Here is a 230,686-nt window from a genome sequence, read left to right on the forward strand (position 1 = left end):
TCACCCGGATGAATCATCTCCTCGTAAAAGGAATGTTCATCAACACTGTCAGGACAGTATATCTTTACCAGTCCGTTATCCACAAACCATTGCACACTGTCAATAAGTTTAAAGTCTTTATTCTGGTGGTAAGTCCCCATCGAGGTAGGGAAGATAATCACCGGCTTTCCTCCCGTACCAAAAATCAACATCTCTGTTTCATGTCCAAGGGTAGGGGAAAACCATTTTACGTGTTCTTCTTTCATCAGGTTTTTTATTGAAGGTCAAAGTTAAAAAATGTTGGGAATTTATTTAATAACATGAAGTTTAATTTAAATTCATAGTGGTAATTCTACTTTGAAGATGTAATGCTGTTCAACTGCAAATTTTAATATATTTATGTGGTGGACTTGTAAAATTGTCCCCAAAGCCAGATTAATTTTAATTACTAGTAAAATTTACTATATATTTGGATGTAAGTAGGAAAGAGTTGGAGGGATTTTAGTTCAAAAGTGTTTGTTTTAATGGTGTAATAATTGTGCAAATGGGTTTTTTTATCAAGGTTTTATTAAAACGAGCTGTGCTCTTTGTACTCCTGTTTTTCTCTACTTTATTAATTGCTCAGCCCGGATATTTAATCAGTGCCGGCGGAATGGCGAATGATGAAGCATATGATATTGCATCAACATCCAACGGAGAAGTATTTACCTGCGGATATTTTAATAATACAGCCACCTTTGGGACTATTTCCAGATCGAGTACAGGTTCTGCTGATCTGTTTATCGCCCATCAGGATGCATCGGGAAATTATGATTGGGTATTCACAGCCGGTGGACCTTTTTTTGACAGGGCGTATTCGATAAGTCTGGATCAAACCGGGAACGCTTATGTTACAGGAGTATTTAGCGGGACTGCTGTATTTGGAAACCAAAGTTTAATAACTGCAGATACCACGCAAGATGTTTTTGTATTAAAGCTGGATCCATTGGGAAATCTGATATGGGTACAGCAGTTTGGAGGTCCGGGTAATGATCTGGCCTTTACATTGGATACAGATAATTCCGGTAATGTGATTGTGGGAGGTCAGTTTCGGGGGACTTCTTCCTTTGGCGCAATGAGTTACACGAGTGTGAGTAATTCCATCACCGGAGAGCAGGGGTATGATCTCTTCCTGGTACGACTGAATTCAACAGGGAATGTTATTTGGTCAAAACATGGTTTTTCAGGTTATGATGACCGGGTGACCAGTGTGAGTTTTGGGCAAAATTCAGAAGTATTTGCGGGTGGTCAGTTTTCTGATACGTTGACATTAGATGCGGTCCATTCTTTTGCAGGCTTTAACTTTTCCTTCCTGGCAAAATTCAGTTCTTCAGGAAGTGAAATGTGGTTCAAACCCATGATTGCTCTGCAGGTTACTCAAAGAGAAATTGATTTCAGGAATGGAACTGTGCTGGTCTCCGGTGAATATCAAGGTCAGTTTTATTATAATGGTGCCACAATGAGTGGAATGACTTCCACTTATCCCAATAAATGTTTTCTTTTACTTCTTGATAATTTTGGAACCCCATATCTTCCAGAGACATAGGATCAGATAATTTTATGAGTCTGCAGGGTGCCCACTTCAACCAATCAGGAAAAATATGGGCCTGTGGTAACTTTAGAAAAGTACTAAGTGAATTTTCGGTATTAACCGGAAATGGTGTCTTCAATACTGCCGGCTTTCGTGATGTTTATTATGCCGGATTCAGCAATCAATTGGCCCTCGAGGAATATGAACATATCGGTGGACCGGGGGATGATGTAGTCAGCAATCTCACAACAACTATCGCCGGTGAACCTATTTTATGTGGCAGCTATAGCAGTAATTTTAACATTCCTGCCGATGGAACTTTTTTATTTAACGCAACGAATCACGATTCATCATTTGCTGGGCCATCACAACCCTCCTTGTATTGTAATGATGGAAATTACAGGAATTATATTTCTGTATACTCCAATGGATTTCGTGAAGTATTTGTTTGTCGTCCGTTCCTGACTTCAAGGAGCACCTATGATTATTTCGACCGGTCGGGTAGTGTTCCCTGTCAGCGTGATTCATTGCAACCGGAGTTTGATTTGACCTCAGATACCTTGGTGGATTGTGGAACAGCAAAGATTTACTGGAAGTTATATACAGGTCAGGATGGAGTGATCGGTCCTGCGTATAACTATTTGTGGTCTGATAATAGTACAAATGATACGTTGACCATTGCAAGCTCAGGTTGGTATTCATGTCAATTGACCACAGTAGATGGGTGGAGGTCTTACAGAGATTCAGTGTATGTGGAAATTACACCCATCCCGCCTGTTCCTACAGCCGCCTGTATCAATGCGCAGATCTTTGCTGCAATACCTGTGGTGTATTGTGATGAAAAGGTATTGTATCTCGCGAATACCCAGGCTTTCATTTATTGCAATAATAATCCTCCCGGTTATACAGTAACATGGCAAACACCTTTCGGTAACTTCACAAGCGATACGATACAACTTGGTGTTGCCGGCGTATATACTTGTGTGATTGCTGCACCCGGTGGTTTATGTCCCAAGCAAACCTGTTTTGAAGTTATTATTTACGATACTGCCAGCACGACCTGCATTCCTCAGAATTATTATCCGATGCTAGTTTTTGAAGACCCTGCAATAGAAGCGATCGACACAGTCAGATTTTGTCCTGATGAATATTTTGTAATGAGATTGGTAGATTCTGTTTCCTGGATGAATGGATTGCCGCAACCGATGCTTCCTGCTTTTGTAAGCTGGTCTATGAACGGACCGGTTGTGTTTTCTGATAGTGGGGCGGTCTATACATTTATGATACATCGGAATTTTTTCAAAGGCACAGGAACGGGAAATGCTTCCGTTACCGCAGATATTATTAATCCGATAGGAGGCGCTAATTTATTTTCTATCACACGTGACTTTTATGTAATACTGGATCTTCCACCGCCTCCTGATGCATCGATTTCCGGACCGACAAGTATTTGCCCCGGAGATACCATTACATTGATCGTACAGCCTTCGCGTCCGTATACTTTTAATAATGCAGGAGTAGTTCAAAGCAATGCAAATGCAGATACTATTCGAGTGAATATGCCGGGAACATATATCGCGGAATATATTAGGACAGATAGTGTCACCGGCTGTAGTAAGGAGTATACAGCAATTTTTGTTTTACCACTTACAGCGGTTCCCGAAATAACTGCATTTCCGGCTTCCGGGTTAATTTGCCCGGGTGATTCTGTTCTTCTGGTGGCTGATTCCGGATTTTCTTATATTTGGTTTGGGCCTTCCGGAACTCCTCTTTCTACCAATGATTCACTTTGGACTTCAACACCGGGTTTATATTATTATACCTTTGAAAATACCGAAGGATGTCTTTTGTCTTCTGCTCCTTTTGAAGTATTTGGTTATTCAACACCTTTTATTACTGCGCGTCCTGCACCTGTCCTGTGTAAGGATGATTCAGTACAGCTGGAAATATTTACCAATGCCGGATCATTGATTTCATGGGCGCCTCCGTTGAATGGAAGCTCTTTGTTACAAACAGTGACTCAACCGGGCACCTATATGTGTCAGGTTGTTTCCTGTGGTATTACAACATCATTGTCTATTAATGTCATTCAGGCACCTGATAATTATGAAATACAAATTCAAGGGAATGATACGATTTGTCCCGGTGATGTTGTACTGTTAGTGGGTCCTCAGGGTATGAATGGGTATTCATGGATGCCGGGCGGACAAACCACTGCGCAGCTTCCTGTGAATTCAGCCGGAATTTTCATTTTAAATATGTTGGATTCATACGGGTGTCCATCTGTAGATTCAATTCGTATTGATACCTTGACTCGTCCTCCCGGCCCTATTACCCTCGATGATACAGTTTGCAGTGGAGATGTTGCAGTTTTGTCGGCGAATGCACCCACAGCGGTGTACTGGTTCCAGCAGACCACATCGTCGGTTCCTCTTGATAGTGGATTGATGTTTACTACAGGAATAATATTAAATAATCAAGTCTTTTATGCTGCCACATTTGATGGTAGTTGTTACAGTCCTTTCACACCTGCGAATGTTCTGGTAGATCCGGTTTCATTGTTGCCGTTGATAACAGGTGATACTGTACTATGTAATGGAGATGTGCTGGTGCTTTCTACTTCATTGATAAATGGTGCATCGTATCAATGGACCTTGCCGGGATCAACTGCTAATACTTTACAAATAACTCTACCGGATTGTGATAGTGCTGATGCCGGAGTGTATGCAGTACAACTTTCTAATTTTCGATGTACTGGTCCTGTGGCGATGGTGAATGTGACTATTCTGAACAACCCTGTCTTTAATGTGAATGCCAGCAATAGCTATGTTTGTCAGGGTGATTCCATAATTTTAGTAGTGGATTCACAGGCCATATCTCCCAATTGGGTCAATGGATTTTCCTTTGATTCTGTTTTGTATGTTACGAGTCCCGGCTATTATTTTTATTCTGCTCTTGATACAAATGGTTGCCTTGGTTATAGTGATACATTACAAACGTCCACAGCTCCTTTAACGTTGATGCCCCAGGTGAATGTTGTTCAACCTGATTGCTGGTATGATACCGTGATTGCGAATTTATCTTACGTGAATCCGGACTACATCTATACATGGAATCTTGGTCCTGCTATTTCCATACAGGATACTTTGCTTAATTATTCCTTGAGTAATGATTTCTATACCGGTCAAATCGAACTGATAGTTACCGATTCTTTTGGTTGCAGTGCCAGTTATTTTTTTAATATTAATCCTGAACAAAAGCCCTTGAGTCAAATAGTGGGGAATGCAAATATATGCGAAGGTGATTCTTCTTTTCTCTACGTAGATCCAAATCAATTTTCGACTATGTATTGGATTTTACCTTCCGGACAACAAATCATAGCAGATAGTTTACTTTTTCCCGGAGTAGCTGCTGTTGACACAGGCCTGTATTATAGTGTAGGAACTACTACAGAAGGTTGTGTCGACACCCTTAAAAGGGAGATGGTGATTTATCTGTATCCGGAAGCTTCAGCCGGAGCAGATAAAATAGCGTGTATAGGAGAAGAAGTGAGCTTTTCGATTCATGTGCCGGGTACATCGTTTTATCAATGGAGCAATGGTACTTTTGGTCCGACAGTTTATTTGAATGAATCGGATACCGTTTCTGTTACCGTTACCTATGGTCCCGGTTGTAAATTCAGAGATACGGTAAGTGTTCGGTTTATTGATTGCAGTTATTCTGTACCAAATGTTTTTTCACCGAATGGCGATGGGGTTAATGATGATTTCTATATTAATTATCCTTCAGCACGTTTTGGGGTATTGAATATTTACAACCGTTGGGGAGAATTGATTCGCCTGATAACCGGTCAGGAGCCAAAGTGGAATGGAAAAAATCAGGAGGAAGTTCCGGTTCCTGAAGGCACTTATTTTTTTGTTGCAGGTTACAAGGATTACTTGGATAAGCCTGTGGAGATGAAAGGGAATATTACATTGATACGTTAATTTTCTACATCCTAATTATTTTGAAGAAGAGTGTCAATTTCGTTGTTTAATAAATACTTTTCTTAAAAGTTTCCGGCTGCAGGTACTTTGTAATTCAACGATGTATACACCCGGACTGAGAAATTGTGTGTTAATTTCTCCGGTCCAGGATTCCTGACTAATTAATTTGCCCTCCAGCGAATATATACGGACATTGTCGATCACCTCTCTTGCTGTTTCCAGATTCAGTACCGAACGCACAGGGTTTGGATAGATGCGAATGGAACATTCTTTAACCGTATCACTATTCATCGGGCTGTTGATTTGAACAGAAATTTTGTTACTTCCTTTACAGGGATTTCCATTTTCCAGCACTTCTAAACTTACTTCTCCTGTTCCCAATGAACCCCAAAATACCTGAATAGCATTACTGCCTTGTCCGTTTAAAATAATTCCGTTGGTTACCGTCCATAAATAATGAAAAGAGGTGTCATTCGGTAAAGAGATTGTATATGTTGCACTCAGTGTGGAAGAGTTAATGGTTTGGGCGCCGGATATAGGAGGAATAGCACCTCTCCATGTAGTCAATTGACCTGATCGAAAGAGTTGATTTATCTCTTCAAGTACCAGTCGGTTTTGGGAAGAGTCATTTGGACCGGTAACATAGGCAACATCAAAAGTCACTTTTGATCCTGCCGGTAAAAGAAAGGGGCCGGATGAACCTACACCTCGGACATCTGTGGGTTGAATACCTGCTGTGGCCATTGTCCATGGCGTAGTGAAGTTATAATCACTGGTGCCCGGAAACATGTATTTGCAAGGAAGAGTCGTGGCACCGCTACCATTCCCGTATCCGGATCCTCCATACCACAAAGGGCTACCGTTTCGTAAGATAGCATTCATAAAATTATAATAGTCTTCCATCAATTGTGGAGGGTCTAATGGAATTCCTGGCCCACCTTCAAAAAAAACGGCAGTGCTTAAACCTAATGTTTCGTTTGTTTCATCAATGATGTAATTATTAGTGGAACGATTATGGATTTCATAGTGATAAAAAGTTGTGTAATCCAGTATGGGAAGGTTGGCATTACAATTTATAGCATAGGCGGAAGCATTTATCTCGACCCCCATAGGTAAAGAATTCGTTGCAGTTTTAGTATTGAATTTATCGTTAAAAATCCACCATGCCATTTGGTCACCTTTTACATCCGGATAATCTCCGTCATATGGATTGTAAACGCCATCTGAATTAAAATCAACAAAAGGAGCCAGTGTTTGGGGGATCAAAGGGTCGTTCGATGTTGCCGGCCAATTTAAAATAAAATTTGAAACAGGATATGTTCCATTGCTGACATTTCCTATTCCATATTGATATCGGAATTCATCCACATCACTTCTTCCGGCGATCCAAATAGAATCAAACTGACTAAAAGATGCAGAGTCAGCACTGCCATTTAAATTTAATGGACCCGGCCAAAAATCATCTCCCGATTGACGATAAGTCTGCGCTGCAGTATATAATTGTCCGTTTTGATCATATCCGCCCAGCCATAATGCGGAGCAGTAAGTAGAAATTATTTTTCTTCCGGGATTGATTTCATAACCGGGTTTTTGGGCAATTGGATCCCAATGCAAATCACCACGGTTTGATAATTGTGCACGTATTTTGTTGGCATGCAAAAAAGCATTTCTGGGAGTAGCAACATGTGATTCGCGAATTACTTCTTTCGAATTGCTAGTGCCTATGAATTCAGTATCCGGTAAGTCAAAAGGTTTAAAGTGAGAAGGATGTAAAGGGTGTTTGATAATGGAATAATTAATTGAAAAATCTAAGGATGCCATAAAAAGTGTGTCATTGAAAATATAGGGTAAAAACAATTTTGAAGATATCAAAAGGTGGTTCCCAAATGAGTGGAGACATTTGTCTAGAGAGTTTGATTAAATTGATATAGAATTTGTGAAGATGGAAAATTATAGTTTAAAGAATATTCTCTTGAATAAAGGTAGTAATGGGTCGTGTCTCCTAAAAGGTAATCATATGGATTGTTCAATCAAATTATCAGGATCAGTAATAATAAATATTGTCCATATATAATTGATATAATGGCGTTGAACAAAAGTCGGTAGCCTGTACACCATGCAATAAAGAATCAATGGAAGTGATTTTTCCGAAATGAAAGGAATATATTCCTCGACCTTTGGCAATGATCAAGGTGTCAGCACTACTCATCTTGACATCTACGATGGAGGAAGAAGGGATCCCCATATCTCGTGAACTATAGTTTGTCGAAACACCATTGGAAATCACACATACCCCACTATCTGTTCCCACCCAAAATTCTCCTGATGGAGAAATGTCTATCGCTCTGATGGTATCACAGAGCAAGCCGGAGTTCGATTTTTTATAGGAACTCCAGGTGGAGTTGGATAAGTCGAGTGAATAGAGTCCTTTATTTCCTGCTACCAATAAATAATTAGTATAACTTGCGAAATCATAAATGAATTGACTCGGAAAACCACTCAGACTATCGAAAGGAAATTGGCTCCAGTTCGTGCCGTCAAATTTTGAAAGACCGAGTCGATGTCCGATCCAAATATTTCCTTGCGGGTCTTTGTGTAGTTTTTGAATGGTATCATCTGCAATATCAACAAGACTATCACCTGCAAATATTCTTGACCAGTTCCCGTTTTGATAGCGGATGATACCTTTTTGAAGTAAGCCAATCCAAATATCATCCCCCGATCTGACGATCATGTCTGTCTTTCTTCTGAGATCATTAGATGTAAGATTGGGAATATTGGGAATGAGTAATGTGTCAAGTTGTGCCAGCGCCTGTGTAAAGTGGACCGAGAAAAATAAAATAAGGAAGAGGCTTCTCATTTTTATATAAAGTTTACGAGACTAAATTTAGCATTAATATTTATCATTAGGAAAAATTGAGAGTACTTGAAGTTAGATAGGGAATTTTTTTTCTGCTTAGATAGTGCCAATTCTTACATATTATTTTATAACGTATGGCAAATCAGCAATATACGGGCAAAGAAGTAAAGCGGTCTGTTTTGTAGCTTTTTAGACTCCATCTCATTATTGATTTATGAGAGGTAAATCAATTGGTGTATTAAAGGATGACATGCCAATTAAAATTGTGAATATTTTTTTGCAACGAATAAAGCCCGCCCGTTTTTGATTGGTAATTTTGTGCCATGATAAAGTATTCCGATGCGCTAAGCAAAGTACAATTGGTGGAGTTGAATCAAATTTGTGGAGAAGGCAATGTGCTGTTTAAAACAGAGGATAAGGAAGTTTATGGTAGTGATGAAACCGAGGATTTTCATTTCGTTCCTGCGGTCGTCGTAAAACCCGCCAATGCGGATGAGATTTCTGCGATTTTAAAGCTGGCCAATCGGGAGAAAATCCCGGTAACTCCCCGCGGTGCCGGTACCGGACTCAGTGGTGGAGCCCTGCCTGTTTTCGGCGGAATTGTTCTCTCTACTGAACGACTGAATAAAATTATTGAAATTGACGAAAGAAATCTTCAGGCTACAGTCGAACCGGGGGTGATCAATCAGATTTTCAGAGATGCGGTGGAAGCAAAAGGTCTCTTTTATCCTCCTGATCCGGCCAGCAGAGGGAGTTGTTTTTTGGGAGGAAACCTCGCCGAGAATGCCGGAGGACCAAAAGCAGTGAAGTATGGCACGACGAAGGATTATGTGCTCAATTGCGAAGTGGTATTACCGACCGGCGAAATTATCTGGACCGGCGCGAATGTGTTGAAAAATTCAACCGGTTATAATCTGACGCAGTTGATTGTGGGGAGTGAAGGAACCCTGGGCATCATTACAAAGATCGTTTTTCGTCTGATTCCTCTGCCTACACAAAATTTATTGATGCTGATTCCTTTTTTCTCGCCCGAGAAGGCTTGTGAGGCGGTTTCTGCGGTCTTTCGTGCCGGTTTTACACCCAGTGCTATGGAGTTCATGGAGAGAGACGCGATTGACTTTGTATTGAAGTTTGTGGATGTGAAAATTCCGGTTAAAGAGGAACATAAGGCGCATCTCCTGATTGAAGTGGATGGTCATGATATAGATGCTTTGTTTAAAGATTGTGAGCGTATCACAGAGATCATGTATGCTTACGACTGCGATGAAGTGATGTTCGCAGACACAGCGCAGCAGAAAAGCGATCTCTGGAGGATGCGTCGGGCTGTAGGTGAAGCCGTGAAATCGCATTCAGTCTATAAGGAAGAGGATACCGTTGTCCCACGTGCCGAGTTGCCTGTCCTGTTGAAAGGCGTGAAAGATATCGGTCGTAAATATGGATTTAACTCCGTTTGCTATGGTCATGCCGGAGATGGAAATTTGCATGTGAATATTATCCGTGGTGATATGTCTGAGACCGACTGGAATGAAAAAGTTCCATTGGGCATCAGGGAGATTTTTGAATTATGTGTCCGGTTAAAGGGTACCATTTCCGGTGAACATGGCATCGGATACGTGCAGAAAAATTACATGGATATTCCTTTTAATCCCTCTCAGTTGGATCTCCAGAAGGGAATCAAGAAGCTCTTTGATCCGAACGGCATCTTGAATCCGGGTAAGATGTTTGTCTGATTTTTCTCGTTCAGCGCTGTTTTGTGACAGTTCAGCACATTCCGGCAACTTTTAGCGACTGTTTTGCGTTAAATAGCATGAAAAAGAACTGCTGTTGAAGAATTTCATTGTATTTGCTTTCGCATTCATGTCTCTCCTTGCAGGGAAGGTTACTGCTCAGGAAATGTGGGGTGCGGCGAATAGTAACTATGCCGGTCAGATGGGTATGGATTTAAATCCGGCTTCGATCGCCGGTGCCCCTTATCAATGGGAAATTCATTTTCTATCAATGGATGCTGCCCTGTTGAACAATTTCATGTACCTGAAAGCGGATAGTAAAATCATCCGTAAGAGCATAGAAGGGTCAAACGTGGAAGAAGGGAAGCTCACCGATCGTTACACGAAAAACCGGATAAATTTGGTTATGTCTCGGCATTTCTGAAATACCCTTCATTTATTTGGGTGGGGAAGAAGTTTTCTGCGGGTTTTCACGCATCGACCAGGGCGGAACTGAGTGCAAGAAATATTCCTTATCATTTGGCGAAATACCTGAAAGAAGGCTTCGATTTTGACGGTCAGCAAGGAAATAACTATGCTGTGAAAAACGCAAAGGCGGCCTACCTTTCCTGGCATGAAATAGGGCTGAGTGGTGCAGCAATAGTCAAGAATACTCCGGAATCCTATCTAACGGTAGGGCTAACCGTAAATTATAATTACGGACTGAGTGGTTTCTATGCTTTGATGAATGATGTCGATTATGTGGTGCCTTACGATTCCCTATTGGTGATTAATAATATGGATGCAACTTACGGTCATGCCATGCCCGGAAATAACCGCAACAGCTCCGATGATCCTTTGCTGAAGAGAGGGAGCGGCTATTCCTTCACCACCGGATTACAGTATTACAAAAACAGAAATGACGCGTTCTTTGATCCTTGTGCCAGGGGAAAAGGAGATAAGCCATACGATTATAAAATCGGCTTTTCGATTTTAGATGTCGGATATATCAAGTACACTACTTCCGCAATGAATTTCCGGATTGATAACAGAAGTGCTAACTGGTATGGTATAGACACTACTCAATTTCATGGTTTAATCAATACCGATTCCCTGTTAAGCGAAGAGTTCTATGGTACCCGACGCGGGACCAGAGATGGCCGCAATTTCACGATGTTCCTTCCCACTGCTGCCAGTGTGCAATTTGACCTGCCCTTCAATGATCATCTGTTTCTGAATTTTTCAGTGATACAAAGAATCCCGCTCTCAAAATTGGCGATACGCCGATCCAATCAAATTGCAATAACACCGCGTTTTGAGTCGAGAAGATTTGAAGTGGCCTTGCCCATTTCTTATTATGATTTTTTAAACCCAGAGTAGGAGTGAGTTTGCGTTACGGGATATTCACCATCGGAAGTGACATGGTCAGTTCCCTGCTCGGGGTTACAGATACCTATGGAGCGGATTTTTACTTCGGCATTACCTGGAAACATTATAAAAGTTGCGGTGGGGCCAATAGAAGAAATGCCGGACGAGTTAAGAGCCTGGAAAAGTGTAAAATCAGCAATTAGTTACTCCTTGTAAATGGCGGTTTGAGGCCTATCTTTTTCAGTCAACCACCCTCTGTACATGCCTTCCGAATTAAATGGAAGTGAAATATTTCCTGAATAATCAACGGCAATCAATCCTCCTTCGCCTCCGATTTTTACCAGCTTATCCTGCACCACCATGCGGCAAGCTTCTTCGAGTGAAAGACCTTTGTATTCCATCAGGCAGGAGATATCGTAAGCGACTACGGCACGTATGAAATATTCGCCATGTCCTGTACAACTTACAGCGCAGGTTTTGTTATTGGCATAAGTTCCGGCACCGATAATCGGACTATCTCCAATCCGGTTGAATTTTTTATTGGTCATTCCACCGGTACTGGTCGCTGCTGCAAGATTTCCCTGCTGATCTTTTGCCACTGCGCCCACCGTTCCGAATTTTTTATTTTCAGATAGCGTATGATCGAGTTGAACTTTTCCTCCCCGAATGGCTTCCTGTAATTGCTGAAACCGTTGTTCGGTATAGAAATATTTTTCCGATTCAAATGTAATTCCTGTTTCTTTCGCAAAGGTTTCAGCTCCCAAACCGGAAAGCATCACATGTTCTGATTGCTCCATTACGGCACGGGCTAATACTACCGGATTCTTAATTCCTTTTACACCTGCTACTGCACCTGCATCTAAAGTATCTCCCCGCATAATCGATGCATCCATCTCGTGTTGACCTGTTGCTGTAAAAACAGATCCGCGCCCTGCATTGAACAACGGACAATCTTCTAAACTCATCACGGCCTGCATCACAGCATCCAGCGCCGAACCTCCTGATTTCAGTATTGATTCACCTGCAACCAACGCTTCCAACAGTGCATCACGGTAGTGTTGTTCCTTTTCAGCAGTGAGTGAATTCCTTGTTATTGTTCCCGCGCCTCCATGTATAGCAAGACTGAATGTTGACATAGTATTTAATTAATCTTGTAAAATTAGTTTTAAGTTCTGAGACTATTTACGCTAGTATGGGACCTTAGAGGTGTGTTGATGGACGTTGAGTGTTCATGAGGATTTATTTTTTGATTGAGGTTTTTGATATTCAACCCCTTCAGGGTTCTTTCCGTGATATCTGTCGCATTTTCAAAGCATATTTACCGCATCTCACCCGCGAATCTACCACATCTCCACCTGATCTCCAGTTCAACTCCACCTCAACTCCATTTCATCGCTACCGCAACTAAACGGCAAATGCACGACATCTATTTTTAAACATCTAACAACATATCCCAATTTATATCAACATTTCCCAACAAATGTCAACATATCCCAAAGTATATCAACCTATATCAAAGTGGATCAACGTACATCCCTCTCCCCAAACAACATACTGCCAATCCTGATCATATTACTTCCGCAATCCAAAGCAATTTTATAATCACTGCTCATTCCCATCGACAAGGTATCAAAGCCTTCGGGATCCATGGACATCAAGCGGCAATTGGTGAATAAATAATGCAGACTTGTAAACTCTTTTTTTATCTGCTCTTCATCGTTTGTTAGGGAAGCCATTCCCATTAATCCACGAATGCGAATATTTTCCATTTCACTTAACTCCGGATAGAGCATTAAGGCTTCGGCTTCCTGTTCATTGAAACCAAATTTTGTTTCTTCAGCTGCGATATGTACCTGCAGGAGGCAATCGATGATGCGATCTGATTTGCGGGCTTCTTTGTTGATTTCATTTAATAATTTAACACTGTCCACACTTTGAATGAGGTGAATAAAAGGTGCAATATTTTTTACTTTATTACTTTGAAGATGTCCGATAAAATGCCATCGTCCTTTGGATTTTACTTCTTCTCTTTTATCACAAAGTTCCTGCACATAATTTTCACCGAAATTAAATTGCCCCGCCTGAATAGCTTCCAGAATATCTGATGCCGGTTTTTTCTTTGATACTGCAACCAGTTTGGCCTTGTAGGGCTCCAGGTCTTTCTTTATTTTTTCAAATACCTTTTGATTGAACGCCATATTTCGAATTGAATCTGATAATTTCTTCTGCGAGGTAGTTGTGATTTACTTTTTCAAGTAGATGTGGTGTTTCCGGCATCACCAGAAGGGAAGCATTGGGTAAGGAGGAATATACATTTGCAGTTTCTTCAAGATCAACCATCATATCTCTGTCACCTACCGCTAGTCGCACCGGACAATCTATATTTTCAAAGTCGGAATGGAGGAGGGGATGCTTGCCCAGATGCAGGAGGAGATGTGAAGTTTCCGTCGATATTTTTTTCCAATCGTTAGGGGAATGGCGTTTCTTTAATGTATCGATGAAATGTGGCGACTTGCTTTCGAGAATATCCGGGTGGATGAGTTTAGACTCTTTTTCAGCAAGCTCCGTATTCCAGTTAAATTTAGTTCCTAAAGTCATGATGGATGAAAAGCAACCGGTTTTGTTTTTTTCCAGCCATAGTGCAGCATATCCTCCCATACTGTAACCGAAAACGGAAGTTCCGATCAAATGAAATTCACTGATATGATCGAGCAAATGTTCTGCGAGGATGGGCATTGTAAGCGGATGTTCAGCAAATGCTTTTCCTCCGTGCCCCGTAAAGTCATAGCGATGAACATCGAACTCAGAGGATAGAAGACCTTCCAGTTTATCAAACTGCGATGCGGCACCTAATGCACCGTGGAGAAGTAAAATCGAAGGTTTGGTTCTCATAGTAATTTCAAAATTAATGGATTTTCCTCAAGTAGAAGTTGTTATTTCTTAAAATCATTTTAGCGACTGTTTGATATCATCTGCTAAGCCATCTAAAATCTTATGTTTCAGGAAGAAGAGATCAAGCTCTTTTTTTGCCTGATCGGTGATGTCACGTAGTTTTAATTGTTCCGGATTGATGTGGATGAGTAATTTTTCTATTTCCATAAGGTCATCGATCCCTGATTCTTTAAATGCTTCGGTGCACGCTACGATTTTTAATCCAATATCCTTTTGACTGCCCAGATAGTTGATCATCCAGGATAAAGCCGCAAAGTGTTCTGTCCGGATGGTAATTGTAGAGACATCTTTCAATGCTTTGGGCATTTTCATGAAATCAGAGTTTAGTATATCCGAGCCGATGTATTGATCAGGAAAGGATTCGGGAACATTCATGTCACTTAATTGAATCATGCCACCACAAACTTGAGTATAAATACTGAGCCAACGAATTTTTCTTCGGATCTCATGTACTCCTTCTTCAATTTCTGAAGCATCTAATTTGCCATTTTTGTAATTGTCTGAAATTTTGTCAATAGTTTTTATGAGAAACTTTCCGGTTTTTGTTTTATAATCATCACCGGAAAGTGGTTCCATACTCTTTAGTGCTTTCGTGAATCGAATGAGGTGTGGTGGATTTTGTTGCATCCATTCTTCCTTTTCAAGATAGTTTTCCAGCTTTTTTGCGGATGATTTATGTTGGTCCTCAAAATGGTCAATGACTTTAGCCGGCCATTGTTTACCGATTTTTCTAATTTCAGAAAGCAATGCAAAGTGATGATCATATTGTCCGAGTTGATCTTCTGCTTCCTTAAAGATGTCATAATATTCATCAAATACTTTTTCATTATCTATTTCTCTTAAATATCTGCATGCTGCTTCCAATTTAAAGAAATGATTTCGCTCTCCTGATAAAAAGTAAGAATGTTCTTTAGCGGTGTCCTTTTTTAGTGTCGGGTCGGGATGAAGAAGACTTTCAATGTAATCAGCAACCAGATCATAGTGTTGTATTGCCATATTCGGTATTTGTTAAAGGGATATAGTGCATAATTACTGAGTATTTACGAGTAAATTTCAATGTGGTGTTCATAGGAAATTCATCATATTCACCCTTTTAGGGGATTGATAGAAGAGTGAGATGATCCTAGTTTTGAAAAAAATAATTAATATGAAAACGAAGATAAAAATATTTCTGGCTTGTGCAGTCCTCATGGTGCAAAGTCAGCAAGTAAACGCACAGGCAGATTGCAATACAGCTGCCGGAGTGTTAGCATTAATGGTTGCCAGGGTTGTGGTAGGAACTCCTTCAGATCCTGCTACTTTACCACCGGCATCAAATCTGCCATTTAGGATTACGTCTGAATTATTTAAAGTAGCTCAGAACGAAACCAGTAATAGTACCTGTTATCCTAAGGTTACTTATAAATTATATACTACCACAACTAGTACAGCGTTGGATAATTTACCAAGTCTCGCATCAGCTAATGCTAACTTTGTTCCGGCTACCAATATATTGGTATCAACCATGACCAAGACGAGATCAGGAAATGTAATCACGGCTGCCGGAAGCCGCACAAGAACGAATTATCCAACATTTAAATCAGGCAAGGGTGGATTTCCTGTTCGAAATACAGTTTATTATAGAATTGCAAAGAGAATTACGAATTGCAGCAGCTGCTCAGGTCAGGATCCCTATGTTTTTAGTCCGGTGTATTCCTTTTTGGTTCCCAATGAACCTGCGGTTGTAGTTGTGCCGAAACAATCCGACCTTCAACCCCGTCCCACGGCAAATTCAAATGTGAATCGTCCATTGTTTAAGAATACCGGTGCTTCTCATGGTGCAAAGAATGAAACCTTTTTGCGCTTACCCAATGAATTTTGTCAGGGTCTAGGCACAGGTATACAAGTAGCTACTTATTTTTGTGGATTGATTGACTCCTGTAAGGAGTTCAAACATTCTGTACCGCTGGGCCCTGTAGTATATGCTGCACGAAATGGCGGAGATACCACCTCTGGAACGTTTACAGTAACACTTCATCGTAAGGATAAAGTTGGAAGTAACGCTACCAGTGTATTGACTCAGGTCGCATCAAGTCAGGTACCGGCTTTGGCAGTAGGAGCACAATCTGCTAACTTTAGTTTTAATCCTAACAAGACCGTCGATATCTACACTTTCCCAAATGATAATCCCGGTCTATGCTTTGTCCGTTGCGATCCTAATCAGGGAGGTTGCGTGGTTCCCTATCAGGAAGAGGAATATATGGTGAAAGTGGATGGGGGGAATAATGTGTTGAATGGGGGAACCGTTCTGGAGAAGAGCGAGACGAATAACGAAGGAAATCCAATGGATTAAATCCCATTTAATTGAAATAAAAAGAGGCTGACCTTTATGGATCAGCCTCTTTTTTATTTAGTCGAGTGAATGGATCACTAACCCACTGCGTAACTTGGGTTCAAACCAGGTTGTTTTGGGTGGCATGATTTGTCCAGTATCTGCGATGTCGATAAGTTGTTTCATGGTGACAGGATAAAGCGCAAAGGCTACCTTCATATTCCCTGAATCCACACGCTTCTTTAATTCACCGAGCCCGCGAAGTCCACCCACGAAATCAATGCGTTTGTCCTTGCGCAGATCTACGATATTGAAAAGAGGTTCCAGAACTTTTTTCGAGAGAATAGTCACATCCAGTACTCCAATCGGATCGTTATCATCATATGTTCCGGCTTTAGCAGTTAATGCATACCAATTACCATCACTGTACATGCTGAATTCATGTAATTTAGAGGGACGGAATTCGGCATTTCCTTTTCTTCAATTGTAAAACTCTCTGCTAATTTTTCGAGCAATTGCTCCTTGCTCATCCCGTTGAGATCCTTGATCACCCGATTGTAATCCATGATGTGTAATTGGTTGTCGGGGAAATGTACCGCCAGAAAAAAATTGTATTCCTCTTTTCCGGTATGGTTGGGATTGGCCTCTCGTTTTTCTTTTCCTACGAGCGCAGCTGCTGCGGTGCGATGATGTCCGTCCGCAACATAGGTAAAGGGGACTTTAGCGAAGAGGTCAGAAATTTGTTTGACAATAGCGGAATCATCAATCACCCAAAAGGTATGTCCGATACCATCATCAGTAATCAGGTCGTACTCCGGAGTGTTTTTGACAACTGCAGCAACGATGGCATCAAGTGCGGGAACATTCGGATAAGCAAAGAAAACAGGCTCTGCATTCATATTTCCAACCCGAACATGATTCTTTCGATCTTCTTCTTTATCGGGTCGGGTGAGTTCATGTTTTTTGATGATGTCGTTCATGTAGTCATCCACTGATGCACAACCGACAATTCCATATTGCGTGCGGCCGTTCATCGTCTGGCTGTAGATGTAAAGGCAGTCTTTTTCATCCTGCTTGAACACACCATCCGATTTCATCTTCTCAAAATTATCGCGGCCTTTCTTGTAGATCTCAGGTGCGTAAACGTTATGACCATCCGGGAAATCAATCTCCGGTTTTATAACATGATAAAAGGAATATTCATCGCCATTGGCTTCAATGCGTGCTTCTTTTTCATCCAACACGTCATAGGGGCGGCAGGCTACTCGTTTAACAAGTTCTTTTGTGGGGCGGATGCCTTTAAATGCTTTCAATATTGCCATAATGCTTTGTCTTGAGTATAGAATTTATCTATTGGGGTTACGAAATTACGAATATTCCCTGAAGCGTGACCAAAAAGATGAGATCCCTCATCTTTCTGGTCTCTGCTTCAGGGATACGAATATACGAATTACGAAAGTGCGAATCCGCGAAAGTACGAATGTACGAAAGTACGAATGTACGAAAGGGTGAATGTGCGAAGAAGGTGAATGTGCGAAGTGGGTGAATGAGCGAAAAAGGCGAATGTGCAAAGAGGGCGAATGTGTGAAGAAGGCGATTGTTCGAAAAAGGCGAATCTATGAGGGTGTACGAAAACGGAAAAATTATGAAATTTCGAGATTCGAAAATAGTCATAAAACCTGCAAATTAGAATCTTTTAAACCTTGAACCTTAAACCTTGAACCTTAAACTTTAAACCTTAAACCATGAAGCAGAATCGCGAAAAGCGATACGCTTCATGGGAGCCCCTTAAACTTTAAACCTTTCATTTCGCGTTGAAATAGGCGACAATCTTTTCTGCGATTTCAATGCCTATGCGTTGTTGTGCTTCTGCTGTGGAACCGCCAATATGCGGGCTTAAGGAAACTTTAGGATGATTGCGAAGTGCTTCTTTGATGAGGGGTTCGCCTTCAAAGACATCAAGTCCTGCAGCGGCAATTATGCCGTTGTCAAGTGCATGTAATAAATCGTTTTCATTCACCGCACCACCTCGTGCAGTATTGACGATGAAAGCACTTTTTTCATCATTTCAAATTCTCTTTTACCAATGATAGGGGGGGCTCCTTTCGGAAACGGAACATGTAATGTGATGAAGTCACTTTCAGACAATAGTTGTTCAAAGGGGACGCATTTCATCGTCAACACAAGTTTCGCATTGGTGACTGTTCTGAAGAAGTCAATTTCGATTTTAACATCTTCCGCACGTAGCTTGAATGGTAAAATCGTCATTCCTAAACCTATGCCCATTCGGGCAACAGCCTGTCCAATGTTCCCAAAACCTATAATGCCAAGTGTCTTTCCTTTCAATTCAATGCCGGCAGAATAATTTTTCTTCAGTTCGTTGAAGCGCTCCTTTGAGTCACTGCCGGGCATATTGCGGTTGGCATCGTGCAGGAATCTCGCCATTGTGAACAGGTGTGCAAAAACCAATTCGGCTACACTTTCGGAAGAAGCTTCCGGCGTATTGATGACTTTTAATCCTTTTTCCCTGGCATAGGCGACATCAATATTGTCCATACCCACACCGGCGCGACCTATTAACTTCAGGTTCGGACAAGCATCAATCAAATCCTTCCTAACGGTTGTGGCACTACGCACTAATATGCCGTCAAAGTTTTTTAAAGCTTCGGGAAGATTTTCCTGAGCCACCTTATCCGTGACTACCTCAATTCCTGCAGCTTCCAGAATGTTTTTGCCGGCTTTGTCAATGCCATCATTAGCGAGAATTTTTGCCATCTTTTATGCTCCTGCAATTTATATTAATACTATATTTTTACTTTGCAAATTAAGGCTACCGGCTACCGGCTACCGGCTTCCGGCTACCGGCTACCGGCATTGAGTCTTGAGGTGTAGAGTTGTATAACGTTACCGGTAATTTGCCATATGAAAGGAATCATCGATATTATGCATTTTGTCTTTAAACTAAAGCCGGAAGCCGGTAGCCGGGAGCCAACAGCTTAACGAGAGCAGCTTGCTGCTCTCGTTAAGCTATGCGGTTTTTAATGCAAATTCTTTCATCACTTGTGTGAGTACCCGTACACTTTCAAGCGGCAATGCATTGTACATCGAGGCACGGAATCCTCCGACAGAACGGTGGCCTTTGATACCAATGATTCCGGCTTCCTTTGTCATCTTCATGAAATCGTCGTCGAGCTCAGGGTTTTTAAGCAGGAAGCAGGCATTCATATGCGATCGGTCTTCCTTCTCGCAGGTGCCGGTGAATAATGGATTGGCATCTACTTCTCCATAAAACAAATCTGCTTTCGCCTGATTAATTTTCTCAATAGCCGGTACACCTCCGATGGATTTCAACCATTCGAGCGTTGCCATACACACATAAATGGAATATACAGGAGGTGTATTGTACATGGAGTCGCCTTCGATATGTGTCGCATATTTCAGCATCGTTGGAACAACCCGTTGGACTTCTTTGAGAATGTCATTTTTGATGATCACGAGCGTTACTCCTGCCGGGCCCATATTCTTCTGCGCACCGGCATAAATCAAATCAAATTTTGAAACATCAACCGGGCGACTGAAAATATCACTCGACATATCACAAACTACGGGAATCGGACTATCCGGAAAATGTTTCATCTGCGTCCCGTAAATCGTATTGTTGGAAGTGACATGCAGATAGTCACAATCTGTCGGAATTGCATAGTTTTTTGGAACGTAGTTGTAGTTTTTATCTTTAGAGGAAGCAATCACATTTACTTCTCCGAATAATTTCGCTTCTTTTAAAGCTTTATTGGCCCAAACGCCTGAGTCGACATAGGCCGCTTTTTTATGCAGGAGATTCATCGGTACCATGGCGAATTGAGTACTGGCACCACCTTGGAGAAATAGAATCGAATAATTATCCGGTACACCCAATAATTCCTTCACCAGAGCTTTTGTGTTTTGCAAGACCGGTTCAAAGTCCTTGCTGCGATGTGAAATTTCCAGAATGGAAAGTCCGATATTATTCAAGTCCAGAACTGCAGCGGCTGATTTTTGTATAGCTGATGCCGGTAAAATGCCGGGACCTGCTCCGAAATTGTGTTTTTTCATTTTTTATGGGAGATTTTATATTTCTCTACGTTATCGTTTTCAACCACCAAAGTAAGCAGGAATTCACTGAATAGACAAGGAAAAAGCAATTTGGATTTTGAGATTTTAACCTTTTTCAGATTTAGTATTTCTTTTCTTGAAAAATGAGGTTAATTATTTCTGATATCTATATCTTTCATCAGCAACCAATTGCCTTTGCTGAATTTTAATCCATCATAACTGAGATCCGGACCGTAAAGCGCATACATTCCTTTCGACTCCGGTCGGGGATCGGAGGAGGATAAATGATCCATCACTATCATCTTTACTTTTTCATTGTATTTAAGGCTCATCGTGGCCTGCGCATTGTATTCAAAAACAAGTCGCGTCCGGGCTTTTCCTCCTGCTTTTATGACCGGTGCTCCAATGATGAGTTTCGTGGGACTTGCTACCAGAGGTTCAATTACTTTTCGGGTGATAAAGTTACTCTGAGGAGCCCATCCTAACAACATATAGTAGTTTTTCTTCTTGTATTTTTCAAGATGAATGTCGTAATAAATACATCCCGGCCAGTTTGCCGAATCGGATTTAAGCATTTCCAACTCTTCTCTGTTCAGTGAAGAATTTTGTTCCAGCTTCACTACTTTCATTGCTGCCTTTGGATCTGACTTGTAAAGAATATATCCATAATAAAAATACTGCGTACCGCGATTTAACTGTACTAACCAGGTAAGTGCTTTCACATTTTTATCGGAAGATGTTGCCACCGAAAGTGCCTTCACCTGCGAAAAACTTAATTCAGCACCCCCGGCTACATGCAGGATACTATCAAGTGCCAATGAAAACGTTTGATTGTATTTTTCCCGTATGGAATCATTACTTCCCTTTAAAACGGAATCTCCAAGGACTATTAATCTTTTTACTGCCGGTTGCAACGCCAGCGTGTCCGAAGCCGCAAGACTGAATTGCTGCATCAGAGGTAATAAAAGCAGAAGAAAGGTGCGAGACGTGATCATTGAAACGAACGCAAATTTAATGGAATCATTGTGAGAAAGGAGGGGGTGAAAATGGAAAAACCCTGTACGGAAGTCCATACAGGGTTTTAATATCATAAGAACGCATTAAGCGTGCATTTTTTCTTTTTTCGCCGTAAGTTCTTCCTTTGATTCACGGAAGTCAGGGTCATCCACACAGCAATCCACCGGACATACGGCCGCGCATTGTGGTTCATCGTGGAAGCCTACACATTCTGTGCATTTATCCGTAACGATATAATAGACATCCATCGATTTCGGAGTTTGAGGAGCATCAGCATCTACTGCGCTGCCATCTAACATGTTAAACATTCCTTTGACAGAAGTGCCATCCGAGAATCGCCATTCAGCGCCACCTTCGTAGATCGCGTTATTAGGACATTCGGGCTCGCAAGCACCGCAGTTAATACATTCGTCAGTTATTTTGATTGCCATACGATAAGAGGATTTAAAGCAATATTTTTGTTGTGAGTTGAACACAAAAATAATCACAATTGTTTCAAGTCCGATAAAAGTTTAGGATTCTATGAAAAAAACAGAAAGAATTGAAGCATTAGTCCGATTGGGAAATGCAGTAGCGGCAATGCTGGAAGAGATGGAATCCGGTGGTGAATTAACGGGTAACCCTTTGAATAACATTGTGCAACAGGCCTATAGAAAGAATCCATGGTTTATTCCTGCCAACACGATCAGCGCCATTTCTCAATGGACTAAATTATTGGAAAAGCATAATCTTGAAAAATGGACTAGTGCCTATAAATTGCCTGACAGCGAGTCGATTCGTGTTAAAAATATTGGGATTATTATGGCCGGAAATATCCCGATGGTCGGTTTTCATGATTTAATCTGCGTTCTCCTCAGCGGACATAAGGCCATTGTTAAATGCTCCGCGGATGATGAGGTACTCATTCCGTTTTTATTGGAAGTGCTGTTGCAGGTGGCTCCTGAAATGTCAAATTATTTCAAGTTGGAGAAGAGATTTGGGGATATAGATGCCGTTATAGCTACAGGAAGTAACAATACTTCACGGTATTTTGATTACTATTTCGGGAAATATCCTCATGTCATTCGCAAAAACAGGAATTCGGTGGCGGTCCTTACAGGGAGCGAGACGGAAACGGAGTTGAGAAATTTAGGGGAAGATATTTTTAGTTATTTCGGTCTGGGTTGCAGGAATGTTTCCAAACTATATGTGCCCGAAAATTATCAGTTTGATGGTTTTTTCAGAGCTATAGAGATTTATGGAGAAGCATTGATGCAGCACAATAAGTACATGAATAATTTCGATTATCATAACGCTTTATTCATGTTGAACAACGAAAAATTTCTGACCAATAATTTCCTGCTACTGCGCGAACATCAGGCCCTGGCAACTCCGGTTTCTGTCTTGCACTATGAAGTGTATTCATCTAAGTATGAGTTGATGAAGAAACTGGAAGCAGAGAAAGATTTAATGCAATGTATTATCGGGAAAGCTTATTTGCCCTTCGGTACTTCCCAACAACCCGGACTCAGCGACTACGCCGACGGAGTGGATACTATGAAATTTCTATTGAGCATATAGCTTTATCGGGAACGCGGAATACGCGGATTTACTGGATTTACACAGATAAAAGCAGCGAAATTCCATTTTATCCGTGTGACTTGTCTCGGCGCAGAATGTGACGAGATCAGGTTCTAGTTTAATCTCTTTCGTAAGCACCCAGGTCAGGGTTAGTACCACCTGTTGGTCTCGATACTGCATCGATGTCGATGTTCATTGGAGGAATTGCAGAAAAGTTGATGAATAGTGGATTTCCTTTTTCACGGGCGAAAGCCAGGGTATCCAGTTTTAGATTATTGTCAAAAGTATTTTTGAACTGAGGATCGTTGTTACGGTAAATGGATTCAAAATGGAGAATATCAGTCGTAGGTGTGGTGTTATCTGCTTTGATAATGCAGTTACGGAAGTTATGGTTCGCAAGTACACCCGCTTCAAATTCGAGTTCCAGCTCGTTATCATTGTTGCCGTAGATGATGCAGTTTTTAAATTCTGCCTTTGTCATATCTACCCCCACCGGCTGTCCATTCTGATCAATAGCAAAGTTATTCAGGTACATGGCAGGCGTACTTCTTTGTCCAAAGCGCCAGAAATTTGCGAAAGTGCAATGGGTAAATTCATACTCACCACCGATCGTGAACGCAGCCGTGTAGATGCCACAATTGGAGACAACATTGTTCCACCCTTCAATTTTGAAATTTCTGGCCAGAATTCCCAGTCCGCTCATATTGCGTATCTGCGTATTCGTTAGTTTCAATGAAACGGGCATGGCAGGATCAAAGAGCGTTTCTGTCTGCAATCCGATGAATCCGTTTTTGATGATGGCGTAGTCGATTTCATTGATGCCACCATCGTTGATCCAGATCCTGTCCCATTGTCCGGGTTCTTCCTGCAAGGATAACTCACGGCGCAACCCCTGAAAAACTACCGGCTTATCCTTGGTACCCTGAACCTTCAGCGTTCCTCCTTTATACACCCAGAGACCACCCGAATTGCTGAAATGAATCTGTGTGCCGGCGCTGATGATTAAAGTGGTAGAGGAGTCAATCACACCATAGCCACCGTATATAACATAGGGCAACGTTTCGTCCCAGGTAGTGGTGCTGTTTAACGTTGTATCAATGATCACATAGGGCGGAAGGTTCGCACTTTCTTTTTTAGCGACGAAGAAATGGGCATTCTGTCCCCAGGCCACCAGATCAATATCCTGCTGATTGCCGTTGGTTTCAAAAATGATAGAATCCTGAACCACATAGGGCAGGAGTTGGTTATTCGGGTTGATCGTTACTTCAACAAATATCCAGATCGAATCACCGCCACGGATTTCAACATCCGTAAAACTCTTTCCAGGCAAGCCGTTCACATTCATGCGGTATAAAGATCCAGCTCCACCTGCCAGGCGGATCGAAGAGATTTTCATCGTCTTATCGTAAGGATTATAGACCCTGAAATTCTTGGTAACTGAACCGATACTGACAAAAACGGTGTCGAACATGATCGTATCCGTTGAAAAATTCGGTCTTGCCCCGGCATCGGTCAATAGCTCATCTTTCTCACAGGAATGGAATAAGATGGAAGCTAAAATTATGAAAAACAGATGTTTAATGATAGTTTTTGGACGCATTCGGCTACAAATATACTGCTTGCCCGTTTATAGACAAGGAACCATTTTAACAGATATTTTTACCACTTATTGCCTCGCATAAAAAAAAGCGTATCTTTGCCGCCCATTCAGTTAATTCCATGAAAAAAGACATCCACCCAAAAAATTACCGTTTCGTCGTATTTAAAGATATCTCTACCGACTATGCTTTTATGAGCAAATCAGCGGTAGACACCAAAGACACTATCAAGTGGGAAGACGGTAACGAATATCCCCTCGTGAAACTTGAAATCTCTCATATGAGTCATCCGTTTTATACCGGAAAGATGAAATTGGTAGATACTGCAGGTCGTGTTGATAAGTTCCGTACCCGCTACGACAAGGCTAAAAAAGCCCCCGATCAGAAATAATTGAAAATAAATACTTTACGAAAGGCTGTCCCAAAAGGATGGCCTTTTTGTTTATATCATTATCCGTTTGTTAAATACTTGTATTCATTTCCCTGACGTTTAATCCAAAAAAAATAGTTTTATTTGTTGACGGCATCTTTGATTGTAATACAATCATTGCAAAAAGTCATATAACAATCAAAATATAATACAATGGCAACAGAAGCATCAGAAGCGAAAGAGAAACTAAAAGTTTTACAACTCGCAATCGACAAGATTGAAAAGACCTATGGAAAGGGGACCATCATGCGGATGGGAGATGAGGCAGTAGAAGCGGTAGAGGCAATTCCTACCGGATCCATTACATTAGATAGTTCACTGGGAATTGGTGGTTATCCGAAGGGAAGAGTGATTGAAATTTATGGTCCTGAATCATCAGGTAAAACAACGCTCGCGATTCATGCGATTGCCAACGTACAAAAGGCCGGTGGTATCGCTGCGTTTATCGATGCGGAACATGCTTTCGATCGTTTCTATGCACAGAAGTTGGGTGTAGACATCGAGAATTTATTGATTTCGCAACCTGATAATGGAGAACAGGCATTGGAGATAGCAGATAACCTGATTCGTTCCGGTGCTATAGATATTATCGTCATTGATTCTGTGGCAGCGTTGACACCTAAGAGTGAGATTGAAGGGGAGATGGGTGAAAGCAAGATGGGACTTCAGGCACGTCTGATGTCACAGGCTTTGCGTAAACTAACGGGTAGCATTAGCCGAACCGGTTGCTGCTGCGTTTTCATCAATCAATTGCGTGAGAAAATCGGTGTGATGTTCGGTAATCCGGAAACGACTACCGGTGGTAATGCGCTGAAATTTTATGCCTCTATACGCCTTGATATCCGCCGTATCGGACAAATCAAAGACGGAGAGCATGTAGTAGGAAACCGTACCAAGGTGAAAGTGGTGAAGAATAAAGTAGCACCTCCATTCCGTACTGCTGAGTTTGATATCATGTATGGAGAAGGCATCTCCAAGCTGGGCGAAATTGTGGATCTGGGTGTAGAGAATAATGTGATCAAGAAAGCAGGATCATGGTTCAGCTATGGAGATACTAAAATCGGTCAGGGACGCGATGCCGTTAAACAGATGTTGTCAGACAATCCTGAACTCTGCGACGAGATCGAAGCAAAAATCAGAGCGGCGATAGCGGAGAAGGCAAAAAATTAAAATACGAAACTCGAAATTCTACGAAAGTATACGAATAACGTTTAGACATGCGAAGTCTAATCCGCGAAAATCTTAAAAATCAGCGTCACTTGTCTCGGCGCAGAATGTGACGAGATCTGCGATCCCTAAAAAACATTAATGTATTGATGAATATTATGTATCGTCGGAAGATTATAAATGAGAGAGCGAAATACGAAAGAGTGCGAAAGGGTGAAACCTGCCTGCCGGCAGGCAGGTACGAAATACGAAAAAGTGTGTAAGTGCGAAATTAGTAGGACGTATAGGTTGAACGTATGTCTTCAGTTTTTTTTAGTTATGAGTTGAGTCTTTTAAACTGAAAACTGACATTCGAAAAATTGAAATGAAGTTTTGAATGGGATAAGGGTGGTGTTTCGACACTGCCCTTTTTTTTTGAATGGAGATATTGGAGGGAAATGATATACACGAATACGAATTACTAAAAGGTGCGAAAATACGAAATACGGAACATGCCTGCCGGAAGGAATGTACGAAATACGAAATCAGGAGTTTAGATTATAGGAGAATGAAAACCTATCCGCGCTAATCCCTTTAATCCGTGTATGTCCGCAGGACATCGGCGTTCCCGGTAGTGTGTAAGGGTGATGAAAAAAATTATTTCCCTGGTGTTGCACCGATGTAGAGTTTGCCGGTATCTTTTTGAATAACACCTTCCTGCAGTGAATAATGATAGATACCGTTTTGAAGGCCGTTGAACCTGATAATTTGAAATTCGGTATTTAAAATTTCTTCAAGCACCTTTCTTCCTCTTGCATCCACGAGGATAAACCGTGTGTCTTTTCTGAATGATCCATTCCAATGAATCTGTACCTGATCAGTAGCAGGATTTGGAAATAAACTTAGATGAGCAGCAGACTCATTTTCTTCCATTCCACTGCAAACAATGAAATCAATAGTTACAGAATCCGTTTCAGTACACCCTCCCTGATTAGTAACAGTAACTGTATACGTCGTTGAAGTATTGACAGAACTTGTGGTGGAAGCAGTAATACTCGACGTAGTAGCACCGGTACTCCAGCTATAGGTGTTTGAAGCGCTGGTGCCTGCCGTGATTACAATGGTCTGAGTTGTGCAAATAACAGTGTCGTTGATCAGATTAACAACCGGCGCGGGAAATGGTACGGCAACAATGGAATCAATTCTTTGCGGACATGTAGAATCAACTCCATATGGACTGCTGGTATAGATATACGTTCCACCGGTATTGGCTCCGGTAATAAATGTTCCCAGATAACCACCACTGAGCAGAGAAGGGCCCTGCCATGTGCCACTATTGACAGGAGCATTGGGGAGAACATCGTAGAGATCTACTGAATCTATATTTGAACAAACATTATAGCCGGTCAGTGAGTTCAGGTTCACGCAATGTTCCAGCTTGAAATCATCAACGGATAAATCGTTGCCATTACCTCCATCCACATTGGTGTACATACTGAATACGATGGTATTGGTGGTTGAAGTAAAGGTATTGGTAATGTAGTTTGTCCAGACAGGAGCGTAGGGAGCTACCAGATTTTGGATGGAATCCAGTACCAGACCATTTGCATCGCTGATGACCAACTTTACATCGCATTGAATCCCCGAAAAAGTAGTAGTATACCAACTGTTAAACCGAAGCGACACACCCGGGCACACTGAAAATATCCTTTCATATACTTTGTCTCCGGCACAAGCTCCTGCTCCGCCATTACAATTTACGAAATTCCTATACATCGATCGTGTTCCCGTATGGGCAGCAAACGTTTGCGGTGTAGTATGTACTGTTTTCCCTGGTTGTAGTCCGGGAATGACATTTGTATTCTCGAAACCATCACTAAAAATACTTCTCCAGGTACACTGTGCAGGCAATTTACTATGTATAAAAAGTAGAAACGCTATAATTATAAACTGTTTTAACAATGTTGATATTTTCATGGTTTATCGGAGATGTGATTAAGTACAAATTGTTCGTCTTCAAAAGTAAGAAGTTGCTTTATTTTTTTGCAGACTAAAACAGTGGATTCACTATAATTAGGGGTGAGAGAAAAAGGTGTGTAAGTCATTGAAAATACAGTGTTTCGACCGGCGTTTGCCTTTTTATTACTTTTGCTTTGTTTAGATGAAACTATGAAGAGCATTAATGATTTTAGAAATTGCGTGAGCACCCCTCTGTTATTGCTGCTTTTTTCTATGACGATCCTGCAGGTATCAATTTCTTCCTGCTCAAGAAAGTCGGAAAAAGACGAGCAAGAATTGGCTGGCAAGGATACCACACCACTCGGTAAACAGATAGCTGCTCTCTCAGTTAAAATTGCCACCGACCCTCAAAATGCAAGCCTTTTCCATGAGCGGGCGAAGTTACATTTACAAAGTACAGATGTTGCCAATGCCATGCTGGATATGGAGAAGGTGATTTCCTTAGATACTACGAAAGCAGATTATTTTCTGACTCTCGCCGATGTCCATCTGGCCGCATCAAAGCCCGGTAAATCAAAAGCAGCATTGGAGAAATGCATCTCGCTTGATCCTTCCAACAAACTGGCCTATGAAAAACTAGCGGAGTTGTACTTTATCGCTCAACAATACAAAGAGTCGATACAGTATCTCGATGGCGTGTTGAAATTAGACATCACCAATCCCAAAGCGTATTTCATGAAAGGAATGTGTTACCGCGATATGGGTGATACCACGCGAGCAGTGTCCAGCTTCCAGACCTGTATTGAACAGAAGAGCGATTATTACGATGCCTATCTTCAACTGGCAATGATCTTTCATGCGAAGAACAATAAGCTCGCCGTGCAGTATTATGACGGAGCTTTACGCGTCAATGCCAAAAGTGTAGATGCATTTTATGGTCGTGGCTTATGGTATCAGGAAAACGAGCGGAATTATGATAAAGCCATTCAGGATTATACCAGCGCGGTGCAATTGAATCCCAAAGCCGCACGTGCACATTATGCCTTAGGATATATTCACTACCAATATCTGAAAGTGTATGACCAGGCCATCAAACATTATAATGATGCCATTTCCGTTGATCCCACCTGGCCGGAAGCCTGGTTCAACCGCGGACTCTCCTACGAAGCCCAGGGAAACATCGCCGCCGCCGCTGCGGATTATAAAAAAGCATTGGATTTAAATCCGGATTATAAAAATGCAGCGCAGGCATTGGGTCGGTTGAATAAACCAATGAAGTAATAAGACTGTTTTAATTTATTTTCCAGCAAAAAAAATCACGAATCAAATTTTGAACCATCCCATTCAGTACCGGGTGGGAATAGTTCTACTTTTCTTTTCTTCATTTCCATAGCCACTAAAGCACTGCTTCCTCCGATTTCTTCCAATTGTGAAATAATATTCAGATAACTCTGCTCATCCCTGTTTTGACTTAATTTAAAAACATTGTCAGTTTTCTCTGCACGAATCTCGAAGCCGGTAATAGCCGGCATCATTTTGCTTTTATATTCATCCGGCAGATTGTCGAAAATAGTTTGGGATTGCGTGTTCCCTTTTTCAAATTTTAAGGTGAAGGTACGCATGAGTTGAACCAGCTCTTCATCGGACATAAACCGCACTTTTCCACTGATATGTACACTCATGTAATTCCAGGTGGAGCCGCTTTGAGGATTGCTGTACCAGGAAGCACTCACATAGCAGTTCGGACCGGTAAACACCACCAATGCATTCGGGTTTTCCATAAATGCCTTGTGGTGGTCGGTATTGCGCATGATATGTCCTTTGATGTATAAATCACCATCCCGTACTTCCGTTAATACCGGAATCTGGGTCGCTACTTGTGTGCCGGTCAGGAAACTTCCCGTGAGGAATGCCAACGGATATTCTTCCATGAACTTCAGCAGGATTTGCTTGTCCTTTTCTTTGAAATAGGAAAAATTATACATGTTTTTTTTTTGTTAAAGCTATAAAATTATTTTTAATTACCATTCACGAATCTGGTGTAAAACGCTACCACAATTATAAAGGTGAACCCTACTTGTTATATGAAAGTAAAGTTGGTATTTGTTAATGAAAAGTTGATTACAATGGACGAACACAATCGCTTTTATCCCGGAAATTCGACTTAATTTTTCGACCGTTAATATTCTTAGTTTTGAATAAATGAAAATTCCGATAATTAAAACTTCTGTTTAAACGCAGCGACCGCCGCGAACCCGCCGCGAACGCAGCGTTTAACCGTAATATTTCAAAATAATGGCTCCAGCTCAATACGTTAGACAGTGTCTCACGTATTGGAAAAGTTAGATATAGTTTTCACTTTCTCACCGGGATACCTTAAATTAAAATCCAAAGCGTTCTTTGACTTTTCGTTTTTCGTCAGATAGAAGCAGCGTATGGGTTATCAGTTCATGGTTAGGTGTTAGAAGGCTGAATTCATGGATGTTTTGAATGTTAGCTATGGCGTTCTCCGGGCTCATGCTTGATTTCTTTCCTTTAAGACTTCATCCCGGTACTCTATAAATTTTATATCCTACCAAATTCAAGCAACAGTGTGTTGAACCTTGATTTGTTATACTAATTCCTTCTGAGAAATGTGAACTATATTCACATGCCAATGACTTAAAAGTATATTTCCTGTGTACTTCATCAAAACGTTAGTTTATCAGACCAGAGATAGACCTTTCTTCCACAACAGCCCTGTAGGGGCGGTATCTCTGTAAGAAAGGATATCCTCTTCTCCCACCAATGCCGGCACCCGACCTTAGGTCGGATGCCGGCGGCTATATGGAGAGGGGGACTTTGTCAGTTACAGAGATACCGCCCCTACAGGGCTGTTGCAGAAAGATTGTTCGTCGCACCTTCAATAGTAGAAAATATTATTTAGAAGGAGGTCTTATCCTTGATTACTCCATCCCCATCGTCACCCGATGCAACAACCCCGAATCAGGAACTTTCTCGGGATCAAAAATGACTTCTTTACGAATGCTTTTTACATAGGCATGATAAGCCGGCAAGGTATTTAACTGTTTAAAAAGCGTAAAGGCTATTACCATACAAACACCCCAACTAAGAATTTTCATCAACATGACATTCAACATTCCGCTGCAATGATAGCCCCACCATCCGGCAATCATCACATTCCAGAAACTGATAAAACTCCAGGCCCTTTCCGGACCATAATCTCCCATTATATAAGTGATAAAATAAGTATGGAAGATAACCACCGCGAACCATGCACCTGCAGCTTTGAACGTGACGGCAAGAAAATTATTTTTATTCTTATGTTCTGCAAACAAGGGAAACAAAATGACCAATACCATCAACAACCGCAACGGAGTATGGTACAATGCAATTTTCGCGCTGAAGTAGGCGCCTTTCAATAGCAAACCAAGCATACCCGGGTCGGGCAAGGCTGCTTCCCGTTTTCCGTGACCATCACCGGCCAGCGCAATTCCAAAACTAACGGCCATGCCAATGAGAAAATTGATAATATGTGGGGAAATAGTTTTCGTTCTTTCACGATCCAGGTACAAATAGGCGGGCAGTATCAAGCCCAGACAAACTACAGCCGGCTCTGCAGCACCACCGATATAGAGTCCGCAAAAAGTAAGGAGGATGTCGTGCAGTACATTATTTTTGAGCGGAGATAAAACCAGACTGATGGCCAACAGTAATGCAATCAGATTCCATCCATACATCGTAGAAGTATTTACCCAAAACCAGGTATCTCCGATATGATAGCTTGAAACAATCAGGGCTGTACTGATTAATCCCGCGAAGAACCATTCCTGTAATCGGGAAGAAGCAACGATCCATCGCTTAATGATCAACGCGATGACCAAGCGCCGGGAAGCCAGCAACAGCGCCACCAACGTTGCCAGATGATAGAGCAGGGGAGAGCTGCTTTCATTCCAAAAGTTCATCCAGGTATGCAGGAAGAAAAACGACATCCATCGGGTATTCCAGGTCTCGTATTGTCCAATCGTAGCCCCAACAATCCCCGCATCCTTCACCGATCGCAACATCACTACATCATCATCAACCAGCAAATTATAATAACTCAACACCCCCCACACCAAACTGCCCAACAAAATAATTAAACTGTGCGACGATAAGCGTTTGAACATAGGTACTAAAATAGGAAATAAAGAGAATTGATGAGTTGATGAGTTGTTGAATGTTTTGAATGAATATAGACTAATTGTTTAATAAAAGTCCTCTGTGAATCTCAGTGACCTCAGTGACTCAGTGGTTAAAATGAAGATTTCTATTAAGAAGATAATCTTTATTTACCTAAATTTCAATTGGTATTTTTCGACAATCTAATTTTTTTCTACAGAAATTAATTTTAAAGGTGTCTCGCAGATCCCGATAGCTATCGGGAGCAGAGCCGCAGTCTCCTTCGCTAAAGCTACGAAGACCGAAGGAACGAGATGCAGAAAATAACCAAAAACAATTCTTCATTCATCCCATCTTCAAATTAACACATTTTCAAATTTTCAAATCAAAATTTTATTGTTTTCGACGAAACACTTTCTACATCAGTAATTAAATTGACAAGATAAACCCCATTCACCACCGCATTCATCGGTATCTCTCCCGTCACATAACCTCCCGCAATAACTTCAATTTTTTTCTCAAACACCAACCTTCCCTCCATATCAAACAACCGCAAACTCCCAGTTCTTCCTTTGAGTTTGGAAGCATTGACGTGAATCATGTTCCAATCGCTATTATACCATGCCTGAAAAAACACCTCCTGCTCCGGTACATTATCATCCACTCCCACACTCAGCGTATCACAAGGCGAGCCCACCCATGCTCCCATTTCGTAATTCGGGTTATGGGGTAAGCCTCGATACGTGCGGTGGCCTCCTAAAGGAAAAGAAAATAGCTGAAAATCACAAGCTGCACCAAGGCTATCTGGATAGTTGATAACAGTTAGATTTGAATTTACTACATTGTAAAAACCTTGAGTGTAAGGATAACCACTACCTGGTAAATTAACCCACGAACTGATATAAATTTTATTATCAGGCGCCAATTTCATCATTACAGCTGAAGCAGAATCTTTAATTGTACCTACGATAAATTTTGAATTAGGAATACTACTTGCAGTTAAATCAAATTGAAAAATTGTTGCATCAGCAATACTTAAATTACTGAATACATACAAAAAACGATCATTTGGTGAAAAACACAAACTAAAATAATATTTATAGGGTCCTCCACTTGTATTTGGTAATTCAATATTCACAGAATTAGAAATTGTTCCTGTGCATCGATCGAAATCATAAAGCTCAATAAGATTGCCCCAATCAGAAACAGCCATTTTCGTCCCATCAGAATTAAAACTTATATCACCACCACCAGAATTGCGCATAGTTCCAATGGTTTGAACCGGCATCGAAATAATACCTAATGAATCTACTAAATATACATAAAAGTCGTTGTTATAACTTTGACTTACATTGTCAAAGTGCCGTGTAACCAACCACCAGTCCTTGCCATTACCATGTTTGACAGCCATTAATCCATCATACATTGGGCTGGTATGAATTTGAATATTCTTTTGGGTTACTTCTCCTAAACCATTTTGTAATTTTAAATCAACTATACTATAATACAATCCATAAGGAGGTCCTGAAACTCCGGCAACAAAAACGTAGAAAGTACTATCCAAAACTGATTTTGGAATAATTAGAATATCGTGATACCAACCTCTGCAAAACAAGGAGTCTCCATTCATCATCTTAATGTGATTTCGATTAATCAGTTTGCCTCGTTTAGAATTAGAACTATAATAAGCAGTGGCATTGGTTGAAGAACCATAAAACAGCAAATTGTTATTCAGATCAGCTATGCTTATTGATGCTGTTAAATAGGCTTCACTTATTGTAAAATACGAAACCGGATTGGTAAAAATAACACCCGCACTATCCCCAAAGCACCATACTTTGTTGGAATATTGAGCAAACACCTTCCCACCCCCAAAAACCGCAGACATCAACAACAAAGCGCAAAAGAAGTTTTTCATCACAATAAAATTAAGAAAATATTCAATAGAACCGACAGGTCTGCAACTTGCTACACCATACTAGTACCTTTTCAATTGAAGAATTAATTCAACACAAAATCTCATTAATAGAGGGAGCATCGTTGAACCTAGTAAATACGGAAGACGAATTCGCTAAAATTGAAGTCAAATAGAGATGCAAAATTACTTTATAGAATAACAAAGCTGGTTGCCGGAAGCCGGAAGCTGGAAGCTGGAAGCCCGAAGCCGGAAGCAAAAAAAGGACCCCGATGGAGTCCTTTTTAATTGAGAAGGTTTTTATGTGTCGTTACTTTACTGAATTCAGTATTGCTTCGAAGGCAGCAGGGTTATTCATCGCGAGGTCGGCAAGTACTTTGCGGTTGATGTCGACATTGCCGGCATGAATTTTACCCATGAACTGAGAGTAAGACATTCCATGGAGACGCGCTGCAGCATTGATACGTTGAATCCACAATGCGCGGAAGTTGCGTTTCTTGGTCTTGCGGTCGCGGTAAGCGTACTGAAGTCCTTTTTCGACAGTGTTTTTGGCAACTGTCCATACATTTTTACGGGAACCGAAATTACCCTTGGCGAGTTTGAGGATTTTTTTCCTCTTGGCCTTTGATGCTACATGATTGACTGAACGTGGCATGTTGTTTTCGTTTTTTTGGCGTTAGCGTTCTGTTGTTTTTTCAGAATCTTTGGTGCTAAGTACCGGGTTAGAATTAATTTTTTACTGCTTGGTGGAGGAAGGATCAGGCAACGCCCAACATTCTCTTTACCCTGTACTCGTCAGTTTCGTGAACGAGTCCGGTGGCAGTTAATGCGCGCTTGGCTTTGGTTGTCTTCTTGGTCAGGATGTGACGCTTGAAGGCATGCTTGCGCTTGATTTTTCCGGTGCCGGTGAGCTTGAATCGCTTTTTGGCACTGGAGTTAGATTTCATTTTCGGCATGACAATTATTTTATGCTTCGTTATTAGTTTCCGGCTCGCCCTCGATTTTTTCAATCAGGGGTTTTTCTGCATCCTTCTCATCAGCAGGTTTAGCCGGTTTTGGTTTTTTGTTTGGCAGCGGTGCCAGATGCAGAAACATCCGGTTCCCCTCTAATTTTGGTAACATCTCCACTTTACCGAACTCTTCCAATGCCTGGGCAAACTTAAGGAGGATGATCTCTCCGCGCGCTTTGTAGGCAATGGCCCTTCCTCTGAAATGTACATAGGCTTTCACCTTCGCACCCTCTTCGAGGAATTTCATGGCATGCTTCACCTTGAAGTTGAAATCATGCTCATCGGTATTGGGCCCGAAACGGATCTCTTTTAAAATCTGCTTCGAAGCCTTGGCCTTCGTTTCCTTTTCCTTTTTCTTCCGCTCATAGAGGAACTTCTGATAGTCGACGATTTTACAAACGGGTGGATCCGCCTGCGCCGCAATCTCAACTAAGTCGAGACCGGCATCTTCTGCCATCTTCAGTGCTTCCTGTAATGAAAGTACTTTGGGCTCTCCACCATCGCCTACCAGACGAACATGTGTAGCCTTGATCTTGTCATTGATGCGGTGTTCCGCCTCTTTTTTAATCGGTCCCCGTCCTCTTCCGAAGCCGGGTTTGTAAGGAAAAGTTGCTATGTGGCCTCCCTTTATTTTTAGTTTAACTTATTCTTTTTTAAACAGATAACAGTTCCTTCACCTCTGCCTGGATCTTATCTACAAAATCCTGTAAGCCTAAAGTACCCTGATCTCCTTTGCCGTGTTGTCGAACGGATACGGTGAAATCCTGCTCTTCCTTTTCTCCGATAATCAGCATGTAAGGCAGCCTTTTTATCTCTGCATCACGTATTTTTTTACCGATTTTTTCGTCCCGGTCGTCAACGAGCCCGCGAATATCGGAATTTATAAGGACTTGTAAAACTTTTTTCGCATATCCGTTGAATTTATCGGAGATGGGTAGAATGGCGACCTGTTCGGGTGCTAACCAGAGTGGGAAATTGCCGGCAAAATGCTCAATCAGGAAGCCGATAAAGCGTTCATGTGTTCCCAAAGGTGCTCTGTGAATGCAAATCGGCGTTTCCATTTCATTTTTTGCATTCCGGAAGGTGAGTCCGAAACGGGCTGGAACAGCAAAGTCTACCTGATTGGTGGCCAGGGTGAACTCTCGTCCTATAGCACTCCAAACCCTGGACATCAATCTTCGGTCCGTAGAAAGCCCCTTCATCCGGAACTTCCACATAAGGAATATTGGATTCGATCAATACCTGGCGGACCATGTCCTCGGTTTCTTTCCAGAGTACAGGATTGTCCACGTATTTCTGTCCGAGCTTGCTGGGCTCATGGGTAGAGAAGCGCATGACGTATTTCTCAATTCCAAATATCCTGAAATATTTGAGGTACATATCATTAACGGCATTGAACTCAGCCGCAAACTGATCCTTGGTACAGTAAATATGGGCATCATTCATCTGCAGGCAACGCACCCGCATCAATCCGAATAACTCTCCGCTTTGCTCATAACGATAGCAGGTGCCGTACTCCGCCAATCGAATTGGAAGATCCCGGTAACTGGGGTTGAGTTCCTTGAAAATCTTATGGTGATGCGGGCAGTTCATGGCTTTCAGATAGTACTTCTCCCCGTCGAATTCCATGGGAGGGTACATGCTGTCAGCGTAGTAGGGAAGATGTCCGCTGGTGAGGTACATGCTTTCTTTGGCGAGATGGGGGGTCCGCACACGCTTGTATCCGGCCATCGCCTCTGTCTTTTTCGCCAGGCGTTCCAACTCTTCAATGATCACAGCGCCATTCGGCATCCAAAGTGGCAAACCCGGACCTACATCATCATCGAAAGTGAAAATTTCCATCTCCTTCCCAATCTTCCGGTGGTCGCGCTTCTTTGCTTCTTCCAGCATGGCCAGATAGGCATCGAGTTCAGATTTTTTAGGAAAGGTGATCCCGTATATGCGGGTAAGCATCGGGTTGTTGGAGTCATTCTTCCAATAAGCACCCGCTACATTGGTCAGTTTGATGGCTTTGATATAGCCGGTATTGGGAATATGTGGTCCGCGACAGAGGTCAGTAAAATTTCCCTGGGTGTATAGGGTGATGCTGCCATCTTCCAGGTTACTCAGCAAATCGAGTTTATACGGATCGTTCCTTTCGGTGAAGTAACGGATGGCTTCTTCCTTGCCGATCTCCTTGCGGACATAAGCATTGGATTGTTTCGCCAACTCCGCCATCTTGTCCTCAATCTTCTTCATATCATCAGCCGAGAAAACTTCTCCGCCAAAATCCACGTCATAGTAAAAGCCATTCTGCACAGGAGGACCTACCCAGAACTTCACACCCGGATAATAAAATTCCAACGCCTCCGCCATCAAATGCGCGGAAGAATGCCACATCGTATTTTTTCCTTCAGCGTCGTTCCACGTCAATAATGTCAATTGTGCATCTTCTTCTATCGGACGGTTCAGGTCACGGACTTCTCCATTCACCTTTGCCGCCAATACATTTCTCGCCAGACCTTCAGAGATGGATTTGGCCACATCCATAGCGGAACTTCCTTTCGGATATTCCCGTACGGAGTTATCGGGCAGTGTTATTTTAATATTCATGGGTCAATTTTCGGAGTGCAAAGATAGTGGAATTGCCGTTATTTACGAATTCAAAAGCGGGAAGAACATTACAAATTCACATGTATGATCAGGCTGCTGTAGGGTCCGAGCTCAAATTTCCCGTTCTCCGTGTCCGAATCCTGATCCGCTCCGAAAAGAATTTCAAAATATACATGTTCTTCTTCGTGCTGCATAGTTACTGTTTCTCCTGATAAATTATGCATCACCAATATACGTTGATTGGGAAGATCACGCGTAAAAATGATGATGGAAGCGTCGTTGCAGTTTACTAATCCTATTCTGCCGGATTCCAAAGCAGGGTGATCCTTCCTCATTTTAAGCAATGCACGGTAATGATGATAGAGGGAGTTCGGAGCATCTTGTTGCTGTTCCAGAGAAGAAACAGTGGAAGGAGTAGTATATTTTGATTTCAACCAATGTGTCGTAGCCTTATTTTTTCTCCACGACCAGGGGAAGGGCTCACGCACATGTTCATCGGGTTTTTCTCCCAATAAGCCGAGTTCTTCTCCATAGTATAAAAAAACTTCTCCCGGCAAGGTGAGCAGCAGGGAAGCCGCCAGTTTCATCTTTTGTAAATGACCTTTCAAGCGGCTGGCAATCCGTTCCTGATCGTGGTTAGAAAGGAAGATGGAATCTTTTGCAGTTTTATCAATCGAGAAGTAATAATCATTTACTCCTTTAAGCCAGTTGGCGAGACAATCGTGTTTTTCGTAGAGGATGGCCTGTAGGAGATGATCCGCAAGTTCAAAATTGAATGCACTATGCAAACCTTGCTTCAGGTGTGGTGCGATATATCCACAACTCTCCGTGATTTCACCGACGGTAAAAATAGTTGCATTGCAGGCATCCACCGCTTTTCTGAACTCCTGCCACCAGAGCACATTATCATTCTCACGACCCGGCGGAAAAATATGCATCGCCGCATCCAAACGTAAGCCATCTACTCCGAGTGCGATCCAGTAAGAGGCAATGGCAGCCATCTCTTTTCGAACGGCCGGTTCATCAAAGTTCAAATCAGGCATTCCTTTCCAGAAGAGCCCATAGTACATTTCATCCCGTAGACCTTTTCAGGAATATGCCAGTGATATTGTTCCTCTGTTGTAACAAGTCCGGCATCTTTCCATACAAACCAATTGCGATAATGATTTTTTCCCCTGCATCGCTTGCCGGAACCAATGGTGCCGCTCACTGCAATGATTTAACACCAAATCCATCATGATTTTAATGCCTCTCCGGTGTGCCTCTTTCAGCAATCTTTTAAAATCATGCATCGTTCCGTATTCCGGATCAATTTGATGGTAATTTACCACATCGTATTTATGATAAGAGGGAGCAGGATGAATGGGCAATAACCAGAGGCCATCAACGCCTAACTCAGAAAAATAATCCAGCGATTGAATTAAACCTGGAATATCTCCAATACCATCACCGTTACTATCAGCGAAACTGCGAACTAAAATGCTATACCAGACTGCCATAAACGTAGACCGCAAAATTAGCATCTTCTATGAGGATGTAATTAAATTATAGTGATTTTTTTGTGGATTTTTTTTTATTTTTAATGACTCGTACATGAACCGCTCTTTCGGCTATCAGCGTCTCCCCTCTGCGTCTCCGCGTCATCTTCGGCTTTCGAAGTTTACGCCGTCGCTTACTGTGTACGCCAAAGCGTTTGCGGCGGAGTAAGCTTTGGCGCACTCAGTTAGCGAAGGAGGCCTTCGAACTACGAAGCTTTAGCGTAGTAGTTTGCGTGAAACCCCTACGGATAAATATCGAAAGAAAAAATCCTATCTCTCAATTGAAAATCTCCATTCCAAAAAGTCTATTCATACTATTTTAATAATTTTGGAGAAGTAAATGAGACAGAAAAAAGTGACCACAGAAGAAGTCTTTGTTAAGAAGGACATTAACTTTTTCGAAGAAGTTTGGGCTGTAGTACGCTTAATTCCAAAGGGCCGGGTGAGCTCTTATGGCGCTATTGCGAAATACCTGGGCGCTGCAAAATCGTCAAGGATGGTCGGCTGGGCGATGAATGCGGCACATGGCGTAAAACCCAAAGTCCCTGCACAACGTGTAGTGAACAGGAACGGCTTACTTACCGGGAAACATCATTTTGGTGCTCCGGATATCATGCAAAAGTTATTGGAGAAAGATGGAGTGGAGGTGAAAGAAGATAGAGTTATACAGTTTAAAGAGCGCTTCTGGGATCCGGTTGTGGAATTAGAGATGTAGTTTTGCTTCCGGCTACGAGCCTCCTGCTTCCAGCTACCAGCCATCAGCAAATGTTCACTACATATGGGCTATCAGCTGGAACTACTTGAGGAACCTAACGATTAACCAGGTAATCATCAAATTATGATTTACAAATAATTCGGGAATTTTGTGCTTGGGCTACGTTTGACAGAGTGAAAAAATCTTCATGAATAGGAAAACGCAAAACACTAATTACAATAATCAATAAATTGATTTATAAACAACTCAAAGCTTAACGATGAATTAGCTCCGGTGCTGGAAGCTAAATCCTGAGCCGTTGCAAACTATTATTCAAAACTCAAGTAAAATTTAATCCTCTTATTGTACAAAACCAATTAATGGCAATTATTTTTCTTATTTTATACCCCACCAAAAATTTTTCATAAATTTTATTATGAAAGTCCAACTTTGTCTCTCCGGTGGTGGTGCCCGTGGTTTTGCTCATCTGGGTGTGGCTCAGGCTTTGTCTGAAATGAATGTAGAAATCGTACGCATCAGTGGTACCAGCGCAGGTGCTATGGCCGGATCATTTATTGCGGCAGGATTTCCCCCGGATGAAGTACTGGAGTTGTTTATAAAAAATGAATTGTTTAAGAAATTCAGGGGCGCATTTAATAAAGGTTTGTTGAAGATGGGTGGCGTGGGACCCTTGTTCAGTAAGTATCTCCCCGAAAAATTTGAAGACTTGAAATTGCCTTTGTTTGTTGCTGTGACGGACATCCTCAGTGGTAAAATTCATTATCTCCATGATGGAAAACTGATGCCTGCAATTCTGGGATCTTCCTCTATACCCGGGCTTTTCAAACCGGTAAAATTCAATGATATGTTATTGGTGGATGGTGGTGTGTTGAACAACCTTCCGGTTGAACCGCTTCAAAAATACAACGTGCCTATCATGGGCGTACATGTGAATCCATTGGGGCCGATTAGTCCCCCATCTACGACCTGGTCCGTTTTAGAACGAACTTTCCACCTTGGCGTTTTCAGTAATACCGTTTACAGGGAGGAAAAATGTGCGATTTTGATTGAGCCTGCCGACCTTAAATCCACCAAAGTTTTCGATTACCGTAAGGCCCGTGAATCCTATAAAGCCGGCTATGATCAGGTGCGACGTCAATCCGCTGAAATTCTGCAAAAGCTTAGTAAGTAGCAGGTTGTCAAATAATTGGTTTCAAAGACTGTATCCTCTTATCTTTGCCATGGCTTTCGCGTAAAACAGAAGTAGAAGCTTTATTTATGATGTCACAGGATATTGAACAAAACAAAAACGAGGATCACACTAAAATTCAATTAAGTTTTCTGAATCAGAAGCTGCAACAGATCTCTTTAGGTGGTGGGAAGAAGAGTGCTGAAAAACAGAAGGAAAAAGGGAAGCTTCTTGCCAGAGAACGGATAGCCTATCTGTTAGATGCTGATGCTCCCCAAATAGAAATTGGTGCCCTGGCTGCTGATGGTATGTATGCGGAACAGGGAGGATGCCCTGCAGCGGGGGTGGTAGTAGTGATGGGATATGTCGCCGGACGCGAGTGTATTGTTGTAGCCAATGATGCGACCGTAAAAGCCGGCGCCTGGTTTCCCATGACTGCCAAGAAAAATCTTCGTGCACAGGAGATCGCCATGGAGAATAGATTACCGATTATTTATCTCGTAGATAGTGCCGGAGTATTTCTGCCTATGCAGGATGAGATTTTTCCGGATAAGGAACATTTCGGACGTATTTTCAGGAACAATGCAGTGATGAGCAGTATGGGAATTATTCAGATCGCTGCTATCATGGGGTCTTGTGTAGCCGGTGGAGCCTATCTTCCTATCATGAGCGATGAAGCGATGATTGTAGATAAAACCGGATCGGTGTTTCTGGCCGGATCGTATCTCGTAAAGTCGGCCATTGGTGAAGATGTAGACAATGAAACACTTGGCGGAGCAACCACGCAATGCGAGATTTCAGGTGTAACGGATAACAAGTTTCCTGATGATAAAAGTTGTCTGGATTATATAAAAAGCATTTTTTCTAAAATCGGACGACTGCCGGATGCAGGTTTCGACCGGATCAAATCACTTCCTCCTCTCAAGGATGCAAATGAAATCTATTCTATTTTTCCCGTCGCCCGGGATAAACAATTTGATATGCATGAGATCATTTATCGTTTGGTAGATGATAGTGCGTTTGATGAGTATAAGGAGAAATATGGTCAGACTTTGATTTGTGGTTATGCGCGGATTGATGGATGGGCGGTAGGTATTGTCGCTAATCAGCGGAAAGTGGTAAAGAGCAAGAAGGGGGGAGATGCAATTTGGTGGTGTGATTTTCAGCGATAGTGCCGATAAAGCAGCGCGTTTTATCATGAATTGCAATCAGCGCAAAATACCCCTGGTATTCTTACAGGATGTGACCGGATTTATGGTGGGATCTCGTTCAGAACACGGTGGAATTATTAAAGACGGTGCAAAGCTGGTAAGTGCAGTAGCCAATTCAGTGGTGCCGAAGTTCACTATCATTACCGGAAACTCCTACGGAGCGGGTAACTATGCCATGTGTGGAAAAGCCTATGATCCCCGACTCATCGTGGCATGGCCAAGTGCTCAGATCGCAGTAATGGGAGGAGCACAGGCAGCAAAGACACTCCTTCAGATTCAAACCTCCACCTTAAAAGCGAAAGGAAAAGAAATTACCCCTGAAGAGGAGAATGAATTATTAAAAACTATAACCGATAGGTACAATCAGCAAACATCGCCCTATTATGCCGCCTCACGGTTATGGGTTGACGCCATCATTGATCCGCTCGATACCCGCAAATGGATCTCGATGGGTATAGAAGCTGCGAATCATGCACCTGTTGAAAAAGCATTTAATGTAGGGGTGATTCAGACTTAAGTAGCTACCGGCTGCTTGCTACTCTCTTAAGGCTATAGGCTTAGGTAAACTTCAAGTGTGATGACCTCTATATATGAAAAGATACTCACTTCGTTTGGTAAGTCCGCACCGACCGAAGGTCGGTGCGGACGAGAGAGGGGAATGAGGGTCGCTTCGCTAACCAGTGTTTCGTCCCTCCGGGACTAGTGAAGGGACCAACCTTAAACTTTAAACTTTAAACCTTAAACTTCCCCATGTCGAATATCTTTGAATTTAACGGCTATCGTCCTGTAGTACATGCCTCTGCATTCGTGCATCCTAATGCTACCGTGACCGGAAATGTGATTATTGGGAAGGATGTGTATATTGGTCCGGGTGCGGCGGTTAGGGGAGATTGGGGCGAGATTATTATTGAAGATGGGTGTAATGTGCAGGAAAATTGTACCATCCATATGTTCCCGGGTGTAACGGTGCGGCTATGTGAAGGGGCTCATATCGGACATGGTGCAATCATTCACGGAGCTACGATTGGAAGAAATGTACTGGTTGGAATGAATGCTGTCATCATGGATCGGGTAATTGTTGGGGAGAATTCGCTTGTGGGAGCTTTATGTTTTGTTCCGGAGGGAATGCAGATTCCGGAACGGAAAATTGTGGTTGGAAATCCTGCTAAGATTATTAAGGAGATGACCGATGAGATGATTACCTGGAAGTCAAAAGGAACCGCTTTGTATCAGCAATTGCCGGCGGAGTTGATGGCTACCTTAAAACCCTGTGAACCTTTACGGGAAATGCCGGAAACACGACCTGTTCAACAGGCGATTTATGCTACCTGGAATCAGTCCAAAGAGAAGTGATTTCCATTAATCGAACAGGTTTCGTATTTTTATACGGCAGAATGAAAAAAATACTACTTCTTCTCCTATTGGTCGTTTTTTTTAGCACCTCATCCAGCTCGCAGATACCTGTTATTTTGAGAGTGTCAGCCAGTGAACAGATGGATACTACCGGTTGCAATTTTGTACGGGAACTTACCCGAATTACTTACGGAGCTATTATGAGCGGCAAAGTGAAACTCTGGAATGCGCCTTCTAAGGAACTTTTTTTTGTTCCACAAACCTTGAAGGAAATTGAGCAAAGTACCCGTACTAATTTTATGGATCAGGATGTGGTTTTTATTTATGAGTATTGGACAAATTCCAATAAAATATTGAGCAGTCGAACAACAGGTTTTTTGTTTTCTAATAAAAATCAGTCGGGTGAGGATGTGGAATATGGCTATGTCGATTTTGAAGATATGCAAAGTGTGCTGCTCAGTGAACGGGTAATGAGTAATGCGAATGGAAATTTCAACTCCAATCTCTCGGCCTATATTGCTTCAAAGAATTATAATTTCAATTTCCTTCAGTTTGCCGGAAAAGTGATCAATAACAAGGAAGATTCAAGGAAGATTTTTAGTGAATATATCGGCAGCTCTAAGTTTAACCTGAGCCAGTTTTCTTCTAATGAAATTCCGCAGAAAAAAGTCACCTGGACCATAGATGCATCCCAGGACATAACAAAAGTAAAGTCACAGAATAGCACTAAAGTTCTTGTTGCTATTGAAAAGTATCTTCGTCAGAATGAAGAAGTTTTTTTTAATCTGGGCGGTGAGAAGATCCTGACTCATGTTCAAAAGGGAAAGTGGAAAGTGACCCGTTTGGAAATGAATGAACTTTGGAAAAAAATTGATGGGGTAATCTCATTTGATCCCCTGAGTATGACGATATTTATCAATGATTCAGCTTTGTCTGAAGTGCCGTTTAGAGAAATGGTCAAAATGGAGATAAAAGTAAATGAGTTGCCCTTCCTTGACTTCCTGAAGCAGCAAAATTTCAATTACATTATTCGAAGTATAAATACTCAGGATATTCCCCGTAGCGAATCTTATGCTTATCAAAAGGCCCTATTTGAAACTGACTGGAAACGACTGACTTCTTTTGTGGCACAGTTCTGAGAAGTGGTCTGTCCGACTTCTGTGAAATTTCACAGGCTTTTTTAAGGTAGCCCGGGTTAAAGGTGTATGGTCTCCGTCGGCGGGATAACTTTTTTGGATCCTCTTTATCTAAATGGTTTTCCTTTATTAATTTCGTAACGATTTAGGATTAAAATCGTTTAATCCTGTTCAACAAAACTTAATACCAAATTCTCATGGAAAAAATAAAATTCGGAACGGACGGATGGAGAGCAATTATTGCTAAAGAATTTACAGTGGCTAATGTTGCACGTGTAGCGGAAGGTACAGCCAAATGGTTGCTTTCACAATCTAAGAATCCTTCCATTGTACTAGGGCACGATTGTAGATTTGCCGGTGAATTGTTTTGCGATACAGTAGCAAAGGTCATGTGTCCGATGGGAGTGAAAGTTTCATTGGCAAAAGATTTTGTCAGCACACCGATGATTTCATTGGGTGCCGTGAAAATGAAAAAAGATCTGGGTATTATCATTACCGCGAGTCATAATCCTCCCGAATATAATGGTTTCAAGTTGAAAGGGTCTTTTGGTGGACCTTTGCAGCCTGCTCTCGTTGCAGAAATTGAAAACCTGATACCGGATGTTTGTACGGTGAAGTTCGAAAACATGGAATTAGCCACATTTGAGAAGAGCGGGTTGCTGGAGTATGTCAACCTGGAAGATATGTATGTGGAGCATGTGAAAGCGCATTTTGATTTGGATGTGATTCGCAAATCCGGTTTGCATCTTGCCTATGATGCGATGTATGGCGCCGGACAAAATGTAATGAAACGCCTTTTGCCGGAGTTGACATTTTTGCATTGTGATTATAACCCCTCGTTCATGGGACAGGCCCCGGAACCCATTCATAAGAACCTGACTGAGTTTTCAAATCTGATTAAGAATAGCGGAAAGATCGATTCCGGTTTGGTAACAGATGGCGATGCCGATCGTTTAGGTTTCTACGACGGTAAGGGGAAACTTTGTGGACTCTCATCATATTATCCTCTTGTTGATTCATTATCTCCACAAGTACAAAGGACTCTCCGGTAAAGTATGCACTGCTTTCTCTACCACACCGAAAGTGGCGAAAATTTGCAAGCATTATGGACTAGAGATGGAAACAGTGAAAATTGGTTTTAAGTACATCGCCGAAATAATGATTAAGGAAGATGTGTTACTCGGCGGTGAAGAGTCAGGAGGGATAGCGATTAAAGGGCATATCCCCGAGAGAGACGGCATCTGGATCGGTTTAACGATTTGGGAATTTATGGCGAAGAGTGGAAAGACCCTGAACGATCTGATTGACGAAGTGTATGAGATAGTTGGGAAATTTTCATTTGAGAGAAATGATCTTCACATCAAGGAAGAAATTAAACAGCGCGTCCTTCAAAATTGCAAAGCAGGAAATTATACTTCTTTCGGCAAATTTAAAGTTACCAGAACGGAGGATCTCGATGGCTTCAAGTATTTCTTTGAGAATGGCGATTGGCTGATGATTCGTGCTTCCGGTACGGAACCGGTGCTAAGAACCTATGCTGAGTCTGCTTCTAAAGATGCCGCCTTTGAAATACTTAATACTGCCAAAGAAGTACTTCTGAATTGATGGATGTTTTCATCGGATAAGACGGAATGCATCTTTTCACAAAAAGAATAGTAAACCACATCACTGCTTTATTGGCGGTGATGTGTTTTTATAGCCCTTTGCAAGCTCAAACCGGTGACACGATTTCCGATAAAGGATTTTGGTATGCATCCTCCGAATACAAACGGGAGCGCGGACGAATAATGGCGTTCTCTACTGCAAGTATTTATGCAGGAAGTATGGTGGGATTGTATTCCGTCTGGTATAAAGATTATCCGCTTTCGGGTTTTCATCGATTTAATGACAATGAGGAATGGTTGCAAATGGATAAAGTAGGACATTGTGGCTCGGCTTATTATCTTTCACGGTGGAACAGTGAGTTGGTGGGGTGGACGGGACTCTCCCCGAAAAAATCTGCAATTTGGGGCGCCGGCATCAGCTATACGTTTTTGCTCAGTGTAGAAATGCTGGATGGCCACTCTAAAGAATGGGGTTTTTCTACCGGAGATCTAATCGCGAACACCATAGGTACCGGACTTTTTCTCGGACAGGCATTGGGTTGGAAAGAACAAAGGATTTCTTTTAAATTATCCTATACTAAAAGTCCGCTGGCTAATCAACGTCCCTCTATCTTCGGTTCCAATATTGCTGAGAATGTCCTGAAGGATTACAATGGACAAACCTATTGGTTGTCTTTTAATCTTGCTGATTTTATGAAAAAGTCTTCATTACCGGCCTGGCTTAATATTGCTGTTGGATATGGAGCTAACAATATGCTGACGGCGAATGTTGAAGAGACACCGGAAGGACTAAAGTATCCCGGCGAACGCTATCGACAGTTTTATATTTCTCCGGATATTGAATGGTCGAAAATACCGGTTAAAAGTGGTGCATTGAAAGCTTTATTTAAAGTACTCGGATGTATTAAATTTCCTGCTCCTGCACTGGAGTATCGCAAAAACAGTGGACTTATTTTCCACGGTCTATATTTTTGAAAAGGGGAATGCAGTTATTTTGATGCTTTCTTTTTCTTCTTCGCCGGATCTTCGTGAAAGAAATATTTGATGTCAATTCCGAAATAGTCGCCTTCTAAACTTGTTCTGCCAATGGAGGAAAAAGGCTTGGTGAAATCTCTGTCCGGATAATATTCAATAAGTGTATCATATAAAGTTTGCAAGGCACGGTGATAAACAAATCCAACGTAAAAATAACCGGATTTAGCAGTACGATACTCGACACCTAAATTGGCAATAACACCGGCACTTACTTTTTGTCGACGGGCACTGTAGTGGGAATAATAATCTTTGAACGTAGCCACATCGGAGGGGAATATGTTCATTTGAGCCCCCAGACCGGCATCCATCCATAACTTCTCATCCAATTGAATAAACACCAGTGCAGTGACAGGTATTTCATATCCGATAATAGAAAATCCACCACCGCCCGTAAATGTGGTGTCAGTTAGAGTGAGATCATAATTTCTTTTGGTATAGATGATCCCGGTTTCCATGGATAGTCGCTTTGTGAAACCATGTCGCACCAGTCCTCCAAAGCTAATCCCCGACTGTTGTACAATGCTGTAGGTAATAGCTGAGTCGCTGAAATTCTTTGGTCCGGTCCGGAGAAAACTATTTGGAAAGCTGGGACGTAGACAAACTCCAAAAGTGGTGACACCCTGCTGCGCTGTTGCTTCAAAAAACAGCAAAAGACTGAATAAAAATGCCAGACTTATTTTAATTTTCATATGCTTTTGCAAAGAAAGGAAATCTTGATGATTTTTAGTTTTTGAGTGAACTATTTCTAATTGTTCGTGAGCTGAAAGTAGATTTTTCCAACTATTATTTCAGCTTCTACCAAAATACAAATGCCGAGATGGTAGGTATAAAAATTACTTTTGCCATCCGGAAGAATCAATTCGTAACGATGTTTACCTGCCGGTTTAATGTTGAGGAAATCTCCGTAGGTATCAGAATACACCATGAATACGCCAATGGGTTCTTCAAAATACAACTTGCATAAATTATAAGGAATAGATTTTTGACTGATTTTACTTTCTCGCTTTTGTGATTGTACCGTATATCCGTATTTGGAATGTGTGGTTTTGGTATTTATATGTTCCTTGCCGTTATTGTGTTGAGTCGCTAAAGAATGGAGAAGCGTGTTATTATCAAATTGGGAAGTGATTCGATAAACAATATTTACACGCACCATTTTTTGAATCAAAATCTTGCTTTCAATCAGAAAATCAGATTTTGTCTTTCCATGACGTTGCGCTGTCATTATGCCGATAGGCTCATCTTTATACCTGATGGCATAGGTGAGAAGCTGCGCTTCCACTCGGGTGCTCGCTACAATTTGAAGAAGGAAGAATAGCAGGACTATTCGCATGGGTGGTATAAAAAAGCCACCGGCAATAAAAAACCGGTGGCTTTTATTTTTGTTTGAAGGATTAACGGAAAACGACTCTGCTTGTTGCAGTACCTCTGTCTAATTGCACATTTACGATATATAAACCGGCATCCAGATCCTTTCTTTCTAACGTATAGCTTTTCTGATCCACCGGACCGGAAGAATGCACCAATTTACCTGTGATATCATATACTAACACATTGCGTATGATTTCATTGTTTTTCGAACTGATAAGTGTACGATTTTCCGCAGGATTAGGTGTAAAACTGATACCGGCATCGCTTACAGACGGGTTATTTAAACCTGTTGAAAGATTCAGGCAGTACACAATTCTTGGATTGAGATATCCCATCACTGTATCTAAATAAGCCAATGCTTTTGCCTTGGACATATCCGGATTGGTGAGGAGCGCATTCGCATAGGCTGTATCACCTTTCGTGTTGTAGGGTGGAGGAAGAAAAGATGCATAGAAAACAGTGGCCAAAGAATCATACCATTCCCATGGACCTGCTTGCTGCGCAGGCACAGTGACCAAAGGATATAATCCTTCATAGCCTTCATTGATGGTGTTGGCATAAGTAGTAAGTGCATCAGTAAAACCGGCATTGGCAAAACAGTCATTGTTCCCTTTTTCAAAGGCCAGACGAACTGCTTCGCGACTTCCGCCTACTTCTACTACGAAATCACCGGTAGTAGGTACAATTACATCACCGACACCATAAGGGGCAAAGGGATCTCCAACGACGTGGAAGGCAACGATGGGTGCATCGCCGGGTTCTAACCAGGAAGTGTCTCCAATAGCACCACCCAAATTGAAAACGAATTGAACCTTTGAATTATAACCGGGTGAGTTGTTGGGGTAGTTCAATTGTGGAATGCCACCATACCCTTCAAAATCTCCTAATAATGCCTGATTTACATACGATTGGCCTGCTGTAAATCCATAAGTGGCGTTGTTTGAATTCGCAAGAAACTTTGTCAGAGAAATTTCAGCAGGATCATCTAATGTAGCGTAAGCAAGAGCGATATAACCACCTGTACCAACACCTCCTAAAATGATTTTAGAAGTATCAATACCAAAATCATTGCCTCCGGTATCTGCATTGGCTCTGAAATAACGGACGCAAGCCTTAGCATCCAGAAAAGCACGGTAAACCGCCTGTAATAATGTTCCTGTACGGATATCCTGTCCTGTAGCTCCGGAAGCTTGTGGATTCCATCCCAAACGATACGACATAGCGGCAGCCACATACCCTCTTTTCGCAAGAGAAGTACACATGGCTACTATATTGCTATCTCTTCTGGAACCTGTTGGCTGACCATTGATAACCGGAGGAAGGAAGCTTCCCGTATGCATAACGATGACCAATGGTCTTTCCGTGAGTGGGTCGACTGCTCCGGACGGAGTATACACATCCATTTTTAATGTATCCATTGCCGGACCTCCTCCGGAGAGTGCACCAATAACGGTGATATTTTGTCCATAAATCACACTATTGGTTCGTGCAGCTGCGGGAAATATTTCTGTCACATATCGCTGTGCGTGCACCTGAATAGAGGCCCCTGCGACAAAGAGTGACATTAAGGCAATTTGTAAAGATTTTTTCATGCTTTGTGGTTTTTGATTGGGGTAAAGATAATGAGTTTCTTTTCTTAATTAATTATCATGAATTATTTAAAGGATGAATTAATTCATGAACTTTGTCCTATGCAGCTGTTGTTTAAAATAACCATGATTCTTTTTCTAATGGTTTCAGGAGGTCCCCATACTCTCGCTCAATGCATTAGTGTTTTTCCATATTCTGAGAATTTTGAAGCTGTGAGTAGTCCCTGGACCAGTGGGGGAGTTAACTCCGATTGGACATTGGGATCTCCCTCTAAATCAACGATAAACGCTGCAGGTAGCGGTGTCCAATGCTGGATAACCGGCGGATTAACAAACGCGCCTTATAATGGCGGACAAAAATCCTGGCTGCAAAGTCCCTGCTTTGACTTTTCCGGTCTGAATTATCCCTATCTGAGTTTTCTGATTTTCTGGGATACGGAGAGACAATATGATGGAGGAAATCTTCAGTATTCTTTGAATTCCGGAACATCCTGGATCAATGTTGGGTCCTCGGGTGGTGGCTCGGATTGTAAAACGAAAAATTGGTTCAATGCCGGTAACATCAACAATCTGGCGGGATTGGCTTCCCCTCAACAGGGATGGTCAGGAACTACATCTTCCACTTCAGGTTCTTGTCTGGGAGGAAATGGAAGCGGAGAGTGGAAGCAAGCCGGCTATTGTTTGAGTAACCTGGCAGGTGAGGCGAATGTGATATTCCGGTTTACGTTTAGCTCGGGTACTACCTGCAATGATTATGATGGAATGGCTATTGATAGTTTCTCCATTTCCGAACTGGCGTTTCCTGCATTTGATTTTACTTACACCTGTGAAACGGACAGAAGAGTGCTTTTTACCGGAACCGGAGGTGATTGTCCTTCTCAATACCAATGGGATTTCGGAGATCCTTCTTCTTCGTCAAATGCATCAAATCTTATCTCCGATACACATACTTTTTCAACGCCCGGAAGCTATTCGGTAGTCTTTACGATGAATGAGCCTTGTATTGGAAATCTGGGAATAAGAAGAACAGTAATCATCCCTGAACTAACCTCAACTTCCTACCCTGTCTCTTGTCCCGGAATAGCTGATGGTGCTATCAGCGTAGATGTTGGAGGATTGCAGAATCCCTCTTTCAATTGGAATGTTATACCAGCAAATACTACAGATTCTATTTATGGACTTGAGGCCGGAAATTATCAGGTAACAGTGTCCGGTGATTCAGCTTGTACACAATCGCTAAGTATTGCCCTGGACTTTGATCCCGATGCCATTCCAAAGCCTGCGTTGCCCGATAAATTGCTGATATGTCCGGGAGAGGAATTACTTCTCGATCCCGGAGTATTTGACACCTATTTATGGAGTACGGGAAGCCTTGATCCGGTGATCTCGGTGAATGATATCGGATGGTATAGCGTAACGGTAACGAATCAGGCAGGATGTATTGGAGCTGATTCTGTATTACTCCTCCAGAATTGTTTTACAGGAGTATATGTTCCATCTGCTTTCAGCCCAAATGCGGATGGAAAAATGATGTTTTTAAAGCGTATTCGGGTGCGGTGGAAGATTTCCGGTTAACAATTTATAATCGGTTTGGTGCTAAAGTTTTTATTTCTTCTTCTCAGGATGATGGATGGGATGGAAGAAGCAATAGCAGAGATTGTCAGGAGGGACTATATATCTGGCAGATCGACTATCGTAACCCACAAAATAAACTGCAAACCATCAGGGGCAGGGTTTTGTTGTTGAGATAAATGGAAATCAGGTGGACTTCCGGATTTTTATAAGCAGGGATTTGCCCATTCAATAAGCTGAATATTAATTAATTAGTGTTTAAAGTGAGTAAAATCACAAGAATTGACATTTATTGTACAGAATTCATTCTAAAAGGCATCTATCTTTGTTCTAAATGTTAAAAGCACTGGCAAGTGGAGTTTTGATTTTGATTCTGTTGATGGAATCAGGAAGTAAATCCATTTTGTTTTTAAATTTTGAAATTCATAAAGAATATATTGCTCAGCAGTTATGTGAGAAAAAGGATGTTCCGGAAAACAGATGTCAGGGAAATTGTCAATTAAGTAAGGAAATTAAGGAACAAGACGCCAGGGAAAATAAACAAATGCCTGTAATGACGGTTAAATCTGAGGTGAGTGTTTTCGAATTACCTTCTTTTAAAGTTTTGTTTTTTAACCATTGTCTTGTTTTGATTCAGAATGAAGAACTTTTATTTACACGGGTTGGTTATCCCCGGGATGTTTTGCGACCACCTTCTGTATAATACACTTAATTAAATAAACTTTTAAAATGTAATTGATGGATGGAATATCTTAGTCCATCAGCTATCTTTTTATAGGGTTTATTGTTTTAAATAAAGTAGTATTATCATCAGAAAAATAAAATAATTTTAAAACAATTACTAAAATGAAAAAAATAAATATTCTATTGGCAATGTTGTCTGTTGCTGCTATAACCTTTACTTCATGTAAAGATGACAAAGACGATTCCAATAACTCCGGTCCGGCGCAACCCGGCACAGTTACCCTTGATCTCACAAATGTTGCCGGTACAGTAAATGTTGATGAAACCGGAGCGACAAGTTATACCAATAGTAGCGGTGAGAGTTTTACTGTAACAAAACTAAAGTACTATATTTCTAATGTAAGATTGCTGAATGCAGATTCGGTGGTGTATTCACTTCCTGATGGATACTTTCTCGTCGATGAATCCAATCAACCAAGTACTAAACTTTCATTCCCGAATGTTCCCGGTGGGGCTTATACTTCCATTAAGTTTACACTCGGAGTTGATTCGGCCCGTAATGTTAGCGGTGCACAAACAGGTGCTTTAGATCCTGCTAATGGCATGTTCTGGACATGGTCTAGTGGCTATATCTTCTATAAACTCGAGGGTACTTCGCCTGCTGCTTCCGGTGGTATAACTTACCATATCGGTGGATTCAGAGATGCAAATAATACCAATGCCATTCGTGAAGTGGAAGTTGATTTTATGGGCAGCTCGTTGCAGGTGGATGGAAGTCGTGAAGCAGAAATTCATGTGCTGGCCGACGTGTTGAAATTATTTTCAACTCCGAATACCATCAGCATTGCCAGTATTAATTTTCAAATGGCTCCCGGTGGCAATGCACTTCTTATTGCTGATAATTATGCGCAAATGTTCAGCTTCGACCATTTGCACAATGGTCATTAATCATTCTTAAAGCTAGAACATGATTCCGGCATGACATCGTTCATGTCATGCCGGTTTCTCAAGACCAATTCATATGTATAGGATCGTTGGAGTACTGCTCTTCATTTCATTTCTATCAATATTGCAGGCATGTAGTCCTGATGATAAGAATGAATCTAACGGAAATGGTGTAACGTTTTATATTCCGGATGGATTTCCTGCACCGGTGTATAATTTTCAAAATAATCCCATTACTCCTTCCGGCTTTGCATTGGGTCGTAAATTATTTTATGATCCCATTCTCTCGCGTGACAGTTCTATTTCCTGCGGCTCTTGTCATCAGCAGTTTGTCGCTTTTGCTCATGCAGATCATACCTTGAGTCATGGTATAGATGGACTTCTGGGAACACGAAATTCACCAGCCTTATTCAATATAGCCTGGTATCCGAGTTTTATGTGGGATGGAGGTGTAAACCACCTCGAGGTGCAACCACTCGCTCCAATTGCCAATCCGGTGGAGATGGATGAATCCATAGCGAACGTCATTGTGAAATTGCAAAGAAGTCTTACCTATCAGGCAATGTATCAATCTGCTTTCGGAACAGATAGTGTCACCACTCAGTTAACCATGAGAGCACTCGCTCAATTTATGGGATCCATGATTTCGGCGAATTCGAAATATGATAAATACCGTGAAGGCAAAGGGGCTTTAACTTCTCCGGAGTTGAACGGTCTTCAATTATTCAGAACCCATTGCGAGAGTTGTCATTCTGAACCACTCTTAACAGACATGCAGTTTAGGAATAATGGTCTTGATAACACATTTGATAGTGATCCGGGTAGAGCAAAGATTACCAATCTTCCTCAGGATTCCGGGTTATTTAAAGTCCCTTCACTTCGAAATATAGCTTTAACGTATCCGTATATGCACGATGGCCGGTTTCAAAATCTGGGTCAGGTGTTGGATCACTACATGACAGGGATCAAGCAAAGTGCAACATTAGATCCATTGTTAAGTACAGGCGGTATTCCATTGAATCCACAGGATAAAAGTGATATTATCAGCTTTCTGGAAACGTTAACGGATCAAAAATTTATTACCGACAGGAGATTTAAAGAAGTGCAATGAAAAATCCGAAGAGTATTTTATTGGTTTGTTTGGTGCTTTTAATTTCAATGACAGAGTTGTTCGGATGTGATATGTGTGGCTGCTTTATGGGTATTCTTCCCAGCGACAGAAGATCTTTTGTAGGGTCGTATTATCGTTTTAGATCGTTCTCCGGATCTGATGTTCCGGGATCGAACGTCTTTCCCGATGGCAACCTTCGTCTCGCACATACTGATCATAACGGTGCCCCGATTCCAACGGATGGTTATGAGATTTATAGAGCCTTGGAACTACGCGGCAGATATTACCTCCACCCACGTCTTGAAATGAATATCGTCCTTCCTTATCTGATGAATTCCGGATCAGAATCCGGGCAAAGTTTTTCTGTAAATGGAATTGGTGATCTCAGTTTGCTTGCCGGATGGCAGTTAATAGATGAAGCTTCAACAGGGAAATTGCGTCATCGTCTTTTAGTAGGCGGAGGAGTGAAACTACCAACAGGGGAGGAGGGGCAAAAGCAGAACGAGATCCGTCATTCATTATTGGTACAATGTGGAACCGGAACGAGTGATTTTTTGTTTTATTCCACCTATCAGCTGGCATTTAAAAATCTGGGCTTAAACCTTACTCCATTGTATAAAATCAATGGTGAAAACAGATTCAATGAACGCATTGATAACAGTAAAACTATTTCGGGTAGTTTGTTTTATAGAATAAAGGCCGCGGAGAAGTTGCAATTTCTGTCCTCTCTGCAATCCTATTATGAGTTTACTAAGGGAGTTTATACTAATGAGGTCTTGCAGGAAAACACCCGCATGCACGTGATGATGTGTGGTCCGGGCTTAGATGTTTACTGGAAGAATGTCGGATTTTCACTGTCAGCGCTCTATGCTTGTTATGAAGAAGAGAATAATAGCGGTTTGAACAGCAGACTTCGACTGATGTTTGGAGTAAATGTCTATTTTGATCAGTCTCGTTTTGCTTTCTAAAAGGATAAAGAACCTATTCTCTCCTATGAATACGGATGGATCGGGCTATTAACAGTGCGGTGTAGATAAGTACATTGTACCCGTCAGGGTATACTGACACAAGCTGAGTAGTTTTGAGAAATCCCCAATATGAAGCGGGTCGTCAGCTCATCCATTATTTCTGTTATTGTTTTACTACTTCTGGCTGGTGCTTTCTTTTATTTCCAGATCAAGAAGAACTTCAGTGCATCTGTATTCAAACTTATCCCCGGTGACGTGGCCTGGCTGGTATCTGTTCATCCGGTCTCCGGTGATTTGCAAAGATTGACACGAACATCTTTCTTTAATGGAAGTGATTCGGTAGCTCCATTTAAGGAATGGAAGTCGACCTTAATCGCTTTTGATTCCCTTTGCAGAAAAGATGAACAATTATTGAAGACTTTTGAGAAAACCAATTTGATAATTAGTGGTCACGTGACCGGCCCATCTTCCTATGAGTTGATGTTTTTTTCGAACCGGAGGGAGGTCTGCCTGAAAACCCTGAGGCCTTACTTAGAAAAGTATTAATGGTAAAAGGAGAACCTTTGCTTCGAAATTTTAATGGTACAGAAATTCAGGAACTTTCATTGTCCTCAGAAGAGATATTTTCCTGGGCAATTGTCGGTGGTGTTTTTGTTGGAAGTACAGCCTCTTACTTAGTGGAAGATGCAATTCGGCAGCTAAAAAATGATGCAACTACTTCACCGGCTTTGGCTTTGGAAGAACATCTCGCTGCTGATCAAACCGGTTTGTTGGTGGCTTTTCGTTATTCAGGATTTTCCAAATGGTTAAAAATACAAACCAATTCTACCGCAAATGTCAGTATGAAGGAGATAGAAAGATTGGGCAACTGGACATTTTTACGTATAGATGCTGCGTTCAAATATGATTGCATTTAAAGGGGAAACGTTTTCTCTTGATTCCACCTCTTTTCTTGAAAATTTCGATAATCAGCGACCGGTAGAACGTAAGTTGATGGAATGGCTTCCTGCTAAAACTGCAGCGACAATTATTTGGGGAATGAGTGATCCGGAGGTGTTTTTTAAAGTCAGTTAGGCAAGGCGCTGGCCTTAAAAGACCAACCCCTTCAGAATCTGAATATGCCGTTCATTTTAAAGGATGGATAGGCAATGAGATCGCGTTATTAGTTACTCAACCTGCTGTTAGCCTTAGTGATAATAATTTCCTTGCTTTAATAAGTGTAAAAGACTCTGTCAATTGTCAAAAATCACTCGCTAAATTAGCAGGTCCCGCTCAGGAAGCGGTTGAATTTTATAACGGGTACGCTATACGCTATATTGGAAAGAAGACAGTACTGGAAGGGGTTTTTGGCTCATTGTTTAAAAGAGTCAGCAGGTTTTATTTTACTACGATTAATCATCATATTGTAATTGGCAATCAGGCCTCCGTGCTAAGAGCATATATCAATGATATGAAAACCGGAAACCTACTGATAAAGGACGAGCGATTTCGTTCATTGTCCGTTCATATTCCAAAAAGCGGAAATCTTTTGTTCTATAGTGGTATTCCTCAATCTACACGGATTTTTAAGAAGTTTGCCTCACCATCCTTGATCAACTGGTTAGAAAAGGAGGGGATTTGTTGGGGAATTGGAATGGAATTACTTTTTCAATTGGAAATCTCAATGGCGTTTATAAAACTTCCGGTTGCCTTGGGTATTTTAATAAGACCAATACAGGACCTCAGTTATTGTGGAATGCAAAACTGGATACCAGCATTGCCTCCGGACCTTTTTTTCCGGCAGGACCGAAAGGGTTGATTTTTGTAACAGATGTCAATCATAACTTTGTATGCCTATGAGGCTTCCGGCGATTTAATTTGGAAAAAGAAGCTGGAAACGCCTCTTTTAAGTGAGGTGACTGCAATCGATTATTTTAATAGTGGAGGTCATCAGTACCTCTTCAATACACATTCTTTTATTTATCTCCTGGATTCAACGGGTAATAATACAGGCAATTATCCATTTCGATTGCCGGCAGAAGCTTCCACGGGATTGAGTTTGGCAAAGGGAGATAAATCCGGAAGCGAGAGGTTTTAATTCCATGTAAAAACCTTCGATTATAGGCCTATGCCCTTACGGGGAAGCCCCTTGCGGGATTTTCGCCCATGAAGTTGCCCGGTGTAATTATTCAACCGGTTTATTTTAACGACAATCGCCAACGATTGATTCTTTTGGAAGAAAATGGACTTTGCTACGTGACAGATATAAACGGGCAACGATTATTTACAGTGCAAGGAACAATTGCACTCCGCAGAAATACCCAATTCTTTAATTCAATTGGTAATGCTGATTTGGCAGCATTTATTTCTGAGGAAGGTAAATGGATGGAAATAGATAGTACAGGTGAGCTGAAAAGCAGAATAGTGCAGGGGGCAGGTGATACCATTTATTGCGCGACATCAACTGATTTGAATGGCGATTCGGAGAGCGATTTAATTGTTGCAGGAAGTGATGGAATAAAGGCGACTACCATCGATGGTGTCACGCTATTTAAATATAGTAATGCTGACATCTTTGAAAAAGTAGGAGTGATGAATTCCGGATCCAGTGTGAGCATTATGGCCCTAAGTCGAAATTCGGTTTTCCTGTTCAACAGAGATGGTACATTGGCCGAAGGATTTCCGCTGCAAGGCATTGATATTCCCGAACCGGCTTCAACTCAAAACAAGGAGGATTATTTCCTGTTGAAAGAAGGTTTGGATGTTATTTGCCTCTATCTGGTGCAGGGAAAATAAATGTACCGGCATATTAAAAATAGTAGTATATTTGGATAGTATTGCTTTTAGATACATTAAAAAGCAACTGTATGAGTAAATTATCATTCTTCTATAATGCTAAGGTCGTTTATTCAACGAGCTTAAAGGCGTTGAAAAGGAGAGAGTATAAAATCATCAGTTTTGATGAAGAAGAAGGCTTTATAAAAGCCCGGTCAAAAAAAGGTGTTTTAAGACCGGAAGTCACTGTCGAAATTAAAATAAGCAAGAAGAAATGATAATCATACAAACATTGATATTCAATCTAAATTTAAGAAGACATGGTTGAGTGCAGATGGTTATGAAGCAAAGGAAGAGAACAAGTTAATTAATACCCTTTATAAATTATTTGAACATTCATAGCTTTGTTTTTCTTTTGTATGATCCATTAAACCTTTGGAAGGAATTCTTTTGACCAAAGTATTTTAGATAGAGATTGTATTCGATCAGCCTCAGGTAGAACTTCTCGAAAAAATTGTCCGGGCAGGGTAGCAAAAAAAAAGCTGCCTCTGTGAAGAAGGCAGCTTTTTTTATTCAGAGTAGAAATTTTATTCTATTGAGAAATCCACTCTTCTGTTCATTGGGTTTAAAGAAGTGGCCATAGGATCTTTTTCACCTTTAGTTTCAGTAATGATACGGGTGGCCTCAATTCCATATTGTTTAATCAGTTGGTCACGTACATTGTCTGCGCGGCGCTGACCCAATTTAATGTTTTCATTTTCACTACCACGAACATCACAATTACCGGTAACCTTTATGTTAATATTAGGATTGGCCTTCATCACTTTCGCAATTACAAGAATTCGATCGTGGTAATTGGATTTTACCGTTGCTGAACCCAGATCAAAGAATACAGAAGGTAAATACCCTACGCCACTTTTTCCGCTGGTTCCGCTTTTGCCGTCTACTCCAATATTATCCTTTCCAAAATCACCGGGAGCTGCAACAGTAATCCCCTGGAAATTTACCAGCGTTCCCGCACCGGTACCAGGCTCCAGATCGCGACTATCAGGTACTCCATCACCGTCAGTATCTGATTCCTGACCATTCGCATCTACCTTCGCACCTTTAGGAGTAAACGGATCTGCATCTTTGCTATCAGGAACACCGTCACTGTCGGTATCTACAGAGGTGCCATCTCCGTAAACTTTCGCTCCTTCAACAGTACTGTTGTCTTTATCGAATAAATCTGAAACGCCGTCTTTGTCTTTATCCCCTGATAGAATATCTATCTTTTCCTTGATATCCGCAAGATCATTATAAACGATCTCCATAGGATTCACCCACTCCATCGGTTTGTTTTTCTTTCCGAATGTATAATTTACTGCTGCATTTAACATCACATAATTATCGAATTCAGAGTAGGTCTTTACAGTCGCATCCACATCATCAGTAAATGTTTTATAGTATTCAAAGGCCAGACCAATATCAAATTTGTTTATTTTATACTTGAATCCCAGACTTACGGGTATCATTAGCTCAGTAATGTTCCCCGATTTTCTTAGCATAATAGAGTTGGAGGAATCTGATTTTACTTCAGCATCGAAATTGAAGAATCCTATTCCCAGAGTGGCCACCATGTGGAAATTCTTATTTCTATTCAGGAAAGAAATATTTCCAAAATTGTAAGTCATATCCAATGTACCTTGTGTCAACGGGCTTTCGTATTTTACGGCGTATAATTTACCATCTCCGGAGCCGGGAAACTGAATAGCTTCGTAAGTCACAGAATCCAGATATTCTTCATCGTTACCTGAAAAACTCGACATCATCCCTCGCAATCTGAGTCCAATGGAATGTGAAACCTGATGATGAACCTGAAGTCCAAAGGCGGGTTTTACAAAGCCCTGATCCAGGAATCGATTATTATTTTGGGCACCCTTCAATAAATCACCTAGTAAATGACTTACACCAAAGGTTAAACCAACAGACCAGCGATCGTAGTCTTGTTTTTTGGGTAAGCCATAATTACTTCCGGAAGTACTGCTACCGCTTTCTGTTTGGCCTTGCACTTGCACTATTTGAATAAATGCCAGCAAAGTAATAAGAAGTAAGCTTTTGATTTTCATTCAAGCTGCTTTTTAGATTTATGATGCAATATTAAATAAAGATTAGTGATCTCCCCTAATTTTAAAGCATTAAGATACCAATAATCCGTTCATTAGATACTGATATTCTGCACTTTTAAAGGATGGTCAACCAAAAGTAAATCAAGAATAATTCTTAAATGGGAAGGATTGTTGACAAAATCAATTTCATCAGATTCAAGTATTATAACTTTTTGGTTTTTAATTGATTGAAGATGACTTAGATAGGATGCGCTGATTTTGTCAAGATAATCAGCCGGTATTTCCTTCTCAAATGACCGCCCTCTTTTTTTGATGTTACTGAGCAGCGTTTCTGTTTTTTTATGAAGATAGAGGATTAAATCAGGTTTATGCAATGTAGGGTTGATCAATTCATAGAAAGTTTTAAATAGTTCCAGTTCGGCACCTTTCAGGGTTACTTTCGCAAAAAGCAAACTTTTTTCAAAAAGATAATCACTGATCAATACCAATTTGTTTTTTTGAGCCTCTTCCTGGTGTTTTTTTATTTGGCGGTATCTTTCAGCCAGAAATGACATTTCAAGTGGAAATGCAAATCGATCGGGTTGCTCGTAAAATTGAGGTAAAAAGTATTGTCTGCAAATTGTTCAAGCACCAGGTCCGTATTGTATTTATTAGCAAGAATCTTTGCCAATGATGTTTTGCCCGCTCCGATGTTACCTTCAATAACGATGTAAGAATAGGGGTAGAGTTGTTTCATCGGTTTTCTGTTTCAAAAATTTCAACTTTTCCTTGGTCCGTACAGTTATCTAGAAGTTGTTGTAAAGTTACTCCATAGATGGGATGAAGAAAGTCATGATACAACTCACAAAGTGGAATTAATGTAAATCGCCTTGATGCTATTCCGGGATGAGGTATAAGTAAATTGTCATCGGCATATACCAAATCATCAAAGAACAGCAAATCCAGATCTATAGTTCGAGGCCCCCACTTTTCTAAACGCTCTCTTTTTAATTTTTGCTCAGCTTCTAATAATTTATTTAGCAATTCAGTAGGAATTAAGTTGGTTTTAATACTGATTACTTTATTCAAAAAATCCGGCTGATCTGTTTTTCCCCAGGCAGTACTACGGTAGGTTTTTGAGATTAACTCAATGCTTGAGGCGAAAGTTTTTATACAAGCCTCCGCTTCCGTCAAATTATTTAACCGGTCCCCCAAATTGCTTCCTAAAAGAATTATGGCTAAATGATTCATGCCTCAAAGATAATTTCAATTCGGAAGAAATGAGCCGATTTAATTCGTTGATTGGCTATTTTTATTTTCATTTTAGCATTTGTGCAAAAGGATGATTTATATCATCAGGTAGAGTTGATAAAAAAGAGATACTGGTAAAAAAGAATTATTTAGGTTTTCCATACATTTAACCAATAAATTCAATCGCATATGAGGAAAAAATTGTTGGTATATTCAATTATTGCCTTTTTCTTATGATTATGCCTTGTGTAATGCAAAGGGCAAGAGATGCTGGGCATTCGAAGTTCTAATTATGCCGGTTTGCAGGGCTGGGCATTAATCCTTCATCAATGATTGATTCCAGGTTAAAATGGGATATAAATATAATCACTGTGGGTGTAAGTCTTGAAAATGATTATTTATTTATTCCACGAAAGAAGTTGAATTTTTTTGGCATAAATAATCTAGTGAATCAAATAGAGAAAGAAGGTTATTTGGATGATTTCGACCGCACAGATAATAATCTCTATTTTTTCTACAGCTATTATGGGCCCTCTCTTATGTTCCCGGTAACGAGGAAGCATTCTTTTGCTTTGACTAGTCAATTGAGAGCAGCAATTAGTTGCAATGGTCTATCGCCTGAAGGGGCAAAATATGCTTTTGAAGAATTTGGTTTTGATCCTTTGCATTTTATCAATACCAATAGTTTGTATGATATTTCAGGTGTAGAATTTAATACAATGGCATGGGCTGAATATGGACTAAGCTATGCAACACTTCTCCATGAAACCGATGAAAATGCTATCAAAGGAGGGATTACACTGAAATTATTACAGGGAATTGGTGGAGGTTACGTTGAAAATGTGAGAGGTGATTTCAATGTGTTGAACGATGATGATATGTTATTTCGTCCATTGAGTTTAAATTATGGACGTACAAATTACAATACCTTTGACAACCCGAGTGGTTTAGATGACTTCATGAACGGGTATGGCTTTGCATGGGACCTTGGGTTTACCTATGAATGGCGCAGGGATCCTTCCCTCTATAAAATGGAAATGGATGGTGAAAAGTTGGTGGATATGGAGCAAAATAAGTATGATGTTAAATTGGGCATCTCCGTTCTGGATATTGGAAGTATTTTATACAACCGAAATGCAAATACTTTTAACCTGACCGCCGATAGTGCATTTTATCCGAATTGGGATACAGATGAGTTTGCTGATAACTGGGACTTTGACTATTCTATGTCGGAGATTTTTTATGGAGATAAACTTGCCTCCTTACGATCAAATCATTTCAGAATGAAACTTCCGGGTGCGCTCAGTATTCAGGCGGATTTCAGATTGAATGATAAATTTTTCATAAATACCACTGTTATTCAAAGCTTGCGCAATAAAGATAAAGGCGTTGATCGTCCGAGTGTCTATTCCATTACTCCTCGCTTTGAAACCCGATGGATGGAAGTAGCATTCCCTATTTCATTTATTGATTACGAGGCTAAAACACTCCGCACAGGATTGGCATTGTACCTCGGCGCTTTTTGGATTGGAAGTGATAAACTGGGATCGTTACTGGGATTTTCGGATGTATACGGTGCCGATATTTATGCCTCATTTAAGTACAGTATCCCCTGGTCAAATCCATTGGATAGAGATAAGGATAAAGTCTCTGATAGAAAAGATAAGTGTATCGATGTTCCGGGATTATTTAAATTTTCAGGTTGTCCTGATCGTGATGGAGATGATATTGAAGATAGCAGGGATACATGTCCCGATATTCCGGGGTTACCTGAATTTAATGGTTGTCCGGATCGCGACCATGATAAGATACAAGATCGCCTCGACGCCTGTCCTGATGATTCAGGTGCTGTAGAATTTAACGGTTGCCCCGACCGGGATAATGATAAAATTATCGACCTCCGTGACTCTTGCCCCGACTTACCGGGAATCGAGGAGTTTTCGGGCTGTCCAGACCGTGATGGAGATAAAATTATTGATCCCAAGGATGATTGTCCCGATCAACCCGGGTTACTCTTTTACAAGGGTTGCCCTGATACCGATGGAGATAGTATTCCAGACCCCATTGACCGCTGTCCGCTTGTTCCGGGAATTCGGTCACTCAATGGTTGTCCGGAAGAAGTGAAAGCAGCGAAGATGGAATCCGTTGCACCTGAACCGGCAACCTTGACTGCTGAAGAACAGGAGATCATCAATACCGTATTTAAGAACCTGCAGTTTGAAACAGGAAAAGCCATCATTAAGCCGGTTTCCTTTACTTCCATGGATGCGCTGGCTCAATTAATGAAAACAAAAACCGGGTTCAAGCTTATTATCGAAGGTCATACGGATAATGTAGGCGCCGCAGCCTATAATCTTAGCCTTAGCAAGAAGAGAGCAAAAGCAGCTAAAGACTATCTGGCAGGAAAAGGAGTGGAGGAAAGTCGCATTACTACTAACGGTTATGGATTAACTAAACCAATTTCTACAAATAAAACCCCGGAAGGAAGAGCCCAAAACCGCCGGGTGGTGTTTACGATAGTTCAGTAGAGGATCGTGGTGAAGCGTTTCCGCAGCCTGCGGAATCTGCTCCTCCAGAACCCTGAAAGGGTTCAATATTCCTATCCGGGGTGATAAAACAGCTCTCCCACAACCCCAACGGGGTTGAATATTGAGGATTGTGAAAAGCACTAATATTTATTTTTTAATAGAAAATTTTTATCCACCCATATTAAATGCGATTGCTCGCCATACCAATATTGATCGACTATAAGTTTGGGGCTGGCATTGTACTGAAATAGTAGGGCTCACCGTATGGATCGCTCTCTCCTTTTTCCCATTTCATCTTCGATGCAATGAATCTAACAAGATCGACGGAGCTACTAGCCATTTAACCTTAACCTTTAACTTTTTCCGTCATGCCAAGATCATCTCGTATGTCACGAGACAAGCTCTCTCTTGCCTTCGCAGAGCGAGTGAAAACCATGAAGCAGAATCGCGACCATGAAGCAGAATCGCGAAAAGCGATACGCTTCATGGTAAACCTTAAACCTTAAACCTTAAACCTTAAACCTTGAACCTTAAACCTTAAACCTTAAACCTTGAACTTTAAACCTTAAACCTTAAACTTGACTAATATTTAACGTAGTTAAATATTATCGTATGATCCGAGTCACTATTGGAATTACCAATACTCGCCCGCAGGTGATTTTCATCAATCCATTTATATAAAATGTATTTTGGAAAATCATTGTCCGGATTACTGAACATCCACTCCGATGAAGAAGATATGATCAGACGAAAGGGTGTAGGCTCTCCGCCGTGTTGATCTTTTACTATAGGTTCATAATAAATATTATCATTTAACATATGGATACGGATGGACTCCGTGTGAACAGAATCGCCATTGGATTTTTTTGTCCACGATTCTCCGGAATAACTACCGTCAACATTTCTTATCCAGGATTCATGGATGGTATTTCCCTCCATCTTTGCGCTCCAGTTTCCTACCCATCGTTCAAATTTATTCAATTCTTCCTGCCCATAAACAGGGATTGTTAATAAGACAGCAATGGAGCAGATCAGAATAAGGTGAAGCTTGTTGTTCATTTTGTATTTTCGTTTAATCAAAGATATGGAAAGTCAAGGTTTGTTTTTATTTATTGAAGTAGCCGCTGTAATTGTGAGCGCTGTTTCAGGAATGATTAAAGCCGCTGAGAAAAAGATGGATCTGGTAGGTACTTATAGTATCGCTTTGCTGGTATCTTTTGGTGGTGGTACTTTGCGGGATATACTTCTTAACCGGAGACCCTTTTTTTGGGTGGAGAATGAAGTTTATTTATTCATCGTGCTGTTAATGGCCATCGCTTTTGTGTATGTTCCTGTAGTTCATAAACTGGCAAAAGTCCTTTATACCAGATCCAATACGATTGATGCAATAGGTCTTGGACTCTTTAGTATCGCAGGCTTGTTCGCGGCGTTGAATATGGGAATGCCCTTGTTTTCTTCTTCACTGATGGGTGTCATTACGGGTGTAGCAGGTGGAGTTTTCAGAGATGTTGTAATCAATGAAATACCTGTTATTTTCAGATACACGGGCGGACTTTATGCAGTTGCTTCTTTTGCCGGTTGCTGGTTATGTATTCTATTGGTCGTAATTTTTGAAGCGCCATTTATAGGATTTATCAGCGGGACTTCAATGATAGTCGCCTTGCGTCTGCTTTCCATTTACTGGGGACTGCAATTGCCCCGTCCATTATGGGTAACCGACGAAGATGAAAAGTGATTAATACTTCTTCGCAGTTTTTTATTAAAGATTCTCCAGAACAAAGTTGGTCATTTTGGTATAGAGATTCAATCGGGTTGTCCCACCACCGATGCCATGATTTTTATTGGGATAGATGAAGAGATCAAATTGCTTATTGGCTTTGACCAACGCCGTCGTGAAATCCATGGTGTTTTGCATATGTACATTATCATCAGTTGACCCATGAACCAGTAAAAACTTCCCCTTTAAATTCTTCGCAAAATTGATGGGCGAGTTATCATCATAGCCTTTGGGATTTTCCTGTGGTGTTTGCAGATATCGTTCCGTATAGATGCTGTCATAGTAGCGCCATGTGGTCACGGGGGCTACGGCTATTCCCATCTTGAATGCTCCTGCACCTTTGGTTAAAAGCAGGGAGGTCATATATCCTCCGAAACTCCAACCCCAGACTCCAATCCGATCTCCGTCAACAAAGGGCTTTTTCTTCATAAAATTAAAGGCACTCAACTGATCCTGTACTTCCAGATTGCCCATGTCTTTATAAATACAGTTGGCGAACTCCAATCCACGTCCCGGAGTTCCTCTATTGTCGAAACTAACGATGATGTAGCCCCGCTGTGCCAGCAGCTGATGCCATAGATAATTCGGACCATCCCAGTCATCAGTAACCGTTTGTACGCCGGGACCACCATAGACATGCATCAGTACCGGATATTTTTTTGCAGGATTAAAATCGGTAGGGTAGATGATCCATCCGTAAAGCTGTATACCATCATCTGTTCTGAAACTTAAGGTATCAATTTTACCCATCCTGTAACCGGAAAGATTCTTTTTTGTTTCTGTGTTTTCCTCTAAGACACGTAGAAATTGTCCTTTGTTATCATTCAGAGAACAGGTGTATGGTTTACCAAAAGAGGAGTAAGTATCCACATAATAGTTTAATCCTGCAGTGAATTCTATTGTATGAGTACCGGTTGATGGGCTCAGTAACGATTTCTTTCCCTTCATATTAACAGCATAAAGATGTCTTTCTAAAGGACTTTTTTCCGCACTCTGGAAAAAGAAGGATTGTGTTTTTTCATCAAAGCCATAATATTTGGTTACATCAAAATTCCCGTCCGTTACTTGTTTTACTACTTTGCCATCAAAACCATAGAGATAAATATGATTAAATCCATTCCGGGTAGAAGTCCAAACGAAACGTTTTCCGTCATTTAGAAAAGTAAGGTCGTCTGTAATTTCAATAAAGGATTTGTTTTCTTCTTTTACTATCACCTGAAGTGTATTCGAGGAAACGGAATAAAAGGCAAGTTCGAGAATATTCTGATGCCTGTTCGTTCTTTGAATACTGAGTACATCAGGATCTTTCGTCCACTTCATGCGTGGTATATATTCCCATGTATTATCGGTGGAGAAAACTTCTGTCTTCTTACCGGATGCAATATCATACACCACTATTTCCACCTTCGAATTTTCCTCTCCGGCCTTTGGATATTTATAACGTTCCTCTTTTGGGTAGAGTTCTCCGTAAAAAGTCAGGTTAAATTCTTTTACATTGCTTTCATCAAATCGATAAAATGCAATTTTTTTTCCATCAGGTGACCAGGAAAAGGCGATGTCCATACTGAACTCTTCCTCATAGACCCAATCAGTAGCCCCGTTGATGATTTGATTTTTTTTACCATCTACGGTAACCGGAATTTCTTTGTCACTGAGCAAATTGTAGAGGTAAAGATTATTGTCTCTGACATAAGCGAGTTGCTTGCCATCAGGTGAAAAAGTGCCATACATGGATTTCCCATTTTGTGTGATACGTTTAAGTTTCTTTGATGATCTCTCAAATACATAATATTCTTCACGTGTGGAGTGACGGTAGATCGCTTCAGGTTTTACTTTAAGGAGTATTTTAGAAGCATCGTTGCTAAAAGTGTAGTCACTGTACTCAACAGTGTCACCATTGCTGATGAGGTCCTTCGGACGAATTAATGTGTCGATGACTTTCCCGCTTTTTAAAGAATATTTTAAGAGGTAAGATCCATCTTCTTTTTCTTCTGCATTTGAATAATGCTGGCCATCCGGCAAAGTATTGAAACCTCCGGCTATGCGTGCATAAAGCTTAGGACTACCCCATATTTCATCCAATTGCAAGGACCTGTCCTGGGCTACGCCGGTACTTACTAAAAGTGCCGAAATTGTGGTTATTACTAAGTGCTTCAGGCTTTTAGTTTCAGTACTAATCATAATATTATAGTGTTTTGAGCTTCAAACCTACAAAATTTCATACTCCTATGCTATTTGTATGAAATCTTGTTTTATATTAGCAGTTCCAAAACAATTAAAATGAAAAATTTCCTGATTTTTTTCGTTTTTATACTGATTAATTTCAATGTGCTAGGTCAGAAAAACGAAGGCTATGTCCGATTTGCCATGCAATATTCTGATTCTGAACTTTCAAAGGAAGAAATGGCTGTAATGCCTACTGAATCGGAAATGTGGTTTAAAGGTGATCGGATGAAGTTGCAAATGCCTATGGGTATGGGGCTCCAATCTTCGATCCTTATTTTTAATGAAGAAGTCCATTTATTATTGGATCTTATGGGCAATAAAATGGCCATAAAGACCAACAAGAATGAGATTCAAAATGACTCAAAAAAGGCAAAGCGCTTTAAGCTCAAAAGTCAGACGGATGAGACGAAGGAAATAGCCGGTTATACATGCAAGAAAGCTATTCTCTCAGCAGAAGGAGAACAGGATATGATTGTTTGGTATACTGACCAATTGAAATCGACCGGTTCGTGGTATTATAATATGGATGGCCTTAATGGATTTCCGCTGGAATTCTCTCTGAAAACTCCGGAAATTGATGCCAGAATGATTGCGAAGGAAGTGAAAACAGATCAGGTTACCGATAAACTTTTCATTGTTCCTTCTGACTATAAGGTGATGACACAGGAAGAAATGATGAAGTCACTGGGAGGAATGCGTTAGTTTATTTTAATAAAAATTGTAGTAGTATCATTTTATTGTAAAAATTTCTTTAAACGATGAATGCATATTTTTTATTGAGCATGATTGGTGCTCTAAGTTTCTTTTCCTTAGGACTGAAACTAAAGAGTGGCCCTGAATTTATGGAGTCATGGCTGGCTTATAGGACCCATGCATCGCTTCGTAATGAAGATACCTGGTACGAGGGAAATGCGTACGCCGGGAAATGGTTGATGATTCTGGCCAGCTTAATTTTAATTATTCTTGTTTTTGCAGAGCTCTTCGCCACTCAAAATCTGAATTGGTTGTTGTCTATTCTCTTTTATTCTATGTTAATTTCACTTGCGATTATTTATATTCTGACAGAAAGACATTTGCGAAAAGTTTTTTTTCATGATGGGAAAAGAAGACCGAAGTTTTAATGAAGATGCATTTTTCCGTTCAATTTTCTAGTAGTATCTTCTATTTAAAAGCCGGGGAATTGTTCTATTAATGAATATGTTCTCTTTTATCGAGCTTTCCGGCAGCCTTTATTGACCGGTATTTTATTTGACCCGTTTTCTATGTATAGTCGCATCAGACAACGAATTAAATTGAATAAAAGAATTGACCGTGTTTGCCTCTTGCTCTTGATGATGCCTGTGATCGGTTTTTCAACAACAGTAAAATATGAATTATCCTTTCCTGAACCACAAACGCATTATGTGGAAGTGAAGATGATTATGGAAGACCTTAATGTATCCGTTCTTGATCTGAAAATGCCGGTATGGGCACCGGGCTCTTATTTGGTAAGAGAGTTTTCAAAACACGTGGATTCCTTCCATGGAAGAGATAGAGATGGTCAGGAGCTCTCTTCAGTCAAATTAAATAAAAATACCTGGCGAATAGAAACCAATGGTAAAAAGAATATCGTTGTATCGTATAAAGTATATGCATTTGAGCTGAGTGTGAGAACAAGTTTTATTGATGAAGAACATGCTTACCTGAATGGAACCAGTATTTTTATGTACAATGAATTATTGCTCTCTAATCCGGTTACTGTTAAAATTAATCCACATTCCTCCTGGAAGAAGATTTCAGTGGCACTCGAAAGAGTAAAAAATTCGGATAACTGGCAGTATAAGGCTGCCGGTTATGATGAGTTGGTGGATGCTCCTTTTGAAATCGGAAATCATGTTACATTTTCATTTTTTGTTGCGGGTATCCCACATGAAGTGGCGATGTTTGGTACTGGAAATTATGATTCACTTCAAATAAAAAAGGATTTTACGATTATTGCCGAAGAGTGCTCTTCTGTATTTGGGGAGCATCCCTGCAAACAGTATTTATTTATTATTCATAATCTGAATGCAGGTGGCGGAGGATTAGAACATGCGAATTCGACCACACTCCAGACGAACCGTTGGTCCTATGGAACATCGGGTAGCTATACGGATTTTCTTAGTCTGGTGGCTCATGAGTATTTTCATGTCTGGAATGTGAAGCGATTACGTCCCACCCCACTTGGCCCATTTGATTATAGCAATGAGAATTATACTACTATGCTTTGGATAGCAGAAGGGTTTACTGCCTACTATGATGATTTGATAATAAAACGATGTGGGTTTATTTCGGATACCGATTATCTTAAAATTATTGCGGGCAGTATGTCTTATTGCATGAATATAAAAGGTGCCGCGATTCAAACTTTATCTGAATCCAGTCTTGACGCGTGGATAAAGTACTATCGTCCCTATGAAAACTCGGGCAATGCCACCGTTTCCTATTATACGAAGGGAGGTGTTGTAGGAGCTTTACTGGATATGGAGATAATGAAAAATACCAATGGCTCAAAATCATTGGATGATGTCATGAAGGAAATGTATCAGCTATATTATAAGAAGTTGAACAGGCCATTTACAGAACCTGAGTTTATCACTGTGGTGAATAAAGTGGCAGGAAAGGACCTTAGTGAATTTTTTAAGAAATACGTTCATGATACAATTCCTTTACCTTTCGAAAAGTCTTTGGCAGTGATGGGTCTTGAAATAATTGATTTGAATTCAACACAGTCAATGGCATGGACAGGCGCCACTACCACTTCCACTAATGGTAAAATGATGGTTACGGCAGTGGAAAGAAATTCTCCTGCCTGGAAGTACGGCATTAATGTAAATGATGAAATCCTGGCAATGGATAAGTTTAGAGTGGGGGAGGATTTGTCGAAATTATTGTCTTTAAAGAGGCCGGGGGAGACGGTGACATTTACGGTGTCCAGAAACGGAAGTCTAAAGGAAATACAACTAGTCCTGGAAAAATCTTCTTCAACAAAATATGCTATTGAAAAATCACCATCTCAGCAGGAAGCTGAAAAGATGATGTATAAGAAGTGGTTGAAGATGTAGTAGTGGACTAACATGATTTTTTCAGAGGAAATTAAATTTAAATGCACAGTCGGCAGACTATTGTGACACAACAACAAATTCAGTTCTTCTGTTTTTCGCACGTCCATCGGCATTACTATTCACTTCAATCGGTTTTGTTTCTCCAAATCCTTTTGAACTGAGACGCTCTTTTGCAACACCGGCTTGAATTAAAAAATTACAAACCGATCTGGCCCTATCTTCAGAGAGTTGAAGATTTTTTGAAGGGTCACCCAAATTATCAGTATGTCCGTGTACAGCTACTTTGAGCCCCGGATTTTCCCGGAGATATTCGGCAAAATCAGAGAGGATGATTTTATCCTGTTCGGTAAGAGAAGAGGATTCGGTATCAAAAAGTATGTTGTTCAGTCTGTATGCAGAACCCGTTTTTGTTTTACTGAGCTTCATATCCACTTTTACGGGCTCGGGACGAGTACTGTCTTTAGAGGAGAAATAAGCGGAATTGTAAGCATACCCCTGCTTTTTAATAGTGAGGATATAGTCTTCATCAAAAAGTACTACAGAGGCATATTTCCCGGTGGTGCTGTCGAAAGCTACTTCAGCATTTTGCTTGGTATTGACGTTTTTTAGTTCAATGCTTGCCAATTTTTGAATGACATTGTTTTCGTCCTTTAATTCACCTTTGATGAACAATACCCGATCAGGTTTGATGTCATTATATAATTCAAATTCATAAATATCATACCCGCCAACTCCTTTCAGACTATTGCTCGAGAAATACCCCTTCTTTCCATCCGTACTGACAAAGAATCCTAACTCGTCCGCCTCCGTGTTGATAGGATAACCCAGATTAACCGGAGTTCCCCAACTGCCATCAGCATTGAGCCTGCACATAAAAATATCATATCCTCCCATTCCTGGAAGATTATCGCTGCTGAAGTATAGCGTTTTATTGTCCGGGTGAATGAAGGGCGTCTTTTCACTTCCGGGAGTATTGATATTGCTACCAATGGATTTCATGGCTCCCCAGTTCCCATCTTCAGCTCTTTTGCTAAAGTAGATGTCGGATGTAGGGTTTAATGAATCCCGTATGCTCACGAAGTAAAGTGTTTTACCATCCGGTGAGATACAAGGTTGACTTTCCCATCTGTCGGGATGATTTACCCCTGCACCAACACTTCTGGGCTCAGACCAGATTCCCTTGTTTTCATCGCTCGTGTAGATGTCAAAATTCCCATTTTTATTTACGGTGAAAAAAAGATGTTTGTTATCGATCGTGATACTCGCCCCACCTTCATTGTTGGAACCTGCTTTATTGAATGGAAAGGGCATGGGTTCGCCTTTTTCAAATGACGATTCGATTTTTTTGCTGATCATAAATTTTTCCACACTTGCAGGAAAGAGTGATCCTCTTTTTTGCTCTTCAAATCTCCTGGTGAAGAAACAAAAATCCTGATCCGGTGAAATAATTGCGAGATATTCGGGATCTGCGCTGGAAATATTAGCCAATGGAACAGGCTTAAAAGGAACCGGCTTCATCATGAGTTTTGCTCTCGTAATTTTTTGAGAAGCATCCTTTGCATTTTCTTCTTTTACTTTATTGAAGTCAAGGAAGGATTGAAAATAGATGATAGACTTTTCATATTCCTTTTGCTCATAGAGGTAATTAGCAAGGCGGTAATGCGCATCCGATGAGGCATCCGGGCAATGTGTAAGTAACCTTTCGTAAGCTATTGCCATCGCTTTATCTTGCCGTGATTGCCATGCAAAATCGCCCAATAATTTTAAAGCATCCGCATAGACAGAATCTTCGGCAAGGGCTTTTTCGCAATATTCTTTAACAACACTGAATGTTTTTTTATTTTTTCTTGCTTCCCTGGCATCCTCAAAATATTTCTCTGCCTTTTTAGAGGTGGTGGGTGGACAAAGTGATTTTTGCTGCGCCATACTCATGGGTGCAGCGAGTAGTAGTATAGATATTAAAATGAAGCCGATCTTTTTCAATACGAGAGTATAACGCAGATTCTTTGCAAATATGATGGCTTTTGGCAAGTAGTAACTGTACAACCCCTATGGAATGTTAACAAGCAGTTGTGATTAAAGCCGGAAATAAAAAAGGCCGGTTGTTGCCGGCCTTCTGGAGTAGAACTGCTATAAATTACTGCTTTACAACTCGTGTAGCTTCACTTTCGCCCCTTTCATTCATCAATCTCACCATATATATTCCCGTTTGCCATGTATTACCCAGGGTCAATAAGGTGTTTTTACTGTTGATCGTGCGGGATTCTACCAGGCGTCCCTGCATATCGAAAACCTGCAGTATTGCCCTCTCGGTTTTCAGATTCGTAATCTTAATCGTGGTCTCCTTTATAAATGGATTCGGAAATACCCCCAAACCTACTTCTGCAAAATCACCTGTTGAAACTCCGGTGACTTCCACTACTTCAAACTTGTCAAGACCGCCCTCTACAATATTGAAAATAGGACCCGGGTCACCCACCTGAACTATTAATTGCATGGTAGCGGTTGGGGTGATGAAATCTGATATTTTATAATTGGAAAGTTGCCATTGTGAAGCTGAACCTGATGGCCCGAAGGATTCAAGTAAGGCGATAGTTGTGCCATTGTCAAGGAAAATTTTCATAGAGTCATCAGGAGAGCCATTGGTATTTCCTCCATTGTAAAACCACCGATTGTACTTTACGTAAGGATTGCTGTATTGCGTAGCATCAAAAACAGGTGAAGTCAGAATGGTGTTGCCCTGATCCACATCGTTATCCCAGGGACCTCCGCCGCCATTGTCCGTCACAAAGGCTTTGTCTCCGCAATCCGTAGCTACATCAGCTCCCGGATTAGCCGTTTGTCCATTATTAGTTGTGCTGACAGGAACACCGATCTCCCACTCATTTCCGGAAGGTCCGGATACGGTCCATCCAAAATCTAATGCGAAATCATCGTAATATCCTTTATCCAGAACAATGTTGATGTTACTTCCTCCCGATACATTTTGACCCGAACTACAATAGGTGCGGTGGCCCCAGTTTCCGGCAAGTACATCATAGGTGCCGGGGAAGAAACCGGCAATGGTAAACAATCCATTTGCATCACTGGTCAACGTATTATCAAATTGAGGACTGGTGAATAACACGGTGGCATTAGGAATCGGATTTCCTGTACCGGCTTCTACAACAGAGCCTGAAATAGTAACTGTTGGAAGAATGGTGTTCAGTTCAACATCAAGAATAGTTAGTATACCATTTTGCAAGGCAACATTATTAATTGTCTTAGTAATATATCCGGCTTTTGAAAAGGATACATCGTAGGTGCCGGCCGCAGCTAATCCGGTTTTATATTCACCGGTGATTTTGCTTGAATTGGTGATGGAGGGGCCGATGAGGGTAACGGAAACATTGTTCAATGGTAATCCGGTAACACTATCTGTAACCAAGCCTTCCAGATAACAGCCGCGGATATAGGTTGGTGTTAGCACGAAAAGTCCGTTGTTGATATCAGAAACCACCAGGTTACCGGAAGGAAGATAAGGGTAAACACCCCATGCTCCACTAAAGCCGTTCCCCGATCCTTGTGGGTAAGTATCGTAAGAGCCTGTAACAATCATGTTCTCCGGACGACTCACGTCTACAATCGCGATTCCATCCTTATACCAGGACACAATTTCAAAATCGTTCAGTGTATGCGTATTGTGAATGATGGAACCTGAACCGGGAGTAAGTTGTATTCTGTCGAGTTCAATGATATTATTAAGGTTAGTAATATCATAAGCTCCGAGGTAGGAATTCGTATTTTCATCGGTAGTGAAGAGGACGGTTCCTGCATCGTTCAGCCAGGTATTGTGTGTAAACTGAGTCGGAGTGGACTGGGTGGCTAACAATACCGGATTGGCTTTATTGCTGACATCAAAAACAGAAAAATAGCCATCATAAATATGTGCAGAATAAAGGACATCGTTTCTAACATATCCATCATGAATATAGGTTCCCGGTGTATAACCTTTATAGTCGGGATTCCATGGGTCAGCCAAATCAATGATGATTCCGGCTCCATTAAAGAGATTACTACCAAAGAGGTAAGCATGGGCATCTTCAATATGAAGGGCATGAATGGTTTCGAGGTCACCGTTAATGGCGCCGTTACCTTTCCATTGTTTAACGCTGATAGAATCCGGGAGATATCCTAAGTTGATGATCTGAAGTCCGTCACAGCATCCTTCTGTAGTAACGTAAGCATAGTTCTGCCAGGTCTTGACTTCTCTCCAGGTCGATTGTGTTCCGGGAACAGAAAATGCGATGACCGGATTGGCCGGGTCGGTAACATTGACAATAGAGAGACCGGATTCATAACCAACAAGGGCATATTCATTACCCAAAGAATCTACATAGCCACCGATGTTGGATAAGGCATCATTGGGATATTGCAGATTTGATTTTAAGGTTACATTTAATTGTGCCTGAGTGGCCAGCGTCAGCAGTAGTCCACTGAAGACAAGTAATAATTTTTTCATGTATGTTTTGGGGATTGTCAATCAAAAATAGAACAATCCACCGGATTATATACGGTTTCTTCAAAAAGTACAAGCAGGTATTATACAAGTCAAAGAAATAGAAGGAAATGGCCTGTTAAATTTAAATATCAGATACAATTATGCCTGTTATTTGGTCTGGATCGATCGCATGAGTTGGTCCTTGTAACTGCTGCCGATAGGAATGCGTGCCAGTTGCAATTCGAGTTCATTTCCTGCAATGGATTTGATGGCAGAAGCGTTCACGATATAACTTTTATGGACCCGGATGAAGCTATCTGAAGGTAAGCTGCTCTCAAAAAATTTCATTGTATGAAGGGTGACGATCATTTTCTCTTTTGTAAATATTTTCACATAATCTTTCATGCCTTCTATATAGCTGATATCTGAAAAATTTATGCGGATTAACTTCTGGTCACTTTTAACAAACATAAAGTCGGCTTTGTTGCTGATTTCAGAAGGGGCATGTTGCTTTACCCGGTCCAGGGCCTTGTTGACCGCTTTCATGAAGCGCTCGAGCGATACCGGTTTTACGAGATAATCCACCACATCCAGTTCATATCCCTGAAGTGCAAAATCCGGATGAGCGGTAGTGATGATTACTGCAGGACTTTTTCGGAGTGATCGCAAGAAATCAATACCTGAAATGACGGGCATTGAAATGTCAAGGAACATCAAATCGATGTTTTCGTGATTGAGCACTTCAAATGCTTCCAATGCATTGTTGCATTTGGTGACGAGTTCGAGTTCACGGATGTTTTCAAGATAGCGTTCCAATACTTCTTGTGCCAGAGGCTCATCATCAACGATGATACATTTCAGTTTGGTCATGAGAGATCAATTTTAAGTTTGACAGCATAAATTTCTTCATTCTTTGTAATGTCAAGTTCGTGCTGTAGAGGATAGAGAATTGAAAGGCGTTTTTTAACATTTACCAATCCGATACCGGCATCTTGTTTCAGCGAATCATTTTGCTCGTTATTGCCTATGCTATTTTCAATTGAAAAATGGAGTGTATTTCCTTCAATGATGAAATCTATATGCACAAATCCATCACTGAAGCGTTTATCAATTCCATGTTTAAAGGCATTTTCAACGAAGTCGATGAAAAGAAGTGGTGCTATAAAATGATGCTCTGCATCGCCTTTCACCAGGAAGGTGATATCATAACGGTTATGATATCGTATGCGCTGCAGTTCTACATAATTCTCAATAAAGGCCAATTCGCGTGAGAGTGCTACTCTTTCTTCATTGGCCTGATAAAGTACGTAGCGCATGATATCAGAGAGCTTCAGGACCACTTCTGATGCTTTGTCGGAGTTCTTTAAGGTGAGAGAATAGAGGTTGTTAAGTGTGTTGAACAAAAAATGGGGATGGATCTGTGCTTTTAAGGCATTCAGCTCAAGTTGTAATTTTTCCTTTTGTAATTTCAAAAGTTCATTCTGCGTGATAAATGCAATCAAAGTGTATTTTAAAGCATAAGTCAGAATGACAACTATCAATCCTTCCAGCAAATCAAAGTTAGGCGTAATATTAGTGAGGAAACGTGTCATTCGTTCCGGCATATGCTCACGTGGCAACGAAGTCAACAGCGAATAATTGAAAAGAGAGTAGCCGTAAACAGACAATATGGTCAGTAGTACATATATTGCATATTTTTTTCGGTTTAAGAATTTTGTAACAAAGTAATACAGGTGAATGTAAACAAGAGGCACCTGACTGATAAAAACAATTACCACGTAAGCCAACCCCCATTCAACACCCCACAAACTGTAGGTGTCATAGAAGGAGCGTGTAAGCCATACTGCCCAAAATAAGGAGTGCAAAATAATACTCTGCACTTTTTTATTAGGCATCTGCAAGTAAAATTTTTCAATGACTCTGTCTAACATACAGATAATGCTCCTTTAAATTATTTTGGAATGATATGGTTCGACCGATGGATAGGAAGGGGTAGTCGTTGATTAATCATTTATCAAATATAATCATTCAACGGGATCACTTCAGAAGTATTAGCTAAAGTCTGCCTCCTGAACGACCAAACAATAAAAACGCCGGATATATAGGATATAACCGGCGTTTTTATTTGAGTAAGCGAAGGATTTAGGCTTCAGCCATTTTCTTTGCATTACGTTTGCGTTCATTTTCATCGAGGTAAATTTTACGCATGCGCAAGGACTTTGGAGTAATCTCCAGGTATTCGTCTTTTTCAATGTATTCCATTGATTCTTCTAAAGAGAAATTGATTTTAGGGGCAATTCTCACATTGTCATCACTTCCGGATGCACGCATGTTGGTGAGCTTTTTAGCTTCACAGAGGTTGATCACGAGATCATCAGGTCGAATATGTTGTCCGATCACCTGACCGGCATACACTTGCTCCCCTGCATCAATAAAGAAGATTCCACGATCCTGCATTCTGTCGATAGAGTAGGGAGTAGCCGTCCCGGTTTCCTTTGCCAGTAATACCCCTGAAATACGTCCCTGAATACTGCCTTTCCAGGGTTCATATTTTAAAAAACGATGGGCCATAATTGCTCTTCCCGCAGTAGCAGTAAGCACATTACTTCGCAAACCGATAAGTCCACGAGCAGGTATTTCAAATTCAAGATGCTGCAAATCGCCTTTTGGCTCCATCACCTTGAGTTCACCTTTCTTCTGCGTCACCAATTCAATTACTTTACCGGCAACTTCTTCAGGAGCGTCAACAGTTAAGTGCTCTATTGGTTCGTGTTTAACACCATCAATTTCTTTTATAATCACCTGTGGTTGTCCGACCTGAAGTTCATATCCTTCTCTTCTCATGGTCTCCACAAGAATGGATAAATGCAATACGCCTCTGCCATAAACAAGATACGAATCAGGAGAGTCTGTTTCCTGAATACGCATCGCCAGATTCTTCTCCAACTCTTTGTACAAACGATCGCGGATATGCCTTGACGTTACAAAGCGACCTTCTTTACCGTAGAAAGGTGAGGTATTGATAGTGAAAAGCATACACATCGTAGGCTCATCTACGTAAATGGGCTTCAGGGCTTCCGGATTTTCGAAATCAGCAATGGTATCGCCAATGTCAAAATCTTCTATACCCGTAATCGCACAAATATCTCCGCATACTACTTCGGGAACTTTCTTTCTTCCAAGACCTTCAAAGACATATACCTCTTTCACTCTCATCTTTTTAATAGAGCCGTCTTTTTTCATTAAAGTCACCGGCTGATTCTCTTTCAGGGATCCTCTGCTGATCCTTCCGATAGCAATCCGTCCTACATAAGTGGAGAAATCCAATGAAGTAATTAATACCTGAGGGGTACCTTCTACCTTCGCCGGACCGGGAAAATATTCAATAATGGCATCCAGTAAAGGGGTTATGTTATCACTTGGAATTTTCAAATCACTCGTCATCCAGCCTTGTTTGGAAGAACCATACACTGTAGGGAAACTCAATTGAGCTTCTGTGGCATCCAGGTGGAAGAATAAATCAAAAACTTTTTCGTGTACCTCATCCGGACGACAATTTTCTTTATCGACCTTATTGATGACAAGGATGGCTTTTTTTCCCATCTCCAGTGCTTTCGAAAGTACAAAACGGGTTTGTGGCATTGGACCCTCAAAAGCATCCACCAGCAATAATACCCCATCTGCCATATTCATCACCCGCTCCACTTCACCGCCAAAATCGGCGTGACCCGGTGTATCAATGATATTTATTTTAATTCCTTTGTATTCTACAGATACATTTTTTGCAACAATGGTAATTCCGCGTTCGCGTTCAAGATCATTATTGTCCAGAATCAAATCACCTGTTTTCTCGTTTTCTCTGAAGAGTTCGGTTTGATGTAAAATTTTGTCAACAAGGGTTGTTTTCCCGTGGTCAACGTGAGCAATAATTGCTATGTTTCTGATATTCTGCATTTTGTGTGCGGTACTAGACGCTTTTTGAGCTTATTTTAAGAGGCTGCAAAGTTAGGGTTTTTAAGCGTTGCTTTTACAGAATGAAGCTACTAATCGTAAATAAATAGAGAATTTCGAAGATGAAAAAAACTTTATTGAAGTTCCGGTTGTTATAAATGTTCTAAAACTTAAAACTATATTATTCAAAAATGAGAACAAAAACAAATTATTCCCTAAAATTTATGGCCCTCCTTATGTTGGGTTTAAGTACAGTATTAACATTTTCTTCATGTAAAGATGATGATGATGATAGCACACCGGCACCAATCGGTAGTGGTAATTTAATGGTGATTCATGCATCTCCTGATGCTCCGGCAGTAGATCTGTTACTGGATGGTACTAAAATCAATACCGCTGATGTTGTTTATACTGACAACACAGCTTATTTCTCTGTAACCTCCGGAACACGCACCTTAAAAGTAAACGTTGCCGGAACAGCTACTACAGCATTACAAGCCAGTCTGCCTATCGTAAAGAATAAAAATTATAGTGTATTTGCTATCGATAGCGTTAGCAAAATAAGCGGATTGTTCATTGAAGATGATCTTACTGCTCCTGCTGCAGGTAAAGCACATGTGCGTTTCATCCATCTTTCACCGGATGCTCCGGCTGTAGATGTTGCCGTTACCGGTGGTCCGGTTGTTTTTGGGAATAACAGCTTTAAGGAATTCACAGCTTTTACTCCGCTGGATGCTATGACCTATAATCTGGAAGCACGTCTTGCCGGAACTTCAACAGTGGTGCTTCCTCTTCCGGGAATCGCACTGACAGCAGGTAAAATATATACAGTTTACGCCAAAGGTTTTGTTGGTGGAGCAGGTGTACAGGCATTAGGTGCTGAAATTATTGTGAACAACTAATTAAAAATATTGATTAGAGAAGGATCTGTCAGAATAACGACAGGTCCTTTTTTGTTATTAATAAGTAGGAGAAAGGATAATCCCGAATTTCATTTTTTTTCAATTTGGAATATAGCTTCCAGAAATATCTGTGGGAACCCCTGTTTTTCAGCGATTTCGGCAATCGGCAATGCATTTTCATCATGATCTTAAGCAATGAATTGAAGGCTTTTAACCGATTAATTCTCCTGTTCGAAGAGCATATGCTGCATTATTTTGTTTCATTTTACAAGGTTTTTTCAGCATATCATATAATTACTAAAGGAGATAGTAGTGTTGGCATGTTGAAATCTGCCCGGACGAAGGATCAATCCTCCGGATACTATAGCTTTTAATTTATGGTGCGTATAGAATAATTACTTTTGTAAGATAAAGCTATGAAAATAAAATCAGGCATTAAGCTATCGGAACTTAATGAACTCATCAATGGAAAAGTAATTGGTAATGCGGATGGCCTCGTTACCGGCATCAATGAAATACATCGTGTGGAAGCCGGTGACCTTACCTTTGTGGATCATCCGAAGTATTACGATAAAGCCCTGAATTCTGCTGCAACTTTTATTCTCATCAATAAGGAAGTGGAAGCGCCCGAGGGAAAAGGATTGATCTTTACGGACGATCCTTTTCGCGATTATGTTTACCTTACGCGTAGATTCATGCCTTTTGTCCCCTCAGCAGCAGCTATTGATCCTTCTGCAACTATCGGAAAAGGAACGATTCTTCAACCAAATGTGGCTATTGGACCGGAAGTAGTTATTGGAAAAAATTGTATCATTCACAGTGGGGTGGTTATTTACGATCATAGTGTGATAGGTGATAATGTTATCCTTCACGCAAACACCGTCATTGGTTCAGATGCTTTTTATTTTAAACGCCGTCCTGAATTTTATGAAAAGATGCATTCCTGTGGCCGCGTCGTGATTCATGATCATGTAGAAATAGGTGCCTGTTGTACCATTGACAGAGGTGTTTCTTCCGATACCATCATCGGGAAGGGCACGAAACTGGACAATCATGTTCATGTAGGACATGATACTGTGATCGGAAAGAATTGCCTTTTTGCTGCCCATGTAGGTATCGCAGGTTGTGTGAATATAGAAGACGAAGTGATTTTCTGGGGTCAGGTAGGATGTCAGAAAGATTTGACAGTCGGGAAGGGAGCCATCGTGTATGGACAGTCCGGAATTTCAAAATCACTGAAGGGTGGTTTGGTTTATTTTGGGAGTCCGGCCAAGGAAGCCAGAGAAAAAATGAAGGAAATGGCCCTGGTTTCAAGATTACCGGAATTGTTCTCGAAAATTAAATAACACGAAGGAACATGCAAAAAATGCTGTCAGGCGAGAAGAAGAATGATGCAGAATTGCATGTGAAGAAGTTGCAGTTACATTGGCTTTTGCAAATAACGAAAGCGATTAATTACAATATGCCGGCCGCGCAGCTTTTTGAGATTTTTGAGAATGTGATGTTGAATCAACTCAAGGTAAAAAGGTTGATTCTTTACATTCACGATGAGAGGTGGTATAAGATGCTCGCCTATGGAGTTCCGGATGGCTTTTTAATGGAGGAAATGGAAGAAAGGTTCGTAGAGTTGAACCAGCTTCAGTTCAATAATCTCCAAATGCCGGACTGGGTGCAGGGCTTCGAAAGTATCATCCCTGTTTTCCATAATGATCGGGCCTTAGCCTATGCTTTCATTGGAGATTTGCAACATGATGAAATTGATCACCTGAAAGAAGTATTACCCTTTTATTCATACGATCACCAATATCATTGTCGTCGCGATTGAGAATAAGCGTTTAACGAAAGATACAATCAGTCAGGCCCAACTGCAGAAGGAACTGGAACTGGCAGCACGAATGCAGTCGATGCTGTTTCCTGCCCACCTTCCTCATGATAAGAGAGTAGATCTGGCTGCTACTTATTTACCCCATCAGCAGATTGGAGGCGATTACTATGATTATATTCAGCTGAATGCAGATGAACTGCTGATCTGTATAGCAGATGTGTCCGGAAAAGGGATTTCAGCAGCCTTGCTGATGTCGAATTTTCAGGCGAATCTGAATGCGAAGGCTCATCACTTTTCTTCTCTGAAAAACCTTGTAATTGATTTGAATGACAGTGTGAACAAAAGTGCTAAGGGAGAGAAATTTATTACTGCTTTTTTTGCAGTGTTAAATACTAAAGCACATACGCTGAATTATGTGAATGCAGGACAAAATCCACCATTCATTTTTCATAAGGATGAGTTCACACTTCTTGATAAGGGCACTACCGGTCTGGGAATGTTTGAAGAATTACCATTTGTTCAGGAGGGAATGGCCTATCTGCCACAAGGCGCTATCTTATTTTGTTATACAGATGGAATTGTAGAGCAGGAAAATGAATCAGGTATTGAGTTTGGATTGCCTGTACTCATGGAAATGATTAAATCCAATGCTGACGTTTTTACCATGAAGGATATGCACTTCAGAGTCCTGGATGCCTATAATGATTACCGTAAAAATCTGAATGCTATTGATGATGTTACCCTACTTAGCATTCGTTGTCTGGAGGGTTGATTCCTCTTTTTGATGATGAAAAATTTGTAAAGCCACCAAAATGGCGATATATCCCCAATAGGGAACTGAAGCCTTTTCCGTATCCAGAAAATAATTGAGAATGCCGTGAACCCAATAGGTGACCAGGCCTAATAAAACGCTTCTTGCCAGAATTCGATTGCTGCTACTTGTCGTTTTCTTAATGTAGTTGGCGGTGGTTTGCACGGTGACACCTATCAATACTAAAATGATCAAAGGAGCCATAAAGCCCTGCTCTGATAAGGGGACCCAGGTATTCACTGTGTGAACCGCCACCCTCTGCAAAGTTGGTACTGATTCCCGAACGTTCGCTGAATTTTTGGTAGGACCCATATTTGAACATATAGGTGCCCGGACCAAATCCTAATACAGGCCTGTCCTGGAACATGCGCAATGCACAAGCCCAGCGGTTTAATCGCTCTATGTTAGAGTCATCACTGGAGATGTTCCCGATGGATTGCACATGAGACGCGTAATCATCAGAGGATACCTGATCATTGCTCTCCAGTTGCATGGTTATTTGGGTCCGGAATAGAAAGGCCAGTAATGTTCGTGCTTCGTTTGCTGCTTTCCTTATCAATGGCAAAACCGAGCACAACAGGGATAAAGAAAGACAATACCGCTGCATAGGCTGTATGGTCATTGTAAAAAGGTACCATGGCCGTATGTGCCGCATCTTCACTGAATCCTTCCAGCGCATGTGTGAAAATAGTATAGGCAACAACGGCCAAAAGCGGAATAAGGTAGGTCCAGATAAATCGTTTGATATTTTCCTTTTTAGAAAAGAGATAGAGTAACATAAAGTAAAATACACTGATATAACAGAAGCGTGCCAATGTGGATTTAAAGGAAACAGTCGGCATAGAACTGGTCAATGTTGTTAAAACATACCACGCCATATGTATTAAAATAACCAGGGTAACAGGATGTTTTAAAATGCGGGAGTCAAGCCCTCCGTCTAAAAAGACCTTCAACCAAAATATGACGAAAAGTCCGAACATGAGGGGTTCAGAAGGTAAACTAACGCCGATGCCTATACTTGTCTGGGCCAGATTTATTGAAAAAGGGGTTATCAATACTGCGGCAAAAACCACAAGGTCCAGCCGGAAAACCATGAGCATAAGAATAAAGAATACGACCGGGAGGCCGGCGAGGAATGTCATTCCTTGCAGCATTCCGTAGGTAAGAAATACGCCGAATAAGGCCGTTAATATATAAAACCAACGGGTTTGAGTTTTATCCGGAAATATATTTAATCCTTCCCGCAAGACGATCAGAATTTATCAGCTCCCACTATTTCCTTTTCAATTCTGATCTTGTAATGTTCCTGATAGATGATGTACAATAAAGCAACAATCATCATACTTGCAGTAAATAAGAGCATAATAAGAGAGCGCTTTGGAGAGTCTTTCCTTTCAGGTGGTATAGCTTTTGAAATCGTATTGTGGAATTCCATTTGCTTTTTTGTATCTGTTAAAGCCTGTTCATATTTGAACTTGTAATCTGAATACTGTCCTCTTACTTTCCAAAGCATTTCCTTTAAAAATACATATTCACCACCTTTTTCATCCAGATTCTTTTTAGCAGTTTCCATTCGGTTGTTGACTCCACCGCTGCTCATTGATCGATAATACTCTCTTGAAAATCCTTCTACCATGTTTTCAAAATCCGTTACACCGTATTGTGTGCGGATATTTTTCATCGCATTTTCCATCGAATCCAATTCCTGTTTTTTCTCCATCAATTGATCATACGTAATACGTACGACCTCTGCCGCACGAATTCTCACCAGACTGATCGCTTTTTGATCAACAAATGATAAAAGGGAGTCACACATCTTCGCAGCGAGCTTAGGGTCTTTGTTCACAATACTGATTTCAATGGATTCAAATTCGGTTTTTGAAATAGAAATATTTTCTTCCAGCCTCTTCATGATTTCAAAACGCGGGAATTTACCGGTGCTGTCAATGTCATAATGTGTAAAGAGGTCAAATGCATAAATGAGTTTTTCTTTTACATCTTCTGAATGCAGCAGTTGCACCATTTGTTCCGTCGCTGTTTCCTGAGAGTAGGTTTGCAGGTTCACAGGATATATCACGGTCGTCGCCTTGAACATAGGAGTCATAATGACCGGAAGCGTAAAAACAAAGGAAACTATAATGGAGGCAATGCCTGTAATAATCAATTGCTTTTTCCACTTGACAATAAATTTCAACAAACGTACTGCATCGAGTTTTTCAGATGCTGTTGGATTTTGGTTCATTCGTGTACCGATTTGGGTTGGCAAAAATAGCTTAAACCTTTAAATATAAGGTAAGTGACTAATTATCACCGTATTTAATGAGCCGAAACAACTCCAATGGTCGAATTAACTTCAGAAGTAAGGCAATAAGGAAGCAGGAAGCGATTCCAAAACCGGCTCTCCATATAAAATAAGTGGAAAATTGAGTGGTAAACCAAAACAAGCTGAAAGCAAGAAGTATAAACGTGAAATAGCGAACCGCAAGCATCCATCGTATCCTGAACTTAAAAATATGATGGGCTAAAAGAATTTGAGCACCCGCTGTGATAAATTGTGTGACGAGACTGGCAATAGCTGCCCCGGTCGCCTGATATTTTGGTATCAAAATTAAATTCATAATGATGTTCATCAGCATTCCTCCCAATGCCACCATATTCAGTTGCTTCAGATTTCCATTGGCGGTAAGAAGTGTCCCGAAGATGTAGACAGAACTGATGGCCAAAAAGCAATTGATGATGAGCATAAAAACATGTGCCGATTCTTTTACATGTGCACTATATAGCAAACCCATTAATTCTTCACTGTAAAAAACGCCGCAGGTCATCACCATGATGGCCGGTATCACAATGAATGAAAAGGATAGTTCGGCTAATTCCTCTATTGGCTTTCTATGCTTAATCATATGTGAAAACATCGGGAGCAATAAACCTGAAAAAAGGTAGGCGATCATGTTTGCTGCATCCAGTAATCGATAGGCCTGTGCATAAATGCCGGCCTGTTCAGCACCGTTTACCAGCATCCTTTCAATCATAACCGAGTCGATTCTGTTGTAAAAGGTCATTAGGAGAATGAGGATAGCGAAGGGGTAACTTTTCTTTAGAATGATCAGGAAGAATTTCGGATCCCATTTAATTGAAAGTGTTTTTACCCGCGATGCAAGAATCATGAAAGTAAATACGGCGGTAATGAAATACGCAATTGTTTGTGCCCAAACGAACCATTCAATCTGAAATTTTTTCTCGCTAATTCCACCCCAAAGCAAAATACTGCAGAGTAAAATCATTATAAACCGATCAAGGACAGAAATCATACTGTCAATTTTGAACAGATGTAATCCCGCGAGATTGGAACGGAGATAGAGGATAAAGGAAATTAAAGCCTGATTTAAAAGCAATACCAGCAAAATCCATAATTGTTCACCCCGGTATCCTAATAGATAAGCGATCGACAAACTGAATAAAAAATAGACGAATGCCAGTAATAACCGAAGGGTTAATATCCCGGATAAGTGTTTCTGCAACAGGTGATTGTGTTGAGAAATGTTCCGGTTGTTGAAGTTGGTAATACCAATATCCAGTAAGATGTTGAAAAGAAAAGAGAAATTGAAAAGTGCAGCGTAAAGACCATATGATGAGGCGCCTACAGTATTTTGTACCGCACGGTCGATTCCCAGAATCCAGAACGGTTTGATCAGGAGATTCAGGAAAAGAAGAAAGGCCAGATTGGTTACAAATTTTTTCTGCATGGCTTGACAGGCTGGCAAATTTAAAGCAATTTAGAGGTCTCAAAGAATTTTATTCCGAATGCTTGAACTTTCCTACAACGAAGAGGTCCTGGAAGCAGGAGTGGATGAAGCCGGCCGCGGATGTCTGGCCTGACCTGTCTTTGCCGCAGCAGTCATCCTACCGCCTAAGTTGAAGCTGGATTGGTACGAAGTATTAAATGATTCAAAAAAGCTTCCCGGTACTCTTCGTGAGAAACTCCGCCAATTGATAGAGAGGGATGCCATGGCATGGTCGGTGGCAATGATCTCAGCAGATGAAATAGATCGCATCAATATTCTTAATGCAACCTTCAAGGCCATGCATGATGCGATTCGCCAACTGAAAACGGAGCCAGAGTTTTTACTAATTGATGGAAATCGTTTTCCCAAATACCATCATATACCACATAAATGCATGGTAAAAGGAGATGGGACTTACCTCTCCATTGCTGCTGCATCCATTCTGGCCAAAACACATCGCGATACCTATATGAAATCCCTTCATCGGGAGTTTCCTCAATATGCCTGGGATAAGAATAAGGCGTATGGCACCGAAACCCATGTGCAGGCCATTAGAACCTATGGTTATTCACCACATCATCGCCGTTCCTTTCAATTGAAGGAATTGCAGCTATCGTTGTTCTGAGTGATTATCTATTCAGAATAAACGGTTGCTGATACACATATTTTTCATTGCTGATACGGATAAGATAGGTTCCATTTTCAATGGTGGAGGATAGCGTTATTACAGCACGTTGATCCAGCATCTGCAGTTGACTCATCACTAGTTTTCCATCCGCAGCAATAATTTCAACAGTATAAGAACCGCTTTCTTTTACTTCTACATTCAATAATTCCTGAGCAGGATTCGGATATAGGTTCAGTAAGCTGAGCACGGGTACAGTGTTTATTCCTGAGGCCACAAAGTTGAAAGGCAGTGAGGTTGAACTGCACGAATTAGCCGAAGTTATCACCACTGTATATACGCCGGTAGTTGTTGCTATGAGAACAGAATCAATGGCTCCCTGAATAAGAGTGCCGTTAAAATACCAGGCATAACTATAGCCACCTGCTGTAAATAGAGTGTCGTTAGAGGAAAGGATTACAGGAGTAGGAGGGAGTGGCTCAGCCGTAACCTGAAGCGAGTTGGAGGTGCTCACACCGCAATTGTTAATGGTATTTAGCGAGTAAATCCCCGACTGATTCACATACAAATCTACAGCGGTGGCGCCGGTAATATCATTGCCGTTTTGTTGCCATTGATAAGCGGCCCCATTGATAGTGCTGCCATTTAATAACAAGGAATCACCTGCACAGAATATGGTACCGGCAAGAGCGGTTACAGCAGAAGCAAGCGGAATCGAATCTACCGTTACCGTGATACTATTGGAAGAAGTTGCACCGCAATTATTGATGGTGTTCAACGTGTAATTTCCGGCTTGATTTACGGTTAAATCAAGAGTACTAGCTCCGGAGATATCAATACCATTTACAGCCCATTGGAATTGAACTCCATTCAGAACACTTCCATTAAGTACCACAGAATCACCTGTACAGAATGTAGTATTTCCGGCAGCAGTGATACTTGCAGCAACGGGGAGACTATCAAGGGTAATAGAAATTAAATTAGAGGATGTCGCTCCGCAACTATTTATTGTTTGAAGAATATAATCACCTCCGGAAACTGCATACAGGTTCAATGCTGTTTCTCCACTGAGTGCTGTATTATTCAGCGTCCATTGATATACTGCATCCGTCACTGCAGATCCGGCAAGTTCAAGACTATCTCCAATGCAAAGCGAAGTGGAGCCATTGGACTGGATGGTACTTGCAGCAGGTAAGCCATTGTCAATTCGGATATCTATACCATTATCAGCACCTGTTACTGCAGGGTTGCTTGAAGTAATGCGTATACGGTAGCCGTTACCTGCAGGAGTATTGGCAGGAATCACTACGGAGAAATTTCCGGATTGGTTGCTGGTGGTATCGCCAATATTTACGGCATTGCTAAAATCTCCGGAAGCATCGGATAATTGAGCAGTAAATTTATTTCCTGCACTGAATAAAGCACCGGCATTGAAAGTCCCCTGTTCAGTGAACGGGAGTTGTAAAGTTGAGCCTGCACAGATAGCAGTTGGCAGTATTCCCGGTGTAACATTCGGAACCACATCTCTGAATAGAATGGAATTTACAATTTCAATTCCGAAAATTTCTGTGGTGGTGATTTGTAGTACAGGAACGATATCACCATTTGCCAACCATTTATACTCTCTGGTAAGCGGGCGGTCAATGTTTAATCCCAGATTTAAGGTGTCTATGGAAATGGTGTCGGAAGCGATAAGTGTAGTTTTAACTCTTAAAGCCTGATAAGTTCCATAAGGGGTGTTTAATGTTCCCCATCCGTCAACTTCATTAATTCGTGTTTGATTTGATCCGTAATAAATTAAACTTGGCAATGCAACATTCCATGCAGAAACAGATGTATCGACATCTCCATAATTGAGCGGAAATTCATAGATTTTATCTTTAAGGGTATACGCTACCGGTAGTGGAATTCCCTGGAAGCTGGCTCCTAAACCTACCTGGCGATAGTCAGTAGAAGAACGGTAGTAAAAGTTGTATGGATCTGTAATGGTAATGAATGGGTTGGTAGGAAAGGCCTGACCGTTAGTAGCTACATTTGCGCGATTGGAATTAAAAGGCAGATTGGAAAAGAAAAGGGCATAGAGGAAGTTGGTGGAAGATACAGAAAGGAAGGTGTCTACTTGTTGAGCCTGATATCTTAAATTAGTGAAATTCCAGGTGTGATTTGCCCCGGTAGCTTGATAATTAAGTCCTAATTGAATAGGTGCCTGCGTCCTTCGGGCAGTATCACCCGCTGAAGGCATGTCAGAAGAGGTTATGGTTATTTGTGAAAAACCGATTTGTGAACAAAGTAATGTAAGGAGGAGTAGTTTTCTTTTCATTTTTTAGAATTTGAGGTAAAGCTAATCTGACTAGGAGCAAATACAAAGTAAAATTGGTTAATAGCGGTATTTTCTGGGTGGTTTTTTCGCTTCGCTTGGGGGAACGCTCATCTGTACTCGCTTGAAGGAACGCTCATCTGCAGGTTCTTTCTCCGGAACCCTGAAAGGGTTCAACATCGCCAACTCCGGATGCAATCCAGGGTTAGCAGCCCAACGCCCCCCCAACCCCAACGGGGTTGAATATTGAGGATTACAAAGCTGACAACCATGAAGCAGAATCGCGAAAAGCGATACGCTTCATGGTAAACCTTTCCCGTCAACACAAGGGTTTACGGGATCACATCGCCCGTGGACACGTGGCGAGTGAAAACCATGAAGCAGAATCGCGAAAGCGATACGCTTCATGGTAAACCTTAAACCTTAAACCTTAAACCTTAAACCTTAAACCTTAAACCTTAAACCTTAAACCTTAAACCTTAAACCTTAAACCTTAAACCTTAAACCTTAAACCTTAAACCTTAAACCTTAAACTTACCTTCTACTTATAATGTACTTAAATCTCGAAGTGCAAATATGTTCCGGCTCTGCGAACCTTACAGATCCTATTGCTAAATCATCTTCTGCATAAAAATATTCTTCGGTTTCTTTTAAAACAGGTGAAGAGGAAGTGCCCTCTAATACCCACATTTCTGATTTTATTTTCCGTGTCCCGGAATAAATAAAGCGATAGGTGACACAATTGTCATTGGTGTAACAAGTGGAATTGCTCCATTCATTTCCCAGAGAATCGTATTGGATCAGTTGTCGTGAGCTGGCTTTGGTATCATTTTTATAAAACCATTCGACCTGAAATTTATTTTCTTGCTCAGTAGGTGTACGTCGAAAAACAAATAGTAAAGTACCGTTCTTGTCGATAAGGCTGTCAGTATGCCAGCTCCCACTGCTATCAGAATAGATCCGGTTGGTTTTTTGAATTTCCCCCAGATGATTTCTGTGAATTTTCCGGTAGAGTACACCTTGTTCACTATAGATGTATTCGACGGAACTGGAAGGATTACCGTTTTTCCATTTCTTTTCTAGTTTTTTTTGAGCGTTGTAAAATTCTGTACTAATAGTATCACAGTTGGTAACGGTGCTGTCACACCGCAAAGTGGTTATAACATACTGTCCGCTGGCATTACCGGCAGTGATAATGGTATATAAAAACAGAACTTTGAAAAACAGGAAATGCTTTTTTCGTTTATTCTTTAACATCCGGTTTAAATACTTGCTGATATTTCGTTTGCATAAAATCATAAACTTCATTCAAAGGAAGCTCAATGGTTCTGACTTCAGATTCATCCTCCGGCAACAGCATGGTGTAAGCAGCTACCAATTTGAGTGGTGTTAAAAGCAAACCGCAATAGCGCAACCGGTCACCGGCCTTTGTCATTTCTTCTTCGTACTCTAATTCGTATTCTGTACGAATCATGTCTATTATTTTCGGGCGGTCTTCCGCCTTAAATAGGGTGTTTACATCAATAATTTTATCGCTTTCGAGATCAATGCTGAAGCAATAAACCAATTGTTGTTCAGCAGTTACAAAATCACTTTTAAGTATCATCTGCTTTTCAACTATCCAGTCGTTGCGGATGATAAAACTTAACAAGTTGTTTTCATTGTAAAAGACAGAATAGTAAAGATCTCTTGCTTCAGTGATGTTAATACCACTTACGCAGGAATCAATTCCGATTTTATCTGTGGCCCAATTTTTTGGCTGAAACTGCACTTCTTTGTTCATGTCCACTAAAACAGCCGCCGCTATTTTATAAAGACTGTCATTTATCTGTTTTATGATGGCGCCTTTTTCCGGTAAGTCGAAATAAGGAATACTGATATTAAATTCCTGACTGATGCAACGGGTGTTGTCGAAACAGGTGATCTCTTTTCTGAGTTCTACAAACCCCTGCTGTGAATAAACAGTTGGAACCGTAGAGAAAATAAGAAAAAGTAGTACTGCGAATTTTTTGATTGGAAGTGTCATATCTTGAAGACTTGTTAGGTCAAAAGTACATTATCATTTTAACAAAAGGTATAAAATGGAAAAAGGCTGCCAAAGCAGCCTTTTTCCATTTGTAATTACTTAATAATTAGCGAACTATGTTAATTCCTGCAGATTGAATCTTACCATTATTTTCTATGCGAATCAGGTAATTGCCACTTTCCAGTGCTGAAGTATTGATCGTTCTCAAGCTAATGCCTGCAATATCTTCGAATCGCTCGTTGATGATTGTTTGGCCCATCATGTTCATGATGCTGATAGTACTGATTCCGTTTTCTGAAGTAACATATTGAAGATTGACTTCTGCGGAAGCAGGGTTTGGATAAACATTGCTGATGAGAATTCCACCTTCCATGCTGTTTTCTGCAAGACGAATAGACTCTTCAGTCATTTCAGATTCGCTCATTGGCAAATCGATAATGCTGTTGTTGATTCCAAATAAATTGCAGATAAATGATCCGAACACCAGGAATGGAGCGCCTTGAACATCTAATGATGCACAGATAGATCCACCACCTTGTACCAGTAATCCGTTGACATCAAATCCAGTGGTTACACCAGGTACGACTATGCTCAGGTTTAATGTTGCGGGATCGTAAACCAGTGTGTGAATTCTGTAAAGACCGGTTTGCGTAACGGTGAATTGTGGGTTAGGACCTGCTTGCTGAATAACTAAGCCTTGTCCTCTTGTAAGTACATAAATCACCTGATATCCTGCAGGTACATTGATATTTCCTTGTGGATTACCAGTCAATGTAGCACTGCCATTATCCAGGCAATTCAGGAATTGATCAGGATTAATATCTCCTGCATCAGGACTTGCAACATTGAATTGTGCACCGGCTACATCTAAAGACGCGCAGATAGATCCGCCGCCTTGTACCAATAATCCGTTCACATCAAAACCTGTAGTAGTACCCGGAACAACGATGCTCAAATCAAGAGTTGAATCGTAAACCAGAGTATGAATAGTATAGAGACCACCACTTGTTACAGTGAAAGATGGAGTAGCATTTACCTGCTCAATCACCAGACCTGTACCTGAAGTCAACACATAAATTACACTGTATCCTGCAGGAACGTTGATGTTTCCATCAGGCGTTGCAGTCAGCGTACCACCCGTTCCGCAAATAGTAGCGTTCACGGCAGTAAGCGTTCCTGCATCAGGATTAGTTACATTGAATTGTGCACCGGCTACATCTAAAGACGCGCAGATAGATCCACCACCTTGTACCAATAATCCGTTCACATCAAAACCTGTAGTAGTACCCGGAACAACGATGCTCAAATCAAGAGTGGAATCGTAAACCAGGGTATGAATAGTGTAGAGACCACCACTTGTTACAGTGAAAGATGGAGTAGCATTTACCTGCTCAATCACCAGACCTGTACCTGAAGTCAGTACATAAATAACACGGTATCCTGCAGGCACGTTGATGTTGCCGTCAGGAGTAGCAGTCAGCGTACCGCCTGTTCCGCAGATAGTAGCGTTCACGGCAGTAAGGGTTCCTGCATCAGGATTAGTTACATTGAATTGTGCACCGGCTACATCTAAAGACGCGCAGATAGATCCACCGCCTTGTACCAATAATCCGTTCACATCAAAACCTGTAGTAGTACCCGGAACAACGATGCTCAAATCAAGAGTTGAATCGTAAACCAGAGTATGAATAGTATAAAGACCACCACTTGTTACAGTGAAAGATGGAGTAGCATTTACCTGCTCAATCACCAGACCTGTACAAGTCAGTACATAAATTACACTGTATCCTGCAGGAACATTGATGTTGCCATCAGGCGTTGCAGTCAGCGTACCGCCTGTTCCGCAAATAGTAGCGTTCACGGCAGTAAGGGTTCCTGCATCAGGATTAGTTACATTGAACTGTACCGGCTACGTCTAAAGACGCGCAGATAGATCCACCACCTTGTACCAATAATCCGTTTACATCAAATCCTGTAGTAGTACCCGGAACAACGATGCTCAAATCAAGAGTGGAATCGTAAACCAGAGTATGAATAGTATAAAGACCACCAGTTGTTACAGTGAAAGTTGGAGTAGCATTTACCTGCTGAATCACCAGACCTGTACCTGAAGTCAACACATAAATGACACTGCATCCTGCAGGCGTTGATGTTGCTGTCAGGAGTAGCAGTTCATGTTCCGCCTGTTCCGCAAATCAGTAGCGTTCACCGCAGTAAGGGTTCCTGCATCAGGATTAATTACATTGAACTGTGCACACGCTACATCTAAAGGGCGCAGATAGATCCACCACCTTGAACCAATAATCCGTTCACATCAAAACCTGTAGTACCCGGAACAACGATGCTCAAATCAAGAGTTGAATCGTAAACCAGAGTATGAATAGTATATAGACCACCACTTGTTACAGTGAAAGATGGAGTAGCATTTACCTGCTCAATCACCAGACCTGTACCTGAAGTCAACACATAAATTACACTGTATCCTGCAGGAACGTTGATGTTTCCATCAGGCGTTGCAGTCAGCGTGCCACCTGTTCCGCAGATAGTAGCATTAACCGCAGTAAGGGTTCCTGCATCAGGATTGGTTACATTGAACTGTGCACCGGCTACATCTAAAGACGCGCAGATAGATCCACCGCCTTGTACCAATAATCCGTTCACATCAAATCCTGTAGTAGTACCCGGAACAACGATGCTCAAATCAAGAGTTGAATCGTAAACCAGAGTATGAATAGTATAAAGACCACCAGTTGTTACAGTGAAAGTTGGAGTAGCATTTACCTGCTGAATCACCAGACCTGTACCTGAAGTCAGTACATAAATTACACTGTATCCTGCAGGCACATTGATGTTGCTGTCAGGAGTAGCAGTTAATGTACCGCCTGTTCCGCAAATAGTAGCGTTCACGGCAGTAAGGGTTCCTGCATCAGGATTAGTTACATTGAACTGTGCACCGGCTACGTCTAAAGACGCGCAGATAGATCCACCACCTTGTACCAATAATCCCGTTTACATCAAAACCTGTAGTAGTACCCGGAACAACGATGCTCAAATCAAGAGTTGAATCGTAAACCAGAGTATGAATAGCATAAAGACCACCAGTTGTTCCAGTGAAGTTGGAGTAGCATTTACCTGCTGAATCACCAGACCTGTACCTGAAGTCAGTACATAAATTACACTGTATCCTGCAGGCACATTGATGTTGCTGTCAGGAGTAGCAGTCAGCGTACCGCCTGTTCCGCAGATAGTAGCGTTCACGGCAGTAAGGGTTCCTGCATCAGGATTAGTTACATTGAATTGTGCACCGGCTACATCTAAAGCGCAGATAGATCCACCGCCTTGTACCAATAATCCGTTCACATCAAAACCTGTAGTAGTACCCGGAACAACGATGCTCAAATCAAGAGTTGAATCGTAAACCAGAGTATGAATAGTATATAGACCACCACTTGTTACAGTGAAAGTTGGAGTAGCATTTACTTGCTGAATCACTAAACCTGTACCTGAAGTCAGTACATAAATGACACTGTATCCTGCAGGAACGTTGATGTTGCTGTCAGGAGTAGCAGAAGTCGTACCGCCTGTTCCGCAAATAGTAGCGTTCACGGCAGTAGGGTTCCTGCATCAGGATTGGTTACATTGAATTGTGCACCGGCTACATCTAAAGAGCGCGCAGATAGATCCACCACCTTGTACCAATAATCCGTTTACATCAAAACCTGTAGTAGTACCCGGAACAACGATGCTCAAATCAAGAGTTGAATCGTAAACCAGAGTATGAATAGCATAAAGACCACCAGTTGTTACAGTGAAAGTTGGAGTAGCATTTACCTGCTGAATCACCAGACCTGTACCTGAAGTCAGTACATAAATTACACTGTATCCTGCAGGCACATTGATGTTGCTGTCAGGAGTAGCAGTCAGCGTACCGCCTGTTCCGCAGATAGTAGCGTTCACGGCAGTAAGGGTTCCTGCATCAGGATCATTCACAATAACCGGAGCACCTGTTACATCAAGTGAGGCGCAAATTGAACCGCCACCCTGAATCAACAGTGCGTTTACATCAAAACCTGTAGTAGTACCCGGAACAACAATTCCAAGGTTTAAGGTCGAAGGGTCATACACCAATGTATGAATAGTGTAAATACCTCCTGCTGAAACGGTGAAGGATGGAAGTGAGTTTACCTGCTCGATGACAAGCCCTGCTCCCTTTGTAAGGACATAAATAGTTTGAAAGCCTTGTGGAACAACTGCATTTCCATTGGGAGTTGCAGCGATAGTAGTAGAACCACCTTTCACACATGCTGAAGTGAAGTTTGCTGAAATGGTTCCCGCATCAGCAGGACAGTTGGGCTTCAGAAATAGCTGTAATAAATGGTATTAGCTTAACTAAGCACAGTTGAGGAGCGGACGAACTACAAAACAGAGAACATGTTAAAACTAATTTTGAAGAAAAGCTAGCCTCCACCCTAAATTCAGTCCAATGAAGAGATTAATATTATCTCGGAGAAATTCAAAGCCATATTTATGATGACTGCACAGCTACTAATTTACCAGTTAAATTGGCAAAATATTTTCCAGGGAATGTTTCAAGGGGAGAAAAGAAATCTGTGGCAAAAATTCATGCTTTATACAACTTTACAAAAACAATTTTTCATTTCTTGACATCCACAGTTTTGCTAATAATGACCAAAGTCTTTCACCCAATGTCCTCTCCTACTTCAAAGCCAGGTGATTTGATTTACGCGATCTTGGTTTTCAAGTAATATCGGTTCAAAGGCTCATTTCAAATGGCGTATTTAATATCCAGAAAAATTCGGCACAAAAATTTATGATGAAAATCAGGAAAGGAGTTGACTTTAAGAAACTCCTTGGGAAAAGGGCTGGTTTGATGGATATGTATTGTGGGAAAGACAGAACAATTGAAATGAGAATGGTTGTTACGGCACTGCTCAAAGACAAGGCAAATGAAAGAAGAAGGAAAGGAGGAAAACAGAGACAAAAGAATGAATCACAGTCTTGAATATTACAATCAGTTAAGGTACCATTTGCTTCAAACGTGCCTGCTGAAATAGTTCAAGAAAGAGAGAGAGAAGTATAGTCTAAGATGGAGAATAGAAACATTCAAACGTGGAAAAGTCATTTTTTCTCTAGAAGAAATAACCCGAATGAATGTAAAAATCCATATCGCATTACATGTGTTATATATTTAATGCTTCTACAGATAATCATTTTTCAAATTATTGGATGAACCATTACACGAATGAGAATAAACTGAAAGAAGGAGGAACGCTATTTTAGCCTTATGAAATTGGCAAGTTCTTCTCCCAACATCTCCATTCAATCTTTAACATCCGAAAACGACGAAAGATTAAAATGCAATTAGAGAAATATTGTTACGAGAAAAGAAACGAGGATAAATACAATGGAAAAATATGAAAAATGCGCTGCTTAAGCTTGACGCCTATGCGCATCAGCAGGACATACATTTGAAGTGACATTTAATGTATAATCTTCTGTTTCACCAAGGAAATAAGCCCCGCAATCAGGAGCATAACCCAGACGTTTTACAGTGACTCTCAATCGCACATTTCCAGCCACGGTATTCGAAGGAATAGTAAACGAACCGGACAATGATACATAAGAAGTATCTTGCACTAATGTCTCACCCGAGTCATTAAAATCATTGTCATTGTTTAAATCTGCAAATATTCTTGTGAAGAACAGGTTTTTTAGCAGTACACGATCTGTTACAATAGTATAAGATAAAGTACCACCCGCAGCAACCGTCGCAGATTGCGTTGTGAAATTTGCATAGCCATTGTTGTTTCCACTGGTGTTGGAAATAGTACCCAAATCAAATTTTTCTATCCAGAGTTTTCTGAAAGAAGAATTGACGCCCCTCGAATTACAATAATTTTGTGCTAGAATGCTTCCCGGAAGCATTAGCACGAACAGCATCAGTGTGGTTAACACCGATCCGATTTTTTTTAGAAATGGTTTTTTCATTGTTGGTTTTAATTAGTTAAATTTTAGGTTCCCCTTTTATTGATAATTGAGATAACATCTTCCGGGGTGTTTTAGTTTGTCATAAATTTGAAATATTTGAATTTTATGAGAATCATCCCGTTTTTTCTTAATTATGCGCTGTTATTGGAATTTCTGAACATTAACTGTTACCTGTTGATTATCAATAACAATCTGAAGATAGCATGACCGGCCCGCAACGATTGAAAATACAAGACTTCAGCTATGTTTTACCTGAACATAGGATAGCTGCTTATCCCCTTGCGGACAGATCCTCTTCACTTTTACTGGTTTATAAGTCCGGAATCATTAGAAAATCTATCTATAAAAATGTCGCCGAATTTTTACCAAACAACTCATTGCTGGTTTTTAATGATACCAAAGTGATCCATGCCAGGATCAAATTAAAGTCTGCAGGTAACCATACCATTGAATGTTTTTGTCTTGAACCCGTAGGTGAACTAGCTGTCGAAGAAGTTTTTCGTTCTAAGGGTCCGCTGCTCTGGAAGTGTATGATCGGCAATGCCAGAAAATGGAAGGAAGGCCCGCTGCACAAGTCCATAAAGGGTAAGTATGGCACTGTTGAAATTACATTTGAAAAACTGCGTCAGGACGAAAGGGATTTTATCATTGCGATCTCCTGGAATAATGCATCGTATACTTTTTCTGAAATTTTAGAGCAAGCCGGTGAACTACCTATTCCTCCGTATTTAAAGCGGGAATCAGAGCCGGAAGATGAATCCGGTTACAATACTGTTTATGCTTCACAGGAGGGCTCGGTGGCAGCTCCTACCGCCGGCCTGCATTTTAGTACGGATCTTTTGACTACACTTATGCAAAGTGGAATCGCACAAGAAAAAGTGACCTTACATGTAGGGGCAGGGACTTTTCGTCCGGTGAGCAGTGATACTTTGGAGGAACACAAGATGCATGCAGAGCGTATTGTGGTGAGGAAATCAGTCCTGCAAAGTTTACTGTTGAAGAAGGGAGAGTTTCCGGTTATTGCAGTTGGAACTACTTCTGCAAGAACACTCGAGAGTTTGTATTGGTTGGGAGTAAAAATTTTGGGTAATAAAGAAACAGAGCACCCCTTTCATATAGATCAATGGATGCCTTATCAATTTCAGGATGCTTCCCTCCCTGAATGTAGAACTGTTTTGGATGCACTTCTAAAATGGATGGAGGCCCTGGGACTCGAAGAAATCACCGGCTACACGCAGTTAATAATTGCTCCGGGATATAAATTTAAGATAGTCGATGCTCTGATTACGAATTTTCATCAACCGAATAGTACTTTGTTATTACTGGTGGCTGCGTTGATAGGAGAGAGGTGGAAGGAGATTTACGATTTTGCGCTTGAAAACGATTTCCGATTTTTAAGCTACGGTGATGCATGCCTCTTATTCAAAACGGAAACTTCTTAATGGGCTAATAGATGGAACTGATAAAATTTAGTCTGTTTTAAGGATTCACTCCACGAACTTTTCCGGCGTAATAACCGGGTGTATAGTAAACCCCGACAAGGATATGTGAAGCTAAGGTGTAAATGGTCAAACTGTTCATCACCGGTCTGGACACAATGTTCGTCATGCCAATATTAAATCGCCCTTCCAGACTCACATTAATTCTTCTGTTTACTGCATATCTCCCGCCTGCTCCTAGGATTAATCCTCCATCTAAAGGAATATAATTAGAAGTGCCGCTCACCACAATTTTTTCCCCAAGTACCGGCTCTGTAAATGTCGATTTTTGACTTAGTAATGTCCCCATGTACGGTCCTGCGGTAAGATTTCCCTTCATTCGGTTGCCAAAGTTATATTCGAAAAGAAGCGGAATGGTGAGATAGCTATAACTGATTTTGGCATTGTAAAATCCCATCAAATCCCCCACCTCGTCAAACAAGGGTAGAATTCCCCCGGCTCCTTTCACTTCAAAAAACAGATTACTTTTTACGCTCCAGTGCTTACTGAAAGGATAATATACCGCCGGTCCTCCGGTTAAACGGATTTCAGGTTCCAGAAAGGTTTCAATGAAGGGGTTTCCATAAAGATTGACGAAGGAAGGTCCCGTCTGAAACCCATATTGTACAGTGTTTTTCTGAGCATGGATCTGTATAGGGGAGGTGATAAGAAAAAGAAGTAAGCAGCATCGTTTCATATGATTTCCCGGAGATCTGATCTTTTCAAAAGTAATTCATATACATGGGTGTGATCAGGATTCAATCGGTTGCTTATCCACATGCGTTGTTTATTACTTTTAACCAAAGCGGCTCCCTTATTACCAGTCACCAAGAAATTCATCCATATCTCTTCTATCTTTCTTCGTGGGTCTTCCGGCCCCACCTTTAATGTTCCACGATGCAAGTGCTGCCTGATGTAGTTTTAAGCGGTCCAGTTCCTCTGCCGGGGTGATATCGATGATAAAATCTTTTACAAATGCAGCCGACATCCGCTTTTCCGTGATAGCAAGAACTTTAATGTGCTGATACCATGGCCCTCTGTGAATTACAATACTTTCTCCCGTCCGTATCGCTCTTGCCGGCTTAACGGTGTTTTCTGATATTTTCACTCTTCCTTTTTCACATGCTTCTGCCGACAACTGTCGGGTTTTATATAACCTGACCGCCCATAGGAATTTATCAATCCTTATCTTATCTGAGACCATTTGCACCCGGCAAAATTACACTTTGTTGGTGGATGCATTGATTCATTTAATACTTTTAACTGCTTTAATTCCTGAAGTGATGCGGTTTAACTCCTTACAAGGAATCAGTCAGAGGGCGAAGGAAACAATTGTTCGCTTTCCGCTGCCCTTGATGATTTGTTTATTTGCAGCAACGGCATTGCTGTGGTTAGTGGATCACAATGAAAAAAATGAGTGGTTTAAGTATGTGATAAAATTTTTAGTTACCTGTACGATTTCTTTGCCTGCTTTTATTGGACTGACCCTCTTTTGTGAAAGGTATTACATTAAGAAACGTACTGTTATTACTATACACGTCATGTTGCTTTTACTTGCATTTTTGTATTTTTATTTTCTTCCATATGAATTTACCGAAATTACAGCAGCCAGACATCTGCTATTATTATTGGCGGCACATCTGGCTGTTTCTTTTGCTCCTTTCCTGGTGGACCCGGAAATGCAGGGATTCTGGCAGTTTAATAAGTCGCTCTTTTTAAGATTCCTGACAGCGGGATTATATTCTTTTGTATTATTCGCGGGATTGGCATTGGCTATTCTTGCTATTGATAATTTATTTGAAGCGGCTATTAAAGACGAAGCCTACCAACGTTTATTTTTTATCATCGCAGTAGTTTTTAATACCTGGTTCTTTTTATCCGGAGTTCCTCGCGATTTTCCCGGGCTGGAAAAAGAAAGTGATTACCCCGGTGGACTTCGGATATTTACACAATTTGTATTGTTGCCGCTGGTCACGATTTATTTAGGGATTCTCTATGTGTATGAATTGAAAATCCTGATAACCATGAATTGGCCGCGCGGTTGGGTTTCCTATTTGGTTATTGGTTTTTCTACCGCCGGGATATTGGCTTTGTTGTTAGTTTGGCCTTTAAGAAATGATGATCGTTATAAATGGGTCAAAACCTTTACACGACTTTTTTACATAGCGCTGTTACCCTTGATAGCCCTACTCTTTTTTTCCATTTATATTCGGGTAAAGGAGTATGGAATCACCGAAAACAGATATTTTATCATTGTTCTGGCTATATGGTTGTTGGGAAATGCGATTTATTTTCTTTTTAGCAGTAGGAAGATTATTAAGGTGATTCCCATGTCTCTTTTTGTTGTGGCATTGTTATCCGGTTTTGGTCCATGGAGTGCTTTTGAAGTGAGTATGTCGAATCAGCGTTCCCGACTAATAAATATGTTGAGTGATCAGGGTATGTTTAAAGAGAACCGGATTGTTCCTGCACCCATTGGGAATACAATGAACAAGGAGCTGCGTATGAAAATGGGAAGTGTATTCGATTACCTGCTTTCAACACATGACATAAACAGTGTTCAGGATATCATGGACCTCAACCTCGATTCATTGCGTGTTAAACACGGGAAATACCGTTTGGCCACCATGGTGATGAAGTCACTAAATCTGGAATATGAAGAAGGATGGAGGTATGATCCTGAAAAGGCGGATAAATTTCAATTTTCGACTGAAACAAATGGCTTGCCGCTAAATGTGGATGGGTATCAATTGTTTTTTAAATATGAATATTATGGTTCGGAAAGGGAGGAGAGTAAGAAAGTACAATTGGATTCCACAGCTTTTTTGATGGTGGATTTTATAGATGAAAAGAATGTGCTTTCCATTGTAGATGCTGAAGGTGTAGCGTCTGAATTAAAGATGGATGCTTTGGTAAGTCGGGTTCAAAAGGAGTATTCCATCACCGCATTTAATATCCCTGAAACGTTGATGATGGCCACGCTGCAAAGTGAAAACATGGAATGCAAGCTGATTTTCAGATCACTTTACGGGACCTTGAGTCAAAAAAAAGAGTTAAAGGAAATCACTTCGCTTCAAGTAGATGTTCTTTACAGGAAGAAGTAGTTCTTTAATGCAAAGTTTCATCTCATAAAAAAAGAGGGCCGTTTCCGGATAGAAACAGCCCTCTCTGTATTATAAATTCTCTTATTTAACTACATTTAATTTCCTGTTGTACTCGCTTTTTCCTGTTGAGAAACGTGCGGTATAAATACCTGTCTCAAGTTGACTCAAAGAAACTTCGAGTTGTCCGTTCTGAACCGTGAAACGCTCGCCTGCAACTAATTTTCCCTGAATATCGAATAGTTGAACAAATAACTCATCTGATTTAATCAAACTTGCATCGATGTTGATGAACGCCTTGTCGGATGCAGGATTTGGATAAAATTGTCCGATTCCTTCTGCGGCAGTCTCTTCATTTATACCTACACCTACGCGTTGAATGGTTGCTCTGATCATCAGGTCCTCAATATCTCTGTATCTGTATTCAGAAGGTGTACCTCCCAAAACTTCAAAGGTGCGGTTACTGAAAGGTGCAACCTGATCCTGACCTAATGAAACACCATCTCCCGCCATTCCCCATAACACATAAAATCCACCGCTGTCTATACGAACAAGTTGATTCAATACAGAGGTAGAATACACTCCTGTTGTGAATGTTCCCGTAGCAACAAACACAGAATCTAATAATGTACCGGGAAGTTTATTAGGACCGTCATCAGCATAAACTCTCATCGTATAACCTACACCGTTAGGATCAGCAACAATTAATGCAGCTACTTTATTGATATCGCAAGGGTAGAAAGGGGGGATGAAATAATTCGCACATCCGCCATCTCCGCCATTCCAGGATATCCCTGTCGCCGCAGCCACGCCGTTATCATACGAAAGAAGGATTTCATTCAGTGTAGTATCTACTACTTGTAATTCCTGCGTTTTGATGTTATTACTTGCAGCCGCGTCACCGGGTAATGTAGTCGTATTGATAAAACGGAAGGTGCCGGCATTGACGGGAATAAATGGATTAGCCATCGTCAATACTTGCGTTTGTCCGGGTTGCAATGTGTCGGTCAGGATGGTGTTGGAAACCTGAACAGCATTGCTTGGTGAAGCACGAACAATTCCACTAACATTAAAAGGAACAGCTACTGTGTTTCCGGTATTCACTACTTCAGAACTAAGGACATAAGCTCCTGCTGCATTTTTCGAAATGAAGAGAGCAGCAGTTTCAGGATTTCCGGCGAAGGAAGTGCCGACATCCGTAATTTGCTGAGTAGTGAAGGCAGGAGGATAAAACTTCACAGCATATTGAACTGGAGGATAGATATTTTGATTCCACATTAATCCATCGTTCCCTGAAACATTCTCTATTCCTACAGTAACAAAGCTTGTAGTGGAAAGACTGACTCCGGTTTGCGTTAAATATTGAAATGTAATTGTACTATCTGCATAATTCATTAAAATCTGAAACGTGTTTTCACCGGTGTATGATGGGGTTCCGGATGTCCAGAAAGGTACACTATCCCAGGTCACTATCACCGAATCCTGCGCAGTGCTGGTCCAGTAATAACAGCTGGCAGGATTTCCGGTAGCAGGACCCGTCTTGTCGAAATTTAAATCCGTCATCATTGGACCCAGAAAATTGTTTTTTGTTGGATCAGGTGTTGGAATGAGCGGAAATGGATGTGCAAAGGAAGCATTCTGGAAAATAAGGTATCCGTTTGATCCTATCCAGAAACGATCTACAGTATACCAGTAAAATTGAAATGGACTCGGAAGGAAGAAGGGTCCAACAATATTATCATCTGCCAAACCTGCTATTTCTACTGTGTTTGGAGATGTGGAAATATCAATCCAGTTGAAAGATGGACCATTGGGATCGTTACTGTCCCGCCAAATATTTCCGTAAACATCAGGGCCTCCCGATGTTTGTGCCTGCATGCTCAATGTAGATGCAATGGCAATCATGATGAGTATAATTTTTTTCATAGTGTAAATGATTAGATTTAGCTTATTGGACTAAATTAGTAATATATTTTTATAACAGATGAATTGTTTTAATTTCAAAGACATATTGTGAAAAATATTGTGTATAAATAATTGAAAATCATGATTTTGAAAAGTTATTGAAATCGGGAAATTTTGCCTTGCTTATCCGAAACTTAAAAATCCAATCGTCCCACCGGTAACAATAGCGAGGAGTTTATAAATGTTAAATCGATGATCGCTGCTGGATTCAAAAAGAATGGTGGTGCTGATATGAAGAAAAATTCCAATGACAATCGCCATGATTTTATCATAATTGGCGGCAAGTCCTTCCAGAGAACTTTGATGAACTAAATTGCCCGTTAATGCTCCCAAAGGTGCCATTGCAGCAAAGAGCACAAGGAAAAAGAATGACATTTTTTTGTTTACGCCTGAAGCAGTCAGCATACTCATCAGCGCAAATGCAACAGGAATATGATGCAGAATGATGCCATACAAAAGGGAATGGGAATGCAGATGATCATGTCCGGTACTTTCCAAAGTGCTCAAGGGTATACCTTCGAGAAAACTATGTAAGGAAAGGCTGATCATCATGGTCAGAGGAAAGGCATCGTTTTTCTTCTTGTGAACATGAATATGGCCATGCTCAATTCCCTCTGAAAAAAGTTCAAGTATAATTTGTAAAAGAAAACCGATCATTATCCATGCACCGATAGATGGGCCACTATTGGTATATACTTCCGGCATTAAATGCAATACACTGATGGCAAAAAGAAATGCTCCTGAAAACGAAAGTAGTAATTTCAGAAAACGATGGGAGGGCTTTTTAATAAGGAAAAATATCCCACCGCTGACGAGAACGGAACTAAAGAGTAAAATGTAATCAACGTAAGGCATCTGTTATAATTTCCTGGTCACAAATATAAGTCGTTGCGAGCTCTCCGGATGAAATCCCTCCAGATGATAATCACCGTAAGTTTCCAATAGCTTTAAGCCGGAATGTGCAAAGAAGCGATAGAAATCTTCAGCATAAAGAATTCTGACTTCTTCTCTGAAAGAAGTCCGGATGCCTTTATTTTCAATGTCAATATGTTTTATGATTTTACCATCTTCAATTTTCTTCGTGATTTCGAAAGTCGTGTCGTCAATAATTTTCTTTTCAAAGGGTTTCAGCTCCCGTAAGGCTAAATGTAAATTCAGGAAATCAATGATGAAGTATCCGCCTGCTACAAGACTTGCCGCTGCGGCCTGTATGGCTTTTTCATTTTCGTGTTCACGGTCAAAGTAACCGAAGCTGGTGAAGAGATTAAACACGGCATCAAAATAATTTACTCTGAAAATTCGTCGCATATCGTGCTGGTAGAAATGCAGGTTTTCTGTTTCAAACTGCTTGCAATAGGTGATATTTTCTCCGGATAAATCTACCCCGGTCACGTTAAAACCCTGTCGATTCAGATAGAGGGAATGACGGCCTTTTCCGCAAGCCAGATCCATTACTTTGCTTTCGGCAGGTAAATGAACCCTGTTAAGTAAGAGGTCTAAAAATGTTTTTGCTTCGTCTTTGTCGCGCTCTCTGTAAAGTAAATGGTAATACGGCGAATCGAACCACGTTTCAAACCAGGGACTTTCAGTGGACATGCAGCAGGGCGAGGAGTCTAATGTTTATTTTGACAGCGGGTAGTACTGAAATCAGGTTTCAATTAGAAATCTAATGGAGTGCTGAGCAAAGATATTCATTATCACCTCGCATGGCTATTTTAAATTAAACTAATAAAGGAGTAATTAAATTGTTCAATCAGTTTGTTTTCAAATAGATGCAATTCTTTAAAACGAATAAAATCCCGAATGCACGAGGTGAACTGTTCATTTCGCAGATATAAAATGAAAAGACTTTTCGTTAATCCTTCCATAAAGGGGCATTAATACAATATTCAGTTTAATTTTGGCTGCAATGAAAAAGCCGGATTTAAAAACCTTGCCCGGAAAGCTAAGGGTGTGGAAACATAAAAGGACCTTGCCTGGTGCAGCGCCGGGTGCGATTTCGCTTTCGCCTGATGCTGTACCTCCTAAATTGTATTTGACTTCTTTCAGTGCTGAGTTGTTGCTGGAGACACCTGTTGACTCTTTGGACATGATTAAGGAAAGAATTAAAAGTCATCCGGATTTGTTACATTGGGTCGAGTTGAAGGGTTTTGGAAACCGAGCCTTGCTGGAAAATTTTTGTCATGAATTTGGAATTCATCGTCTTGAAATGGAAGATGTCATCAATACCTATCAGCGTCCCAAGCTGGAAGAATTCGAGGATCATCTGTTTATCGTGACCCGATTGTTAAAAATTAATCAGGATGCATCACTGCGTAACGATCAGTTATCTTTATTTCTATTTGGAAAAGTTGTTATTACTATTCAGGAAAATTATGATGAGCATTTTGAATCCGTGAGAACCAGAATACGTACCGGCAAAGGACACCTGCGTTCCTCTTCTGCTGATTACCTCGCCTATACATTGCTGGATTCAGTAGTGGATACTTATTTTCCCTTGCTGGAGTTTTTCGGGGAGAAACTGGATGAACTCGAAGATGAATTGTTTACATCTCCTTCTCGTCATTCCTTACATAAAATTCAGATTATAAAAAGAGAATTGATTGTATTGCGCCGTGCCGTTTTTGCGGAGAGAGATAAAGTAAATGACCTGCTGCGATCGGCTTCACATCTTATCGGAAATCAAACAAAGTTGTTTTTTCGGGATACCTATGATCATACCATACAGGTGATGGATCTTGTGGAAAGTTACAAAGAGATCACGGCATCGCTGATGGATATTTATCTTTCCAGTGTCAACAACAGAATGAATCAGGTGATGAAAGTCCTGACGATTATTTCTACCATTTTCATCCCGCTTACTTTTATTGTGGGCGTGTATGGAATGAATTTCTCCTATACCGATCCTGCGACCGGTGAAGTCTTGAAATGGAATATGCCCGAATTGTACTCCCCCTACGGATATTTGGGGGTGATGATTTTTATGTTCTTAGTGGTGGTGGTGCAACTGATTGTATTCTGGCGCAAAGGCTGGATGAATAAAGGCGGTTAAGCAGAATGAAGAGCGGGAGTTATTTCGTAGATGTTATTTTACCCTTGCCTTTACCGGATTTATTTACCTATTCGGTTCCTGCTGCGATGGTCGATCGGATCATTCCCGGTACTCGCGTTGTTGTTCAGTTCGGAAAGCAAAAAGTTTATGCAGCATTGGTTTTTAAGTTACACACTACTGCTCCTTCCTTCTACGAGGTGAAACCGGTGATGGATATTCTGGATGAAGTCCCTGTGATTACGGAAGTGCAGTTTAAAATCTGGAAGTGGCTTTCCGATTATTATTTATGTACTCCCGGGGATGTGATGGCAGCAGCATTGCCTTCTGCCTTGCGTTTGCAAAGTGAATCGCGTATTGTAAAAAATGACGATTTCAAGGGAGATGTTTCATCCTTTACAGATCGGGAGTATTTGATTTATGAAGCGCTGGAAACTCAGGCTGAATTATCACTGCATGATATTGAAAAAATTCTTTCGCTGAAGCATGTGATGCCGGTGATCCGAAGTATGATCAATAAAAAAATCATTCTGGTGAGGGAAGAAGTGGATGAACGGTATAAACCCAAATGGGTGGAGTATATTGCCGTGAATGATAAACTTTTTCCGGAGGACCGTCTCAACGATCTGCTAAATACACTCGAGAAAAAAGCACCCAAGCAACTCGACCTTTTATTAGCCTACTTTCAAATTTCTCGCGATAGCGGAGAACCACAGGTGAATAAAGCAATGGCCTTGAAGAAAGCCGGTGTGACGACAACGGTCCTGCAAGCGCTGCTGAAAAAGGAAGTTCTTCTTCTTTCGCAACGAAGAGAGGATAGGGTAGGGCATTACGAGGGTAAGATCATTCCTCCCTTCGCGTTAAATCCATTTCAGGTGCAGGCGTTACACGAAACGAAACAAGCATTTTCAGAGGGGAGTGTGGTGTTATTGCATGGCGTTACCTCTTCCGGTAAAACGGAGTTGTATATTCATCTGATCACCGAACAATTGAATGCCGGTGCACAGGTATTGTATTTATTGCCGGAGATAGCATTAACAACACAGTTGATTGGTCGGTTGCAAAAACACTTCGGTGACCGTCTACTCGTATATCATTCGCGTTTTAACGAGCAGGAGCGCGTTGAAGTATGGAATAAAATCATTGAAGACAATGGCAACGCATCTTCAACCGGTAAACTGGTCATCGGTGCCCGTTCAGCGGTGTTTTTACCTTTTAGTCGCCTCGGTTTGATCATTGTAGATGAGGAACACGACCACTCCTATAAGCAAGTAGATCCTGCACCGCGGTATAATGCGCGGGACATGGCTATCGTGATGGGAGGCTATCAGGATGCCCGTATCCTGCTGGGAACAGCTACGCCCAGTATGGAATCTTACTACAATGCTGTATCCGGTAAATATGCCTTGGTGACCTTGGATCGCCGTCATGCAGAATTGCAAATGCCGGATGTGTTTGTTGTGAATATGAAGGAAGCGAGGAAGCGGAAATTGGTGAATGGTCATTTTTCGAATATGCTCATTGAACAAATTACAGATGTTTTAGCGCTGGGCGAACAGGCGATCTTGTTTCAAAACAGAAGAGGTTTTGCTCCCTACCTGGAGTGCAATATCTGCTCCTGGACACCGCTTTGCGTGAATTGTGATGTATCATTGACCTATCATAAAAAGAAGAATGAATTGCGCTGCCACTATTGCGGCTATATGCAAACGTTACCTGTGAAATGCGCGGCCTGCGGGGATCAGGATTTAAGGATGAAGGGCTTCGGCACGGAACGGATCGAAGAGGAATTGCAACTCGTTTTTCCGGAGGCAAGAATTGCGCGACTCGACTATGATACCACGCGATCGAAAACAGCGTACCATCGGATCATCACCTCTTTCGAAGAGGGTGCAGTAGATATTCTGGTGGGAACGCAAATGGTGACGAAGGGCCTTGATTTTGATAAGGTGCAACTGGTAGGGATTTTGAATGCCGATGCTATCCTCCATTATCCGGAGTTCAGAGCGCATGAACGGGGCTTTCAGTTATTGGCGCAGGTGAGTGGGAGGGCAGGAAGAAGAAAGCATGGTAGAGTCTTAATTCAAGCCTACGATGTTAGTAATCCTGTGCTGTCGTTTGTGGAAAGACACGATTACCCGGGATTTTACATGCATGAACTGAATGAACGATATAAATTTAGTTATCCTCCATATTTCCGTCTCATTGAAATTCGTGTTAAGCATCGCGATGAGACGCAATTGGATCGGATGTCAAACGAACTATCGCTCATCCTTCGTTCCCTCTTCGGAAAACGCGTACTCGGACCCACCACACCCTCCGTGAACCGCATCAGAAATTATTTCCTTCGCCATTTACTGATCAAACTTGAAAAAACCCTGAGCGTAAAAGAAGTTAAAGCAAAACTCAGCCAGGCCCTCGAAGCCTACCGCAAAAAACCCGAAAACCGACAACTCATTATTCAGGTAGATGTAGACCCGTTGTAGGGGATCAAAATTTTACTTACTAAAATAGAATTGATGAATTGATGAATGGATGAATTAATGAATGTTTTGAATTATTATAAAGTATTTGCTTTAGGAAAAATCCTCCGTGATTCTGTGTGCCCTTAGTGCCTTAGTGGTGAAAATGAAAATTCCTTCGAAGACGAGAAATCGTCATTCATCTAAAATTAATTATTATTATTCGGCAATATAAATTATTTTAAACCGAAAGTGACTGCAAAGGTGTCACGCAAATCCCGATAGCTATCGAGAGCTGAGGCGCAGTCTCCTTCGCTGAAGCTACGAAGTCCAAAGGTCTCCTTCGCTGAAGCTACGAAGACCGAGGGAGCCGCTATAACTTCATTAAATTAATCATTCATACATCACATCTTCAAACCTGTCTCCCGCCAGGGAGATCATATCACTTTCAAATTATCAAATCAAAATTTGACTAACTTAGACGAAACACTTTCCGAATCAGTAATTAAATTGACCAAATAAACCCCATTCGCCACCGCATTCATCGAAATCTCTCCCGTCACATACCCTCCCGCTATCACCTCAATTTTCTTCTCATAAACCAACCTCCCTTCCATATCAAACAACCGCAAACTTCCCGTTCTTCCTTTGAGTTTGGAGGCGTTGACGTGAATCATATTCCATTCGCTATTGTACCATGCTTGGAAGAACGCTTGCTGTGGGGGTTGAAGATTTTCAACCCCTACCGCAAGCGTATCACAAGGCGAGCCCACCCAGGCTCCCATTTCGTAATTCGGGTTATGGGGTAATCCTCGATACGTGCGGTGACCTCCTAAAGGAAAAGAAAATAGCTGAAAATCACACGCTGCACCAAGGCTATCAGGATAATTGATGACAGTTAAATTTGAATTAACTGTATTATAGTAGCCTGAAACATATGGATATGAATTACCAGGGAGACTTGACCAGGAGCTAATATATATTTTATTGTCAGGTGCCAGTTTCATCATTACAGGAGATGCTGAATCCGGGATAATTCCTATCAAGGTTTTTGATCCTTGGATGTTTGTGGAATTTAAATCAAACTGATATATATAATTTTGAGAAATTGTGTTTTTAAAATCCAACAAATATAAGAATCTATTATTTGAAGAGAATGCAATACTAAAATAGAAACCTCCAGTAGGATTCGACGGCTCAATATTGACCGGGCTCGATAGCTGACCGGTACATCTGTCAAAGTCATAAAGCTCTATTAAACCTTCCCAATCACATAAGGCCATTTTGGAACCATCAGAATTAAAAGTTAAATCACCGTCTCTTGTTCTACGCAATGAGCCTAAATTTTGAATAGAAACTGGCGTTATTCCAATGGAATCCAAATGATATAAAAAAAAGGAATTATCATAAATCAAAGTTGTGTTATTCCACTTTCGTGTAACCAACCACCAATCTTTACCATTACCATTTCGTACAGCCATTAATCCATCAAACATTGCAGCTGAATCCAGTAAGTAATTTTTTTGAATTACTTCTCCTAGCCCTCCTTGCATTTTTAAATCTACCACATTACTATACAATCCATAATTGGGCCCTGAAACACCTGCCACGAATACATAAAACGTACTATCCAGCATCGATTTTGGAACGATTAGAATATCATGGTACCAACCCAGACAGATTAAGGAGTCGCCATTTTGCATTTTTTGATGACTTCTATTTATTAACTTACCTCTTTGTGCCAATGAACTATTATAGGCTGTTGCATTTGTTGAGGAACCATAAAATAATAAATTATTGTTATGATCAGCAATTGATACTGAAGCGGTCAAATAGGCTTCACTTATTGTAAAATAAGTTACCGGATTTGTAAAAATCACCCCGGCACTATCACCAAAGCACCAGACTTTATTGGAATACTGTGCTTGCAAGGGAAATGCAATATTGAATAACAAGGTTATCGTAAGATTCAATACAAGAAGCCGGTAAAATAAAGTCTTATTCACAGCTTTACAATTTTTAAGTATTGATAATTACTGTTTATATCAGTTATACGAAGCATATAAGTTCTTGAAGTATTGACTGAGATATCCAGGTTGTTACTATCAAATAAAATACTCTTAATTTTACGGCCTGACAAATCAAACATTTCCAGTTGCTTAATATTTTCAGGTAAAATATTAATTAGAGTAAATCTACCTGAAGTTGGATTGGGAAAAGCTTTGACCTTTTCGAGTCTTGTAGTAGATTTTATTGAAGCTTTCCTTGCACCGCCCGTCCAATCATCTTCCAAGTCCCATTTCAAAAGGGCACGGGCTATAAATACCGCCTTACCTCCAATCAATGAATGCAAGCCGGCAATTTCTTCTAATGTTGATGTGTCAGCAGATGTAAATGGAGAATGATTAAATTTACTTTCCAGTAGAATAATGAAAACCTGTTTTAAATTTGTTTCATAATCACAAGTATCATCAATAATTTCCAATAGCGAGTCAGCTTCATCAATGTTATTATTCGCTATCAGTTCCATCACTTTTCTGAACTTTCCAACGTTAGAACTGTCCAACTGAAGATACTTATTTTCAAAATCCTCGTCTTCTTCATTCAAGACTAAACGAGATTGATCGTTTCGGAAGTAGGTGTAATAGGAATCGAACCTGTTGTAATAAGTCTGAATCGCATATTCACCTTCATAGCGGGCAGTATCAAAAGCGATATCAGCATAGGAATGTCTTCTTTGCCAGGCGGTACTATCTAAATTACAGCCTTCCTCCGTTTCATCTGCAAAACCGAAGGGAACGACAGTTGGGATAGATTGATTATTTTGTTTTACCGGAGACCGAATATTACTATAATTAACAGCACCATCATGGTACCAAAAAATAGGGAATCTGGATAATCCCTCTACTCTGATATCACTCGAAGAATTTTTCCATTCATTAACATATCCTATATTGGTAGTATTATTTTCTCCCTGGATGGTTCCGATATCTGTGTCCAGAATTCCTTCAAACCCGAGTTCAATACCATGGTCATAGTATGCAAACTCATTTCTTTTCATGATCACTTGTGCATTGGTCCCTAAAAAATGTAATGCAAAACCTGTATTATCAATTTTATTACAATTAAGCATCGGTACATTGGAATCATTTACCCGTATTCCTGTAACATGCATACCTAGATCAGCATGATAACTACCTGCTTTAACAATATTACCGTAAATATAACAGTCCGGAGAATTTTCGACTTTAATTCCACGGTAGGCAAGTCCATTTTCAGAGTCAGGATCAGGATGAAAGTAAATGATATTATTATCTATTTTCACATTACCTGCATTCAACAAATTGATTCCTACACGCGATTGCCATTCTTCAACAGTTTCACTTCCTATTGTGTTGCTTTCAATAATTCCTTGTGCTTGAAAGTTAATTGAAAGCGGGTTGACAACAGAAATTGCGCTTGTTATGAAATTTTGTGAGGAAGAGGACATCACAGCATCATAAAAATAATTTTCTTTCACTTCAAAAAAGGTTTCTGTGCTTAAATTATAGAGATAAATAGCCTTTTTAAAATCATAAAATTTATTTCCTCCCAGAATAGAAATCGTATTATTTTGAGTACTTTCAATCCTTATGCTTGCCGTTAGAATTGCATCATCTGTGGAATTGCCATCATCAACGCCAAATTCATTGTTTAATATATTGAAATTTGCCTCTCCCGATGAATTTATTCCATAATTGCAGTGTCCAAATTTATTAGAAGGATTTGTATCATCATGACCAACAACTAAACTTCTACCCCAAAAGTAGGTAGCATTATTCAAATAAATTGCGGATCCTTCATTTGTTTGAATGTTGTTATTTCCGTGGCTTAATATTTCATCAAACTCATTATTCCACACCTCAGCCCCACTGTTTTCCATTCTTATACCAAAGGTGGAGTTTTCAATGATATTAGGAGCTCCGCCCGGCACGCCGATTCGAACCCGCTCAACATCTTTTAAATCAAAGGCTGTAAGTTTATATTCGTTATCATAAGGTGGCATCAGTAGATCGTTATCGGATGTAAAAGTACAACCGCTGATGCTGTATTGCCCGGTGCTCTGCATTCCGTTACTGATGCCCCGCAAATAGTTTTCAAATTGGATATCAATGTAGTTATTATTAAATGTGCAATTTTCATCCATCGTCAAATCATCCATTTTCAAATCAACTCATCGCGAGGCTTCGCGATCAAATTTTCAAATTAATTCAATTCTACCAACAACTGCAAATAAAGCAACCTCCCAATCAAAGGTCCTCCGTAAACTTCATAGTGAAGATTTTCAAGTATATTGGAACAACCAAATTTTAAAGTGGTTTTTGTTTCAGGAAAGCGTTTGTTGATTTGTGCATCCACCACTCCATAATCTTCAATGGAACCGGTGAATTGTGGTGAACCCTCGAAAAGGAATCCCTGTACCCATTTATAATTGATGCTAAAGCCCCAGTTGCTTCCTATCTTATTGTCAATGTTTAGTCCGCTGAATCCGACATTGAATTTATTTTTGGGAGTATTGAATGCAGGAATTAAAGGATCATCAGAACCATTTCTGTCGAGTTCGTTCCATGACCAGTTTCCTGATACGGAATAGAATTTACTGAAATAATAATTCAATCCAACCGTGAATCCCCGGGTAGTTACGATGTCTTCCGAGTTGGTGGCGACCCTCAAAATATTATTTAAAAATATAGGCAAAGGTGATCCTTGTGCAACGGTGACATCTGCCCCCAGCTTATAACCGATAAAATTTTTATAGGTGCTATAGTAGGCATTCATGTCCATGAATAATCGTTTGAATAACGTTACCCTATAGCCGACTTCTAAGGTTTTTACTTCCTCAGGTTTTACCGGACTCACATTAAAATAGGAAAGAGTATCCACATTCTGATCATTGAATCCGGCAAAGAGGGATTCCAGCGTAACGAGGGAATCAAATCCATTCAGATTACCAATGAGGATCGCTCTTCCCACCTGATAATATAAATACTGATCAGCCATAGTCGGATTACGGATGGCGGAGCTGAAGGAGAGTCGAAAAGTTTGGTTGTTGTCCGGATTGTAAACGAGGGAAGCCGCCGGTGAAAAGAGGTAGTCGAAATTTTCATTTTTATCCATCCGAAGCGTGGCATTGATTTTTAAACGATCAGAAAAAATCTTTTGTCAATACCGGCATATAAACCATATTCAGAATTTTCAATGACTCTGTTGTTGGTGTCGCTGAAAATGGTACCGCGGGAGTCGGGGAGGTATTTCCTGAAATTTGCTCCGGTGGTGAAGAGGAAACTGTCGATGTTGAATTTATACTCTCCATGAATATGATAGAGCGCTGACTTATCATAAAATTTCGAACCTCCTCCGGAAAATGTTTCTCTGGAGGTGATGCTTGAAAAGGCCGAATCAAAGGAAGCTGTGCCGGGCTGATAAGTAGCCTGATTTCCAAGTATGGGTTGTCCAGCAGTATTGGCATAGGCCGCCGCTCCGGCATGATAGAGTTGTAGCGAGTCGTAGTAATTCTGGATCAGAAATGGATTGATGGATGCCAGATATTGCAGGTAATCGGGGTATTGTGAGACTTGCGGAAACCCGGGAAAATTTCTGATTTTTTGAAAGTAACTGTTGCTGTTGAAGAAGAATACATAGTCTTTGATATAATCCGCATCGTCCTTTACGGCGCGTTGCAACAGTAATGCTGTGAAAAATGCATCATAGGAATTTCCGGCATTTTCATTGGTGATGTATCCTCTTAAAAAAAACTTATCCGGCTTACGGATTTCCAGTCTGTTTTGAAAGAAGAGAATATCTTTCAGACTATATCTGTTATCGCCCTGATACACTGTCGTGCCGTACCCAAAATTAGAGCTGGCAATGATTTCTGTTTCTTTTCCAATCTTATAATGCAAAGCACTATTTAATTTTAGATTTCTGGTGTTGTAATCAACGATGTCTTTTTCAGCATAGCCCTTTCTGTATACAATTCCAATACCCGGCCGCAAGGCGGGAACCAGACTAAAATCTCCTCCTGAATAATATTCGTCACCGTAAACATTTACCGCATCATAGCCTCCCGGATTGTCAATACCACTCCTGGATTGCGGCGTTGCTGCTCTGTTATCTGCTTCCCAATCATTGGCCGTCAGATAAAACGCATTGAATTTCATGCCGAGTTTCTCAACTCCCGCTTTGTTCTTTTTCACCACGGCATAACGTATCGCGGTCTCCATTAAATTCCGGCTACCCGTTTTGAAACTGACCTCTAATCCCGGCTTCACAAACGGACTCCTCGTAGTCATACTGATTACACCATTAAACGCATTAGGTCCGTAGAATGCAGAACTGGCGCCTACAATTAAATCCACTTTGAGGATATCCAATTCAGAACTTCCGAGGAAATTACCGAGTGAAAAGTTTAATCCCGGAGCCTGATTGTCCACACCGTCAATGGTCTGAAGTGAACGCACCGGCGAAGTACTGTTAAATCCCCGCGTATTCACTACTTTAAAACCCAGACTCGCTGCAGTGACATCTACGCCCTTCAATGCACCCAAACCATCATAGAAGTTGGCGGCAGGTGTTTGCTTAATCGCGATACTCTCCATGGCCTCTACCGTTAGTGCCGATTCCCGTTGCTTTTCCGTCAGCCGCGATTCCACCACACTGACCTCTTTTAATAATTTTTCATTGGTACTCAAAAAGATTTGAAGAGGGGTGTTGGGATTTTGGATGTTGATTTCTTTCAACTGGTATCCGATATAAGTCACAACAATGGTAAAGGGCGCACGCTGCCCCTGTGTTTCCAGATTAAAATTGCCATCAATATCGGTAGTGGTTCCAATGGTGCTTCCCTTAATAGAGATAGTTGCGCCAATTAATGCCTCTTTTGATTTTTCATCTTTTACTACTCCTTTCAGGACTTGTGCAAACCCGGGAATGCCGGCTAAAACCAATAGAAATAGTAGAGTTATAGGACGCATATTTATCAAGGGGATAGATTTGGTTTAAAACAAAAATAAAGAATTGTTGATTAACGTTCTTATTTAAATTTGAATAGTTATGGGAATTATGTGGAAAGAAAGTCATCGCTTCGTTTTAAGTAATCATAGTAATTTGCATTTTTGTACCATGTTACGCGCGTTTCTTCTGATGTTACTGATCTGTTTCGCAGGTTCGGTTAAGGCCCAAAAAGAGAATTATCAGGTCTTTAAGGGTGATACCATCAACCGGAAGGACAGTAAAGGGTTGAAACAAGGAAACTGGAGGAAATATTACCGCACGGATACCCTTTGTTCTGAAACCGTTTTCAAGAATGATAAGCCTATTGGCATTTCCAGAACCTGGTATGAGAGTGGGAAGCTCAAGGCTGAAGTAACCTTTGAGAAGGATAACCGAAAATCAAATGCTGTTTCCTATTTTGAGAGTGGGAAGGTCATGGCACGAGGCAGATATTATAATTTAAAGAAGGACAGTGTCTGGACCTATTTCGGGGAAAATGATTCCGTCAGATCAATAGAAATTTACAGCAAGGGGATGCCGGTCGGATTGTGGAAAGTGTTTTATGAAAATGGAATGCCGGCGGAAGAGAAATCGTACCTGAATGGTAAACGGAATGGTGCTTATCGTCAATTCAACGATAACGGCAAGCTCCTTTTTGAGATGTCTTATAAGGAGGATAAAGAAGAAGGCCCCGTTAAAATTTATTATGAAGATGGGAAGATCCGTGAAACGGGTACCTACAGGTCGGGATTAAAAGAGGGCTCCTGGCTGGAGTTTGATAAAACCGGCAATATTGTTAAAAATGAAGTCTATAGAGCCGGTGTGTTGGTAAAGAAACCTTAAATTCAATTGTTGAAAAAATCCTGATTGCGCAGTTTTTCATCTGATTTTAAGTCCTATTTTTCTTTAAAATAATTCTAATAATCGGAAGAATATGATGAATGAAAGCAATACTCAAAAGGATTTATTTTCAGATCTGAGTTTAACCATTGACAGGCTTTATCTCGTAGCAGGATGGGAACTGGATCTCGATCATCTTATTTTTTTATCTGGATAGTTTACATAAGGATTTATTATTGGGTCTCGGCTATGAAAACATTCCCGACTCCCTCACCTTGCTGGAGTATGCCGAACGTTATGTGTATCCCGATGATGTAAAAGTGGTGCAGGAGCGTTATGAATTCGCTTTGTCCTCTAAAGAAGATACTTCCTATACCGACCGTTTTGAACTTCGGTTGAAAGCTGTTGATGGTAAAGTCTATTATTTTCTGATCAACAGTTGGTTGTTGCGTCCCGGAGTCATTAGAGGGCAGGGACAAAATATCACCGATTTAAAATCGGCACATCACCTGATTGAAGATACATCTGCTTCCTTAAAATCGGTAATTGAAAATACCGATGATTATATTTTCATTGCTAAATGTTCCGGTGAATTAGTGGCATTTAATACAAATTTCAGAACAATATTATCTGATTTCTATGGTATAAATATCGAAGTCGGTGAGAATATTCTTAAGGTCATTCCGGAAGTGTTATATAAACAATGGACACCCTTGCTCTTCGGAGCTTGTGAAGGAAATAAACAGATCAAGGAACTCGATATTCAGTTGAATAACGTTTGGTATCATATAGAAATTTCTGTAAATCCTATTTTTAAGAATGAAACAGTGAGTTCGGTTTCCTTTTTCATCAGAGATATCACGACGAAGTGGCGGATGAGCCGACTGGATGCCTTAGAAACATCGGTTTTTGAAAAAGCGTTTAAGAGTAAACAACTCAAAGACGTAGTGAGCACCTTACTGGAAGGAATTGAAATTCTTGTTCCCGAGATGAAATGTTATGTTACGCAGAAAAAAAAGGAGGTGATGGCTCTGGAATGGCTGAGTGCACCCGGTATTCCACCTTCGTATCTGAATGCTGTAAATGAAATAACCATAGATGACAAGCATGGCTCCTGTGGACTAGCAGCAGCTACTATGGAACCGGTACTCATCAATGATATTCGTGATCATGCTTGCTGGGATAGTTATCGGGATATCACACTTGTAAATGGATTTCAGGCCTGTTATTCTTTTCCGGTGATCAGCAGCGATGGAAAAGTGTTAGGGACCTTGGGAGCCTATTATTCCGACGTACATGAGATGACCGATTATGAAATGAGTCTGATGATTCGTTCCGTCAATATTGTCGGCATCCTCATGGAGAAAGACAATATGTTTCGCGAAATTCAGGGGCAAAGTAATCAGTTGCTGGAGATCAGTGCATCAGTTCCCGGTGTGATCTATATTGTGAAGATGGATAAATACGGAAATAGAAAATTCATGTATGTCAGTGATGGTGTGGAGAAGTACCTGAATATTTCTAAAGAGATGGCGATGGAATCCTATTCCAATATCGTTGCCTCTGTTTTGGAAGAAGATAAGGTGAAGTTCAGAAATGCATTGGAAGAGTCTATAGGTAATAAAACGATGATGGAAATTGAATTTCAATTATCGCCTGATGTGATTCCGGAGTTTCACTGTTTCTTTTTGCGTGCTGTCCATAGCTTTAAGGAAGATGGTGCTGTTATCACCTATGGTTCTGTTTTCGATATTACCCAGCAGAAAAAGGCTGAAGGAAGTATTCTCCAAAAGCAAATGGAACTCGAAGCCCTCATTAAATGTATTGATGATATCGTATTTGTTGTAGATAGTAAGGATGTATTTGTGGATGTATACTGTCGCGACGAAAGTTTTCTTTATACAGATAAGGAAGTATTTATTGGAAAGTGTGTGAGTGACATTATGCCCGCTGAAGTCATTTCATGTTTTTCAAAGTCACGATTGGAATTAAAAGACAGGGATCAATCTTCCGAATTTTTTTATGAGCTGGACGCACGTGGAAATAGAAATTATTTTAAAGCCCGATTGATCAAAGTGACCGATTCCGACCTGGTCCTGGTCAGCGTAAAGAATATCACCCAGGAGAAGGATTTACATTTTATGAATGAAAAACTGCGGACGATTCTCGATGAAGCCGGTACCTATGGCTCCTTTGGTTCATTTGAGTTAAATCCGAAGGAACAATCTTTATTTTGGTCGTATCATTTATATGATCTTCTTGGATTGACTGCTGAGAAAAAAGGTGGAGAGCTGTATACTTATTTCTTCTCGGCCATTCATCAGGAAGATATTTTAATTTTTCAGAGCAAGTTGAAGGAGGCACTTCAACACGGTAAGGGTTTTGAATTAGAGTTCCGCTTGCAACATCAGTATGGCCATTCTATCTGGATTCGCTGTATTGCGAAAGTGAATATTGATCCGCGATCAAATGAATTCGTGGTGCAGGGAATAATGATAGATGTAACGAAAAGTAAGCTGGATGAATTGGAATTTAAGAAGAGAGGGAGTCTTCTTGAAGCGATCTCACTTTTGTCGATGAAGATGGTATCTGATGATACACTGGATGCTTCCATTCAGATGTTGCTGAATACTCTTGGAGATTCATTTGAAGTCAGTCGAATTTATTTGTTCCGGAATGCCTGTGACAGAGATAGCGGAATTGTTTTGACGAGTCAGATTATGGAATGGACAGATGGGGTTATTGAAGCTCAGATTGACAATGAGGCGTTGAGCAATTTTGATTTAAAGGGTAATGGCTTCGAAAGGTGGATGGAAGAATTGTCAGCCGGAAGACCTTTGATGGGTAATGTGAGTGAATTTCCACCGGATGAAAAAGCAGTTTTGGCAGCTCAGGATATTAAATCAATTCTAGTAGTTCCCGTTTTTGTTGGGGAGGAATGGTGGGGATTTTTGGGTTTTGATGAATGCAGGAAGGAAAGAATTTGGTTGGATGAAGATGTTGTCTTGCTGAGTGCAGCAGCGAATCTGATTGGTACAGTGTTGGAAAAATTTAGTATCAATAAATCAGTTGTTAAAAAAGAAGCTCTTTATCATAGCGCTTTTGACACAATGACAGCCGGTATGTTGATTGTAAGTAGTGACGGTTTTGTTAAGAGTTGTAATGAATCCGCATGCATTTTATTGGAAATGGATCAGCAGGATGTTTTAAAGAGTACTGAGGTGGTGTTTGTTTCTTCAGAAAGGAGAATAATTCTCCCTGATGGTTCACAAGTAACCGGTAAAAATCACCCGGTTTTATCGGCTCTCAGGGAGAAAAATCCATTGCGTAATTTGATTATTGGTTTAGAGGAGAAAGAAAAGCCGGTGAAATGGTTAAACCTAAATTCTTCCATGGCGTTTGATAGCAGCCAGGATGATTCATCCGGTATGATGATCCTTTTTTCAGATATTACCAAATTAGTGGAAAAGGAGAAAATAGCCAAGGTTGAATCAGCTATGATGGCTTCTTCTCTTTCAACTTTAAACAAACAGGTGAAGAATGATTTGGCGCTTCTTTCCGGTCTTTTGCACCTCAAGGAGTTATTTGTTAACGATGAAAGTTGGAAGGCTTCATTTAAGGATGTTCAGGGCAGTCTTCGCTGTTTGACACTCCTTCATGAGTCCATTGATAAAGATGGAAAACAGATAGAAAGTAATTTCGGTGAATATATTGACGAAATTTGTAAGTATGTTTTTTCACTTTATCCGAAATCTGACAAAGCACTATCTTATTCAATTTCAGGGACCGATGTTATTATGACGCATGTTGAGCTTCTTTCGTGTGGAATGATTATAAATGAACTGGTGAATAATTCGGTGCGCTATGCATTTACCGATCGTAAAACTGGAGAAATACTTGTTTCTTATCAAATGAGGGGTGATTACATGGTTATTGAAGTGGCAGACGATGGAAGTGGTTTCCCTTCAGGATTTGAGAGAGAGAATTCACCATCCATGGGCTTTTCTCTTATGAGAAGCCTGGTCAATATGCTGAAAGGAGCGCTGACAATTGAAAATAAAAGTGGAGCAAGAGTTATTGTCACTTTTCCTAAAAGAAAAGTTTAGTTTACTTTAAGTCTGTATTTATGAGTTAATAGGGCTGGTTGTTTTAAGGAAGCCTCTTTAATCATAAGAACGGATTGTCTTTTCTATAAATTTTCATTCTGTTTTAGGTATAAAAAATCCGCCTGAAACATTCTTCAGGCGGAATGAAAATATGGGTATTGAAAGGTTATTTGATAGGGCAGCCGCTACAGGTGAAACACATGCTTTGTCCGGTCATGGTTTTAGTTTTGCAATTGAGGAGAGCAGTTGCTTTTCCGCCTACCTGTTGGTTCATTTCTGCGGCACTTAAGTTAGAGATAGTTGATTTGCTTAAACTGAGTTTGTTGATTGACTTTTTCATGATGTTAGTTTTTTATGTGTTTGTTTTTTATTTGTTATCATTGATTGACAAGTCAAAGATATGTCAGCTGCAACGGGATTGTATATAACTCTTCACAAACGGGCTTTTCAATTTGTAAATGGATGGGGTGGGTTTGTAAATGGCAATAATCTGGTCGCTCCTCTGGAGCTTTTGCATATCAAACAACCCTGTGTCTCCTTCAGTTTTAGAAGCTTTAACAAAGAACTTGAAACCCCTGATCGCGAAACCTCGCGATGCTATCCGTTTGACAAAAAACAGATTACCGAAAAATATTGATTGAGATTTCAGATTAATAGCGATTGCCTTCTTAAATGTAATTAGTTTTTTTCGTAATTTTATTGTGATGAAAAAAATCTTTTGCGCTTTGTTGTTGATGACTGCGGTTGTGGGGTGTGAGAAGGTTTTTGCACAATACAACGGCAATCATTGGTGTTTTGGAGATAGTGCTTATATAAATTGGAGTAATCCTTCTAACCCTGTTGTTGGGAACGCCGCCTACTATCGAAGAAACGGAAGTTCAACCATAGGAGATAGCACTGGATTACTACTTTATGCAGGATTAATTAATAATTGGGCACCAACGGATTGTTATGTCTGGAATAAGTATCATCAAAGAATTGGTGATTCGACCAACATCTACGGTGGCTTTTGGTACCATTCTAACCTATTCATCCCAAATCCTGGCAATGATTCCTTGATTTATTTGCTTACTATAGGTGTTACAAATGATCCATATGGCTTTTACTCATCTATTATCAATTATAAAGCGAATAATGATTCGGGTTTTGTGTTGCAAAAAAATTTTCAATGGAATAATTTTCCAGCATTCGATGGTTTAATGGGGGTGCGTCATGGTAATGGAAGGGATTGGTGGGTGGTTTTTCAAAGATATACAACAAGCTTATCCCCCTTTAATTCTTTTTATTTATTTCTGGTAAATGTACAAGGTATTTCAGGTCCATTTATTCAAAATATTGGCACTTTGCGAAAAACGGGAGGAGGTCAATTAATATTTAATAGCAACGGCTCACAGTTTGCCCAAGTTTCATGGTTAGGCATGATTGAACTTTACAATTTTGATCGATGTACAGGAACAATCACATCTACAATTCCGATAGAACAGGAACCGGCTACTTCACCCTATACCCATACAGTTACTACATGTGCCTATTCCAAGGATGATTCAAAACTTTATGTAATTGATTTATCACAGTCAAACTCAACCTACTATTTATTGCAATATGATTTATTAGCAACAAATATCGCAGCGAGCAAATTTGTTGTCGACACTTTTGTCATTCCAGTTGCCCCATGGACTATGAAATTAGCACCGGATGGTAAAATTTATATTGCTGCCGCCGATGGAAATTATTCTTGGCCTTATCCAGATACAAGCACAGCATTTACCACAGTAAATAATAACTTAAGTGTAATTAATTATCCCGATAGTCTAGGATCTGCTTGCGATTTCCAACCCTTCAGTTTTAACTTAGGAACGGGGCGTTCATACTTCGGCCTCCCCAACAATCCCGATTACGAGCTCGGCGCATGGGTAGGTTCGCCTTGTGATACGCTGAGTGTGGGGGTGGATGATAATGTACCGCAGCAGGAGGTGTTTTTTCAGGCATGGTACAATAGCGAATGGAATATGATTCACGTCAACGCCTCCAAACTCAAAGGCAGAACGGGGAGTTTGCGGTTATTTGATATGGAAGTGAAACCAAAGATGTTGCTTTCTATTTGAAAATATTTATATTACCGAAAATATTAAATGATTTTAGATGAATGAAGATTTTCGTCCTCGAAGGAATTTTTCTTTTTAACCACTAAGGCACTAAGAGCACTAAGGATCACGGAGGACTTTTCTTAACACAAGAATTCTAAATACTTCAAAACATTCATCAATTCAACAACCACTGTTGTCCGGTTAAAACAAAAGTCGGTTGTTCTGATAGTTGAACTATCTGATTTCCACTTGAGGGTTGTTGAATAGAAGAAAGTAAGCCCTTGTTAAAATCACGAATCTTCGAAAAGAAGTATTTGTTTGGCTTGATGATCTTTGTTTCGTCGCAGAGCTTTTTTCAGGAGAGGTTAAAAATTGCCATATATCGATATACGTGGCCAAATGCATTCGAATCATAGAGCTAAGATTAGAGAGTGACCATATTCTTTTTTTACTGATTTCTTGACTACTTTTATAAGTAAGTCAGCAATTAGAGAGCACCAGATTTGTATCCTTATTGCATTTTCAGAATCACCCAAAAAATACTTTAACTGATAATTTTGTTTTATGCTTTTAAAGGTAGTCTCTATTTGCCACCTTTTTTGTACAATCCAGCTATATTAGAAGGACTAAATCGCTCATGATTGGTAACAAATTCAAAATGTCGTTGCTTCTCTGTGTCCCAGAATAAAACTCTTCTTGCCAGAATTACTTCCGTACCTTTAAAAGTGCCTCGGCCTAATAAAATCTTTTGATCAGACAGGACACCTGCCTTTTCTGTTTTTCATTCACATTAAATTCTTCTAATACTTGATAAACCGAATCACTTCTCATTCTAGTCACCCACCATACCCCCTGTTCAGTCCATTTTTGCCATTGACGGTAGTTGAAATACCCTCTGTCAAAGACCAGTATTGAACCTTTTTCGGCTATTACTTTTGAAAGGAAAACACGATCATTTTCCTTGGCCGGGGTTAAGTAAACTATATCGGGTATGCCATGAATTGGATTCAACATTACATGGGCCTTAACACCTCCTTTGCGCTTCCCGTCTTTGGAAAAGCAACCGGCTCCACCCATCACGTCACTAAAGAGTTCAAACGTTGTAGAATCGATTAAAAGCAATCGGGAATCAATATCGTTGGATCTGCGGCTGTCCGGTAAACTGGATCTGGAATACATCTTCACTAAGTCATGGAATAACTGCTCGAAAAATTGAGCAGATCGCCGTTGATTGGCCTCTGACAGGGTACTCCTTTTGGGGTATGATTTGACCCCTAAATGTTTTAAGCGATGCTCCCAGGCCTGCATTCCGGTAACGACTTCTCTTATTGACGTACATCGTTGAAAAACACAGAACAACATGGACACCAAATGTTCATAGGTGCTAAAGCTTTTACATACCGATTTGTTTGATAATGGCTTGACAGCCGAGACACCATCTCTCTGGGAATTAACTTTAAAAGCTGCGTAAAGATCGGCTGTCCGGTGGCTTTGAGGAGGGATTGTTCTACGCCGGCTTTGAGGGTCATCATGCTCATGGAGCAGGAGCTGCAGGCGCCTTCGAGGCGGACACGGACAATCATATCTTCTGTGACTTCAACAAAACTGATGTTGCCATTGTCGGCTTCAAGGTAGGGTCTTAATTGTGCCAGCGTTTCTTCTATTCTGGAAATCAATTGGGGGTCTTTGTTCATCTTACGGTTTAACCGATTGTTTCCAATTTCTGAGTGGGATGCTGACTTGCATTTCTGATGGCAATTTGTTGTGCAACGTTACCGGCTACCGTTAGGAAAGCCAGCGCGGCAGGATGATCCTGATCCATGACCATGGGAATGCCATTGTCTCCGCCTTCACAAATGGATTGCACTAATGGTATCTCTCCCAGGAAGGGGATGTGTAATTCCTCCGCCAGTTTTTTGCAACCTCCTTTTCCAAAAATATAATATTTGTTTTCGGGTAATTCTTTCGGAGTAAAGTAAGACATGTTTTCAACGATACCGATAATCGGAACTTTGATGGAGTCCATGCCGAACATGGCAATTCCTTTCCGTGCATCTGCTAATGCTACATTTTGTGGTGTAGAAACAATGACAGCGCCCGTTACCGGTACCGTGGCTACCAATGTGAGATGGATATCGCTGGTGCCGGGAGGAAGGTCGATGAAGAGATAATCCAGCTCTCCCCAGTCGGCATCCATGAACAACTGGCGCAGCGCCTTGGAAGCCATCGGTCCTCTCCATACAATGGCTTGCGATGGATCCGTGAGAAAGCCAATGGAAAGCACTTTTACACCGAATTTTTCTACAGGAAGCATCAATTGTCTCCCGTCTTTTTCAGAGATAAAAAGTCGCTCATGCTCTACACCGAACATGATGGGCTGGGAGGGACCAAAAATATCCGCGTCGATCAATCCAACTTTTGCACCTGTCTGTGCCATAGCTACGGCCAGATTCGCCGCTACGGTGGATTTCCCGACGCCACCTTTTCCTGAAGCGACGGCTATGATATTTCTGACTCCGGGTAACTGTTCTTCACTCTCCGGACGTTTGGTGGTCACATTCGCCGTCATATTTACCGTCACCTCTGCATCTTTGTCTACAAAATGGATGATGGCGTTCCGGCAGGCGTTGGCGATTAACTCTTTCAACGGACAAGCAGGCGTGGTCAGCACCACGGTAAAACTGACTTTTTTACCATCCACTTCCACATCTTTAATCATGTTCACGGTCACCAGATCTTTTTTGAGACCCGGTTCTTCCACATTTCTTAGCGCATCTATTACTTGTTCCTTGGTAATCATTTTCGGTTTTTTACTGTAACAATTAAAGTAGAATCAGGATATGCAAATTTAGAAATAATACCCCGCCGAATACATGATTATTGAATTATAAAATGAATTTAGAGTTGATTATGCTTTTCCTGACTGCCTTACCGGGACACCTTAAATTATGTTTCCTGTGTACCTCATGACAACATTAGATCATCAGACCGAAGATAGACCATTCTTCTACAACAGCCCTGTAGGGGCGGTATCTCTGTAAGGAAAGATAGACTCTTATCCCACCAATGCCGCCACCCGACCTTAGGTCGGGTGGCGGCGGTTATATGGAGAGGCGGACTTTGTCAGTTACAGAGATACCGCCCCTACAGGGCTGTTGCCGAAAGATATGTTTGCTGAGAGCCGCCGTTTAGTTCGGCTGGAACCGGGTGAGCGTAGAGAAGCTGAAATGTACACTGAGTTCTGAGAGAATTACCACTACTACAAAGCTTGTACGACATAGATTCCGGGACATGCATAAAGCTATGACTAAACACAACCGGGACACACTGAGTCACCCATGAACTTTCAGTACAATGCTGTTTTTCTATTCATTGCAAAATCAATCTTTTTTTATGCGGAAGTCAGGAGAGTTGATTATGCTATATGATCAGGTTTTGAATTTCCCGGAGCACGATTCCTAAAAACGATCAACCCCTTATTATCAGGTGTAATAAGGGGTTGATGTATGGGAAGGAATACCGGATGGTATTTAGATCTTTCTTTTAACCAGGGAAGGAGAAGCCCATCTCACTAAGGCAAATCCACCGAAAAACATAAGATTGTAGAATAAGTCACCCATCACCGTTCCTTTGAAGAAGGGAATCGCTGCAATATAACAGTTCGCCAGACCTTGTGAAGTGTATCCGTAATAACCGGTGAGCCATGTTCCGAAATTAGTGAGGAAGAAAAATAACATCGATCCCAGTAAAGAGGCGACCATGATGGTTTGGCGCTGCTCTCTGCCACGGAGAAAGAATCCCAAAAAGGTGATGAGCACGATGCTTCCATAAACCCAGATCATCTCCGGATAGAAGCCGGTTCCGTTTTTGATTTCGAGGAGAATATCGCTTAAAAACATTGCCGTGATCGGGATGATGAAGGACAGTCGCTTGTCCATGAGATAGGTTCCTCCGAATAAAGCCATGGCGGCCAATGGAGTGAAGTTCATCGGGTGCGGGAGGAGACGGGAAAGTGCTCCGAGAAGTATAAATACTGAAATGAGTTTGATTCGTCCGTCGATTTGCATGGCTGATAATTTATGCTGCGAATATACCACTAACATTTTATTCGCTGAAAAGTTTTTGAATATTATGTCCCGAATGGCTGTGGAAAAGCTCCTCTGCTCGACGACAAACAACCATGTTTTGAAAGATATTCAAGTCGTCGTTAAACCTGTTCTTCCGGCATCTGCCATATTCTCCAGCTTTCTTCCGCCTGCCGGATGAGCATATCATATCCGTTGAGAGTGGCAGCACCATACATTTTTCCCTTTTTGAGAAACAGGGTTTCGGCGGGATTGTAGACGAGGTCAAAGAGCAAATGGTATTTGTCAATGCCTTCATAGGGAATGTCGGGACAGGTCTCCGTATCCGGATAAGTTCCTAAAGGGGTGGTGTTGATCAACAAAGGTGCATTTCGGATATCCAGATTGGTCAGAGCGGAATAGGGGAGTGCAGGCGATGAAGATGTATGCCTGGAGATGAACTGAAATTCTATTCCCAGTTCCGCTAACACATAGGCCACGGCTTTGGAGGCTCCTCCTGTTCCAAAAATCAAGGCGCGGCTATGACAGGCGCGTAAATGGGGTTTAAGACTTTCTCTGAATCCGGTAATATCTGTATTGTAGCCGATAAGCTTACCATTCTTTAGACACTTTACCGTATTGACGGCATTGACCTTCGCGGCATCTCCCAATACTTCATCCAGAAAAGGAATGATAGCTGATTTATAGGGAATGGTGACGTTGAATCCACTGAGCTGTTCGGCTGCAGCCAATGCGCGGATATCTTCAATAGCATCGGTTTCAATATTGATATAACTAAAACCGGAAAGGCCTTCCCTTTCAAATTTAGCGTTGAACCAGGCCTTCGAAAAGGAATGCCCGAGTTTTTTTCCTGCCAGGGCGTAAACCGGCATTATTTCTTCTTGAATTTTTGCTGAAGCACTCCAATGATCATCGGTAGCAAAGAGAGCAAAATGATCAGCAATACCACCGCTTCGAAATGTCCCTTTACCCATTCAATCTGTCCGAACAGATACCCGGAAATGGACATGGAGCTGATCCATAATATTCCTCCTGCAATATCATAGGGTAGGAATTTCGTCCGGTAACTCATCTGACCCAAACCCGCAACAAAGGGCGTGAAGGTTCTGACAATGGGAACAAAACCGGGCCATGATGATGGCCTTGGTGCCATGTTTCTCAAAAAACGCATGGGTATCATCAATGTATTTTTGTTTTACCAAACGTCGACCGCCGATTTTTAATTCCGTCGCCTTTAATCCAAAATATTTACCGATAAAGTAATTGGTATTGTCACCGAGGATAGCAGCAATGGTTAGAAGTCCGATGAGGAGAAAGAGGTTGAGTCCGTTTTCTTCGTTCGCGCAGAGGGCACCGGCAGCAAATAACAGCGAATCACCGGGGAGGAAGGGCATGACGACCAATCCGGTTTCAACAAAAATGATCAGGAATAATATTCCGTAAACGGCCACCCCATATTCCTGGACCATGGTCGCCAGGTGTTCATTGATATGAAGGATAAAGTCAAGAAATTGATGAAGCATAAAATTAATACGTCTCGAGGCTAGGGTCTATTTCTTTTGCGTAAGCAATGATTCCCCCTTTTAAGTTATAGAGATTTTCGAAGTTAAAACGTTTTTCCAATTCGTTGATGGCTGCGGAACTACGGGCTCCACTGCGGCAATGAACGATGACGGGAATGTCTTTGCGGATTTTATCCACTTCTGCCAGAAGGTTCCCCAATGGAATGAGTTCACCTTCCAGGTTGCAGATATCATATTCATGCGGTTCCCGAACATCAATGATTTGAAAAGGTGTTCCGTTGTCTTTCCATTCACGGAGTTCAGAGACAGTTTTTTCTTTCATGAGGAAGTTACAGTAGTTTGTTTTTCAGTCACCATTTGTTGATCGGAGAGCGGGTTGTACAGGGATTTATCAAGATACTGAAAGAAAGTATCACTGCGTAACCCTAGACGTAGCGATTCCAGTGCAATCACTTCATGGGGTGCAATATTACCCAGATTGACATCCGCTCCAAAATGTTTGATGAAATAAACCTGCTGCGACTTTTGCGGGGTCTCCCAGATGATTCTATCTACAGGAACCTTAGCAGCGATTTTATTGATTAACACCACATGTGCCTTACCGTTAGGTCGGTAAATACCTACGGTGCCACTCTCGCGTGCTTCAGCAATGACTTTCCAGGCACCCGCCTGCAATTCGGTATTCATCATCTCAATCCACTTATTAGGGCGGATGAGGATGCCTTCTTCTTTGGAACCGACTTCACTGATTACCGTGAGTCTTTTGCTGAGGCGATGGATATAATGGCATTTCTCCTGATGAGGCATGGTGATGGATCCATCGGAAACTTCAGCATACTCCATTTTAAATTTATCAACGATTCTTAAATATTCATCAAACTGACCTCTGATGATAAACGCTTCTAAAAGAGTACCGCCAAAATAAACCGGAATACCCACTTCTCTGAAGAAAGCCAGTTTACGATCAAGAAGAGGAGTGATGAGCGAACTGCCAAAGCCTAATTTCACAATATCAATATACTCCCCCGAAGCATCGATCATGTCTTCACACTCCCGAATGCTTAATCCTTTATCCATTACCATCGTTAACCCGGACTTCCTTGGCTTTTCAGCCCGTACAGGTATGTGTGAAAGGTCAAAGTTTTTTGTCATGATCGTCCTCCTTTATTAAGAATAATTGATTTGATTCTATCGTCTGCTTCCAGTGAAGGAATCAGGTCGTATATAATAGCATGTCCTTCCGGAAATGTGTCGAGGGTTTCTGCTAAACGTTCGTAGGCTTCCTGCTTATACCCTGAAAGATAGAGGTAGCAAACCTGTCTGTATTTAATTTCCGCATTATCCGGATGATAAAACATAGCAGTATTGATCAGTTCGGATGCTTCGAAGGGCCTGTTCAATTCTGAAAGTAATTCGGAATAGGCGATCCAGCCCTCTTCATTTTCCGGATCGTAATCGATTACCTTTTTATAACATTCTTCTGCTTCTTCGAAATTATTTAAACGGTATTCGCAGTCGCCCAACGCCAGCCAGTACTCCCCATTCTGATCATCCAGCTCAATAGCTTTTTTGATATAATGAATGGCTTCGTACCATCTGTCTTCTTCTTCATAGGTAACGCCGATACCATACCAGGCCTGCGACATCTCCGGACTCAGCTTAACGGCCTTCTTGTAATGTACTCTGGCCGTTTCCATATCCTGGAGATTTTCATGGCATTCTCCGATATTATAATAGGTGAAAGCATCCGGTTTACAATATTCGAATGCGAGTTTATAACGGTCGATGGCTTCCTGAAAACGCTCCAGCATCGCGAGGGCTTGTGCCATGTCCAGATGGGCCGGTGCAAAATCTTCCTTAATCAGTAGACAGTAGTCATAAGCCACTAATGCCTGTTCAAACTGACTTTGTTTTCCATAGAGGTCAGCCAGATAATACCAGAGCATATAACCATAGGGATGTTCGTCAATGAGTCGCTTGTAAAATTCAATCCCCTCACTCAACCGGTGACTGAATTCAAGACTGACAATCATCTCTTCCATTGCTACTTCATTGGAAGGATTCGCCAGCAGACAGAGTTTATAATAGTCCACAGCTTTGGAATACTCCGCCATATTCTGATACGTAATAGCGAGACTCAGGTAAATATCGTCCTTCTGATCATCGGCCATTTCGAGTGCCTTCCGGTAGCTGGCAATAGCACGATTGTATTTTTCAAGTGTATTATAGATATTACCACGGATCAAATGCACTTCCACATCAAAAGGATTGACGTGTTCAATTTTCTCCAATAGTTGCAAAGCTTTCTGTTCCTGACCCATCAAGGCATACAATTGCGCCTCCTTCAACGTGAAATTCACGGAATGCGGGTGAAGCGTATGGGCATACTTCGTCACCTCAAGCGACTTCTCATACTCAAATCTATCTATAAAGTGATCAATAATTTTTACGAGAGCGTCCACATCAAAAAAGTACTTCTCTTGCCGTTCGCGCATCTCCTCATATTTCTCAACGGATTTCTGAATTAATTCAGAGTTCTCATCCTGTTGTTCCATGTCGTCATCATCTTCCTCCATAGCCTGTATATTATTACAAAGGTAGGGCTTTTATAGAGTATATAAAGATTTATAGGACCGGTTTTTAACATTCCCTTAAATTATATGTTATTAACTTTGTGCTTTCCATTCCCCTTTTATTCGACCCCCACACAGCTCCACATGGATAGCAATCAAATAAAAACAATAGTCGTTGCAGGCGCTAGTGGATTGATTGGCAGTGCTTTAATGGAGTTATTGATCAAAGATGTCAGCGTGAGCAGGTTAATTGTTTTGACCCGTCGGCCTTTGAATTTTGAGCATCCCAAAGTAAAGTCCATTCTGGTGGATTTCAAGAAACTGCAAACTATAAGTGAAAGCGTCAAAAATGCCGATATCCTCTATTGTTGTATTGGAACAACCATTAAATCAGCAGGATCAAAGGAAGCTTTTCGGGCCGTTGACTATGAAATACCGCTTCATCTGGCCGAATTGGCTGCAAAAGCAGGCATTTCAAAGTTCATCGCGATTTCATCCCTGGGAGCAGATCCGGAAAGCAAAAATTTTTATTTGAAAACCAAGGGCGAGATGGAGCGTGATATTGACAGTAAATTCCAGTTTAGAAAACTGGCCTTTGTCCGGCCCTCCATGTTGCTGGGCCCCCGAAAAGAATTCAGGCTGGGGGAGAGAATTGGTCAGTTCTTTATGGTGATTTTTTCCTTTTTAATGGTCGGTCGTTTCAGCCGTTTTAAACCCATCCATGATTTCACGGTGGCCAAGTCCATGATCAGCATTTCCAATTCACTCAATAATCAAAAAATTTACGATTCTTCCGAATTGCAATGGCTCGGGAGGTAATGTTGCTCGCTTCCGGCTTCCGGCTTCCGGCTTCCGGCTTCCGGCTACCGGCTTCCGGCTACGGGCTACCGGCTACCGGCTACGGGCTTCCGGCTTCCGGCTTTTTGCTTTTTGCTTTTTGGCTGCTTGCTAAGTAGTAAATCATAATGGGGAATAAATAATTACACTCATTTTCTCACCATCTTCACATCTACACATCTTCAAATCTTCAAACCTGTCTCCCGCTAGGGAGATTAACCCATTTTCAAATTATTTATATTTCTAATGAACTGACGTTCATTATTTAACAAATAAATAACTGTCATTAACCCTTTGATAACCTTATTGGCTGTAACAATTCATAACCTTCGTGCATCTCATACTTGAAAATCGACGAATTGGAGGAAATTCCCGATAAGTTAAGTCAGAATGAAAATTTTAATATTGATAATCAATAAAATATAAATTTAAAGGTACTATGTATTGCAAAGTACTATTTCAAAGATATATCTTTGCAGAGTCATTTAAAAATAAGACGCCATGAAAACTACACTGATCCCCAACGCAGTTCTATTATTGACTGCATTTGCCTTTACCACCATTCAGTTGAATGCTGCTGTTGTAGCAAAAGGAACCATGGTGGAAACAGTGAAATATGAAAACACCCGTATTCCATCCATCACATTAAAGGAAGTGGAAGTTTCGTCCAGTCCGGTTTCAACCGGGATTTTTGAAGCCGTTAATTACAATGGTGAACTTATACCTTCCATTCAATTAAGTGAGGTATCTATCAATGCATCAGGAAATTATAATATAAATGATATTCCTGAAAGTATGGTTATTAAGCCAGCTACAAAGGGGCAAAGAGTGCAGGTGGTCAATTATAAAGGCGAGTTTATTCCTTCTTTCCAGCTTGGTGAAGTGAATATAGTAGGTGATAAAATCAATAATACAGCCGTTTTGCAAACAGAACCGGCACCTGCAAACACAAAAGGCATATTCAATGTCAGTGCCCGTCAGACATTTGATGTACTCATCAATTTTGTTGTTGAAAAAGGCGGCCGTATTGTCAGACATTTCTTCCCGGTATTCGATACTAAGTAGTTTGAATTCATATGGTTATTTCAAAAGATCGTTCCCCGGAGCGATCTTTTTTTTTGAACATTCAAATAAACCTGTGCTTTTATCTGTTTACCTTCGAGGATGTCCATTCTTCGTTTCCTATTCGCGTTCTTAATACTGTTTCTCAGTTCAACGGAGAAGAGTTCATCTCAACTCTCCAGGATAAATCAAACATCGGATACAGTACTCGTCCTGAACTTCTGGGCCACGTGGTGTGTGCCATGTATTGAAGAATTACCTGACTTTATTAAATTGGAAAAAGATCTTGCTAATCAACCTATTAAATTCGTTTACTTAAGCCTTGACTTTAAGAAAAATCTTACCGGTAAGCTTCAGCCTTTTCTTAAGAAAAATGAAATTACGTCTGAAGTTTTACTACTGGACGAACCCGATTACAATAGCTGGATTAATAAGATCAGTGTTGATTGGCAAGGTGCTATTCCGGCCACTGTTGTCATCGACAGAAAAAATAAATCACAAACCTTCCATGAAGGTAGTCTAAACTATAACGAGTTAAAAACAATCATCCAAAAGTATATACCATGAAAAAATTCTCAATTTATGCCTTGCTGAGCCTGCTTGTAATCGCTACCTCCTCCTTTATTCTAAACACCACTGATGCGGGATATAAAGTGGGAGATGTTGCCGGCGATTTCAAACTCACCAATATTGATGGAAAGAAAGTGTCCCTCAAAGATTATCCCGAAGCAAAGGGAGTGATTCTCGTCTTTACCTGCAATCATTGTCCGTTTTCCATTGCTTACGAAGACAGGATCATCGGACTCCATAACAAATATGCATCAAAAGGGTATCCGGTGGTAGCCATCAATTCCAACGATGCGATAGCTTATCCGGATGATTCATTTGAGAATATGGTTGTAAGAGCAAAGGATAAAGCATTTCCTTTCCGTTATCTCCATGATGAATCACAGGAAATCGCCCGTAATTATGGTGCCACCCGCACTCCTCATGTCTATGTCTTAAATAAAGAAAAGGAGAACTGGGTCGTTCGCTATATTGGAGCAATTGATGATAATACGGATAGTCCGGCAGAGGTTACAAAAAAGTATGTTGAAACTGCTGTCAATGAATTGCTGGAAGGGAAGCCGGTCAGTACTTCATTTACAAAGGCGATCGGATGTTCGATCAAATGGAAAAAAATATTGTTTGCCAATGAGGGGGTTATAGATTAATGATTAGTACTTCCTCATTAATTCACTCTGTTCTTAGCAATTTTGCAGCCCGGATAAACTGCTTTGTTCATTGCCGGGTAAATTCTGAATTGCCTTAGGCATTATGCAAAACAAGAACAACGACGTTTCTAAACTGGATCCCCATGATTTTATAATAATTAAAGGGGCGTCCATGCATAACCTCAAGAGGCTGGATGTGGCCATACCGCGGAATAAATTTGTGGTAATTACAGGATTAAGCGGTTCCGGAAAATCTTCCCTGGCCTTTGATACGCTTTATGCCGAGGGTCAGCGGAGATATGTGGAGAGCCTTTCTTCCTATGCGCGGCAATTTATTGGAAGGATGGACAAGCCGGAGGTGGATTATATCCTGGGCATTTCTCCTGCCGTCGCTATTCAGCAGAAAGTGAATTCCCGAAATCCGCGCTCAACCGTCGGAACAGGAACTGAAATTTATGATTACCTGAAATTGTTATTTGCCAGGGTAGGGAAGACCTTCTCTCCGGTTTCCGGTCAGATGGTCAAGAAACAATCGGTATCGGATGTGGTCGATTTCATCACCGACTTCAAGCAAGGACGCTTCTTAATCGCCTGCCCATTGATGCATAATCCATCCAGAGCGATTGCCGAAGATTTGAATATTTTGCTTCAGAAGGGTTTTAACCGGTTGCTGGTGGATGGCGAAGTGAAGGAAATTGAAGAGGTATTGAAGGAGCCGGTGGAGGTTAAAAAGGAAGCGAAAGCAGCCAAAAAAACGGTTGCTAAGAAATCCGCTTCAAAGAAGAAGGTGACCGAAGTAATCCTTCCGGTGGTTCAGCCGGTGATCTATCCGGGCTATCATTTGCTGATTGATAGAATTGGTTTTTCTGAAATGCCGGATGAAGAATTAATAGCCCGTATCGCCGATTCTGTTCAGACGGCTTTCAATGAGGGCGTCGGAACCTGTTGTATTTTTAAAGTAGATAGCGAGCAAAGCCGGACCTTGCATACCTTTTCCAACCGGTTTGAACTGGATGGGATCTCGTTTGAGGAGCCTTCCGTACATCTCTTTAGTTTCAATAATCCTTACGGCGCTTGCCGGAATTGTGAGGGATTCGGGTCCATCATCGGTATTGATGATGATCTCGTTATTCCGGATAAAAGTTTGTCGATTTATGAGGGTGCCATCGTTTGCTGGAAGGGGGAGAAGATGAAAGAATGGAATGATACGCTCGTGATGAATGCCTATAAATTCGATTTTCCGGTGCATAAACCATTTTTTGAGTTGAGTGATTTTCACAAAGAGCTCGTCTGGACCGGTAATAAATATTTCAAAGGACTCAATCAGTTTTTCAAATACCTCGAAGAGCAAACCTATAAAATTCAGTATCGGGTGATGTTGTCCCGGTACAGAGGAAAAACCGTATGTCCGGAATGTAAGGGAACCCGCTTGCGTCTGGATGCGAATTACGTGAGAGTAGCAGGGAAGTCGATGTCGGAGATCGTGCTGATGCCGGTGAAGGACGTCCTTTCTTTTTTCAATACCATTCAGCTCGACGAGAATGACGCGCAAATTGGCAAACGTTTATTTACAGAGATTCTCAGCCGGCTTCAGTTTTTAGATGATGTCGGTTTAGGCTATTTAACCTTGAACCGATTATCGAATTCCCTTTCCGGCGGTGAGTCACAGCGCATCAATCTGGCCACCTCCCTCGGCAGCACGCTGGTCGGCTCCATGTATATTCTGGATGAACCTTCTATCGGTCTCCATCCCCGCGATACACAACGCCTCATTAAAGTATTGAAGTCGCTCAGGGAAGTGGGCAATACCTTGATTGTTGTGGAACACGATGAAGAAATAATGCGTGCTTCCGATCAGCTCATCGACATTGGTCCGATGGCGGGTATGCATGGGGGTGAGTTGGTTTTCCAGGGGACCTGCGCGGAGCTTGAGAAGGATAAAGAAAGTCTGACCGGTCGCTACCTGAGCGGCAAGGAAACGATTCCAGTTCCCAAACAGCGACGGATCTGGAAGAAATACATCGAAGTAAAGGGCGCTCGTGAGAACAACCTGAAACATGTCAACGTGAAATTCCCGATGGGCGTGATGACGGTAATTACCGGAGTGAGCGGATCAGGTAAAACATCCCTGGTGAAGAAAATTCTCTATCCGGCTTTGAAGAAAATTCTCGGCGGCTATGGAGAAGCAACAGGTAATTACGATCGCCTGGATGGGAATTACCATGATATCACAGCAGCCGAAATGATCGATCAGAATCCGATCGGTAAATCATCAAGGTCTAACCCAATCACTTATATCAAAGCCTTTGATGAGATCCGTAATTTATTTTCCGATTTACCTTTGGCGCGTCAGCGTTCATTTAAGCCTTCGCATTTTTCATTCAATGTCGAGGGTGGCCGATGTGATATGTGCCAGGGAGAAGGGGTGATTACGGTGGAGATGCAGTTCATGGCAGATATTTATTTGAAGTGCGAGTATTGTAAGGGAAAACGTTTTAAAGAAGAAGTGCTCGCCGTAGAATATCGTGGCTATACTGTTTTTGATATTCTTGATATGACGGTAGATGAGGCGCTGGAGTTCTTTTCAGAAGGTTCCGGTCCGGCGAAGTACAAAAGTCTTCATCAAAAAATAACCGCGAAAATTCAACCGCTGGCAGATGTTGGTCTGGGCTATATCCGCCTGGGACAAAGCAGCAGCACATTGAGTGGTGGAGAAGCACAGCGCATTAAGTTGGCCAGCTTTCTGGGCAAGGGTAATTATGCGACCAATACTCTTTTCGTTTTCGATGAACCCACCACCGGACTTCATTTCCATGATATCAGCAAGCTATTGAAGGCATTCGATGCATTGGTGAAAAATGGGAATACCCTCATCATCATCGAGCATAATCTCGAGATTATTAAATGCGCCGACTGGCTGATTGATATTGGTCCGGAAGGAGGGTCGGAGGGAGGCCATATTGTTTTTGAAGGGCTGCCCGAAGATTTGGTGAAGGTGAAGAAATCACATACCGCGAAGTTTTTGAAGGGGAAGATCTGACCCGTATTAACGATTTAGGGAGATGGGATTTAATTATCCTCCTATTAATCCAAAGTGATTTGGTAGAGTGTATTAAAATTGAATAAATCGACGCTATTTTAATACCCTGGATTTCAATTATACCCTTTCTGTCACAGTTCTGAAATGTGAATAGAGTTTTCTCTAACTAAAATTGACCCTTAAAAGTATTGCGTCACTTTCATTTTTCCAGTACATTTGAGAAAGCCAAAAAAGCCTCCCCATGTCAGTAGCTAACATCAAATCATTCAGGATTGAAAGGATAATTCTAACCCTTGCCGTTCTAAACTTCATGTTTGGCGGTTCACCTTCAGTCATGGCTCAGGGTTCCTGGCTTGATTGGCAAAACGAAACCACCTCACGCCTCATCCTTACGACAGTCGCGAACAGTGATGGGGAAGAGAAAGATATGTGGCCCGCTGATCTGAATAATGATGGACGGGAGGATCTTATTGTCGTACGAAAAGAGCCCTTCTCCAATTCCACCCAACCCGGGAAATCCAATCTCCTTTTGATGAATGTCAACGGTGTATTTACAGATCAAACCACACTTTTTGCTCCTGAATTTATCAGTAACGTGAATTTCGCCCGCGATGTATTTGTGGGAGATTTTGACCACGATAACTGGAAGGATGTAATCATCGCCAATACGTTCAGTCAGCAACCGATGTACTATCGCAACAGAGGAAATGATGCTTTGGGCAATTGGCTTGGTCTGGTGAATGAATCTTCCCTGCGTTTTCCGGTACTCACCGATGATTCACCTTTGTTTTGCGCTGTATGGGGCGGTGACGTCACGGGAGATAATCACGCGGATATTTATTTCGTCAATTATAAACCTAATTCATCGGGAGGCATTGCAAAAGACTATCTCCTTATCAATAATGGAAACGGGTATTTTACTAATGAAAGTCAGGCACGTTTAGGAATATTGCGCAATTCAGCCTTCGGTACAGCTGTTCAGTTTGCCGACATGGACAATGATGGCGACAACGATATTATTAAAAACACAACCCTTTACAGTGTTGCTCCCTGGAATGCGAGAGGAGTTATTTTACTATTTAACAATGGTTCGGGTACTTTCACCAATTGGCAAAACCTGGTCACCGCCGCCTCACCTTACATGTTCGAAATTGCGGATTTTAACCAGGATGGAAAGAAAGACCTTTACGTGGTGGACGACGGTAGTGATTATATACTCACCACTAATTCTTTTACAGCTGATACGGGACTATTTATCACGCGCACGAATCTTAACTTCAGTTCATCAAACGGATTTGGTGGCAACGTACACGCCGCTGACCTCGATCTCGATGGTGACCTTGATATCGGAGTAGCGGATGTGGATGTAGATATCCCTCCTTGCAACAGCAGTCGCCGCATGGCCATATACCGCAATGATAATGGCGTGTTTACTAACCCTAACGGAGTAACGATATTCCCCTGGACAGCCAATAGCTATGATTTTGCCTTTATTGATGTCAATGGGGATGGTCTGAAGGATGTGATCTCCGGCTCTTGTGCAGGGTATATCCTTGGTATGAATGATAATTGTGGTTTGGCTCCCCTTTCGGCCGATTATGATCTGGATGGCCTTGCGGATGCCTGCGATCCATGTCCTGCTAATCCGGATCCTAATTGCGCACCCTCCGTTGATTATCCCACTGTAAGTACAACAGGATTAAGTGTTGCCCGACAGTGGAACGAGTTGTTACTTGCCTCGATTCGAAAAGATTTCGCACGTCCCACAGTTCATGCCCGCAATCTTTTCCACCTTTCGGCTGCCATGTGGGATGTTTGGTCAGCCTATGATTCTACTTCCTGCGGATTTCTCCTTGGACAGACCGTCAATAACTTCACCTTACCTTTTAACGGAGTACCTGTTCCTGCTTCCGTCAGTTATGCCCGGAAAAAAGCTATCAGTTATGCGGCTTACCGTTTGTTAAAGCACCGTTTTGCCAATTCTCCACAAGGAAGTTTATTGCTTAAAGCGTATGCGGTACATATGGATTCACTGGGATTTGATACTGCTTATGTTTCTACAAATTATGCAGGTGGTAACCCCGGTGCACTTGGAAATTATATTGCACAAGGGTATATTAACTTTGGCTTGCAGGATGGTTCCAACGAACAGAATGCCTATACGAATACAAGTTATGCGCCGGTAAACCCATCGCTAAATGTGGATGTGCCCGGAAACCCCAATATTGTAGATTATAATCGCTGGCAACCCCTTACATTGAATCTCTTTATTGATCAGAGCGGGAACCCCATACCCGGAGCTACACCTCCCTTCCTGAGTCCTGAATGGGGACAGGTAGTACCTTTCGCACTTAGTCCTTCCGATTTGACGGTGAATACCCGCAATGGATTTAATTATAAAGTGTACCATGATCCGGGTGCACCCCCATGTTGCAAATGAATGGTGGAGGTACTTCTCCGCAATATAAATATGGTTTCGAACTTGTTTCTGTTTGGTCATCGCATCTTGATCCTTCTGATAGTGTGAAATGGGATATTTCTCCTGCAACCATGGGCAACAGAAATAACCTGCCAACTAACGTGGCCGACTATCCGAATTTCTATAACCTGATTGACGGAGGAACCAGCAATACCGGTTATAGTCAAAATCCGGTGACCGGTCAACCCTATACTCCTAATCTGGTGCCCAGAGGAGATTATGCCCGTGTGCTTGCTGAGTTTTGGGCAGATGGACCTGATTCCGAAACACCTCCCGGTCATTGGTTCACCCTCTTTAATTATGTTACTGATCATCCTCTACAAACCAGAAAATTCAAAGGAGCAGGTAACCCGCTTGATGCATTGGAATGGGACGTAAAAGGCTATTTTGCTTTAGGAGGTGCAATGCACGATGTGGCGATATCCGTGTGGGGCATTAAAGGATGGTATGATTATTTGCGTCCAATTTCAGCCATACGTGCCATGGCCGACCTTGGTCAGTGTAGCGACTCCACCACGCTCTCCTATCATCCCGCCGGAATAACACTCATCCCCGGATATATTGAACTGGTTCTTCCCGGAGATTTACTGGCCGATGGAGGTGCCAATGTAGGGAAGATAAAATTATATGCATGGCGAGGGCATTCTGTCATTGACAATGTGGATGTGGATGAAGCCGGAGTGGGCTGGATTCTGGCTGAAGATTGGATGCCTTATCAGCGACCTTCATTTGTTACTCCTCCATTTGCAGGATATATATCCGGCCATTCCACTTATTCCAGAGCGGCCGCTGAAATACTTACAAAGATGACGGGTAGTAAATATTTTCCGGGTGGTTTGGGAGTATTTACTGCCGTTAAAGATCAGTTTTTGGTATTTGAAGATGGACCCAGTCAGGATATTCAATTGCAATGGGCCACTTATCAGGATGCCGCTGATGAATCATCACTCTCCCGAATTTGGGGCGGCATACATCCTCCCTGCGATGATATTCCGGGGAGATTGATTGCAACCACTATTGCCGATGATGTGTTTTCAAAAGCTGAATTGCACTATAACTGCTGTCAGCTTTTGTTACCTGCAAAACCGGGTGGAATAACTGTTGCAGGTGGTGTAGCTAAAGTTTGTCCGGGAGAGTCCAGAACATACAGTATTGCTGCGGTTCAGGGTGCTACTGCCTATGAATGGATTGTTCCTGCAGGTGCTGTTATCAATAGCGGACAAGGAACAGTTTCTGTCAACGTTTCTTACAACCCCGGATTTACAGTTAACGATTCTCTAAAGGTCAGAGCCATGAACACTTGCGGTGGTGGAGAGTACCGGTCATTGTTGGTCAGAAGAAATATCCCCTCTGTCCCCGGAACGATTTCAGGTCTGAATTCAGGTCTTTGCAATGTAACAGCAATTCCTTATTCAGTATCACCGGTGAACGGGATGCTATATAACTGGAGTTTTAATGCACCCGGTGCAACGATACTTTCAGGACAGGGGAACCCGTCTGTTCAGGCCAACTTCAGTGCTGCTTTCAGTACTGCTATGTTGAGCGTAACTGCTCAAAATGGTTGTGGTATTAGTGCGGCACGTACGCTGGCAGTGAAAGCTATCCCTGCGAAAACATCAGTTGTTTCCGGAGCTGCTTCGGTATGTGCAAATCAACAGGCAGTGCCTTATTCAATAACACCAAATAATCCGGTTACATCTTATCTTTGGAAAGTGCCTTCAGGTGCGAGAATTTTCGATGGAACAGTCTTATCCACCACCACGTCGCTCACCACCACTTCACCTTCCGTTACCGTTAATTTTAAAACGACAGCCGGAAATATTTCTGTGTATGCAGTGAATACCTGTGGACAAAGTGAAGTAAGAAGGAAAGTGGTTTCGATGCCCTGCCGTGAAGGAGACGTGGAGGATAGCTTTAATGTATCTGCTTTCCCTAATCCTTCTGCAGGCGATTTTATTTTTAGCATAGAGGGACGCGGAACAAAAAAAGTACATCTTCAACTGTATGATATCCTCGGACAATTGATTTTTTCAAAAATTATAACGGATAACAGCTACTTGCTTCAGGAACACTCATTACCTGCCGGAATCTATACCGCTGTGTTTACCACAAACGATGATCAGCGTTCACTCCGGATTATAAAGCAGGAGTAGAGAAAGTGCATCCCTTAAATTTCCCCGGTAAGAATTTAGCTTGCCGGGGATTTTTTATTCCATTGTTTCAAGTGGTTTTTAAAGTATAGACCGGTAAAAGAATTAATTACGGTAATACTTAAAATTCACGATAAGGATTTAAGGTTTGTTCAGGTTCTTCGCCTTTTATTAAGAACTCCCGAAGCTGCAGGGCCATCCACGGACCCATTATGACCCCTTTTGAACCAAGTCCATTAAAAATATAGATTTTATTATTTTCCTTATGTTTTCCAATAATTGGCCGCCGGTCTTTTGTTGAGGGACGAATGGAAGCAAATTGAGAAGAGATCGTATACGGGACATCTATCATCTTACCCAATGCGGCTATGATCTTGTTTCGTCCTTCTTCCGTACTTTCTTCATCGATGCGATTGAAATCGTAGGTGGCACCCGTTAGATATTCTAATCCGCCGAGCGGTATTATTTTCATTGCACCGTGAATGACCATATCTTTCGGTAAACCATGGGTATTGATTTGAAGAATCTCTCCTTTACAAGGGTTAAACGGAAGATCTGAAAATAAGGGATGACGAATAGCATCCACACCGCTACAGTCAATGATCGCACCCGCAGTATATTCCTTCCATTGAATTTTATCCTCATGAAAATGGACCTGATCATATTCCAGCAAACCTTCTTCAAAACTTCCCGATTTCATCAGGTACCTGCGTAAAGCATCTGTAAATCGGCGCGTATCCACCCAGCCACCATTCACTACCCAGCGTCCACCGTGAGAAGCCAAAACTCCCTTGGGAAGTTGCCCCGGACCACATTCTTCTTTCACATAATCTGACATGCCTTCATCAGCACTTCTTCCGGCCCAGTCGTTGCGATGACCGGCATCGTTGAAAAGTTCCAGTACCGGATAATCTTCAAAAAAACGTTCTCCCAGTTTATCTTCAATCTCTAAATACGTTTTACGCGCAAAGGGAATAAACAAATCGGCATTCCATGATTTAACAATTCTTCTTCCGGTAACAGGATGGATCAATCCCGCCGCAATTTTCGAACAGGTATTTTTCCGTACAGGATCTACTACCAGCACCTTTTTTCCGGACTGCAATAAAAACCATGCAAGCAAACTCCCCGCAATTCCCTGGCCTCTGATGATGTAATCGAATGTGTTTGTTGACAAGGAGTAGTGATTATATTAGAATATTGCTTTTTGCTACCGGCCACCGGCTACCGGCTACCGGCTACCGGCCACCGGCTACTAGCTTTTGGCTGCTGGCTTAACTTCATTGCTTCAAGATTCTAAATGAAAGAAAGGACTGATTAAATCATTTATAGCCTAAGGGTGTAAGGCGAGTGAAAACCATGAAGCAGAATCGCGAAAAGCGATACGCTTCATGGTAAACCTTAAACCTTAAACCTTAAACCTTAAACCTTAAACCTTAAACCTTAAACCTTAAACCTTAAACCTTGAACTTTAAACCTTAAACCTTAAACCTTAAACCTTAAACTTCGTTTAAGGTTTCTCGCCTTTGTAGGAGACAATCGCTATCTTATCACCCATCGGACTCATGGCTATGCGATAGAAATTGCCGATGGTTTCGCTGAAGTCACCGATGGATTCCCATTTAGCGCCTTCTGATTTTGTATCGAACATGTAGAGTACACCTTTATCTCCGCAGTAGATTTTTTCATCGGGTCCCCAGCAAAAATCTTCTACTCCATCCGGCAATTCACAAACAGGCATACGTTCTTCTGTAGCCATCTCAAATTTCATGACGGTATTCTTTTTATCAGAACCCTTTTGAACATAACTCAGATTACTGCTACCGGGAATTCGCGCTAAACATCTGCCGAAACCTCCCTGCATTAAAATAATGGCTTGTTGTGGAATCATATCGAATTGCTGTAGCATGCCGCCAGCACCATCGAGCATGTACGCACCAATGGTGGTGTCGTTCATCCAGCAATAATAGGCGACGGAATCTTCATTGGGAGTGAGCAGGTCAAAGGAGGAACCATCCAGACTCATCTCATATAATTTTTGTGATTTCTCCATTTCCACTCTGATTACGGAGAGCTTTCCCTTAGCATAAGGAATAGGCTGTGGCTGATACTCGCTTTCAGGAGTATTGGATACCTGTCGGATTATTTTTTTTCGGACATGAAATTCATAAATATCACTCTGCAAAGTATCGGGCATACTGGCATAGTACAGGAACTGTCCATCTTTGGAAAAACAGGGCTGATTGTCGTAATGCTCATTCTGGGTCATCCTGTAGGAGTGGTGGCGAGGGTCTTATTATTTTTTTGTGTGATATCCAGTAACCAGATTTCAGACGAATGTGTTTGACCGGCAACCATCCCGGTAATGAACATGAGTGTAGCTATTAGCTGTATTTTTTTCATATGCGTTTTAGACTTCAGTTACAATATTAGTGATTTCGAATTGTAATGTCAAATGGATAGTTATTGTTCTTTAGGGCGATTTTCGGGTGATTTGTTTACTCTTAAAACCTGGCCTTATTCCAATCCTGGTCTTTTGACTGTTGATATATTGACCTTCAATGATCAATGTATCATCATTCAAGGTTACAAGTGCCGCTGAAGCAAGGGTGTTCCCGAAATCAAGATCTCTGTCCAGTGTTTTATTGTAGATACCAAACTTCTGAATGACCTTGTACCTGACCGGCAAATCTATAGTTTTGATCATACTTTGCTGCTCCACCAAATAATAATTTTCCTTGAGATTGAACTGTTGTTCTTTTCTGTAGATTCCATAATTCCCACTGATGGAATAAAATAATAAAGAAGGAGACCAAAAAAATAAACCGATGGTTAAAAGGTAAGCTCCCAGATATAATTTGACAGGCAGGGAAAGATATTGGTTTTTCAAGGCCCAAACGGAAAGTGACAATCCACTGCAAACAGCGAACAGCATGAGATATTCACTGATGGGTTGCCCGGGGAAAGTGAATGCAAATATCACCGTAAAAATGGCAAGTACAAGATGTAATGCCAGAGGCATGCGAATGGATTCGTCACGGAATTTGCGGGAAGTGATCGCCAGTAATAAAGAAAGTACAATGGAAATGATATACAGGCAAATCGTAAGTATCAGTTGAATGGCTCCCATCTATTTCCCGAATTTTTCTTTAAAAAGGCTTCCAGTCCAAAGAGCTCATCGCGGAATTTCGCTGCATCGATGAAGTCCAGCTCACGCGCCGATTTTTCCATGTTCTTTCTGGCGGTTTGTATGGCTTTGTCCAATTGTTCCTTCGTCATGTATTGGATGACCGGATCCGCTGCCACATTGGCTTCATTCTTTTCGATATAGGCATTGGAAAGATTGCTTTTGTTGTTTTCAAGATGAGTGTGAATCCCTGACTTCGGCTTGTTAAGAGCAGTGGGGACAAGTCCATTCGCTTCGTTGTAGGCCATTTGCTTCGACCTTCTGCGATCTGTTTCTTCTATTGTTTTCTGCATGCTTTCTGTAATCTTATCTGCATACATAATTACTTTTCCGTTGAGATTTCTTGCTGCTCGTCCTGCTGTTTGTGTGAGCGAACGATTGGAGCGTAGAAAGCCTTCCTTATCTGCATCCAGGATGGCTACCAACGATACTTCCGGTAAATCAAGTCCCTCTCTCAAAAGATTGATACCAATCAACACATCAAATACACCGAGTCGAAGATCTCTCAATATCTCCACCCGCTCGAGTGTTTCCACTTCCGAATGAATATAGCGGCAACGGATATTCAATTTCGTCATGTACTTCGCCAGCTCTTCCGCCATCCGCTTGGTCAGTGTGGTGACGAGCACTCTTTCTTCCCGTTTGATTACCTTTTCAATTTCCTCGAGCAAATCATCCACCTGATTGCCAACAGGGCGCACTTCGATAGGAGGGTCGAGGAGTCCCGTTGGACGAATGACTTGTTCTACAATAACACCTTCGCTTTTTTGCAACTCATATTCTGAAGGAGTAGCACTCACATAAATTATTTGCTGAATGATCGACTCAAACTCTTCAAATTTTAAAGGACGATTATCAATCGCTGCGGGTAATCGAAAACCGTAATCCACGAGGTTCACTTTTCGTGACCGGTCTCCACCATACATCGCTCTGATCTGCGGTACGGTCACGTGACTCTCATCCACCACCATCAGAAAATCTTCAGGAAAATAATCCAGCAAACAGAACGGACGCTGACCAGTAGGACGACCATCAAAATAGCGGGAATAATTTTCTATCCCTGAGCAATAGCCCAACTCGCGGATCATCTCCAAATCAAAGGTCACACGATCTTCAATCCGTTTTGCTTCCAGCGCCCGGCCATTTTCCTTGAAATAATCCACCTGCTTCACCATGTCCTCCTGAATATCATAAATGGCTTGCTGCTGACGGGAGGGAGAGGTCACGAAGATATTAGCAGGGAATATGGCGAGATGTTCATGTTTCTCATATTTCTTTCCTGTAGAGGGTTCGATGGTAGCAATTTCTTCCATCTCATCTCCAAAAAAACTCAGACGGTAGGCGAGATCCATATAAGCCGGAAAAACATCTACCGTATCGCCTTGAACTCTGAAGGTACCTCTCTTAAATTCAGCACCGGCTCTGGAGTATAAACTGGACACCAACCGATGCAAGAGCGCATTCCTGCTGATCTTCATCCCCGACTGAATACGGATAATATTCTCTGCAAAATCAGCAGGATTTCCCATACCGTAAATGCAGGAAACGGAGGAGACCACGATGATATCTCTTCTGCCGGAGAGAAGCGAAGTGGTTGTACTTAGCCGGAGCTTTTCGATTTCCTCATTGATGGATAAATCTTTTTCTATATAGGTATTCGAGCTCGGGAGATAAGCTTCCGGTTGATAATAATCGTAGTAGGAAACAAAGTATTCGACCGCATTTTTAGGGAAAAACTGCTTGAATTCACCGTAAAGTTGAGCGGCGAGGGTTTTGTTATGGCTCAGGATAAGAGTAGGGCGATTCACATTTTGAATCACATTTGCAATCGTAAATGTTTTACCTGAACCGGTCACGCCCAACAGGGTTTGGGCCACATCCCCGTTTATTAAACCATTGGTTAGCTGTATTATAGCATCCGGTTGATCACCGGTTGGTTTAAAATCAGAGGTAAGTTCAAAATCCATCGCGTCAAAGATAAGGTACACTATCCCATCTTGTTAAATTATTAAATGCTTGTTTCATAAGACCTTCATTCTTTTTCTGCGGAGGAATACTGCAATTTTGTATTTTCGCGCCTCCAATATTTATATAAATGAACCTCAAAAAAAGCTTATTACCTGTTTTGGCAGCGGCCTTTATGGTGGCTTCCTGCAACGCACAAAACAAGAAAACCGACATTAAAATGAGCAGCACAATTGATTCAGTCAGCTACGGACTAGGTGTAGCAATCGGAAACAACCTGAAAAACAGTGGATTTGATTCTGTGAAAGTAGACATCATGTCCCAGGCATTAAAGGAAGTTTTTGAAGGCAAGGCGACCATGAAACAAGAAGATGCTGACAAAATCATTCAAGGCTACATGGCCGAAAAGGAAAAAATGAAAGGACAAGAGAACGTTGCGAAAGGAAAAGCATTCCTGGAAGAGAACAAGAAAAAGGCCGGCGTACAAACTACGGCTAGCGGCATGCAATACATTGTTATGAAAGAGGGTACCGGTGCTAAACCAGGCCTGAATGACAAGGTAACTACACATTACCATGGAACATTAATTGACGGTACTGTTTTCGATAGTTCTGTTGAGCGTGGACAGCCTGCAAGCTTCCCTGTTAGTGGTGTTATTCCGGGATGGACAGAAGCGTTACAAATGATGCCTGTTGGTTCTAAATGGAAATTATTCCTGCCTTCTGAGTTAGCTTATGGCGAGCGTGGAGCAGGTGGTAAAATCGGACCAAACAGCGTATTGGTGTTCGAAGTAGAATTGCTTTCTATAGATGCTCCTGACGCACCTCAAGGTAAGTAATCCGAATAGTAATAAAAATAAAATTAGCCGGCTCATTAGGGTCGGCTAATTTTTTTTGCGCCTGTCGAAGTCAGATAAACAATTTCAAATTTTAATAAGTGTTCTTTTCAGGCGATTCTCCAATTTGGAGGATAGACAGATTTTGTAAAAGGTCTTGTCTTTACCAATTGCCGGAGGATTTGTATTCTGGAAGGTTCTCCGAAAAGCACTCTTTTTTTCTTGTACTCATTCATGAGGGATTCCTGTTCTTCATTTTTCGGAAGAAAGTATCCTGTACAGAATTCGTTCATCAACATGTTATTTCCCTTATTTTAAAACAAAGCTACATGTAGAAGGCCCCTTTTCAGGGATACATTTGATCAGAGATAAGAATTGATGGGTAGTTTGTAGGATAAGGAGGGTTAATAGTGGATCATTGAATTTATCTGTCGGGGCGACCCTTGTGGTCGCCATTTACAAGGATCGGAAATAACATTATTCTCATCTATTAGCGAGTGCGAGTAACAGAGCGTGGAAGAGAGCGAGTAACAGAGCGAGTACGAGGGAAATGAATCTATTTCATTAACCGTAAAACAAATTTTCTCAAAAACAGCGGAGGGTACTTATACCCCTTTGCCATTCGTTGACCCATCTCCTGATATTCCTGAGCGGTTGCTTTTTCTGTTCCTAATCCATCCACGTACCTGTTAAACATGCAAAATGCTGCAGCAATGAGGATGGTATCATGAATGTCTTCATCAGTAGCCCCGGATTTTCTTGCAAAATCAATATCAGTTTGTAGAACGGCTGTACCACTCATCCTCACCTTTTCTGCAATCTTTAGAAGGAAAATTAATTTTTCGGATAGATGTACTGATTCATTATTTCTCAAAAAATCAAGGGCTGCTTCTGATTGTCCGTTCAAATGCACTTGCATGGCTGAGGTATGGGAGTTGCAGCAAAATTCACAGTTATTGAGTTTGGAAACGTAGGCAGCGATGAGTTCTCTTTCACCTGGATTCAATCCGGAAGGTCCGTGTAAGAGGGTGTGTGCCAGATTGGATAAGGCCTTACCAGTTGCACCTTTATAAAAGAGAAGTTCAATGATGCCCGGTTTGTTGATTCCTGTTTTGATGTAAGTCATGAGTTTAATTTTATATAATTTTATAGAATAGGGTTGAGAACACTTTTAAAGAGAAGTGGTGATGGATATAGATGTTTGTTTTATTTAAATACTGGTTTCGTTGTCTAAAAGCCATAACAGGATTCAAAAGCAGTATTAATTCCATAAAAATTATTTTAAAGATATTCTTCTCGTAGATGGAGGGACGTTACATGAAAGGCACCTATATCTACTGGAGAAGAGGCATGACAAGAACAAAATGGCATAATAAAATACCCATAAATAAATCGTCTTCCAGAAATAGGTAGGGGCGTTACATGTAACGACCCTACCTTGTCCAGATCATCAGCACCATAATCGGGCGAATAATCGATAGCATCGTGAATTCACTGTATATTAGTCAAATCATTTGCTTTTAAGTTTCGCGATGATCTGATCTTCGACTTTTCCTTTCAATTTCAAAACCGAATCAATCTCACTATTGGGAATGGTCATTGAAAGTACATATTGTTTTATCTTCCAATTATTTTCCTCTTTCATCAACACCCCCGATCCCCGGCATATTTTCATTTGAGTTTCAAGTAATTCATCAAACCAGGCTAAGTTTCCTGTTTTGTCAAAAAACACATGTCGTTCAAGTGCTTTAAAATTCCATGTTTCTTTTTTATCAAAATAGGGTTTAGACCATTCCATGTATTGTGACTTATTCCAGTTTTCAGTAGCATCAGTTCCCATGAAAACTGCATCCTCCGAAAAGAAATTGAAATAAGTGTCAAAATCGGCATTCGCTGCTGCTATGTTAAAAGAGTCTAGCAACGTGTTGATTTCAATACGTGACTGAGGTAGCGAAGTAGTGTCAGAAGGGATCACTTCATGAGTAGTAATTTGCTCGTCGCGATTAGAACTACATGAAGAAAATAATATTAAAATTCCGGTGTATAGTATTAGTTTGAATTTTGCTTTCATTGGTTTTCGATTGTGTGGGATAATATATTGAAATCAGATTCTTTTTCCTCTTAGCCAAAGTAGAAAAAAGGGGTTATACTTTTCTCTTTATAATGCTTCAGTGCTCTTCACGATGTCATTCATAATTGATAAATGATGTTGGGTATGAATCACTAAAAAACGTATGGTCTTTTTAACTTTCAAATGTCCAAAATAGGGATGTTCAAAATAGTGTTCATTTGGAATATGATGGAGTTCCTGCATTTTTTCTTTCGTCTTTTCCAGATGACTACCCAAACTCATTTCGTCGTATTGCTTCGGTTGGACAATGCCCGGTGCTTTCGCTCTTCCGCGGGGGATTTTTCCCATACTAAAAACAATCAGTTTACTTAACTTGAAACTACTTTTGTATCCTGTAGCATCTGATTTTTCTAATGCGGTGATGATACGGTTAATGGTAAGCAAACTATGTTCAATATGCCAACCAACAGGAGCACCGGAAATGGCAGGTTGAGATTTTGATTGATGGGGCAGTAAGCCTTCTATTTCAAGAAGAAGGGAATTTAATGAAGCCATGGCGGAAAATTAGTTTATTTTTTTGGAAAACTCATTTACTTAATCATTCGAATTCTATTTTCTATAGAGAAAGCAATATAATTATTTAGCGGTTGGCTGATGTGTTACTTCGAAATTCACCGAATTGGCAATGAAGCATAAATCATGTGCGCGTTGATGCAAGGCATTTAATTTTCCGGCGAATTCTTTGTTTTGAAGGGTCACCACAGGATGCAAGGTTACTTCCTTGAATCTCCCTCCTCCGGTTTCCAATTCGATCATGGTGCCCGTCGGATGATCTTCATAATCGATTACAATAACTCCGGCATCTGCACATAAATGTAAAAACCAGAGCATATGACAACCTGATAGTGATGCGATGAGCAATTCTTCCGGATTATGTTTAGTCTTATCTCCACGAAATGCCGGATCTGATGAAGCGGCAATATCCACTTTCTGCTCCGACTGAATGATATGACTTCTCTCGTAAGATTTGTAATCGGAAGTTCCATGGCCGGTATTCCCTGTCCATTTGAGTGTAAGTTTGTAGGAATGTTCTTTTGCCATGGGCCTTGCTTTTTATTCACGGAAAACTATTAATGTGATCCGGAAATGGAATTTTCATGATTTGTAAACGTAGAAATGATGAAAATAAAAATAAGTGATACACTTAGAAAAAGAGTCACCGGCCATAAATAATTATCCGTGCTCAGGTAGCTATTTATCAAAACGAGCAGGAAACCCACAATGATTCGAAGCATTTCCTGCTTTTCAAAATTCTTGCTGACGTTCCGGTTGAATATCAAGGTAACGTTGACCATTGAAGAAATGGCCACCAATGAGATTACACTTATTTCCATGATGGAAAGAAAGTCTTTAAATACTAAAAGGAGGATAATCCCGGCAACGCAACTGATGAGTTGGAAGTAGGCATAATGTACCAGATTGGTAGAAACAGGGATAGCGGAGGAAGTCACGGGTGGAGAAATCGGAAGCATCGCCGTTGGTTTCCATTCCGGTGGCATGAACCAGAGTTTGATTTTATCAGTCCAGCGGGGAGTGCGAAGCATCGTTTGCCATAAAAATTTATAATGACCTCCAATTGCCGTAACCGGATTATTGTCAATATATGCACTCGTAATTCCGAATTTCACCGGTTCTGTTTCATCTCTGTATGTACCAAACAGGCGATCCCAAATGATAAAGTTTGAACCATAGTTTTTATCAATATAGACTTCATTTTTTCCATGATGAACACGGTGAGCCGAAGGGGTGACTAAGATTTTATCGATATATTTTATTTTGGGTATATAGGCTGAATGTTGTAAAAAGTCATAGAGGCCGGAAACTTTAAAAATAACGATGAGGATAATCGGAGAAAAGCCAAACAAAGGAAGAAATGCCCAGAAGATAATCCGGTTGATACCCTGGAAAAAAGAAGTGCGAAACCCGTTGGAAAAATTAAAGTGTTCGGAAGAATGATGAGTAATATGTCCCGCCCAAAGAATGTTGACCCGATGCGACCAGCGGTGGTACCAGTAGGATAAAAAATCGACCGCAAAATATCCCCCTACCCATTGATACCAGACATTATTGTTTTCTATAAGTCGATAGTTGTTGTATACAAATTCCATCACAACAAATAACAATACAAAAGAAATCAGGGAGCCGATTTGATCGATAGCTCCAATCGTAAAGTTCATCACTGTATTTCCGGACGCATAGGTATTATCCTTTTTCCGGTAACTGATGTACCATTCAATTAAAACGAATAGCAGGAAGATGGGTATAAAGAGGGCAGAGACGTTTAACATTTGAGTTTTTTAAATAATAAGACTTTAATAAACCGGAAAATAATTAAACCGGAAGGATGTTTCTTAAGCGCATCGTCTTCTAACGCTATCTGAGAATTAATGTAACTCATTCTGATAAAATAGGAACGGTTCTTACAAAGGTAAGCATAAAAGTTGCAAAATATGTAATTCAAAATTTTCAATTAATCGTCATGCTTTTGATGCACTTTTAGCTTTTTTTACGTTGGTTACCAATTCCATATGTAATATTTGACTTTTGAAATGAAAAGGGGAATTCACTTATTTATACGGACCGGTTTGTAATCTAAAAGGCATAAAAAAAGAAATGTTAATTTTAAAGGTATTAGCAGGCTTTTTATAATTGTATTTAATATTTTCGTTGATGCGCTGCAGCCAAATTGGATATGCAACTAAATAAAAATCTTCTATGAAATTTAAAATTGGTTCATACACGAGTACCATCATCTTTGCCATTCTATTAATTTTCGCTGTCGTTGCTGCCTTTTATCCCGCTGTTCATCCTGATGCTAATGGAGCCTTTGATACAGGTAATCTGGCCTGGATGTTAACTGCATCGGGATTGGTATTACTCATGACTCCGGGGCTTTCTTTTTTTTATGGAGGTATGGTTCATCCGCGAAATATTATATCTACGATGCTTCAGACCTATATTGCGCTGGGAGTCGTTAGTATTATCTGGTATGTATTCGGTTTTAGTCTGGCTTTCGGTGACGATATGGGAGGATGGATTGGAAATCCTTTTACTTTTTTTATGTTTGATAATGTAGGCACGATGCCGCATCCCACTTTAGGGAGCGGATTGCCATTTGTTCTTTTTGCAGCCTTTCAGATGAAATTTGCAATCATCACTCCGGCGCTCATCATTGGTGCATTTGCTGAACGGATTAAGTTCTGGAGTTATCTGATATTTATGTGTCTGTTTACCGTTTTTATTTATTGCCCGCTCGCACATTGGACCTGGCATCCCGATGGTTTTCTTTTTAAGTGGGGTGTTCTTGATTTCGCGGGTGGAACAGTAGTACATATTTCAGCAGGTTTAGCTGCTTTGGCGGGAGCTCTGGTATTAGGACGCCGGCAAATTCATAAAAAGAATGAAAGTCATCAACCGGTGAACATCCCATATGTATTGTTAGGTACAGGTTTACTCTGGTTCGGATGGTTTGGATTTAATGCCGGCTCTGCCCTTGCCGCTAACAGCGTTGCCATAATAGCATTTATGAATACCATGTTAGCTTCTGCTTCAGCGATGCTGTCCTGGATTCTGCTGGATGCTGCTTTAGGAAAAAAGCCCTCAGCATTGGGTGCTTGCATTGGTGCTGTTGTTGGGTTAGTAGCGATTACCCCTGCAGCAGGATTCGTTGATTTCGGTCCTGCCGTATTTATAGGTTTTGCAGCGAGTGTTATCAGCAACTTTGCGGTACATTATAAATCCAAGTCTGATATTGATGATACACTGGATGTGTTCCCCTGTCATGGTGTGGGAGGTATAGTGGGAATGATATTTACTGCAGTATTTGCAAAGGAGGGCGGTATGATTACCGGATCTTTTACATTGATGGGATATCACCTGCTTGCTCTCATCATTATTTCTGCATTTACTTTTGGAGGTTCGTATCTTTTATTGAAACTGACAGAACGAATTACACCTTTGCGTGTACATCCTGAGCATGAATGGATGGGATTGGATATTAGTCAGCATGGTGAGTCCGTAAACGACAATGAATTATAATGAATTGAATTCGCAATTATATTTACATCTCAACAGACTCAATCGATGTTAACCGACAAAAAATTTAATGTAGCTATTATTGATGACGATCAACTGATGCGCGAATTGTTGACAGATTATTTAACATCACGTTTTTCCGGAACTGTTGTTACACATTATAAAACGGGTGAAGAAGCTTTGTCGGAAAATCTCAAAGGTCAACATCTCGTCTTGCTCGACTTCCACCTTTCTTCAAATAATCACCAGGGCAAGAACGGACTACAGGTATTAAAAGAATTATGTTCTACCTATACTGATCTTCCGGTTATTGTATTGTCAGCGCAGGATAATCGGGAAATAGCAATGAATATTGTAAAAAATGGTGCGTGGGACTATATCATCAAAAATGAACTTGCCTTCGATCGATTAGGAATAGAAGTAGCTAAATTGATGGATCGTTCTGACTTTGAAAGTCAGCATTCAGACAGAGTTAAATTTGTTCGATTTTCATTAGTTATGGCGACAGTTTTATTCTTTCTTCTATTATCCTCTAAATTTATGTGATACCAAAGTCGCCGTTTATTTCGATGGATTGTTTGGATTAAGTTCTTTACCATTGTTTATCTTTTCAACATCTATATTATAGGCAAGGTGTATGATTATAGGGGTTGATAGATACGATGAAATGGTAACAAAGGTGTTTAGAAGTTATCCTGACAGAGATGCCTTAATAGATGCATTTCAGTGGTGGAGAATAGGAATGGATTAGATTTTGTGATGTATTTGTCAGATTAAATGTACTACTTTAGTTGAGTATTTTTAAAATTAAAATAGTATGAAATACGACATTCAGGATATTCAATTGTTTGCAGCACTTCACGGTGGTAAATGCCTTAGTAAAGTATATATAGATAAATATTCTCCCCTTTCCTGGATGTGTAAAAGAGGGCATAACTGGGATGCTAGCTATAATACAGTCTATAGAGGTAGTTGGTGTAAACAGTGTATGAAATTTGAAGTACAAGGTCATTATTTACAAGAGATTAAAGATATCGCTATTTCTAAAAAAGGGGTTTGTTTATCTGATAAATATATAAATAAGTCTACGCACCTTCTTTTCAGATGTGAAAATGGTCATGAATGGCTTGCCAAGCCGAATAATATTAAAAGCGGTTGGTGGTGCGCCCACTGTTCTGGAAATGCCAAATTAAACATAGATATTTTTAAGAAGTTTGCGAAAACTAAGGGTGGCAAGTGCCTTTCTAATTCCTATGTAAATGTTAAAACCAAATTATTGTGGCAGTGCAATAAAGGGCATCAATGGAAAGCACCTGGTAATCTTGTCAGAATTTGCAATACATGGTGCCCTTTCTGTGCCAAAAACCGAAAATTGAGCATTAAAGATATGCAATCGTTAGCAAAATCACGGGGAGGTAAGTTTTTGTCAAAAAAATATGAACCTATAGCCAAGATGAAATGGCAATGTAAATATGGTCATATTTGGCTCACCACTTCAAATAAAATCATGCGTGGACATTGGTGTCATGTTTGCGGAAATTATCAAGTAAAAAAGTAATTTGGGAATTATAATCCAAATATTTATACTATTCTGCTTTTACAAAGCTAAAGTAATTTCTAAAGCCCTTCCAGTTTATGTAAATGCTTGACATGATTTCTAATATGCAGGAATTGAATAATTCCCCATGCCATCACTATCAATCCGGCAAAAACAAGAATAGTGTACTCCCAGGTGAGTTCTAGTTTGACCGGTCCGATGAGTTTTGCACCTGCAATTCTTCCCAGATTTCCGATCGTCATGTAAATGGTGAATTGACTGGCAGAAACTTTTTTCCAGCAACATTCCATGGCAATCGAAAATATTCCAATGCAGGCAAAAACGTACAGCAATTGATAGATCATCATGAAACTTGCAATAAACGTTACCGAGGTCCAGTAGGATTTGAGAAGTACAAAGCTTGTTGTCAGAATGATGAGAATGACAAAATAAATATTCATCATTCTTATTTTTCCAAAGCGATCAATAAGAATACCTCCGATGAGCATACCGCCAATACCTCCTGCTAAACTTGCCGTAGCGAAATATTGTGAGTACGCCTGGTCGGACCACCCCAGCGCCTGGACAGTAAATATCGGAAGCAAGGTGGCAATGTAATTGTAGGATCCTTGTGTAATAAATAACAATACCCCCAGCAATAAACTATTTCGCAAACTGAAAACTTTGTACAATGATTTTAAAATAACCGACCAGCTTCCAAGCTGCATTTTTTCTGTTTCAGGAGAGGCTTTCCCATTAGTCCAGGGTAGAAATTTTTCGCCCGGCCGCTCTCTCAGGCAGACCGGTACCAGCATGATGAGCCCAACCAAAATAGATAGTGTTAATACCGCTGATTTAAAACCGTAGGCATTAATCATCCAACTGCCCAATGCAAGTGAAGCAGAAGTTCCAATAATTTTTGCGCCCCACATAAAACCATTTGCTCTGGCTTGTTGATCAGTAGGTACGATATCAATCGCCATTCCATCCGTTGCGACATCCTGAAAAGCACCAAAGCATCCCAACGCAAAGCCGGCTGCCAGCATGAGTTCCGGATTATTCAAGGGGTCGGGAACGAATGCCATTGCGATGAAACTTAAGATTAGCCCTAACTGTCCGATGATGACCCATGGTCTTCGCCGACCCATAGGCAGATAGGTAAATCTATCCATCAATGGTGCCACTACTAATTTAAAACTCCAGGGTAAACCTACTGCAGCGACGAATGATCCAATTTCGCCGGGTGTTTTTCCATGCATGGCCAGCCAGGCCGGAATTCCGAATAAAGCAAGACCTTCAGGAATACCTTGGGCTACATATAAAGCAATAAAATTAAAATAACGCAACGTGGTGTTTTCCGATAGGGCAGGGATGTTACTTTTCATAGAAATAGTAGACGATGTTCAATGTGGTAAAAGTGGCCATGCCTGTGTCGTAAATTAGTAGTGAGATTGTTGCACTAAAATAGATTATTTTTATTTGCGGATATACCCGTTTCTTGAAATGCTGACCTTTACAGATCTGAATAAAATGTGAATCTTTTGCGGGTATTTAAATAGCCATCCCATGGACCGATAGTTTTAATGGATAAGATTCCTAAAGAATGGAGAAGCCCTTACCCGAAATCCTTTTAATATCTCCTTTTAATAGAGAAGGTATTAAAACGAAATCAAGGTATGGGCTTTTTTGCAACAGGATCAGTGAAGGGTTACTTATTTTTCCCCAGATGCATCGTCTCCGGGAGAAAAGTAACAGCACCGGTACTGATGTCATGCGTCCCTCCAATAATACCGATGGATCCGCTTTCAATGAGATCTTTTAGTATAGAACTTCTTTCCATAATAGACTTAACGGTTCTTTTCACATTGATAATTGCCACTTTTTCTACAAACTCGCTATTCGATGAATTGCGGTTATCCTTAATGGTTAGTTCATCATCTACCGCAGGTCTTATTTTGGAGAGCAGGGAGGTCAGGTTCCCCATTTCTACATGGTCGCAGGCACCTTTTACCGCACCGCATTTTGTATGGCCGAGTACAACAATAATCTTTGAACCGGCCACCTTGCATCCAAATTCCATACTGCCAAGGATGTCTTCATTGATAATATTGCCGGCAATGCGGACACTGAAAACATCTCCCAGTCCCTGGTCAAAAATCAATTCTGCAGATGTACGACTGTCAATGCAGCTTAGTATCACTGCGAAGGGGTGTTGACCGTCCGAGGTTTCATTGGCTTGCTGGAGAAGATTCCGGTTAACTTTCAGATTGTTTACAAACCTTTTATTTCCTTCTTTTAATAGTTCTAAGGCCATTTGAGGAGTAATGGCTTCCTGCATCTCTTTCGTCAACGTTTTCATAGTTGTTTTATTTAAGTGATATTTTAAACTCGTTCATGGAATCAGTATTTTCACTTCCTCTAAACGTAGAATAAGGTGTTCAGATTTAACTTTATTTAAAAGATCAGGCAAACTAATATAGCTATTTTAAATGAAGTTTTAACGATGTTGATCAAACAGAATCACATTCCCATCGGGATCTTTAACCATAAAACTGGCAGGCCCTTTGGAGTTTTTATCTGCTTCATTGTCGATAGATATCCCCTTGCTTTTTAATTGCTCCTGAATCTCTCTGACATCATCAAACTTTTCCAAATCTTTTGCATTTTCATCCCAGCCCGGATTAAAGGTGAGAATATTCCCTTCGAACATACCCTGAAACAGTCCGATGAGTACATTCTCGTTTTTCATAATCAGGTAATTCATTTCCATCCCTCCACCGAAAACAGTAAAGCCAAGGTGTTCATAGAATTCTTTTGAGGTCTTAAGATCTTTAACACTAAGACTTACTGAAAATGCTCCGAGTTTCATGTTTTTTTCTGTTAGGATTGATTTATTAGGCGAGAGAATGGTGAATGCCTTTTCAGGTTCAGTCGCATTCAACGTTTTAAAATAGACTCCAAGTCCGAAGGAAAGGAGTAGTCCTGCAATGACGATGATTTTTTTGTTCATGTGGTTGGTTTTATTTGATTATAATTTATACTTCAACTAAATTCCCTCCTTCTGACATTCCGGACATTACTCGCCCTTTTTGTAAAACTATATCACTTCCCCTAATTCCCGTAGGGACGTCATCCTGGTGGACGTCATCCTGGTTAGACCCGTAGGGACGTCATCCTGGTTAGTCCCGTAGGGACGTCATCCTGGTTAGACCCGTAGGGACGTCATCCTGGTTAGTCCCGTAGGGACGTCATCCTGGTTAGACCCGTAGGGACGTCATCCTGGTTAGTCCCGTAGGGACACAACACTGGTAAACAACAGATACACTTCTCCCTTTTTTCACGCCCTACCGACCGCAGGTCGGTAGGGCGGCAGAATCAGAACGTACGACTTTTAGGCTTAGACTAACTGGAAGTTAATGCCCGGTAAGAACTTTACTTTATTAACGGCAAGTACTTTTCTCTGTTCTCATAGATCACCCAAATTTCTATAGCTAATAATACAATTGCAATGGGTAGCCCTGAAGGGGAATCTATAATATGTGTCAATAGTATCCCGATGATGATTGGGAATATAATTAACGCTCCCAATGCCCTGAATCGACTTGTAATAAATAGTATCCCACCGAGAATTTCAATGAATCCAATTAATGGCATGATCCAACCAATATTCATAAATGCTCTCATCAAATTTAACATGTTCTCCGGTAAATCTTTCGGCATAGGCATATAGAAAAAGAATTTATTGAGCCCTGAATTGATGAACATTAATCCTGTTAGCAAGCAGACTACAAAGAGTATTTTATTCTTCATTTTTTATTGAATTCTGTGTTCGTAAAAATACAATGTTTTTTGAAATGCGTTGAGTTCTTCTTAATTTGTTATGAATAGATAAACATGTTTTCCGGTTTGAATTTCAAGAGGAAACCAGCAAACCGGAAATGAAAAGGACTAAATATTTTTATGATGTTGTGAATATGGTCAAGGATGAATTCTTTTTAGATAAAGAGAACAAAGCACTATCCAACCGAGAATAGTTCCTTCAATGATGCGTTGATAGAGACCGGCATAGGAGGAGTGAAGTTCTCCGGAAAGTTTGCCTATAAATATAACAGTGATGAGACCACTAAAAAATCCGGCAATGACCATCCATTTTCCCTTTGGCCATGTGCGTGCCGCTACACCAAGCAGGAAAAGACAGAGTGGTACAATGAAATAGGTGAGGAGTCCTGTAGTAGTATGAATGACCTGTGCAATACTGGCATTTGTCTTATTTATTTTATTTTGTGAAGACGAGATATGAAAATTTATTCTTTTGTAAAAGATTTATTCAAGAGTTGATAGTGTTACACTGACCTTTTATAAAAAGAATAAAACCATTCCCGGGCTTTGCATTTCTGTAATGCTCACTCTAAAGGGTAAGGACATTCTTCTATTTCCGGAAACCGGATGCTAAAATTAATCTGGGTAATGAGCCACTGTGCTTCGGCATACACCAGCGTCCATCGCTCCTGGCCCCATTGGATGATTTTATTTTCTGATAGGAAGGCATAGTCAAAAGATACCGTCGCAAGAGGTGTGTCGGCTTTAATCTCTATATTAAATATCTTTTCTTCCTGCATTTTGGTTGTAGAACATATTTCTCTGATGAATCGCGTGGCAGTAGATACCGATATCCCCTGAAAGTCGGGATTGCTTTTTTTAATGGACATTTCCGTAGGAGCTGACATGATCCCAACAAGCGAAGTCTTCTTGTCAAAAAGTATGGAGTAGAATAGTGTACTATCCTTCTCCACAATCGATCGTTGAAAATCGTTAATGACTTTCCGGATCCGTATCGAGCTGCTGTCTGCAGTTGTGGCCTGCACTTGTGTTGTGAGATGGAGAAACAGGAGGGAGAAGAGGAGGTGAAGAATATTGATTTTTTTCACAATGCTTTTTGTTAGGTTGAATCATTAAATAGGTTAGGGTACCGCACGAAGCGGATGACCAAATTTAGGATTTTTTACGCTTCGTTCGGTATGGAAGGCTTTTCCTGAAACTCAAAAAACACCCGGCTTACATTTAAATCATCAAATATGAAAATCCAAACATCCCCTCGCAAGGCTTCGCGATCAAAAACCTCTTATAATAAAATATCCCATTTTAAATCACGAGGCTTCGCAATTAAATCATCAAACCTGTCTCCCGCCAGGGAAATCTTCAAATCATTCCATCACGAGGCCTCGCGATCAAATTTTCAAATCATTCCATTTTCAAATTTTCAAATTTTCAAATCATCAATTCATCAATTGATCAATTCCTCACCCCCGTCCAATTCACAAACAAGTTCTCTGAAATCGACATGGTATTGTTTTTAAAATAATACAATCCTCCCCAACTATAATAAACGCGACTATACTCGGTTTGAATACCGTTTTTAATGACTTTTATTTTGGTGACCACACGATTGCGTTCTACGATGTCTTCACGCGTGATTTTTTCGCTTTCATTAGCAGGCGTGAATCCCGAAGGCGCATCGTTACCATTGCTCGTGGTTGAGGTGACTTTAAGAGGATCTTCACCGCTCGTGACTTTTAACTTTTTATTTAAGCCATCGTCACCGGAGTTATTTCTTCCTCTTCGCTTTTCGTCCTGATCGCCGCTGCCCTTGGCTGTTCTGGATTGCTCTTCTCCTGAAGAGACTTTTGCAGCTGACGTGTTGCTTTCGCCTTCCGAACCGGTTGCAAGGGCTTTCTTATCCTCATCGCCCGCTCCCGGTGGGGTAGTGATGGCCTCAGGTGTAGGTTCATTATGGGTGCCAGCCGTTAAAGTTGGAGGTGTATCCGCAACAGGTGTTGGTACAGGAGCCGGAGCTGGTGGTGGTTCAGTGGCTATCGGTTCCGGGGCGGGAGTTGGATTCACCGGCGACTCATTGCCGGAGCCTGTTCCTCCTGTTGGAGTACCGGTTTCATTTCCGATTTGAGTTTCAGCGGGCTGAGTAGAATTTTGTGTCGGAGCTGCAGTTTCTTCTTCCGTGTCTCTGGAGATGGCCGACAATATCGACTTGGAGTAATCCGTATCGAAATTGAATTCATCCAGGTTCTGATCGTATTTGATATTGGCTACCGGCTGGTTGTAGATGACCATGTTCTCCGCGTTTTGGAGGAAGAGTTTGACACCGATTTTATAGGGATCGAAGCCGTTGCTTATGCGACCTGCCGGAGCCTTGGTATTGATCTGAATCGTTTTAGTAATGTAGCCCGGTTTGGTGAAAATGAGCGTGTACTGCTTATTGAAGTCGAGCTTGAAACGGAGTTTGCTGGATCCGTTTTGGGTGAAGGCGTCCTTACCGTCTTTCTTGACTTTAATGACGACTTCCTTCATATCGCCTTTTTCAATTTCTAATTTGACAGGAACTTCCAGAAAGTTCTGTTGTGCTGCCAGACTCCCCGAGAAGAGGAGAAGGAAGGATAAAAGACGGAAATTCAGCCTTTTTGAGGTCGGTAAATGCTGTAACATAAGGCAATCATTAGGCAATCGTTGGTTGGTTGCGGCATTGGTTGTATTTATTAGCAACTTTCTGCCGCTTTTTGGAGTAGAAACCTGAAATTTGAGCGCCATGATGAACTATCATTTCAACCCATTTCGGACTTCTGTCCTGAAAAGCAAACTACTGCTCCTGGTCGCAGGAATGAATCTTTTTTCATGCCTTTCTTACAGTCAGTCGCCGGGTAAGGGGGAAACAGTGGAGTTTATTAATAAAGTCCTGGGTGAACGGATTCAGGTCGAGCTGAAAACTGGCACTATCCTTGTCAGCTTCCGCGACGAAAACGGCAACCTGCTCCGCGAGGACAAGGCCCCTTCTCCCGATCTTGATCTTACCATTACCTATGAACCGGAGGATAAGCTATTGTGTATTCCCTGCATGAAGGACCAACCCGAATGCGTGACGCGTACCCTCGTGGTGCAGAAAATAAAAAGAGGATACGGGCGTTTGAGTATTCCCGTAGCCAGTGAAAAAGATTTTTATTCCTTACAGAAAGCCTTCGATCATCTGATCCGGATTCTTTCAGAAAACAAGTATAAAGATGCGATTACTCTGGATTAAAATTATACTCTTGTTCTTGCCTTTTACGCTGGTAGCACAGGACAAGAAGAAATCGGATGCCCACTTCAATAAGGGGATTCAATATTTCTCACAGAATAAAATCAAGGATGCACTCAAGGCATTCGAGTTATCCATTCAGGCCGATAGTACCAACTACGATGCATGGATCAAGCGGGGCTTTATGAAGAGTATGCTTGGCGATTTTGAAGGAGAGATGCAGGACTATAATCATGTGATCGCTTTCGACAAAGACCATGTCAATGCCTATATTTCCAGAGGGGCGGCCTATAATCGTTTGAGTGAATTCGAGAAGGGCATTGAAGATTTCAACAGAGCCATTGAACTTGACCCCTCCAACCAGGAAGCTTATAATAACCGTGGCTTTGCGAAAAAAGCGCAGGGAAATAAAGAAGGGGCATGCGACGACTGGAATAAGTCAAAGCAGCTCGGAAATGCAGAAGCCAAAATCATCTTAAAAAACAATTATTGTAAATGAAACGTGCCATTACTTATTCGCTGGGAACCATCCTTGCTTTTACCATTATGCTCTGCGTTTTCAGTATCGCGAAGAGTGAAGAAGATATCAACCGTTGTCTGGTGAAATACCGCAGCGAATGGTCGAAGCCCTGTTCGCAATGTCAGGATTATTCCAAAAGTTACCGGGCCTATTTCCGCAATGAATGCAAGGAGAATTTAGATGTGAAAGTAGCATCACAGGAAGCCGATAAGCGATGGAAGACCTTTTCCCGACTGAATATGCAGCCCGGTGATTCCATCGTCGCTTATGCCTGCAAGGGAACCGGAAAATACCTCTACTGGGTACGTAAAGCCGGCGATGCGGTGATCGTTTTTCCGACCGACGAAGAAATCAACAATCAATACGCCAAGTAATTTCCTCTATTTAAATCCTTCTATTGCTCCCAATCCAAAGAGGGCGAAATCGTATTTTACGGGATCTGCGGGATCCATCGTTCGTAGGTTGGCAGTGAGTTCTTCCACGGCTTTCCAGTCGTCTTGTGTGCGTGTGAGGAGATGCAGCGAGCGGGCTACGCGTCCGGAGTGAAGATCGAGGGGACAGCAGAGGGAGGAAGCCGGAATTTTTGTCCAGATGCCGAAGTCTACGCCACATTTATCCTTCCTTACCATCCACCGTAAAAACATACAAATGCGTTTGGCGGAAGAGTTGCGAAGCGGGTCGGCGAGATGTTTGGCGGTACGGGCGGGAGAGGAGTAGCTCAGCAATTGGCGACGGGTGGCGGAGATGGTTTGGGCGAGATTTCCCGAGGCAGCGAAGTTGTTGGAGAAGAGTCCTTCGAGCCCGCCTTCATCCCGGTAGGTTTTCTGCAAGGCTTTGAAGAGGTAGATGGCATCTTCTCCGTTCATCGTACGGTGAACAAAATCCCCGAATTTCTTGCGTTCGGCTACACTATGATTGACAATAAACTCGGCCGGACGATCATCCATCCGCTGCATCCATTGTCGGGCATTGCGCAAAATAACGGGCCGCTGTCCCCAGGCAATTAGGGCCGTGAGGAAACCTGCAATTTCAATATCGGCCTTGCCGGCGAAGAGATGGGGAATGGAGATAGGATCCTGTTCAATGAAGGACGGGTTATTGAATTGCCTTACCTTCTCTTCTAAAAACGAATGCAATTCAAACCGGGAGAGTTTCTTCACGGGGCCAAATTACGAAGGGCGGGGTAAAAAGCGAAGGGCCTCCTGATGGAAGCCCTTTCGCCGTTCGACCGATTAAGGCCGGAACAACAAAACCCTTACTGAGAGCAAAACTATATGCATGGAGAGGGTCAATCAAGGGACAAAAGGAACGGGCTGGGAAAAGGGAATCCTGCATTATTTCCGTATTCGCTATTTTCCATACATGGAAAATGGTTGTAATTCAATCAATTAAATGTGTTTTTTATCGACTATCTCTGGATTGAAAATGATATTAAATCTCATTTTTCTAAAAATATTGTTGCTGTAAACTGCTGATTTATAGTACGCTTTGATTTATTACAAAATGGCCTAAAAGACGAAGTCCCGCCGAAGCGGGACCTGGTCTACACAGAAAAGCCAAAACAATTACTGTTTAATAACAAAAACCCTTTACTGCTGCTAAAATAGAGGGCTTCCATCTAATACCAAGGGACAAAGGGGTACTCATCGGAAACAAAAAAGGACCTTTTTGAGGTCCTTTATATTCAATTAATAAATTAACTTACTGTAATACAAGTCGTACCATATGTGCTATTTTATGGTATTTTGGAAATAATTACCTTTGTACTAAATAATATTCACCATTAGCATCCCGCATGAGGACATAGGTTGATGGTGTGGTATTAATACCTTGGCCACTCCCTAAAGTTGTACCAACACCATAAGAAATTCCGGTTTGTTGATCAACAACATTGATGCTTGTATCATCATTTAATTCAATACCAAGCGCTAGTAAAAGCGTAATTATAATTTCTAACATGATCGATAAGGGTTTTATCTAGGTGTAAATGTAATAAAAAAATGAATAATCACCAAATACTTTCTTTATTAATTCCATCGCTAACCGAGAGCGAGCATAAGCATGCTAGAAAATCTCTTGCTAATCAGGGTATTCAAAATAATAAATTGCTGAAAGTTTTTGATGAAATCTGGAAAAGAAAACAAAAAAGTCAGGAAGAAATTGTAAGTAAAGTCTATGGAAATATTTCAAAACCAAATTTAGATGCATATCGAAAACTATCGGAAAGATTATTAAATAGAATTTTTGAGACATTGGGTGAGAATTCAAATTTCCAAGATGATACGGAAAACTATTCAGAACTTTTTCGTTCAAGGCTATTTGTTAAAAAGGCAAATATCTTTATACCATTTTCTATTTACTTAAAGGTTTGCCTTTACTTTGGCTAAGAAAGTTTATTTTGAAGTTGATTGGATTATGCAAAGATTATGAATTTTTAGAAGAGGAATTATTGCTACAAAGACAAATGTCTTTACTATGTTTTCGAGAAAACGATGATCAAGGTGCTCTAACTTGCAATCTAAGGATCGAAAAATTATCTATATCCTTATATATTTTATTAAGTCAGAATTTCATATATTTAAATATATAGACCAGGTCCAATATAAATCTATTGATGACAGGACTTTGATCTTGGGAATGAAGGAAGCAATAGTCGAGGTTGAAGGTTACTTCAAAGAGTGCAAACTTAACAATATTCTATACAATCAATTGATGCTTGAATTACAGCTTTCACATTACGAAGAAAATTATGCAAAAGCTGAAGATTTACTCTTTCGTTTGATTCAATTGACAGAATCTAATAAAAGTGTTAGGTACTTGAGCCGAATTTCCATTAATTACATGAATCTTGCATATACGCAGTTTTTCTTGCATAAAGTTGAAGAAGCTTTTGAAAATAGCAAGAAGGCGGCAAAAGTATTTCTTATTCATGCAAACGATCTCAATATTTATAAAGAAGCCTCCGTCTTCGCATTAATTTACTTAAAACGATATCGCGAAGCAGAAGAAGTATTACAGCAAATACTTGATTCAGGTGCAATTGGAAATACTCCGGAGCAATTAAGTAAGCGCCACATCATCATGGCGGTAATAAAATATTTGCAGGGAGAATACAAGTCAGCTTTTAAACATCTCCAACAAACCAAGGAGGTAGAAACCGACCGTGAAGGCTGGAATCTGGGTATCCGGATGATGAATATTTACCTGACCTTGTCGACCGAGAAAATTGAGTTGGCTGATCAGCGGATAGGCAGTATGCGGAAGCATATTGAACGGACAGCTAAGATGCGTCATCTGCGCAAGCGCGACGTGGTAATTTTCCGTATTTTGAGTCAGCTTTCCCGTTCCGGCTTCGATTTTAAGGAGGTTTGGGAGGAGCGGCGTAAGGATTTCAATCTCCTTCGTTCTGACCAGTCGGACTATCGCTGGGTCCCCCGCAGCCATGAGCTCATCATCTTTGATCAATGGTTTGAAGCCCGGATGAAAGGCATCCCCTACGAGCCCGTCTTCCCGAAACCCGCAGAAAGTAAGGCTGTTGATAAGAAATCGGAAGAATAGCGGCGTTTGGATTGGATTTATTTATAATTTAGATGAATTATCCAAAACAAAACGTATGAAATTGATCAGGTTATTCACCATTGCTGTAGTATCTTTTCTCCTCTTTTTCTCCGGTACCATTAATGCCGGCCAATGGCAATCCGGCTCTTCCAAAACTCCCTCCGAGACAAAGCCTCAGGTCATGAGCTCCGACATCCAATCGAGTCTGGTAAAAATGGAATTGAAAGGTTATTTCCTCGAGGAAGTTAACACCCCACGTGGCATTTCGTATCTGGTGAAGAGCCCGGGAGCTACTGAACTGCTCGCTGAAGGTGCGCCTGATCTGCCAAAGTTTGCATTATCACTCGTAATTCCGGATAAGGGTGGAATGTCGGTGCGCATCATTTCTTCAAAATTCACCGACTATCCCAATATCAACATCGCTCCTTCAAAAGGAAACCTGAGCCGCACTGTACTTCCTTCGGATATCCCTTACCGTTATGGGAAACCTTATGCTGTGGATGCGTTCTGGCCGGCGAACATTACTGATCTCCGTACTCCCTATATCCTGCGCGACTACCGCGGACAAACATTGCTCCTGCAACCTTTTCAGTACAACGCAATGACGTCTACTTTGCGTGTCTATACCGAAATGACCGTGGAAGTTTACCATGAGCCATCTCTTCCTGCTCCTAACGAACTGCAGCGCTCTTCTGCTTTGACTTCTATGGATGCCAACTATGCATCGATCTATAAAAATCATTTTGGCAATTTCCCTTCTGTCGCTTACGTGCCTGTAGAAGAAACCGGTAAAATGCTGGTGATTTGTCCTGCATCTTGGATTCCATTGGTGCAACCGCTGGTAGACTGGAAAATAAAAAGAGGTATTGAAGTAGAAGTGGTAGATGTCCTTGCTGCCGGTGGTACTGCTGCAAATATTCAGACCTTCATTGCAAATAAATATAACACCAACGGCTTAACGTATGTATTGCTTGTTATCGATGAACCACAACTACCCACGCTTTATGCGCAGGGAGGAACTTCTGATCCGAGTTATGGATATATTTTAGCAAGTGATTCTTATGCTGAAGTGATGATCGGACGTTTCTCTGCTGAATCGGATGCGGATGTGATTACTCAGGTACAACGTGTGCTTGCTTATGAAATAAATCCTCCCGCCAATGGCAGCTGGTACAGTCAGGGTGTTGCCGTGGCGAGTAATCAGGGACCCGGTGACGACGGTGAGATGGATTTCGAACATGCCATCAACATGCGCAACGACCTGATGAACTTTAATTATACTACCGTTTCTGAGCTTTACGATGGCACTCATCCCGGCACCACAGATGCTCCCGGTGATCCGAATAACACAGATCTCTTCACCTTGTTTCAAAGTGGAATTAGCATGATGTTGTATACCGGTCATGGAAGCACTACCAGTTGCTCTACTACCGGACTTTCGAATAACGACGTGCAGAATATGACCAATACCGGTATGCTTCCTTTCATTTGGTCAGTGGCTTGTGTAAACGGAGAGTTCGCTTCACCATCCGGTCCTTGTTTTGCGGAAACATTTTTGAGAGCTCAGGTGAATGGACAACCCACCGGTGCCATTGCTACTTTTATGTCATCGATCAATCAAAGCTGGAGTCCGCCTATGGATGGACAGGATGAGATGGTCGATATTTTGACGCAAACGTATGCTACCAATAAAAAATATTCCTTCGGCGGACTTTCTGTAAATGGTTGTCTCCACATGAATGATAATTATGGAAACGCAGGATATGAAATGACCGATACCTGGCATTGTTTCGGTGATCCCACATTGTTAGTGCGCACCGGAATCCCTCAAACCATGACCGTCAATCACGTTCCCAGTATGCCTGTCGGATTAACCACATTGAATGTAAATTGCAGTTTTGATGGCGGTCTTGTCGCATTGACGATGAATGGACAGGTCATCGCTACAGGGACTGTGGTAGCAGGAGTGGCCACTATGACCTTTGCTGCCATCGGTGTACCGGATACCATTTTCGTTACCGTTACCGGATTCAATCAGATTCCTTACACCGGGCAGGTGCTTGTCATTCCGGCCAGTGGACCCTATGTGATTTATCAGAACAGTACGGCAAATGATCCTACAGGCAATAACAACGGTCTGGTAGATTTCCAGGAAACGATTGATGTAGATTTGACTTTGCAAAACGTCGGACTTGCAGACGCCCTTGCTGTTTCCGCCACATTATCTTGTACAGACCCTTATATTACCATCGTAAATGGTACAGCGCAGTTGGGAGATATCCTCAGCAATACTTCCGGCACAATGGCCAATGCCTTTCAATACACTGTTGCTAACAATGTACCGGATCAGCATATCGCGCAGTTTCTCATTACCTCAACCGATGGCAATGGAGGCAGTTGGACATCCTCCTTTTCACAGCTCATTCAGGCACCTGCATTGGAAGGAGGAATTCTGAGCATTGATGATGTGACCGGTGGAGATGGAGACGGATACCTGGAAGCCGGAGAAACCGCGAACATCACTATTCGCTGTCTCAACAATGGACATAGTGATGCGCCTTCATCGCTGGCCGTCATCAGTACCTTCAGCAGCTTCCTCACCATTACTATAAATTCATTTTCTGCAGGTGTAATTGCCCAACAAAATTATGTGGATGCCACGTATTCAATCAGCATGGTCAATAACGTAGCTATCGGAACGAACTACGACATCACCCTCGATCTCAGTTCAGGGGCTTATCTCGCCAACAAAACCTATGCAGGTGTGGCCGGAGTCATCCTCGAAGATTTCGAAACGAACAACTTCAACCGCTTCTTCTGGGGCATGGGAGGAAATTCACCCTGGCTCACGACTACCTACCTTCCCTTTGAAGGCACCTACTGCGCTACCAATGGAGATATCAACGATAGTGAGAGCAGTGAATTACTCCTCAACCTTACGGCGATGGCGGATGATTCTGTTACTTTTTGGTATAAGCTATCGAGTGAACAAGACTACGATTACCTGCGTTTCTCCATTGATGGGGTTGAGTTAGGCGCCTGGAGCGGTACTTCGTCATGGTCATATACAGGATTTCCGATTACTGCCGGATCACATCTTCTTCGTTTTACTTATGATAAAGATGCCCTGGTAAGCTCAGGTCTGGATTGCGCCTGGCTCGATAATATCCGTTTCCCTTACGGAACACAGGTAACCGGTATTGAACAGTTCGTGGCTACGGATGGTATTGCTGTCTGGCCGAACCCCGCCACAGAGCGAATCAATGTTTCATTAAAGAACACCAGCAATTCAACACTCGTCTGGAAATTATCCAATATTCAGGGTCAACAAATCATTGCCGGAAGTGCCACCTCTGTTTCTATCAATAGTCCCATCAGCATTGATGTTAAAGGAATAGCAACAGGGATGTACATACTGACTGTGGAAGGAGAAGGGGTTTTGAAAAATATAAAAGTTCAAAAGCAATAAAAGAATTGATGAGTTGATGAATTGATGAGTTGATGTCCCGAAGCCTCGGGATGATGAATGTTTAAGGAAGAATGTATGATGAGGTTGGAAAGTACACTTGATGCTTTATGAATTGGTTGTTGAAGAGGAACTCATTTGATTTATATCAATCCTGGATGTGGAAATGAATGTCCCTGATTTTGAATTGAAGATCCATTGTAGAAAGCAATTTAAGTGAACTGTGAAGAAGCAATAAACTAATCTATGCCTATCCATTATGCCATGGTAGCCATTCAATGAAATGGAAAATGAATCACAATTATTTTCTTAATCTATAAATATTTTTTTTTGAAGTAACGCTATATGAACGTATTGAAAAAATTAATTATCTTATTCCTTGCGATCTCACCTTTCTACTCGGATGGTCAGAATCTAGTGCAAAATCCCGGATTTGAAATCAATGCCGGTTTCCCCGTGACTGGCGGACAATGGTCGTTGGCTACGAATTGGTCGAATGCAAACTCACCAACAGCCTCTCCTGACTACCTGCATACCAATGGTAGTGGAAATGTTCAATTACCGGGTTCTATTTTTGGAACTGTGAGTCCATATCAAGGCAATGCTATTATGGGAATGGCCATGTGGTATTCACCTTCACCAAATTTCAGGGAGTATGTCTCACAAACTTTAGCTGCACCTTTAGTTGTAGGAAGCAGTTATACGTTTTCTTTTTATATAACAAATGGTATCCCGTGAACATATGGAGGAGCAGGAACGGAAAACGTAGAGGTTGATTTCTCGGTAAACCCTTTTATTCAATCCGGTAGCACTCCATTCAATTATACACCATTGTTAACGAATAGCACTATGATTTATTCCAGTACATGGATTCAAGTATCTTATAATTTTGTTGCTACGGCTCCGTATACTCATTTTGCCATTGGAAATTTCAGGACTGATGCTAATTCTGTTATCCAGCAATTTGTTTCCACACCTAATCCTGGTGCCTATTTCTTTATTGATGAAGTATCCTTAACGCTGAATACACCTGCAATTAATATTACGGGTGATGCACAAATTTGCCTTGGAGATACAGCACAATTACTGGCAATTAATAGTTCGGTTTTTGCCTGGGCGGATAGTTTAAATCCTAACGTCATTATTGATACCGATTCGTTACTTGCCGTGTCCCCTTTAACCACGACCACTTATTTTCTATATGGTAATACTGATACGGTATCGTTTACTGTAAATGTCATCAATCCTCCTGTTGTTAATTTAGGAAATGATACTTCACTTTGTGCGGGAGAGGCCCTGGTATTAAATTCAACCACTACTAATGCTACGTATCAATGGCAGGATAGTTCGTCAAATCCAACTTTTACAGTTACACAACAAGGCATATATTGGGTGAATGTAACTGTGAATAATTGTAGTGCTACTGATTCACTGAATGTAAATTATAATACGGCACCATTGGTGAATTTGGGTAACGATACAACTCTTTGTAACGGAGAAACGTTGACACTGAATTCAACTACTGCTAATGCAACTTATCTTTGGCAGGACAATTCAACAAATCCAACCTATACCGTCTCTCAACCGGGAACTTATTGGGTGGATGTCACAGTCAATAATTGCAGTGCGGCTGACTCCCTGAATGTAAGTTATATTCCCGCACCATTGGTGAATTTGGGTAACGATACCTCCTTATGTCAGGGCGAAACTTTGATGCGCAATACCACCACTACAAATGCTACTTATCTGTGGCAGGACAATTCAGCTAATTCAACGTATACCGTCTCTCAACCGGGAACTTATTGGGTAAATGTTTCAGTGAATAATTGTAGTACAACAGATACACTTAATGTAAGTTACACTTCAACACCGTTGATTAATTTGGGTAACGACACCACACTTTGTATTGGAGAGACATTAACGCTGAATTCAACCACTTTAAATGCTACCTATGAATGGCAGGATAATTCAACAAATCCAACGTTTACTATTACACAACCCGGAATTTACTGGGTAAATGTTTCGGTAAATAATTGTAGTGCGGCCGACACTTTGACTGTAGATTCTATCGATTGCGAAATAATTCTTGAGATGCCCAATGTCTTTACTCCAAATGGTGATGGGGTAAATGAATCATTTGTTCCTATAGAAATGAAAGGCATTCAACAGGCAACGCTGCAAATCTTCAATCGTTGGGGTCAAAAATTAGTTGAAACAAATGATTTAGTGACCGGCTGGGATGGCAAATGCAATACCGTGGATTGCACCTCCGGCACCTACTTTTGGATCGTTCAATATTCAACGATTACCAATGAATCTAAAACCTTAAAAGGATTTCTGACTTTAATAAAATAAGAATCTGAGAGGTGAACTGAATTTGGTTGGAGCGGAAGAAATTCATTTCTAATTAAAAATTCAGAATTAATTAAAAAATTTATGTCCCGATTCCGGGATGACGAAATATGGATTTGAAAATTTGAAAATTTGAAGATGTGTTTAATGATTTGAAAATGGATTGGATTTTAAATTGACAATTAGCCAGGCGCCTACAGCCGGAGGCCCGCAGCCGGAAGCCGGTAGCCGGTAGCCGGTAGCCCGCAGCCGGTAGCAAGAATTCGAAGGATTGAGAAAGATTTACTTCTTCAACAAATAAATCCCTACCACATTTTTACCAATTTGCTTCCCACAAGCAGTACCCTTCGTATTTCCATTTGGGAAATGAATGCCTCCGTAGAGTCTGGACATTGCGGCTTCATTGGCGGCTTCTGTAAAGCTATTGTAAGTGCGCGGTGCCAAGCCGATGCTTTCGTTGGTATGATCTGTGAACGGGCGGTTACTGCCGAATGCCGCGCTGAGGACTTCACTGCAGGCTGCAGAAACAGAACTATGTCCGCTGGTGTATTCCGGAAATGGTGGAGTGTTGATCAGGGGCATCCATCCCGCAGAGATATAGCGTTTGATAAAGGTAACGGGACGCATGATGTTGTGCTCATATTTTACTTTCCAGCAGGCGATGAATGCATCGTTACAAGCCAGACCCATCCGTAAATACACTTCCGCGGCTTTGTCCAGGCGAACATTATCCAGGCGCAGCAGTTGTGTCGCGATATTCATATTATGTCCCGGAGGTGTATAGGTCCCCGAACCATCTGCCCAGAAATAAGCAATGTCCTTTTGCTCTTGTGAAAGCTGGTTATACGTGTTAAATACTTCGAGTGCGTCTTTATAAAAGTTGGATGAGGTATCTGATGAAAATAAATACGGCGCAACCGGCAGACATGCATCGCTGATATTGGCGGGCATGAAAGGACGGTTGTATCCCCAATAAGGAAGGAGGGGTGTAGACTGAAACGCCGGTGGAGTAGGCTCCCATTTTCCGGGACCGGCCTGGTGACTATAAGAGGCCGGAAATAAGTTATTGTATCCCTCATGTCCCTTATCGATAACACTCCAGTTGTAAATCGCATCTGCCACTTCAGCTCCATAGCTGTCAGACCGGGAGATAACTTCTTGCGATTCCGATTTTCCAATTTCGTTTTTCAATGCCTGATAGAGAGAGTCCACTCTGGACTGATAGTGACCATCTGCATTCGCATAAAAGGCACGCACACTCTGAAAATAGGCTCCGTTGGCGACCAAGGCCCAGTTGTAACGTTGCTCCGGATCAATTTCCGGTAGTTGATAGTCGTAGTGCATGACATCGTCTACACTGCGATTCGCGGCAATTCCGGGAGAGATGGCTTCATAGGCAGATAGGTGCGTATAGGCCAATGCACGTGCAGCAACAGGCGGAACAAAACCGGGCGTGGATTGAATCAGCGACAACTCCATATCGTTCCATTTGGTAGCGACGGCATTGCTGTAATTCGATGCATCCGGACTCGCGGAAGGTTCATTGTTCAGCTCATCCTTGGTACAAGCAGTAAAGGTGATGGAAAGCAAGGCGCTCCATAGCATTCCTTTCATTGATTTCAATGTCATGAGAATAGTTGTGTTTTACAGCTATAAATCTGCAACTATTTCAGCCGTTTGATACCTTTAGTTTGACAATTATGCCGGTGGATTGGGTAAAAGTCGGGTAGGTAAGGGCAAAATTTGTGGGATGGGAGTGTTAGAAAATCAGATAAAGTTCAAAAAATCATTACAAAGCTGTATTTTATTTTCTAAAAAAGGCATAGCGCTTTTATTGAAATATGTCAATCAGCTCGAATTTTAGTTTACCGAAGAATAACTAATTTCTTTCGGTTTCTCTCATACCGCTTCTAATAACACAAGTGTACACTCCATTACTCAGCTCCGGCAAGTGAACATATTGCAAGGTACTCCAGGGCGGTAAATTCATTTTATACACCAACTGACCGGTTATATCATACACTTCAAATCGCGAGGTTTCGCGACCATTCTTATTTTGAGGTAAGAGATAAACCAACTTAATGTTCCCATCACTAGTAGGGTTGGGCGAAATACTGAATTTGAAATCGTGTTTTAGCTCTTCTATCCCTATGGCTAAAGTGTCGCAAACACTCCCCACCACAGGACCTAAATTATAATTGGGGTGGTTAGGAACTGTTCTGAAATGCCATACACCTAAGCTAACGGCATGTTGTTGTACATCACAGGATAGCCCTGCGCTATCAGGATAATTGATTTCATGTAAGTGCTGTACGCCATTACCTGAGGTGAGATATATTTTGCCATTGGCTGCGAGGTATTCAGCTCCAAAAGTAGTCGCAGCCTGAGGAATTGGAAACGAAAAACCATCATAGACAGCAACTGTATCCACTTGCAAGTTGGTTGTTTGTATCTGGAAGATATAACCTGAAGTGTTGGCATATAAATACTGACCACTCGGCGAAAACGACATCCCCCAAATGTATGATCCTGATGAAACCGGAATAATTCGTGTATTTGAAAAATTGCCTGTGCATCTGTCAAAATCACAAAGTACAACATAGCTATTGCGGTCAACAGGATTATCATAAGTACTATAAGCAATTAACTCTCCACTTAAGTTCAGCGGGAGTTGTGTTAATATACCTCCATTGTTAGCTGGAGAACTTAACACCTGTGAATCAACTGAAGCTATTCCATTAGTTGAATATAGTATTTTATAAATAACATTGCCGTAATTCTTTAAACAAAAAAGCCACCAATCTCTGCCATTGGCATGTTTGCATGCATTTAATCCCCAACCTAGTGAATCAATCGGTAGTAAATTGTTTTTTGACACAACCCCTCCCAAACCCGTATCTAATTTCAAATCTATCGTTGAATAATAAAGGCTACAATTTGCAGAAGTTGGATCGATTTCAGTTTCATGGAACAATGTATACCCGGAAGTATCACCAGGAGTAGGAATAAAGAAGTTTCCATTCGGAATTAATAAACCATTCGGAGATCCATTTACAAAATACCCCGGATTCAACCCACTTCCATTGAGCATGGTATCGTTATTGGCATTGGCGATCCAGACCCCGTTGCTGCTCATTAAAAAATTTCCATTGGCATTACAAATGTTGCCTTGGGTGCCCCAAAAACCCATTTTTCTAATTTCTGTATTATAAGTAAATCCAGAGGAGTCAAATTCCATTCGGCCACATAAGTAATTCGGTGGCCAATACCCAATTAACCATTGGTGATTATTTCCCTGGCCAAAAGAGATTTGACATATGACAAGTAAGATTAATATTTTAAAGAACGATTTCATCTGATTATTATTAATTTTTCTCTACACAGGTGGCTTTTATTTTTTCTTGCAATTACATAGTAAACACCCGGTACAAACTCATTGGTTTGTACACGAATATTTGAATCACCGGAAAGATTGTTTTTAACCATTAATTCACGTCCCCGTATATCCGTTATGGCTATTGAGTACTGTCCATCTTCAAAATCTGATATTTTTATCTCAACACTAAATGATGCCGGATTTGGTTTAATAATCAGGCGAGGAGATATGTTTTTTACTGGGTGGCTTGTTTTTAATATTCCTTGAGCCAGACATACCGCCCCATCATCGTATTCTATGCTATCGTTAAATAATGAGAAAAAGTACCGTGCCCGGAATACCCCTTGTCCACCTTGAAAGGGACATTGGCTGGCAATTCCAAAAATTTGTTCACGATAAGGCACTATACTTTCAATGCCTCCTTCTTCAAAAGCGATTTCTACTTCATTAATCACTTCCTCGTTAATCAGTGGCAATTCATCTAAGTTATCAACTAAACTATTGTAAAATCCTGCCTCAGCTAAAACTTCATTGTTCTCGTAGCGCATCTGCTGTATAACCGATGCATAAATGTTGCGGGAAAGATTTAATGATGTCCTGAACCCTGTAATGACCGTATCGTAATTCATTTCCGATTCTAACTGTAAGTTGAGATAGTAACGGATTGAATCACCAAAACTTTTTATAGTACTGTCCATTGATAGGAGTACCGCCGCCATCGAATCCTCTACCTCACCGTATTCCTGAAGACTCAACCGCGCTTCGTATAAATTATGCAAAATAGGTTCGTTATATATAAAATTCTGAAAAATGATGTCGCTGCCCGTTAATCCTGTATCCCGCATCAATTTTTCATAGAGCATCAACTGCGCAATACTTTGGGTTTCTTCAATGTACTCCACGCTGAGCATACTGTCTAGTGCAATCATTGCCAGAAGTGAAGGAGAACCTTCATCGCCAACATATTCTGACTGATAGCAAGTAGTTGAATCCGGACAGGCATAAGAAGATCCGTTATCAGGAAAGAACACAAACCACCCAGTATTATCTACATAGGGAGCAACAATACTAGTATCTGGATAAGTTGGTATAAATATGCTTGGCAGACTTGGGTCAACGACAAAAAGTGATTTATATACATCGAAAAAACTTGCTGCATTCATATTCACAGCACCATACCATGATGAGTAATTCCCAAGCCACTGATTCCCGGCATGTGTCTGCGTGTCGATCACGGCAGTTGTGTTCAGATGTAATCCCTCCAAATGGCTTTTCATTTTATTACCCCTGAAATTTGTAAAAAGGTTGGAGCTTCCAAAATGAAATCCATAGCCTGTACTATCTACTGAATTACAACCGATCTGACAGGAAGTACTCACCTGACAGGAAAGACCCATTCTCGAGGTATTTGATCTGGTATATCCTGTTACACTATTTTGAGTAATGTTGGCAGAACTACAGCCCAATACTGAAATACCGGTACTGCTGATCGCCTGTTCATCACCCTCATCCAGTTTAATTACATTACACCTCACTTGGGGCGAGGCTACATTTAACAGCTCAATCCCTGCTGTCCCATCTACCACACGAATTTCATGGTTCCAGGCGACTTCATAATTTCCGCTCACACTGTTCTTTGACTCACGTACGGCAATACCCACGCCTGAACTCAACCCATCCACTTTGATGAAATTTCCGGCAATAATGTTGTAATCTGAACCGGCATTATTATAAAACAACGCTCCGTAGAGTGTAGCGTTGATGGTATTATCAGTAACCAAGGCATACTGTCTGTATTTGTTGCCGGAGCATTCTACGCCAGTCCGCACATTGTCCATGATGCAATACTGCAAAATCAAATCACTGTAATTATTATACACACCACGATGACAATTTAAAATGGTTGTGTCAGGATAATTGGCAGGTAAAAGATGCAGATAAGCAGGTGTTAAATTAATATCTCCTTCAATCACTATTGCCGAACCATCTGAATCTGTATGATAAAACTTATCAAACGTAATTCCGTTGAACTTGCAGTTGTGAATTTTCATTAATGTGCGTAAGCCAACAATACCTTTGTTCATCCTGTAAAAGTACGAAGGTATGCCGGCATCTCCCAGATACATCACCGCATCGTTCATATCTATCCCGGCATAGGGGAGTACACCATGTGCAGGTTGACCGGTGTAATTGGGCTTAAAGCTTGAACTAAACATCCCAAAGATAGCTTCTGAAATGATGAGATATCCCGGGAAAGTACTTCCAATTGGTCCGACCACTTTTACACCTCTGACGGAGTTAATTATTTCCGATTGCTCAAGTAATACCTGGCTTGCATCCAACATCTCTGCTCCAATAACAGCATCCTGAATACTGCTGTGATTTCTGGCTTTAAGTTTTGAATCTTGGGTCAATGTAATACCTTGCCACATGGTATCGCAGGAAGTAATTACGGTACTATCTAAATCTAATAAGGCATCACGCGTTGCAATAATATGCGCGCCGGCGGCCGTGAACACTTTGCAATTGACTAAAGTTAAATCACTATTGATCACAAACGACCCTTCCACATAAATAGAGGTATCTGTATAAACTCCGGCATAATTTCCCGAAGAATCACCCGCCAGAAACAATACTGTATTTGAATCTATACAAGCGACACCTACATTCACACAGGTGCTATCTATCAAACTATCTATACCTGAATAAGTATTAAGGCTATCATAGTCGGAAAATAAAATCTTAACTACATTGTAATTATCAACGCAAGCACTTGGAATGTTAAAAAAACCGGTAACCACCACCGTATCATAACCCTGAGCAGGAGTAATAATATAAGGTGGGATTGAGCCGATCAGATTAAAATTGGCAGGCAGTATTTCATCAATGTACACAAAACCGGAATCTGCATTGTTAGCCCTGATTATGATGTAAAAACTCATTGTGTCTCCGGCTTGAATGGAGAATTGACTAGCGATTTTGTCTAGGTAAAAACAATCAAAGCAATTACTTCCCTCAATTAAAATTGATCCTTGATAAGTTGCAGACGATTCATATACAGTTGCGCAATAATCAAGAGCACTAAATACGATTTTTGGAAGAGAATCACTGGTGTATAAGCAAGATGGTATAAGTAATGCTTTTACTTTTATTTCTTGCCCTTCAAAAAAAGCACCATTAGAGAATCCCAAAGAATCCATTACTCCGTCATCAATAGGATAATTACCTGTCGTGGAATTATAAGTTAAAACATCACTTTCAGTATTCGTTTCACTGTTTACTAAGTAAAGAGCCAGTACTCCCATTCCCTGGGGAATACTATCAAGTTTGATAAACGTTGGATATAAGTATCCGCTACCGGTGGAAACAAAATCAGCATCAACAATAATGGTATCACATAAGGAATAGGTACTATATTGATTAGGACTTTTCCCTGAATTGCTCAAATTGGCATTACTTTTTATCAGGGTAATAGTTTGAGAAGTATCATTACAAACGGAATCTTCATCAAAAGGGCTATTTGGAAATCCATTGCAATTCCATCCCGCATGAAAAGTAAAGTAGGAGGTATCAGATAATGTACTATCGCAATTCCTAAAACTGGCACATAGAAGCCCCGTATCTACCTGATTTATAGCGAATAAACTATCAATTGGTATTATTTGCCCGATAGGATAAATAGTGTCAGGGGTGTAGTATACCCAATTATGTAAGAAGGGCATACTTGCGGAATCAGGTATGGCAAGGTAAACATAACTTGCTGTAGAGGAATTTATATCATCTTTGATTTTAGTAGATAAATTTTAATAAATATTTGTGTACAAACCACATTTCCTGTCACATTAATTGTTGTTGGATCGGTTTGTAATTTTAAATTAGGAAGAATCGTGAATATTTGATTCGTTGCGGTAGCTTCTCTTGATATTTCATTTATTGAACAATAGGCAGTATCTACACAGGAAATACTGTTGTTTCCAAATTTAATAATAGCCATTGAATCTTTCGAAACAAGAAAATTAGAATTGCTATCACAGCCTAACGGACTTAAAGTAAATTGAAGTATTCTACGGGTTAAGTTTGATTTCACATACATATTTGTATCTAAAAGTGCAATAGGATACAAAGTATCAGAAATACAAACCGGAGGAGATAAAGTGGAATCATAAATTGTAAAATTACCTATACTATCTATCACATCGAATGCAACCCAATTTGTAAATTTAGCATAAGGGTCATTCATAAACTTAAATTCATGCCTCATTTTTGAACCACTTATATAATAACCGGGAGGTACTTCAATTTCATAACTTTTAGGCCAGAGCATTGGAGGGCGATATTCAAAAGGATACATATTGATTACATCCGGAAAGTTTGCGGAAACCGTATGGGATACTACTGTCAGAAATTTATCACATCCGATTGCCGTATCAAGGACAGAATAATTTCTAGCTTCCTGAGAAAAGAAATAATGAATACCTCCAAAAGTTTCGCAAAAAAACAAGCGATTGTTTGTGTGCGATGTATCCATCAATTGAAATGAAGTATCATTGGGGTTAATAGTAATATTAAGTGAATCTCGGAGTTCTGATACCGTATTAACCATTTGCGGAATGTCGTGATCTTTGTTTTTTTCCGCAAAGCCACATTTTATTTGTTATCTCAGATTTAATCATTGAATTCGACAATGATGGTGAATCATTATTACCACCAATAAAATTGCCACAATTAGCATATCTCACTTTTAATCTGAAACGTTGTCCCTCATAAAATCCTTTAAATGGGTATACTGAATCAAGATAGGGGGTATTTGACCCTAAATTTCCTATAAGTTGATTAAAAGAATCAATACTTCCATCAAAGGTAAATAACATTCGATTTTCACTTTGGAAAATGTCCAAATATTGGGATAAATTTGCTCCACTTACGTTCAATTTATACAGTGTACGTGTACTGGATGTATCTAGTGAGAACCCTTCACAATCAATGCAATTTGCAGGGGTCATAATGCTATCAATAAAAAAAGTGAACTCCAGAGGAAAGGCCTTCATGGTATCGAGTCCGGCAGGCATAATTCTGGATAATTGCAAATAAGGTAATGTAAGACCAATATCTTTTAGTTGGAGATAGCTATACCCATCAGAGGTGGTATCGCCTTCCTGGAAAAATGAGGTCAATTTATCTTCAAGCTGATCACCATAAGAAGAGAAATGTCGGATTAAATCATTTTCATGAGCGGTAAACCAAGGGCTTGGGTTCATGATTTGGACTAAGGAATCATCAGCCAATCCATCGTTGTTTGAATCTTGTAAACCATAGCTAATGCGTTTCATTTTATAGTCCTTGACAATAATGCCCTGGTGCTAAACATCCCGGACAATGAGTGAAAATTCTACTACCTGAAGAGGAGAGAGGAATCCAGGCATGGCATGAAATACCGGTGCAATTTGGAGGTTGCAAATGTGAAGTATCAGTATACGATAAATTCAAACAGTTATCAGGATTAGGGATAAGATGGAATTTTACTTCAAAATCAGTTGCAGCCGGATTACTATTGCAACAAGCCTGCAGATTAAAAATGAACTTACCACCATTAATTGCTCGAAGCATGAGCGTGTCTTCCAAATTAAAATAGAAAAAATAATTTCCTGTGTCGCAAGTAAAAACCGGAATAGAAGCATGATAAAATTCAGGGGTAATAATGATGTTTTTCCCACTATCCACATCAAAATACTGAAAAAACACTTCACTCTCTCTATCTTTTACCACTAAACCCTTCTCACAATGAATGGTAGCTCTCAGCCAGCCGGATAATTTAGGTACTCCTGTATATCCAAATAGTTGGTAATCTACTTGCCTTGCGACGATATTCTTACTTTCAATTTCAAATCTTGCAGAGTCCCCAAAAATAGAACCTGTAGGAACACTTAAATCTGTTATGGAAGGAATGAACTGTAATTTCAAATCCAAATTAAAAGTAGTAGATGCAGTTGTAGGATTAATATTATATAAGTAACCTCCAGGTACAACCAATGAAGCTTGATCTCCACAAACAGTGATTCCTTCAACATTGACACGCCATTGATTAAAAAACTTAGGTTTATTGAGTAATTCTAAATCGTTTTCTTCTCCACATCTAAAAGTGCTAAAGCTCAACCAAACTGTGTCGCCGGGTAAAAAATATTTAATTGAACTCAAAGCCTTTTTCAATGGATAAGGAACAAAATTGGTACACAAAACTGAATCATCCCTTATCATTGTATCTGTAGATATGATACAATTAGAGCAATTAGAAATTATAGAGAAGGTCGAGTATGGGATTAATGTTAAATTTGTAACACTCTCAATATTTAAATATTTTAAATCTATCTTCAATGAATCAATTGCACTCACTCCAGGATTGGTGATAATATATTCCCAATGTAAAAAGGCAGTATCGTTAAGACAGCTTTCATCATTGGTAGGATTGGTTAAAGATGCAGGAGCTAACTCTACTTTTACTTGATGCAGTTCGGAGTTGATGACGCTGTATGATTTAATGTAATTATTTTGACAATCGCTACAAAAGATATTATCTATGGCAGGGGGAACATTACACCTCCAGTTGAAATTGACATTTCTCGTGCACGTATTATTTGTACAAATCGTATCACAATAAATACATAAACTATCAATAGCTAATTCTTCAAATATCAAGGTGTCATTTGAAAATAATGTAATTGGGATTTCGGTTCCCGATGTATATGCAATTGGAAAACCATTTATTCCGACTCTAAAATTAAGAGCAATGGGAGGTAAACTAGCACAATAATGGGAACTATCGTGAAAGAAGCGAACAAGAATATTAGCGGTGCCTGAATTTGTATTTTTATACATAAAAGTCATTTGTATTGTATCCAAATAATTTGCAAAAAAACTGGAAGTGCCAATACTCACTAAATGTGGCTTAAAAACTACAAGCGATGCGGAGGTATCAACATTCCCACCAAATGAATAAATATGACTTAAAGAATCTGTCCAAATTTGAGATAAAGATAGCGTGCTAGTGGTATTTGATGTAGGTATGACCGAACAATCAATATAAATATGATAATAAAGAGTACAGATACCCGTACTATTAATGGTTACTGTCCACCTCCCGGTATTCGTATCCAAAACTTGATCACTGACGGGTACCGATGAACTATCTAAAGAAAAAAGTAACTGAGGATGGTAAATGGAATCAAGGCAACTATTTACAGTTGTATCATTAGAATTTAAAAGAGGCTCAATACTTAACCTATGTAAACTATCTGTTTGAAAAATAGCCACAAATTGATTCTCTAAGCATGCGCCAATGGTCCCATTTGCAGATAAATTTACCGGTATAGAATCGGCTCTAACATAAAACTGAAAAGAAACGAATAAAATAAGGAATAAAGCTTTTTTCATAGCGAAGCACTATTAAAGAGTTAACTTAAAACTATAGAATAGAATATACAAATATATGATTTTAATGGAATTCCCAAATGAAAACTCACGATTACTCAACCCCGCTTTCGGCTTGGTAGTGAGGTGGAACTATTTCTCATAGTTGGAAATATTCACCTGGCCGCCAGCCTCCAACCTTCAGCCGCCAGCAACCAGACTCCAGCTACCAGCTACCAGCTACTAGCGGACTGCCAACAGCCGGTAGCCGGAGGCCGGAAGCCGGAAGCCGGAGGCCGGTAGCCGCATCATCGCGACCTAAAGATTCTTATGTTTAGTGAATATTATTATCGTAAAAAAAAGTAATTTACGAATCACCTTTGCTTGACCGCTCTCCTACAAAATGATCCTTCTCTTCTTTAAAAAGTACATTGAAAGTGGTTAAGCTGCCATAGATGCGGGTGAGGTATTGCTGAAGATTGATTTTATCTTCTTCACTTAACTTTTCACTGGCATTGATGCGCTGTTCCATCACGCGGAGGCGATCGCGCAGCATGATGATTTTATTGAAGAAAACATCCATAGGGATTTCCTTCGGCTGTAGTCCGGCATTGCCCGGCATAAGAATGACCTTGCCTCCCAACCAGCGGTTGCCAATGGGAACAGTCTCCTGTAAATCGCTATGCTTTTTGATGATATTGGTAAAGATCCGCTCCACTTCCGAAAAGCTGATGAGATCGGTATCCGGCTCCATGGCTTCCACGACCTCCAACGCATTGAATGTTTTTGAGACTTCCAAGCGGCCTTTCTCCGTAAAAACGACGGTGTAGGTCTTGGGTTTTACGTTGATGACCACACCTACACCAAATTCGGGGTGGCGTACTCTTGATCCTATGCCTAGTTCTTCTGCGTTCATTTCGATTATCTTTGCCGGGTAAAGTTAAATGGTTTTCTGTTTCATTGTCCCGGAAATGCAATACGTAATGAACCGGTAAAACGTTGCGAAAATCAGATGTTCCTTGTTGCACTTGCAGAAGTCTCTGCGGAGAGATGAGGTAAAATTAAGTTCATTCCCGGATTCCTGTAAGGTTTCCACACCATCATGGTATTAAATATTCATCCCAAGAATCCGGAGCCGCGGAAGATCGCCGAGCTCATCGCTATCCTGCAAAAAGGAGGGGTGGCCATTATTCCGACCGATACGATCTACGCGTTTGTCTGCGACCTGAATCAGTTCAAAGGCTTCGAAAAGATTTGTCGCATCAAAGGTGTCAAACCCGAGAAAGCCAATTTTTCGCTCCTCTGTGCCGATCTGAGTAACATCAGCGTCTATACGAAACCCTTCGACCGCGCCTTGTATAAATTGCTCAACAAAGCCCTTCCCGGACCCTATACTTTCATCCTCGAAGCCAGCAATGAAGTACCCTCCTTGTTTCGTTCCAAAAAGAAAACCATAGGTCTTCGTGTCCCTGATCATCCCATCGTGATGGCGCTCATTGAGCAATTGGGACATCCGATGGTATCCACTTCTCTGCATGATACCGATAGCTTCCTGGAGTATCCCAATGATCCTTATGAAATCGCAGCGCAATGGGAAAACGTGGTGGATGTGGTGGTGGATGGAGGAATGGGGACTATTGTGCCCAGTACGATCATCGACTGCACAGGGGATGAACCGGTGGTGAAGCGGGAAGGTGCAGGAGATGTGAATGTACTCTAATTCCGGCGCATATCAATTTACGGTTAGGTCATAAGATTTTGTATTGCATCAATGCTTTTTGGAACGCAGATCTCGTCACATTCTGCGCCGAGACAAGTCTCGCCGATTTTTTAGGATTTTCGCGGATTAGGTGGGATGAACTTTTTTAGGAGGGTAGCGTATACATAGTCTGAAAAATAATTTTAAATGAATATTCTCATCATCGGAGGCGGTAATATGGGTATTACCTATGCCAAGGCGTTTATCAATTCGCACGTTGTTACCCGGAGCCAGTTAATGATTCTTGAAAAAACCATTGGAAAAACCGATGAGTTGAAGAGCCTCAATGTGGGGGAAGTCTACAATGAAGCGGGTGATTGTGTCTCTAAAGCCGACCTTATCATCTTAGCCGTAAAGCCACAGGATTTCATGCAACTTTCAGAGAGCATGGCGAAGGCGGTCAACAAGAACCAGGTATTTCTCAGTATCATGGCCGGGGTGAAGATCAGCACGATTAAGAAGGCGTTGAATATTGATAAGGTGATTCGCTCGATGCCGAACCTTCCCGCGCAGATAGGGCAGGGGATGACCGCTTTTACGGCTACGGATGCCGTTACCCGTCATGAGCAGGCGCTGGTGCAGAATCTTTTGTCAACCACCGGAAAAACACTTTACGTAGAGAAGGAAGATTTGCTGAATGCCGTGACTGCTGTTTCGGGATCGGGTCCGGCATATGTATATTATTTCATGGATGCGATGGTGAATACGGCCATGCAAATGGGTTTTAATAAATCCGAGTCAGAGCTGTTAGTAATGCAGACTTTTTCGGGGGCGATGAGTCTCTACCAGCAATCCGAACTCAACTGCAAGGAATGGATCGAGAAAGTAGCTTCCAAAGGCGGTACTACAGAAGCCGCTCTCCGCTCATTTTCCGAAAACAAAATCGATGAACGTATCGGCGCCGGTGTCAATAAAGCCCTCTACCGGGCAGTAGAACTCGGGAAGAGTTAGAACTTGAAATTATAGTTCAAACCTTTCTTTTTTTACCACTAAGCCACTAGGGACACTAAGAGACACTAAGAGTCAGGAGGTGGAAATTATTTTTTTACTTCGTTAAAAGCAATTTCGAAAAAGTCGATGAGTTCGTTGGCGGTCATGGTGATGGGGCTGCTGGTTTTTGCGCAGTGGTCGCCGGCTAATCCGTGGATATAGGCTCCGCAGAGTGCTGCTTTCATCGGGGATAATCCTTGTGCAAGTAAACCAGTTATCAATCCGGTGAGGACATCTCCTGAACCTCCTTTCGCCATGCCGTTGTTGCCGGTGGGATTGAAAAATAATTGTCCGTCGGGACAGGATAGGGCGCTGAATCGTCCTTTTAATAAAATGTAGCAGTTGAATTTTTTCGAGAACTCGATTTGTTTTTTAGTGCGTTCAAAAGGATCAGCAATTTTTCCGGCGAGGCGGGAGAACTCTTCGATATGTGGGGTGAGTATGGTTCCGGCAGGTAGGAAGTGAAGCCAGGTTGGATTTTCAGCCAGTATGTTTAACGCATCTGCATCCAACACCATCGGACAATCAAAATCCTGGAGCATGCGCTTGATCACATTGCCTGTTTGCTTGTCGATGCCTAAACCGGGTCCTGCACCAATAGCAACGTAAGTAGCCGGTTTAATAATGGTAGAGAGGAATGTTTCTTCTTCGTCGGGAATGCACATCGCTTCCGGTAATGCCGATTGCAAGGGTGTCACACATTTTGCGGGGGTGCGTACCGTTACCAATCCGGCTCCGCTTTTAAGGCAGGCTCTTGCGGCTAATATCGCTGCGCCGGCTTTTCCATAACTCCCGGCTAACAGCAAGGCATGTCCGAAAGTTCCTTTGTGCCCGAACAATGGACGATAGGGCAGGAGGGAAGTGATGTCATTATTATCAGGAACAAAGGCATAGGCAGGGGACTCAAGAACTGCCTTTACGTCAAGACCAATATCCAGCAACTGCCATTCGCCGGTTTGTTGTTCATATTCCGGATAAAAAAATACAGGGCGGGGAACCTGGAAGGTGAGGGTGGTAGTCGCTCGTACGACAGTCGATAAATCGTCGGTATGTTTATCTCCGTAGAGGCCGCTGGGAATATCAATAGCAACAACAGGGTTGGTTGATGCGTTGATCGCCTGAATGATTTCTGCTGCCATTCCGGACGGAACTCTGTTCAAACCGGAACCGAAAAGCGCATCTACAATAACCGCCGTACCTTCCAGCGTGGGAATGTCTTCAGTAGTTTTAACGTCAACAGCAAGATCTTTTTTTAGTTCCGTGAGCCGTTGATAATTTAGTTGAAAGTCGGCTGATGCCGTTCCTGTATCTTCTACGATATAAACAGAAACTGTTTTTCCACGTTGCCAGAGTATTCTCGCTATAGCCAGTCCATCTCCGCCATTATTTCCCTTCCCGCAAAAGATGGCGAAGGAGATGCCGGGTTCGAAACTCTCCAGCAATCGTTCGGCACAGGCTTTCGCGGCTTTCTCCATCAAATCGTCTGAGGAAATTCCCTGCCGCTCGATGGTTTGTTTGTCGATGAGCCGGACTTGCTCGTTGGAGATAACCTTAATCAATGTTTCAAGGGGGATATGGTAATGCCGGATAATTCCGGAGTGTTCTTCAATGTTTCCCCTTCTCCGTGAATGGTAAAAACTTCTTTCGCTTCACATTCCCTTATAGTACGTATCAGCGATGGCCAATCCGCATGATCACTTACCGGCACAGAAAAATCATAACGCGCGGCTTTCTCTTCCCAACCTGTAGCAAATGCTCTGATGAAATGTTTGGCAGGACGGAAATTAAGCAAGGTTGCAGGAGAAACCAGGTAGATGATATTCTTCTGATTTTTGAACGCCTCCCTTTTATAAGGTTCCCAGGGACCCAGCGAAAAGCCCATGCTCTCATAAACTTTATGATAGGCCACCATCTTGGAATGAATCATCACTCTGTACGATGGAAGATGATCGTTGATCAGGCGGGTGAGGCGTTGTGCTTTGCCGAGATTATAAGCGCCGATAAGCATGTTGAGGCCCTCGTGTTTATTTAGTGAGGCAATGATCTCAGCGGCCGGAGGATGAGTTTTGTCTTGCTGACCAAAAGTGACTTCTGTAATGAACGTATCGCATTTAACTATTTCGAAGGGCTCACAACTTTTATCTTCTTCTCTCTTGTAATCGCCCGAATACACGATGGTTTTCCCATCTTTCTCCCATTTCACTTGTGAAGATCCCAACATATGTCCGGCAGGATGCAGACTCACTTTTATCCCTTCAATGATAGCAGACTCACCAAAGGGCATTTCAAAAATTTTCTTTGCCGGGTAGGTAAATCGTTTACTGATCAACGCCGCTGTACCGGCACTGCAATACACGTTTTCATGACCTTCCACAGCGTGATCACCATGCGCATGACTGATAATGGCACAGCGCACCGGCTCCAGGGGATCGATGTAAATTTCTGTCCCGGGAATACGATAGCCTTTGCTAAGTGCATCAAGAGGTAATTCCACTATTACTTTTTCTTCTTAAAATGTTATCAATTTCCAGCACCTGTGGGATGACCGGATTTTTATCGTCGTTTTCAACTACAAAGGAAGCATATTTTATCCTTTCTTCGGACCTCCATTGACGTGATATGATCTCTTTTATTTCTTCTTCGCTGCGGTGATCCCTTCTTTTCACTCTGGAAATCCTCAGCAACTCCGGGGCATCAACCACAATGACCGCATCCAGTTCTTTATGGATACCCGTCTCTATCATTATAGCAGCCTCCAGCAAGGTATATGGGCTTTTACCCTTATCCTTCAGCCAGGTCATATAGTCATTCATCACGACAGGGTGGACGAGCAAATTCAGCTCTTGAAGCAACTGCTCGTTTTTGAAGACCTGTGCTGCCATATAGGACCTGTTCAGTGACCCATCATCAAAATAAGAGGCAGTTCCCATGAGCACCTTTATTTCCTTCTTCAACCTTTCATCACTTTCCATGAGCATTTTCGCGGAATGGTCAGCATTGTAGACCGGTATTCCCAGAATTGAAAAGAGGTGACAAACAATACTTTTGCCTGACCCGATTCCACCTGTGACACCCGCCCTGATCATGATGATTTTATATTTTTTGCGAAGCGTTTCACGGTAGTAGGTTCCCATCGGATTTTACCGGCCCAATAGGGTTTTCTCTTTAAGCGAACGATAACTTTATCACTGTTCAGGGCAGAGGCCTCCGTAACGAAGGAGAATAATCCGGGCTTCGTGCCTGTAAACTTGCTTAGCGGAACCAGACAAGTAACTTTTACATAGTTGGGAATAAAGACTTCCGAGGCGTACCTGTTGTTGCTGATGATGGGGACCTCCAGACTTATTTCCGTGCCCGGTTCAATGGGGATTAGCAGCCAGCTTTCCTTAGAGGAGAGATGATAATCACCACGCGGTAACTGTAATTTTAATTTTTTGAAGATGTCTTTCTCTGCATTTTCGAATACAACACTTTCGGTATAGATGTCTTTCATCTCATCCGGAATGGGTGTTGACGAAAAGAGGAAGACGCTATCGGGATAAAAAACATAGGGACCGGATTCCAGAAAGAGGGCTTAAATTTTATTCGGAAATTTCCTTTCACGGCCACTTTCTTAGAGAAAGATTTATTACCCGAAAGAAAAAATTGTTTGGGGTGAATGCGCGTGATCTCTATTTCTTTTCCGAACTCCCGCATCAGGGGCCAGACGGCATCCATGGAAGACATCACGGTATCCGTGGAAAAATTGGAATTTTCGAGCGGCCTGATTTTATAGCGTTTGCTCACCTTCATGAACTCCATCAATGTAAAACCCCGGGCCTTTACATCTATTTCTAAAAACTCAGGTATCTGCGACGTTGCTCTGTCTCTGAATTTCAGATCATAACTGACCGGTATTCGCACGGTCGTAGCATGACTGTTGTTCAGAGAATTCAACACCCAGATACAGGTTGCCAGAACAAAGCAAATCAGGAAAGTAACCGATGATTTGTTGCCTCTGCCAAAAGAGAATATGTTTTTTAACGCTGACACTTTGGGACTAAGTTACCGAAAGTGCTTCAAAGAAAACGCCTCACTTATTTTTTTACTTCCTCCGGGGATGAATATTGTTTGGTTGCGTCGGCTGAAATAGCGGTCTTTTCAATCTTCACTTTAACATTCTGATCAATTTCGAGCGTAAAGGTTTTGTCCTGAACTTCCAGAATTTTGCCATGTACCCCACCGATAGTCACCACTTTATCACCTTTTTTAATACTCTCTTTAAAGGCTTTCTCGAGTTTGGCTTTCTTCATCTGAGGACGAATCATGAAAAAGTAAAAAACAACGATGATCATAAGGATCATCACCATTTGTTGCATGGCACCTCCGCCGGCTGCCTGGAGTAGAATAGATAAATTACTCATTTTTATGGGTTTTAAGGGCTATATATAGATTTGGTTGTTTGGTAAAAGTTAACGGTAGTGACTCTTATTGAGCCTCCTTAATATTCTTCTGAATGACTTCACCACTGATGGTGAGCACTTTTGTGGTCGGTTGGGTATTGGCCAAAATGGTTATATCCTTCACAATCTGTCCCGCCATACCGGCACTTCTGAAGGTCACTTTAATATTTCCTTCATCACCGGGCTTTACCGGATCCTGGGTATATTCAGGAGTGGTACAGCCACAGGAACCTTTTACCTGAGAGATGATTAAATCTGCATTTCCGGAATTCTTAAACTTGAATTCATATTTCACTTCATCGCCGGAGTTGATGGTCCCAAAATCATAGTTGGTCATTTCAAAGCTGAAGGCAGGAAGCGGATTTTCACGCTGTTCCCCACTGGCAGATGCCGGGTTATTGACGATATCCGGTGATACCCTCATCTCTCCGTTTTCCTTTTCTTTTTCGGGATTAGAACAGGCGCTCAGCAGGATACTGCAGGTCACTACTAAAAGAAATATTTTTTTCATTGTTCTTCGATTTATTCTACAAGTCCCCGACCTGTTTTTTGAATTTTCCCTTGTGTTTTTAATTCAATCACCAATTTATCAATCACACCATTGATGAAGGACTTACTATTTGGGGTACTGTAATCTTTAGAGATGTCGATGTATTCATTGATGCTCACCTTTACCGGAATGGTAGAGAGGTTCAGAATTTCGCAGAGCGCCATTTTCATCAGGATAATATCCACGAGAGCAATCCGGTCGGCATCCCAGTTCTTGGTTTTATCAGCTATCAATTGCTGAAAGTAAGCGTCATCACGAATGGTTTTCTGAATCAATTCCTGCATGAATTTGGTGTCGTCCTCCTGATCTTTAAACAGGGGTAGCAAATGAAAACTAGTTGCACCTTTCGCGCTTTCATATGTTTTTACTACCATCGACTCCACCAGATCCAGACTTTCTGCCCAGTAAATATTTTTTTCTTCCAGGAGATGGGAAATAAAATCCGTAGTACTGAAGAGTTCTTTGAACAACCATTTCAGGAATTTACTTTCCTGTTCTGCAGTATGGGTGTCGGAAACAATAAACTCCTGATAAGCATCTTGCTGTCGGAGATGAAAAAAAGCCTTCTTCACGATGTCAATATCATTCTGCCAACTGATTTTTCTTTTCTTTACTTCATCTCTCAGCTGCTTGTTCTCTTCAATCCATTGAAGGAAGCCAATACTTTTTAATGTAGATGCAGCGGTTTTCCGTTTACCTGTGACCATCGAAGCAGGCATATCTTCATAGTACATGTACTCCTGATAGGCGAGTTCGTTAAAAAATTGTAAGATGGTGAGGTAGAGTTCGAAAATTTTCTCTGTTCCATTCAGTAATTCCTGTTCGGAGCGACGGATGTCTTTCTGTTCGGATTGATAAAAGGCATATAATGCCTGCATGACGCGTATGCGCAGATGCCTTCTACTTAACATGGAATACAAGAACGGTGGGTTATATTTTATAAAGGAAGATTCAATAATTGCAATTACATACTGGATTTTACCTTGCTGATGTCAGCGATTCTCTTTTCTGCTAACATAATAGCGGAAGCTTGTGGGTAAGAGTTTTCTGCTTTTGCCTTTTTTAATATTTCCAGCGTTACAGCGTAGATATGTTCTGTTTGCGTGAGCGCTCTCTGACGATTATAGCCAATTAACTCAGAGTACACATTGATAAGTCCACCGGCATTGATAAGGAAGTCGGGAGCATAAATAATTCCCTTGTCCATCAACATCGGACCATGAACCGTTTCTTCAGCCAACTGATTGTTGGCAGCTCCGGCGATGATTTGACAATGCAGTCGGTTAATATTTTCTGTGTTTAATGTGGCACCCAATGCACATGGAGCGTAAATATCCATGTCCATGTCATATACCTGCTCCGGCTTGATCACCGTCGCACCGTATTCTGTGGATACCTTTTTTAATTGTTCATCGTTGATGTCAGTGATATAGACGACAGCATTCTCTTTTTTGAGATTTTTTACCAGGTTTTCACCCACATGTCCTACGCCCTGAACCACTACTTTTTTACCACTCAGGTTATCATTCCCCCAGGCAAATTGTGCAGCAGCTTTCATTCCCATGTATACACCATAAGCGGTAACAGGAGAAGGATCTCCGCCACCACCCATCGACTCCGGCAAACCGGTTACGTGCTTTGTTTCCATTGCGACGTATTCCATATCCTTGGTACTGGTACCTACATCTTCAGCAGTGATATATTTTCCGTTCAGATTTTTAATGAACCTTCCGAATTTTCTAAAAAGTACTTCTGATTTATCTTTTTTACTGTCACCAATAATGACGGCTTTTCCGCCTCCCAGATTTAAACCGGAGATGGCTGCTTTATAAGTCATTCCTCGGGATAAACGGAGCACATCATTCAACGCTTCTGATTCTGATTTGTACATCCACATCCGGGTGCCGCCTAATGCAGGACCCAATACTGTATTGTGAATGGCAATGATGGCTTTCAGACCTGTTTCAGGATCATGACAAAATACAACCTGCTCATGATGACTGGCAGCGATGTTTTCGAAAATATTGGTGTTAATGGCAGCTACTTCTGGCTTTTTATCTTTCACTTCGATCATGAAACTTGGGCTTTCTGTTGTGTCGGCAAAGTTAGGCTTTTTATGTCTTCAAGAGCAAAATAAATGCAGCAGGAGCAAAGGGCGCTCAGCTATTGAATTTCTATCTTTACCCATTGATCATCAAAACAGTTGACTGTAATCTCTTTGATATTGAAAATCAGAACTTAACCTCTTGAAAGAGCTTCTCCCACTCAATAAATTCTTCTATAAGTATCGATTGCATTTCTTAAGTGGGATAGTGTTTGTCACGATTTCTAATCTTTTCGGCATTTTTCCGGCACAATTGACACGAAATGCCCTGGATCTGGTGGCGGCTAATATCGATAGCTATCGCCTTTTTCAAGGATTTGATCATCAACAGGAAATTTATAATTTATTGATATATAATGTTTTGATTTTTGGAGTATTGGTCTTATCGATGGCATTAATGAAGGGCGTTTTTATGTTTTTAATGCGGCAAACCATTATTGTGATGTCGCGCCATATTGAATATGACCTGAAAAACGAGGTCTATGCGCAGTATCAGCGTCTCGGAATGAATTTTTACAATCGGAACAGCACGGGTGATTTGATGAACCGGATCAGTGAAGATGTCGGTCGGGTGCGGATGTATGTAGGACCGGCAATAATGTATTCGATAAATATGCTGGTCATGTTTATCCTGGTGATTTGGGCCATGTATTCTGTCAATCCCCGACTGGCGACATTTGTTTTATTGCCCTTGCCTGTGATGACCTATCTGGTTTATTTTGTTCATAATCGCATCAATAAACGCAGCGAGGAAGTACAGGAACAACTTTCTACTTTATCCACTTTTGTTCAGGAAACTTTTTCGGGAATACGTTTGATAAAGGCTTATGTTAGAGAAGCGGACTATCTTAATTTTTATAAAAAGCAAACAGAAGCTTATTCCACGCGATCGATGGAATTGGTGAAAGTGAATGCCTTATTTATGCCGACACTTTTAATGCTGGTAGGATTGAGTACGATCCTGACGATCTATCTCGGAAGTATTGAAGTCATCAATGGCCGGTTGAGTCTGGGAAATATTGCGGAGTTTGTTATCTATGTAAACATGCTGACCTGGCCGGTAGCTTCATTGGGATGGGTGATTACGATAGTGCAACGTGCAGCCGCATCTCAAAAGAGGATCTCTGAATTTTTAAAAGAAGTACCGGATATTGTTTCAGGAGCTGAGCCGTGTGATACTTTAAAAGGCGACTATGAATTTGTAAATGTTTCATTGGGCTATGAAGCGAACCGACCATTGGTTTTGAAAGAGGTGAGTTTTAAAATTCCTGCCGGTTCTTCGTTAGGGATTATTGGAAGAACAGGTTCCGGTAAGTCATCCCTTGTTCACTTATTGTTGCGGTTAGCCGATCCGGTAGAGGGTACTATTTTGTTAGATGGAAAAAATTTGAAAACCTATCAGACCGATAGTTACCGCCAACATATTGGACTGGTTCCTCAGGATGTTTTTTTATTTTCAGATACTATTTCGGCGAATATCGGTTTTGGAATTCCAGGAAAAGAGGTCACCGATGCATTAATAGAACAGGCTGCCCGCAATGCGGAAGTCTATACCAACATTATGGAGTTTCCCGATAAATTCAATACCCGAATCGGTGAAAGAGGGATTACTTTATCGGGAGGGCAAAAGCAAAGGGTGTCTATTGCCAGGGCTATCATCAGAAATCCGGATGTCTTGATTTTTGACGATTGTTTATCCGCTGTTGATACAATTACAGAGGAGAAAATTCTGAAGAATTTATCGGAAGTTATGAAGAATAAAACCACTGTTTTTGTTAGTCATCGCGTGGCCACCGTTAAATTTTGCAATAAGATTATTGTACTGGACGAAGGGCGGCTTGTGGAAGAAGGTACACATGAGGAATTATTACAGCGGGATGGAATGTACCGGCAAATGTTTGAAAAACAGCTGATGGAAAACCCGGAACCTGATCTTTCATAGGGTCTGCATTTGATTACGTCCACTATTAACCCGCTTTCGGAATAAATAAGATCAATTTTTTTGGATTTGGCTTTTTAGTTCAAATATTTTTCTTAATCTTGCTTCGCTTATCAAACATTACACTATGACCGAATTTGACAACCCGCACAGTCGTGAAGCACACTTCTCCAAACGTGTCAGGGCAGGTAAAAGGACTTATTACTTCGATGTAAAAGCTACCAGAGGGAATGACTATTATCTGACAATTACAGAGAGTAAAAGAATACCCGGTGAAAACGAAGATCGTCCGATTTACGAGAAACATAAACTGTTTCTGTACAAAGAAGACTTTGATAAATTTAGCGAGGGATTTCATGAGGCGCTTGATTTTATGCGTCAAAAAAGAGATGGTGAAGAAACGACCTATGCCTCCGTTAATCAGGAGATGACTCCTGAGAACACGGGTTATTCTAATTTGGACTTTGATGACCTGGGAAAATAATAAGACGGTTAAAACTCAAAAAGCCTTCCTGTAAAGGGAGGCTTTTTTATTGGAGTGAGGTAGATGATTATTTACAAAGTCGTTCTAATTCTGTATTGATCAATACCAGCAAGGATACCAAATGATTTTCGAGGATAGGAAAATTGGCAGAGGCCTCTTCAAAGGATGCTTCTTCTCTTAACTTTTCGGTAAACGTACTGAAGTCAGCCGCGAACCCGCTCTCCATCATAAGTTTTACAGGAGACTTTAATTTATGTGCGGCATGAAATGATTTTTCTCTGTTGCCTTCCGCGATGCCTGACCGTATGGTTTCAATCATCTCGGGCAATTGCTGACTGAGCATTTTCAAAAACTGAAGCACATCTCCGGCATTATGATTAAAGATAGCATGTAATTTTTCGATACCGATGACATCATCCGACGAAAACTCATCGACGATAATCCGCTTTTTTACATTGATATTTTTATTCAGAATATCCAGCAGATCCTGTGGACTATAAGGCTTAGTCAGATAATCATCAATGCCGGCAGCTTCTGCTTTTTCCCGGTCTTCGTCAGAGGCATTTGCAGTAAGAGCAATCACCGTCAACCGGTTTTTACCTGCACCCAATGCACGAATGGAATGACAGAGTTCATAGCCTGTCATACCCGGCATCTCTACATCCGTTAACACCACATCATACTCCTTGTTATTGATTTTCTCTAAGGCAATGTTACCATTCCCTGCCAGGTCAACTTGTGTTACACCGAGGTTGTTCAAAATGCGTTTACCCAGAAATTGGTTGACTTTATTATCATCCACCAACAATACCTTTAAGGCATGGTCCAGCATTCGCTTTTCCTGATCGTGTCGTTCATCGCCTTGGGAAATTATCATTAGTGGTGGTCTGTTAAATGGATAAATTATCGGATAAGAGTTACTGTACCTAACATTTTCTTTTTCACTTTGATTCCATCTTCATCCAGTCCTTCGTAATTTACACGGAAGACGTAGACCCCAATGGGTGAATCCTGTCCGTCGTAGGTGCCATCCCATCCTTCGGATGGATTTTCTGAATAAAAAATAATCTGTCCTCTGCGATTGATGACTCTGAAATTATAGAGCAAAACATTGTTCACATAGGGGCGAAATATATCATTGAGTCCATCATCATCCGGCGTAAATGCATTGGGGACAAAAACAGTAGGCTCGCATATTTCCTGCACTTCTAAAGTGGCAGTTCTTCTGCATCCATTCGCTCTGCCGACACTAACTGAATAAATCCCCGGAACTAATACCGTGATTTCTCTTGAAGTTTCTAAGGTAGGTTGCCAGAGATAAGAAATACCCACCCCACCATCTAAGGTCAGTGAATCATTGTAGAAGAAACAGTAGGAGGAATCTTCACCCAATGTCAGCAATGGATTTTCAAGGAAAGCGGGAATCACCACAGAATCTTCCGTTGAACATCCTAAATTATCAACCAGTACACTGTAGGTGCCGGTATCCGTTACGGCAATGATAGAAGAGGTATCACCTGTTGACCAGGTATAGAGTAAACCATCCGGCGCTGTGGCATCAAGAAAAATAGTATCACCTTCGCAGAGCAGCGTGTCGGGTCCGAGATTTACTACGGGTGGATTTACAATTAAAATACGCACACTATCAGTTTTAAAATCGGTATTCAGATAATAAGTTACTGGAGCATTAGGTGTAATGATCGTATCCACACTGAGTGCACCCGTATCGTTCGGAAAATCGGAACTGCTCCACCAGAAGGGTACATTGGAATTTGCGGTAAGGACAGTTGTTTGCCCCGGACAAATGACAGTATCGCCTTCAATTTGTACGGTAACATTCACCGGAGTCACCGCTATATCATCGATATAATAATACGCATGATCATTCATTGCTGTACATCCGGCGGTCGTCGTTCCATAGTCGGTTTTAAATAATTGCGGATCATTATCATTTCTAAAAATTCCGATGGTGATATAATTTTCACCGCCAAAGGCCTGATAGACTCCGGTTACTTTGGTCCAGCCTGCTGTATCTGTAACTTGCGCAAGCGCTTCCAACTGTGGAATGAAATTGATAACACCGGTTCCGGGCTGAATGGGAATATTGTTGGAGAGTAGAGCGCCAATGCGATTGCAGGCAAAGCGGGAACTATCTGCTCGTTGAAGATAAAATTCGATTCGATAAATATCGCCGTTGTTTAAAGGAATCACAAATGGAGCAGGGATGTATTCCCGCTGATTATTGATCAGGTCGAACTGTAAACCCATGTAATGATTCTGTCCGGTTCTTTCATCACAAAATCCACCGGCATTGGTTGGAATGTTAACATTGTCGCAAGGCAATAGCGGAAGACTTACCTGATTTCTTCCGTATAAATCAGGCGTGCCGTTGATGCCGTCCCAGGGTTGCGCCAGATTCCATTGTCCTGCGGCTGAGGGGCTCGCCAAAGTAGTTTCGAATCCCGGATTAGGAACAAGATTCTGCGCGTTGCTCTGATGAACGATCAGCAACAGGAACAATACATAAAATCGCAGCATTATTTTTATTCTCATTTTAATATTGAAATATCCACCAGTTCAATTCTTCGTTCAAGAGCAGCTTCCTTACTATAAACTGATTTCGATAAATCATTCAGATTATCGCTAATACCTGTTGGAGATTGCTCTTCTCCCGCGGGAATGAATACTATTTCGAGTTTATTAGATTGCAATAAGGTATTCATCAGACCATCCTTCCACGATTTCCAGTAATTCATCAGGCTCTCGATTCGTCTGGAGGACAAAATTAGGTTATATCGCCGTTCAGCCAAAGGACTTGCACTCCCCTGTATCGTTATTTTTACACCTTCAGGCTGTGAATTCAGGGTCTCGTAAAGTTGTTCTGTGAAGGCTTCCAATCTATTGTAATTCGCGGCCACTGAATCACTGAAGAAGCCTGTAATCAAACCTTTAAGGGAGTCGTTTTTCTGTTTTGCAGTATACTCTGAAGTCCTCAGCAGGTAATTTTCTGCCAGAACATCGTAGCGTTTGTCTGTCGTCTTCAACATACTGCGCGGATCGGGATGGTCATTGTCAAAGTAAAGCCGAAGCGGGAAATTCAATTTGATCTTGTCGATTTTCTGCTGAATATTGAGTTGGGCAAATTCTTTAGCATTAACCGGAGCATGACCACTGATCTCCTTCTGATCTGAAATTACAGTAAGAACAGTATCTGTTTTGGTCGTCACTGGTTGCAAACGGAAGATATCATAACAACAGGATGATCCATTGAGTCGGATAGCAGGAGGACGGTTGGAAACTAAATACTGCTCAACTTTCTCGCCATAACTTCTTGAATAATATAAATCATTGTATCCACTGTTAAATGGAGGTGGTAAACATCTTGATTTTGAAATCTTGCGGTTACTGAAAGATATGGAATACAAGTCCAGCGCACCGAGACCTTCCTCTTTCTCGGTACTGAAATAAAGACTATCGAATTCTACATCATAAAAAGGGGACCATTCATCATTGGGAGAATTTATTTCTTTTCCGACATTACCGGGACTTTCATATTGTCCGTTGGCTTTTCTCTTGCTCCACCAAATATCCATCCCCCTTCACCGCCACTTTTATTACTGGAGAATAAAAGGAGATAGCCTTCTGATTTGTCAGTGGTGATACAAGGCTGTGTAGAAGTTTTTCCGGGAGGATTTATTTGGCCATTCAGTTTGATGGCATCTTGCCACATTCCATTTAGAAATTGAGATTCGTAGAGGGAGCACATCAATTTCCCATTCTCATCATAGAGGCATCGCGTAAAGACCATTATTTTTCCATCCGGACTGACAGAAGCATTAGCATTATTGAAAGCAGCCTGATTGATACTTTCATTTAAAGTTTTTGATTTAGGGAGCAATGCCTGATTAGTCGGAACGGAGGAGATTCGGGAAGTGGCGACTTTTTGATTGTTCTCGAAGAGGAAGAAGCGAAGCGATGAATAGAAGAGTAGGGAATCGCCCAGAGGAGCAGGAGCGAAATCAGAGTACGCCGTATTGATATCTCCGGCCAGAGGGAAGAGTTCAAATGCAGCACTATCATGGTACAACTGTTCTGCTTTTTTATAATCTGATTTACCTTGTTGCCATTTCTTTTCATTGGAAGGGTCATTCGTTGTTAAAGCATCGAAGCATTTATCGGCAGCAGCAAAATCTCCGAGACGTTTATAAAGATCTGCAGAAGCGAGGAGGGCTGTCTTCGTTTCCTCCGGATCCTTGCTTTTGCCCAGACATCGTTGATACCATGTCAAGGCCTCCTTGTAATTATGCAGCATTTTCTCGGCAGAAGCGATATGTAAATACACTTCTGCATCTTCACTATATTCCAGTGCAAGACGATAATTACTCAATGCGCAAAAAGGATCGTTGCGGTTTAAGCATTCGTCGCCTGCTTTTAAATAAGCGGTCTTTGATTGTGCATGGGCATTGCTTCCATACAGAATAAAGGCAAGGAAAGCGAGCGTATATAGTGTTCCCTTGACCATCAATAAACCGGACAGATTATACTACGTTGAACAATGGCTTTTATTTTCCGTGACATATAAACAATACTGATTTCCGGACCACCACGGCTGCGGCTTACCGTCTTTAGGGGAGATGTGTTGATGTCATACGAGAATCCAAGTCGGAATTTACCCATATACAATGCGACCGAGGGAATGAGCGCATCCTTCCACCGATGATGAATTCCAAAACCGATAGCATAGGGTTGTTGCTTCTCCTGCTGAAGATTTACTTTTAACTCCGCACCAAAATTGAATTCACGAAATTCTTCCTGCAACATATAAATAGCACCCGGCAAAAGGAGCATAGACTCATTTAATTTCAATTGTCCTCCGGTATTGATTTGCCATAAAACAGGACGGCGTACCGCTTCCGTAAAGAAACCCTGATCCGGTCGGTTAATATGTGTGGCAGAGAATCCGGCTTGCCAGAGCGAATTTTCCTGTTGCATATCCCAACCCAGACCGAATCCCATATCGGCCCAGGAGCTGCTATTGCTGTTGAAGGTTTCGCCGTTTGGAGAAAGCGGATTAAAGACATCGCCATCAAACTGCTCATCAAAGGTGAGTTTATTAAAATCGATCGTTCGCTGACTAAAGCCTCCCATGAATCCTCCTCTGAAAAAATGAACAGAATCAGTATTCAACGGAATACGGTAAGCGATGAAGAGGCGAACATCCAGTGATCGAAGTTGTCCGTCGCCGGCTTCATCGTGATGAACTAAAAGACCAACACCAAATCCTTTAAACTTCTCATTTATCGCTGCAACTTTACCATCAGCAGCCATTGAAAATGTTTTATAGGGGACAGTGATGGAGGCCCACTGTCGTTTATGATGTCCCGTAATTCGGAGATCCGCCGGAAACATTCCTGCATCAGCGGGGTTTACCTGTAATGCCGATTGCGCAAATTGCGAATAATGAATATCCTGTCCCTGCAGCACCGTATGGAGCAACAGGAGTAAAACAACAGGTATATAGTGCAATGGTCTCACGTTATCGGATTACCGTAATATTTCCTTTTTTTCTGAATTCTGCTTTGTTGAAGCAAGTGGACTCCACATAGTATACATAAACATCAGGAGGTACTAATTTCCCTTTGTAAAATCCGTTCCATCCATTCCGCTGATCTCTTGTTTCGAAAACTTTTTCTCCCCAGCGATCATAGATGGCGAGATAGAGTGTTTCAATAGTATTCCCTCTCACCATGAATTCATCGTTCTTCTGATCTCCGTTAGGGGAGAAGGCACTCGGAATATAAATTTCAGGTTCATCGCAGAGTATATTCTTCACTTCAATAAATAATGTATCCGTTACTGAACATCCATTCGGGTCCGTAGCGATTACGATGTACGTCGTATTTTCAGGAGGTGTTGCAATGGGATCTGAAGAGCTGCTGTTGTTGAGTGAAGAAGAAGGTGTCCAGCTATACGTGAATCCCGGAGAAGAAGGGTTCGCATGAAGCCCGGTGCTTTGTCCGCTGTAGAGTAAATTAGTATCAGCCGTTGCCGCAATGATCGGAAAGGAATCCACATAATTTACGGTGATACTGTCCGTATAAGTGCATCCTAATCCATCAGAAATGAGTACTGCATAAGTTCCCTGACATAATCCTGTAGCACTTGCACTGGTTTGGTTTTGCGGATCATTCCATTGATAGGAATAGTTGCCATTCCCTCCTGCAGGAAGTGCTGTTGCTGTTCCGCCACAAATCTGATTGCAATAATCGGGAGTGGAGTTCATGGAGAGTGAGAGTGGCAAAGGCTCCGTGATTTGAATGGTGTCAATGGAAGTACAGCCTCTGGCATCTGTCACACGAACAATATATTGACCGGCGCAGAGACTATCAGCAGTTGATGTAGTTTGATTGAGCGGGTCGTTCCACTGAAAAGTATAGGGCGAAAGTCCGTGAAGCGCTTGCACCTGTGCCAGGCCGTTACATTCCGTATGACATCGCGCAGCAAGATTTTGTTGTGTTTGAATATCCAACAGCGGAGGAATGTTCAACTGCTTTATCACCGTATCCTTACAACCTCTTGCAGAAGTGGCAATGAGAATGGCTAGATAATTTCCGGCAGCCGCATACTGATGTACCGGATCTTCGAGTGAAGAAGTGGTATTGTCACCAAATCTCCAGTTCCTGATTGTGGTAACACCGCTGATGGAATTGGAGGTGTCATTGAAGGATACTAAATTGCTGCAGGTATCGAGACTAAATGAATAATCTGCTACATAAGGTGGCAGGACAGTCACCGTACCTGTTGTCGTATCCGTACAACCCGGATCTACATTCGAGTAAGCGATCAATGTGACGTTATATACTCCGGTATCGGGATAGGTGAACACGGGTGAGAAGATGTTGGACGTATCGTTGGTTTGTCCGGTTACGCCGAAGTCCCAATGGTAGGAACCGGCATTGAAACTGAAATTTTGAAAGGTCACGGTATTGCTTCCACAACTGATCAACGGATTTTGCAAGGCAGCAACAACGAGTGAAGGACAGGGGACCACGTTGAGTTGAAAATCTCTTCGGGTATAACCTACCAGAATTCCCCCACGAAATTCTTTAGCACGAATGCCAATTACAAATTGTCCGATGGTAGTAGGAAAACAAGTCAGTTCTCCTGTAACCGGATCTATATTTAAGGGCGGTGTACCTCCTAACATATCCGCCTGAGAGTAAGGGGGCTGAAAGGTGACATTCTGGTACGGTGGTGCCAGAGGCGGTTGTGGCATCGGATCAGGAATGGTACCTCCGTTGAGTGGAGTAATTAATTCATAGACGATGGAGTCGCCTTCAAAGTCAGAGGCCGAATGATCAAAGACAAAAGGAATTCCGGCACAGATGAAAGGAGGAGGCCAGAGATTGAAGACAGGATTGCTGTTCTGGGAGAAGGTATTGGTACCGGCAATCCATGCCTCATAGGTAGCTCCAATAGCATCCGGTGTAACTAAATTCAGTATAGTTATATTACGACAACAACGTTGATAAGAGAGAATGTAACCATTGGCAGAAGGAGGGAGAATTACCGTATCTGAGTACACGGTACGCTCATAGCAAATATTGGTAGGGGGAATAAAGCAGGGTGAATTGATGGTGGGAGGAACAGTATCCAGATCAATGAAATTAAATTGCTTCTCTCTGATGAAATTATAGGTGAGTGCATTGAAGATGCCGACTGAAGCGGGATTATCAAAAGGAGGTACGCCATTGAAACAATCACGGTAAACGGTCAGATTGATTTGGTATACATTGTTGCCCAAATAGCGATAATTGAGTTCTCCTCCAACAATATGGGTTGCTGTAGATACTTGTGACAGGAGCATGTTGATGGAAAAAAACAGCAATATCAGTTTATGGAAGAAGGGCGAAAACATTACTCAATAATACGCATTTCAGGCGGGAATAATGTAGAGAAAAGTAAAAAAACTATCAACGAAACGATGTTGGTTATTATTACCTGATTTTCACCTTTAATAGTTCCGTTTCTTCCAGGCTTGCCACAATAAGATCTCCCTTGCTGACAGGACCTACACCCGAAGGAGTTCCCGTAAAGATCAGATCGCCGATTTTCAGCGTGAAATAGGAGGAAACGAAGGCGATGATTTTATCGACCGGAAAAATCATGTCAGCCGTATGACCTGTTTGTTTGATTTCTCCATTCAAGGTCATGCTGAAATGTAAATCCTGCACCGGTTTGCCGATTTCATCCAGCGGAATAAATCGTCCGAGTGGAGCTGAACTGTCAAATCCCTTGGCTAACTCCCAGGGTAATCCTTTTGATTTCAGTTTCTGCTGCAAATCCCTCGCGGTAAAATCGATGCCCAGACTAACAGCATCGTAGTAACGATGTGCGAATTTTTCTTCAATATTTTTCCCCACTTTCGAAATGCGAATGACGAGTTCTGTTTCATAGTGTACATCCTGTGAAAAAGAAGGGTAGAAGAAGGGCTGACGGTTGGGAATGAGCGCAGTTTCCGGCTTGAGGAAGATCACAGGTTCTTCTTCCACAGCATTGTTGAGTTCTTTCGCATGCGCGGCGTAATTGCGTCCTACACAGATGATTTTCATGAGGGTTTAGCTGAAGTCTTCCTTCTGTAATGCGTTAAAATATTTAGTTTTATTCAGGTAATACGCTTTGGCAATGCTCTTATGATAGATGCCTTTCGAAGCATGCTTCACGACATGTTTTTGTTGACGCATGCGTTTCGGAAATGAGGTGATGACCATGTAATAAAAAGAGAAATGTGCTTTTAACACGGCAAAGGTATCTTTATAATCGCCTTCAAAAAGAAATTTTATTCCGGCTGCTCCATCGAGAAAGAGACGAATCGGTATCAGCCAAATAAGTTGATGTCCGGGTAGATTTTTAAAGAGCATCATCAGGTTATTACGGAAATTATAATAGGTCTTGCGGGGATTACTTTTTGGCAAAGTGCCACCCCCAACGTGATAAACGACGCTTTGAGGGATGACATAAATGTCCATTCCGGTATGCTGAATTCTCCAGCATAAATCAATTTCTTCCATATGCGCAAAGAAGGCATCATCAAAACCACCCTGTTGATGATAAACCGTGGAGCGAATGAACAGACAAGCACCGGTTGCCCAAAACACAGGTTGCGCATCGTCATATTGTCCATGATCTTCTTCCAGCGTATTGTAAATTCTTCCTCTGCAAAAGGGGTAACCGAGGAAGTCTATATAACCTCCTGCTGCGCCCGCGTGCTCAAACATGTTACGATCGGAATAGGAGCGGATTTTTGGCTGACAGGCCGCTGTATTTGGATGTGTATCCATAAACGAAAGCAAGGGCTGCAACCATCCTTCCGTAACTTCCACATCCGAATTAAGAAGTACAAAAAATTCATCGTTCAGATTTTTTAATGCGACATTATACCCACCCGTGAAGCCATAATTTTTATCGTTTCTGATAATTTTAACTTCGGGAAAATTTTTTTCGAGAAATGAAATGGAATCGTCGGTGGATGCGTTGTCCGCCACTACAACTCTGGCCAATTCGCTACTGAACCGGATAACATCCGGCAGGAATTTTTCCAGGAAATGCTTTCCGTTCCAGTTCAGAATGACAATGGCAACTCTTTTCATCAGTGGCTTTTAATAAAGAAGGCCGGTTTTTTTCCGGCCTTGCAAAACTATGATCTTTATTCGGAGTCCCTAGCGGGGATTCTGATATAATTGTTCAAATTGATTGCCATACATATTTCTGGCCTTGGTTTTATCCACATCATTCAGGGTTTCTGTACGACGTTTTAAGATGACCATCCATTGCGACTCAAATACTTCGCCGCGGGCATCGCTATGCAATAAGCTGAAATCATTGCCCCCAATCTCCGGACAATAAAAAACAAATTTCCGGTTGCTCTGATTGCTCAGGGTATAATATTGCCAGATTTCATACGGATAAGTGCTGGGTTCATTGTAGGCTTTTGAAATTTGATTCGGGGCTCCATATTTTAAATAGACGCGTCCGCGTTCCGTCATATAGCCTTTCTTTTTCCCTACTGTATAGGTTTGATTGACCTTACGAACTTCTTCTTTATAATTCAGCCAGGCCAATTCAGGATTCTGCATGTTGCGCTTCTGCCAGAAGTCATAAAAATACTGTTGCATTAATTTGCTATCTGCCATCTCCAACTGATTGATCGCAAATGTATTTTCATTCGGACTGCTGATAGGAAAGAGACAACGGATAAATTCAGCCAGTGAGTCTCTGTTGTTGATTTGAGCGGCAAACGTATTGGAAACATCTAATTTCATATAATTCATATCACCGGCATCAGCCGTAATCGCGATGGGCTTACTGCGCTGGAAAAAACATTCTTTCGAAGCCAGCAGGTTATTGTCTTTATCGCGGATACTCACTAACAAATTATAATTTCCTGAAGGAAGATCAGTGATGTCAAATTCACTGAGCAGGATACCTACTTCCTTTGGTTTTTGCCGCGTGAAATTGGAGTTGGCTTCAACAATACGATGGCTTTCAAAATTGATGATCTGATAAGTAAGTAAAAAATCAGCAGTCCCCAATACAGATTGGGTATGATAATACTCGCAATAAAATTTAAGATGATTACTTTCTTGTCCGTAAAAATTATCGACTAATGGAATGAGCTCGTAGCCATTCTTTACCAGAGGACTTACGGCTTCCGATGGCTTGTACGCTGAAAGCAATTCGATGTCAGAAATCGAAATAACATTCGAATAGAAATTAATGATCACTTCTTGTCGAACGACATTTGGTTTATTACCCGGATTGTTTTTATCACGAATGCTCAATTCCATTTGGTAGGTTCCGTTGGGTAGAGAAATCCGGTGCAGGTCTGTGAAATCACTCACTGCAGCCAAAGTATCTGCCGTTTCCGGCCCGAGTAGATTGAATTTATCGAAATACCGAATACTGTCGCCCTGTTTAAAAAGAAGAGAGGCCTCAATGGAAGCCTGATATAGCCCTGACCCAAGTAGTTGATAATTAGCGCTATGCCCTTCAATAGATAGATACGTCTCAATATATGGCCCTTTCTCGGGAGCATAGAAAGAGGTATAAGAAAATCGGGCATGGAGGTTCTTGGCTTCCAGGTATTGTATGCCGCCAATAACGGTCAACAACAGGATGAGGATGAACTTTTTCATGGGTTAGGTTTTAGTAGAACGAAGGTAGCAATTGCGGCATTGTCTTGTGTCATATAATTGTAAACCATTGATATATAGGCGTAATACGTCAAAGGGTTGGTCAATTGTTTTACCAAAAGCAGAACTGTTATTTCTTGAAGCAGGAACTGTTACAATTTTCTATCGTAAGAATGAATTCTAAATCTATTCAAATGAAAAATTTATTCTTAACAATTGGATTTCTTATCCTGCTAATTCTTCCGTCTCAAAAAGCGGAGGCGCAACTTGTTTATCCCGGAACAGTGGATACACTCACCGGAGAAGAAATGGTATTCGATTTTTCAGCACAAGGAATTCCTAACGATTATCCGGATGCTCCTGCACGCGCTTTCAGAGATGCGAATGGTTATATTCAAATGATTGCCTCGCATTACGATTGTTATCGACTCAAAGGTCTGTCGTTTGAAACGCTGACCCGTGATTATGCCAATGGCCCGGTATATACTTCTGCGTTGAACAGTACTTATTCTAATTTTAATCAGAACACCTGGATTCATTCCCCTTATACTACCGATGGTGTAACGATTCATTCATTGAATCACACGGAATTTAATGGTCCAACCAGTGGTAACTGGCACAATGCAGTCACCTATACCGTTTCAACATATACCGGTAAGACCTATACGCAAAGTGCATCTCCGAATCATCTGGTATGGTGTCTGCCTTATACCTATCTGGCAGGTACCGGTCCATGTGGATATTTTTCACCCTCCAACATTGTTTATAATGCTGCAGATGGGTATTACTACAGCATGCTTCATATGGAAGATCGCGGTATACAGCTCACAGGTGTAGGGTTGATTCGTACCAATGATCTTGCTGATCCTGCCAGTTGGAGAGGGTGGGATGGAAACGGCTTTAACGCTACTGCAGGAAATCCTTATGCACCCGGATTTTCAGGACCTGCCGGACATACCCTTGCGCCGCTGAATGACCTGAATGATAATATCGGGACGATGAGCAGCAGCCTCACTTTTAATACGTATTTCAATAAATGGATGCTCATGGGAGCCAGTTCACAAACCATTAATGGTACCACTGTGTATGGTTTTTACTATTCCCTCTCTGATGATCTTATACATTGGTCATTTCGCAAACTCATCAAACAAATGCCTATTGCATGGGCAACGGCAACTTATCCAAAAGTGCTTTATCCTTCATTAATTGACCCTACAGATACGTCGAGAAATTTCACGTTTTCGGGACAGGAAGCTTATATCTATTACACGAAGCAAATCAGCAATACCAATCGTGATTTGGTTCGGATAAAGGTGCGATTCAATTCAAACATAGTGACACCTTCTTTTACGATTAATACCACAACAGAAAACACCACCACCGCGAACGATGCCAACTATGGAGATGGAAGTGCTCTGTCGAGAATTGCAGGAAATACATCTGTCACCCTGCGTTCCATCATTCAGGAATCCAATGCACGACCCTGGTATTATCGCGATAGCATATACACGGTGAATTTTAATATTCCGGGTGCAGGAGCACAAACCATACAACTGAGTGCAGCGTTGCCGGAGATAAAATATCCTTTGCTGATCAATGGATATAGTCAACCCGGTGCAGCGGCGAATTCCAATAATTTTGGAGAAACAGATAATGCAGCCATGCTCATCAATATTAACTGTAATAATAAGAGCGGGTTTTTAGTAAATGGACAAAACACGACGTTGCAGGGAATGGCAATTTACAATGCTTCAGATGCTGCCGTAAATATTTATGATGGCGGAAATAATTACGTGAAGGGATGTTATATTGGTATCACGAGCAGTGGAATAAGAAATACAACGTATCCCGAAGCCAATATTGAAGGTATTATCATTGGTGGTTCAGGGACCGATGCTTCACCGGATAACATTATTGGAGGTACCAACAATGCTGATCGCAACATCATTACAGGTGGTGTCCACATCTACGGTAACGGTAGTCTGAGAAATAAAATTTATGGTAGCTATATCGGTACAGATATTACGGGAGATACAGCGATCGACCGGAATACCGCCGGAATAATGATTTATGATAGCGCATCTTATAACCAGGTGGGTGGTTCACAGCCATCCATGGGAAACCTGATTTCAGGAAACGACGATTACGGAGTGGTGATTTATGGCTCAGGAACCGGATACAATACTGTGGAGAAGAATTACATCGGTGTAAAGTCAGATTTACAATCCTCACTCGATAATGGACTGTATCAGATTCGAATGTATTCAGGTACCCATCACAATCAGATTGGAACCGCCAACTCCGGAAATGTCATTGGAACGGCCACACAGGCCATCATTGTGGTGGATGATAGTCCCAACAACAGCATTCAGGGAAATTACATCGGGACAGACGCGACACAAACAGCGGACCTTGGTATCAATGATGTGGCGGTGGTGATTGATGGATCTCCGTCAAATAATAACAGGGTAGGAGGTACCGGAACAGGTGAAGGAAATGTTATTGCCAATTCACTGTTTGGAATCAGCACATTCAATGGCGGATATGGAAATAGTTTCCTGAGTAATACGTTTCCAAACATTGAGGAGATGGCCATTGACCTTAAAAGCGATGGTGTGACCAACAATGATAACCTTGATCCTGATCCATCCAGTGGTGCTCCCAATAATTATCTGCAGAATTTTCCGGAGATGTTAGATGCCGACAGTGTTGCAGGTGGAGTTCGCATCTGTGCAGAATTGAACAGTAACATCAACGAGAATTTTATAGTACAGATTTATAAAAGTGTCAGCAATACTACATCCACTTTTGGTGCCGGAGAAGAACTTATCGGTTCCATGAATGTGACGACTGCCTCCAATGGCATCGCGCAGATATCCACTACGATTTCACATAACAATGTACACTCCGGTGAATTTATTTCCATGCTCGTTACTGACAGTAGCGGTAATACATCGGAGTTAGGAGAAAACTGGGTGATCGGTAACGGCAGCAATGCGAATCCGACCTTTATCTGGCTGAGCGCAACAACAGTTCCTGAAAATTCGCCCGCAGGTACGGTAGTCGGCTTACTCACCCCGCAGGACCCTGATTTATGTGATGCACATACTTTTTCACTCGTCAGCGGTGCACAGTCGCAGGGGAATCCTTCCTTTACTATTGTGGGAAATGAACTTCGGACCAATGGCGTATTTAATTATGAATTTCAGAATGTATATAATGTGCGTATCCGTTGTACGGATCAGAGCGGAGGGTATTATGACAAGCCTTATCCCGTTAATGTGACCAACGTGAATGAAGCACCAATTAGTCTGAATTTAAACGGCATGACCGTAGCGGAAAATCTTCCTTCCGGAACAGGTGTCGGACTTTTTTCAACGGTAGATCCGGATGCAGGAAGTCCAACATTTACCTATACATTGGTCACAGGCGTTAATGATCAACACAACGGATTATTCACGATCGTTAACAATCAATTGAAAACTTCAGCGGTATTAAATTCCAATACAACTCCGCAGTGTTTCATCCGGGTACGTACCACTGATCCCGGTGGATTGTATTACGAGAATCCATTTACAGTCACTGTAACCGGTGCCAATGATCCTCCTACTGGTATTACTTCTACGGTATCTACCATTGCTGAAAATCTGCCTGCCAATTCCACAGTGGCTGTGCTGGATGCCGTTGACCTTGATGTACTGGACACACATACCTTCACCCTGGTAAGTGGTGCCGGAAGTACACACAATGCGCAGTTCAACATTCAGGGAAGTAACCTCAGGGCCAATTCTCCTTTTGATTACGAGACGGCAGTGCCATTATCAGTACGTATCAGGGCTGTAGATCCTCAGGGTGCTGCTTATGAAGAAGCCTTGAGTTTTACGGTTTCCAATGTCAATGAATCGCCGTTAAATGTAACGCTCTCTGCTGCTGCTGCAGATGAAAATCAGGTGGCAGGAACGCTCATTGGTGCGTTGAGTTCTACGGATGTAGATGCAGGAGACTCACACACCTATACCTTGGTTTCAGGAGCTGGAAGTACACACAATAGTTCCTTTGCAATTTCTAACGGACAAGTACAAACAGCAGTTGCTTTGGATTATGAAATCACTCCGGTTATGAATATCCGTGTGAGAACAACCGATGCAGGAGGTTTGACCTATGAAAAATCATTAACTATTACAGTAAATGATAACAATGATGCGCCGACTGATCTCAGTCTATCGTCTGCAACTTTTGCTGAGAATCTCTCTGCCGGAACTACTATTGCAGCATTAAGCGGAGTGGATCAGGATGCAGTAGACTCGCATACCTATACACTGGTTAGCGGAGCCGGGGATACGGACAATGCTTCGTTCACGGTTGCCGGAACGCAATTGCAAACACTAAATAGTTTTGATTTCGAATCGCAGGGCCCGCTATCCATTCGTTTGAGAATAACAGATAGTCAGGGTGCAGATTACGAAGAGGCGGTTGTATTAAACGTTACCAATGTCAACGAAGTACCATTGACTTTAATGTTAAGTGCAGACTCCATTGCAGAAAATGAAGCAGCGGGAACGCTCGTTTCTAATTTATCCGCTACAGATACCGACAACAACGATTCCCATACCTATCAATTGGTGACCGGTACAGGTGATGCCGACAATAGTTCATTTTCTGTTTCAGGAAATACTCTTTTGTCCGCCGCGAGTTTTGACTTTGAAATCAAGAATAGCTATTCCATCAGACTCCGCGCTACGGATGCGGGAGGATTATTTACCGACAGTGCGATGATCATCAGAATTACGGATATAAATGAGTCTACTACGGCGATAGGAGAAGTAAATAAACAAGAGGGTATCATCATTTCACCGAATCCTGCAACCCATATTCTGGAAATAAATGCCCCGGGTGTAATTTTTGAGACCATCATTTTCAATGGTTTAGGTCAAGAGATAGTTTCGGCCAGTGGTGGAAATAAGAATCAGATCCGGTTGAGTTGTTCGGAGTTTGAGCGGGGACTGTATATCTGTAAAACCAGGTTGATGGATGGAACCCAATATTTGAACAAAGTGGTTCTGAAATAAGAAACAGCTACAAAAGATGAAAAACGGTCGGACATTTCCCGGCCGTTTTTTATTGCGTAAAGTAGGTTTTAATTATCTGTTATGTAATTATATCGATCACATTGTAAATACCCCTCTCAAAATCAATCCAATAATCTAATAAATCCCAACGGAATAAAATTTCCATTTTCCGCTAACATATCTCCCAATGTACTATTTTTGACCCCGGAGAGTTGGCAGAGCGGTCGATTGCGGCAGTCTTGAAAACTGTTGAGGTGTTAAAGCCTCCTGGGGTTCGAATCCCTAACTCTCCGCCAATTGAATATCAATGCCCCTCACGGGGCATTTTTTGTTTTCGGATACTTTTCTTTCATCAATATTGAACAGGGAAATGCATCTGTTAAATAAAATTAATTTTTACTTTTACTTTTATTCCGTATTCAAATTCTACCAAAATGAAAATTAAAATCTACTCCCTGTTCTGTTATTTATTCCTCCTGACCCTTCAAACCAATGCACAAAACATTCTTCAACTGAAAACGGATCCGGCGCAACCAACTACAAATACGCCGGTGAAGCTGATTGCAGATGTGCAATTCTCTTCGGGTGATTGTAAGGATAAAACGCTTACCTTTAATCAGGTTGGAAATAAGTTTGAAACGAATGCGATGCATTGCCTTGGGGCGCTTTCTGTTATTTGTTATGACTCCGATACCTTTAACGTGGGACTCTTGCCGGCCGGAAATTACAGGTTCTTTTTTCATGTAGAAACCGGAATAGGACCCTCTCCCTGTTCTCCCGGTATTGTTCCCGGTCCCGATGATTCGATTGACTTTGTAGTTACCGTAGCGAGTGGGTTACCCGATAAGGAGAACAAGGCTTTTAGTTTTCATCCCAATCCTGCAGATGATAATGTGAATCTGCGCTTTGCTGCCATCAGTAATGACCGGTTTATTCGCATTCAAAATTTGTCAGGCGCTACCTTGTTAAGCGCAGAAGCAAAGGCAACCCAATTGTCCATCGGACTCTCTGAATTTTCTTCGGGAATTTATTTTATTGAAGTGTATGAAAATGGCAACTGTACCGGAAGGGAGAAGCTGGTGAAGAATTAGCAATTCCTTAATGCAGGAGAATGATGTCTATGTAACTTTTATTGCTGATTAGAGCTCCCCCGGCAGTCTACCTTTGCATAGTTAAAACATCAAAAAATGAAAAATAATCTTCAAGCCGGGAAAAGTTCAACCATCATTGACGTCAGAGAGGAATGGGAGTTTGCCGGTGGCCATGTAGCCGGTTCTATCAATATTCCGCTGAATGAGATACCCGCAAGGCTGGATGAATTTAAATCTATCCACAACACCATAGTACTTTGTTGTGCCTCCGGTAACAGAAGTCGTCAGGCCACTATGTACCTTACTCAACAAGGTCTTACAAATGTACAGGATGGCGGATCATGGTTAAATGTAAATGAATTGATCAGTTGAGAAGATTCACCTAGACGATTACAATTCTTATTTATTAATAGTTAAATTCTGATTTGATTAAGAATAGCTGGTAGCCGGAAGCTGGCGGCCGGAAGCCTTGCAAGCAACAGTCCACCTGTGATTTTTATTTACCCTTCATTCGGTTTCCGATTATAAATTCTATACCTGGCAAACATTTTCAGTTTCCATCTGTTATCTTCGTTCTATGGATTATGTAGTCTTAGTGGATAGCAACGATGTAGAAGTCGGTGTAATGGAAAAGATGGAAGCTCACCGTAAAGGGATTTTGCATCGTGCCTTTTCTGTTTTGATTTATAATTCGAAGGGAGAATTGCTGCTTCAAAAACGTGCTGCACATAAGTACCATTCCGGTGGTTTATGGACCAATACCTGCTGCAGTCACCCGGCTCCCGGAGAGGATTTGCTTGTTGCCGCAAACCGGAGACTCGGAGAAGAGATGGGTATGAAAGGCCTGCTATTGACTGTTGAAAATTCTATGATTTACAAAACAGATCTGGAGAATGGTTTGATCGAACATGAACTCGATTACATTTTAAAAGGAATTTCGGATGCAGATCCCGTTATGAATCCGAACGAGGCAGAAGATTTCAGGTGGATGGCCATAGCCGATTTAAAATCGGATGTAAATTTATTTCCGGAGAAGTATACATTTTGGTTAAAGGAAATGATCCGGAAAAATATTTTGTAATGTTTGGCACGATTTTTCTAAGCCCATACGCCGGGTTTTATTTTCAGGATTTAGTAAGATTATCAGGTCTGATACTTAATTTGACATTTGTAATGTTCTTCTCATTTGGTGAGATGAACTCCTTTTTCAACGGATGCTTTTCTGTTTTTAAATAATTTTCTTTCGTTTCAGAATACTTGTTATTGACCTCATTGTTTTGTTAAAACACTTGATTATCAGCTTGTAGCAATTTGCTTCAAGCCTGCATATCACCATTTACTTACAGCTACAACAATCGGTGTGAATCTGCTGCATTTGACTTCATACGCGCGGTTAGATTTGTTTTTGCCATAAAAGTATTCCTGTGAAATTGAAACAACTAACAGGGAGGCAAAAACGAAAAACCCGATGTTATGAGCCGAAAATTACGAAGATGCTTACTAGTCCTGGCGGTTGCGCTGCTCTCCCTCAGTGGGGATAAAGCGTTTGCAAGCCATGCGATGGGAGCCGACTTAACGTATGAGTGCCTGGGAGGAAATACTTACAAAGTACGGCTTTCGTTTTACCGTGATTGTATTGGAATCCTTGCCCCGGCCAATGTATATGTGAATATCCGTTCTGCAAGTTGCGGGCGCAATCTTGGTGTGACGTGTCAACCCATTCCAGGCACGGGACAAGAAGTTACGTATCTATGTCCGACTGCTACCAGTACTTGTAACGGCGGGACATTTACAGGTATTCAGGAATGGGTGTACGAGGGAATTGTTACCCTCCCCATGCAATGTGCCGATTGGGAATTTTCCTATTCTTTATGCTGTCGAAATGCAGCTATTACAACAATCAGCAGTCCCGGGTCCAACACCTTCTTCATATATGCATCGCTTGATAACCTGAATGTACAATGCAATAGCGCGCCTACTTTTTCCAATAAGCCTGTTCCCTTCGCTTGTTTAGGTCAGCAACTATGTTTTAATCATGGTGCCATTGATCCCGATGGGGATTCGCTCGTGTATACGATGGTAGATCCTCGTCAAACTGCAACGAACGATGTGAGTTATATGGCGCCGTATACCGCGACAAATCCACTTGCATCTACCCCGGCTATTCAATTCAATGGACAAACCGGTGATATATGTTTTACACCAACACAATTGCAAGTGACAGTTATGGCGGTATTGGTACAGGAATATAGGAATGGTGTCTTGATCGGTTCTGTAGTGCGTGACATTCAAATTACAGTGCTGAACTGCGTGAATGATTTACCTACCTTGTCCGGTATTAATGGCACCAACGATTTTTCAATGACCGTATGTGCCAATCAGAATTTCTGTTTTGATGTATTTTCCAATGATATTAATGCCGGCCAGCAAGTAAGTCTTTTTTGGAATACAGGTATTGCAGGTGGAAATTTCAGCAGTGCAGGAAGTCCGCATCCAACAGGAACTTTTTGCTGGACACCTACTACCGCAGATATCAGTAACACGCCGCATTGTTTTACCGTTCGTGTCAGTGATGATGCTTGTCCGTATATAGGATCGAATACCTATTCGTATTGTATAACGGTAACCGGTATTGTAGTAGATGCCGGACCTGATCAATACATTGCCTGTAGTGATCAGGCGACCATCACAGCGAATGCGAGTGGTGGAAATCCTCCTTATACTTATTTATGGAGTAATGGATTTACCGGTCCTACGCAAACGGTACCTGTAGGAACGTATGTAGTCACCGTCTCTGATGGAAATTGCAGCAGTACGGATACTGTCAATGTCATGAGCGCATTTGAACCCACAGCTGCGTTTACGTGGTCCGGTGCTTGTGGAAATGCACCTGTACAGTTCACTGATTTAAGCAGTACTCCCGGCGGTATGCAAAGCTGGACATGGAACTTTGGTGACGGAACAGGCTCTAATCAGCAAAATCCTGTTCATACGTTCCCCGGAAACGGAACCTATAATGTTTCACTCATTGTAGAGAATATTTATGGTTGTGTGGATACCATCATTCAACAAGTAATCATCGCACCTTTACCGGTGGCTGCTTTCAGTGTGGATACTGTTTGTGCCGGATCATCGGTACACTTCACCAATAACAGTACGCCTCCCGGAACTTCATGGTCATGGGTATTCAGTAACGGCAGTACATCTACATCGTCTGATCCTTCGGTAGTACTGGGTCCTCCCGGAAGCTATACCGCTACACTTATTGTGACTGATTCACTCGGTTGCTCTGATACACTTACTCAAAGTGTGACTGTAAATCCTCAGCCTACTGCCGGGTTTACCGTTTCAGGAAATAACTGTCAGGGATTACCGATAACTTTTAATAATACTTCTTCCGGCGGAATCACAGGGTATTTCTGGGATTTTGGAGACGGAGATACGACTTCAGTGGTGAGTCCAACCCATACTTATGGAAATAACGGAACTTATACCGCAACATTAATTGTTACCAATAGTTTCGGTTGTTCGGATACTATGCAATTGCCGGTGCAGGTGAATGGTCCGCCGGTTGCCGTTGCGGGTCCGGATGTGACTATCTGTATTGGTAGCAATGCCACCCTGACTGCGAATGGCGGTACTACTTATTCCTGGTCACCGGGAGGTTTGTCAGGTGGAACCATTGTGGTTTCTCCAGCCTCCAATAGCACTTACACGGTTATTGTAACCGATGCCAACGGATGTACCGGTGTTGACAGTGTGAATGTACTGGTCAATCCATTGCCGGTTCCAACGGTGAGTCCTGATGTGAGTATTTGTCAGGGACAGAGTGCTACCTTCAGCGCAAGCGGTGGTGTGAGTTATAGCTGGAATCCATCCGGAAATATTAATGATACCATTACCGTCACTCCCAATGCTTCCACTACGTATGCAGTGAATGTTATAGATGGAAACGGTTGTCAGGCAACGGCATTTGTTAATGTAACCGTCAATCAGAATCCTGCGGCAGTTCTTCCGGCGGGTGTATTTATATGCAGCGGTGTCAGTGCAACACTTGATCCGGGTGCTGTGGGAACTTCTTACTTATGGAGTAATGGTGCTACCTCGCAATCCATCTTGGTGAATGCACAAGGAGGTTATACCGTGACCGTTACCAATCAGTTTGGTTGTACAACAGTAGCTTCCACACAAGTGACTGTGGGCGGACAGGTAATCAGTAATGCAAATGCGGTGGCTATTTGTCAGGGACAAACGGCTACTTTAGATGCAGGATTTCCGGGATCGACTTATCAGTGGAGCACGGGTTCCAGCGCTCAGACTATCTCGGTAAATGCTGCCGGTGTATATTCCGTTACTATTACCGATGCCAATGGATGTACCGGAACCATTGCCAATACTGTTCAGGTGAATCCATTGCCTCAAGCTGCTTTCACACCTAACGATGAATGTTTAAATGACACGGTATTTTTCTTCGATGCATCTGCCGTGAATGGGGGCAGTATTACCAGCTGGAGTTGGGATTTGGGAGATGGAAATATTTCCTTCGCTCAAAATCCAACGCACGTTTATAATAATCCCGGCGCATATACTATTAATCTGACAGTAACTTCTGATTTAGGATGTACATCTACGTTAGCGGATACACTCAATATTTATCCGATGCCCACCGCCGCTTTCAGTGTTAATCCGGGTTGTGTAGGAACCACCTTATCGTTCGCTGATCAATCCTCAGTCGGATTCGGAAATATCATTGTATGGAACTGGAATTTTGGAGATGGAACGACATCTACACAGCAACATCCTCAGCATGCCTATGCAACACCGGGCAACTACAACGTGACGCTGCAAGTGGAAACTCCGGGTGGTTGTTCCGGAACTATTTCAAGTATCGTACAAGTATATCCTCAACCTGTTCTTTCATTTACTTCTTCTCCAACTATTATTTGTCAGGGCGGTTCTGTCATCCTGAACAATACCAGTACTTCAGCCAACGGTGCTATCAACGCTTGGCAATGGAGTTTTGGTAACGGTCAGACCTCTACACAAATGAGTCCTTCCATGACCTACACCACTGCCGGTAATTATGTGATTACATTGATTGGTACTACTTCGCTGGGTTGTTCAGATACATTGACTCAGAATGTTATTGTCAATGCTCCTCCCATCGCAGATGCCGGTTCAAATCAATCTATCTGTCTCGGACAAAGTGCAACATTAACCGCAACCGGAGGTTCATCTTATGCCTGGACACCGGGTGGAGCTACTACACCAAGTATCACCGTTACTCCCGGGTCTTTAACGAACTATTATGTTGTTGTCACGAATGCCAATGGCTGTACTTCCAGAGATAGTGTACGCGTCACCGTTAGAACATTGCCTGTTGTCAATGCCGGTCCTGATCAGATTACCTGTGCCGGTGGAAATGTTACATTGACCGCAACAGGTGGTGGTACATATAGCTGGACACCGGGTGGTGCAAATACCGCTGCTATTACCGTTTCTCCGGCAGCAACTACCACGTACATTGTCACCGTTACTGCAGCCAATGGTTGTACACGGAATGATACAGCACGGGTAGCAGTGAATGCATTGCCTGTTGCCAATACCGGTCCGGATAAAGTCATTTGTTCCGGAACTACAACTTCGCTTACCGCTACAGGTGGCGGAACGTATGTATGGCAGCACAACGGTGCGACTACATCTACCATTTATGTAAATCCATCTGTAGCCACTTCGTATATAGTTACCGCAACAAATTCAAGCGGATGTACCGATCGCGATACGATTCAGGTTTCGCTGACACCTACACCAACAGTTACAGGAGTCAATTCTTTCTTCTGTGCCGGATTTAGCTCTGTACTTGATGCCGGAAATCCCGGACTGAATTATCTCTGGGCTCCGGGTGGAGAGACCACCCAAACCATTGTGGTTTCATCTCCCGGATTGTACAATGTGGTGGTGACAAATGCCGCAGGTTGCCAGGGCGCAGGTACCTTCAGTGTGATTGAAGGAGGAACAGGACTGGCGTCAAATCCGGTGAATGTGGTAGCCTGTCAGGGTACCAATGTCACTTTGGATGCAGGTAACAATGGAGCCTCTTATCTCTGGTCAAATGGTGCGGCGACGCAAACGATTAGTGTAAACACTCCCGGAACATATCAGGTAACTATTACCGATGCAGGAGGATGTACGGCTACCTTTGCCAATAATGTAAACCTCCAGCCATTACCTGTTGTAAACTTTACGGCGAACAGTGCCTGTATTGGATCAACAACTAATTTCAATAATTTCACTACAATCGGTAGCGGAAATATTGTGAACTGGCAATGGAATTTTGGTGATGGACAGTTCTCCACCGGACAACAACCTTCCGTTAATTATCTTTTACCGGGTACTTACCCTGTTACTCTTGTCGCTACATCAGGATTTGGATGTGTGGATTCTTCAACAGCTTCCGTGCAAATTACACCTGTACCTTCTGCTGCATTCACTGCTGCTGATGTTTGTTTAGGAAGTCCAAGTGCCTTTGTGGATGGATCTGTCGTGTCAAGCGGAAACATTACAAATTGGTCATGGAATTTCGGCGATGGAAATACTTCACAACAACAAAATCCGCAACATTTGTTTTCTGCTGAAGGAGTTTATAATGTTTCTCTGATTGTTTCAACGAATGACGGTTGTATAGATACGACGGTTCAATCGGTAACTATCGATCCGATGCCCTTAGCTGACTTTGCTGCCCCTGAGGTTTGTGAAGGCGATTCTACACGGTTTTATAATAATTCATTACTCACCAATGGAAACATTAGTGATATCAACTGGGATTTTGGTGATGGAGTCACCAGCTCATTAAGTGACCCTGTTCATTACTATTCGAATCCCGGTACCTATACAGTTACACTGACCATTGGTTCTGATCAGAATTGTGAACATACAGCGAGCCGTCAGGTGAATGTAAATCCGAAGCCTGTGGCAAATTTCACTACCAATTCTACCTGTTTCAATACACCAAATGTATTCACCTACTTAAGCACGACTCCTTCGGGAAGTGTAAACGGTTGGTATTGGGAGTTTGGAGATGGATCATTTGCTGCGGTACAACAGCCGAGTCATCAATATGCATCATCCGGCAACTATACGATCACGCTCATAGCCATGACCGATAAAGGATGCAGCGATACAGCATCTACGCAAACTACAGTGAATGCCCTGCCTCAAAGCGGATTTACCGTTACAAATGCATGTCTCGGTAGTCCGGTACAATTAACGGATACCAGTCTGGCAGGTAGTAGTGCAATAACAAGCTGGTCATGGAATTTAGGTGATGGCTCCACCTCAAGTCTTCCGAATCCTACTCATAATTATGCAGCTACCGGTACCTATAATGTACAACTCATCGTTCAAAATAGTGATGGCTGTACAGATACAGTGAACAGAAGCATCAATGTATATCCTGTTCCCGTTGCAGATTTCTCATCCAATGATGTTTGTTTGAATGGAAGTACAAACTTCTTTGATCAAACTCAGATTACCGGAGGAGGAACATTCAATTACAGCTGGAATTTCGGAGATAACACGGTTGACAATAGTGCGAATCCGCAACATACCTATACCGCACCCGGAAGTTATAATGTAAGTCTGACCGTGACGACTCCTGCAGGATGTACTGCGAGTATCAACCGTACCGTTACCGTCTTCCCCTTGCCGGTGGCAGATTTTACCGCCGGAGATGTGTGTATGAATGAGCCTGTACAGTTACTGGATAATTCAACTGTTTCGACCGGTAGCATTACAGGATGGTCATGGTCATTAGGAGATTCATCAACCAGTACAGCACAAAATCCTACACATTTCTATGCCACACCGGGCTTCTATACCATCACGCTGGAAGCTACTTCTAATGCAGGTTGCAGAAATGCAGTGACGGATTCGATTGAGATCTTTGAAGCGCCTTCTCCAATGCCGGTAGCAGGGAATGGTTGCATAGGAGTGAATATTCCCCTGATCGACACGAGCTCAGGTGCCAATAATAATATCGTCAACTGGGATTGGAACTTCGGAAACGGTAATACTTCTAATCTGGCCAATGCCTCTGCTACTTATACCGCTTCAGGAACTTATACAGTGACTCTTACCACCACCAATGCAAATGGTTGTCGTGCTACTGCAACAACCAATGTCATCATCAGTCCATTGCCGGTGGCAGGATTTACTGCCGGTACAGCTTGTCTGAATACTGCAGTCCAGTTCAATAATACCTCTACCATCAACGGTGGTACTATCACCGGTTATAGTTGGGACTTTGGAGATAATGGTGGGACTTCTACTTCACAGGATCCATCCTATGTGTATTCACAAGCCGGGACGTATACGGTTTCATTGATTGTAATGAGTGGTGATGGATGTACTGACACCATCTTCGGACAAGTTGTCGTTAATCCATTACCGGTAGCTCATTTTAATGATATCAATGCACAAGGTTGCGGCCCGATTCTCGTGCAGTTTACGGATTCATCCTTTATCAGCTCGGGAAATGTGGTAGCCTGGGATTGGGATTTCGGTGATGGAGGTACTTCATCTTTACAAAACCCTTCGCATACCTATACTCAAAGTGGAACATATAATGTCAGCTTATCCGTAACTTCTGATTCCGGTTGTGTCAACACCATCACGATGCCCAATGTGGTTACCGTTTATCCGGGACCATTGGCAGAATTTGAGCCTGATCCGGCTACCCAAACGATCATGAATCCGAACTTTAATTTCATCAATTTATCCAGTGGCGGTCTTACCTATGCCTGGACATTCGGTGACGGAGGTTCCTCCACACAGTTTGAGCCATCTTATACCTACAGAGATACCGGAAACTACATGGTGACTTTATGGGTAGTGAACGCCTACGGTTGTCGCGATTCTGTACAACACCCGGTTCGTGTAGAGCCCATCTTTAGCTGGTGGATTCCTAATGCCTTTACTCCAAATGGTGACGGTACGAACGAAGGATTCAATATCAAGGGTATTTATATTGCCGATGTCAAGTTAAGCATCTTTAACCGTTGGGGAGATCAGATTTTCTTCAGCGAAGGAGCAGATAACAGGCCATGGGATGGAAGTGTGGCCGGTCGCCCGGAACCTGCACAGGAAGGTGTTTATGTCTACTCTGTAAAAGTCACTGACGTATGGGGTAAGATTCATGAGAAAGTAGGGCATGTAAGTTTGGTGAGATAACCATTAGAAGAATAGATTAAAAAACAGTTTCGGATTACAGAAGAGGAAGGTGTAGTTAAATTCTAAATGCGACGAGGTTCCATTTAATTTTCACAAAAAACTATATATTTCCACTCTGTAATCCGATTTTTAATGCAGTAAAATTCGATATAACGATCCTCCCCTCCCAAACTCGTCAGTTGACGAGAGTTTCCCCCTGGCGAAGCGATATTTCTGTAGAGATAAATTTTAAAAGATATATTACTCCCTTTTTGATTTGAAAAGTGAATACATCCCAATTCGATTATTTTCTATTCTTTTTCTAAATCTAAAACCTTGGTTTTTACTGCTAAAGTCAGTTTAATAATGCAATTCAAGAATAGTTACTATATTTAGCATTGGAAATGGGTTTGAAGTCGATCCCCAAAAACATCCAAAGCTATGTTCAAATTCAAAAGTTCAATTTCGTTTCTTCTTGTCCTTTCAGCCGGTAATGCAATAGCACAACACCATCCTCAAACCGATTCGCTGGTAAAGATGATGGTAGAACAAAATACATTGACCGGAACGATGAACCAGGGTACCGAACTGGTATTGGAAAACAAGATGGAGCAGGCAAATATTTTTTTTACCAATGAAATTGCTACGGATGCCGGGAGTAGAGAGGCCTATTTTAACCGTGGCGTTGTGAACTGGGCCATGAGCAATCCTGAGAATGCCTGTCGTGACTGGAGTTCTCTACTTGCACTCGGAGATACAGCTGCGTTCAAGTTGCTGGATAAAAACTGTCACGGGAATATGGTCATTGAAGATGATACCATTCCGAAGAAAGTATACCGTCAGTTATTCGCGCAAAAGAAGGATGCCAAAACACTATCAGCGAATTCCGGTGCCCTGAATGTAGCAGATCAAATGCCGCAATTTCCGGGAGGTGATAAAGGAATTCTTTCCTACTTTAAAAATAACATCATGTCCATTAAGGATGCTCAACCGGGCACGGTGTATGTGAGTTTCATCATTACCAAAAAGGGAAAAGTTTTGTATCCGTATGTCACACGAGGCATCAACGCGTCCTGTGACAAAGAAGCTTTACGTTTAGTGCAATCCATGCCCGACTGGCAACCCGGAAAGCTGAAGGGTAAGCCGGTGTTAGTGCGGTATGCCCTTCCTGTTAGGTTTAGTATGAAGTAGGAGGATGGTGGAAGGGATTATACTTAGTCCCGGTTCGCTGATCTTCCAGAGCCACAGTTTGGCGCGGTATCTCTGTAAGGAAAAGATGATCACTTCGTATCACAAGCCCGCACCGACCGAAGGTCGGTGCGGGCTTGTGAGGGGGGGCGACGGCGTCCTCTTGTACCAGTGTTATGTCCCTACGGGACAAGCATGGCTATACGTTTCAATTTTGGACCTTAAACCATGAAGCAGAATCGCCAAAGGCGATACGCTTCATGGTAAACCTTTCCCGTCAGCACAATCCCGATAGCTATCGTCCCGATAGCTATCGGGAGACGGGATCATCTCGTATATCACGAGACCCGTGGACACGTGGCGAGTGTCTCGTCATCACAATCCCGATAGCTATCGTCCCGATAGCTATCGGGATTGTGATGCCGAGATCATCTCGTATGTCACGAGACCTGCGTTCGCAGAGCGAGTGAAAACTTTGAAGCAGAATCGCGACCATGAAGCAGAATCGCGAAAAGCGATATGCTTCATGGTATACCTTAAACTTTAAACCTTAAACTTTAAACTTTAAACTTTCTTATCGAAGATCAACAACCTCAACGCCTGGATATTTCGCTTTATTGAAGGAAAAATTTTCATTCGTAACAACAGCGTTGGGAGTGAATTTTACGATGGAGTAGGTGAGGATGCCTCCGTTTTTTTCAAAAATCCGGGCTTCACTGACGTATTTAGCGGTCTTGTCGATGTTGAGAATGATCTTGAAATAGTTCTTCTTGGAGTCTTCAGGCGTTAGTTCGATTTGTTGAACTTGTTTTCCGGCACTTGTTTTCTCTCCGAGATATTTGGATTTAAATCCCTTTTCATACATCGTGAAAATGGTAGTGGGTGATATTGCACCTTCAGTTGTTTTTGCCTCACTGATCTGTACTTCGTTGGATTCTTTTAAATAGGTCCAGGTAGTAGTACCATCACTCATGACGGTTTGATCGGACATCACAAAATTGAAACGCGTACCGCTGAGCAATATAGTGCCTGTAAAGGATTCTGTTTTTTTACTTTTTTGATCGAGACGGTCAAGTTTAAAAGAGGCTTCGAGCGATTTGTAAGATTTATATTTAGCACTTACGCTTTTTAGTATTTCCTGCGCTTTGGCATCAGTTTGTGCATTTAGGCTATAGCTACAGGAGAAGGCTAGCACTATTAAAGCGCTAATAATTTTGTTCATTTTCATAATCGGTTGGTTCGGCAAAGATAAAGTTTCAAACCATCAGACCCCTGATGGTGACTTCAGGCTTTTCAATAATTGTTCCAAACTTGCCAAATCCTTGCAACGCACCTCTCTTGCCTTACTTCCTTCAAATGGGCCTATGATGCCGGCTGCTTCTAATTGATCTACCAAACGTCCAGCTCTGTTATAGCCCAACTTTAGCCTTCTTTGCAGTAGCGAGGCTGAACCTTGCTGAAACTGTACGACCATATGTGCCGCCTCGTCAAAAAGTGGATCAAGATCATCGGCTCCCATATCACTTCCTCCTCCGGATCCTTCATTTTCACCTACATACTCAGGTAAAAGGTAAGGAGTGGGGTAAGCACGCTGGTTGCCAATGAATTCGGTAATGGATTCAACTTCAGGAGTGTCAACAAAGGCACATTGGATACGAACCAAATCATTTCCGGTGGAAAGGAGCATGTCTCCTCGTCCGATAAGCTGATCTGCTCCACCAGTATCCAGAATAGTTCTTGAGTCAATTTTTGAGGTAACACGGAAAGCCAATCGGGCCGGGAAGTTGGCTTTAATGGTTCCCGTGATAATATTTACAGAAGGTCGCTGCGTGGCAATAATTAAATGGATGCCGATCGCTCGGGCTAACTGGGCCAGTCTTGCAATGGGCGTTTCTACTTCTTTACCGGCCGTCATAATTAAATCGGCAAACTCATCCACCACTAAAACAATATAAGGGAGAAAGCGATGTCCGTTATTGGGATTCAATTTACGGGCGACAAATTTCGCGTTGTATTCTCGGATATTCCTCACTTGTGCATCTTTCAGTAACTCGTAACGGTTATCCATTTCAATGCAAAGCGAATTGAGTGTAGCCACTACCTTTTTAGTATCCGTAATGATAGCATCTTCATCGCCGGGAAGCTTTGCGAGGAAATGGCGTTCGATGGTTTTGAACAAGGTAAGTTCTACCTTTTTCGGATCTACCAATACAAACTTGACCTGTGCCGGATGCTTTTTATATAGCAAGGATACTAAAATAGCATTGAGACCAACTGATTTTCCTTGTCCGGTCGCACCGGCCATCAGCAAGTGAGGCATCTTCGCAAGATCGGTAACAAAGATTTCATTAGAGATGGTTTTCCCGAGACCAATGGGCAAATCAAACTCTGAATTTTGAAATTTCTCAGAGCCAATTACAGAACGCATACTGACAATATCAGGATGCTGGTTCGGTACTTCGATTCCGATAGTTCCCTTACCCGGAATAGGTGCGATAATACGTATACCCAATGCCGCGAGACTCAAGGCAATATCATCTTCAAGATTTTTGATCTTTGAAATACGTACACCCGCCTTGGGTACTATCTCAAACAATGTGACGGTAGGACCAACTGTAGCTTTTATTTTATCGATTTCAATATCATAATGACCAAGTGTTTCGATGATCCGCTTTTTGTTGGTTTCCAACTCCGCCATGATCTCATCACGACTCATCTGTGAGCGAGTGCTCTGATAATTTTCGAGTAGATCCAGTGTGGGATGCTGATAATGGCTCAGGTCGAGTTTGGGATCGTACTCTCCCAATTGCTCCAGCAAACTCGCATCTTCAGGATTGGCCACCTGTAAATTGCCCTCTGCATTTACTTCCGCCATTTTAATTTCTTCCACTTCTAACTGTAAACCTTCTTCGTTGTTTTCCATCTCCAGTTCCATCTCTGTGGAGGGAATTTCTGCGTCGAGCAAATGCAATTCAGGAGTTGGTGCTTTGGTTGTCGGTTCAGTTTCTGCAAAAAGATGTTCAATTTCGTCTCTATGTGCATATTCATCCGGCAGTTCAAGAGGGAGTTCGATTTCGGGAGATGGTCCGCGTTCTTCTTTTAATTTATTTCCAAATTCGAAATCCTCTTCTTCGTCTTCAAACAACTCTTCAGAAGATTCCGCAGCGGTTTGGTTTTTTCTTACAGGCAGACTGAATTTCATATTGAAAGCGGCGACCATAAACGATAAACCGGTAAAGGCAATCAGGAAACCTGTCCCTGCTTTTCCGAGGGACAAAGTCAGCCACATATTAATCTGATATCCGATCCCGCCACCCAGAAACAATAAATCAGGTTTATTGCTGAATAAAAAGGCAAGGGCAGGAGGGAAAAAAACAAGACTAAAGAAACTATATCTGAACGTTTTCTTTAAGGGTAGCAATGCTGCCTGGAATAATATTTTGAATCCTCCAAGGAAGGCCAGCAATACAAACGCATATGCAGAAATTCCAAACCATGTGTAGATAAACTGATGGGAGAAAATGGCACCCATCTTACCCAGCCAGTTCTCCACTTTTTTATCAGAGAATCGCATGAGATCAAACCAGGATCCGGTCACTAAACTTTGATCACTCTTCCATGTAAAAAAATAAGAAGTGAAGGCGATGAGTAAAAAAACGGAAATCAACAGCAGGAATAAGCCGGTGATCTTTTTTGTCCGCTCGTCACTCAGCATTTTTAAAAATGCAAATGGCTTTTCTGCAACTACTTTTTCTTTCCGCTGTTTAACTTTTTTTACCGGTTTTTGAACGACAGGTTGCTCCAGCTCTTCGGTTTCCTGCTCCACCAGCGGTTCTTTAATTCTGTTTCCTTTTCCGGCCATGACAATCAATAGGGTTTAGCGGTTAAAAATAGCAAGCTTTCACTCCCCGTTTACATAGTAGGGGACACGCTTATTTAACATTCGTATGTGCAAAACTGAACGGGAATTGAGGTACTTTATTTGCGATTTTGGTGAAAATTGTATCGAATTAATACTTATTTTAGGACGATGAATGAATTAATCAATACTGATCAGCAGTTTATTCTCGATAAATTGCAGGAATACTATTCGGAACTAGAGCCGGCATTGCGACATGAAATTGCTGCAAATGCCATGATTCGTGAATTTAAAGCCGGTGAAATACTGATGAAACCCGGCCAGTATTTCAAATCTACAATGCTGATTACCAAAGGTCGGGTGAAGGTTTACAAGGAAAGTGGAGATGGAAGTGAATTTTTCATGTACTACCTGGAACCCGGAAACGCATGTGCCCTGTCCATGATTTGTGCAGCTCGCCAGGAGCAAAGTGAGTTGTTGGCCAGGACTACCGAGGAAACGGAAGTCATTCTAATTCCCATCGCATTAATGGATAACCTGATGACAGCCTATAAAACCTGGTACTATTTTGTGCTAGGCACTTTCCGTAACCGATTCGAAGAGTTACTAACGTTAATTGATCATACTGTCTTTAAAGGCCTTGATGAGCGTCTGGAGTTTTATCTTAAAAAACAACGCCTGACTTTTAAAACGGATGAACTGAAAGTTACACACGAAGAAATTGCCGGTGATTTAGGGACATCCCGTGTGGTGATCTCCAGACTACTGAAGAGCATGGAGCAAGCGGGAAAAGTGAAGTTGAACCGAAATTACATTGATCTGAAAAATTTGCCTTTGTAATCAATGTTACCGTTTTCACCGTTTTCCTTGTCGCATCTTTGCATCCGCATTCAAAAGGAAATATGTTAGAAATAATCGGTTACTTCGCTTCTGCACTTATTGGAATTTCACTGGGCCTTATTGGCGGTGGAGGTAGTATATTGACTGTTCCGGTATTGGTTTATCTTTTCCATACTGATGCGGTCCTCGCTACCTCATATTCTCTGTTTATTGTGGGCACAACGAGTCTCGTAGGAGCACTTCCTAAATTTAAACAAGGGTTGATTGATGTGAAAACAGCGATTGTTTTCGGAATACCTTCTATTATTGCTGTTTACCTGACACGTTTATTGCTTGTACCTGCCATACCCGATAGTGTATTTACTGTCGGAGGATTGGAAGTGACAAAATCATTGTTTATGTTATTGCTTTTTGCAGTTTTAATGGTGGCCGCAGCCTATTCAATGATCAGAAAAAATGGCGTGGCGAAACCCTCGGTGCCTAAAAATGAAAGGACGTATAATTATCCTGTTATCCTACTGGAAGGACTTGTTGTGGGTACTTTAACAGGACTTGTGGGAGCCGGTGGAGGATTCCTCATTATTCCGGCACTCGTGTTGTTAAGCGGACTTCCCATGAAGGAGGCTGTTGGCACATCATTGTTGATCATTGCTGTAAAATCACTTTTTGGTTTTATGGGTGATATGGGCCATTATGATTTAAACTGGCCTCTGCTTCTAACGATAACAGCTATTGCTGTGGCAGGAATATTTGTTGGGAATATGCTTACAAAAAAGTTTGAAGGGGAGAA

Annotated in this window: 190 protein-coding genes, 1 tRNA gene and 8 pseudogenes (2 of these 199 only partly in view); 84 read left to right on the forward strand and 115 right to left on the reverse strand. The window is 41.5% G+C overall.

Annotation, left to right across the window (positions count from 1 at the left end):
• Window positions 1–245: the start of an esterase family protein gene (locus tag IPJ86_06855; protein MBK7887014.1), read on the reverse strand. It extends 466 nt beyond the left edge of the window; the window shows 245 of its 711 coding nt (coding positions 1–245); the start codon lies at window positions 243–245; its stop codon lies off the left edge, out of view.
• A 314-nt stretch (window positions 246–559) separates the two neighbouring features.
• Between IPJ86_06855 and IPJ86_06860 the strand changes: the two genes are divergently transcribed.
• Window positions 560–1,564, forward strand: coding sequence for a hypothetical protein (locus IPJ86_06860; GenBank protein ID MBK7887015.1), 1,005 nt, complete (start codon window positions 560–562; stop codon window positions 1,562–1,564).
• A gap of 14 nt (window positions 1,565–1,578) precedes the next feature.
• A complete protein-coding gene (locus IPJ86_06865) occupies window positions 1,579–5,535 on the forward strand; it encodes a gliding motility-associated C-terminal domain-containing protein (protein ID MBK7887016.1) in 3,957 nt (1,318 codons plus the stop codon).
• A gap of 33 nt (window positions 5,536–5,568) precedes the next feature.
• On the opposite strand, the gene IPJ86_06870 is transcribed toward IPJ86_06865, so the two are convergent.
• Both IPJ86_06870 and IPJ86_06875 read right to left on the reverse strand, forming a co-directional pair.
• Window positions 5,569–7,356 carry a T9SS type A sorting domain-containing protein gene (locus IPJ86_06870; protein MBK7887017.1) on the reverse strand — a complete coding sequence of 596 codons (1,788 nt, stop codon included), beginning with the start codon at window positions 7,354–7,356 and terminating at the stop codon, window positions 5,569–5,571.
• A gap of 223 nt (window positions 7,357–7,579) precedes the next feature.
• The gene (locus IPJ86_06875) at window positions 7,580–8,395 is read right to left on the reverse strand and encodes a hypothetical protein (protein ID MBK7887018.1); all 816 of its coding nucleotides are present in this window, start codon (window positions 8,393–8,395) and stop codon (window positions 7,580–7,582) included.
• A 323-nt stretch (window positions 8,396–8,718) separates the two neighbouring features.
• On the opposite strand from IPJ86_06875, the gene IPJ86_06880 reads away from it, so the two are divergent.
• From IPJ86_06880 to IPJ86_06895, 4 genes are all read left to right on the forward strand, one after another.
• Window positions 8,719–10,125, forward strand: a complete 1,407-nt coding sequence (locus IPJ86_06880; protein MBK7887019.1) for an FAD-binding protein — start codon at window positions 8,719–8,721, stop codon at window positions 10,123–10,125.
• Between the two features lie 94 nt (window positions 10,126–10,219).
• A complete protein-coding gene (locus tag IPJ86_06885; protein ID MBK7887020.1) occupies window positions 10,220–10,546 on the forward strand; it encodes a hypothetical protein in 327 nt (108 codons plus the stop codon).
• A gap of 20 nt (window positions 10,547–10,566) precedes the next feature.
• Complete coding sequence (locus tag IPJ86_06890; GenBank protein MBK7887021.1) at window positions 10,567–11,481, forward strand: hypothetical protein; 915 nt, start codon at window positions 10,567–10,569, stop codon at window positions 11,479–11,481.
• A 2-nt stretch (window positions 11,482–11,483) separates the two neighbouring features.
• The gene (locus IPJ86_06895; GenBank protein ID MBK7887022.1) at window positions 11,484–11,672 is read left to right on the forward strand and encodes a hypothetical protein; all 189 of its coding nucleotides are present in this window, start codon (window positions 11,484–11,486) and stop codon (window positions 11,670–11,672) included.
• Here the strand turns inward: IPJ86_06895 and IPJ86_06900 are convergent, their stop codons facing one another.
• Window positions 11,673–12,605, reverse strand: coding sequence for an isoaspartyl peptidase/L-asparaginase (locus tag IPJ86_06900; GenBank protein ID MBK7887023.1), 933 nt, complete (start codon window positions 12,603–12,605; stop codon window positions 11,673–11,675).
• A gap of 95 nt (window positions 12,606–12,700) precedes the next feature.
• Here IPJ86_06900 and IPJ86_06905 point away from each other — a divergent pair, with 95 nt between their 5' ends.
• On the forward strand, window positions 12,701–12,877 hold the full coding sequence (locus IPJ86_06905) for a hypothetical protein (protein ID MBK7887024.1): 177 nt from the start codon (window positions 12,701–12,703) through the stop codon (window positions 12,875–12,877).
• Between the two features lie 115 nt (window positions 12,878–12,992).
• Here the strand turns inward: IPJ86_06905 and IPJ86_06910 are convergent, their stop codons facing one another.
• The 3 genes from IPJ86_06910 to IPJ86_06920 are packed head-to-tail and all read right to left on the reverse strand — an operon-like array spanning window position 12,993 to window position 15,417.
• A complete protein-coding gene (locus tag IPJ86_06910; protein ID MBK7887025.1) occupies window positions 12,993–13,667 on the reverse strand; it encodes a YggS family pyridoxal phosphate-dependent enzyme in 675 nt (224 codons plus the stop codon).
• Window positions 13,642–14,361, reverse strand: a complete 720-nt coding sequence (locus IPJ86_06915) for an alpha/beta hydrolase (GenBank protein MBK7887026.1) — start codon at window positions 14,359–14,361, stop codon at window positions 13,642–13,644. The genes IPJ86_06910 and IPJ86_06915 overlap by 26 nt, the downstream gene beginning before the upstream one ends.
• A 54-nt stretch (window positions 14,362–14,415) precedes the next feature.
• Window positions 14,416–15,417 (reverse strand): hypothetical protein, encoded by a 1,002-nt coding sequence (locus IPJ86_06920; GenBank protein ID MBK7887027.1) that lies wholly within the window; start codon window positions 15,415–15,417, stop codon window positions 14,416–14,418.
• 151 nt (window positions 15,418–15,568) lie between these two features.
• Between IPJ86_06920 and IPJ86_06925 the strand changes: the two genes are divergently transcribed.
• On the forward strand, window positions 15,569–16,753 hold the full coding sequence (locus tag IPJ86_06925) for a hypothetical protein (GenBank protein MBK7887028.1): 1,185 nt from the start codon (window positions 15,569–15,571) through the stop codon (window positions 16,751–16,753).
• A 57-nt stretch (window positions 16,754–16,810) separates the two neighbouring features.
• Here IPJ86_06925 and IPJ86_06930 read toward each other — a convergent pair.
• From IPJ86_06930 to IPJ86_06950, 5 genes and pseudogenes are all read right to left on the reverse strand, one after another.
• Window positions 16,811–18,054 (reverse strand): annotated as a pseudogene (locus IPJ86_06930) (DUF1015 domain-containing protein).
• Between the two features lie 482 nt (window positions 18,055–18,536).
• Window positions 18,537–19,507, reverse strand: a pseudogene (locus IPJ86_06935) (D-2-hydroxyacid dehydrogenase).
• A gap of 252 nt (window positions 19,508–19,759) precedes the next feature.
• Window positions 19,760–20,824, reverse strand: a complete 1,065-nt coding sequence (gene serC / locus IPJ86_06940; GenBank protein MBK7887029.1) for a 3-phosphoserine/phosphohydroxythreonine transaminase — start codon at window positions 20,822–20,824, stop codon at window positions 19,760–19,762.
• Between the two features lie 149 nt (window positions 20,825–20,973).
• The gene (locus IPJ86_06945) at window positions 20,974–21,819 is read right to left on the reverse strand and encodes a hypothetical protein (protein ID MBK7887030.1); all 846 of its coding nucleotides are present in this window, start codon (window positions 21,817–21,819) and stop codon (window positions 20,974–20,976) included.
• A gap of 105 nt (window positions 21,820–21,924) precedes the next feature.
• On the reverse strand, window positions 21,925–22,272 hold the full coding sequence (locus tag IPJ86_06950; GenBank protein MBK7887031.1) for a 4Fe-4S dicluster domain-containing protein: 348 nt from the start codon (window positions 22,270–22,272) through the stop codon (window positions 21,925–21,927).
• Between the two features lie 91 nt (window positions 22,273–22,363).
• Between IPJ86_06950 and IPJ86_06955 the strand changes: the two genes are divergently transcribed.
• Window positions 22,364–23,401, forward strand: coding sequence for an acyl-CoA reductase (locus IPJ86_06955; protein MBK7887032.1), 1,038 nt, complete (start codon window positions 22,364–22,366; stop codon window positions 23,399–23,401).
• A gap of 118 nt (window positions 23,402–23,519) precedes the next feature.
• On the opposite strand, the gene IPJ86_06960 is transcribed toward IPJ86_06955, so the two are convergent.
• The gene (locus IPJ86_06960) at window positions 23,520–25,001 is read right to left on the reverse strand and encodes a hypothetical protein (GenBank protein MBK7887033.1); all 1,482 of its coding nucleotides are present in this window, start codon (window positions 24,999–25,001) and stop codon (window positions 23,520–23,522) included.
• 119 nt (window positions 25,002–25,120) lie between these two features.
• Between IPJ86_06960 and IPJ86_06965 the strand changes: the two genes are divergently transcribed.
• Together IPJ86_06965 and recA are read left to right on the forward strand one after the other, a co-directional pair.
• The gene (locus IPJ86_06965; protein ID MBK7887034.1) at window positions 25,121–25,390 is read left to right on the forward strand and encodes a type B 50S ribosomal protein L31; all 270 of its coding nucleotides are present in this window, start codon (window positions 25,121–25,123) and stop codon (window positions 25,388–25,390) included.
• A gap of 192 nt (window positions 25,391–25,582) precedes the next feature.
• Entirely contained in the window at window positions 25,583–26,599 is a 1,017-nt protein-coding gene (gene recA / locus IPJ86_06970) for a recombinase RecA (GenBank protein ID MBK7887035.1), read from the forward strand.
• 633 nt (window positions 26,600–27,232) lie between these two features.
• Here the strand turns inward: recA and IPJ86_06975 are convergent.
• The gene (locus IPJ86_06975) at window positions 27,233–28,552 is read right to left on the reverse strand and encodes a T9SS type A sorting domain-containing protein (protein ID MBK7887036.1); all 1,320 of its coding nucleotides are present in this window, start codon (window positions 28,550–28,552) and stop codon (window positions 27,233–27,235) included.
• A gap of 192 nt (window positions 28,553–28,744) precedes the next feature.
• Between IPJ86_06975 and IPJ86_06980 the strand changes: the two genes are divergently transcribed.
• Window positions 28,745–29,815 carry a tetratricopeptide repeat protein gene (locus tag IPJ86_06980; GenBank protein MBK7887037.1) on the forward strand — a complete coding sequence of 357 codons (1,071 nt, stop codon included), beginning with the start codon at window positions 28,745–28,747 and terminating at the stop codon, window positions 29,813–29,815.
• A 35-nt stretch (window positions 29,816–29,850) separates the two neighbouring features.
• On the opposite strand, the gene IPJ86_06985 is transcribed toward IPJ86_06980, so the two are convergent.
• The 9 genes and pseudogenes from IPJ86_06985 to IPJ86_07025 form a co-directional block, all read right to left on the reverse strand.
• Complete coding sequence (locus IPJ86_06985) at window positions 29,851–30,519, reverse strand: FMN-binding negative transcriptional regulator (protein MBK7887038.1); 669 nt, start codon at window positions 30,517–30,519, stop codon at window positions 29,851–29,853.
• Window positions 30,520–31,479: 960 nt separating this feature from the next.
• Window positions 31,480–32,703: a hypothetical protein gene (locus IPJ86_06990; protein ID MBK7887039.1), complete on the reverse strand. Its 1,224-nt coding sequence runs from the start codon at window positions 32,701–32,703 to the stop codon at window positions 31,480–31,482.
• Between the two features lie 377 nt (window positions 32,704–33,080).
• Window positions 33,081–34,613 (reverse strand): hypothetical protein, encoded by a 1,533-nt coding sequence (locus tag IPJ86_06995; GenBank protein ID MBK7887040.1) that lies wholly within the window; start codon window positions 34,611–34,613, stop codon window positions 33,081–33,083.
• 307 nt (window positions 34,614–34,920) lie between these two features.
• Window positions 34,921–35,265 (reverse strand): 50S ribosomal protein L20, encoded by a 345-nt coding sequence (rplT, locus tag IPJ86_07000; protein ID MBK7887041.1) that lies wholly within the window; start codon window positions 35,263–35,265, stop codon window positions 34,921–34,923.
• Window positions 35,266–35,368: 103 nt separating this feature from the next.
• Window positions 35,369–35,566 (reverse strand): 50S ribosomal protein L35, encoded by a 198-nt coding sequence (gene rpmI, locus IPJ86_07005; GenBank protein MBK7887042.1) that lies wholly within the window; start codon window positions 35,564–35,566, stop codon window positions 35,369–35,371.
• Window positions 35,567–35,576: 10 nt separating this feature from the next.
• On the reverse strand, window positions 35,577–36,188 hold the full coding sequence (locus IPJ86_07010; GenBank protein MBK7887043.1) for a translation initiation factor IF-3: 612 nt from the start codon (window positions 36,186–36,188) through the stop codon (window positions 35,577–35,579).
• Between the two features lie 85 nt (window positions 36,189–36,273).
• Window positions 36,274–38,212: pseudogene (gene thrS, locus IPJ86_07015) on the reverse strand (threonine--tRNA ligase).
• 68 nt (window positions 38,213–38,280) lie between these two features.
• Window positions 38,281–39,282 (reverse strand): alpha-glucosidase C-terminal domain-containing protein, encoded by a 1,002-nt coding sequence (locus tag IPJ86_07020; protein MBK7887044.1) that lies wholly within the window; start codon window positions 39,280–39,282, stop codon window positions 38,281–38,283.
• Window positions 39,283–39,300: 18 nt separating this feature from the next.
• On the reverse strand, window positions 39,301–39,711 hold the full coding sequence (locus tag IPJ86_07025) for a hypothetical protein (protein MBK7887045.1): 411 nt from the start codon (window positions 39,709–39,711) through the stop codon (window positions 39,301–39,303).
• A gap of 379 nt (window positions 39,712–40,090) precedes the next feature.
• Here IPJ86_07025 and IPJ86_07030 point away from each other — a divergent pair, with 379 nt between their 5' ends.
• From IPJ86_07030 to IPJ86_07060, 7 genes and pseudogenes are all read left to right on the forward strand, one after another.
• Window positions 40,091–40,465 carry an MGMT family protein gene (locus IPJ86_07030; protein MBK7887046.1) on the forward strand — a complete coding sequence of 125 codons (375 nt, stop codon included), beginning with the start codon at window positions 40,091–40,093 and terminating at the stop codon, window positions 40,463–40,465.
• Window positions 40,466–40,880: 415 nt separating this feature from the next.
• Complete coding sequence (locus tag IPJ86_07035) at window positions 40,881–41,636, forward strand: patatin-like phospholipase family protein (GenBank protein MBK7887047.1); 756 nt, start codon at window positions 40,881–40,883, stop codon at window positions 41,634–41,636.
• A gap of 89 nt (window positions 41,637–41,725) precedes the next feature.
• Window positions 41,726–43,361 (forward strand): annotated as a pseudogene (locus IPJ86_07040) (acyl-CoA carboxylase subunit beta).
• A gap of 233 nt (window positions 43,362–43,594) precedes the next feature.
• Entirely contained in the window at window positions 43,595–44,197 is a 603-nt protein-coding gene (locus IPJ86_07045) for a transferase hexapeptide repeat family protein (GenBank protein ID MBK7887048.1), read from the forward strand.
• A 41-nt stretch (window positions 44,198–44,238) separates the two neighbouring features.
• Window positions 44,239–45,336 carry a hypothetical protein gene (locus IPJ86_07050; protein MBK7887049.1) on the forward strand — a complete coding sequence of 366 codons (1,098 nt, stop codon included), beginning with the start codon at window positions 44,239–44,241 and terminating at the stop codon, window positions 45,334–45,336.
• Window positions 45,337–45,530: 194 nt separating this feature from the next.
• Window positions 45,531–46,938 (forward strand): annotated as a pseudogene (locus tag IPJ86_07055) (phosphoglucomutase/phosphomannomutase family protein).
• Window positions 46,939–46,964: 26 nt separating this feature from the next.
• Entirely contained in the window at window positions 46,965–47,912 is a 948-nt protein-coding gene (locus IPJ86_07060; GenBank protein MBK7887050.1) for a DUF2279 domain-containing protein, read from the forward strand.
• A gap of 14 nt (window positions 47,913–47,926) precedes the next feature.
• Here the strand turns inward: IPJ86_07060 and IPJ86_07065 are convergent, their stop codons facing one another.
• The 3 genes from IPJ86_07065 to IPJ86_07075 all read right to left on the reverse strand — a co-directional run bounded on the left by IPJ86_07065 (window position 47,927) and on the right by IPJ86_07075 (window position 50,935).
• Window positions 47,927–48,661 carry a hypothetical protein gene (locus IPJ86_07065; GenBank protein ID MBK7887051.1) on the reverse strand — a complete coding sequence of 245 codons (735 nt, stop codon included), beginning with the start codon at window positions 48,659–48,661 and terminating at the stop codon, window positions 47,927–47,929.
• Between the two features lie 56 nt (window positions 48,662–48,717).
• Complete coding sequence (locus tag IPJ86_07070; GenBank protein MBK7887052.1) at window positions 48,718–49,305, reverse strand: hypothetical protein; 588 nt, start codon at window positions 49,303–49,305, stop codon at window positions 48,718–48,720.
• Window positions 49,306–49,366: 61 nt separating this feature from the next.
• Window positions 49,367–50,935 (reverse strand): T9SS type A sorting domain-containing protein, encoded by a 1,569-nt coding sequence (locus IPJ86_07075; GenBank protein MBK7887053.1) that lies wholly within the window; start codon window positions 50,933–50,935, stop codon window positions 49,367–49,369.
• A gap of 57 nt (window positions 50,936–50,992) precedes the next feature.
• Between IPJ86_07075 and IPJ86_07080 the strand changes: the two genes are divergently transcribed.
• The 13 genes from IPJ86_07080 to IPJ86_07140 all read left to right on the forward strand — a co-directional run bounded on the left by IPJ86_07080 (window position 50,993) and on the right by IPJ86_07140 (window position 59,244).
• Window positions 50,993–52,507, forward strand: coding sequence for a PKD domain-containing protein (locus tag IPJ86_07080; GenBank protein MBK7887054.1), 1,515 nt, complete (start codon window positions 50,993–50,995; stop codon window positions 52,505–52,507).
• Window positions 52,489–52,683, forward strand: a complete 195-nt coding sequence (locus tag IPJ86_07085; GenBank protein MBK7887055.1) for a gliding motility-associated C-terminal domain-containing protein — start codon at window positions 52,489–52,491, stop codon at window positions 52,681–52,683. The genes IPJ86_07080 and IPJ86_07085 overlap by 19 nt, the downstream gene beginning before the upstream one ends.
• A 155-nt stretch (window positions 52,684–52,838) precedes the next feature.
• The gene (locus IPJ86_07090; protein MBK7887056.1) at window positions 52,839–53,207 is read left to right on the forward strand and encodes a hypothetical protein; all 369 of its coding nucleotides are present in this window, start codon (window positions 52,839–52,841) and stop codon (window positions 53,205–53,207) included.
• 143 nt (window positions 53,208–53,350) lie between these two features.
• The gene (locus IPJ86_07095; GenBank protein ID MBK7887057.1) at window positions 53,351–54,136 is read left to right on the forward strand and encodes a hypothetical protein; all 786 of its coding nucleotides are present in this window, start codon (window positions 53,351–53,353) and stop codon (window positions 54,134–54,136) included.
• A gap of 73 nt (window positions 54,137–54,209) precedes the next feature.
• Window positions 54,210–55,244, forward strand: a complete 1,035-nt coding sequence (locus IPJ86_07100) for a c-type cytochrome (protein MBK7887058.1) — start codon at window positions 54,210–54,212, stop codon at window positions 55,242–55,244.
• On the forward strand, window positions 55,241–56,212 hold the full coding sequence (locus IPJ86_07105) for a hypothetical protein (protein ID MBK7887059.1): 972 nt from the start codon (window positions 55,241–55,243) through the stop codon (window positions 56,210–56,212). The genes IPJ86_07100 and IPJ86_07105 overlap by 4 nt, the downstream gene beginning before the upstream one ends.
• Window positions 56,213–56,341: 129 nt before the next feature.
• Window positions 56,342–56,758, forward strand: a complete 417-nt coding sequence (locus IPJ86_07110) for a hypothetical protein (GenBank protein ID MBK7887060.1) — start codon at window positions 56,342–56,344, stop codon at window positions 56,756–56,758.
• The gene (locus IPJ86_07115) at window positions 56,758–57,129 is read left to right on the forward strand and encodes a hypothetical protein (GenBank protein MBK7887061.1); all 372 of its coding nucleotides are present in this window, start codon (window positions 56,758–56,760) and stop codon (window positions 57,127–57,129) included. The genes IPJ86_07110 and IPJ86_07115 overlap by 1 nt, the downstream gene beginning before the upstream one ends.
• Complete coding sequence (locus tag IPJ86_07120; protein MBK7887062.1) at window positions 57,116–57,286, forward strand: hypothetical protein; 171 nt, start codon at window positions 57,116–57,118, stop codon at window positions 57,284–57,286. Before IPJ86_07115 ends, IPJ86_07120 begins: the two co-directional genes overlap by 14 nt.
• On the forward strand, window positions 57,255–58,010 hold the full coding sequence (locus IPJ86_07125) for a DUF3352 domain-containing protein (GenBank protein MBK7887063.1): 756 nt from the start codon (window positions 57,255–57,257) through the stop codon (window positions 58,008–58,010). Before IPJ86_07120 ends, IPJ86_07125 begins: the two co-directional genes overlap by 32 nt.
• Before the next feature lie 12 nt (window positions 58,011–58,022).
• Window positions 58,023–58,289: a hypothetical protein gene (locus tag IPJ86_07130; GenBank protein MBK7887064.1), complete on the forward strand. Its 267-nt coding sequence runs from the start codon at window positions 58,023–58,025 to the stop codon at window positions 58,287–58,289.
• Between the two features lie 68 nt (window positions 58,290–58,357).
• On the forward strand, window positions 58,358–58,987 hold the full coding sequence (locus IPJ86_07135; GenBank protein ID MBK7887065.1) for a hypothetical protein: 630 nt from the start codon (window positions 58,358–58,360) through the stop codon (window positions 58,985–58,987).
• A gap of 71 nt (window positions 58,988–59,058) precedes the next feature.
• Window positions 59,059–59,244: a hypothetical protein gene (locus IPJ86_07140; GenBank protein MBK7887066.1), complete on the forward strand. Its 186-nt coding sequence runs from the start codon at window positions 59,059–59,061 to the stop codon at window positions 59,242–59,244.
• A 309-nt stretch (window positions 59,245–59,553) separates the two neighbouring features.
• On the opposite strand, the gene IPJ86_07145 is transcribed toward IPJ86_07140, so the two are convergent.
• From IPJ86_07145 to folK, 4 genes are all read right to left on the reverse strand, one after another.
• A complete protein-coding gene (locus tag IPJ86_07145; GenBank protein ID MBK7887067.1) occupies window positions 59,554–61,074 on the reverse strand; it encodes an OmpA family protein in 1,521 nt (506 codons plus the stop codon).
• A gap of 92 nt (window positions 61,075–61,166) precedes the next feature.
• Window positions 61,167–61,694, reverse strand: a complete 528-nt coding sequence (locus IPJ86_07150; protein ID MBK7887068.1) for a deoxynucleoside kinase — start codon at window positions 61,692–61,694, stop codon at window positions 61,167–61,169.
• Window positions 61,595–61,810 carry a deoxynucleoside kinase gene (locus IPJ86_07155; protein MBK7887069.1) on the reverse strand — a complete coding sequence of 72 codons (216 nt, stop codon included), beginning with the start codon at window positions 61,808–61,810 and terminating at the stop codon, window positions 61,595–61,597. The genes IPJ86_07150 and IPJ86_07155 overlap by 100 nt, the downstream gene beginning before the upstream one ends.
• Complete coding sequence (gene folK, locus IPJ86_07160) at window positions 61,807–62,304, reverse strand: 2-amino-4-hydroxy-6-hydroxymethyldihydropteridine diphosphokinase (GenBank protein ID MBK7887070.1); 498 nt, start codon at window positions 62,302–62,304, stop codon at window positions 61,807–61,809. Before folK ends, IPJ86_07155 begins: the two co-directional genes overlap by 4 nt.
• A gap of 329 nt (window positions 62,305–62,633) precedes the next feature.
• Here folK and IPJ86_07165 point away from each other — a divergent pair, with 329 nt between their 5' ends.
• Window positions 62,634–64,832 (forward strand): OmpA family protein, encoded by a 2,199-nt coding sequence (locus tag IPJ86_07165; GenBank protein MBK7887071.1) that lies wholly within the window; start codon window positions 62,634–62,636, stop codon window positions 64,830–64,832.
• A 582-nt stretch (window positions 64,833–65,414) separates the two neighbouring features.
• Here the strand turns inward: IPJ86_07165 and IPJ86_07170 are convergent.
• Complete coding sequence (locus IPJ86_07170) at window positions 65,415–65,891, reverse strand: hypothetical protein (protein ID MBK7887072.1); 477 nt, start codon at window positions 65,889–65,891, stop codon at window positions 65,415–65,417.
• 25 nt (window positions 65,892–65,916) lie between these two features.
• Between IPJ86_07170 and IPJ86_07175 the strand changes: the two genes are divergently transcribed.
• Window positions 65,917–66,567, forward strand: coding sequence for a trimeric intracellular cation channel family protein (locus IPJ86_07175; protein MBK7887073.1), 651 nt, complete (start codon window positions 65,917–65,919; stop codon window positions 66,565–66,567).
• A 24-nt stretch (window positions 66,568–66,591) separates the two neighbouring features.
• Here IPJ86_07175 and IPJ86_07180 read toward each other — a convergent pair whose 3' ends face one another.
• On the reverse strand, window positions 66,592–68,790 hold the full coding sequence (locus tag IPJ86_07180; protein MBK7887074.1) for a S9 family peptidase: 2,199 nt from the start codon (window positions 68,788–68,790) through the stop codon (window positions 66,592–66,594).
• 99 nt (window positions 68,791–68,889) lie between these two features.
• On the opposite strand from IPJ86_07180, the gene IPJ86_07185 reads away from it, so the two are divergent.
• The 3 genes from IPJ86_07185 to IPJ86_07195 all read left to right on the forward strand — a co-directional run bounded on the left by IPJ86_07185 (window position 68,890) and on the right by IPJ86_07195 (window position 71,918).
• On the forward strand, window positions 68,890–69,537 hold the full coding sequence (locus IPJ86_07185; GenBank protein MBK7887075.1) for a hypothetical protein: 648 nt from the start codon (window positions 68,890–68,892) through the stop codon (window positions 69,535–69,537).
• Between the two features lie 56 nt (window positions 69,538–69,593).
• Complete coding sequence (locus tag IPJ86_07190; GenBank protein MBK7887076.1) at window positions 69,594–69,956, forward strand: SdpI family protein; 363 nt, start codon at window positions 69,594–69,596, stop codon at window positions 69,954–69,956.
• A 213-nt stretch (window positions 69,957–70,169) separates the two neighbouring features.
• Window positions 70,170–71,918 carry a M61 family metallopeptidase gene (locus IPJ86_07195; GenBank protein ID MBK7887077.1) on the forward strand — a complete coding sequence of 583 codons (1,749 nt, stop codon included), beginning with the start codon at window positions 70,170–70,172 and terminating at the stop codon, window positions 71,916–71,918.
• A 57-nt stretch (window positions 71,919–71,975) separates the two neighbouring features.
• Here the strand turns inward: IPJ86_07195 and IPJ86_07200 are convergent, their stop codons facing one another.
• The 5 genes from IPJ86_07200 to typA all read right to left on the reverse strand — a co-directional run bounded on the left by IPJ86_07200 (window position 71,976) and on the right by typA (window position 80,352).
• Complete coding sequence (locus IPJ86_07200) at window positions 71,976–73,949, reverse strand: OmpA family protein (protein MBK7887078.1); 1,974 nt, start codon at window positions 73,947–73,949, stop codon at window positions 71,976–71,978.
• 106 nt (window positions 73,950–74,055) lie between these two features.
• Entirely contained in the window at window positions 74,056–76,419 is a 2,364-nt protein-coding gene (locus IPJ86_07205) for a choice-of-anchor B family protein (protein MBK7887079.1), read from the reverse strand.
• 147 nt (window positions 76,420–76,566) lie between these two features.
• Complete coding sequence (locus IPJ86_07210) at window positions 76,567–77,268, reverse strand: response regulator transcription factor (GenBank protein MBK7887080.1); 702 nt, start codon at window positions 77,266–77,268, stop codon at window positions 76,567–76,569.
• Window positions 77,265–78,293, reverse strand: a complete 1,029-nt coding sequence (locus IPJ86_07215) for a histidine kinase (GenBank protein MBK7887081.1) — start codon at window positions 78,291–78,293, stop codon at window positions 77,265–77,267. The genes IPJ86_07210 and IPJ86_07215 overlap by 4 nt, the downstream gene beginning before the upstream one ends.
• A gap of 247 nt (window positions 78,294–78,540) precedes the next feature.
• Entirely contained in the window at window positions 78,541–80,352 is a 1,812-nt protein-coding gene (gene typA / locus IPJ86_07220) for a translational GTPase TypA (GenBank protein ID MBK7887082.1), read from the reverse strand.
• A 188-nt stretch (window positions 80,353–80,540) separates the two neighbouring features.
• Between typA and IPJ86_07225 the strand changes: the two genes are divergently transcribed.
• The 4 genes from IPJ86_07225 to IPJ86_07240 all read left to right on the forward strand — a co-directional run bounded on the left by IPJ86_07225 (window position 80,541) and on the right by IPJ86_07240 (window position 83,848).
• Window positions 80,541–81,251 (forward strand): DUF4397 domain-containing protein, encoded by a 711-nt coding sequence (locus tag IPJ86_07225; GenBank protein MBK7887083.1) that lies wholly within the window; start codon window positions 80,541–80,543, stop codon window positions 81,249–81,251.
• A 416-nt stretch (window positions 81,252–81,667) separates the two neighbouring features.
• Window positions 81,668–82,597 carry a UDP-3-O-(3-hydroxymyristoyl)glucosamine N-acyltransferase gene (locus IPJ86_07230; protein ID MBK7887084.1) on the forward strand — a complete coding sequence of 310 codons (930 nt, stop codon included), beginning with the start codon at window positions 81,668–81,670 and terminating at the stop codon, window positions 82,595–82,597.
• Between the two features lie 11 nt (window positions 82,598–82,608).
• Window positions 82,609–83,076 carry a hypothetical protein gene (locus tag IPJ86_07235; GenBank protein ID MBK7887085.1) on the forward strand — a complete coding sequence of 156 codons (468 nt, stop codon included), beginning with the start codon at window positions 82,609–82,611 and terminating at the stop codon, window positions 83,074–83,076.
• 70 nt (window positions 83,077–83,146) lie between these two features.
• Window positions 83,147–83,848, forward strand: a complete 702-nt coding sequence (locus IPJ86_07240; GenBank protein ID MBK7887086.1) for a SpoIIE family protein phosphatase — start codon at window positions 83,147–83,149, stop codon at window positions 83,846–83,848.
• Window positions 83,849–84,026: 178 nt separating this feature from the next.
• Here the strand turns inward: IPJ86_07240 and IPJ86_07245 are convergent, their stop codons facing one another.
• Genes IPJ86_07245 through IPJ86_07260 form a run of 4 tightly spaced genes read right to left on the reverse strand, consistent with a single transcriptional unit; the run spans window position 84,027 to window position 87,633 of the window.
• On the reverse strand, window positions 84,027–84,380 hold the full coding sequence (locus IPJ86_07245; GenBank protein ID MBK7887087.1) for an O-antigen ligase family protein: 354 nt from the start codon (window positions 84,378–84,380) through the stop codon (window positions 84,027–84,029).
• Complete coding sequence (locus tag IPJ86_07250) at window positions 84,361–85,134, reverse strand: hypothetical protein (protein ID MBK7887088.1); 774 nt, start codon at window positions 85,132–85,134, stop codon at window positions 84,361–84,363. The genes IPJ86_07245 and IPJ86_07250 overlap by 20 nt, the downstream gene beginning before the upstream one ends.
• Before the next feature lie 5 nt (window positions 85,135–85,139).
• On the reverse strand, window positions 85,140–86,129 hold the full coding sequence (locus IPJ86_07255) for a hypothetical protein (protein MBK7887089.1): 990 nt from the start codon (window positions 86,127–86,129) through the stop codon (window positions 85,140–85,142).
• 58 nt (window positions 86,130–86,187) lie between these two features.
• Window positions 86,188–87,633, reverse strand: a complete 1,446-nt coding sequence (locus IPJ86_07260) for a polysaccharide biosynthesis protein (protein ID MBK7887090.1) — start codon at window positions 87,631–87,633, stop codon at window positions 86,188–86,190.
• A 58-nt stretch (window positions 87,634–87,691) separates the two neighbouring features.
• Between IPJ86_07260 and IPJ86_07265 the strand changes: the two are divergent.
• A pseudogene (locus tag IPJ86_07265) lies at window positions 87,692–88,297 on the forward strand (ribonuclease HII).
• 4 nt (window positions 88,298–88,301) lie between these two features.
• On the opposite strand, the gene IPJ86_07270 reads toward IPJ86_07265, so the two are convergent.
• The 8 genes from IPJ86_07270 to IPJ86_07305 all read right to left on the reverse strand — a co-directional run bounded on the left by IPJ86_07270 (window position 88,302) and on the right by IPJ86_07305 (window position 96,939).
• The gene (locus IPJ86_07270; protein ID MBK7887091.1) at window positions 88,302–90,617 is read right to left on the reverse strand and encodes a T9SS type A sorting domain-containing protein; all 2,316 of its coding nucleotides are present in this window, start codon (window positions 90,615–90,617) and stop codon (window positions 88,302–88,304) included.
• 531 nt (window positions 90,618–91,148) lie between these two features.
• Window positions 91,149–91,871, reverse strand: coding sequence for a hypothetical protein (locus IPJ86_07275; protein ID MBK7887092.1), 723 nt, complete (start codon window positions 91,869–91,871; stop codon window positions 91,149–91,151).
• A complete protein-coding gene (locus IPJ86_07280) occupies window positions 91,858–92,640 on the reverse strand; it encodes a hypothetical protein (protein ID MBK7887093.1) in 783 nt (260 codons plus the stop codon). Before IPJ86_07280 ends, IPJ86_07275 begins: the two co-directional genes overlap by 14 nt.
• A 106-nt stretch (window positions 92,641–92,746) precedes the next feature.
• Window positions 92,747–94,501, reverse strand: coding sequence for a T9SS type A sorting domain-containing protein (locus IPJ86_07285; protein ID MBK7887094.1), 1,755 nt, complete (start codon window positions 94,499–94,501; stop codon window positions 92,747–92,749).
• Window positions 94,502–94,526: 25 nt separating this feature from the next.
• A complete protein-coding gene (locus tag IPJ86_07290; GenBank protein ID MBK7887095.1) occupies window positions 94,527–94,760 on the reverse strand; it encodes a hypothetical protein in 234 nt (77 codons plus the stop codon).
• Between the two features lie 145 nt (window positions 94,761–94,905).
• Window positions 94,906–95,640: a hypothetical protein gene (locus tag IPJ86_07295; GenBank protein ID MBK7887096.1), complete on the reverse strand. Its 735-nt coding sequence runs from the start codon at window positions 95,638–95,640 to the stop codon at window positions 94,906–94,908.
• Window positions 95,641–95,688: 48 nt separating this feature from the next.
• Entirely contained in the window at window positions 95,689–96,246 is a 558-nt protein-coding gene (locus IPJ86_07300) for a hypothetical protein (protein MBK7887097.1), read from the reverse strand.
• 18 nt (window positions 96,247–96,264) lie between these two features.
• Window positions 96,265–96,939, reverse strand: a complete 675-nt coding sequence (locus IPJ86_07305) for a hypothetical protein (GenBank protein ID MBK7887098.1) — start codon at window positions 96,937–96,939, stop codon at window positions 96,265–96,267.
• 532 nt (window positions 96,940–97,471) lie between these two features.
• Here IPJ86_07305 and IPJ86_07310 point away from each other — a divergent pair.
• Entirely contained in the window at window positions 97,472–97,663 is a 192-nt protein-coding gene (locus IPJ86_07310; GenBank protein MBK7887099.1) for a hypothetical protein, read from the forward strand.
• Between the two features lie 428 nt (window positions 97,664–98,091).
• Here IPJ86_07310 and IPJ86_07315 read toward each other — a convergent pair whose 3' ends face one another.
• Window positions 98,092–98,649, reverse strand: a complete 558-nt coding sequence (locus IPJ86_07315; GenBank protein MBK7887100.1) for a hypothetical protein — start codon at window positions 98,647–98,649, stop codon at window positions 98,092–98,094.
• 203 nt (window positions 98,650–98,852) lie between these two features.
• Between IPJ86_07315 and IPJ86_07320 the strand changes: the two genes are divergently transcribed.
• On the forward strand, window positions 98,853–100,091 hold the full coding sequence (locus IPJ86_07320; protein MBK7887101.1) for an S-adenosylmethionine:tRNA ribosyltransferase-isomerase: 1,239 nt from the start codon (window positions 98,853–98,855) through the stop codon (window positions 100,089–100,091).
• Window positions 100,092–100,128: 37 nt separating this feature from the next.
• On the opposite strand, the gene IPJ86_07325 is transcribed toward IPJ86_07320, so the two are convergent.
• Window positions 100,129–100,824, reverse strand: coding sequence for a PorT family protein (locus IPJ86_07325; GenBank protein ID MBK7887102.1), 696 nt, complete (start codon window positions 100,822–100,824; stop codon window positions 100,129–100,131).
• Between the two features lie 120 nt (window positions 100,825–100,944).
• A complete protein-coding gene (locus IPJ86_07330) occupies window positions 100,945–101,331 on the reverse strand; it encodes an RNA-binding S4 domain-containing protein (protein MBK7887103.1) in 387 nt (128 codons plus the stop codon).
• A 28-nt stretch (window positions 101,332–101,359) separates the two neighbouring features.
• Between IPJ86_07330 and IPJ86_07335 the strand changes: the two genes are divergently transcribed.
• Entirely contained in the window at window positions 101,360–103,231 is a 1,872-nt protein-coding gene (locus tag IPJ86_07335) for a DUF4153 domain-containing protein (protein ID MBK7887104.1), read from the forward strand.
• A gap of 81 nt (window positions 103,232–103,312) precedes the next feature.
• On the opposite strand, the gene IPJ86_07340 is transcribed toward IPJ86_07335, so the two are convergent.
• The 3 genes from IPJ86_07340 to IPJ86_07350 all read right to left on the reverse strand — a co-directional run bounded on the left by IPJ86_07340 (window position 103,313) and on the right by IPJ86_07350 (window position 106,789).
• Window positions 103,313–105,154, reverse strand: coding sequence for a T9SS type A sorting domain-containing protein (locus tag IPJ86_07340; protein ID MBK7887105.1), 1,842 nt, complete (start codon window positions 105,152–105,154; stop codon window positions 103,313–103,315).
• A gap of 162 nt (window positions 105,155–105,316) precedes the next feature.
• Complete coding sequence (locus tag IPJ86_07345) at window positions 105,317–106,048, reverse strand: ZIP family metal transporter (GenBank protein MBK7887106.1); 732 nt, start codon at window positions 106,046–106,048, stop codon at window positions 105,317–105,319.
• 3 nt (window positions 106,049–106,051) lie between these two features.
• Window positions 106,052–106,789, reverse strand: a complete 738-nt coding sequence (locus tag IPJ86_07350; GenBank protein ID MBK7887107.1) for a class I SAM-dependent methyltransferase — start codon at window positions 106,787–106,789, stop codon at window positions 106,052–106,054.
• Window positions 106,790–107,102: 313 nt separating this feature from the next.
• On the opposite strand from IPJ86_07350, the gene corA reads away from it, so the two are divergent.
• A complete protein-coding gene (corA, locus tag IPJ86_07355) occupies window positions 107,103–108,245 on the forward strand; it encodes a magnesium/cobalt transporter CorA (protein ID MBK7887108.1) in 1,143 nt (380 codons plus the stop codon).
• A 5-nt stretch (window positions 108,246–108,250) separates the two neighbouring features.
• Entirely contained in the window at window positions 108,251–110,728 is a 2,478-nt protein-coding gene (gene priA, locus IPJ86_07360; protein MBK7887109.1) for a primosomal protein N', read from the forward strand.
• 437 nt (window positions 110,729–111,165) lie between these two features.
• On the opposite strand, the gene IPJ86_07365 is transcribed toward priA, so the two are convergent.
• The 3 genes and pseudogenes from IPJ86_07365 to IPJ86_07375 all read right to left on the reverse strand — a co-directional run bounded on the left by IPJ86_07365 (window position 111,166) and on the right by IPJ86_07375 (window position 117,717).
• Complete coding sequence (locus IPJ86_07365) at window positions 111,166–112,710, reverse strand: T9SS type A sorting domain-containing protein (protein ID MBK7887110.1); 1,545 nt, start codon at window positions 112,708–112,710, stop codon at window positions 111,166–111,168.
• A complete protein-coding gene (locus IPJ86_07370; GenBank protein MBK7887111.1) occupies window positions 112,707–114,890 on the reverse strand; it encodes a T9SS type A sorting domain-containing protein in 2,184 nt (727 codons plus the stop codon). Before IPJ86_07370 ends, IPJ86_07365 begins: the two co-directional genes overlap by 4 nt.
• Before the next feature lie 59 nt (window positions 114,891–114,949).
• Window positions 114,950–117,717, reverse strand: a pseudogene (locus IPJ86_07375) (TonB-dependent receptor).
• Between the two features lie 79 nt (window positions 117,718–117,796).
• Here IPJ86_07375 and IPJ86_07380 point away from each other — a divergent pair.
• Together IPJ86_07380 and IPJ86_07385 are read left to right on the forward strand one after the other, a co-directional pair.
• Window positions 117,797–118,579, forward strand: a complete 783-nt coding sequence (locus tag IPJ86_07380; protein MBK7887112.1) for a toxin-antitoxin system YwqK family antitoxin — start codon at window positions 117,797–117,799, stop codon at window positions 118,577–118,579.
• Between the two features lie 233 nt (window positions 118,580–118,812).
• Window positions 118,813–122,682, forward strand: a complete 3,870-nt coding sequence (locus IPJ86_07385) for a PAS domain-containing protein (GenBank protein MBK7887113.1) — start codon at window positions 118,813–118,815, stop codon at window positions 122,680–122,682.
• 166 nt (window positions 122,683–122,848) lie between these two features.
• Here the strand turns inward: IPJ86_07385 and IPJ86_07390 are convergent, their stop codons facing one another.
• The gene (locus tag IPJ86_07390; GenBank protein ID MBK7887114.1) at window positions 122,849–123,022 is read right to left on the reverse strand and encodes a class I lanthipeptide; all 174 of its coding nucleotides are present in this window, start codon (window positions 123,020–123,022) and stop codon (window positions 122,849–122,851) included.
• Between the two features lie 60 nt (window positions 123,023–123,082).
• On the opposite strand from IPJ86_07390, the gene IPJ86_07395 reads away from it, so the two are divergent.
• Together IPJ86_07395 and IPJ86_07400 are read left to right on the forward strand one after the other, a co-directional pair.
• Complete coding sequence (locus IPJ86_07395; GenBank protein MBK7887115.1) at window positions 123,083–123,319, forward strand: hypothetical protein; 237 nt, start codon at window positions 123,083–123,085, stop codon at window positions 123,317–123,319.
• A gap of 67 nt (window positions 123,320–123,386) precedes the next feature.
• Window positions 123,387–124,787: a hypothetical protein gene (locus IPJ86_07400; GenBank protein ID MBK7887116.1), complete on the forward strand. Its 1,401-nt coding sequence runs from the start codon at window positions 123,387–123,389 to the stop codon at window positions 124,785–124,787.
• A 392-nt stretch (window positions 124,788–125,179) separates the two neighbouring features.
• On the opposite strand, the gene IPJ86_07405 is transcribed toward IPJ86_07400, so the two are convergent.
• From IPJ86_07405 to IPJ86_07450, 10 genes and pseudogenes are all read right to left on the reverse strand, one after another.
• Window positions 125,180–125,377 carry a transposase gene (locus tag IPJ86_07405; protein MBK7887117.1) on the reverse strand — a complete coding sequence of 66 codons (198 nt, stop codon included), beginning with the start codon at window positions 125,375–125,377 and terminating at the stop codon, window positions 125,180–125,182.
• A gap of 127 nt (window positions 125,378–125,504) precedes the next feature.
• Window positions 125,505–126,131, reverse strand: a complete 627-nt coding sequence (locus IPJ86_07410; protein ID MBK7887118.1) for an IS4 family transposase — start codon at window positions 126,129–126,131, stop codon at window positions 125,505–125,507.
• On the reverse strand, window positions 126,095–126,463 hold the full coding sequence (locus IPJ86_07415) for a NifU family protein (protein MBK7887119.1): 369 nt from the start codon (window positions 126,461–126,463) through the stop codon (window positions 126,095–126,097). The genes IPJ86_07410 and IPJ86_07415 overlap by 37 nt, the downstream gene beginning before the upstream one ends.
• An 8-nt stretch (window positions 126,464–126,471) precedes the next feature.
• The gene (locus tag IPJ86_07420) at window positions 126,472–127,569 is read right to left on the reverse strand and encodes an Mrp/NBP35 family ATP-binding protein (protein ID MBK7887120.1); all 1,098 of its coding nucleotides are present in this window, start codon (window positions 127,567–127,569) and stop codon (window positions 126,472–126,474) included.
• Between the two features lie 730 nt (window positions 127,570–128,299).
• A complete protein-coding gene (locus IPJ86_07425) occupies window positions 128,300–128,872 on the reverse strand; it encodes a hypothetical protein (GenBank protein MBK7887121.1) in 573 nt (190 codons plus the stop codon).
• A 104-nt stretch (window positions 128,873–128,976) separates the two neighbouring features.
• Window positions 128,977–129,726: a shikimate dehydrogenase gene (locus IPJ86_07430; protein ID MBK7887122.1), complete on the reverse strand. Its 750-nt coding sequence runs from the start codon at window positions 129,724–129,726 to the stop codon at window positions 128,977–128,979.
• Window positions 129,726–130,377: pseudogene (locus IPJ86_07435) on the reverse strand (DedA family protein). The gene IPJ86_07430 and the pseudogene IPJ86_07435 overlap by 1 nt, the downstream one beginning before the upstream one ends.
• A gap of 4 nt (window positions 130,378–130,381) precedes the next feature.
• Window positions 130,382–130,699, reverse strand: a complete 318-nt coding sequence (locus tag IPJ86_07440) for a rhodanese-like domain-containing protein (GenBank protein ID MBK7887123.1) — start codon at window positions 130,697–130,699, stop codon at window positions 130,382–130,384.
• Entirely contained in the window at window positions 130,696–131,529 is an 834-nt protein-coding gene (locus IPJ86_07445) for a phosphosulfolactate synthase (protein ID MBK7887124.1), read from the reverse strand. Before IPJ86_07445 ends, IPJ86_07440 begins: the two co-directional genes overlap by 4 nt.
• Window positions 131,526–132,953, reverse strand: coding sequence for a tetratricopeptide repeat protein (locus tag IPJ86_07450; GenBank protein ID MBK7887125.1), 1,428 nt, complete (start codon window positions 132,951–132,953; stop codon window positions 131,526–131,528). Before IPJ86_07450 ends, IPJ86_07445 begins: the two co-directional genes overlap by 4 nt.
• A gap of 141 nt (window positions 132,954–133,094) precedes the next feature.
• On the opposite strand from IPJ86_07450, the gene IPJ86_07455 reads away from it, so the two are divergent.
• The 8 genes from IPJ86_07455 (at window position 133,095) to IPJ86_07490 (ending at window position 143,735) form a co-directional block, all read left to right on the forward strand.
• A complete protein-coding gene (locus IPJ86_07455) occupies window positions 133,095–133,769 on the forward strand; it encodes an NAD(P)H-binding protein (GenBank protein ID MBK7887126.1) in 675 nt (224 codons plus the stop codon).
• Window positions 133,754–133,906: a hypothetical protein gene (locus IPJ86_07460; protein MBK7887127.1), complete on the forward strand. Its 153-nt coding sequence runs from the start codon at window positions 133,754–133,756 to the stop codon at window positions 133,904–133,906. The genes IPJ86_07455 and IPJ86_07460 overlap by 16 nt, the downstream gene beginning before the upstream one ends.
• 382 nt (window positions 133,907–134,288) lie before the next feature.
• Window positions 134,289–134,852, forward strand: a complete 564-nt coding sequence (locus IPJ86_07465; protein MBK7887128.1) for a hypothetical protein — start codon at window positions 134,289–134,291, stop codon at window positions 134,850–134,852.
• 99 nt (window positions 134,853–134,951) lie between these two features.
• Window positions 134,952–135,416: a TlpA family protein disulfide reductase gene (locus tag IPJ86_07470; GenBank protein ID MBK7887129.1), complete on the forward strand. Its 465-nt coding sequence runs from the start codon at window positions 134,952–134,954 to the stop codon at window positions 135,414–135,416.
• A complete protein-coding gene (locus IPJ86_07475; protein MBK7887130.1) occupies window positions 135,413–136,063 on the forward strand; it encodes a thioredoxin family protein in 651 nt (216 codons plus the stop codon). Before IPJ86_07470 ends, IPJ86_07475 begins: the two co-directional genes overlap by 4 nt.
• Window positions 136,064–136,166: 103 nt before the next feature.
• Complete coding sequence (gene uvrA, locus IPJ86_07480; protein MBK7887131.1) at window positions 136,167–139,103, forward strand: excinuclease ABC subunit UvrA; 2,937 nt, start codon at window positions 136,167–136,169, stop codon at window positions 139,101–139,103.
• 241 nt (window positions 139,104–139,344) lie between these two features.
• Entirely contained in the window at window positions 139,345–141,543 is a 2,199-nt protein-coding gene (locus IPJ86_07485) for a VCBS repeat-containing protein (protein MBK7887132.1), read from the forward strand.
• Complete coding sequence (locus IPJ86_07490) at window positions 141,531–143,735, forward strand: T9SS type A sorting domain-containing protein (protein ID MBK7887133.1); 2,205 nt, start codon at window positions 141,531–141,533, stop codon at window positions 143,733–143,735. The genes IPJ86_07485 and IPJ86_07490 overlap by 13 nt, the downstream gene beginning before the upstream one ends.
• 118 nt (window positions 143,736–143,853) lie before the next feature.
• On the opposite strand, the gene IPJ86_07495 is transcribed toward IPJ86_07490, so the two are convergent.
• The 5 genes from IPJ86_07495 to uvrB form a co-directional block, all read right to left on the reverse strand.
• On the reverse strand, window positions 143,854–144,909 hold the full coding sequence (locus IPJ86_07495) for an FAD-binding oxidoreductase (GenBank protein ID MBK7887134.1): 1,056 nt from the start codon (window positions 144,907–144,909) through the stop codon (window positions 143,854–143,856).
• A gap of 333 nt (window positions 144,910–145,242) precedes the next feature.
• Window positions 145,243–146,001 carry a PD40 domain-containing protein gene (locus IPJ86_07500; protein MBK7887135.1) on the reverse strand — a complete coding sequence of 253 codons (759 nt, stop codon included), beginning with the start codon at window positions 145,999–146,001 and terminating at the stop codon, window positions 145,243–145,245.
• Window positions 145,998–146,135 (reverse strand): hypothetical protein, encoded by a 138-nt coding sequence (locus IPJ86_07505; GenBank protein ID MBK7887136.1) that lies wholly within the window; start codon window positions 146,133–146,135, stop codon window positions 145,998–146,000. Before IPJ86_07505 ends, IPJ86_07500 begins: the two co-directional genes overlap by 4 nt.
• Window positions 146,136–146,205: 70 nt before the next feature.
• Window positions 146,206–146,862, reverse strand: a complete 657-nt coding sequence (locus IPJ86_07510) for a hypothetical protein (protein MBK7887137.1) — start codon at window positions 146,860–146,862, stop codon at window positions 146,206–146,208.
• Window positions 146,844–148,886, reverse strand: coding sequence for an excinuclease ABC subunit UvrB (gene uvrB, locus IPJ86_07515; protein MBK7887138.1), 2,043 nt, complete (start codon window positions 148,884–148,886; stop codon window positions 146,844–146,846). Before uvrB ends, IPJ86_07510 begins: the two co-directional genes overlap by 19 nt.
• A gap of 218 nt (window positions 148,887–149,104) precedes the next feature.
• On the opposite strand from uvrB, the gene IPJ86_07520 reads away from it, so the two are divergent.
• Window positions 149,105–149,722: an FKBP-type peptidyl-prolyl cis-trans isomerase gene (locus IPJ86_07520; protein MBK7887139.1), complete on the forward strand. Its 618-nt coding sequence runs from the start codon at window positions 149,105–149,107 to the stop codon at window positions 149,720–149,722.
• 553 nt (window positions 149,723–150,275) lie between these two features.
• Here the strand turns inward: IPJ86_07520 and IPJ86_07525 are convergent.
• The 5 genes from IPJ86_07525 to IPJ86_07545 all read right to left on the reverse strand — a co-directional run bounded on the left by IPJ86_07525 (window position 150,276) and on the right by IPJ86_07545 (window position 154,138).
• Window positions 150,276–150,845, reverse strand: a complete 570-nt coding sequence (locus IPJ86_07525; protein ID MBK7887140.1) for a carboxymuconolactone decarboxylase family protein — start codon at window positions 150,843–150,845, stop codon at window positions 150,276–150,278.
• Window positions 150,846–151,229: 384 nt separating this feature from the next.
• The gene (locus IPJ86_07530; protein MBK7887141.1) at window positions 151,230–151,790 is read right to left on the reverse strand and encodes a nuclear transport factor 2 family protein; all 561 of its coding nucleotides are present in this window, start codon (window positions 151,788–151,790) and stop codon (window positions 151,230–151,232) included.
• Window positions 151,791–151,877: 87 nt separating this feature from the next.
• Window positions 151,878–152,345: a hypothetical protein gene (locus IPJ86_07535; protein MBK7887142.1), complete on the reverse strand. Its 468-nt coding sequence runs from the start codon at window positions 152,343–152,345 to the stop codon at window positions 151,878–151,880.
• Window positions 152,346–152,426: 81 nt separating this feature from the next.
• The gene (locus IPJ86_07540) at window positions 152,427–152,891 is read right to left on the reverse strand and encodes an OsmC family protein (protein ID MBK7887143.1); all 465 of its coding nucleotides are present in this window, start codon (window positions 152,889–152,891) and stop codon (window positions 152,427–152,429) included.
• Window positions 152,892–152,920: 29 nt separating this feature from the next.
• Entirely contained in the window at window positions 152,921–154,138 is a 1,218-nt protein-coding gene (locus IPJ86_07545; protein ID MBK7887144.1) for a sterol desaturase family protein, read from the reverse strand.
• Between the two features lie 427 nt (window positions 154,139–154,565).
• On the opposite strand from IPJ86_07545, the gene IPJ86_07550 reads away from it, so the two are divergent.
• The 3 genes from IPJ86_07550 to IPJ86_07560 all read left to right on the forward strand — a co-directional run bounded on the left by IPJ86_07550 (window position 154,566) and on the right by IPJ86_07560 (window position 157,443).
• Window positions 154,566–155,888, forward strand: a complete 1,323-nt coding sequence (locus tag IPJ86_07550) for an ammonium transporter (protein ID MBK7887145.1) — start codon at window positions 154,566–154,568, stop codon at window positions 155,886–155,888.
• A 45-nt stretch (window positions 155,889–155,933) separates the two neighbouring features.
• Window positions 155,934–156,431, forward strand: coding sequence for a response regulator (locus IPJ86_07555; protein MBK7887146.1), 498 nt, complete (start codon window positions 155,934–155,936; stop codon window positions 156,429–156,431).
• 271 nt (window positions 156,432–156,702) lie between these two features.
• A complete protein-coding gene (locus IPJ86_07560) occupies window positions 156,703–157,443 on the forward strand; it encodes a hypothetical protein (protein ID MBK7887147.1) in 741 nt (246 codons plus the stop codon).
• Window positions 157,444–157,502: 59 nt separating this feature from the next.
• On the opposite strand, the gene IPJ86_07565 is transcribed toward IPJ86_07560, so the two are convergent.
• The 7 genes from IPJ86_07565 to IPJ86_07595 all read right to left on the reverse strand — a co-directional run bounded on the left by IPJ86_07565 (window position 157,503) and on the right by IPJ86_07595 (window position 164,022).
• A complete protein-coding gene (locus tag IPJ86_07565) occupies window positions 157,503–158,807 on the reverse strand; it encodes an MFS transporter (GenBank protein MBK7887148.1) in 1,305 nt (434 codons plus the stop codon).
• A 323-nt stretch (window positions 158,808–159,130) separates the two neighbouring features.
• Complete coding sequence (locus IPJ86_07570) at window positions 159,131–159,781, reverse strand: carbonic anhydrase (protein ID MBK7887149.1); 651 nt, start codon at window positions 159,779–159,781, stop codon at window positions 159,131–159,133.
• Window positions 159,782–159,919: 138 nt separating this feature from the next.
• Complete coding sequence (locus IPJ86_07575) at window positions 159,920–160,291, reverse strand: VOC family protein (protein MBK7887150.1); 372 nt, start codon at window positions 160,289–160,291, stop codon at window positions 159,920–159,922.
• Window positions 160,292–160,854: 563 nt separating this feature from the next.
• Window positions 160,855–161,232, reverse strand: coding sequence for a DoxX family protein (locus IPJ86_07580; GenBank protein MBK7887151.1), 378 nt, complete (start codon window positions 161,230–161,232; stop codon window positions 160,855–160,857).
• A 168-nt stretch (window positions 161,233–161,400) separates the two neighbouring features.
• Entirely contained in the window at window positions 161,401–161,745 is a 345-nt protein-coding gene (locus IPJ86_07585; GenBank protein ID MBK7887152.1) for a DUF998 domain-containing protein, read from the reverse strand.
• Between the two features lie 80 nt (window positions 161,746–161,825).
• Window positions 161,826–162,350: a hypothetical protein gene (locus tag IPJ86_07590; GenBank protein MBK7887153.1), complete on the reverse strand. Its 525-nt coding sequence runs from the start codon at window positions 162,348–162,350 to the stop codon at window positions 161,826–161,828.
• A 364-nt stretch (window positions 162,351–162,714) separates the two neighbouring features.
• Window positions 162,715–164,022: a hypothetical protein gene (locus IPJ86_07595; GenBank protein MBK7887154.1), complete on the reverse strand. Its 1,308-nt coding sequence runs from the start codon at window positions 164,020–164,022 to the stop codon at window positions 162,715–162,717.
• Between IPJ86_07595 and IPJ86_07600 the strand changes: the two genes are divergently transcribed.
• The 3 genes from IPJ86_07600 to IPJ86_07610 are packed head-to-tail and all read left to right on the forward strand — an operon-like array spanning window position 164,021 to window position 165,400.
• A complete protein-coding gene (locus IPJ86_07600) occupies window positions 164,021–164,509 on the forward strand; it encodes a hypothetical protein (protein MBK7887155.1) in 489 nt (162 codons plus the stop codon). The genes IPJ86_07595 and IPJ86_07600 overlap by 2 nt on opposite strands.
• Complete coding sequence (locus tag IPJ86_07605; protein MBK7887156.1) at window positions 164,490–165,005, forward strand: tetratricopeptide repeat protein; 516 nt, start codon at window positions 164,490–164,492, stop codon at window positions 165,003–165,005. Before IPJ86_07600 ends, IPJ86_07605 begins: the two co-directional genes overlap by 20 nt.
• Window positions 165,002–165,400, forward strand: coding sequence for a hypothetical protein (locus tag IPJ86_07610; GenBank protein ID MBK7887157.1), 399 nt, complete (start codon window positions 165,002–165,004; stop codon window positions 165,398–165,400). The genes IPJ86_07605 and IPJ86_07610 overlap by 4 nt, the downstream gene beginning before the upstream one ends.
• Window positions 165,401–165,406: 6 nt before the next feature.
• On the opposite strand, the gene IPJ86_07615 is transcribed toward IPJ86_07610, so the two are convergent.
• Complete coding sequence (locus tag IPJ86_07615) at window positions 165,407–166,186, reverse strand: TIGR02757 family protein (GenBank protein ID MBK7887158.1); 780 nt, start codon at window positions 166,184–166,186, stop codon at window positions 165,407–165,409.
• A gap of 595 nt (window positions 166,187–166,781) precedes the next feature.
• Window positions 166,782–166,985 (reverse strand): hypothetical protein, encoded by a 204-nt coding sequence (locus IPJ86_07620; GenBank protein ID MBK7887159.1) that lies wholly within the window; start codon window positions 166,983–166,985, stop codon window positions 166,782–166,784.
• Between the two features lie 41 nt (window positions 166,986–167,026).
• On the opposite strand from IPJ86_07620, the gene IPJ86_07625 reads away from it, so the two are divergent.
• From IPJ86_07625 to IPJ86_07645, 5 genes are all read left to right on the forward strand, one after another.
• Window positions 167,027–167,413: a hypothetical protein gene (locus tag IPJ86_07625; GenBank protein ID MBK7887160.1), complete on the forward strand. Its 387-nt coding sequence runs from the start codon at window positions 167,027–167,029 to the stop codon at window positions 167,411–167,413.
• A 250-nt stretch (window positions 167,414–167,663) separates the two neighbouring features.
• Window positions 167,664–168,584: a hypothetical protein gene (locus IPJ86_07630; GenBank protein ID MBK7887161.1), complete on the forward strand. Its 921-nt coding sequence runs from the start codon at window positions 167,664–167,666 to the stop codon at window positions 168,582–168,584.
• A 55-nt stretch (window positions 168,585–168,639) separates the two neighbouring features.
• On the forward strand, window positions 168,640–172,053 hold the full coding sequence (locus tag IPJ86_07635) for a T9SS type A sorting domain-containing protein (protein MBK7887162.1): 3,414 nt from the start codon (window positions 168,640–168,642) through the stop codon (window positions 172,051–172,053).
• A 342-nt stretch (window positions 172,054–172,395) separates the two neighbouring features.
• Window positions 172,396–172,788, forward strand: a complete 393-nt coding sequence (locus tag IPJ86_07640; GenBank protein MBK7887163.1) for a hypothetical protein — start codon at window positions 172,396–172,398, stop codon at window positions 172,786–172,788.
• Between the two features lie 111 nt (window positions 172,789–172,899).
• On the forward strand, window positions 172,900–174,405 hold the full coding sequence (locus IPJ86_07645; GenBank protein ID MBK7887164.1) for a gliding motility-associated C-terminal domain-containing protein: 1,506 nt from the start codon (window positions 172,900–172,902) through the stop codon (window positions 174,403–174,405).
• 279 nt (window positions 174,406–174,684) lie between these two features.
• Here IPJ86_07645 and IPJ86_07650 read toward each other — a convergent pair whose 3' ends face one another.
• The 7 genes from IPJ86_07650 to IPJ86_07680 form a co-directional block, all read right to left on the reverse strand.
• Window positions 174,685–176,031 carry a phosphatase PAP2 family protein gene (locus IPJ86_07650; GenBank protein ID MBK7887165.1) on the reverse strand — a complete coding sequence of 449 codons (1,347 nt, stop codon included), beginning with the start codon at window positions 176,029–176,031 and terminating at the stop codon, window positions 174,685–174,687.
• Window positions 176,032–176,281: 250 nt separating this feature from the next.
• Window positions 176,282–177,640, reverse strand: a complete 1,359-nt coding sequence (locus IPJ86_07655; protein MBK7887166.1) for a T9SS type A sorting domain-containing protein — start codon at window positions 177,638–177,640, stop codon at window positions 176,282–176,284.
• 113 nt (window positions 177,641–177,753) lie between these two features.
• Entirely contained in the window at window positions 177,754–181,500 is a 3,747-nt protein-coding gene (locus IPJ86_07660) for a T9SS type A sorting domain-containing protein (GenBank protein ID MBK7887167.1), read from the reverse strand.
• 50 nt (window positions 181,501–181,550) lie between these two features.
• The gene (locus IPJ86_07665; protein ID MBK7887168.1) at window positions 181,551–182,381 is read right to left on the reverse strand and encodes a hypothetical protein; all 831 of its coding nucleotides are present in this window, start codon (window positions 182,379–182,381) and stop codon (window positions 181,551–181,553) included.
• Complete coding sequence (locus IPJ86_07670) at window positions 182,374–183,108, reverse strand: hypothetical protein (GenBank protein MBK7887169.1); 735 nt, start codon at window positions 183,106–183,108, stop codon at window positions 182,374–182,376. The genes IPJ86_07665 and IPJ86_07670 overlap by 8 nt, the downstream gene beginning before the upstream one ends.
• Window position 183,109: 1 nt before the next feature.
• Complete coding sequence (locus IPJ86_07675) at window positions 183,110–185,206, reverse strand: hypothetical protein (GenBank protein ID MBK7887170.1); 2,097 nt, start codon at window positions 185,204–185,206, stop codon at window positions 183,110–183,112.
• A gap of 343 nt (window positions 185,207–185,549) precedes the next feature.
• Window positions 185,550–186,098 (reverse strand): hypothetical protein, encoded by a 549-nt coding sequence (locus IPJ86_07680; GenBank protein MBK7887171.1) that lies wholly within the window; start codon window positions 186,096–186,098, stop codon window positions 185,550–185,552.
• 186 nt (window positions 186,099–186,284) lie between these two features.
• Here IPJ86_07680 and IPJ86_07685 point away from each other — a divergent pair, with 186 nt between their 5' ends.
• Together IPJ86_07685 and proC are read left to right on the forward strand one after the other, a co-directional pair.
• Window positions 186,285–186,902, forward strand: coding sequence for a threonylcarbamoyl-AMP synthase (locus IPJ86_07685; protein MBK7887172.1), 618 nt, complete (start codon window positions 186,285–186,287; stop codon window positions 186,900–186,902).
• 186 nt (window positions 186,903–187,088) lie between these two features.
• A complete protein-coding gene (gene proC / locus IPJ86_07690) occupies window positions 187,089–187,892 on the forward strand; it encodes a pyrroline-5-carboxylate reductase (GenBank protein ID MBK7887173.1) in 804 nt (267 codons plus the stop codon).
• An 86-nt stretch (window positions 187,893–187,978) separates the two neighbouring features.
• Here the strand turns inward: proC and IPJ86_07695 are convergent, their stop codons facing one another.
• From IPJ86_07695 to IPJ86_07735, 9 genes are all read right to left on the reverse strand, one after another.
• Window positions 187,979–189,490: an NAD(P)H-hydrate dehydratase gene (locus IPJ86_07695; GenBank protein ID MBK7887174.1), complete on the reverse strand. Its 1,512-nt coding sequence runs from the start codon at window positions 189,488–189,490 to the stop codon at window positions 187,979–187,981.
• Window positions 189,487–190,425: an exonuclease gene (locus IPJ86_07700; GenBank protein ID MBK7887175.1), complete on the reverse strand. Its 939-nt coding sequence runs from the start codon at window positions 190,423–190,425 to the stop codon at window positions 189,487–189,489. Before IPJ86_07700 ends, IPJ86_07695 begins: the two co-directional genes overlap by 4 nt.
• Window positions 190,409–191,065, reverse strand: coding sequence for a dephospho-CoA kinase (locus tag IPJ86_07705; protein ID MBK7887176.1), 657 nt, complete (start codon window positions 191,063–191,065; stop codon window positions 190,409–190,411). The genes IPJ86_07700 and IPJ86_07705 overlap by 17 nt, the downstream gene beginning before the upstream one ends.
• The gene (locus IPJ86_07710; GenBank protein MBK7887177.1) at window positions 191,014–191,424 is read right to left on the reverse strand and encodes a hypothetical protein; all 411 of its coding nucleotides are present in this window, start codon (window positions 191,422–191,424) and stop codon (window positions 191,014–191,016) included. The genes IPJ86_07705 and IPJ86_07710 overlap by 52 nt, the downstream gene beginning before the upstream one ends.
• A complete protein-coding gene (locus IPJ86_07715) occupies window positions 191,421–191,963 on the reverse strand; it encodes a hypothetical protein (GenBank protein MBK7887178.1) in 543 nt (180 codons plus the stop codon). Before IPJ86_07715 ends, IPJ86_07710 begins: the two co-directional genes overlap by 4 nt.
• Window positions 191,964–192,007: 44 nt before the next feature.
• A complete protein-coding gene (gene yajC / locus IPJ86_07720) occupies window positions 192,008–192,334 on the reverse strand; it encodes a preprotein translocase subunit YajC (protein ID MBK7887179.1) in 327 nt (108 codons plus the stop codon).
• 64 nt (window positions 192,335–192,398) lie between these two features.
• Window positions 192,399–192,884 (reverse strand): DUF1573 domain-containing protein, encoded by a 486-nt coding sequence (locus IPJ86_07725; protein ID MBK7887180.1) that lies wholly within the window; start codon window positions 192,882–192,884, stop codon window positions 192,399–192,401.
• An 11-nt stretch (window positions 192,885–192,895) separates the two neighbouring features.
• Window positions 192,896–193,834 (reverse strand): transcription antitermination factor NusB, encoded by a 939-nt coding sequence (gene nusB / locus IPJ86_07730; GenBank protein MBK7887181.1) that lies wholly within the window; start codon window positions 193,832–193,834, stop codon window positions 192,896–192,898.
• Between the two features lie 53 nt (window positions 193,835–193,887).
• Window positions 193,888–194,997, reverse strand: a complete 1,110-nt coding sequence (locus IPJ86_07735; GenBank protein ID MBK7887182.1) for a Glu/Leu/Phe/Val dehydrogenase — start codon at window positions 194,995–194,997, stop codon at window positions 193,888–193,890.
• Window positions 194,998–195,169: 172 nt separating this feature from the next.
• Here IPJ86_07735 and IPJ86_07740 point away from each other — a divergent pair, with 172 nt between their 5' ends.
• Both IPJ86_07740 and IPJ86_07745 read left to right on the forward strand, forming a co-directional pair.
• Window positions 195,170–196,969: an ABC transporter ATP-binding protein gene (locus tag IPJ86_07740; protein MBK7887183.1), complete on the forward strand. Its 1,800-nt coding sequence runs from the start codon at window positions 195,170–195,172 to the stop codon at window positions 196,967–196,969.
• A gap of 124 nt (window positions 196,970–197,093) precedes the next feature.
• Complete coding sequence (locus tag IPJ86_07745) at window positions 197,094–197,450, forward strand: DUF3276 family protein (protein ID MBK7887184.1); 357 nt, start codon at window positions 197,094–197,096, stop codon at window positions 197,448–197,450.
• A gap of 67 nt (window positions 197,451–197,517) precedes the next feature.
• Here IPJ86_07745 and IPJ86_07750 read toward each other — a convergent pair whose 3' ends face one another.
• The 9 genes from IPJ86_07750 to IPJ86_07790 all read right to left on the reverse strand — a co-directional run bounded on the left by IPJ86_07750 (window position 197,518) and on the right by IPJ86_07790 (window position 208,645).
• Entirely contained in the window at window positions 197,518–198,327 is an 810-nt protein-coding gene (locus IPJ86_07750; GenBank protein ID MBK7887185.1) for a response regulator, read from the reverse strand.
• Between the two features lie 26 nt (window positions 198,328–198,353).
• Window positions 198,354–200,003: a gliding motility-associated C-terminal domain-containing protein gene (locus tag IPJ86_07755; GenBank protein ID MBK7887186.1), complete on the reverse strand. Its 1,650-nt coding sequence runs from the start codon at window positions 200,001–200,003 to the stop codon at window positions 198,354–198,356.
• Complete coding sequence (locus IPJ86_07760) at window positions 200,000–201,043, reverse strand: hypothetical protein (GenBank protein MBK7887187.1); 1,044 nt, start codon at window positions 201,041–201,043, stop codon at window positions 200,000–200,002. The genes IPJ86_07755 and IPJ86_07760 overlap by 4 nt, the downstream gene beginning before the upstream one ends.
• A complete protein-coding gene (locus tag IPJ86_07765; protein ID MBK7887188.1) occupies window positions 200,971–201,972 on the reverse strand; it encodes a tetratricopeptide repeat protein in 1,002 nt (333 codons plus the stop codon). The genes IPJ86_07760 and IPJ86_07765 overlap by 73 nt, the downstream gene beginning before the upstream one ends.
• Window positions 201,972–202,985, reverse strand: coding sequence for a PorP/SprF family type IX secretion system membrane protein (locus IPJ86_07770; protein MBK7887189.1), 1,014 nt, complete (start codon window positions 202,983–202,985; stop codon window positions 201,972–201,974). Before IPJ86_07770 ends, IPJ86_07765 begins: the two co-directional genes overlap by 1 nt.
• Before the next feature lies 1 nt (window position 202,986).
• Window positions 202,987–205,317, reverse strand: a complete 2,331-nt coding sequence (locus IPJ86_07775) for a gliding motility-associated C-terminal domain-containing protein (GenBank protein ID MBK7887190.1) — start codon at window positions 205,315–205,317, stop codon at window positions 202,987–202,989.
• 130 nt (window positions 205,318–205,447) lie between these two features.
• On the reverse strand, window positions 205,448–206,062 hold the full coding sequence (locus IPJ86_07780) for a fumarylacetoacetate hydrolase family protein (GenBank protein ID MBK7887191.1): 615 nt from the start codon (window positions 206,060–206,062) through the stop codon (window positions 205,448–205,450).
• A 6-nt stretch (window positions 206,063–206,068) separates the two neighbouring features.
• Window positions 206,069–207,100 (reverse strand): glycosyltransferase family 2 protein, encoded by a 1,032-nt coding sequence (locus tag IPJ86_07785; protein MBK7887192.1) that lies wholly within the window; start codon window positions 207,098–207,100, stop codon window positions 206,069–206,071.
• Between the two features lie 69 nt (window positions 207,101–207,169).
• Complete coding sequence (locus tag IPJ86_07790; GenBank protein MBK7887193.1) at window positions 207,170–208,645, reverse strand: GWxTD domain-containing protein; 1,476 nt, start codon at window positions 208,643–208,645, stop codon at window positions 207,170–207,172.
• Between the two features lie 191 nt (window positions 208,646–208,836).
• Between IPJ86_07790 and IPJ86_07795 the strand changes: the two genes are divergently transcribed.
• The 7 genes from IPJ86_07795 to IPJ86_07825 all read left to right on the forward strand — a co-directional run bounded on the left by IPJ86_07795 (window position 208,837) and on the right by IPJ86_07825 (window position 225,200).
• A complete protein-coding gene (locus tag IPJ86_07795; protein ID MBK7887194.1) occupies window positions 208,837–213,711 on the forward strand; it encodes a hypothetical protein in 4,875 nt (1,624 codons plus the stop codon).
• Between the two features lie 206 nt (window positions 213,712–213,917).
• Window positions 213,918–214,007: transfer RNA gene (locus tag IPJ86_07800), tRNA-Ser, on the forward strand.
• 138 nt (window positions 214,008–214,145) lie between these two features.
• Window positions 214,146–214,802 (forward strand): T9SS type A sorting domain-containing protein, encoded by a 657-nt coding sequence (locus IPJ86_07805; protein ID MBK7887195.1) that lies wholly within the window; start codon window positions 214,146–214,148, stop codon window positions 214,800–214,802.
• A gap of 96 nt (window positions 214,803–214,898) precedes the next feature.
• Complete coding sequence (locus IPJ86_07810; protein ID MBK7887196.1) at window positions 214,899–215,174, forward strand: rhodanese-like domain-containing protein; 276 nt, start codon at window positions 214,899–214,901, stop codon at window positions 215,172–215,174.
• A 205-nt stretch (window positions 215,175–215,379) separates the two neighbouring features.
• Window positions 215,380–215,883 (forward strand): isopentenyl-diphosphate Delta-isomerase, encoded by a 504-nt coding sequence (idi, locus tag IPJ86_07815; protein MBK7887197.1) that lies wholly within the window; start codon window positions 215,380–215,382, stop codon window positions 215,881–215,883.
• A gap of 392 nt (window positions 215,884–216,275) precedes the next feature.
• The gene (locus IPJ86_07820) at window positions 216,276–224,030 is read left to right on the forward strand and encodes a PKD domain-containing protein (GenBank protein ID MBK7887198.1); all 7,755 of its coding nucleotides are present in this window, start codon (window positions 216,276–216,278) and stop codon (window positions 224,028–224,030) included.
• A 420-nt stretch (window positions 224,031–224,450) separates the two neighbouring features.
• Complete coding sequence (locus IPJ86_07825; protein MBK7887199.1) at window positions 224,451–225,200, forward strand: energy transducer TonB; 750 nt, start codon at window positions 224,451–224,453, stop codon at window positions 225,198–225,200.
• Between the two features lie 571 nt (window positions 225,201–225,771).
• Here IPJ86_07825 and IPJ86_07830 read toward each other — a convergent pair.
• Complete coding sequence (locus IPJ86_07830) at window positions 225,772–226,419, reverse strand: outer membrane lipoprotein carrier protein LolA (protein MBK7887200.1); 648 nt, start codon at window positions 226,417–226,419, stop codon at window positions 225,772–225,774.
• Window positions 226,420–226,461: 42 nt separating this feature from the next.
• Window positions 226,462–228,912 carry a DNA translocase FtsK 4TM domain-containing protein gene (locus tag IPJ86_07835; GenBank protein ID MBK7887201.1) on the reverse strand — a complete coding sequence of 817 codons (2,451 nt, stop codon included), beginning with the start codon at window positions 228,910–228,912 and terminating at the stop codon, window positions 226,462–226,464.
• Between the two features lie 315 nt (window positions 228,913–229,227).
• Between IPJ86_07835 and IPJ86_07840 the strand changes: the two genes are divergently transcribed.
• Window positions 229,228–229,896, forward strand: a complete 669-nt coding sequence (locus tag IPJ86_07840) for a Crp/Fnr family transcriptional regulator (GenBank protein MBK7887202.1) — start codon at window positions 229,228–229,230, stop codon at window positions 229,894–229,896.
• A 62-nt stretch (window positions 229,897–229,958) separates the two neighbouring features.
• Window positions 229,959–230,686: the 5' portion of a sulfite exporter TauE/SafE family protein gene (locus IPJ86_07845; protein MBK7887203.1), read on the forward strand. 76 nt of this gene lie beyond the right edge of the window; the window shows 728 of its 804 coding nt (coding positions 1–728); the start codon lies at window positions 229,959–229,961; its stop codon lies off the right edge, out of view.

This window comes from Bacteroidota bacterium, assembly GCA_016713925.1.
Taxonomy (GTDB): Bacteria; Bacteroidota; Bacteroidia; order AKYH767-A; family OLB10; genus JAJTFW01.

Coding starts and splice junctions, on each gene's coding strand:
- IPJ86_06865 (MBK7887016.1), top strand. CDS start 1,579: ATGAGTCTGCAGGGTGCCCACTTCAACCAATCAGGAAAAATATGGGCC.
- IPJ86_06870 (MBK7887017.1), bottom strand. CDS start 7,356: ATGGCATCCTTAGATTTTTCAATTAATTATTCCATTATCAAACACCCT.
- IPJ86_06875 (MBK7887018.1), bottom strand. CDS start 8,395: ATGAGAAGCCTCTTCCTTATTTTATTTTTCTCGGTCCACTTTACACAG.
- IPJ86_06880 (MBK7887019.1), top strand. CDS start 8,719: ATGATAAAGTATTCCGATGCGCTAAGCAAAGTACAATTGGTGGAGTTG.
- IPJ86_06900 (MBK7887023.1), bottom strand. CDS start 12,605: ATGTCAACATTCAGTCTTGCTATACATGGAGGCGCGGGAACAATAACA.
- IPJ86_06905 (MBK7887024.1), top strand. CDS start 12,701: ATGAGGATTTATTTTTTGATTGAGGTTTTTGATATTCAACCCCTTCAG.
- IPJ86_06910 (MBK7887025.1), bottom strand. CDS start 13,667: ATGGCGTTCAATCAAAAGGTATTTGAAAAAATAAAGAAAGACCTGGAG.
- IPJ86_06915 (MBK7887026.1), bottom strand. CDS start 14,361: ATGAGAACCAAACCTTCGATTTTACTTCTCCACGGTGCATTAGGTGCC.
- IPJ86_06920 (MBK7887027.1), bottom strand. CDS start 15,417: ATGGCAATACAACACTATGATCTGGTTGCTGATTACATTGAAAGTCTT.
- IPJ86_06925 (MBK7887028.1), top strand. CDS start 15,569: ATGAAAACGAAGATAAAAATATTTCTGGCTTGTGCAGTCCTCATGGTG.
- serC (MBK7887029.1), bottom strand. CDS start 20,824: ATGAAAAAACACAATTTCGGAGCAGGTCCCGGCATTTTACCGGCATCA.
- IPJ86_06945 (MBK7887030.1), bottom strand. CDS start 21,819: ATGATCACGTCTCGCACCTTTCTTCTGCTTTTATTACCTCTGATGCAG.
- IPJ86_06950 (MBK7887031.1), bottom strand. CDS start 22,272: ATGGCAATCAAAATAACTGACGAATGTATTAACTGCGGTGCTTGCGAG.
- IPJ86_06955 (MBK7887032.1), top strand. CDS start 22,364: ATGAAAAAAACAGAAAGAATTGAAGCATTAGTCCGATTGGGAAATGCA.
- IPJ86_06960 (MBK7887033.1), bottom strand. CDS start 25,001: ATGCGTCCAAAAACTATCATTAAACATCTGTTTTTCATAATTTTAGCT.
- IPJ86_06965 (MBK7887034.1), top strand. CDS start 25,121: ATGAAAAAAGACATCCACCCAAAAAATTACCGTTTCGTCGTATTTAAA.
- recA (MBK7887035.1), top strand. CDS start 25,583: ATGGCAACAGAAGCATCAGAAGCGAAAGAGAAACTAAAAGTTTTACAA.
- IPJ86_06975 (MBK7887036.1), bottom strand. CDS start 28,552: ATGAAAATATCAACATTGTTAAAACAGTTTATAATTATAGCGTTTCTA.
- IPJ86_06980 (MBK7887037.1), top strand. CDS start 28,745: ATGAAGAGCATTAATGATTTTAGAAATTGCGTGAGCACCCCTCTGTTA.
- IPJ86_06985 (MBK7887038.1), bottom strand. CDS start 30,519: ATGTATAATTTTTCCTATTTCAAAGAAAAGGACAAGCAAATCCTGCTG.
- IPJ86_06990 (MBK7887039.1), bottom strand. CDS start 32,703: ATGTTCAAACGCTTATCGTCGCACAGTTTAATTATTTTGTTGGGCAGT.
- IPJ86_06995 (MBK7887040.1), bottom strand. CDS start 34,613: ATGAAAAACTTCTTTTGCGCTTTGTTGTTGATGTCTGCGGTTTTTGGG.
- rplT (MBK7887041.1), bottom strand. CDS start 35,265: ATGCCACGTTCAGTCAATCATGTAGCATCAAAGGCCAAGAGGAAAAAA.
- rpmI (MBK7887042.1), bottom strand. CDS start 35,566: ATGCCGAAAATGAAATCTAACTCCAGTGCCAAAAAGCGATTCAAGCTC.
- IPJ86_07020 (MBK7887044.1), bottom strand. CDS start 39,282: ATGTACTATGGGCTCTTCTGGAAAGGAATGCCTGATTTGAACTTTGAT.
- IPJ86_07025 (MBK7887045.1), bottom strand. CDS start 39,711: ATGGCAGTCTGGTATAGCATTTTAGTTCGCAGTTTCGCTGATAGTAAC.
- IPJ86_07030 (MBK7887046.1), top strand. CDS start 40,091: ATGAGACAGAAAAAAGTGACCACAGAAGAAGTCTTTGTTAAGAAGGAC.
- IPJ86_07035 (MBK7887047.1), top strand. CDS start 40,881: ATGAAAGTCCAACTTTGTCTCTCCGGTGGTGGTGCCCGTGGTTTTGCT.
- IPJ86_07045 (MBK7887048.1), top strand. CDS start 43,595: ATGTCGAATATCTTTGAATTTAACGGCTATCGTCCTGTAGTACATGCC.
- IPJ86_07050 (MBK7887049.1), top strand. CDS start 44,239: ATGAAAAAAATACTACTTCTTCTCCTATTGGTCGTTTTTTTTAGCACC.
- IPJ86_07060 (MBK7887050.1), top strand. CDS start 46,965: ATGCATCTTTTCACAAAAAGAATAGTAAACCACATCACTGCTTTATTG.
- IPJ86_07065 (MBK7887051.1), bottom strand. CDS start 48,661: ATGAAAATTAAAATAAGTCTGGCATTTTTATTCAGTCTTTTGCTGTTT.
- IPJ86_07070 (MBK7887052.1), bottom strand. CDS start 49,305: ATGCGAATAGTCCTGCTATTCTTCCTTCTTCAAATTGTAGCGAGCACC.
- IPJ86_07075 (MBK7887053.1), bottom strand. CDS start 50,935: ATGAAAAAATCTTTACAAATTGCCTTAATGTCACTCTTTGTCGCAGGG.
- IPJ86_07080 (MBK7887054.1), top strand. CDS start 50,993: ATGAATTATTTAAAGGATGAATTAATTCATGAACTTTGTCCTATGCAG.
- IPJ86_07090 (MBK7887056.1), top strand. CDS start 52,839: ATGTTAAAAGCACTGGCAAGTGGAGTTTTGATTTTGATTCTGTTGATG.
- IPJ86_07095 (MBK7887057.1), top strand. CDS start 53,351: ATGAAAAAAATAAATATTCTATTGGCAATGTTGTCTGTTGCTGCTATA.
- IPJ86_07100 (MBK7887058.1), top strand. CDS start 54,210: ATGTATAGGATCGTTGGAGTACTGCTCTTCATTTCATTTCTATCAATA.
- IPJ86_07105 (MBK7887059.1), top strand. CDS start 55,241: ATGAAAAATCCGAAGAGTATTTTATTGGTTTGTTTGGTGCTTTTAATT.
- IPJ86_07110 (MBK7887060.1), top strand. CDS start 56,342: ATGAAGCGGGTCGTCAGCTCATCCATTATTTCTGTTATTGTTTTACTA.
- IPJ86_07115 (MBK7887061.1), top strand. CDS start 56,758: ATGGTAAAAGGAGAACCTTTGCTTCGAAATTTTAATGGTACAGAAATT.
- IPJ86_07120 (MBK7887062.1), top strand. CDS start 57,116: ATGATTGCATTTAAAGGGGAAACGTTTTCTCTTGATTCCACCTCTTTT.
- IPJ86_07130 (MBK7887064.1), top strand. CDS start 58,023: ATGTCAATCATAACTTTGTATGCCTATGAGGCTTCCGGCGATTTAATT.
- IPJ86_07135 (MBK7887065.1), top strand. CDS start 58,358: ATGAAGTTGCCCGGTGTAATTATTCAACCGGTTTATTTTAACGACAAT.
- IPJ86_07140 (MBK7887066.1), top strand. CDS start 59,059: ATGAGTAAATTATCATTCTTCTATAATGCTAAGGTCGTTTATTCAACG.
- IPJ86_07145 (MBK7887067.1), bottom strand. CDS start 61,074: ATGAAAATCAAAAGCTTACTTCTTATTACTTTGCTGGCATTTATTCAA.
- IPJ86_07155 (MBK7887069.1), bottom strand. CDS start 61,810: ATGAAACAACTCTACCCCTATTCTTACATCGTTATTGAAGGTAACATC.
- folK (MBK7887070.1), bottom strand. CDS start 62,304: ATGAATCATTTAGCCATAATTCTTTTAGGAAGCAATTTGGGGGACCGG.
- IPJ86_07165 (MBK7887071.1), top strand. CDS start 62,634: ATGATTGATTCCAGGTTAAAATGGGATATAAATATAATCACTGTGGGT.
- IPJ86_07170 (MBK7887072.1), bottom strand. CDS start 65,891: ATGAACAACAAGCTTCACCTTATTCTGATCTGCTCCATTGCTGTCTTA.
- IPJ86_07175 (MBK7887073.1), top strand. CDS start 65,917: ATGGAAAGTCAAGGTTTGTTTTTATTTATTGAAGTAGCCGCTGTAATT.
- IPJ86_07180 (MBK7887074.1), bottom strand. CDS start 68,790: ATGATTAGTACTGAAACTAAAAGCCTGAAGCACTTAGTAATAACCACA.
- IPJ86_07185 (MBK7887075.1), top strand. CDS start 68,890: ATGAAAAATTTCCTGATTTTTTTCGTTTTTATACTGATTAATTTCAAT.
- IPJ86_07190 (MBK7887076.1), top strand. CDS start 69,594: ATGAATGCATATTTTTTATTGAGCATGATTGGTGCTCTAAGTTTCTTT.
- IPJ86_07195 (MBK7887077.1), top strand. CDS start 70,170: ATGCCTGTGATCGGTTTTTCAACAACAGTAAAATATGAATTATCCTTT.
- IPJ86_07205 (MBK7887079.1), bottom strand. CDS start 76,419: ATGAAAAAATTATTACTTGTCTTCAGTGGACTACTGCTGACGCTGGCC.
- IPJ86_07210 (MBK7887080.1), bottom strand. CDS start 77,268: ATGACCAAACTGAAATGTATCATCGTTGATGATGAGCCTCTGGCACAA.
- IPJ86_07215 (MBK7887081.1), bottom strand. CDS start 78,293: ATGCCTAATAAAAAAGTGCAGAGTATTATTTTGCACTCCTTATTTTGG.
- typA (MBK7887082.1), bottom strand. CDS start 80,352: ATGCAGAATATCAGAAACATAGCAATTATTGCTCACGTTGACCACGGG.
- IPJ86_07225 (MBK7887083.1), top strand. CDS start 80,541: ATGAGAACAAAAACAAATTATTCCCTAAAATTTATGGCCCTCCTTATG.
- IPJ86_07230 (MBK7887084.1), top strand. CDS start 81,668: ATGAAAATAAAATCAGGCATTAAGCTATCGGAACTTAATGAACTCATC.
- IPJ86_07235 (MBK7887085.1), top strand. CDS start 82,609: ATGCAAAAAATGCTGTCAGGCGAGAAGAAGAATGATGCAGAATTGCAT.
- IPJ86_07240 (MBK7887086.1), top strand. CDS start 83,147: ATGCAGTCGATGCTGTTTCCTGCCCACCTTCCTCATGATAAGAGAGTA.
- IPJ86_07245 (MBK7887087.1), bottom strand. CDS start 84,380: ATGCAACTGGAGAGCAATGATCAGGTATCCTCTGATGATTACGCGTCT.
- IPJ86_07255 (MBK7887089.1), bottom strand. CDS start 86,129: ATGAACCAAAATCCAACAGCATCTGAAAAACTCGATGCAGTACGTTTG.
- IPJ86_07260 (MBK7887090.1), bottom strand. CDS start 87,633: ATGCAGAAAAAATTTGTAACCAATCTGGCCTTTCTTCTTTTCCTGAAT.
- IPJ86_07270 (MBK7887091.1), bottom strand. CDS start 90,617: ATGAAAAGAAAACTACTCCTCCTTACATTACTTTGTTCACAAATCGGT.
- IPJ86_07275 (MBK7887092.1), bottom strand. CDS start 91,871: ATGTTAAAGAATAAACGAAAAAAGCATTTCCTGTTTTTCAAAGTTCTG.
- IPJ86_07280 (MBK7887093.1), bottom strand. CDS start 92,640: ATGACACTTCCAATCAAAAAATTCGCAGTACTACTTTTTCTTATTTTC.
- IPJ86_07310 (MBK7887099.1), top strand. CDS start 97,472: ATGATGAAAATCAGGAAAGGAGTTGACTTTAAGAAACTCCTTGGGAAA.
- IPJ86_07315 (MBK7887100.1), bottom strand. CDS start 98,649: ATGAAAAAACCATTTCTAAAAAAAATCGGATCGGTGTTAACCACACTG.
- IPJ86_07320 (MBK7887101.1), top strand. CDS start 98,853: ATGACCGGCCCGCAACGATTGAAAATACAAGACTTCAGCTATGTTTTA.
- IPJ86_07325 (MBK7887102.1), bottom strand. CDS start 100,824: ATGAAACGATGCTGCTTACTTCTTTTTCTTATCACCTCCCCTATACAG.
- IPJ86_07330 (MBK7887103.1), bottom strand. CDS start 101,331: ATGGTCTCAGATAAGATAAGGATTGATAAATTCCTATGGGCGGTCAGG.
- IPJ86_07340 (MBK7887105.1), bottom strand. CDS start 105,154: ATGAAAAAAATTATACTCATCATGATTGCCATTGCATCTACATTGAGC.
- IPJ86_07345 (MBK7887106.1), bottom strand. CDS start 106,048: ATGCCTTACGTTGATTACATTTTACTCTTTAGTTCCGTTCTCGTCAGC.
- IPJ86_07350 (MBK7887107.1), bottom strand. CDS start 106,789: ATGTCCACTGAAAGTCCCTGGTTTGAAACGTGGTTCGATTCGCCGTAT.
- corA (MBK7887108.1), top strand. CDS start 107,103: ATGAAAAAGCCGGATTTAAAAACCTTGCCCGGAAAGCTAAGGGTGTGG.
- priA (MBK7887109.1), top strand. CDS start 108,251: ATGAAGAGCGGGAGTTATTTCGTAGATGTTATTTTACCCTTGCCTTTA.
- IPJ86_07370 (MBK7887111.1), bottom strand. CDS start 114,890: ATGGATGAAAATTGCACATTTAATAATAACTACATTGATATCCAATTT.
- IPJ86_07380 (MBK7887112.1), top strand. CDS start 117,797: ATGGGAATTATGTGGAAAGAAAGTCATCGCTTCGTTTTAAGTAATCAT.
- IPJ86_07390 (MBK7887114.1), bottom strand. CDS start 123,022: ATGAAAAAGTCAATCAACAAACTCAGTTTAAGCAAATCAACTATCTCT.
- IPJ86_07395 (MBK7887115.1), top strand. CDS start 123,083: ATGTCAGCTGCAACGGGATTGTATATAACTCTTCACAAACGGGCTTTT.
- IPJ86_07400 (MBK7887116.1), top strand. CDS start 123,387: ATGAAAAAAATCTTTTGCGCTTTGTTGTTGATGACTGCGGTTGTGGGG.
- IPJ86_07410 (MBK7887118.1), bottom strand. CDS start 126,131: ATGTTGTTCTGTGTTTTTCAACGATGTACGTCAATAAGAGAAGTCGTT.
- IPJ86_07415 (MBK7887119.1), bottom strand. CDS start 126,463: ATGAACAAAGACCCCCAATTGATTTCCAGAATAGAAGAAACGCTGGCA.
- IPJ86_07420 (MBK7887120.1), bottom strand. CDS start 127,569: ATGATTACCAAGGAACAAGTAATAGATGCGCTAAGAAATGTGGAAGAA.
- IPJ86_07425 (MBK7887121.1), bottom strand. CDS start 128,872: ATGTTAGTGGTATATTCGCAGCATAAATTATCAGCCATGCAAATCGAC.
- IPJ86_07430 (MBK7887122.1), bottom strand. CDS start 129,726: ATGCCGGTTTACGCCCTGGCAGGAAAAAAACTCGGGCATTCCTTTTCG.
- IPJ86_07440 (MBK7887123.1), bottom strand. CDS start 130,699: ATGAAAGAAAAAACTGTCTCTGAACTCCGTGAATGGAAAGACAACGGA.
- IPJ86_07445 (MBK7887124.1), bottom strand. CDS start 131,529: ATGACAAAAAACTTTGACCTTTCACACATACCTGTACGGGCTGAAAAG.
- IPJ86_07450 (MBK7887125.1), bottom strand. CDS start 132,953: ATGGAGGAAGATGATGACGACATGGAACAACAGGATGAGAACTCTGAA.
- IPJ86_07455 (MBK7887126.1), top strand. CDS start 133,095: ATGGATAGCAATCAAATAAAAACAATAGTCGTTGCAGGCGCTAGTGGA.
- IPJ86_07460 (MBK7887127.1), top strand. CDS start 133,754: ATGGCTCGGGAGGTAATGTTGCTCGCTTCCGGCTTCCGGCTTCCGGCT.
- IPJ86_07465 (MBK7887128.1), top strand. CDS start 134,289: ATGAAAACTACACTGATCCCCAACGCAGTTCTATTATTGACTGCATTT.
- IPJ86_07470 (MBK7887129.1), top strand. CDS start 134,952: ATGTCCATTCTTCGTTTCCTATTCGCGTTCTTAATACTGTTTCTCAGT.
- IPJ86_07475 (MBK7887130.1), top strand. CDS start 135,413: ATGAAAAAATTCTCAATTTATGCCTTGCTGAGCCTGCTTGTAATCGCT.
- uvrA (MBK7887131.1), top strand. CDS start 136,167: ATGCAAAACAAGAACAACGACGTTTCTAAACTGGATCCCCATGATTTT.
- IPJ86_07485 (MBK7887132.1), top strand. CDS start 139,345: ATGTCAGTAGCTAACATCAAATCATTCAGGATTGAAAGGATAATTCTA.
- IPJ86_07490 (MBK7887133.1), top strand. CDS start 141,531: ATGTTGCAAATGAATGGTGGAGGTACTTCTCCGCAATATAAATATGGT.
- IPJ86_07500 (MBK7887135.1), bottom strand. CDS start 146,001: ATGACCCAGAATGAGCATTACGACAATCAGCCCTGTTTTTCCAAAGAT.
- IPJ86_07505 (MBK7887136.1), bottom strand. CDS start 146,135: ATGAAAAAAATACAGCTAATAGCTACACTCATGTTCATTACCGGGATG.
- IPJ86_07510 (MBK7887137.1), bottom strand. CDS start 146,862: ATGGGAGCCATTCAACTGATACTTACGATTTGCCTGTATATCATTTCC.
- uvrB (MBK7887138.1), bottom strand. CDS start 148,886: ATGGATTTTGAACTTACCTCTGATTTTAAACCAACCGGTGATCAACCG.
- IPJ86_07520 (MBK7887139.1), top strand. CDS start 149,105: ATGAGCAGCACAATTGATTCAGTCAGCTACGGACTAGGTGTAGCAATC.
- IPJ86_07525 (MBK7887140.1), bottom strand. CDS start 150,845: ATGACTTACATCAAAACAGGAATCAACAAACCGGGCATCATTGAACTT.
- IPJ86_07530 (MBK7887141.1), bottom strand. CDS start 151,790: ATGAAAGCAAAATTCAAACTAATACTATACACCGGAATTTTAATATTA.
- IPJ86_07535 (MBK7887142.1), bottom strand. CDS start 152,345: ATGGCTTCATTAAATTCCCTTCTTCTTGAAATAGAAGGCTTACTGCCC.
- IPJ86_07540 (MBK7887143.1), bottom strand. CDS start 152,891: ATGGCAAAAGAACATTCCTACAAACTTACACTCAAATGGACAGGGAAT.
- IPJ86_07545 (MBK7887144.1), bottom strand. CDS start 154,138: ATGTTAAACGTCTCTGCCCTCTTTATACCCATCTTCCTGCTATTCGTT.
- IPJ86_07550 (MBK7887145.1), top strand. CDS start 154,566: ATGAAATTTAAAATTGGTTCATACACGAGTACCATCATCTTTGCCATT.
- IPJ86_07555 (MBK7887146.1), top strand. CDS start 155,934: ATGTTAACCGACAAAAAATTTAATGTAGCTATTATTGATGACGATCAA.
- IPJ86_07560 (MBK7887147.1), top strand. CDS start 156,703: ATGAAATACGACATTCAGGATATTCAATTGTTTGCAGCACTTCACGGT.
- IPJ86_07565 (MBK7887148.1), bottom strand. CDS start 158,807: ATGAAAAGTAACATCCCTGCCCTATCGGAAAACACCACGTTGCGTTAT.
- IPJ86_07570 (MBK7887149.1), bottom strand. CDS start 159,781: ATGAAAACGTTGACGAAAGAGATGCAGGAAGCCATTACTCCTCAAATG.
- IPJ86_07575 (MBK7887150.1), bottom strand. CDS start 160,291: ATGAAACTCGGAGCATTTTCAGTAAGTCTTAGTGTTAAAGATCTTAAG.
- IPJ86_07580 (MBK7887151.1), bottom strand. CDS start 161,232: ATGAAGAATAAAATACTCTTTGTAGTCTGCTTGCTAACAGGATTAATG.
- IPJ86_07600 (MBK7887155.1), top strand. CDS start 164,021: ATGATGAACTATCATTTCAACCCATTTCGGACTTCTGTCCTGAAAAGC.
- IPJ86_07595 (MBK7887154.1), bottom strand. CDS start 164,022: ATGGCGCTCAAATTTCAGGTTTCTACTCCAAAAAGCGGCAGAAAGTTG.
- IPJ86_07605 (MBK7887156.1), top strand. CDS start 164,490: ATGCGATTACTCTGGATTAAAATTATACTCTTGTTCTTGCCTTTTACG.
- IPJ86_07610 (MBK7887157.1), top strand. CDS start 165,002: ATGAAACGTGCCATTACTTATTCGCTGGGAACCATCCTTGCTTTTACC.
- IPJ86_07620 (MBK7887159.1), bottom strand. CDS start 166,985: ATGTTAGAAATTATAATTACGCTTTTACTAGCGCTTGGTATTGAATTA.
- IPJ86_07625 (MBK7887160.1), top strand. CDS start 167,027: ATGAATAATCACCAAATACTTTCTTTATTAATTCCATCGCTAACCGAG.
- IPJ86_07630 (MBK7887161.1), top strand. CDS start 167,664: ATGAAGGAAGCAATAGTCGAGGTTGAAGGTTACTTCAAAGAGTGCAAA.
- IPJ86_07635 (MBK7887162.1), top strand. CDS start 168,640: ATGAAATTGATCAGGTTATTCACCATTGCTGTAGTATCTTTTCTCCTC.
- IPJ86_07640 (MBK7887163.1), top strand. CDS start 172,396: ATGAACGTATTGAAAAAATTAATTATCTTATTCCTTGCGATCTCACCT.
- IPJ86_07645 (MBK7887164.1), top strand. CDS start 172,900: ATGATTTATTCCAGTACATGGATTCAAGTATCTTATAATTTTGTTGCT.
- IPJ86_07650 (MBK7887165.1), bottom strand. CDS start 176,031: ATGACATTGAAATCAATGAAAGGAATGCTATGGAGCGCCTTGCTTTCC.
- IPJ86_07655 (MBK7887166.1), bottom strand. CDS start 177,640: ATGGAATTTGACTCCTCTGGATTTACTTATAATACAGAAATTAGAAAA.
- IPJ86_07660 (MBK7887167.1), bottom strand. CDS start 181,500: ATGCCCTTCTTACATAATTGGGTATACTACACCCCTGACACTATTTAT.
- IPJ86_07665 (MBK7887168.1), bottom strand. CDS start 182,381: ATGGTTAATACGGTATCAGAACTCCGAGATTCACTTAATATTACTATT.
- IPJ86_07670 (MBK7887169.1), bottom strand. CDS start 183,108: ATGAAACGCATTAGCTATGGTTTACAAGATTCAAACAACGATGGATTG.
- IPJ86_07675 (MBK7887170.1), bottom strand. CDS start 185,206: ATGAAAAAAGCTTTATTCCTTATTTTATTCGTTTCTTTTCAGTTTTAT.
- IPJ86_07680 (MBK7887171.1), bottom strand. CDS start 186,098: ATGAACGCAGAAGAACTAGGCATAGGATCAAGAGTACGCCACCCCGAA.
- IPJ86_07685 (MBK7887172.1), top strand. CDS start 186,285: ATGGTATTAAATATTCATCCCAAGAATCCGGAGCCGCGGAAGATCGCC.
- proC (MBK7887173.1), top strand. CDS start 187,089: ATGAATATTCTCATCATCGGAGGCGGTAATATGGGTATTACCTATGCC.
- IPJ86_07705 (MBK7887176.1), bottom strand. CDS start 191,065: ATGGGAACCTACTACCGTGAAACGCTTCGCAAAAAATATAAAATCATC.
- IPJ86_07710 (MBK7887177.1), bottom strand. CDS start 191,424: ATGAAAGACATCTATACCGAAAGTGTTGTATTCGAAAATGCAGAGAAA.
- yajC (MBK7887179.1), bottom strand. CDS start 192,334: ATGAGTAATTTATCTATTCTACTCCAGGCAGCCGGCGGAGGTGCCATG.
- IPJ86_07725 (MBK7887180.1), bottom strand. CDS start 192,884: ATGAAAAAAATATTTCTTTTAGTAGTGACCTGCAGTATCCTGCTGAGC.
- nusB (MBK7887181.1), bottom strand. CDS start 193,834: ATGTTAAGTAGAAGGCATCTGCGCATACGCGTCATGCAGGCATTATAT.
- IPJ86_07735 (MBK7887182.1), bottom strand. CDS start 194,997: ATGATCGAAGTGAAAGATAAAAAGCCAGAAGTAGCTGCCATTAACACC.
- IPJ86_07745 (MBK7887184.1), top strand. CDS start 197,094: ATGACCGAATTTGACAACCCGCACAGTCGTGAAGCACACTTCTCCAAA.
- IPJ86_07750 (MBK7887185.1), bottom strand. CDS start 198,327: ATGATAATTTCCCAAGGCGATGAACGACACGATCAGGAAAAGCGAATG.
- IPJ86_07755 (MBK7887186.1), bottom strand. CDS start 200,003: ATGAGAATAAAAATAATGCTGCGATTTTATGTATTGTTCCTGTTGCTG.
- IPJ86_07760 (MBK7887187.1), bottom strand. CDS start 201,043: ATGGATATTTGGTGGAGCAAGAGAAAAGCCAACGGACAATATGAAAGT.
- IPJ86_07765 (MBK7887188.1), bottom strand. CDS start 201,972: ATGGTCAAGGGAACACTATATACGCTCGCTTTCCTTGCCTTTATTCTG.
- IPJ86_07775 (MBK7887190.1), bottom strand. CDS start 205,317: ATGCTCCTGTCACAAGTATCTACAGCAACCCATATTGTTGGAGGAGAA.
- IPJ86_07780 (MBK7887191.1), bottom strand. CDS start 206,062: ATGAAAATCATCTGTGTAGGACGCAATTACGCCGCGCATGCGAAAGAA.
- IPJ86_07785 (MBK7887192.1), bottom strand. CDS start 207,100: ATGAAAAGAGTTGCCATTGTCATTCTGAACTGGAACGGAAAGCATTTC.
- IPJ86_07790 (MBK7887193.1), bottom strand. CDS start 208,645: ATGAAAAAGTTCATCCTCATCCTGTTGTTGACCGTTATTGGCGGCATA.
- IPJ86_07795 (MBK7887194.1), top strand. CDS start 208,837: ATGAAAAATTTATTCTTAACAATTGGATTTCTTATCCTGCTAATTCTT.
- IPJ86_07805 (MBK7887195.1), top strand. CDS start 214,146: ATGAAAATTAAAATCTACTCCCTGTTCTGTTATTTATTCCTCCTGACC.
- IPJ86_07810 (MBK7887196.1), top strand. CDS start 214,899: ATGAAAAATAATCTTCAAGCCGGGAAAAGTTCAACCATCATTGACGTC.
- idi (MBK7887197.1), top strand. CDS start 215,380: ATGGATTATGTAGTCTTAGTGGATAGCAACGATGTAGAAGTCGGTGTA.
- IPJ86_07820 (MBK7887198.1), top strand. CDS start 216,276: ATGAGCCGAAAATTACGAAGATGCTTACTAGTCCTGGCGGTTGCGCTG.
- IPJ86_07825 (MBK7887199.1), top strand. CDS start 224,451: ATGTTCAAATTCAAAAGTTCAATTTCGTTTCTTCTTGTCCTTTCAGCC.
- IPJ86_07830 (MBK7887200.1), bottom strand. CDS start 226,419: ATGAACAAAATTATTAGCGCTTTAATAGTGCTAGCCTTCTCCTGTAGC.
- IPJ86_07835 (MBK7887201.1), bottom strand. CDS start 228,912: ATGCTGAGTGACGAGCGGACAAAAAAGATCACCGGCTTATTCCTGCTG.
- IPJ86_07840 (MBK7887202.1), top strand. CDS start 229,228: ATGAATGAATTAATCAATACTGATCAGCAGTTTATTCTCGATAAATTG.